General features: G+C 42.8%; 245 protein-coding genes, 1 tRNA gene, 7 pseudogenes and 1 riboswitch (1 of these 254 cut by a window edge). Of the genes and pseudogenes, 179 read left to right on the forward strand and 74 right to left on the reverse strand.

What is annotated here, in order from left to right:
* The 9 genes and pseudogenes from LI149_RS02370 to LI149_RS15415 all read left to right on the forward strand — a co-directional run.
* Positions 1–137, forward strand: a 137-nt coding sequence (locus tag LI149_RS02370; RefSeq protein ID WP_369123557.1) for a rubredoxin-like domain-containing protein, incomplete at its 5' end; no start/stop codon positions are given.
* Between the two features lie 27 nt (positions 138–164).
* Entirely contained in the window at positions 165–1109 is a 945-nt protein-coding gene (locus LI149_RS02375) for an L-lactate dehydrogenase (RefSeq protein ID WP_005339395.1), read from the forward strand.
* Positions 1110–1136: 27 nt separating this feature from the next.
* Positions 1137–1511, forward strand: a complete 375-nt coding sequence (locus LI149_RS02380; protein WP_040015226.1) for a desulfoferrodoxin family protein — start codon at positions 1137–1139, stop codon at positions 1509–1511.
* A gap of 90 nt (positions 1512–1601) precedes the next feature.
* Positions 1602–1757 (forward strand): rubredoxin, encoded by a 156-nt coding sequence (locus LI149_RS02385; protein ID WP_005339397.1) that lies wholly within the window; start codon positions 1602–1604, stop codon positions 1755–1757.
* 24 nt (positions 1758–1781) lie between these two features.
* Positions 1782–1937 carry a hypothetical protein gene (locus LI149_RS02390; RefSeq protein ID WP_227086063.1) on the forward strand — a complete coding sequence of 52 codons (156 nt, stop codon included), beginning with the start codon at positions 1782–1784 and terminating at the stop codon, positions 1935–1937.
* A gap of 222 nt (positions 1938–2159) precedes the next feature.
* The gene (locus tag LI149_RS02395) at positions 2160–2528 is read left to right on the forward strand and encodes a hypothetical protein (RefSeq protein ID WP_154104397.1); all 369 of its coding nucleotides are present in this window, start codon (positions 2160–2162) and stop codon (positions 2526–2528) included.
* A gap of 90 nt (positions 2529–2618) precedes the next feature.
* Positions 2619–2828, forward strand: a complete 210-nt coding sequence (locus LI149_RS02400) for a DUF6462 family protein (RefSeq protein ID WP_005339401.1) — start codon at positions 2619–2621, stop codon at positions 2826–2828.
* Positions 2829–2912: 84 nt separating this feature from the next.
* Positions 2913–3254: pseudogene (locus tag LI149_RS02405) on the forward strand (sugar O-acetyltransferase); the annotation flags it as partial.
* Positions 3255–3321: 67 nt separating this feature from the next.
* Positions 3322–3396: pseudogene (locus tag LI149_RS15415) on the forward strand (hypothetical protein); the annotation flags it as partial.
* Positions 3397–3428: 32 nt separating this feature from the next.
* Here LI149_RS15415 and LI149_RS15680 read toward each other — a convergent pair.
* Positions 3429–3533: pseudogene (locus LI149_RS15680) on the reverse strand (transposase); the annotation flags it as partial.
* A gap of 266 nt (positions 3534–3799) precedes the next feature.
* Here LI149_RS15680 and LI149_RS02420 point away from each other — a divergent pair.
* Entirely contained in the window at positions 3800–4303 is a 504-nt protein-coding gene (locus LI149_RS02420) for a CinA family protein (protein ID WP_227078279.1), read from the forward strand.
* 151 nt (positions 4304–4454) lie between these two features.
* Here LI149_RS02420 and LI149_RS02425 read toward each other — a convergent pair whose 3' ends face one another.
* Both LI149_RS02425 and LI149_RS02430 read right to left on the reverse strand, forming a co-directional pair.
* Positions 4455–6263, reverse strand: coding sequence for a Na/Pi cotransporter family protein (locus tag LI149_RS02425; RefSeq protein ID WP_005339407.1), 1809 nt, complete (start codon positions 6261–6263; stop codon positions 4455–4457).
* Positions 6264–6499: 236 nt separating this feature from the next.
* Complete coding sequence (locus LI149_RS02430) at positions 6500–7525, reverse strand: FAD:protein FMN transferase (RefSeq protein ID WP_117613620.1); 1026 nt, start codon at positions 7523–7525, stop codon at positions 6500–6502.
* 281 nt (positions 7526–7806) lie between these two features.
* On the opposite strand from LI149_RS02430, the gene LI149_RS02435 reads away from it, so the two are divergent.
* Positions 7807–10704 (forward strand): hypothetical protein, encoded by a 2898-nt coding sequence (locus LI149_RS02435; RefSeq protein ID WP_227142929.1) that lies wholly within the window; start codon positions 7807–7809, stop codon positions 10702–10704.
* Between the two features lie 128 nt (positions 10705–10832).
* Here LI149_RS02435 and LI149_RS02440 read toward each other — a convergent pair whose 3' ends face one another.
* Positions 10833–12167: an MATE family efflux transporter gene (locus tag LI149_RS02440; protein ID WP_227142974.1), complete on the reverse strand. Its 1335-nt coding sequence runs from the start codon at positions 12165–12167 to the stop codon at positions 10833–10835.
* Positions 12168–12305: 138 nt separating this feature from the next.
* A complete protein-coding gene (locus LI149_RS02445; protein ID WP_005339415.1) occupies positions 12306–13583 on the reverse strand; it encodes a serine dehydratase subunit alpha family protein in 1278 nt (425 codons plus the stop codon).
* Between the two features lie 475 nt (positions 13584–14058).
* On the opposite strand from LI149_RS02445, the gene LI149_RS02450 reads away from it, so the two are divergent.
* The 5 genes and pseudogenes from LI149_RS02450 to cobI all read left to right on the forward strand — a co-directional run bounded on the left by LI149_RS02450 (position 14059) and on the right by cobI (position 20270).
* Positions 14059–15015 carry a 2-hydroxyacid dehydrogenase gene (locus LI149_RS02450; RefSeq protein WP_005330881.1) on the forward strand — a complete coding sequence of 319 codons (957 nt, stop codon included), beginning with the start codon at positions 14059–14061 and terminating at the stop codon, positions 15013–15015.
* A 336-nt stretch (positions 15016–15351) separates the two neighbouring features.
* Positions 15352–16158, forward strand: a pseudogene (locus LI149_RS02455) (TRAP transporter large permease); the annotation flags it as partial.
* A 578-nt stretch (positions 16159–16736) separates the two neighbouring features.
* Positions 16737–18419 (forward strand): phospho-sugar mutase, encoded by a 1683-nt coding sequence (locus LI149_RS02460; RefSeq protein ID WP_227142930.1) that lies wholly within the window; start codon positions 16737–16739, stop codon positions 18417–18419.
* A gap of 82 nt (positions 18420–18501) precedes the next feature.
* Positions 18502–19428 (forward strand): alpha/beta fold hydrolase, encoded by a 927-nt coding sequence (locus LI149_RS02465; protein ID WP_227142931.1) that lies wholly within the window; start codon positions 18502–18504, stop codon positions 19426–19428.
* 143 nt (positions 19429–19571) lie between these two features.
* A complete protein-coding gene (gene cobI / locus LI149_RS02470; protein ID WP_227142932.1) occupies positions 19572–20270 on the forward strand; it encodes a precorrin-2 C(20)-methyltransferase in 699 nt (232 codons plus the stop codon).
* 198 nt (positions 20271–20468) lie between these two features.
* On the opposite strand, the gene LI149_RS02475 is transcribed toward cobI, so the two are convergent.
* Positions 20469–20960 (reverse strand): DUF2798 domain-containing protein, encoded by a 492-nt coding sequence (locus LI149_RS02475; RefSeq protein WP_227142933.1) that lies wholly within the window; start codon positions 20958–20960, stop codon positions 20469–20471.
* Between the two features lie 302 nt (positions 20961–21262).
* Here LI149_RS02475 and aroD point away from each other — a divergent pair, with 302 nt between their 5' ends.
* Positions 21263–22024 (forward strand): type I 3-dehydroquinate dehydratase, encoded by a 762-nt coding sequence (aroD, locus tag LI149_RS02480; RefSeq protein ID WP_227142934.1) that lies wholly within the window; start codon positions 21263–21265, stop codon positions 22022–22024.
* A gap of 60 nt (positions 22025–22084) precedes the next feature.
* Complete coding sequence (locus tag LI149_RS02485; protein ID WP_117657217.1) at positions 22085–23017, forward strand: AEC family transporter; 933 nt, start codon at positions 22085–22087, stop codon at positions 23015–23017.
* 233 nt (positions 23018–23250) lie between these two features.
* Here LI149_RS02485 and LI149_RS02490 read toward each other — a convergent pair whose 3' ends face one another.
* On the reverse strand, positions 23251–24036 hold the full coding sequence (locus tag LI149_RS02490) for a Uma2 family endonuclease (RefSeq protein ID WP_227142935.1): 786 nt from the start codon (positions 24034–24036) through the stop codon (positions 23251–23253).
* A gap of 186 nt (positions 24037–24222) precedes the next feature.
* On the opposite strand from LI149_RS02490, the gene LI149_RS02495 reads away from it, so the two are divergent.
* From LI149_RS02495 to LI149_RS02505, 3 genes are all read left to right on the forward strand, one after another.
* Positions 24223–25536, forward strand: a complete 1314-nt coding sequence (locus LI149_RS02495; protein ID WP_005339443.1) for a Na+/H+ antiporter NhaC family protein — start codon at positions 24223–24225, stop codon at positions 25534–25536.
* A gap of 109 nt (positions 25537–25645) precedes the next feature.
* Positions 25646–26422: a ThiF family adenylyltransferase gene (locus LI149_RS02500; protein ID WP_005339445.1), complete on the forward strand. Its 777-nt coding sequence runs from the start codon at positions 25646–25648 to the stop codon at positions 26420–26422.
* Positions 26423–26603: 181 nt separating this feature from the next.
* Entirely contained in the window at positions 26604–27143 is a 540-nt protein-coding gene (locus tag LI149_RS02505; RefSeq protein ID WP_005339447.1) for a nitroreductase family protein, read from the forward strand.
* A gap of 247 nt (positions 27144–27390) precedes the next feature.
* Here LI149_RS02505 and LI149_RS02510 read toward each other — a convergent pair whose 3' ends face one another.
* The gene (locus tag LI149_RS02510) at positions 27391–29076 is read right to left on the reverse strand and encodes a formate--tetrahydrofolate ligase (RefSeq protein ID WP_029731455.1); all 1686 of its coding nucleotides are present in this window, start codon (positions 29074–29076) and stop codon (positions 27391–27393) included.
* Positions 29077–29217: 141 nt separating this feature from the next.
* A riboswitch (ZMP/ZTP riboswitch) is annotated at positions 29218–29301 on the reverse strand.
* A 135-nt stretch (positions 29302–29436) separates the two neighbouring features.
* Between LI149_RS02510 and LI149_RS02515 the strand changes: the two genes are divergently transcribed.
* From LI149_RS02515 to LI149_RS02550, 8 genes are all read left to right on the forward strand, one after another.
* The gene (locus LI149_RS02515; protein WP_005339451.1) at positions 29437–30363 is read left to right on the forward strand and encodes a LysR family transcriptional regulator; all 927 of its coding nucleotides are present in this window, start codon (positions 29437–29439) and stop codon (positions 30361–30363) included.
* A gap of 96 nt (positions 30364–30459) precedes the next feature.
* A complete protein-coding gene (locus LI149_RS02520; RefSeq protein WP_005339452.1) occupies positions 30460–31128 on the forward strand; it encodes a YoaK family protein in 669 nt (222 codons plus the stop codon).
* 5 nt (positions 31129–31133) lie between these two features.
* Entirely contained in the window at positions 31134–32063 is a 930-nt protein-coding gene (locus tag LI149_RS02525; RefSeq protein WP_227142936.1) for a LysR family transcriptional regulator, read from the forward strand.
* A gap of 150 nt (positions 32064–32213) precedes the next feature.
* Positions 32214–32687 carry an NAD(P)H-dependent oxidoreductase subunit E gene (locus LI149_RS02530; protein ID WP_005339454.1) on the forward strand — a complete coding sequence of 158 codons (474 nt, stop codon included), beginning with the start codon at positions 32214–32216 and terminating at the stop codon, positions 32685–32687.
* 3 nt (positions 32688–32690) lie between these two features.
* A complete protein-coding gene (gene nuoF / locus LI149_RS02535) occupies positions 32691–34568 on the forward strand; it encodes an NADH-quinone oxidoreductase subunit NuoF (RefSeq protein WP_005339455.1) in 1878 nt (625 codons plus the stop codon).
* A 16-nt stretch (positions 34569–34584) separates the two neighbouring features.
* Positions 34585–36297: a [FeFe] hydrogenase, group A gene (locus tag LI149_RS02540; RefSeq protein ID WP_173786524.1), complete on the forward strand. Its 1713-nt coding sequence runs from the start codon at positions 34585–34587 to the stop codon at positions 36295–36297.
* Between the two features lie 72 nt (positions 36298–36369).
* On the forward strand, positions 36370–37935 hold the full coding sequence (locus tag LI149_RS02545; protein WP_227142937.1) for an MBOAT family protein: 1566 nt from the start codon (positions 36370–36372) through the stop codon (positions 37933–37935).
* A gap of 11 nt (positions 37936–37946) precedes the next feature.
* The gene (locus tag LI149_RS02550) at positions 37947–38885 is read left to right on the forward strand and encodes an SGNH/GDSL hydrolase family protein (protein WP_005339461.1); all 939 of its coding nucleotides are present in this window, start codon (positions 37947–37949) and stop codon (positions 38883–38885) included.
* A 257-nt stretch (positions 38886–39142) separates the two neighbouring features.
* Here the strand turns inward: LI149_RS02550 and LI149_RS02555 are convergent, their stop codons facing one another.
* The gene (locus tag LI149_RS02555; protein WP_173785952.1) at positions 39143–40186 is read right to left on the reverse strand and encodes an aldose epimerase family protein; all 1044 of its coding nucleotides are present in this window, start codon (positions 40184–40186) and stop codon (positions 39143–39145) included.
* A 185-nt stretch (positions 40187–40371) separates the two neighbouring features.
* Between LI149_RS02555 and LI149_RS02560 the strand changes: the two genes are divergently transcribed.
* Genes LI149_RS02560 through LI149_RS02570 form a run of 3 tightly spaced genes read left to right on the forward strand, consistent with a single transcriptional unit; the run spans position 40372 to position 43070 of the window.
* Complete coding sequence (locus LI149_RS02560; protein ID WP_227142938.1) at positions 40372–41757, forward strand: TrkH family potassium uptake protein; 1386 nt, start codon at positions 40372–40374, stop codon at positions 41755–41757.
* A 41-nt stretch (positions 41758–41798) separates the two neighbouring features.
* Positions 41799–42443 (forward strand): TrkA family potassium uptake protein, encoded by a 645-nt coding sequence (locus LI149_RS02565; protein ID WP_005339467.1) that lies wholly within the window; start codon positions 41799–41801, stop codon positions 42441–42443.
* Between the two features lie 18 nt (positions 42444–42461).
* On the forward strand, positions 42462–43070 hold the full coding sequence (locus LI149_RS02570; protein ID WP_005339473.1) for a nucleotidyltransferase family protein: 609 nt from the start codon (positions 42462–42464) through the stop codon (positions 43068–43070).
* Here LI149_RS02570 and LI149_RS02575 read toward each other — a convergent pair.
* Together LI149_RS02575 and LI149_RS02580 are read right to left on the reverse strand one after the other, a co-directional pair.
* Positions 43033–43836: an EAL domain-containing protein gene (locus LI149_RS02575; protein ID WP_227097993.1), complete on the reverse strand. Its 804-nt coding sequence runs from the start codon at positions 43834–43836 to the stop codon at positions 43033–43035. The two genes, LI149_RS02570 and LI149_RS02575, sit on opposite strands and share 38 nt — an antisense overlap.
* A 48-nt stretch (positions 43837–43884) precedes the next feature.
* Positions 43885–44292 (reverse strand): diguanylate cyclase, encoded by a 408-nt coding sequence (locus LI149_RS02580; RefSeq protein WP_227078289.1) that lies wholly within the window; start codon positions 44290–44292, stop codon positions 43885–43887.
* A 354-nt stretch (positions 44293–44646) separates the two neighbouring features.
* Between LI149_RS02580 and LI149_RS02585 the strand changes: the two genes are divergently transcribed.
* Positions 44647–45372: an ABC transporter ATP-binding protein gene (locus LI149_RS02585; RefSeq protein ID WP_005339492.1), complete on the forward strand. Its 726-nt coding sequence runs from the start codon at positions 44647–44649 to the stop codon at positions 45370–45372.
* A gap of 17 nt (positions 45373–45389) precedes the next feature.
* On the forward strand, positions 45390–46316 hold the full coding sequence (locus tag LI149_RS02590) for a SufD family Fe-S cluster assembly protein (RefSeq protein WP_005339494.1): 927 nt from the start codon (positions 45390–45392) through the stop codon (positions 46314–46316).
* Between the two features lie 146 nt (positions 46317–46462).
* Here LI149_RS02590 and LI149_RS02595 read toward each other — a convergent pair.
* The 8 genes from LI149_RS02595 to LI149_RS02630 form a co-directional block, all read right to left on the reverse strand.
* Positions 46463–46545: transfer RNA gene (locus tag LI149_RS02595), tRNA-Leu, on the reverse strand.
* A gap of 96 nt (positions 46546–46641) precedes the next feature.
* Positions 46642–47412: a LamB/YcsF family protein gene (locus tag LI149_RS02600; protein WP_117649789.1), complete on the reverse strand. Its 771-nt coding sequence runs from the start codon at positions 47410–47412 to the stop codon at positions 46642–46644.
* A gap of 140 nt (positions 47413–47552) precedes the next feature.
* A complete protein-coding gene (gene accC, locus LI149_RS02605; protein ID WP_005339496.1) occupies positions 47553–48899 on the reverse strand; it encodes an acetyl-CoA carboxylase biotin carboxylase subunit in 1347 nt (448 codons plus the stop codon).
* An 11-nt stretch (positions 48900–48910) separates the two neighbouring features.
* Positions 48911–49372 (reverse strand): acetyl-CoA carboxylase biotin carboxyl carrier protein, encoded by a 462-nt coding sequence (gene accB, locus LI149_RS02610; RefSeq protein WP_005339497.1) that lies wholly within the window; start codon positions 49370–49372, stop codon positions 48911–48913.
* Positions 49373–49390: 18 nt separating this feature from the next.
* Entirely contained in the window at positions 49391–50395 is a 1005-nt protein-coding gene (locus LI149_RS02615) for a biotin-dependent carboxyltransferase family protein (RefSeq protein ID WP_005339499.1), read from the reverse strand.
* 1 nt (position 50396) lies between these two features.
* A complete protein-coding gene (gene pxpB, locus LI149_RS02620; protein ID WP_005339501.1) occupies positions 50397–51125 on the reverse strand; it encodes a 5-oxoprolinase subunit PxpB in 729 nt (242 codons plus the stop codon).
* Positions 51126–51138: 13 nt separating this feature from the next.
* Positions 51139–52362, reverse strand: a complete 1224-nt coding sequence (locus LI149_RS02625) for an NRAMP family divalent metal transporter (RefSeq protein ID WP_118000706.1) — start codon at positions 52360–52362, stop codon at positions 51139–51141.
* 289 nt (positions 52363–52651) lie between these two features.
* Positions 52652–53770, reverse strand: coding sequence for a DUF4317 domain-containing protein (locus tag LI149_RS02630; protein WP_005339504.1), 1119 nt, complete (start codon positions 53768–53770; stop codon positions 52652–52654).
* Positions 53771–53981: 211 nt separating this feature from the next.
* Here LI149_RS02630 and LI149_RS02635 point away from each other — a divergent pair, with 211 nt between their 5' ends.
* From LI149_RS02635 to LI149_RS02720, 18 genes are all read left to right on the forward strand, one after another.
* Positions 53982–54974: a beta-ketoacyl-ACP synthase III gene (locus LI149_RS02635; protein ID WP_005339505.1), complete on the forward strand. Its 993-nt coding sequence runs from the start codon at positions 53982–53984 to the stop codon at positions 54972–54974.
* A gap of 15 nt (positions 54975–54989) precedes the next feature.
* Positions 54990–55217: an acyl carrier protein gene (gene acpP / locus LI149_RS02640; RefSeq protein ID WP_173785951.1), complete on the forward strand. Its 228-nt coding sequence runs from the start codon at positions 54990–54992 to the stop codon at positions 55215–55217.
* A 64-nt stretch (positions 55218–55281) separates the two neighbouring features.
* Positions 55282–56229, forward strand: coding sequence for an enoyl-[acyl-carrier-protein] reductase FabK (gene fabK, locus LI149_RS02645; RefSeq protein ID WP_173785950.1), 948 nt, complete (start codon positions 55282–55284; stop codon positions 56227–56229).
* A gap of 21 nt (positions 56230–56250) precedes the next feature.
* A complete protein-coding gene (gene fabD, locus LI149_RS02650; protein ID WP_117605709.1) occupies positions 56251–57159 on the forward strand; it encodes an ACP S-malonyltransferase in 909 nt (302 codons plus the stop codon).
* A gap of 34 nt (positions 57160–57193) precedes the next feature.
* On the forward strand, positions 57194–57931 hold the full coding sequence (gene fabG, locus LI149_RS02655; protein WP_005339510.1) for a 3-oxoacyl-[acyl-carrier-protein] reductase: 738 nt from the start codon (positions 57194–57196) through the stop codon (positions 57929–57931).
* A gap of 31 nt (positions 57932–57962) precedes the next feature.
* Entirely contained in the window at positions 57963–59219 is a 1257-nt protein-coding gene (gene fabF, locus LI149_RS02660; RefSeq protein WP_005333189.1) for a beta-ketoacyl-ACP synthase II, read from the forward strand.
* Between the two features lie 14 nt (positions 59220–59233).
* Complete coding sequence (accB, locus tag LI149_RS02665) at positions 59234–59716, forward strand: acetyl-CoA carboxylase biotin carboxyl carrier protein (protein WP_173785948.1); 483 nt, start codon at positions 59234–59236, stop codon at positions 59714–59716.
* Positions 59717–59725: 9 nt separating this feature from the next.
* The gene (fabZ, locus tag LI149_RS02670; protein WP_005333191.1) at positions 59726–60154 is read left to right on the forward strand and encodes a 3-hydroxyacyl-ACP dehydratase FabZ; all 429 of its coding nucleotides are present in this window, start codon (positions 59726–59728) and stop codon (positions 60152–60154) included.
* 9 nt (positions 60155–60163) lie between these two features.
* Positions 60164–61504, forward strand: coding sequence for an acetyl-CoA carboxylase biotin carboxylase subunit (locus LI149_RS02675; protein WP_173785947.1), 1341 nt, complete (start codon positions 60164–60166; stop codon positions 61502–61504).
* Between the two features lie 44 nt (positions 61505–61548).
* Positions 61549–63249 (forward strand): acetyl-CoA carboxylase carboxyltransferase subunit alpha, encoded by a 1701-nt coding sequence (locus LI149_RS02680; RefSeq protein ID WP_227142939.1) that lies wholly within the window; start codon positions 61549–61551, stop codon positions 63247–63249.
* Between the two features lie 142 nt (positions 63250–63391).
* On the forward strand, positions 63392–63889 hold the full coding sequence (locus LI149_RS02685; protein WP_173785945.1) for a MarR family winged helix-turn-helix transcriptional regulator: 498 nt from the start codon (positions 63392–63394) through the stop codon (positions 63887–63889).
* A gap of 36 nt (positions 63890–63925) precedes the next feature.
* Positions 63926–64579, forward strand: a complete 654-nt coding sequence (locus LI149_RS02690) for an HAD family phosphatase (RefSeq protein WP_117605713.1) — start codon at positions 63926–63928, stop codon at positions 64577–64579.
* 12 nt (positions 64580–64591) lie between these two features.
* Positions 64592–65314, forward strand: a complete 723-nt coding sequence (locus tag LI149_RS02695; protein ID WP_005339526.1) for an NAD-dependent protein deacylase — start codon at positions 64592–64594, stop codon at positions 65312–65314.
* Positions 65311–65898, forward strand: coding sequence for a GNAT family N-acetyltransferase (locus LI149_RS02700; RefSeq protein WP_005339528.1), 588 nt, complete (start codon positions 65311–65313; stop codon positions 65896–65898). Before LI149_RS02695 ends, LI149_RS02700 begins: the two co-directional genes overlap by 4 nt.
* Positions 65899–65931: 33 nt before the next feature.
* On the forward strand, positions 65932–66906 hold the full coding sequence (locus LI149_RS02705) for a type II CAAX endopeptidase family protein (protein ID WP_173785944.1): 975 nt from the start codon (positions 65932–65934) through the stop codon (positions 66904–66906).
* Between the two features lie 87 nt (positions 66907–66993).
* Complete coding sequence (locus tag LI149_RS02710; protein WP_173785943.1) at positions 66994–67506, forward strand: GNAT family N-acetyltransferase; 513 nt, start codon at positions 66994–66996, stop codon at positions 67504–67506.
* A 24-nt stretch (positions 67507–67530) separates the two neighbouring features.
* Entirely contained in the window at positions 67531–67998 is a 468-nt protein-coding gene (locus tag LI149_RS02715) for a hypothetical protein (RefSeq protein WP_118447680.1), read from the forward strand.
* A gap of 42 nt (positions 67999–68040) precedes the next feature.
* The gene (locus tag LI149_RS02720) at positions 68041–69210 is read left to right on the forward strand and encodes an iron-containing alcohol dehydrogenase (protein WP_005339532.1); all 1170 of its coding nucleotides are present in this window, start codon (positions 68041–68043) and stop codon (positions 69208–69210) included.
* Positions 69211–69279: 69 nt separating this feature from the next.
* On the opposite strand, the gene pckA is transcribed toward LI149_RS02720, so the two are convergent.
* The 4 genes from pckA to LI149_RS02740 all read right to left on the reverse strand — a co-directional run bounded on the left by pckA (position 69280) and on the right by LI149_RS02740 (position 75151).
* A complete protein-coding gene (gene pckA / locus LI149_RS02725; RefSeq protein WP_005333226.1) occupies positions 69280–70884 on the reverse strand; it encodes a phosphoenolpyruvate carboxykinase (ATP) in 1605 nt (534 codons plus the stop codon).
* A gap of 149 nt (positions 70885–71033) precedes the next feature.
* Positions 71034–72932, reverse strand: a complete 1899-nt coding sequence (locus LI149_RS02730) for an ABC transporter ATP-binding protein (protein ID WP_173785941.1) — start codon at positions 72930–72932, stop codon at positions 71034–71036.
* The gene (locus tag LI149_RS02735) at positions 72925–74658 is read right to left on the reverse strand and encodes an ABC transporter ATP-binding protein (RefSeq protein WP_173785940.1); all 1734 of its coding nucleotides are present in this window, start codon (positions 74656–74658) and stop codon (positions 72925–72927) included. The genes LI149_RS02730 and LI149_RS02735 overlap by 8 nt, the downstream gene beginning before the upstream one ends.
* 1 nt (position 74659) lies before the next feature.
* Positions 74660–75151, reverse strand: coding sequence for a MarR family winged helix-turn-helix transcriptional regulator (locus tag LI149_RS02740; RefSeq protein ID WP_173785939.1), 492 nt, complete (start codon positions 75149–75151; stop codon positions 74660–74662).
* A gap of 624 nt (positions 75152–75775) precedes the next feature.
* On the opposite strand from LI149_RS02740, the gene mgtE reads away from it, so the two are divergent.
* The 4 genes from mgtE to LI149_RS02760 all read left to right on the forward strand — a co-directional run bounded on the left by mgtE (position 75776) and on the right by LI149_RS02760 (position 81000).
* Complete coding sequence (gene mgtE, locus LI149_RS02745) at positions 75776–77170, forward strand: magnesium transporter (RefSeq protein WP_005333234.1); 1395 nt, start codon at positions 75776–75778, stop codon at positions 77168–77170.
* A gap of 251 nt (positions 77171–77421) precedes the next feature.
* A complete protein-coding gene (locus LI149_RS02750) occupies positions 77422–78087 on the forward strand; it encodes an HAD family hydrolase (protein ID WP_173785938.1) in 666 nt (221 codons plus the stop codon).
* 447 nt (positions 78088–78534) lie between these two features.
* Positions 78535–79347, forward strand: a complete 813-nt coding sequence (gene fdhD, locus LI149_RS02755; RefSeq protein ID WP_005339548.1) for a formate dehydrogenase accessory sulfurtransferase FdhD — start codon at positions 78535–78537, stop codon at positions 79345–79347.
* A gap of 213 nt (positions 79348–79560) precedes the next feature.
* Positions 79561–81000, forward strand: a complete 1440-nt coding sequence (locus LI149_RS02760; RefSeq protein WP_227142940.1) for a sodium:alanine symporter family protein — start codon at positions 79561–79563, stop codon at positions 80998–81000.
* 146 nt (positions 81001–81146) lie between these two features.
* Here LI149_RS02760 and LI149_RS02765 read toward each other — a convergent pair whose 3' ends face one another.
* The 8 genes from LI149_RS02765 to malQ form a co-directional block, all read right to left on the reverse strand.
* Positions 81147–81452: an AzlD domain-containing protein gene (locus LI149_RS02765; RefSeq protein ID WP_117494965.1), complete on the reverse strand. Its 306-nt coding sequence runs from the start codon at positions 81450–81452 to the stop codon at positions 81147–81149.
* Entirely contained in the window at positions 81442–82218 is a 777-nt protein-coding gene (locus LI149_RS02770) for an AzlC family ABC transporter permease (RefSeq protein WP_227078299.1), read from the reverse strand. The genes LI149_RS02765 and LI149_RS02770 overlap by 11 nt, the downstream gene beginning before the upstream one ends.
* Before the next feature lie 15 nt (positions 82219–82233).
* On the reverse strand, positions 82234–83046 hold the full coding sequence (locus LI149_RS02775) for a Cof-type HAD-IIB family hydrolase (protein ID WP_227142941.1): 813 nt from the start codon (positions 83044–83046) through the stop codon (positions 82234–82236).
* 12 nt (positions 83047–83058) lie between these two features.
* Entirely contained in the window at positions 83059–84426 is a 1368-nt protein-coding gene (murF, locus tag LI149_RS02780; RefSeq protein ID WP_227142942.1) for a UDP-N-acetylmuramoyl-tripeptide--D-alanyl-D-alanine ligase, read from the reverse strand.
* A 13-nt stretch (positions 84427–84439) separates the two neighbouring features.
* The gene (locus LI149_RS02785) at positions 84440–85507 is read right to left on the reverse strand and encodes a D-alanine--D-alanine ligase (RefSeq protein ID WP_005339563.1); all 1068 of its coding nucleotides are present in this window, start codon (positions 85505–85507) and stop codon (positions 84440–84442) included.
* A 16-nt stretch (positions 85508–85523) separates the two neighbouring features.
* Complete coding sequence (locus LI149_RS02790) at positions 85524–86978, reverse strand: nicotinate phosphoribosyltransferase (RefSeq protein WP_005339566.1); 1455 nt, start codon at positions 86976–86978, stop codon at positions 85524–85526.
* 117 nt (positions 86979–87095) lie between these two features.
* Positions 87096–87830, reverse strand: a complete 735-nt coding sequence (locus LI149_RS02795) for a 1-acyl-sn-glycerol-3-phosphate acyltransferase (protein ID WP_005339568.1) — start codon at positions 87828–87830, stop codon at positions 87096–87098.
* Positions 87831–87847: 17 nt separating this feature from the next.
* A complete protein-coding gene (malQ, locus tag LI149_RS02800; RefSeq protein ID WP_005339570.1) occupies positions 87848–89356 on the reverse strand; it encodes a 4-alpha-glucanotransferase in 1509 nt (502 codons plus the stop codon).
* Positions 89357–89543: 187 nt separating this feature from the next.
* Here malQ and LI149_RS02805 point away from each other — a divergent pair, with 187 nt between their 5' ends.
* The 12 genes from LI149_RS02805 (at position 89544) to LI149_RS02860 (ending at position 102321) form a co-directional block, all read left to right on the forward strand.
* A complete protein-coding gene (locus LI149_RS02805; RefSeq protein ID WP_049942214.1) occupies positions 89544–89951 on the forward strand; it encodes a protease complex subunit PrcB family protein in 408 nt (135 codons plus the stop codon).
* 68 nt (positions 89952–90019) lie between these two features.
* Positions 90020–91585 carry an SPOCS domain-containing protein gene (locus LI149_RS02810; RefSeq protein WP_044911996.1) on the forward strand — a complete coding sequence of 522 codons (1566 nt, stop codon included), beginning with the start codon at positions 90020–90022 and terminating at the stop codon, positions 91583–91585.
* Between the two features lie 44 nt (positions 91586–91629).
* Entirely contained in the window at positions 91630–92505 is an 876-nt protein-coding gene (gene ispE, locus LI149_RS02815; RefSeq protein WP_117494957.1) for a 4-(cytidine 5'-diphospho)-2-C-methyl-D-erythritol kinase, read from the forward strand.
* A gap of 5 nt (positions 92506–92510) precedes the next feature.
* On the forward strand, positions 92511–93191 hold the full coding sequence (locus tag LI149_RS02820) for a GntR family transcriptional regulator (RefSeq protein ID WP_005333264.1): 681 nt from the start codon (positions 92511–92513) through the stop codon (positions 93189–93191).
* An 89-nt stretch (positions 93192–93280) separates the two neighbouring features.
* Positions 93281–94006, forward strand: coding sequence for a stage II sporulation protein R (locus LI149_RS02825; RefSeq protein WP_173785935.1), 726 nt, complete (start codon positions 93281–93283; stop codon positions 94004–94006).
* Between the two features lie 11 nt (positions 94007–94017).
* Positions 94018–95208: a cation diffusion facilitator family transporter gene (locus LI149_RS02830; protein WP_005339580.1), complete on the forward strand. Its 1191-nt coding sequence runs from the start codon at positions 94018–94020 to the stop codon at positions 95206–95208.
* 4 nt (positions 95209–95212) lie between these two features.
* On the forward strand, positions 95213–95914 hold the full coding sequence (locus LI149_RS02835) for an acyl-[acyl-carrier-protein] thioesterase (protein ID WP_005339581.1): 702 nt from the start codon (positions 95213–95215) through the stop codon (positions 95912–95914).
* Positions 95915–95971: 57 nt separating this feature from the next.
* The gene (locus LI149_RS02840) at positions 95972–96814 is read left to right on the forward strand and encodes a S1 RNA-binding domain-containing protein (RefSeq protein ID WP_005339583.1); all 843 of its coding nucleotides are present in this window, start codon (positions 95972–95974) and stop codon (positions 96812–96814) included.
* Positions 96815–96857: 43 nt separating this feature from the next.
* Positions 96858–97091, forward strand: coding sequence for a hypothetical protein (locus LI149_RS02845; protein WP_005339586.1), 234 nt, complete (start codon positions 96858–96860; stop codon positions 97089–97091).
* Positions 97092–97249: 158 nt separating this feature from the next.
* Positions 97250–100720: a DNA polymerase III subunit alpha gene (locus LI149_RS02850; protein WP_005339588.1), complete on the forward strand. Its 3471-nt coding sequence runs from the start codon at positions 97250–97252 to the stop codon at positions 100718–100720.
* 104 nt (positions 100721–100824) lie between these two features.
* A complete protein-coding gene (gene pfkA / locus LI149_RS02855; RefSeq protein ID WP_005339590.1) occupies positions 100825–101802 on the forward strand; it encodes a 6-phosphofructokinase in 978 nt (325 codons plus the stop codon).
* 63 nt (positions 101803–101865) lie between these two features.
* Complete coding sequence (locus LI149_RS02860) at positions 101866–102321, forward strand: DUF1934 domain-containing protein (RefSeq protein WP_005333282.1); 456 nt, start codon at positions 101866–101868, stop codon at positions 102319–102321.
* A gap of 74 nt (positions 102322–102395) precedes the next feature.
* Here the strand turns inward: LI149_RS02860 and LI149_RS02865 are convergent, their stop codons facing one another.
* A complete protein-coding gene (locus tag LI149_RS02865) occupies positions 102396–102842 on the reverse strand; it encodes a hypothetical protein (protein ID WP_005333284.1) in 447 nt (148 codons plus the stop codon).
* A gap of 224 nt (positions 102843–103066) precedes the next feature.
* Here LI149_RS02865 and tig point away from each other — a divergent pair, with 224 nt between their 5' ends.
* The 3 genes from tig (at position 103067) to LI149_RS02880 (ending at position 106696) form a co-directional block, all read left to right on the forward strand.
* Positions 103067–104131, forward strand: a complete 1065-nt coding sequence (gene tig / locus LI149_RS02870; protein ID WP_005339592.1) for a trigger factor — start codon at positions 103067–103069, stop codon at positions 104129–104131.
* Between the two features lie 298 nt (positions 104132–104429).
* Positions 104430–106331 (forward strand): OPT family oligopeptide transporter, encoded by a 1902-nt coding sequence (locus LI149_RS02875; protein ID WP_168933686.1) that lies wholly within the window; start codon positions 104430–104432, stop codon positions 106329–106331.
* The gene (locus tag LI149_RS02880; RefSeq protein WP_005333290.1) at positions 106331–106696 is read left to right on the forward strand and encodes a PqqD family protein; all 366 of its coding nucleotides are present in this window, start codon (positions 106331–106333) and stop codon (positions 106694–106696) included. The genes LI149_RS02875 and LI149_RS02880 overlap by 1 nt, the downstream gene beginning before the upstream one ends.
* On the opposite strand, the gene LI149_RS02885 is transcribed toward LI149_RS02880, so the two are convergent.
* From LI149_RS02885 to LI149_RS02895, 3 genes are all read right to left on the reverse strand, one after another.
* Positions 106697–107566, reverse strand: coding sequence for a LysR family transcriptional regulator (locus tag LI149_RS02885; protein WP_005333292.1), 870 nt, complete (start codon positions 107564–107566; stop codon positions 106697–106699). It abuts the gene before it with no gap.
* Positions 107567–107759: 193 nt separating this feature from the next.
* Positions 107760–108923 (reverse strand): RNA-guided endonuclease TnpB family protein, encoded by a 1164-nt coding sequence (locus LI149_RS02890; protein WP_173785953.1) that lies wholly within the window; start codon positions 108921–108923, stop codon positions 107760–107762.
* Complete coding sequence (locus tag LI149_RS02895) at positions 108877–109509, reverse strand: IS607 family transposase (protein WP_167532497.1); 633 nt, start codon at positions 109507–109509, stop codon at positions 108877–108879. The genes LI149_RS02890 and LI149_RS02895 overlap by 47 nt, the downstream gene beginning before the upstream one ends.
* A gap of 345 nt (positions 109510–109854) precedes the next feature.
* On the opposite strand from LI149_RS02895, the gene proB reads away from it, so the two are divergent.
* The 13 genes and pseudogenes from proB to guaA all read left to right on the forward strand — a co-directional run bounded on the left by proB (position 109855) and on the right by guaA (position 120727).
* Complete coding sequence (gene proB, locus LI149_RS02900) at positions 109855–110649, forward strand: glutamate 5-kinase (protein WP_105309967.1); 795 nt, start codon at positions 109855–109857, stop codon at positions 110647–110649.
* Between the two features lie 11 nt (positions 110650–110660).
* Positions 110661–111131 (forward strand): annotated as a pseudogene (locus LI149_RS02905) (transglutaminase-like domain-containing protein); the annotation flags it as partial.
* A 222-nt stretch (positions 111132–111353) separates the two neighbouring features.
* On the forward strand, positions 111354–111920 hold the full coding sequence (locus LI149_RS02910) for a TlpA disulfide reductase family protein (protein WP_173785933.1): 567 nt from the start codon (positions 111354–111356) through the stop codon (positions 111918–111920).
* Positions 111907–112053 (forward strand): CD1871A family CXXC motif-containing protein, encoded by a 147-nt coding sequence (locus tag LI149_RS02915; protein WP_117660265.1) that lies wholly within the window; start codon positions 111907–111909, stop codon positions 112051–112053. The genes LI149_RS02910 and LI149_RS02915 overlap by 14 nt, the downstream gene beginning before the upstream one ends.
* A gap of 5 nt (positions 112054–112058) precedes the next feature.
* On the forward strand, positions 112059–112904 hold the full coding sequence (locus tag LI149_RS02920; protein ID WP_227078306.1) for a 4Fe-4S binding protein: 846 nt from the start codon (positions 112059–112061) through the stop codon (positions 112902–112904).
* Positions 112905–113253: 349 nt separating this feature from the next.
* Positions 113254–113841, forward strand: a complete 588-nt coding sequence (locus LI149_RS02925) for a manganese efflux pump (protein WP_227078307.1) — start codon at positions 113254–113256, stop codon at positions 113839–113841.
* A 74-nt stretch (positions 113842–113915) separates the two neighbouring features.
* A pseudogene (locus LI149_RS02930) lies at positions 113916–114029 on the forward strand (sporulation transcriptional regulator SpoIIID); the annotation flags it as partial.
* A gap of 598 nt (positions 114030–114627) precedes the next feature.
* Positions 114628–115251 (forward strand): iron-containing alcohol dehydrogenase, encoded by a 624-nt coding sequence (locus tag LI149_RS02935; RefSeq protein ID WP_331464026.1) that lies wholly within the window; start codon positions 114628–114630, stop codon positions 115249–115251.
* A gap of 155 nt (positions 115252–115406) precedes the next feature.
* On the forward strand, positions 115407–116966 hold the full coding sequence (locus LI149_RS02940; protein ID WP_227078319.1) for a recombinase family protein: 1560 nt from the start codon (positions 115407–115409) through the stop codon (positions 116964–116966).
* A pseudogene (locus LI149_RS02945) lies at positions 116953–117117 on the forward strand (sporulation transcriptional regulator SpoIIID); the annotation flags it as partial. The gene LI149_RS02940 and the pseudogene LI149_RS02945, both read left to right, overlap by 14 nt.
* Positions 117118–117255: 138 nt before the next feature.
* Positions 117256–117486, forward strand: coding sequence for an HPr family phosphocarrier protein (locus tag LI149_RS02950; protein WP_005333338.1), 231 nt, complete (start codon positions 117256–117258; stop codon positions 117484–117486).
* A 116-nt stretch (positions 117487–117602) separates the two neighbouring features.
* Positions 117603–118964: an MATE family efflux transporter gene (locus LI149_RS02955; RefSeq protein WP_173785616.1), complete on the forward strand. Its 1362-nt coding sequence runs from the start codon at positions 117603–117605 to the stop codon at positions 118962–118964.
* 215 nt (positions 118965–119179) lie between these two features.
* Positions 119180–120727: a glutamine-hydrolyzing GMP synthase gene (gene guaA, locus LI149_RS02960; protein WP_227142943.1), complete on the forward strand. Its 1548-nt coding sequence runs from the start codon at positions 119180–119182 to the stop codon at positions 120725–120727.
* Between the two features lie 87 nt (positions 120728–120814).
* Here guaA and LI149_RS02965 read toward each other — a convergent pair whose 3' ends face one another.
* From LI149_RS02965 to LI149_RS02985, 5 genes are all read right to left on the reverse strand, one after another.
* Positions 120815–122314: a site-specific integrase gene (locus tag LI149_RS02965; RefSeq protein ID WP_101872176.1), complete on the reverse strand. Its 1500-nt coding sequence runs from the start codon at positions 122312–122314 to the stop codon at positions 120815–120817.
* 21 nt (positions 122315–122335) lie between these two features.
* Positions 122336–122887: a helix-turn-helix transcriptional regulator gene (locus LI149_RS02970; protein ID WP_101872175.1), complete on the reverse strand. Its 552-nt coding sequence runs from the start codon at positions 122885–122887 to the stop codon at positions 122336–122338.
* 9 nt (positions 122888–122896) lie between these two features.
* Positions 122897–123565 carry a zinc ribbon domain-containing protein gene (locus LI149_RS02975; protein WP_227142944.1) on the reverse strand — a complete coding sequence of 223 codons (669 nt, stop codon included), beginning with the start codon at positions 123563–123565 and terminating at the stop codon, positions 122897–122899.
* A 10-nt stretch (positions 123566–123575) separates the two neighbouring features.
* The gene (locus tag LI149_RS02980; RefSeq protein ID WP_101872173.1) at positions 123576–123932 is read right to left on the reverse strand and encodes a helix-turn-helix transcriptional regulator; all 357 of its coding nucleotides are present in this window, start codon (positions 123930–123932) and stop codon (positions 123576–123578) included.
* A 151-nt stretch (positions 123933–124083) separates the two neighbouring features.
* Positions 124084–124299, reverse strand: a complete 216-nt coding sequence (locus LI149_RS02985; RefSeq protein ID WP_101872172.1) for a hypothetical protein — start codon at positions 124297–124299, stop codon at positions 124084–124086.
* Positions 124300–124401: 102 nt separating this feature from the next.
* Between LI149_RS02985 and LI149_RS02990 the strand changes: the two genes are divergently transcribed.
* From LI149_RS02990 to LI149_RS03280, 59 genes are all read left to right on the forward strand, one after another.
* Entirely contained in the window at positions 124402–124611 is a 210-nt protein-coding gene (locus tag LI149_RS02990) for a helix-turn-helix domain-containing protein (RefSeq protein WP_101872171.1), read from the forward strand.
* Positions 124612–124653: 42 nt separating this feature from the next.
* Positions 124654–128346, forward strand: a complete 3693-nt coding sequence (locus tag LI149_RS02995) for an AAA family ATPase (protein ID WP_227142945.1) — start codon at positions 124654–124656, stop codon at positions 128344–128346.
* An 11-nt stretch (positions 128347–128357) separates the two neighbouring features.
* Positions 128358–129167 (forward strand): phage replisome organizer N-terminal domain-containing protein, encoded by an 810-nt coding sequence (locus LI149_RS03000; RefSeq protein WP_101872163.1) that lies wholly within the window; start codon positions 128358–128360, stop codon positions 129165–129167.
* On the forward strand, positions 129164–129772 hold the full coding sequence (locus tag LI149_RS03005; RefSeq protein WP_101872162.1) for a replicative helicase loader/inhibitor: 609 nt from the start codon (positions 129164–129166) through the stop codon (positions 129770–129772). Before LI149_RS03000 ends, LI149_RS03005 begins: the two co-directional genes overlap by 4 nt.
* On the forward strand, positions 129769–130602 hold the full coding sequence (locus LI149_RS03010; RefSeq protein WP_227142946.1) for an N-6 DNA methylase: 834 nt from the start codon (positions 129769–129771) through the stop codon (positions 130600–130602). Before LI149_RS03005 ends, LI149_RS03010 begins: the two co-directional genes overlap by 4 nt.
* On the forward strand, positions 130587–131558 hold the full coding sequence (locus LI149_RS03015) for a PcfK-like family protein (protein ID WP_101872161.1): 972 nt from the start codon (positions 130587–130589) through the stop codon (positions 131556–131558). Before LI149_RS03010 ends, LI149_RS03015 begins: the two co-directional genes overlap by 16 nt.
* An 11-nt stretch (positions 131559–131569) precedes the next feature.
* Positions 131570–133759 carry a PcfJ domain-containing protein gene (locus LI149_RS15535; RefSeq protein ID WP_180958825.1) on the forward strand — a complete coding sequence of 730 codons (2190 nt, stop codon included), beginning with the start codon at positions 131570–131572 and terminating at the stop codon, positions 133757–133759.
* Positions 133759–133947, forward strand: a complete 189-nt coding sequence (locus LI149_RS03025; RefSeq protein WP_101872159.1) for a hypothetical protein — start codon at positions 133759–133761, stop codon at positions 133945–133947. Before LI149_RS15535 ends, LI149_RS03025 begins: the two co-directional genes overlap by 1 nt.
* Positions 133948–134039: 92 nt before the next feature.
* Positions 134040–134324, forward strand: coding sequence for a hypothetical protein (locus tag LI149_RS03030; RefSeq protein ID WP_227142947.1), 285 nt, complete (start codon positions 134040–134042; stop codon positions 134322–134324).
* Positions 134311–134853 (forward strand): Holliday junction resolvase RecU, encoded by a 543-nt coding sequence (locus tag LI149_RS03035; protein ID WP_180958828.1) that lies wholly within the window; start codon positions 134311–134313, stop codon positions 134851–134853. The genes LI149_RS03030 and LI149_RS03035 overlap by 14 nt, the downstream gene beginning before the upstream one ends.
* Positions 134850–135914 (forward strand): DNA polymerase III subunit beta, encoded by a 1065-nt coding sequence (dnaN, locus tag LI149_RS03040; protein WP_227142948.1) that lies wholly within the window; start codon positions 134850–134852, stop codon positions 135912–135914. The genes LI149_RS03035 and dnaN overlap by 4 nt, the downstream gene beginning before the upstream one ends.
* A 19-nt stretch (positions 135915–135933) precedes the next feature.
* A complete protein-coding gene (locus LI149_RS03045; RefSeq protein ID WP_145992423.1) occupies positions 135934–136530 on the forward strand; it encodes a hypothetical protein in 597 nt (198 codons plus the stop codon).
* Positions 136530–136679: a hypothetical protein gene (locus LI149_RS03050; RefSeq protein WP_180958829.1), complete on the forward strand. Its 150-nt coding sequence runs from the start codon at positions 136530–136532 to the stop codon at positions 136677–136679. The genes LI149_RS03045 and LI149_RS03050 overlap by 1 nt, the downstream gene beginning before the upstream one ends.
* A 10-nt stretch (positions 136680–136689) precedes the next feature.
* Positions 136690–137004 carry a hypothetical protein gene (locus tag LI149_RS03055; protein ID WP_101872153.1) on the forward strand — a complete coding sequence of 105 codons (315 nt, stop codon included), beginning with the start codon at positions 136690–136692 and terminating at the stop codon, positions 137002–137004.
* Between the two features lie 25 nt (positions 137005–137029).
* Positions 137030–137512: a hypothetical protein gene (locus tag LI149_RS03060; protein WP_101872152.1), complete on the forward strand. Its 483-nt coding sequence runs from the start codon at positions 137030–137032 to the stop codon at positions 137510–137512.
* A complete protein-coding gene (locus LI149_RS03065) occupies positions 137512–137721 on the forward strand; it encodes a hypothetical protein (protein WP_101872151.1) in 210 nt (69 codons plus the stop codon). Before LI149_RS03060 ends, LI149_RS03065 begins: the two co-directional genes overlap by 1 nt.
* A gap of 14 nt (positions 137722–137735) precedes the next feature.
* Positions 137736–138116 carry a hypothetical protein gene (locus tag LI149_RS03070; protein WP_101872150.1) on the forward strand — a complete coding sequence of 127 codons (381 nt, stop codon included), beginning with the start codon at positions 137736–137738 and terminating at the stop codon, positions 138114–138116.
* A gap of 1 nt (position 138117) precedes the next feature.
* Complete coding sequence (locus tag LI149_RS03075; protein WP_101872149.1) at positions 138118–138570, forward strand: hypothetical protein; 453 nt, start codon at positions 138118–138120, stop codon at positions 138568–138570.
* Positions 138551–138739 carry a hypothetical protein gene (locus LI149_RS03080; RefSeq protein ID WP_101872148.1) on the forward strand — a complete coding sequence of 63 codons (189 nt, stop codon included), beginning with the start codon at positions 138551–138553 and terminating at the stop codon, positions 138737–138739. The genes LI149_RS03075 and LI149_RS03080 overlap by 20 nt, the downstream gene beginning before the upstream one ends.
* Positions 138736–139002 carry a hypothetical protein gene (locus tag LI149_RS03085; RefSeq protein WP_227142949.1) on the forward strand — a complete coding sequence of 89 codons (267 nt, stop codon included), beginning with the start codon at positions 138736–138738 and terminating at the stop codon, positions 139000–139002. Before LI149_RS03080 ends, LI149_RS03085 begins: the two co-directional genes overlap by 4 nt.
* A 47-nt stretch (positions 139003–139049) precedes the next feature.
* The gene (locus LI149_RS03090) at positions 139050–139208 is read left to right on the forward strand and encodes a hypothetical protein (protein WP_227142950.1); all 159 of its coding nucleotides are present in this window, start codon (positions 139050–139052) and stop codon (positions 139206–139208) included.
* The gene (locus LI149_RS03095; protein ID WP_101872143.1) at positions 139183–139416 is read left to right on the forward strand and encodes a hypothetical protein; all 234 of its coding nucleotides are present in this window, start codon (positions 139183–139185) and stop codon (positions 139414–139416) included. The genes LI149_RS03090 and LI149_RS03095 overlap by 26 nt, the downstream gene beginning before the upstream one ends.
* Positions 139417–139433: 17 nt before the next feature.
* A complete protein-coding gene (locus tag LI149_RS03100; RefSeq protein WP_227142951.1) occupies positions 139434–139769 on the forward strand; it encodes a hypothetical protein in 336 nt (111 codons plus the stop codon).
* Between the two features lie 144 nt (positions 139770–139913).
* Positions 139914–141392 (forward strand): DEAD/DEAH box helicase family protein, encoded by a 1479-nt coding sequence (locus LI149_RS03105; protein ID WP_101872137.1) that lies wholly within the window; start codon positions 139914–139916, stop codon positions 141390–141392.
* A gap of 12 nt (positions 141393–141404) precedes the next feature.
* On the forward strand, positions 141405–141713 hold the full coding sequence (locus LI149_RS03110) for a hypothetical protein (protein ID WP_101872136.1): 309 nt from the start codon (positions 141405–141407) through the stop codon (positions 141711–141713).
* A gap of 18 nt (positions 141714–141731) precedes the next feature.
* On the forward strand, positions 141732–143102 hold the full coding sequence (locus LI149_RS03115) for a hypothetical protein (RefSeq protein WP_101872135.1): 1371 nt from the start codon (positions 141732–141734) through the stop codon (positions 143100–143102).
* Positions 143103–143111: 9 nt separating this feature from the next.
* Positions 143112–144065: a phage minor head protein gene (locus tag LI149_RS03120; protein ID WP_101872134.1), complete on the forward strand. Its 954-nt coding sequence runs from the start codon at positions 143112–143114 to the stop codon at positions 144063–144065.
* Positions 144062–144568 carry an XkdF-like putative serine protease domain-containing protein gene (locus LI149_RS03125; RefSeq protein ID WP_101872133.1) on the forward strand — a complete coding sequence of 169 codons (507 nt, stop codon included), beginning with the start codon at positions 144062–144064 and terminating at the stop codon, positions 144566–144568. Before LI149_RS03120 ends, LI149_RS03125 begins: the two co-directional genes overlap by 4 nt.
* Positions 144569–144726: 158 nt before the next feature.
* On the forward strand, positions 144727–145983 hold the full coding sequence (locus LI149_RS03130) for a hypothetical protein (RefSeq protein ID WP_101872180.1): 1257 nt from the start codon (positions 144727–144729) through the stop codon (positions 145981–145983).
* Positions 145984–146000: 17 nt separating this feature from the next.
* The gene (locus tag LI149_RS03135) at positions 146001–146444 is read left to right on the forward strand and encodes a hypothetical protein (protein ID WP_101872132.1); all 444 of its coding nucleotides are present in this window, start codon (positions 146001–146003) and stop codon (positions 146442–146444) included.
* Positions 146445–146464: 20 nt separating this feature from the next.
* Positions 146465–147490 carry a hypothetical protein gene (locus tag LI149_RS03140; RefSeq protein WP_101872131.1) on the forward strand — a complete coding sequence of 342 codons (1026 nt, stop codon included), beginning with the start codon at positions 146465–146467 and terminating at the stop codon, positions 147488–147490.
* A gap of 16 nt (positions 147491–147506) precedes the next feature.
* Positions 147507–147968: a hypothetical protein gene (locus LI149_RS03145; RefSeq protein ID WP_101872130.1), complete on the forward strand. Its 462-nt coding sequence runs from the start codon at positions 147507–147509 to the stop codon at positions 147966–147968.
* Positions 147968–148375 (forward strand): hypothetical protein, encoded by a 408-nt coding sequence (locus tag LI149_RS03150; RefSeq protein ID WP_101872129.1) that lies wholly within the window; start codon positions 147968–147970, stop codon positions 148373–148375. Before LI149_RS03145 ends, LI149_RS03150 begins: the two co-directional genes overlap by 1 nt.
* 43 nt (positions 148376–148418) lie before the next feature.
* Positions 148419–148727 carry a hypothetical protein gene (locus tag LI149_RS03155; protein WP_227142952.1) on the forward strand — a complete coding sequence of 103 codons (309 nt, stop codon included), beginning with the start codon at positions 148419–148421 and terminating at the stop codon, positions 148725–148727.
* The gene (locus LI149_RS03160; RefSeq protein WP_101872127.1) at positions 148724–149110 is read left to right on the forward strand and encodes an HK97-gp10 family putative phage morphogenesis protein; all 387 of its coding nucleotides are present in this window, start codon (positions 148724–148726) and stop codon (positions 149108–149110) included. Before LI149_RS03155 ends, LI149_RS03160 begins: the two co-directional genes overlap by 4 nt.
* 11 nt (positions 149111–149121) lie before the next feature.
* Positions 149122–149421: a DUF5026 domain-containing protein gene (locus LI149_RS03165; RefSeq protein ID WP_215663836.1), complete on the forward strand. Its 300-nt coding sequence runs from the start codon at positions 149122–149124 to the stop codon at positions 149419–149421.
* Positions 149396–150256: a hypothetical protein gene (locus tag LI149_RS03170; protein ID WP_227142953.1), complete on the forward strand. Its 861-nt coding sequence runs from the start codon at positions 149396–149398 to the stop codon at positions 150254–150256. Before LI149_RS03165 ends, LI149_RS03170 begins: the two co-directional genes overlap by 26 nt.
* Positions 150257–150268: 12 nt before the next feature.
* Complete coding sequence (locus LI149_RS03175; protein ID WP_215663840.1) at positions 150269–150499, forward strand: hypothetical protein; 231 nt, start codon at positions 150269–150271, stop codon at positions 150497–150499.
* The gene (locus tag LI149_RS03180; RefSeq protein WP_215720389.1) at positions 150499–151926 is read left to right on the forward strand and encodes a phage tail sheath subtilisin-like domain-containing protein; all 1428 of its coding nucleotides are present in this window, start codon (positions 150499–150501) and stop codon (positions 151924–151926) included. The genes LI149_RS03175 and LI149_RS03180 overlap by 1 nt, the downstream gene beginning before the upstream one ends.
* Positions 151927–151943: 17 nt before the next feature.
* On the forward strand, positions 151944–152402 hold the full coding sequence (locus tag LI149_RS03185) for a hypothetical protein (RefSeq protein ID WP_227142954.1): 459 nt from the start codon (positions 151944–151946) through the stop codon (positions 152400–152402).
* Positions 152403–152461: 59 nt separating this feature from the next.
* Entirely contained in the window at positions 152462–153034 is a 573-nt protein-coding gene (locus tag LI149_RS03190) for a hypothetical protein (protein ID WP_227142955.1), read from the forward strand.
* 156 nt (positions 153035–153190) lie between these two features.
* A complete protein-coding gene (locus LI149_RS03195) occupies positions 153191–157966 on the forward strand; it encodes a phage tail tape measure protein (RefSeq protein WP_227142956.1) in 4776 nt (1591 codons plus the stop codon).
* An 11-nt stretch (positions 157967–157977) separates the two neighbouring features.
* A complete protein-coding gene (locus LI149_RS03200) occupies positions 157978–158670 on the forward strand; it encodes a LysM peptidoglycan-binding domain-containing protein (protein WP_101872120.1) in 693 nt (230 codons plus the stop codon).
* 12 nt (positions 158671–158682) lie between these two features.
* Complete coding sequence (locus LI149_RS03205; RefSeq protein WP_101872119.1) at positions 158683–159924, forward strand: hypothetical protein; 1242 nt, start codon at positions 158683–158685, stop codon at positions 159922–159924.
* A gap of 14 nt (positions 159925–159938) precedes the next feature.
* Positions 159939–160298, forward strand: a complete 360-nt coding sequence (locus LI149_RS03210) for a hypothetical protein (RefSeq protein WP_101872118.1) — start codon at positions 159939–159941, stop codon at positions 160296–160298.
* Between the two features lie 14 nt (positions 160299–160312).
* A complete protein-coding gene (locus tag LI149_RS03215) occupies positions 160313–160753 on the forward strand; it encodes a DUF2634 domain-containing protein (protein WP_101872117.1) in 441 nt (146 codons plus the stop codon).
* A gap of 18 nt (positions 160754–160771) precedes the next feature.
* Positions 160772–161893 carry a baseplate J/gp47 family protein gene (locus LI149_RS03220; RefSeq protein WP_227142975.1) on the forward strand — a complete coding sequence of 374 codons (1122 nt, stop codon included), beginning with the start codon at positions 160772–160774 and terminating at the stop codon, positions 161891–161893.
* A 12-nt stretch (positions 161894–161905) separates the two neighbouring features.
* Positions 161906–163114, forward strand: a complete 1209-nt coding sequence (locus LI149_RS03225; protein WP_227142957.1) for a putative phage tail protein — start codon at positions 161906–161908, stop codon at positions 163112–163114.
* Positions 163114–163494 (forward strand): phage tail protein, encoded by a 381-nt coding sequence (locus tag LI149_RS03230; protein ID WP_101872114.1) that lies wholly within the window; start codon positions 163114–163116, stop codon positions 163492–163494. Before LI149_RS03225 ends, LI149_RS03230 begins: the two co-directional genes overlap by 1 nt.
* A gap of 68 nt (positions 163495–163562) precedes the next feature.
* Positions 163563–165242 (forward strand): hypothetical protein, encoded by a 1680-nt coding sequence (locus tag LI149_RS03235; RefSeq protein ID WP_227142958.1) that lies wholly within the window; start codon positions 163563–163565, stop codon positions 165240–165242.
* A 383-nt stretch (positions 165243–165625) separates the two neighbouring features.
* Entirely contained in the window at positions 165626–166981 is a 1356-nt protein-coding gene (locus LI149_RS03240; protein ID WP_227142959.1) for a reverse transcriptase domain-containing protein, read from the forward strand.
* Positions 166974–167666, forward strand: coding sequence for a hypothetical protein (locus LI149_RS03245; RefSeq protein ID WP_101872111.1), 693 nt, complete (start codon positions 166974–166976; stop codon positions 167664–167666). The genes LI149_RS03240 and LI149_RS03245 overlap by 8 nt, the downstream gene beginning before the upstream one ends.
* A 1-nt stretch (position 167667) precedes the next feature.
* Positions 167668–168090 (forward strand): hypothetical protein, encoded by a 423-nt coding sequence (locus LI149_RS03250; protein WP_101872110.1) that lies wholly within the window; start codon positions 167668–167670, stop codon positions 168088–168090.
* Complete coding sequence (locus LI149_RS03255; RefSeq protein WP_101872109.1) at positions 168090–168329, forward strand: hypothetical protein; 240 nt, start codon at positions 168090–168092, stop codon at positions 168327–168329. The genes LI149_RS03250 and LI149_RS03255 overlap by 1 nt, the downstream gene beginning before the upstream one ends.
* A gap of 95 nt (positions 168330–168424) precedes the next feature.
* Entirely contained in the window at positions 168425–168976 is a 552-nt protein-coding gene (locus LI149_RS03260) for a hypothetical protein (RefSeq protein ID WP_227142960.1), read from the forward strand.
* A 12-nt stretch (positions 168977–168988) separates the two neighbouring features.
* Positions 168989–169351 (forward strand): hypothetical protein, encoded by a 363-nt coding sequence (locus tag LI149_RS03265; RefSeq protein ID WP_101872107.1) that lies wholly within the window; start codon positions 168989–168991, stop codon positions 169349–169351.
* Between the two features lie 44 nt (positions 169352–169395).
* Positions 169396–169725, forward strand: a complete 330-nt coding sequence (locus LI149_RS03270; RefSeq protein ID WP_101872106.1) for a hypothetical protein — start codon at positions 169396–169398, stop codon at positions 169723–169725.
* Between the two features lie 11 nt (positions 169726–169736).
* Positions 169737–171413, forward strand: a complete 1677-nt coding sequence (locus tag LI149_RS03275) for a GH25 family lysozyme (RefSeq protein WP_227142961.1) — start codon at positions 169737–169739, stop codon at positions 171411–171413.
* Positions 171414–171908: 495 nt separating this feature from the next.
* The gene (locus tag LI149_RS03280) at positions 171909–172184 is read left to right on the forward strand and encodes a helix-turn-helix transcriptional regulator (RefSeq protein WP_101872104.1); all 276 of its coding nucleotides are present in this window, start codon (positions 171909–171911) and stop codon (positions 172182–172184) included.
* Positions 172185–172204: 20 nt separating this feature from the next.
* On the opposite strand, the gene LI149_RS03285 is transcribed toward LI149_RS03280, so the two are convergent.
* Together LI149_RS03285 and LI149_RS03290 are read right to left on the reverse strand one after the other, a co-directional pair.
* Positions 172205–172660, reverse strand: a complete 456-nt coding sequence (locus tag LI149_RS03285) for a gamma-glutamylcyclotransferase family protein (protein ID WP_101872103.1) — start codon at positions 172658–172660, stop codon at positions 172205–172207.
* Between the two features lie 17 nt (positions 172661–172677).
* The gene (locus LI149_RS03290; RefSeq protein ID WP_101872102.1) at positions 172678–173601 is read right to left on the reverse strand and encodes an amidoligase family protein; all 924 of its coding nucleotides are present in this window, start codon (positions 173599–173601) and stop codon (positions 172678–172680) included.
* Between the two features lie 192 nt (positions 173602–173793).
* On the opposite strand from LI149_RS03290, the gene LI149_RS03295 reads away from it, so the two are divergent.
* Positions 173794–174003 carry a helix-turn-helix transcriptional regulator gene (locus tag LI149_RS03295; RefSeq protein ID WP_101872101.1) on the forward strand — a complete coding sequence of 70 codons (210 nt, stop codon included), beginning with the start codon at positions 173794–173796 and terminating at the stop codon, positions 174001–174003.
* Positions 174004–174257: 254 nt separating this feature from the next.
* On the opposite strand, the gene LI149_RS03300 is transcribed toward LI149_RS03295, so the two are convergent.
* The 3 genes from LI149_RS03300 to LI149_RS03310 form a co-directional block, all read right to left on the reverse strand.
* Entirely contained in the window at positions 174258–175439 is a 1182-nt protein-coding gene (locus LI149_RS03300) for a tyrosine-type recombinase/integrase (protein WP_005333347.1), read from the reverse strand.
* Between the two features lie 34 nt (positions 175440–175473).
* Positions 175474–175668 carry a DUF3173 domain-containing protein gene (locus tag LI149_RS03305; protein ID WP_005333349.1) on the reverse strand — a complete coding sequence of 65 codons (195 nt, stop codon included), beginning with the start codon at positions 175666–175668 and terminating at the stop codon, positions 175474–175476.
* Between the two features lie 381 nt (positions 175669–176049).
* Entirely contained in the window at positions 176050–176367 is a 318-nt protein-coding gene (locus LI149_RS03310; RefSeq protein WP_005333350.1) for a helix-turn-helix domain-containing protein, read from the reverse strand.
* A gap of 186 nt (positions 176368–176553) precedes the next feature.
* Between LI149_RS03310 and LI149_RS03315 the strand changes: the two genes are divergently transcribed.
* The 8 genes from LI149_RS03315 to LI149_RS03350 all read left to right on the forward strand — a co-directional run bounded on the left by LI149_RS03315 (position 176554) and on the right by LI149_RS03350 (position 185191).
* Positions 176554–176748 (forward strand): hypothetical protein, encoded by a 195-nt coding sequence (locus tag LI149_RS03315; RefSeq protein ID WP_005333351.1) that lies wholly within the window; start codon positions 176554–176556, stop codon positions 176746–176748.
* Between the two features lie 398 nt (positions 176749–177146).
* Positions 177147–178286 carry a hypothetical protein gene (locus tag LI149_RS03320; protein ID WP_005333353.1) on the forward strand — a complete coding sequence of 380 codons (1140 nt, stop codon included), beginning with the start codon at positions 177147–177149 and terminating at the stop codon, positions 178284–178286.
* Positions 178280–179338 carry a YqaJ viral recombinase family protein gene (locus tag LI149_RS03325; protein WP_005333354.1) on the forward strand — a complete coding sequence of 353 codons (1059 nt, stop codon included), beginning with the start codon at positions 178280–178282 and terminating at the stop codon, positions 179336–179338. The genes LI149_RS03320 and LI149_RS03325 overlap by 7 nt, the downstream gene beginning before the upstream one ends.
* A gap of 51 nt (positions 179339–179389) precedes the next feature.
* Positions 179390–181627, forward strand: coding sequence for an ATP-dependent RecD-like DNA helicase (locus tag LI149_RS03330; RefSeq protein WP_005333356.1), 2238 nt, complete (start codon positions 179390–179392; stop codon positions 181625–181627).
* Positions 181628–181710: 83 nt separating this feature from the next.
* Positions 181711–182658, forward strand: a complete 948-nt coding sequence (locus tag LI149_RS03335) for a hypothetical protein (protein ID WP_227142962.1) — start codon at positions 181711–181713, stop codon at positions 182656–182658.
* Between the two features lie 54 nt (positions 182659–182712).
* The gene (locus LI149_RS03340) at positions 182713–183933 is read left to right on the forward strand and encodes a CHC2 zinc finger domain-containing protein (protein WP_005333381.1); all 1221 of its coding nucleotides are present in this window, start codon (positions 182713–182715) and stop codon (positions 183931–183933) included.
* Positions 183930–184712, forward strand: coding sequence for a class B sortase (gene srtB, locus LI149_RS03345; protein WP_005333383.1), 783 nt, complete (start codon positions 183930–183932; stop codon positions 184710–184712). Before LI149_RS03340 ends, srtB begins: the two co-directional genes overlap by 4 nt.
* Before the next feature lie 62 nt (positions 184713–184774).
* A complete protein-coding gene (locus tag LI149_RS03350) occupies positions 184775–185191 on the forward strand; it encodes a hypothetical protein (protein WP_020436703.1) in 417 nt (138 codons plus the stop codon).
* 577 nt (positions 185192–185768) lie between these two features.
* Here the strand turns inward: LI149_RS03350 and LI149_RS03355 are convergent.
* Positions 185769–185939, reverse strand: coding sequence for a hypothetical protein (locus tag LI149_RS03355; protein ID WP_227142963.1), 171 nt, complete (start codon positions 185937–185939; stop codon positions 185769–185771).
* Between the two features lie 423 nt (positions 185940–186362).
* On the opposite strand from LI149_RS03355, the gene LI149_RS03360 reads away from it, so the two are divergent.
* Together LI149_RS03360 and LI149_RS03365 are read left to right on the forward strand one after the other, a co-directional pair.
* Entirely contained in the window at positions 186363–186890 is a 528-nt protein-coding gene (locus tag LI149_RS03360) for a sigma factor-like helix-turn-helix DNA-binding protein (protein ID WP_005333404.1), read from the forward strand.
* Complete coding sequence (locus LI149_RS03365) at positions 186890–187078, forward strand: helix-turn-helix domain-containing protein (RefSeq protein ID WP_005333406.1); 189 nt, start codon at positions 186890–186892, stop codon at positions 187076–187078. Before LI149_RS03360 ends, LI149_RS03365 begins: the two co-directional genes overlap by 1 nt.
* Positions 187079–187208: 130 nt before the next feature.
* On the opposite strand, the gene LI149_RS03370 is transcribed toward LI149_RS03365, so the two are convergent.
* On the reverse strand, positions 187209–188564 hold the full coding sequence (locus LI149_RS03370; protein WP_005333407.1) for an MATE family efflux transporter: 1356 nt from the start codon (positions 188562–188564) through the stop codon (positions 187209–187211).
* A gap of 210 nt (positions 188565–188774) precedes the next feature.
* Here LI149_RS03370 and LI149_RS03375 point away from each other — a divergent pair, with 210 nt between their 5' ends.
* Positions 188775–189299 (forward strand): PadR family transcriptional regulator, encoded by a 525-nt coding sequence (locus LI149_RS03375; RefSeq protein WP_005333410.1) that lies wholly within the window; start codon positions 188775–188777, stop codon positions 189297–189299.
* Between the two features lie 153 nt (positions 189300–189452).
* On the opposite strand, the gene LI149_RS03380 is transcribed toward LI149_RS03375, so the two are convergent.
* On the reverse strand, positions 189453–189794 hold the full coding sequence (locus LI149_RS03380; RefSeq protein ID WP_005333412.1) for a helix-turn-helix domain-containing protein: 342 nt from the start codon (positions 189792–189794) through the stop codon (positions 189453–189455).
* A 307-nt stretch (positions 189795–190101) separates the two neighbouring features.
* On the opposite strand from LI149_RS03380, the gene LI149_RS03385 reads away from it, so the two are divergent.
* The 6 genes from LI149_RS03385 (at position 190102) to LI149_RS03410 (ending at position 192464) form a co-directional block, all read left to right on the forward strand.
* Positions 190102–190359, forward strand: coding sequence for a helix-turn-helix domain-containing protein (locus LI149_RS03385; RefSeq protein WP_005333415.1), 258 nt, complete (start codon positions 190102–190104; stop codon positions 190357–190359).
* A 205-nt stretch (positions 190360–190564) separates the two neighbouring features.
* A complete protein-coding gene (locus LI149_RS03390) occupies positions 190565–191224 on the forward strand; it encodes a recombinase family protein (RefSeq protein ID WP_040015506.1) in 660 nt (219 codons plus the stop codon).
* 46 nt (positions 191225–191270) lie between these two features.
* Positions 191271–191492: a DUF5348 domain-containing protein gene (locus LI149_RS03395; protein ID WP_005333419.1), complete on the forward strand. Its 222-nt coding sequence runs from the start codon at positions 191271–191273 to the stop codon at positions 191490–191492.
* 9 nt (positions 191493–191501) lie between these two features.
* Complete coding sequence (locus tag LI149_RS03400; protein WP_005333420.1) at positions 191502–191858, forward strand: hypothetical protein; 357 nt, start codon at positions 191502–191504, stop codon at positions 191856–191858.
* Between the two features lie 2 nt (positions 191859–191860).
* The gene (locus tag LI149_RS03405; RefSeq protein ID WP_227142964.1) at positions 191861–192118 is read left to right on the forward strand and encodes a type II toxin-antitoxin system HicA family toxin; all 258 of its coding nucleotides are present in this window, start codon (positions 191861–191863) and stop codon (positions 192116–192118) included.
* Positions 192102–192464 (forward strand): type II toxin-antitoxin system HicB family antitoxin, encoded by a 363-nt coding sequence (locus LI149_RS03410; RefSeq protein WP_005333424.1) that lies wholly within the window; start codon positions 192102–192104, stop codon positions 192462–192464. Before LI149_RS03405 ends, LI149_RS03410 begins: the two co-directional genes overlap by 17 nt.
* A 63-nt stretch (positions 192465–192527) precedes the next feature.
* Here LI149_RS03410 and LI149_RS03415 read toward each other — a convergent pair whose 3' ends face one another.
* From LI149_RS03415 to ligA, 4 genes are all read right to left on the reverse strand, one after another.
* Positions 192528–193892, reverse strand: coding sequence for an ATP-binding protein (locus tag LI149_RS03415; RefSeq protein WP_005333425.1), 1365 nt, complete (start codon positions 193890–193892; stop codon positions 192528–192530).
* A gap of 89 nt (positions 193893–193981) precedes the next feature.
* Positions 193982–194455 (reverse strand): LPD11 domain-containing protein, encoded by a 474-nt coding sequence (locus tag LI149_RS03420; RefSeq protein ID WP_005333427.1) that lies wholly within the window; start codon positions 194453–194455, stop codon positions 193982–193984.
* Between the two features lie 21 nt (positions 194456–194476).
* Positions 194477–194980, reverse strand: a complete 504-nt coding sequence (locus LI149_RS03425; RefSeq protein ID WP_023921566.1) for an NADAR family protein — start codon at positions 194978–194980, stop codon at positions 194477–194479.
* A 77-nt stretch (positions 194981–195057) separates the two neighbouring features.
* Entirely contained in the window at positions 195058–197052 is a 1995-nt protein-coding gene (gene ligA / locus LI149_RS03430; RefSeq protein ID WP_040015507.1) for an NAD-dependent DNA ligase LigA, read from the reverse strand.
* 277 nt (positions 197053–197329) lie between these two features.
* Between ligA and LI149_RS03435 the strand changes: the two genes are divergently transcribed.
* The 8 genes from LI149_RS03435 to LI149_RS03470 all read left to right on the forward strand — a co-directional run bounded on the left by LI149_RS03435 (position 197330) and on the right by LI149_RS03470 (position 202994).
* Positions 197330–197584 carry a hypothetical protein gene (locus LI149_RS03435; protein ID WP_005333435.1) on the forward strand — a complete coding sequence of 85 codons (255 nt, stop codon included), beginning with the start codon at positions 197330–197332 and terminating at the stop codon, positions 197582–197584.
* A gap of 73 nt (positions 197585–197657) precedes the next feature.
* Positions 197658–197906, forward strand: coding sequence for a winged helix-turn-helix domain-containing protein (locus LI149_RS03440; protein WP_005333437.1), 249 nt, complete (start codon positions 197658–197660; stop codon positions 197904–197906).
* A gap of 94 nt (positions 197907–198000) precedes the next feature.
* Positions 198001–198675, forward strand: coding sequence for a response regulator transcription factor (locus LI149_RS03445; RefSeq protein WP_023921570.1), 675 nt, complete (start codon positions 198001–198003; stop codon positions 198673–198675).
* On the forward strand, positions 198663–199865 hold the full coding sequence (locus tag LI149_RS03450; RefSeq protein ID WP_005333442.1) for a HAMP domain-containing sensor histidine kinase: 1203 nt from the start codon (positions 198663–198665) through the stop codon (positions 199863–199865). The genes LI149_RS03445 and LI149_RS03450 overlap by 13 nt, the downstream gene beginning before the upstream one ends.
* 70 nt (positions 199866–199935) lie before the next feature.
* Positions 199936–201000, forward strand: coding sequence for an ABC transporter permease (locus tag LI149_RS03455; protein ID WP_005333443.1), 1065 nt, complete (start codon positions 199936–199938; stop codon positions 200998–201000).
* A complete protein-coding gene (locus LI149_RS03460) occupies positions 200997–201653 on the forward strand; it encodes a hypothetical protein (RefSeq protein WP_022415113.1) in 657 nt (218 codons plus the stop codon). The genes LI149_RS03455 and LI149_RS03460 overlap by 4 nt, the downstream gene beginning before the upstream one ends.
* Positions 201654–201657: 4 nt before the next feature.
* Positions 201658–202530: an ABC transporter ATP-binding protein gene (locus LI149_RS03465; RefSeq protein ID WP_005333452.1), complete on the forward strand. Its 873-nt coding sequence runs from the start codon at positions 201658–201660 to the stop codon at positions 202528–202530.
* A gap of 62 nt (positions 202531–202592) precedes the next feature.
* A complete protein-coding gene (locus tag LI149_RS03470) occupies positions 202593–202994 on the forward strand; it encodes a response regulator transcription factor (RefSeq protein ID WP_005333454.1) in 402 nt (133 codons plus the stop codon).
* A 32-nt stretch (positions 202995–203026) separates the two neighbouring features.
* On the opposite strand, the gene LI149_RS03475 is transcribed toward LI149_RS03470, so the two are convergent.
* The 12 genes from LI149_RS03475 to LI149_RS03530 form a co-directional block, all read right to left on the reverse strand.
* The gene (locus tag LI149_RS03475; RefSeq protein WP_005333456.1) at positions 203027–203311 is read right to left on the reverse strand and encodes a hypothetical protein; all 285 of its coding nucleotides are present in this window, start codon (positions 203309–203311) and stop codon (positions 203027–203029) included.
* Positions 203312–203366: 55 nt separating this feature from the next.
* A complete protein-coding gene (locus LI149_RS03480; RefSeq protein WP_005333458.1) occupies positions 203367–203975 on the reverse strand; it encodes a hypothetical protein in 609 nt (202 codons plus the stop codon).
* On the reverse strand, positions 203975–204352 hold the full coding sequence (locus LI149_RS03485; RefSeq protein ID WP_005333460.1) for a hypothetical protein: 378 nt from the start codon (positions 204350–204352) through the stop codon (positions 203975–203977). The genes LI149_RS03480 and LI149_RS03485 overlap by 1 nt, the downstream gene beginning before the upstream one ends.
* Entirely contained in the window at positions 204333–204911 is a 579-nt protein-coding gene (locus tag LI149_RS03490) for a hypothetical protein (RefSeq protein ID WP_005333462.1), read from the reverse strand. Before LI149_RS03490 ends, LI149_RS03485 begins: the two co-directional genes overlap by 20 nt.
* 5 nt (positions 204912–204916) lie before the next feature.
* Complete coding sequence (locus tag LI149_RS03495; protein ID WP_005333464.1) at positions 204917–205165, reverse strand: hypothetical protein; 249 nt, start codon at positions 205163–205165, stop codon at positions 204917–204919.
* A 19-nt stretch (positions 205166–205184) separates the two neighbouring features.
* Entirely contained in the window at positions 205185–205703 is a 519-nt protein-coding gene (locus LI149_RS03500; protein WP_227142965.1) for an AbrB/MazE/SpoVT family DNA-binding domain-containing protein, read from the reverse strand.
* Positions 205704–205765: 62 nt separating this feature from the next.
* The gene (locus tag LI149_RS03505) at positions 205766–206452 is read right to left on the reverse strand and encodes a hypothetical protein (RefSeq protein WP_005333468.1); all 687 of its coding nucleotides are present in this window, start codon (positions 206450–206452) and stop codon (positions 205766–205768) included.
* 16 nt (positions 206453–206468) lie between these two features.
* Complete coding sequence (locus LI149_RS03510; protein ID WP_227142966.1) at positions 206469–208586, reverse strand: nitric oxide reductase activation protein NorD; 2118 nt, start codon at positions 208584–208586, stop codon at positions 206469–206471.
* On the reverse strand, positions 208583–208849 hold the full coding sequence (locus LI149_RS03515; protein ID WP_005333471.1) for a helix-turn-helix domain-containing protein: 267 nt from the start codon (positions 208847–208849) through the stop codon (positions 208583–208585). The genes LI149_RS03510 and LI149_RS03515 overlap by 4 nt, the downstream gene beginning before the upstream one ends.
* A gap of 9 nt (positions 208850–208858) precedes the next feature.
* Complete coding sequence (locus LI149_RS03520) at positions 208859–210670, reverse strand: AAA family ATPase (RefSeq protein WP_005333473.1); 1812 nt, start codon at positions 210668–210670, stop codon at positions 208859–208861.
* A gap of 16 nt (positions 210671–210686) precedes the next feature.
* The gene (locus LI149_RS03525) at positions 210687–211463 is read right to left on the reverse strand and encodes a hypothetical protein (RefSeq protein WP_227142967.1); all 777 of its coding nucleotides are present in this window, start codon (positions 211461–211463) and stop codon (positions 210687–210689) included.
* Positions 211464–211604: 141 nt separating this feature from the next.
* Positions 211605–212306 (reverse strand): single-stranded DNA-binding protein, encoded by a 702-nt coding sequence (locus tag LI149_RS03530; RefSeq protein ID WP_005333477.1) that lies wholly within the window; start codon positions 212304–212306, stop codon positions 211605–211607.
* A 325-nt stretch (positions 212307–212631) separates the two neighbouring features.
* On the opposite strand from LI149_RS03530, the gene LI149_RS03535 reads away from it, so the two are divergent.
* The 10 genes from LI149_RS03535 (at position 212632) to LI149_RS03580 (ending at position 218977) form a co-directional block, all read left to right on the forward strand.
* Positions 212632–213330 (forward strand): response regulator transcription factor, encoded by a 699-nt coding sequence (locus LI149_RS03535; protein WP_005333481.1) that lies wholly within the window; start codon positions 212632–212634, stop codon positions 213328–213330.
* A 77-nt stretch (positions 213331–213407) separates the two neighbouring features.
* On the forward strand, positions 213408–214334 hold the full coding sequence (locus tag LI149_RS03540) for an ABC transporter ATP-binding protein (protein WP_008373911.1): 927 nt from the start codon (positions 213408–213410) through the stop codon (positions 214332–214334).
* Positions 214327–215178: an ABC transporter permease gene (locus LI149_RS03545; RefSeq protein ID WP_008373910.1), complete on the forward strand. Its 852-nt coding sequence runs from the start codon at positions 214327–214329 to the stop codon at positions 215176–215178. Before LI149_RS03540 ends, LI149_RS03545 begins: the two co-directional genes overlap by 8 nt.
* Positions 215179–216075, forward strand: coding sequence for a sensor histidine kinase KdpD (locus tag LI149_RS03550; protein ID WP_173728594.1), 897 nt, complete (start codon positions 215179–215181; stop codon positions 216073–216075).
* Positions 216076–216196: 121 nt separating this feature from the next.
* The gene (locus LI149_RS03555) at positions 216197–216487 is read left to right on the forward strand and encodes a hypothetical protein (protein ID WP_022415108.1); all 291 of its coding nucleotides are present in this window, start codon (positions 216197–216199) and stop codon (positions 216485–216487) included.
* A gap of 3 nt (positions 216488–216490) precedes the next feature.
* Positions 216491–216823 carry a hypothetical protein gene (locus LI149_RS03560; protein WP_005333489.1) on the forward strand — a complete coding sequence of 111 codons (333 nt, stop codon included), beginning with the start codon at positions 216491–216493 and terminating at the stop codon, positions 216821–216823.
* Positions 216824–217052: 229 nt separating this feature from the next.
* Positions 217053–217487: a hypothetical protein gene (locus LI149_RS03565; RefSeq protein ID WP_005333491.1), complete on the forward strand. Its 435-nt coding sequence runs from the start codon at positions 217053–217055 to the stop codon at positions 217485–217487.
* Positions 217488–217490: 3 nt separating this feature from the next.
* Positions 217491–217850, forward strand: a complete 360-nt coding sequence (locus LI149_RS03570) for a YccF domain-containing protein (protein WP_005333494.1) — start codon at positions 217491–217493, stop codon at positions 217848–217850.
* A 1-nt stretch (position 217851) separates the two neighbouring features.
* The gene (locus LI149_RS03575) at positions 217852–218688 is read left to right on the forward strand and encodes an EcsC family protein (RefSeq protein ID WP_148462129.1); all 837 of its coding nucleotides are present in this window, start codon (positions 217852–217854) and stop codon (positions 218686–218688) included.
* Positions 218645–218977 (forward strand): DUF5301 domain-containing protein, encoded by a 333-nt coding sequence (locus tag LI149_RS03580; RefSeq protein WP_005333498.1) that lies wholly within the window; start codon positions 218645–218647, stop codon positions 218975–218977. Before LI149_RS03575 ends, LI149_RS03580 begins: the two co-directional genes overlap by 44 nt.
* Positions 218978–219165: 188 nt before the next feature.
* Here LI149_RS03580 and LI149_RS03585 read toward each other — a convergent pair whose 3' ends face one another.
* The 10 genes from LI149_RS03585 to LI149_RS03630 all read right to left on the reverse strand — a co-directional run.
* Complete coding sequence (locus tag LI149_RS03585) at positions 219166–219612, reverse strand: hypothetical protein (protein WP_005333500.1); 447 nt, start codon at positions 219610–219612, stop codon at positions 219166–219168.
* 13 nt (positions 219613–219625) lie between these two features.
* A complete protein-coding gene (locus LI149_RS03590; RefSeq protein ID WP_005333502.1) occupies positions 219626–220312 on the reverse strand; it encodes a hypothetical protein in 687 nt (228 codons plus the stop codon).
* Between the two features lie 20 nt (positions 220313–220332).
* Positions 220333–220920: a sigma-70 family RNA polymerase sigma factor gene (locus LI149_RS03595; RefSeq protein WP_005333504.1), complete on the reverse strand. Its 588-nt coding sequence runs from the start codon at positions 220918–220920 to the stop codon at positions 220333–220335.
* Positions 220921–220933: 13 nt separating this feature from the next.
* Positions 220934–221353 (reverse strand): DUF3268 family zinc-finger domain-containing protein, encoded by a 420-nt coding sequence (locus tag LI149_RS03600; RefSeq protein WP_005333505.1) that lies wholly within the window; start codon positions 221351–221353, stop codon positions 220934–220936.
* Positions 221354–221513: 160 nt separating this feature from the next.
* Positions 221514–221789 (reverse strand): hypothetical protein, encoded by a 276-nt coding sequence (locus LI149_RS03605; RefSeq protein WP_008373818.1) that lies wholly within the window; start codon positions 221787–221789, stop codon positions 221514–221516.
* A 62-nt stretch (positions 221790–221851) separates the two neighbouring features.
* The gene (locus tag LI149_RS03610) at positions 221852–222220 is read right to left on the reverse strand and encodes a hypothetical protein (RefSeq protein WP_136017835.1); all 369 of its coding nucleotides are present in this window, start codon (positions 222218–222220) and stop codon (positions 221852–221854) included.
* A gap of 61 nt (positions 222221–222281) precedes the next feature.
* On the reverse strand, positions 222282–225914 hold the full coding sequence (locus tag LI149_RS03615) for a VaFE repeat-containing surface-anchored protein (RefSeq protein ID WP_023921579.1): 3633 nt from the start codon (positions 225912–225914) through the stop codon (positions 222282–222284).
* 56 nt (positions 225915–225970) lie between these two features.
* Positions 225971–229168, reverse strand: coding sequence for an ATP-binding protein (locus LI149_RS03620; RefSeq protein WP_148462130.1), 3198 nt, complete (start codon positions 229166–229168; stop codon positions 225971–225973).
* Entirely contained in the window at positions 229165–229785 is a 621-nt protein-coding gene (locus tag LI149_RS03625; protein ID WP_177968160.1) for a DUF5038 domain-containing protein, read from the reverse strand. The genes LI149_RS03620 and LI149_RS03625 overlap by 4 nt, the downstream gene beginning before the upstream one ends.
* A 10-nt stretch (positions 229786–229795) precedes the next feature.
* On the reverse strand, positions 229796–230686 hold the 3' portion of the coding sequence (locus LI149_RS03630; RefSeq protein WP_005333517.1) for a lysozyme family protein. It continues 801 nt past the right edge of the window; the window shows 891 of its 1692 coding nt (coding positions 802–1692); its start codon lies off the right edge, out of view — the gene reads right to left on this strand; it ends in the stop codon at positions 229796–229798.

A 230686-nucleotide genomic window follows, 5' to 3' on the forward strand; every position in this document is an offset into this window, starting at 1 on the left:
TATTTGAAAAGAGCGAAGTTAAGGTATGGGAATGCCGTAACTGCGGACATATTGTGGTAGGAACTAAGGCGCCTGAAGTATGTCCGGTATGTAATCATCCACAGAGCTATTTTGAAGTACATGAAAAGAATTATTAAGGAGATGAGATTATTATAAAGAAGAAAGTGATTAATTCAAAAAAAGCAGTAATGATAGGCTGTGGCTTTGTTGGTTCTGCATCGGTATTTGCTCTGATGCAGAGTGGCTTGTTTACAGAGATTGTCCTTATCGATGCAGATAAGAACAAGGCAGAAGGAGAAGCGATGGATATCAGTCATGGTATTCCATTTGCGAGTCCGATGAAAATATATGCCGGAGATTATGATGATGTGGCTGATGCTGCAATTGTTGTCATATCTGCCGGAGCGGGACAGAAACCGGGAGAGACAAGGCTTGATCTCGTAAATAAAAATGTAGCAATATTTAAGTCAATCATTCCTGAAATAGCAAAGAGAAATTTTGCAGGTATCATGCTTGTAGTTGCGAATCCGGTAGATATTCTGACTCAGGTAGCCATAAAGTTATCAGGACTTCCAGAAAACAGGGTTATTGGATCGGGTACTGTGTTAGATAGTGCCAGATTAAGATATAAGCTTGGTGAGCATTTATCTGTGGACAGCAGGAGTGTTCATGCATTTATAGTAGGTGAGCATGGAGACAGCGAAGTTGTAGCATGGTCATCAGCCAATGTATCTGGTGTTCCATTAAGTGAAATGTGTGAAATGCGTGGACATTACAAGCACAAGGAAGATACGGCAGAAATAGCTACAGCAGTCAAGAACAGTGCTTATGAGATTATAAACAAAAAGCACGCTACATATTATGGAATTGCAATGTCTGTAAAAAGAATCTGCGAAGTGATTATGAGAGATGAAAAATCAATACTTCCTGTATCACACATGATTCATGGAGTATATGATATTGACGAAGTATCGTTAAGTATGCCAGCTATTGTAGGTGCAGATGGTATTGAGTCGGATATACCTATTAATTTAAGTGGCGAGGAAGCGTTAAAGCTTAAGGAATCTGCAGATTCATTGAAAAAGATTATGGAGACAATTGAATTATAAATTTTACACAAGGAAGGAGAAAAAGGCATGGAAGTAAGGTACTGTATTTGTAAGCATTGTGGAAACATTGTTGAAAAGGTAAAGGATAAGGGTGTACCTGTAATTTGTTGCGGAGAACCTATGCAGGAATTAAAAGCCGGAGTGACAGATGCTGCTGTTGAGAAGCATGTACCTGTATATACGGTAGAAGGTAGTCATGTTCATGTCGTGGTCGGAGAGACAAAACATCCAATGCTTGAAGAACATTTCATTGAGTGGATTACATTAAATACAAACCAGGGAATATACAGAAAACAGTTAAATCCAGGTCAGGAGCCGGTAGCGGATTTTTGCCTCTGCGATGGTGAACAGGTAGAAGAAGTATATGCATATTGTAACCTGCATGGATTATGGAAATGCTAAAAGCATTTATACATATTAAGGCTACAGAACAACACAAATATAACAGTAATATAGGCTGTGTATTAATATATTTACAAGGAGGAACAACGAATGAAATACGTATGTGATGTTTGCGGATGGGAATACGATGAGGAGAAGGGCTATCCAGAAGGTGGTATTGCACCTGGTACAAAGTGGGAGGATATTCCAGAAGATTTTGAATGTCCGTTATGCTCTGTAGGAAAAGACCAGTTCTCAGAAGTATAAATGTATTATGATAGGATTATACCAATGAAAGAAGAACTAAGTATAGATATCATCGGACTTGCAGGAGCCTGTTCTTATGCTTTGGACTGTATAGAAGCAGAGTTGGTAAATATCAAAAACAAACATGGAAAAAGAGTGGCTTATATAAGTATATGCATGGCTGAATATTGGAAAATTTAAGGTGATGAATTACAAGATTTAGCCATGTGTGCTTTACTGCATGATAATGCTTTGACACAATATATTTCGGAAGAACTGAAAAAGGATTCCGTCATTAATTGTAAAAAAGATTTATCCGAGAAAAAAACAAATCTTCATTGTATTTATGGTGAAAAAATATTACTAAAATTCCATTGTTTGCAAGGATTATTCGATTCAGAGCAGGAAATATCCGGGCGAACAATGCGTGATGTGAGAAGCCGGATGAAGAATGAGTTGGAGTACCAAGTAAATGAAAAGCAGGAGAAATATCGTTCCGGTAATATAAAAAAGAAGGAAGAACAGTTGTATAAAAAATGGGGAAAGGCTTTAAAGCTGTTGTCGGCTGATCCGGGTTATCCGAGTCTTCAAACCCATGAAATAGAGCCATTATCCAGACGTTATGGAATGAAAATGTGGCAATCTTATCTGGAAAATAAAACCAGGGGCGCAATGAGAATGTACTGGGTTTATGGACCAGACCAGAAAGATATTACAATTATCGGACTGGAACCACATCCGGAAGATAAGAAAAATGGCGCATACGACCGAATTTCACTTTCGGATTTGTAGAATAAAACTGAATATGGAATTTAACACGAGCAGTTAGTCTATGAAAAATAGGTTAGTTGCTTTTTTCATGCAAAACGGGAGGTGCCGTGTATGGGATACGCACGTAAAGATGTAGAGAAAACAAAGAAACTAGCAAAAAAATTTGTACGCTATCAAAAAGGAGCAGAGCTTTATAGCATTGGACTGACGAAATTCCAGGAGTTGGTGAAAGAAGCTAAAGCAGTGTATAAGATTGACAAGGTTGCTCTTGTAAACTGTGAGATATTTGAAAAATATCTGGAGACATTTTGGATTGCGTAGGGAACAGAAAAAAATTGTGGAAGGACGAAAAATAGGGACTGGAAAAAGTATTGAACAGACCTGAATAATATGTAGTCCTTCCTTTATTTGCAGGCACCTGTTTATTTTGATTACGGATGCAATACATTCTTTGGAAAGCTCAGTTCTGCTAATTTTAATTTTACATGTTTAGATGTATGTGAAATACATATAGGCGATAATGTGATGATTGGTCCCAATGTTACATTGGCAACTCCTATGCATCCATTATTACCTGAAGAACGCAATATCCGAAAGAGAGAAGATGGCAGTTTTTATAATCTTGAATATGCGAAACCAATAACTATAAAAGATAATTGTTGGCTGGCATCTAATGTAGTTGTATGTGGTGGTGTTACCATAGGAGAAGGGTGTGTAATTGGTGCAGGAAGCGTTGTAACAAGAGATATTCGCAAACTACAAGATAAAGCTAAAACTTCATATACTCTAAGAACAAGGAGGCCCCGGTTTGACTATGAATAACAGTTTAGCAGAAGTACGCCCGGAACTTGTTCCTGAGCGGTCAGAGAAGAACTTACCGCTTAAACCTGATGAGATTACTTTCGGTTCAAATAAAAAAGTATGGTGGATCCGCACAAAACGTTTTGGTGGCACATGTATCAGAAAGCGCCGGAAAAACTCAACCCCGGAGAGGGTTAATTCTTTCCACTGTTCTTTATTACGGTAGCAGTTTTGAGGTTATGAGGTTGTTTGGTGTGGTAACTTAACAATACATCATAAATTAAAAACTGCTATTTTTATGAAAAAAGTAGAAATTTCACGTACTTAGGGCTAGCCGAAGCATTAGCATCTTGATACAATTAAACTGTGTTGATTTTGAAAAAGATTTATAAATTCTTGTTAAAATGACAAAAATGGAATTGTGACACCACTGAGGTCAAAATTCGGAAGGTGGAATAATCAGGAAGGAATAAAAAGTTAGAATGAATATAATGAAAAAAATATATAATGAATCAGACATTAGAAATGATTACAAAAAACTGACGAAGCTCTTGATTGAGCGGGGTATGACGATTACAACAATGGAATCTGCGACTTCAGGGCAGATTGCGTCACTGATTACGGATACCGAAGGCTCATCGGCAGTGTTAAAAGGAGCTTTTGTCACCTATTGCAACGAAGCAAAAATCATGCAGGGCGTTCCTGCCGAGATTCTGGAGAAGTATACGGTATATTCGAAAGAGACCGCAGAAGCAATGGCGAAGGCCTGCACAAAAGCGTATAAGGCCAATATCGGAATCGGTGTGACCGGAACAATGGGGAACGCAGACCCGGCGAATCTGGAAGCATCTGTTCCGGGGCAGGTATATTTTGCAATTGAACTTAATGGAGAGGTTATGTCTTATTATCTTGAATTGCAGCCACAGCCTACAAGACTTGCTTATAAGCTGGCGGTTGCAAAGGAAATTTATGATGCCTTGATGGAGAGATTATAGGATCGTGGGAGTATGCTTGCGAACAATCCGTGGGTATCATAGTAGGGAGCTCTTGATCCCTGACATTGGATATTAAAAAAGGAAGGACGTGTGAAAAAAACTCTAGTTTTTTCACACGTCCTTCCTTTTGCATGTCCTTTTTTAATATTATTTATTCTACTTCTTCCGGTTCCATGCTTCGAATATGTTCCTCAATTTTTATGAGTTCATATTTCTGACTATATTCTGCCAGATAGGTCTTATATTCTTTCGTGTCGGAAGGATATACTCTTGAGTTGTGAATGTGGATATCCACAGGCTCTTCGCTGTTCTTTGACAGTGCTACCATTGCGCTTGCGCAGTGGGCAGAGATACGTGTGAAGCTGTTCAGGATATCCGAATATACCGTCCCTTCTTCCAGACCACAGGCTCCGTTGCTCATGCGTTCAACGTGGCGAATCTTGAGTTCATCGCACAAAGTTGTAATGACCATTCCAAGTGGCGCAACTCTCTGAGAGAGTTCTTTATCATTTTCCAAAAACGCTTTGCAAGTTGTATTAATCTCCTCGCGGACAGCTTCCATAACAACATTCAGTTCATCCCATGCTTCTTCGGAAAATTGTGTTTTGTTCTGATTCATTTCATTAGACATGTGAGCAATACAGGAGGCATGATCACCAATCTGCTCAAAGTCATTAATCATATGTAAATACAAAGAAACCTGTCTTGTCTGAACAGAATTCATCGGATGCTTGGTAAGCTTGATCAGATAGTCGCCCAGACGAGATTCGTAGCGGTCGATCAAATCTTCTTTTCGTTGAACTTTGTCGAATTTAGCTAACTGAAAATCATTCAGCAGATTCATAGCACGATTGACATTTTTACGAAGTTTTCTTGCCATACCGCTCATAGCACGGTGACACTGTCCGAGTGCCAGTGCAGGGTAGTCAAGAAGACGCTCCTCAAGAAGATCAAAGTCTGCTTCATCTTCCAGTTCTTCCGCACTGTCTTTAACGAACCAGCATACAAGCTGCTCCAGTTTCGGGATAAATGGAAACAAAATACAGACTGTTACAAGACGGAAAACCGTATTTAAAAGTGCGATGGACACTGGTGTCATAATCGTATTCAGGAATGAAAAATGTACAAATGCATTGATGATATAGAATCCGATTGACCAAAGCAACATTCCAAAGGTATCATTCAACAAGTATACAAGAGCAGTTCTTTTACCATTTTTATTCGCTCCGATCGCGGAAATCAGAACCGGGCAGGAAGCTCCGACACCGATACCGAGGATAATCGGAAATGCACTGGAAAATGTAAGCAGTCCTGTTACAGATAAAGCCTGCAATACACCGACTGTTGCTGAAGCACTCTGCAGGATGGCGGTAAATACAATACCTACCAGGATACCAATGACTGGGTTTGAAAATGTTGTTAACAGATCCATAAATACTTTGCTTTCTCGAAGCGGTGCGACGGCTCCGCTCATGGTCTGCATACCGGTCATGAGGATCGCAAATCCAAGCATGATGTCCCCGATATTCCGGTGGACGGTTCTTTTGCTCGCCATTCTAAGAATAATACCGATAACTGCTACAACCGCAGCGATTGTGGCAGATGACAGGATACTTGCAATTCCGTTAGATCCTTCTATATAAGAAAGACATAAGATCCAACCGGTAATACTGGTTCCGATGTTGGCTCCCATGATGATACCGATGGCCTGGCGAAGCTTCATCATACCAGAGTTAACAAAACCGATAACCATGACAGTCGTTGCTCCGGAAGACTGGATAACGCTTGTAACGGCTGTACCAAGTGCGACTCCCTTCAGTGGCGTATTGGTCATTTTGTAGAGAAATGCTTCCAGTTTATTACCGGCAACCAGTTTGAGTCCATCCCCCATCAAAGACATACCGAACAGGAATAAAGCAACTCCGCTTAACAATGACAATACCATAGAAAATATTCCCATAATTTCTCCTTTGTCGTCAGTTATTTACATACACTTAACTTTCTTTTTAAATTTTTTTAACACTACCTTTCTATTATGTCACGTTAAAACCAGAATTACAATTTAATCTTACTGAAAGAATAAAAAAATGTAAGATTATACAAAAAAATACCTGCTCACAGGGAACAGGTATGACAAAATCATGAGATATTTTACTTGAAAACAGGTTGCTTTACTATAGCAATGTTGATATATTTTTAACGCGTCAGAATCTTTACAGATGTATCTTCATATCCTTGCGCCAATGAAAATTTATCCTTTAATCCGTCTGTGATGTAAACAGTTCCATCGGTTGCTACGAACACGGCTTCGAAATCATCACTTTTCGCCCAGAGGTCATACGCTTTATCCAGACCCATGACAAATAGTGAAGTGGAGAGGGCATCGCAAATTCCTCCTTTGTCCCCAACGACTGTGACGGACAGAAGCCCGCTCTTGGCAGGATGTCCGGTAGCAGGATCCATAATATGCCAGTAAGTATGCCCGTCCTGTTCAAAATAACGCTCGTAACCGCCGGAGGTCACAACGGCCTGGTCGGTGACGGACAGTCCCATCATGGCAGTGTCTGGATTTTTCGGGTCCTTGATGCCGATGATCCAGGCTGATCCGTCCGGCTTAGAACCGATCGTCTGTACATTTCCGCCAAGGTTCAGAAGCGCGGAAGTGACACCTTTGTCGCGCAATGTCCGGGCTGCAAGTTCACCTGCATAGCCCTTGGCAATACTGCCAAGATCAATGGTCATACCTTCCGAAATTGTGACATTTCCAGATGCTTCGTCATATTGGATCTGTGTGTAATCTACTTTAGTCAGAAGCGTCTGAATTGTCTCCTCGTCAGGAACCTGATAGCTTCCGGTTGTAAATCCCCATGCTTTTACGATTGGGTAGATGGAAATATCCAGAGCACCGTTGGTACGCCGGCACATTTCAAGAGCATTTTTCATCAGAGTGTCAGCTTCACCGCTTAGAATTCCGGAACCATTTTCATTGATTTTATAAATCTCACTGTCAGAATCTGTGACAGACACTTTCTTTTCCAGATCTGTGATAACATTCTGCGCGTCCTGTAAAAGACTTTTATCACCGTAAATACGAAAATCCATAGTCGTATCCATGGCGAAAAATGTATCTGAAACCGGCTCAGATGTTGATTCCTGAGCCTGCTTGGAACATCCACATATTAATATTGTAAGCATAAGTAACACGGGTATGCACTTTTTCATGTCACGCCTCCTTAGAGTAAAATAAAACGAAATAATATTGTTGCAATGTAAATTATAAAATAAACAAAGAAATATATATGTTTAATTAAGAATAATTATCAATAAATAAATATAAAATTGACAGTTATGGGAATTATTGGTAGCATTTTGTATTGTAGTTAGAATCTACTAACAAAGCTTTGATTAATATAGCATGAAAGGAGGATTACGGCAATATATTTTGTGTGATTAAAACGAAAAAAATTATCAACAAAATTCAGAAAATAATGAAGGAGAGACAAATGAAAAAGAATTGGAAAAGAATTGCATCACTGTTTCTGTCAGTGTTACTTTTACTGTCCATGACAGTTACTCCTGTAATGGCAGCAGAGGGGAAAGCAGCACCGACGGAAGTAAAATCATGTACGGTAACTGGCTTTATGCCAGAGTATATGGCTTTGGAATTTGAAGATACAGACTGGATGAATAAGATCAGCAGCGTCACAGTAAATGAGATAGATTATACAAAAGGTACGCTTGGCTGGGGAAGCAGTGGAAATCTATGGGAAGTAGGAAGTGCTATGGGAGTATATGGAAGCTATACCGCGTTAAAACTTACCAACCCTTCTTATCCAGCGACCATAAAAATAACAGCAGAGGGGTATCAAGACTTAAACTTAGAAGTGACGAAAGATACTTCAACATATCCGTATGTGTACACAGCAACTGTAAAGAAAGATACAACTGGCGGAAATACAGAGGCTACATACACAGCGATGGCAAAGAAAGCTTCTAACGGTACAGTAGCACTGGATAAAGATAAAGACCTGAAAGCAGGAGATACAGTGACTGTAACAGCAAAACCGGCTGAAAACTACGAGATTGATGCAGTGACAGTAACAACTGAGAACAATAAAAATGTTGACGTGACCGGTTCTGGAGAAACTTATACATTTACAATGCCGGCAGAAAATGTCACAGTATCCGCGACATTTAAGGAGAAAGCACCGGTACAGAATGGTGTAATTGAATTAAGCCAGGTCAGCATTGGAACAGATTACCTTGGGAATAACTGGGAACTTGAATTCAAAAATGCAGATGGTTATGTAGGGAAAATTACAGATGTGAAGGTAAATACTACAGCATGGGAAGAGAAGTCCTATAGCTTGTTAGCAGGTGGAGCATACAAAAAAGATACAGATAACAATAAACTTATCTTTGCAACAAAAGACTTTGTCGCTAATCCTGAAATTCCAGCATTGAAGAGCGGAGATGTAGTTGCAATTTCTGCAAATGGATATGATGATCTGACATTTAAGCTTGTCATTGATACAAATGGAAACGCTTCTCTTGTAGAAGATGATGGTAAGGGAGATCCATACGAGCTTCATGTAAAAATCGAAGGAGAATTTGAGGCGGCAATCGTAGGACAGAAAGATTACGATGGAGTGTCCAGTGCCAGCGTCGGCGGTTCCTCAAGTAATAAGAACAGTGCAGTGAAAGTATACGGCGCACTGGTAGAAAAAGGAAAAGACGTTGCTGACAAGGATTGGGAAGAGCTGGATAATATGGCTAAGATTAAATTGAATGGAAGCAAATGCAGTGTTAGCATCGTTCCGGACACAGAAAAAGGAACATCTGCAGACAGTGACAGCGGTATGCAGGGCGTATATATGACGATCAGCAGTGATCTGACACTTAGCGGTACGCCAAAAGATCCTGGAAGTTATCTGGTTTCCGTGTCTATTGAGGATCAGCAGGGACGCAGCGCAGTCAGCAACACACTGCCATTCAGAATTTACAGTGGCGAGGAAACGCTTGCAGACCAGATGAAGAAAGAGAATTTTAAAGATTATGGAAATGGACTCTATGCATGGGATATTATGGAACCATGGGCAATCAGTAAATTTGGAAGTAATGTAAACGGTGAGGAAGAGAGCGTCCGTGTGCCAGCGTATTTGGAGGCATGGTTCGGTTCCCACGAGAGCGGAACTTACGGATATCTGGGGTATGACATTCCGTGGAAGCAGGTCGTAGCTGGAAATATTCCTCAGACACTTTATATTCCGAGTGGATGTAATCTGACACTGACAAATATGGAAGTACTCAGCAGTGTACATATTATTGTAGAAAATGGTGGTAAACTGACGCTTTCTGATTCTGTTGTACAGGGAATTATCGATGTACAGAGCGGAGGAACATTTTCTATGAACTATGATTCTTTCAACAACGAATTTACAACAGGAGCGTCTCTGTGTGGACAACTTCGTCTTGCAGACGGTGCTGCCTTGGAAAATGCAGCAATTTACTCTCACGCAAATTATCTTGCAAACGGAGATCTGACAGACCGTACAACTTCTGAGCCGGTTGCAGTGGCAAATGGAAATGTAACCGTAAAGGGTACGGTAGCTATATTAGGTGATGATGGCGGAAGCGATATCGGACAGACAGCACTCCGTGTAAATGGAACATTAACTCTGGCAGATAAGGACACAACACTTGTAGCTTACGGCGGAAGCGGAAAGACTCTGCTTTATACAGACGGTGGAACAGCCATTGACATTACAGAAGGCAGCCAGATTACAGGAGATGGAAAGTTAGTTGCAATCGGTGGAGATGTTCTCTGGGGAAATGGTGGAAATGCTGTATCCGGAAAAGGAACAATTGCAACGAAAAAAGTATTCCTTCAGGGAGCAACCGCTAATACATCTAACAAAGCAGAGGCTGGAAAAGCAATTGATGGAGATGTAAAAGTTATCAGTTCCAGTACTCATATTGAAGACGGAACAATGATCAGCGGTGCTGAGAATGATCCGTTAGCCGATTTGTACTGGAAAGCTGGAATTAATACACTGCCTCCATTAGAGAAATTTACAACAACAGATAACGGAAATAATGGTTCCGATAATGGCGATAATGGGGATAACGGAAATAATGGAAATAACGGTTCCAGCAACGGAAACAACGGATCTGATAATGGAAACAATGGTTCCAGCAACGGAAACAACGGATCTGATAATGGAAACAATGGTTCCAATAACGGAAACAATGGAAAGGCTGCAACAGCAACCCAAACTGCAGTAAATGTGAATACAGTTAAGACAGGAGATACAAACAATGTATTACTCTGGGCTGCACTCTTTGTAGTTTCCTGTGCAGGAATGGCAGGTATTACAGTAGTTGCTAAGAAAAGAAAATAGTATACAGCAGATGTAAATTTGCTAATATAAAAATGCGACCGGCATGAATGTCGGTCGCAAAAATATTCTATACTAGAAGTCCTTCCTGATTTGCTAATGAGAAAGCAGTGCTTGCATAGCCTAAAATATTAGTCGGTGATTTTTGATTCTCTGTAAGTATGTATCAACAGTGGTAATTCTGCCACCAGCATCCCAATCCAGCCTGCCAGGTAGGAGAATGGCAGTGCTTCAATTCCAAATCCCCATACAAGAACGAGCGGTGCGGCAACAAGAACCCGAAGCCCCATATTGACAAAACTGCTGATCAGGGTAATCTTCAAATCACCGATTCCACGGAAGAATCCCTGAAGTCCATTGGTGATAGCCGGCAAGATATATATTATGGAAATCAGGTGCAGATAAGTAACACCGTGCCCGATAACTTCCTCATCTTTCACAAAGAGCATCATCAGATGTCTTGCAAAAACAAAACAGACAATAAAAATGAGGATGCCGTAAATGGTCTCCAGTACCAGTCCACATCGGAAGCCTTCACGCATCCGGTCATTTCTTTTCGCCCCCTTATTCTGCGCCATAAGTGCTGTCATGGCGTGGGCTATATTCTGCTCCGGGGTATAGGCAAAGTCATCAATCCGGTTGACTGCGGTAAATGCAGCGGCAACAGACACACCCATAGTATTAACAATTGCCTGAACACCGATTTTTCCGAGCTGTACAGTTGCCTGTTGCATTGCAGATGCCCAGCCGTATGCAATTGTACGCTTTAACAGGGAACGGTCGAAAATGAGCCATTTCTTTCCTAATTGAAGGAGCGGTACTTTTTTCTGCACATAGATAATACAGAAAATACAACACAGTGCCTCACTGATAACAGTGGAAACAGCGCAGCCATTACTTCCTGCTTTCAGTACAATGATAAAAAACAAATCTCCGAAAACATTAAGAATCGCACTTATGATCAAAAAATACAGTGGTGAATTACTGTCTCCGAGGGCTCTTAATGTACTGGAGAAAAAATTATATAAAAATGTAAACATAAGTCCTACAAATATGATGCGAAGGTAAGAAGTCGTCATATCCAAAATAGATGCGTCTACCTGTAGCAATCTGAGAAGTGATTTCGCAATTCCAATACTGAGAATGGTTAGAATTACAGAAAATACAGATCCTGAAATCATAGTCGTACTGATCTGGCGAGAGAGAGTGTCGTAATCTTTCGCCCCGTAATACGTGCCGATCAGAATACTCGCGCCCATGCACAGACCATTCAGAAACAGAATGACCAATGTCGTGACCGGATTGCAGATACCGACCGCAGCCAGTGCCTCTTTTCCGATAAAATGTCCCACAATAATGCTGTCTACGGCGTTGTAAGTAAGCTGGAACAGATTTCCCAGTACAAGTGGAATTGTAAATCTAATAAGCATGGGCATAATCTTACCCTTCGTCATATCCTGTGTCATAATATCGCTCCCTGGTGTAAAACTAAACAGCGCAGGATATCCGCTCATATAAATGAAACGGTTTTCCTGCGCTTTTGATGATATTACTTCCATGTCCATTCGTCAATTGAAATCTTTACCTGGGATGAATTCCATTTATTAATCATTGATCATAATCCGAATGATTTCTTCATTTGTCTCTTTCATACCGTCTTTTCCGAGACGTCCCACATTATCAATGGTTCCCTCGATTCCTTTTGTGATGATGCCATCACCGGCGTAGAACTGCTGCCCCTGCAGGTACATATTGTAACCAAGTATTCCGGCATCTACAGAAGCTGCGATTTTGGCTGCACAGGAAGCTTTTGCTCCGTCGCAGACCATACCGGATACGATCGCGAGTGCGTTGACAACAGTATGGATCACTTCTTCATATCCACCGCCGCATAAGTATGCGATCCCGGCTCCAGCAGCGGCTCCGGCGCTGACAGCTCCGCAGTAAGCAGAGAGGCGCCCGATTCCGGTTTTCTGGTGGATTGCGATCAGATTGGAAAGTGCCAGTGCGCGGTAAGTCTTATCTTCGTTAGTGTGTAGCTCTTTTGCATATTCCAGAACAGGGAGAGAACAGGTCATTCCCTGATTTCCACTTCCGGAGTTGATAACGACCGGAAGCTCACAGCCATTCATTCGCGCATCAGATCCGGCAGCAGCGCGAGCTTTTGCGCGTGTGCGGACGTCGTTGCCGTAAGTATTAAGAAGTACAGTTCCAATATTTGCACCGTAATTTCCGGCGAGTCCTTCATCGGCGATTGCGCTGTTATACTCAATCTGACGGGACAGGACTTCACGGATATCATCGATGTCAGCCATATTAATAAAATCCCAGATAGACTTTACATCCAAAAGAGTACGGTCAGTCAGTCCTTCTTCGCTTGCACCTTCAACTGGTACATAGTGAAGGATTTTTCCATTTTTTTCAATTCTTACAATGTTTGTATGATAGTTGGCAATACGGACTTTAGCAGAATCCTTTCCGGCAAATACTTCAACGATGATGTCGAAGATACAGCCGTTATCAATATGCTCGACGGTAATCTCAGTTTCTTCGAGATACTTTGCCATTTCTTTTGTCTGTGCTTCTGTTACATCAGAGATAACTTCCAGTTCTTTAGAAGCATCTCCGGCAATGATTCCGGCTGTAGCAGCGGCCGGGATCCCTTTTAAATGATTCGTGTTCGGAACGATTACACTTTTTACATTTTTAATAATGCTTCCGCTTGCTCCGATATGTACGCGCTCCGGTATGCAGCCCAGCACTTCACGGGCTTTGGCAGCAGCGTAAGCCAGAGCAATTGGCTCGGTACACCCCATAGCCGGTATTAATTCTTCTTTTAATATCTGGATATATGCCTGATATTTAATATCTTCTTTTGTCATGAAAACCTCCAAATGCCAGTTTTCTCCTGGCAATAATAAAAAAATGTGTTATTTTATTGAACCATATTTTCGGAGAAAATGCACCTGTTATTTAAAAATTTGATGAAATTAAATGTTGTAAGAAATACTGATGATATTATAACATATTTTTCTGCATATTCCTGCAATCCATATCGCAGCAATGGTGGTAATGGTAGATTAGAGATAATTTGAGATAATTATAGGGTGTGAGAGGAGAGATTTATGAGCTACATAGCAGACTGGCTTACGGCAACCGGACATAATTATTTCAAATTGAAGCAGAAGTGTTGAGTGATGGCAAGAACCGGAAAGTAAAAATTATGCTTCGTTATGAGTGGATTTACAGAAAGCTTAAAAAAAATAGATAAAAATGTATTTAAGTTTTAGTATATCCATGTATTGACATGAGGTTATAATATTTATAAAATACAGACAGAAAGGGAGCGTGAAAAAAATGAAAATCGCATTATTAGAACCAATTGGAGTATCAAAAGAAGTTATTGATGAGTTATCAGCACCGATTACAGAAAAGGGACATGAATTCGTATATTATGATACCAAAACAACAGATCCGGCAGAACTTGCCAAGAGAAGTGAAGGCTGCGACATTGTTATGATCGCTAACAATCCGTATCCGACAGAGGTTGTAGAGAAAGCGGACGCACTGAAGATGTTATCTGTAGCATTTACAGGAATTGACCACATCGGAACAGACAAGTGTAAAGAGAAAAATATTATGATCTGTAATGCAGCAGGGTACTCAAACCAGACAGTTGCCGAGCTTATCATTGGTATGGCGATTGACGCATTAAGACATGTAGTAAAAGCTGACGGACTTGTAAGAAATGGTGGAACAAGTGCAGGCCTTGGCGGAAAAGAAATCTGCGGAAGAACGGTCGGAATTATCGGACTTGGACAGATCGGACTCATGGCAGCAAAATTATTCCAGGCATTTGGCGCTAAAGTTATCGCTTACAACAGAAGTGAGTCTGAGGAAGCAAAAGCACTTGGAATCGAGTATAAATCATTAGAGGAAGTATTATCAACAAGTGATATCGTATCACTGAACCTTCCACTGAATGCAGAGACGAGAGGATTCCTGTCAGCAGATAAGATTGCACTTATGAATGAGAACACAATCTTCATCAACTGTGCAAGAGGACCGATCGTAGACAACGAGGCACTTGCGAAAGCGCTGAATGATGGCAAGCTTGGATATGCATGCGTTGACGTATTTGATATGGAGCCGCCAATCCCGGCAGATTATCCATTGCTTCAGGCTAAGAATACATTATTGACACCTCATCAGGCATTTATCTCCGAGGAGTCTATGGTAAGAAGAGCAAAGATTGTATTCGATAACGTGACCGCTTATCTTGACGGCAAGCCGGTCAACGTATGTAAGTTGTAAGAATAAAAAAGACAAAAAAGACATAAAAATAGAGAATGATATAGTACTTTGATAATTTCACATATTTACAAAGTTCTAAGTATGAAAGGCAGTTTCGTAAAAGTCAGCCAAATAGAGCAGACTTACCGAAACTGCCTTTTGTTGCCAAGCATACGACAAAAAGGTCCGGTGGACCTTTTTTAGTTTGAAATCTGTACTAAAAGTTGGAAAATTCAGTTTATATGCCACGAAAAGATGTAAACGCTTACACAAATAAAAATTAAAACTTCTAAAACTATAAAGGAAAATGAAAACAGCCAAGAACTTGTGAATATTGTACAAAAACAGATACAATAACTGGTCAGCGGAGGAACTTCCGTAGCAGCGCTTTTCATGGCTGGTTACATTCCGGGAATCCTCTGGGGACTTGCTTGTATGCTAGTAGTATATGTGATTGCCAAGAAAAAAGGCTACCGTGCAAAAAAACGTTTTACAGCATCTGAAGCTGGAAAAATCATCCTTCAGGCTCTGCCTTGTCTGCTTCTGATTGTAATCGTAATCGGTGGAATCATCTTTGGTATCTTCACTGCAACAGAAGGTTCCGTAGTGGCCGTAGTATACAGCCTGCTTCTGTCATTGTTTGTATACAAATCAATCAAGATCAAAGAACTGCCAAAGATTCTTCTGGACAGTGCTGAAATGACAGGTATCATCATTTTCCTGATCGGTGTATCCAGCATCATGTCATGGGTTATGGCATTTACCAATATTCCGGAACTGGTATCTACAGCACTGCTTTCCGTAAGCAGCAACAAGTTTGTTATCCTGTTCCTGATCAATATTATCCTTCTGATCGTCGGAACATTTATGGATATGACACCGGCCTGCCTGATCTTCACACCAATCTTCCTGCCGGTATGTACTGCACTTGGAATGACAACAATCCATTTCGGTATCATGATGATCTTCAACCTGTGTATCGGAACAATCACACCACCGGTTGGAACAACACTGTTTGTTGGTGTTAAAGTCGGTAAAGTACAGATTGAGACAGTATTCAGACAGTTGCTCGTATACTTTGCGGCAATCTTTATAGTACTGATGCTCGTAACATATATCCCGAACTTAAGCCTGTGGCTGCCGAAATTGATGGGATACATCTAGGATAAAATTTAATATAAGTTGCACAACTAAAAGCACGCAGATATGAATGATTTTCTATGACTGCTACGCCGCATATTATTGATTTTCTACGCAAACTCGCCTAAAGGACAGGCTCGGACAAAGCTGCGAAAATCAAGCTATGCTCGCAGTCATGACGAAAATCGCACAATTATCTGTGTGCTTTTTAGTTGTGCGTAAATATTGAATTTTATGAGGGGATGTGGCGTGGGGTGTGATGCATGTGATTCGCTTATGAAATTGTTAATGCGTTGAATAAACAGCGAAATATGTAATCTTAGTATATGAAGGTGAATTGTATGTATTTGAGAGGGAAAATAGATGATTATTTGAAGAATGGAAAAATAGTGAGGTAAGCCTTTGATTATCAAAGGTGCAAGTCAGATTGGGAAGAATCAAAAGTGAAAATTACCCGGATAGTTTGCTAAAAACTATGTCCCTAAATGAGCGTCTCTAATTGATGTCATAACAGAAATATGGTATATTTAACTTATCTGATGCCGTAGGCATCTTACATATGAAAAGAAGCAAAAAAGAATATGAGTCAGGAGTGATAGAATATGTATCAGGATGATTACAAACGTTGGATGGAGGCAGATTTGGAGGATGCGGATCTGAAGCCGGAACTGGCGAGAATCGAAGAAAATGACGAGGAGATCAAGGAGCGTTTTGCAGTTGCGCTTAAGTTTGGAACTGCAGGACTTCGAGGTGTTCTTGGAGCAGGTACGAACCGGATGAATATCTATGTTGTACGTCAGGCTACGCAAGGGCTGGCAAACTGGGTAAAGACACAGGGTGGAACGCAGACAGTAGCAATCAGCTATGACAGCCGTATTAAAAGTGATGTATTTGCGAAGAATGCGGCAAGTGTACTGGCAGCGAATGGAATCAAGGTTCGGATCTATGATGCATTGATGCCTGTACCGGCTCTTTCATTTGCAACACGTTATTATAATTGTAATGCAGGTGTTATGGTAACAGCATCTCATAATCCAGCGAAATATAATGGATATAAAGCATATGGTCCGGATGGATGTCAGATGACAGATGATGCGGCAGCAATTGTTTATGAAGAGATTCAGAAAACGGATGTTCTGACTGGTGCAAAATACATGCCATTTGCACAGGGCGTTGAAGAGGGGCTGATTCATTTTGTGGGCGATGATTGTAAGAGAGCTCTTTATGATGCAATCGAGGACAGACAGGTTCGCCCAGGACTTTGCAAGACAGCAGGATTGAAGCTTGTATATAGTCCGCTCAATGGTTCAGGACTTGTTCCTGTCACACAGGTATTGAAAGACATTGGAATTACAGACATCACAATCGTTCCTGAGCAGGAGTATCCAAATGGATATTTCACAACATGTAGTTATCCGAACCCGGAGATTTTCGAGGCACTTGAGAAGGGACTGAACCTTGCAAAGGAGACTGGCGCAGACTTGATGCTTGCAACTGACCCGGATGCAGACCGTGTTGGTATTGCAATGAAGTGTCCGGATGGTTCTTACGAACTCGTCAGTGGAAATGAAGTCGGAGTTCTGCTCCTTGACTACATTTGTGCAGGACGTATAGAGAAAGGTACGATGCCAACGAATCCGGTAGCAGTGAAATCTATCGTATCAACACCACTTGCAGATGCAGTTGCAGAGCATTATGGAGTAGAGCTTCGAAGTGTACTGACAGGATTTAAATGGATTGGAGATCAGATTGCAGGTCTTGAGGCAGCAGGCGAAGTTGACCGTTTCATTTTTGGATTTGAGGAGAGCTATGGATATCTGGCTGGTCCATATGTACGTGATAAAGATGCTATTATCGGATCTATGTTGATTTGTGAGATGGCTGCTTATTATAGAAGCATCGGAAGTTCTCTGAAGCAGAGAATGGAAGAAATTTATTCCGAGTATGGACGCTATTTGAATAAGATCGACAGCTTTGAGTTCCCGGGACTTAGTGGTATGGATCGGATGTCTGAGATCATGCAAGGATTAAGAGACAAGCCACTTGAGGAGATTGCTGGATATAAAGTTGTGAAGGTTACGGATTATAAGAAACCAGAAGAGACAGGTCTTCCGGCTGCAAATGTACTTATTTATAAGCTAGAGAACAACGAGACAGTTATCGTGCGGCCTTCCGGAACGGAGCCGAAGATTAAGATTTATTACACAACGCTTGGTAAGGATCTTGCAGAGGCGCAGGCTGAAAAAGATAAATTATCTGAGGCGTTAAAGCCAATTATGAAATAGAATATCCTTGATTATGACCGTACAGAAACTATTGAGAAAAATAATGGCTGTGCGGTTAAGATATAAAAGGAGGTATGTCACTATGTTGCACGAAATATCATTTGCGTCATATAACGGGCGCGATCAGGTTCAAGGCTGGATTTATGTTCCGGCTTGTAAGCCAAAAGGAATTGTTCAGGTGATTCACGGATTTGGTGAACATTCCAGACGATATCTGCACATGATATCTGCATTTTTAGATGCAGGGTATATTGTGGCAGCAGATGATCATGTCGGTCATGGAAAGACAGCTATGGTCAATGATGTATGGGGTGACTGGGGAGATAAAGGTCCGCATACCATGATGGAAGATGAGCATACATTAAAAGCAATTGTGTGCGAAAAATATCCGGACTTGCCATATTTTTTATTTGGCCACAGCATGGGATCCTTTATAACAAGAGATTTCATTGCAAAATATGGAGATGAACTGACAGGAGCTACTATTTGCGGTACAACCGGAATCTTCCGCGGAGCAAAAGAAGTGGGAGAAAAGCTGAAAGAAGTAATTGATGCCGGACACGGCGAGGAATCTAATCCAGAATTTGCAGGGGAACTGATGGGCTGGATGTGCGAGCGGTGCGGCGAGATCAGTATCGGAAATGAATGGATCTGCGCAGATCCTTATGTACAACGCGACCATGCAGAAGACCCATTTGACGCATTTACAAGACCAACCAGTAACCGTTCAATCTATGATTTTATACAAATGATGGAACAGATTGAAGGAACCAAGTGGGCAGATAAAGTTCCAATTGACCTGCCAATTTACAACATCGCAGGAGACCAGGATCCAGTCGGCGAATACGGAGTAGGCGTCTACCAGGTAAGTAACTGGTTGATACAGACCGGCCATACAGTAACAACAAAACTATATTCCGGATATCGTCACGAAATCCATAATTACGCAGAGATAAAAAATGAAGTCGAAGCAGGAATTATCGCATTCATGGATGGAATGTTAAGTTAAAAATGAATGGGGTGGGGACGTAGTAAAATGTTAAAATGCTACGTCCCAATTGTATTTTGCGGCGTCCTTTTTGAGAATCAGGGTGTCCCTGATTGGATACAGAATTATATGGGAATAAAAATATGAATGAGGAATTATAAAAAATGAGTGGGAAATTATATGGTGTCGGTGTTGGCCCGGGAGATCCGAAGTTAATGACGTACTTGGCAGTGGAGACGATTCAGAATTGCCCAGTAATCGCAGTGCCTGCAGATGGAAAAGAACATGCAATCAGTTATAAAATTGCATCTGGAATTGTGAAGGATATGGATCAGAAAGAATGTCTGGGACTGTCTTCACCGATGACGAAAGACCGGAAAATTTTAGAGAAGAATTATCAAAAAGTATCAGAAGAAATCATAAAGAAACTGGATGAAGGTAAAAATGTGGCATACTTGACACTTGGAGATCCAACGGTTTATTCCACTTATATTTATATCCAGCGTATTGTAAAAAAGTGTGGATATGATGCAGAGATTATTAATGGAGTTCCATCATTTTGTGCAGTTGCAGCCAAACTGGGAGACAGCCTTGCAGACCGATCCGAGCAGCTTCATATCATTCCATCCAACTATGATATCGAAGAGGCGTTGACGCTTCCGGGAAATAAGATTCTTATGAAGGCAGCTTCAAAATTATCAGATGTGAAAAAGATTTTGAAAGATCATGAATTAGAAGCTCAGATGATTGAAAATTGTGGCATGGAAGAAGAGAAAATCTATCACGGCGTAGAAGAAATGCCAGAGAAGGCAACGTACTATACGACATTGCTGGTGAAAGAGGTAATTGATAAAAACAGTTAAAAAAGTATGGGGCTGAGTTCAAGTCGAACGTCCGTGAGACTTGGCGCGTGATTCTAGTCAGAGATAAAAAAGCAGGTAGAGGTTAATTATAATGTGATTAACCAACTCCCTGCTTTTTTTGATGCCAGGCATATGACAAAAAAGGCCGGTAGACTTTTTCTAACTGCCGAGCATACGATAAAAGATTACTTAGTAAAATTATTCTGTTACAACATTTTTCTCTACTGCATTCTCTTTATTTGGGAACATTTTTCCAAAGATAAAACGGATACATGGTCCGCAGTAGAACATCTGCCAGAAAAATGCAACAGGGAAATTGAAAAATGTGGTCTGGAACCATGTGGAAATGATATTTGAACCAGCATTTTTGAAAAGTACAGTTGCAATCAGGCTCATGACCGGGCACATAATGCAGATGATCATAGCAGAAATAGCAAGTGTGATTACAATTGGTCTGTCATTTGGTGCGACCATGCGAAATGCAAGTGCATGTGCAAGCTTATCTACGACAAATAACTCCAGCACAAATGCGACTGGCCACATGATTTTCATTTCGCCAAAAGCCATAAGGAAGACTTTGTTACTCATTCCACCAATATTGAGGGAAATGTTGTAGCAAATCATTACATAGACCATAAGGAATGACATCATCAGTGTAAAAATAACATTTTGAAATAAATTTTTTGGCATAATTGGTGCTCCTTTTTCTTTGAAATATTTTGTGATTAGTTAAAAAAGAGTACAAAAAAGACACTTGTGTTGTTCGTTAATCAAGCATACACTTGTGTCGTTTCCAATTATACCATAGTTCTATATAAAATTTCGTACAGTTATGGAGTATAGCAAAAAAAATGAAAAATTGCAAGTGTTAAAAAATAAACAGGGGACGTAGCAAAACGTCAAAGTACTACGTCCCCATTAGTGATTAACGGTGTCCCTTTTTTTATATTTGTGATATACTGGAGCCAAATATGAGCTGGAAGGACTAGATTATGAAACCTGTAGTAGTAAGAAATGTTGCAATCGGTGAGGGGATTCCGAAAATCTGTGTACCGATTGTCGGTAAGACGATAGATGAGATTTTGAATCAGGCGAAGCATATCTGTGAGATAGGAGCAGATGTAGTGGAGTGGCGTGTGGACTGGTTCGAGGAAGTGAATCATTACGAAAGTGTGGAAAATGCTGCGAAGCAGTTGAGAGATATTCTTGGAGAGACACCGATTCTTTTTACATTTCGGACCGCGAAGGAAGGTGGCGAGCGCGCGATAGAACCAGATGAATATGTAGAGCTGAATGAAAAAATTGCGAAAAGCGGGTATGTGGACCTTGTGGATGTAGAAGCATTTATCGGGGATACATATGTGGAAAAAGTTGTAAAAACGTCGCATGAATGTGGAGTAAAGGTGATTGCTTCTAATCATGATTTTAGGAAGACACCTCCGAAGGCAGAATTAATTTCACGTATGCGAAAAATGCAGGAACTTGGAGCTGATATTCCAAAGATTGCGGTGATGCCGCAGAGCACAGAAGATGTTCTGACACTTTTGTCTGCTACGGAAGAAATGAGACGATGCTATGCAGACCGCCCGGTTATTACAATGTCTATGGCAGGAACCGGCGTATTAAGCCGTCTGTGTGGGGAAGTTTTTGGCTCAGCACTGACATTTGGCGCGGCGGGGAAAGTATCTGCACCGGGACAGATTGATGTGGAAGAATTAAGAACGGTACTTGGAATCATACACAAGAGTTTATAATAAGTATGAATTATTTTTTGTTAAAGCATAGACTTGATAAGAAAGGACTTGAATTCGATTATGCAGATTAGTGTATTGCTTGCAGAACAGATTGCCGAATTATTTCTCATGATTCTCATGGGATATGTGATAGTGAAGCTGGGACTTGTAACAGACGATGACAGCAAAATTTTGTCGAAAATTGTCTTATATATTGTGATTCCGTGTGTTATGATCAATGCATTTCAGATAGATTATACGCCGGATAAAGTACAAGGTATGTTTCTTGCGCTGGTTGCTTCGGTAGTTTTGCAAGTCTTATTATTGATAGCAGTATGGATTATGGGGAAAATATTTCATCTGAATGAAGTAGAGGTCGCTTCTATATACTACTCTAATTCCGGAAATCTGATTGTACCGATTGTGACTTATGTACTGGGGGACGAGTGGGTCGTATACGGGTGTGTATTCATGGCTGTGCAGTTGATTTTTATGTGGACACATGGAAAATATATTATCAGTTCAGGGGATAGGATTGACTGGAGAAAGATTGTGCTTAACATCAATATGATTGCAATTTTCATAGGAGCGGTTTTGTTTTTGCTGAAGATTCATTTGCCGGTGATTGTAGACGATACACTTCGTGCAGTGGGAAGCACGATTGGGCCGGTAAGTATGATTGTAACCGGTATGTTGATTGCCGGTATGAACCTTCGGGATATATTTACAAATCGAAGAGTATACGCAGTTACATTTCTAAGACTGTTGCTTGTGCCGGTGCTGGCACTGATTATTCTGAAAATCAGTGGTCTGGTTACATGGCATCCACAAGGTGAGAAAATTCTGCTTGTTATATTCCTTGCTGTTATTACACCGTCAGCATCAACTATTACACAGATGTGCCAGGTATACGGCGGGAATTCAAAATATAGTAGTGCAATTAATGTTATGACAACGTTACTTGCGATTGTGACGATGCCGATTATGGTATTACTATATGAGAAAATTATTTAATTTCATATTTTGAACACATTTCAGAGATATTTCAAACACATTTTTTGGGTACTTTAAATTGTCACTGTAAAACATGGATTTAGGAAAGGCGTGTGAACCAGTGAAAGAAAGAGTACCTAAAAAATGTGTTTTTTATTTTATTCTTGAATAAAGCAACTACTTAAAAATTTTTCCCTATGAAGTAATATATTATCTTCGAGAAAGTGTATGCTGTGGCGTACGCTGCTGTATGCTTAGATCAATCTGTCTTTTATATCAGCAAAATTAATCTCCAGTTTTCCATCATAAATCATAACAGGGATAATAGCATCAAATGTATACATCTGGGGATAATCTTCTCCTTCGAAGAAATAGCACAGTACAGTCTCACGTTTCGGATCTACAATCCAGTATTCCCGGACACCGGCGTTCTGGTATTTGGAAACTTTCTTTATGTAATCACGGCTGCGGCTGGAAGGAGACACAATCTCAATACAGAAGTCCGGTGCGCCGTAGACTCCTTTCTCCACGAGCCGGTCGAGCTGGCAGATTACGGAAATATCCGGCTGGATCATCGTGCGGTTATCGCAGTCGAGCTGGACATCAAGTGGCGCTGGAAGGACTTTACATGGGCCTTTATTTTTGCGAATATAAAAACCGATGTCCATTAATAGTTCGCTGATAAGTTCCTGATGTACAGAGCGGGGCGCTTCCAGAAAAATCAGATGCCCGTCGATGAGTTCGGCTCGAACGTCGTCCGGGAGGGCATAGTAGTCGTCCAGAGTGTATTCGCCCTGTTTCTTATCGGAAGAAACAGTATAGGCTGCAGCGGTCTCTCTGATTCCATCGATACCGGAATCGATATCTCTAAAAAGGACATCATTCAGTGCCTTCAATGTTGCATAGCGTGGAGATTTTGTCTCGCCATTCAGAATCTTGTTGATGGTACCTGTCGGTATGCCGGACAGTCTGGAAAGCTGTTCTGTTGTAATACCAAGTTCGTTTTTTCTTTCTTTGAATTCTTCCCCTAATGACTTCATAACAGCGCCTCCTTGAAATATTTTGTTAAAATTAGTATATCTATAAAACGGGTGAAAGTCAATGACAAATATCCGAAAATTAAAAAATAACCGTAAACGGTTAAAAACCATTAAAATAACTTGACTGGGAGGCATGGAATAGACTATGATAGTGAAAAAGAAAAAAGTGAGAGGACTGGGGAAATTATGAAAAAGAGTAATCCAAAGGCACTTATGCCAATTGGTGTATTTTTGGTTTTGTATCTGGGGCTTGGAATTGTTTTTGAATACGTGATGAAGATACCGATGGGATTTTACAACATTCCAATTGTACTTGCATTTATGGTGGCAATTTTAGTGGCCTGTTTTCAAAACAGGGAAGTCAGTTTTGATGATAAATTGTCCATCATGGCACAGGGACTGGCAGATAAGAATATTATTACAATGCTATTGATCTTCCTTGTGGCGGGGAGCTTTGTTGGAGTTGTGGGAAGAAGCAGTGCAGAGAGTGTGGCATATTTCATGCTTTCACTGATTCCGGCCAAGTTTTCCGTGGCGGTGTTATTTGTAGTTGCGTGTTTTGTATCAACAGCTATGGGAACTTCAGTCGGAACAATTACATTGATTGCCCCGATCGCGGCAGCAGTTTCTGATGCTTCAGGATTTGATCTGGCGCTCTGCATCGGTTCGGTCATGGGTGGTGCTATGTTTGGGGACAATCTTTCTTTTATATCAGACACGACGATTGCGGCGTGCAACGGACAAGGCTGTCCGATGAAGGATAAATTCCGGGAGAATTTCTGGATTGCATTTCCGGCAGCATTGGTAACGTTAGGTCTGATACTTGTATTGTCATTGCGCACGGATCTTGGCGGGGCAGTGAACCATGAGTATCATCTGATTCAGATGGTTCCATATATTTTAGTACTGATTGGCGGTATTATCGGAATCAATGTATTTCTCGTACTTTTGATCGGTATTTTCTCTGGAATTGTAATTATGCTTGCGACAGGACAGACAAGTTTTGTGGATTTGATCAGCAGCATGGGATCTGGAATTTCCGGAATGTTTGAGACGTGTATGGTAGCGGTACTGGTAGCAGCATTGTGTGCGCTGATTCGCGAGTATGGCGGCTTTGAGGCGCTGCTGTCTGTGATACGCAGGATATTTCGTGGACGAAAGGGCGGTCAGTTTGGCATGGGACTTTTAGTAGCTGCAATGGATATCGCAACGGCGAATAACACGGTGGCTATTGTCATGGCAAATCCAATTGCAGTGGAGATGTCTGAAGAATATGGAATTACACACAGCAAAGCAGCATCACTGTTGGATACATTTTCCTGTATTTCACAGGGAGTCATTCCTTATGGTGCGCAGATGTTGGTGGCATTGTCTGCAATTCACGAGATGGGGCATGAACTTTCAGCATTTGATGTAATACCGAAGTTGTTCTATCCGGGATTATTGTTAGTCAGTTCGCTGATATTTATTTTTATAATTCCTCAGAAGAAAGATTCATAAGTGGATAGAAACTGATTTTGCCGAATAACTTTTGGAAAAATTGACAATGACATTTATTTCTTATATAATGATAACCTATTGAAATGGTAAGAAAAGGGGAATGCAACAGATGTTAAATCAGTTTTCAAGAACACAGTTATTGCTAGGGAAAGAAGCAATGGATAAATTAAAGAATTCCAGAGTCGCAGTGTTTGGTATTGGCGGAGTCGGTGGATATGTGTGTGAGGCTCTTGTAAGAAGCGGAGTCGGTCATTTTGATTTGATTGATGATGATAAGGTGTGCCTGACGAATTTGAACCGTCAGATTATTGCTACGAGAAAGACTGTTGGACAGTATAAAACAGATGTGATGAAGGAGAGAATGTTGGACATCAATCCAGATATTGAAGTAAATGTTCACAAATGTTTTTTCCTTCCGGAGAATGCAGAGGAGTTTCCGTTTGCTCAGTATGATTACGTGGTTGATGCGGTAGATACGGTGACTGCCAAAATTGAACTTGTTATGAAAGCAAAAGAGATGAAAGTGCCGATTATCAGCAGTATGGGAGCTGGTAATAAACTTGATCCAAGTGCATTTCGTGTGGCAGACATTTACAAGACAAAGATGTGTCCGCTTGCGAAGGTTATGCGCCGTGAGTTAAAACAACGTGGCGTGAAGAAATTGAAAGTGGTATATTCCGAGGAGAAGCCAACGAGACCACTGGAGGATATGGCTATCAGCTGCAGAAATCAATGCATCTGCCCTCCGGGTGCAAAACACAAATGCACAGAGAGGCGTGGCATTCCAGGAAGCGTGGCATTTGTACCATCAGTCGTTGGATTAATTATTGCCGGAGAGGTCATTAAGGATCTGACTGTAGAGGAGCGCGCAATTTATTTTAACTAGACAAGACCATCGAAGATAACAAAAAAACTTGAACTGTGTGGTCAGTCAGAAGTGAAATATCTTCTGAAGGGGCACACAGTTTTGGATTAAGGACTTGAAATATCAAGATGGGATTACTTATATTCCACTTTATATGACAATGTCGTTATAAAACAGATATTTAGAAAGCGAGGTACTTTTTATGGAATTACAGACAGCATTTGAAACGAGACGGAGCATCAGGCATTATGATGCTGAGAAGAAAGTAACGAAAGAGCAGGTGGAGACTTTGATCAAGGCAGCAAGTCTTGCACCGTCATGGAAAAATACACAGACTTCCAGATATTATTGTGTATTATCCGAGGACAAGATTGCAGAATTCAGTCAAAAATGTCTGCCGGAATTCAATCAGAAAAATTCAGCAGGTGCAGGCGCGTTAATCGTTACAACATTTGTAAAAGGGCTCGTTGGATTTGATAATGATGGAAATCCGGTAAATGAAGCTGGAGACGGCTGGGGATACTATGATCTTGGACTGCAGAATGAGAATCTGCTTCTCAAGGCAACAGAGCTTGGGCTTGACACATTAGTCATGGGAATCCGGGACGGCGAAGCTATTCGTGAGATGCTTAATATTCCTGAGACAGAAAATGTAGTTGCAGTCATCGCGGTTGGTTACAAAGCAAAAGAAGCCAATATGCCAAAGAGAAAAGAAGTTGAGGAAATTGCAAAATTCTTCTAAAGAAAATATTAGATTCAACGGATATAACATATAAGAACAGAATACAAAAATTTGTATTGATAAATATAGTGAGAAGTCTTGAAGTCGCCATAAATTATAAGAGATATGGCTGGCTGTATCGAACGATCGTCAATTTTTTGCAATTTTACGAGCATAATTAAGAGGACATATGCACTGTCTGAACCGTTTTTTAGGTGAGTTTGCATATGTCCTCTTTAATTAATGGCGTAGCAAGAATGCAGAATTTTTAGAACAATCCTGTAATCTTTCCTTCTGCGTCGACATCAATTCTTTCAGCAGCCGGTACTTTTGGAAGTCCTGGCATGGTCATGATATCTCCGGTCAATGCTACGATGAATCCGGCTCCTGCAGAAATCTTTAAGTTTCTTACAGTAACGTCGAAATCTGTCGGTGCACCGAGTTTAGTGGCATCATCTGTTAAACTGTATTGAGTCTTTGCCATACAGATCGGAGCATTTTCAAATCCAAGGTCAGAGAGCTGTTTTGCCTGTTTCTGGGCAGCAGGTGTCAGGACAGCTTTTCTTCCACCGTAAACTTTCTGTACGATCTGGTCTAATTTCTCCTGGATCGTTGTATCTTCCTCATAGCAGTAGTGGAAGTCATTTGGCTCATCACATAAGCGGATCACTTCTTCTGCCAGCTTAAGACCACCTTCGCCGCCTTTTGCCCATACCTCAGAGAGAGCAACGTTGACGCCAACTTCTTTACATTTTGCTTCTACAAGATCAAGCTCAGCCTTTGTGTCTGTTGGGAATGCATTGATTGCAACAACACAAGGAAGTCCGTATACATTTTTAATATTATTTACATGTTTCATCAGGTTCGGGATACCTTTTTCCAGAGCCTCTAAGTTCTCTTGGTTCAGATCCGCTTTTGCAACGCCGCCGTTGTATTTCAGAGCGCGTACTGTTGCTACGATAACAACTGCGTTTGGCTTCAAGCCAGCCATGCGGCACTTGATATCCAGGAATTTCTCAGCACCGAGGTCAGCACCAAATCCGGCTTCTGTGATGGCGTAATCAGCGAGGTTCAGAGCCATCTTTGTAGCTGTTACAGAGTTACAGCCGTGTGCGATATTTGCAAATGGTCCACCGTGAATAATCGCCGGAGTGTGCTCCAGTGTCTGAACAAGGTTCGGCTTCAAAGCATCTTTTAACAGTGCGCACATAGCTCCTTCTGCGTGAAGGTCGTGAGCGGTTACTGGTTTTTGCTCAGAAATCTTTCCATATGTATAACCAACAATGATGCGGCCAAGTCTTTCTTTCAAATCTGTAATGTCTTTAGACAAACACAGAACAGCCATGATTTCGGAAGCAACAGTGATGTCATATCCGTCCTCTCTTGGTACGCCATTGATTCTTCCACCAAGTCCGTCTGTTACAAAACGAAGCTGGCGGTCATTCATGTCAACACAGCGTTTCCATACAATTTTACGTGGGTCGATATTTAATTCATTTCCCTGGTAAATATGGTTGTCGATGAGGGCTGCTAATAAGTTGTTGGCAGCTCCAATTGCGTGAAAGTCACCGGTGAAGTGAAGGTTGATATCCTCCATTGGTACAACCTGCGCATATCCGCCACCGGCAGCACCGCCTTTGATTCCGAATACAGGTCCAAGAGAAGGCTCGCGAAGTGCGACCATAACCTTTTTATTCAGACGTTGCATTGCATCAGCAAGTCCGACAGTTGTGGTTGTCTTTCCTTCTCCGGCAGGTGTCGGGTTGATTGCTGTGACAAGAATTAATTTGCCATCTTTGTTCTGGGATTTCTTTAAGAAATTGTAGTCAATCTTTGCTTTGTATTTGCCATATTGCTCTAAGTATTCGTCCGGGATTCCGGCTTTCTCTGCAATGGCAGTGATTGGTTCCATTGTACACTCCTGTGCGATTTCGATATCAGTTTTCATCTTCATTTCCCTCCCTGGTCTAATGCAAGCCTCACGTCGCTAGATAAGTACATGCCAGGCAGATGATCTTGCATGCGTAAACACATGCAGGGGCTATGGCTTATCCCCCTGGCATTAATAAAAAAGGACAACATCTATCGTTAGGATAAATGTTGCCCAGACGGTCGGCTTAATACGACTTCTGATTCCTCTGTGGTACTCCACAATTATCCGTCAGTCATCAGAATGCTTAGTAATATCTTATGGTATCCGGAACTAAAAGTCAATGAAAAAATGAACTTCGTTGATATTTATAAGGTAAAATGTTACAATAGTTAGGCAATTTTAAAGTAAATTTTTGAGAAACCAACGACAGGAGGGCATGTGATGACATTACAGCAGTTAAGGTATGTGACGACCGTTGCGGAGACAGGCACTATGAGCGAAGCAGCCCGTCGTCTTTTTGTTTCTCAGCCAGGACTGACAAAAGCAATTAGAGAACTGGAACAAGAGATGGGAATTATCATTTTTGACAGGACGAATAAGGGAATCGAAGTGTCAAAGGATGGAGCGATATTTTTAGGATATGCAAGGCAGGTGCTGGAGCAGGCATCACTTTTGGAAGAGCGCTATAAGCTTCAGGCAGGAGGCAAGAAAGAATTTAGTGTCTCTACACAACATTATTCTTTCGCAGTCAATGCATTTGTTGACCTAATCAAAGAATTTGGCGGGGACAATTATGATTTTTCTCTTCGAGAGACACAGACATATGAGATCATCGATGATGTGGCGAAGATGAGAAGTGAGATTGGAATTTTGTATCTGAACGATTTTAACCGGACCGTATTAAAGAAGATCATCAAGGCAAATGATCTGGAATTTGAGACTTTATTTACGGCCAGACCACACATTTTCGTCAGTACTTCAAATCCGTTGGCAGGAAAAGAATCTGTAACGATGGAAGATTTAAAGACATACCCATATCTGTCTTTTGAGCAGGGAGAACACAACTCTTTTTACTTTTCAGAGGAAATATTCAGTACTACAGAGCGTGCGAAGAATATCCGTGTACGTGACCGCGCGACACTTTTTAATTTACTGATTGGACTGAATGGATATACGGTGTGTAGTGGAGTCATTGATGAGGAACTGAACGGAGCGAATATTGTGGCAGTACCTTTAAAAGAAGAAGGAGATATGGAGATTGGAATTCTGACGCACCACAGAATTCGTGGGAGCCGGATGAGTGAATTTTATATTCAGGCTCTGCGAAAATATATCAGCTGGAAGAATGCCGAGGCATTCTTGATATAAAATTTATATACCAGCAAAACGGTGAAATTGACTTTTGACATGTGCATCTATATAATAGGAAACTGAAAATACAAAGGATGAGTAGAGGTGTTACACATGGTCGGTAAGAATTTTTCGGGAAAGCAGATGTCAGAGGCATTTATAAACAGTGCATTTCTGGCGTTATCAGGAGGTTTTCAGGACGCTTATACATATAATACGAGAGATGAAGTTTTTTCTAACGCGCAGACAGGAAATGTAGTATTGATGAGTCAGCATTTTATGACCGGAGACTGGAAAGCCGGAGTACGATATTTGCTGCCTCTTATAGCATTTGTTCTTGGAGTTTTCGTGGCAGATCAGATCCAGATGCGGTATAAATATGCCAGACGGCTTCACTGGAGGCAGGGGATTCTGCTTGCAGAGATCGTCATATTATTTGTCGTAGGATTTATTCCGCACAGTCTGAATATGACAGCGACGATTTTTGTGTCCTTTGCCTGTGCGATGCAGGTGCAGACATTCCGGAAGATGGGTGGTTATTCCTATGCAAGTACCATGTGCATCGGTAACTTAAGAAGTGGAACGGCAGCGTTTTCTCATTATCTTCAGGATAAAAAAACAGAGCAGTTAAAGCAGGCCGCTTATTATTTTGGAATTATCTTTTTATTTGCGATCGGAGCAGGACTTGGCGGCAACTTGACAGAACATTTTGGAATCCATATGATCTGGATTTCATGTATTCTTCTGGGGCTTAGCTTTTTATTAATGTTTGAGAATGAGTGATAAAAATGAATATAACAGAGTTAAGATATATTATTGAAATTGCACAGTGTGGTTCGGTAAGTGCGGCATCCAAGCGTTTGTATGTTGCACAGCCGAACGTCAGTAAGGCAATCCGGAATCTGGAAGAGGAATATCAAATCCAGCTCTTCGTGCGGACAGCGAGGGGAATGGTTCCTACCAGGGAAGGACAGCAGTTTATTGCGCAGGCGAGACGGGTCATTCAGGAAATTGAAGGGTTGAACCGTAAATTCCCGGGAAATAAAAAAGGGACTGATGTAGAGATGAAAATTTCTATACCAAGAGCCAGCTATGCATCTTATGCATTTGGAAAGTATGTAGAGCAGGTGCGAGATGCAGAAGAGATGAGACTGCATATCCGGGAGTGCAATTCTGTCCAAGCGCTGGACAATCTTACAAAGAAGCATTACAATCTTGCGCTGATCCGGATGGAAGACAAATATGAAGAATATTACTATTCCATTATTCATTTAAGAGGTCTGGAATATGAAAAGATCATGGATTTCCAGTATCGTCTTGTTGTTAATGAGAATGATCCGCTAGCAACGAAAAAACTGAATGGATATGAAGATCTGGAATCTTATATCGAGCTGATACACGGAGATTCCAGACTGCCGAACGGGGAGTATCTGGACATTAAGGAAACGCCGGAGAATCAGAATGCACACAGACGGATTCATGTATATGAGCGTGGCAATCAGTTTATGCTTCTGAAAGATATACCGGGAACTTATATGTGGGTGTCACCGATTCCGGAAGAACTTCTCCGAAGAAATGGACTGGCACAGCGTAAGATAGAATGGCAGCAGCGGCGGATGAAAGATGTTATGGTATATCCGGGCAGAAAGTTTCTGAGTGAAGATGAACGGGAGTTTATCCGGCAGCTGAAGAAAGAAGCAATAGAAGTCTCAAAATAGCGAGGCTTCTTTTTTTGACCTTTAAAGTTACTTGAAACTAATAAATATATGCAAAAGTATATATCACTCATGCTTTATTGATATTTTCATGGCAATAAAAATTGAGATAAAATAGAAATAGAATAAATTTGATTCATGAGGAGGTTTTTTATGTTAGACGCATCTTATTACGAGAAGACAGATGAGATTATTGCCTGTCACACGCGTGAAGAGCGGTCGCTGATTCCGATTATCCAGGATATTCAGGAGGAATACCGCTATCTTCCACCGGAATTATTAAGTTATGTGGCCGGAAAAATTGGCATTTCAGAAGCAAAGGCTTTCAGCGTTGCAAGTTTTTATGAGAACTTCTCGTTTGAAGCAAAGGGCAAATATGTTATTAAAGTCTGTGATGGTACGGCCTGTCATGTGCGTAAATCAATTCCGATACTGGAAGGATTATATAAAGAGCTGGGGCTTAATAAAGATAAACACACAACAGATGATCAGTTATTTACAGTAGAGACCGTTTCCTGTCTTGGCGCATGCGGACTTGCACCGGCAGTCATGATCAATGACGAGGTGTATGGTAAGATGACACCGGAAAAAATGAGTGAATTAATCAAAAAACTGCGGGAGGAATAACAGATGAAACTGGAAAACAGAACACAACTTACACTCCTGCGTGAACAATGCCAGGAGAAGAGAAATAAAGAAACATGTAAGATACTGGTCTGTGGAGGGACCGGATGTCTTGCAGGTGGTTCTGACAAAATCTTTGACAGATTCAGTGAACTGACAGCGGGTATGGATCATGTTGAGGTCAGAATCGGAGCAGAGATTGCACATGGAGAACATGTCGGCGTTAAGAAAAGTGGATGTCATGGCTTTTGCGAGATGGGTCCGCTTGTCAGAATTGAACCTTATAATTATCTCTACTTAAAAGTAAAGCTGGAAGACTGTGAAGAAATCTTTGAAAAGACAGTCCTCCATGGAGAGCCAGTCACACGTCTGATGTACAAGCAGGATAATGAGGTCTATCAGACTCAGGAAGAAATTCCATTCTATGCAAAACAGACAAGACTTGTTCTGAAAAACTGCGGTCACATTGATGCAGAACATATTGAGGATGCACTGGCAGTAGGTGCATATGAAGCATTTGAAAAAGCTGTATTTGAGATGACGCCGGAGGCCGTAATCAAGACGATTACCCAGTCAAATCTGCGTGGACGTGGAGGCGCTGGTTTCCAGACTGGAAGAAAATGGTCCCAGGTTGCCGGACAGAAAGAAAAGATCCGTTATGTCGTCTGCAATGGTGATGAAGGAGATCCGGGAGCATTCATGGACAGAAGCATCATGGAAGGAGATCCGCACCGCATGATCGAAGGTATGATGATTGCAGCCTATGCGGTACAGGCACAGGAAGGATATATTTATGTCCGTGCGGAATATCCGCTGGCAGTCAGCAGACTTCGCATTGCAATCAGACAGGCAGAAGAGCTTGGAATTCTGGGAGACAATATTTTGGGAACAGGATTTAGCTTCCATTTACATATCAACCGTGGAGCAGGAGCTTTCGTATGTGGTGAGGGCTCAGCCCTGACAGCATCCATTGAAGGTAAGCGTGGAATGCCGCGTGTAAAACCGCCTAGAACCGTTGAAAAGGGATTGTTTGGAAAACCGACGGTTCTGAATAATGTTGAGACTTATGCGAATGTACCGATGATCGTGAAGCATGGAGCTGACTGGTATACAGGAATCGGAACACCGGAAAGTCCGGGAACGAAAGCATTTGCCCTGACGGGAAATGTAAATAATACTGGTCTGATCGAGGTGCCGATGGGTATTACGTTAAGAGAGATCATCTTTGATATTGGCGGCGGAATCCGTGATGGCAAGAAATTTAAAGCTGTTCAGATCGGAGGACCATCAGGAGGATGTCTGACAGAATCACAGCTGGACAGTAAGATGGACTTTGATTCACTGACGAAGATTGGTGCCATGATCGGTTCTGGCGGACTGGTTGTTATGGATGAGAATACCTGTATGGTTGAAGTTGCAAGGTTCTTTATGAACTTTACGCAGCGTGAAAGTTGTGGAAAATGTGTACCATGCCGTGAGGGAACGAAGCGTATGCTGGAGATTCTGGAGCGTATCGTTGCCGGAGAAGGAAGAGAAGGGGACATCGAAGAGCTGAAAGAGTTAGCTGATATGATTGAAAACACAGCTCTCTGCGGTCTTGGAAAGAGTGCGCCAAAACCGGTAATCAGCACGATTCAGGCATTCCGGGAAGAATATGAAGAGCATATCCGTGATAAGAAATGCCGTGCCGGTATCTGTGCAAATCTCCGGAATTATAAGATTAATCCGGAAAAATGTAAGGGATGCTCCAAGTGTGCAAGAAATTGTCCGGTTGGTGCCATTTCAGGCAAGATTAAATCACCGTATGTGATCGACAGCGCAAAATGTATCAAATGTGGAGCATGTTTAGAGAATTGTTCCTTTGGTGCAGTCTATACAGAATAACCGAGGAGGAAAGAATATGGGATCAATGATGATCGATGGCCGGCGTGTGGAATTCACGGATGAACCAAACGTTCTGGCCGTTATCCGCAAAGCCGGAATAGATATACCAACATTATGCTACCATTCTGAATTATCCATTTACGGTGCATGCCGTCTTTGTACTGTAGAAAATGAATGGGGAAAGACGTTTGCTTCCTGTTCAGAAAAACCGAAGGACGGAATGGTCATTTATACGAATACACCAAGACTGATCAAATACAGAAAGCAGATCATAGAATTGCTTTTAGCATCGCACTGCAGAGATTGTACAACCTGTATCAAGAGCGGGGAATGCCATCTCCAGGATCTTGCACACAGGCTGGGAGTGCACGATGTCCGGTTTGAGAATACAAAAGAGCCACATCCGATTGATGATAGCTCACCGGCAATTGTACGTGATCCAAATAAATGTATTCTCTGTGGTGACTGTGTGCGTATGTGCGACAATGTACAGGGAGTAAATGCCATTGATTTTGCCTATCGTGGAACAGAAGCAATTGTATCTCCTGCATTTAATAAGCCAATTGCCCAGACAGACTGTGTAAACTGTGGACAGTGCCGTGTTGTCTGTCCGACCGGAGCAATCAGTATCAAGACGAACATTGATGTTGTCTGGGATGCGCTTGCTGATAAAGATACCATTGTAATTGCCCAGATCGCACCGGCTGTACGTGTGGCAGCAGGTGAGGAATTCGGAATTCCAAAGGGTGAGAATGTGATGGGAAAACTGGTCGGAGTTCTTCACAGACTTGGCTTTGATGAGGTCTACGACACAGCATATGGAGCTGATCTGACAGTTATGGAAGAGTCGAAAGAATTTATGGAGAGATTCAACGCAGGAGAAAACCTTCCGTTATTTACCTCATGCTGTCCGGCGTGGGTGAAATTCTGCGAGAACCGTTATCCGGAATTTGTTCCACATCTGTCTACCTGCCGCTCACCACAGCAGATGTTTGGAGCAGTCGTAAGAGAATACTATAAGAATCCGGAAAATAATGCCGGTAAAAAATTAGTATCTGTATCAATTATGCCATGTACGGCAAAGAAAGAAGAAATTCTTCGTCCAGAATCAAAAACGAATGGCAGACAGGACATAGATTATGTTCTGACAACAACCGAATTGATTTCTATGATTAAGCGGGCAGGAATTATGTTTGACCAGGTTGAAATCGAATCCGCAGATGTACCATTTGGAATTGGTTCCGGAGCCGGAGTGATCTTTGGAGTGACCGGAGGAGTCACAGAAGCTGTTCTTCGTAAGATTACACAGGGACACAAGCGTGCAGATATGGAAGAATTGAAGTCCAGCGGAGTGCGCGGTGATGATGGAATCAAAGAGATTGTCTATGATTATAATGGCAAAGAGATCAAAGCTGCAATCGTAAGCGGCCTTGCAAATGCAGACCAGCTGCTGAAGAAGATTAAGAGCGGAGAGATTCATTATGATTTCGTAGAAGTTATGGCATGCAGACGCGGATGTGTCATGGGGGGCGGACAGCCACTGAATGCAGGTGCACATACGAGAGAAGCACGTATGCAGGGACTGTATAAGGCAGATGTCAATACCCAGATTAAGAAATCAGATGAAAATCCGATGGTACAGTCTTTGTATGAAGGACTTTTGAAAGGTAAAACACATGAACTTCTGCACAGAAATTTTGCTGAGGCAGAAAAAGAAAAAAATAAATAGGAATAATTCAGTAAAACTACAGAAAATCTTAAGAAAAGGAGTGTATAGTGGAGTGTGAAAGAGAGGGTTATTATGGCTTATCACACAACACCATACTTACTCCTTTTTTTGCCGGTAGCACTTCTTTTCTATCAGATCACTCCGGTAAGGTGGAGAAGTTATACATTGCTCATATTTAGTTATTTGTTTTTCTGGAGCTTTAGTGAAAAATTAATTATTTATCTGATCGGGACAACATTTCTGACGCATCATATCTGTATTTGGATGGATACGATGGACAAGCGCGATAAGAGAAAAAAGAGAGTATTTCAGTTAGGAATTCTTTTGCTTTTGGGAACGATTTTGTGTCTGAAGTATCGAAATTTTTTCTTTGGAAATGTTTCGAAGCTGGCAATGGTGCTTCATATAGACTGGAGCTATCAAGATCAACTGATCTTTTTGCCAATTGGAATTTCTTTTTATACACTATCTGCAATCGGATATATGGCAGATGTGTATTGGGGAAAGGTAAAGGCAGAGTACAGTCTGGTGAAGACCGCATTGTTTCTTGGATTCTTCCCGGTAATCGTAGAAGGTCCGATCTGCAGATGGGAAGATGTGGAAGGTACTTTGTTTAAAAATGAATCTGTAAAAGCAGAGAATGTTTTTAAGGGCTGTTATCGGATCATCTGGGGATTGTTTAAAAAGATGATTATTGCGGACAGGCTTGCAGTGCTGGTCGACAAGGTGTATGTCGGATATGAGAGCTACAGTGGTGCCGTGATCGTGGCAGCGGCGATTTCTTATACGATACAGTTGTATATGGAATTTTCGGGCTGTATGGATATGGTCATCGGAAGTGCCGGACTTTTTGGAATTCGCCTGCCGGAGAATTTCAGTCAGCCGTTTTTTGCAAAGACATGTACAGATTTCTGGAAACGATGGCACATTACGCTTGGTGTCTGGTTCAAGAACTATATCTTTTATCCAGTATCCATTTCCAAGACGGCCAGAAAGTGGAATAAATTTACGAGAAAACATTTCAAAGGGGATTTTGGAAAATATGTGGCGAGAATGGGAATTGCAGCAATGGCACTTTTCCCGGTATGGATCAGTAATGGTCTATGGCATGGTCCGAAATGGAATTACATTTTTTACGGATTATATTACTTTGGATTGATTTTTATGGGACTTGCATTGGAACCGGTAAGAGACAGAATTCTTGCAGTACTTCATATTAATCCAGAGTGTATGTTCTATAAAGCATTTCAGACAGTGAAGATGCTGATCATCATATTCACGGGTGAAATGTTTTTCCGAGGAGATGGCTTCCGTCAGGGATTTCATATGTTTAAAAGTATCTTTCAGGGATTCACGACAGAGACGTTTAAGGATGGCACCTTGCTTACATTAGGTTTGGATCAGAATGATTTCAGAATTATAATAATTGGCTGTATGATAGTATTTTTCGCAGATTTGATAAAGGAGTATTGGCCGAAAGAAACAAAAATGTGTCAAAAACAGTGGATCTGCACGGTTGAAAAAGCATTTGTTCCTGGAAAATGGGTCATTTGTTATGGTCTTGTTATGGCAATTCTGATCTTTGGGGCATATGGAGAAGGTTATCAGATGATTGATTTGATTTATGCAGGATTTTAGGGGATATAGACATGAAGAAAAAGATAGGGATATTTATATTTATAGTGATATGCAGTACAGTAATGTTATCTGACTGGATAGAACGTATCTATATCGGCAGACTTGCAGGGCTGCCGGGAAGATATAACAGCTATGTCGGTATTCAGAAAGAACAAAAAGATTCTATAGATATGCTTGTACTTGGGGACAGCGAGAGCATGACGTCGATATCTCCGATGGAATTGTGGAAAAGTACCGGAATTACAAGTTATATATGTGGACAATCTGGTCAGCGCATTTCGGAATCGTATTATATGTTAAAGCATGCTTTAGATTATCAGTCACCGCAGGTCGTACTATTGGAAACTAATATGTTGTTTCGCTATACGAATACACCGGATAGTCTGCGCAGTTCTATCAGCGATACAGCTATGTACTATTTTCCGGTGTTACAATATCATAATTTGTGGAAAAATATTGTGAATGACCAGATACCAGAAGGATGGCAGTCTTACAAAGGCTTTGCAATCCGGTCGGGAGTGGCAGCATACAGCAAAGGCAGTTACATGAAGAAGACGAAAAAGGAAAAAGAAATACCCCAGATAAATCTCTGGTATTTGGATAAAATCCGGAAACTGTGTGAGAAAAACAAAATTCAGCTCTTGCTTTACACATCGGCTTCTCCAGTGAATCATAATTACAAGAGATACAATGCAGTGCTAAAATACGCCGGGAAGTATGGAATTCCTTATATTGATTTTAATCAGAAGCTTAAGGAACTGGAAATCGACTGGAAAAATGACACCCTGGATAAAGGCGATCATTTGAACCTGTCAGGAGCACATAAAGTTACAGATTACATGACCATGTATTTGCAGGAGCATTATATGCTGCCGGATCACAGAGGCAATGAGAAATTTACGAGCTGGGATACGATGGCAGAGCAGTATACAACGGAGACAGGATATTAGCTGGGAGAGGACTCCCACCTATAGGTGGTGAGAAACAAGCTGGTATCAGTGGTGGGAGTCAATCCCCCAGCTGATATAGCCTCCGGCAGGATTGCAGAGGTGCGCAGTAGAGGTATGTCATGCAATTGCATGACGCGCACCTCGCAGCAAGAATGCCAAGGCATTCTTGAATAAGTTGTTAGAATTTCATAAAAAATCCCAAGATGGAGAGCTTATAGAAGAGCTGTCCATCTTGGGATTTTATCATTTTACTGTAGTTAGTCTGTATAAAAATGATAAATAATTTGCTTTTTATAAGTTTCACCGGCTTTTACCACAGGGCTTGGAAAATTCGGATGATGAATAGCATCTGGAAAATATTGTGGCTCGAAGCACACAGCATCTCTTGCTTCGTATATATGCCCCTGCTTTCCTGCAACATGCTCCAGATAGTTGGCAGTGTAAAGCTGGATTCCCGGATAATCTGTCGATAAGTCCATGGAGATGCCGCTCTGGTCACCTGTTGCGGTCAACACTTTGTGAGGAACGCTATATCCGGTTCCAATTACCCAGTTGTGGTCGTAGCCGCGGGCAGTCTGTAACGTAGAATCTTCAATATCAGTGCCAAGATAACGTCCGTCCCGAAAATCCATAACCGTTCCGGTGACAGAAGTAATCTCTCCAGTTGGAACAGAAGCAGCATTAGTTGGAGTATAGAAGTCTGCTGCCAGCGTAACCTTATGATTCAGAATATCACCGGAACCTTCTCCGTTCAGATTGTAGTAACTGTGGTGCGTCATGCTAATCAATGTATCCTGATCCGGAGCTGCTTCGTATGTAATCGAGAAAGCAGGCTCTTCGTTCTGGTCGGAAATCTCGTAGGTGACAGACATGGTCAGTGCTCCTGGGAATCCCTGATCCATATGAGGACTTTCCAGAGAAAATGTAATGGAGGTGTCTGTTTTAGCGGCTACGTTCCAGATCCGTTTCGAGTAAGAGTCCGGACCGCTGTGAAGATTATTTTCTCCATCGTTGGCAGCCAGTTTATATTCTGTACCATTCAGTGTAAATGAAGCACCTCCAATACGATTGGCGCTTCTGCCGACATTATTTCCAAAGCAGGTGTCATCGGCCACGTAGCCTGCAAGATCATCATAGCCAAGGACAACATCCGTTGGCTTGCCATTCTTATCCGGGACGAGCAGGCGTACGAGAGTGCTGCCGTAATCTGTGACAGAAAGTTCGATGGCGTCATTTTTTAATGTATATAATCTGACTGTTCTGCCGTCACATAAAGTTCCGAAATCGGTAGTTGTAATCATAATCCAATCTCCTCGTAGAAAACAAATATATAAAACTAAAACTGAAACTAAATTTAGTATAGTACCTGGAAAGAAGTTTCGCAAGAAATAAAAAGTATAGACTTATATAGAATATATAAAAAAGTAGACAAAAGAAAAGAAAAAGAGCATAATGTGGTTATTGAAAAATCAAAGGAAGAAAACATATGAAAAGATATAATAGAAAGAAAAATATCCGCTGGAATACGATGAAGATTCTGGTAACCGGATTTTTGCTTGTAATTGTGACCGGAGCAGTTCTTTTATGGCTTCCGGTCAGCAACCAGAAGCCGATTGAATTCTTTGATGCGTTATTTACATCGGCATCTGCAGTGTGTGTGACAGGGCTGGTCACGATCATTCCACAAACTCAATTTACATTATTTGGAAAAGTGATTCTATTGATTTTGATACAGATTGGCGGACTTGGAATCATTGCCTGTGTAACGGCATTCTTTTTTCTCTTACGCAGACAGATTACTGTCAGGGAGCGTATGGTTATCCAGGAAACGTATAACGCAGATTCTATTGGTGGTATTGTAGGAATGGTCAGAAGAATTCTGATCGGAACATTTACGGTTGAGGGTGTGGGAGCTTTATTCTATGCAGTGCAGTTCGTGCCGGAATATGGATTGCTGCGTGGAATTGGGTATAGCATCTTTCATTCGGTATCTGCGTTCTGCAATGCAGGAATTGATATACTAGGTTCAGACAGTCTGGCAAAATATATCTGTAATCCACTCATTAATATTACGACAATGCTTCTGATCATCTTAAGTGGTATCGGATTTAGTGTCTGGTATGATGTGCTGGGTAATATTAAAAAAATCCGAAAGAAAGAAATTCCTGGAAAATGGTGGTTTACAAGACTCCGGCTGCATTCAAAGCTTGCAATCGTGACAACCTTGATATTGCTGGCAGTGGGAACATTATTGACATTTTTACTGGAATATCATAATCCGGATACAATTGGACACCTAAGTTTTGGAGAGAAATGGATGGCATCTGCCTTTCAGTCAGTGACGACCAGAACAGCGGGATATTCTACATTTTCACAGGCAGGTATGCATGAAGAGACAAGATTTCTGAATATCCTTTTGATGTTTATCGGAGGATCACCTGGAGGAACGGCAGGAGGTGTGAAGACTACTACTATAGCAATGCTCACGCTTACATGCATTGCATTTGTCCGTGGGGGACAGGATACGGAATGTTTTGGAAGAAGAATATCCGCACAAAATGTCAGAATGGGATTTGTGACAGTCGTGCTTGCACTGATCTGTTACTTAATTGGAACAACATTGATTGCAGTATTTGAAGCAGACAGGTTATCCTTTCTGAACATTATGTATGAGACGGCTTCTGCGCTTGGAACCGTCGGTCTGACTGCAGACCTGACTTCCAATCTGTGCAGGGAAAGTCAGGCGGTAATTATTGCACTAATGTATATTGGAAGAGTCGGACCTGTGACAATTGCACTTTTGTTTGCAGGAAAAAAGAATCAAAAAGACAGGATACGCACACTTCCGACGAATAATATACTGGTAGGATAAAGTAAGAAAAATGAAAGAAAATGTGATACGGAGGAGATACAGTGAAGAAGCAGTATGCGGTATTTGGGTTAGGTAGTTTTGGAGAAAGTGTTGCCATTGAGCTTCAAAAATTAGGTTGTGAAGTGGTTGCAATCGATGCAAATATGGAGCGTGTGGAGGCAATTGCGAATCAGGTGTCCTATGCTATGAAAGCAGACATTGAAGATGCAGATTTTATCCGTTCGCTTGGAACGAGGAATCTGGATGGAGTTGTGGTGGCAGTATCAGACAATATGGAAGCGAGTATCATGGCAACACTTGTGTGCAAGGAAATTGGTGTTCCATATGTTATGGCAAAGGCAAAAAATGAACTTCATGCAACAGTGCTTGAGAAAATCGGAGCAGATTCTGTTATTTTTCCGGAAAAAGAGATGGGAATGCGTGTGGCAAGGAATCTGATGTCTGCAAACTTTACGGACTGGATCGCGCTCTCACCGGATTATAGCCTGGTCGAAACAGAAGTGCCGGAAAAATGGGTTGGCAGGACGCTTTTAGAGTTAGATGTAAGAAAAACTTATGACGTTATTGTTGTGGGAATCAAGATGGGAGACAAAGTAGAAGTCAATCCAGATCCAAAAGAACAGCTGAAGGAAGGGAATGTTCTGATTTTGATTGGATCAAATCAGGCATTGGAAGCTATACAGTAGAAGAATGGAGAAAAACGAATGAATTTGATTTTTCTGGCAGCGGGCAACAGCACCCGGTTTGGCTCGAACAAGTTGTTATATAGGTTGAATGGAAAATGTATGTACCGCTACGGACTGAAAGTTGTAGCTGCATTGTGGCAGAAAGGGCTTTTAGATACCATAGTGATTGTGACGCAGTATGAAGAGATTATCTATGACATAGAAGCACATTTTCCGTACATGAAAATCGTGAATAATCCACATCCGGAAGCCGGAATATCCGGCTCTATCCGTCTCGGAGTGGAAAAGCTCATAGAATTGGAAGAAAAATGTGGAAAAACAGGCAGCCGAAAGAGGGAAGGCTGTATGTTTGCAGTGGCAGACCAGCCATATCTGACAAGAGAATCACTTGAAAACATGGTGGAGACATGGGAAGTCTCAAAGAAAGGTATCTTGGTTAGTGAAAATGCTGGAAGAATGGGGAATCCTGTGATTTTTGCATGCAAATATTACGAGGAACTAAAAAATCTTGAAGGCGATGTGGGTGGAAAATGTGTATTAAAAAAACATCTGGACGATGTCCAGATGTTTGAAATGTCAGCGTCAGAGCTTAAAGATCTGGATTCACTGACGGAGATTCATGAATGACCATAACGACCCAGGGATTTTCTTTGGAACATTCCGTATCCGGGAAAAGTTCCAGTGATGTCCAGAAATATCCGGCTTTGAATTTTCTGCGGAAGCGATAGATGACAGATCCTTTTTCATGGAACATACGCAAACGAAGCTGGTCAAGAGTCATGATAGAGCGAAAATCATCTGCATCGTCCGGGTGGACCAACTGTTCGTCCAACAGGCGGGAGATGTAGGTCGGATAATCCGTTTCATATTCAATTCCAAAACCTGCAAGAGACGAATCTCTTTTGATTGTTTCCATACCTCCGGTGATCAGATTAAATCTGGAGAGCAGAAGCATATGATCCAGAAGAATCCGGAAAATATTGTCACCTAACTTCCACATTTCCGGGGAATCAGGGAGCGCTTCGCAGACATTACGAATCCGGCTGACCTGTTCATGGGCGGCCCGGAAGTTCTCGATTGGAATCGTCTGAATGAGTTCCTCAGCAGCTTCTACCGACATAGGTCTGTGAAAATAAAATCCCTGACCATAGTTACAGTTCATGGATTTCAGAATCTGAATTCCTTTTCCTTTATTTTTTGCATCAATCTGCATGAACTTCATATCTAGTTTCAGATAATCTACATTTGCGTCTTTTAACACATTTAAAGAAGAATATCCACTGCCAAAATCGTCCATGAGCACGTAAAAACCCTTTTTGTGGAAACGGGTAATAGTATTTTTTACAATGATGTTGCTCTCTGCAAAGACAGATTCTGTTTCCAATCTTTCCAACAACACTGGAAGCCGCAATCTGCGCATTGTTGCACATCGTGCTGACATTCAGAGATTCGTCTTCAATCTGATAGACGCCGATGGATGGAAGAAACTATCATCTTGTTCCAGTTTATCAATGTAATGATAAATTGTTGCATAAATGTGGCGGAGTTTGTGACTGTCATCTGGCATGCAGATAAAAAAGTCATCGGCACTAAAGTGTCCGGTGATGTAGTTATCTTCCTGGTGAAGGTTTCGAAGATAGGCAGCAATTTCCAGAAGCAGATAATCACCGCTGTCCTGCCCGTACCAGTCATTGAATAATTTAAAATTCTCAATATCGATGGCTACAATACACCAGCCTTGCGGATGCTTCTGGTCCAGAAAAGTACGCACTTCATTTAAAAATCTTTTTCTTATATATAGACCGCTAAGCGGTTCTAGATCCTGGATTGAGTCCGGGTAATTTGGCATAAAGAAGTCCTCCTGTTATCAAAATTATCAATTCATTTTACGCCAATCACTATTATAACATTCGTCAAATATGAGTTCAGCATGGAGCGGAAAAAGAAAGGGGAAAATTCTTATGGAAATTTTTTCCACTTTCTGAATTTGATAAATAGAGGTGACGCGATTAGAGGCAGGAAATAAAATAGAGGTGACGCGGCTGGAGGCATGGAGTATCAGAAAGTGAAAAAATGTAAAATATACTAAATCACTTGGAATAAAAGGTGACAACATTTTTCACATGATTTATAATAGAAAGGTGTCTGGGGCTTTTGCCGGGACATTTTGAAATCTGATATGGGTCAGAAGGGAGATTATGTTATGCTGGAGGTAAAGAATCTTACATTCCAGGTTCAGGAGAATGGAGTAGAGAGAAGCATTGTTGAAAACATCAGTTTCGATGTTGCGGACGGCGAGATGCTTGTCATTACCGGACCAAATGGTGGAGGAAAGTCCACACTTGCGAAAGTTTTAATGGGAATTGAAAAAGCAAGCGCCGGGCAGATTATTTTAGATGGAGAGGATATCAGCAATTATGATATCAATCACAGAGCAGATGCAGGAATCGGTTATGCATTTCAGCAGCCACCGAGATTTAAAGGAATGACTGTTATGAAGCTGTTGTCACTCTCAGCAGGTAAAGAATTAAAAAGAGAAGAGTGTTGTAAGCTTTTAAGTACGGTCGGTCTTTGCGCAAATGAGTACATTGAAAGAGAAGTGGATGGCACACTTTCAGGCGGTGAAATGAAACGTCTGGAGATTGCAACCGTACTTGCAAAATCGCACAAATTATGTATTTTTGATGAGCCGGAGGCAGGAATAGACCTTTGGAGTTTTTCCATGCTGATCGAACAGTTCGAGAAAATCCACAAAGAAAAGAAGGAAAGCCTGGTTCTCATTTCACATCAGGAGAGAATCATTCAGATGGCAGACCGGATCATGGTCATCGAAGACGGTAAGATCGCGTCCATTGGAGCAACTGACGAGATCCTTCCACAACTATTAGGAAAGACAGCAGATTCTTATAGCTGTCTGACATGCAGATAAGGAGGGAGGAAAGCAATATGATGACGTTAGATGAAATTACAAAAAAAGTACTGGAACAGATCGATGCAAGTGGATTTAAACAGTCAGGTGCATTTAACTTAAGACACAATGGAATTGCCCTCTGCCACGGTGACAGCGAACATATCAAAATTAAGAAAAAGCAGGATAAGCCGGGCATCGACATTTATATCGATGGTAAGACAGATGGAGAAGAAGTACATATTCCGGTCGTTGTAGATGCCACAGGAATGACCGATGTGGTTTATAATGATTTTTATATAGAAGAAGGAGCAAATGTAACGATTGTTGCAGGCTGTGGAATTCACAACAGCGGTTGCAATGAAAGCCGCCATGATGGAATCCACACATTTCACGTAGAAAAAAACTGCAACGTACGTTATGTGGAGAAACATTATGGAGAAGGCGAAGGAACAGGGACAAGAGTCCTCAACCCGGTCACAGAAGTTTATCTTGGCGAGAATTCCGTATTTACACTTGATACCGCACAGATAAAAGGTGTAGATTCCACTGTACGTGAGAATAATGTATATCTGGAAGCAAACTCAAAACTGTACGTTATAGAGAAGCTGATGACACATGGAAACCAGGAAGCAACTTCCAATATGATGGTAGAAATGAATGGTGAAGGAAGCTCTGCACAGATCGTATCCAGATCCGTTGCAAAAGGCAGCTCCAGGCAGATATTTCACCCAAGAGCAGTCGGTAAAAATCTCTGCCATGCTCATGTACAATGCGACTCTATTATCATGGATCACGCTGAAGTCAGCTCTATTCCGGAGATTAACGCAAAACATGTAGACGCAGCAATTATCCATGAGGCGGCTATCGGAAGGATCAATGACGAGCAACTTGTAAAACTCCGTACACTGGGAATGACAGAAGAAGAAGCAGAAGGAGTCATAATCGAAAACTTCCTGAACTAAAAAATAACTGGGGACGTAGTACTATGTTAAAGTGCTACGTCCTCATCGTTGATTAGGGGTGTCCTTTTTTTGCTGTTTTTCTATTTTTGAGCAAAGAAAAACACCATAAACCCTTGAGTTTACGGTGTTTCGCATCTTATGTCCAATGCGGAGAAAGGGACTTGAACCCTCACAGGATTGCTCCCACTAGAACCTGAATCTAGCGCGTCTGCCATTCCGCCATCTCCGCTCGACAAAAGATATGATATCATAGGTTGACGGAAAATGCAAACATTTTTTTGAATTTTTTTGAAAAATTGTTGTTGTTCTTTTGGTGGAAGGAAAGTTAATTACAAATGTCTTTTAATGGGCTGATCGTAATACCTTCTTCTGCCATAGCTTTTCGGATTTTCTCAACGAAAAGGAGAGCTTTTTCGCCATCACCGTGAACGCATACGGAATCAGCCTGAATGGAAATATCTTTTCCGGTGATTGTTGTAACTTTCTGCTCTTTTACCATGCGGATCACGCGGGCAATTGCTTCGTTCTCGTCTTTGATGACTGCACCTTCTTTGCGGCGGTTCACAAGTGTTCCGTCTTCTTCATAAGCGCGGTCTGCAAATACTTCGCTGGCTGCTTTAAGCCCCAGATCTTTTGCTGCACGGATCATTTCACTGCCAGAGAGTCCCATTACGATGATTTCCGGATCATAGGACTTAATAGCTTCACAGATAGCTTTAGAAAGCTCATAATCTTTTGCAGCCATATTATAGAGGGCTCCATGTGGTTTTACGTGCTGCAGGCGCATATTGTGGGCTTTGCACATACCTCCAAGAGCGCTGATCTGATACAGAGTATAAGCTTTTGCTTCTGCCGGAGAAACGGCCAGATTTCTACGTCCAAATCCCATCAGATCCGGAAATCCCGGATGCGCACCAATCTGAATCCCGGCCGCCTTCGTTTGCTCAATCGCGGTCGTCATCACAACCGGATCAGATGCATGAAAACCACATGCAATATTCGCAGAAGAAATCAGTGGAATAATCTTGTCATCATTTCCAATCGTATAACGGCCAAAACTCTCACCTAAATCACTATTTAAATCAACTTTGTACATAATAACATAACCTGCCCTTCTTTTATAAAATTTAATAATCTATATAGAAAATCAGAAGGCTCACCAGAACGCTTTGCATAACGGAAAGTCAAATCAGTTCTTTTGGCATTCATGTAATAGGTAAATATATAATTTTGCGATTAGTCTATTTTCAGTAACCGCTCAATAAATCCGGTATCTGCATTTCCTTCACAGAATTCAGGATTTTTCATGATCCGGTACTGGAAGTCCAGATTTGTCTCAACGCCCAGGATCACCATCTCGTCCAGCGCAGACCGCATTTTCTGGATTGCAGCATCTCTGTCCGGTGCATGAACGATAACTTTCGCGATCATGGAGTCATACTCGGAAGGAATGCGGTAGCCAGTGTAAAGACCGGTATCAACACGCACACCATTTCCAGAAGGAAGGTGCAAATGTTTTACCACACCAGGACTTGGCATAAAGTTTTTCTCCGGAATTTCAGCGTTGATACGGCACTCAATGGCATGTCCGCGTGGTGTGACCTCTTCCTGAGTGAAGCTAAGCGGCTCGCCCATGGCAACACGGATCTGTTCAATGATCAGGTCTGTGCCTGTAACCATTTCTGTGACACCGTGCTCGACTTGAATACGGGTATTCATTTCCATGAAGTAGTAAGTTCCGCTTTGGTCAAGAATGAACTCGATCGTTCCGGCATTTGTGTAACCAACAGCTTTTGCGGCAAGAACGGCATCGTGGTTCATGGAAGCGCGGGTATTGGCTGTGATAGCCGGAGAAGGAGATTCTTCAATCAACTTCTGGTGGTTGCGCTGTACAGAACAGTCACGTTCGCCGAGAGCCACTACATTTCCATGAGTGTCAGCCATGATCTGGATCTCTACATGGCGTGGGTTTTCAATATATTTTTCAATGTACATGGTGTCATCGCCAAATGCGTTGGCAGACTCTCTTTGAGCCATGTTGAAATTGAATTCAAAATCATCTTTAGAGCGGGAGACACGCATACCTTTTCCACCTCCGCCGGAGGAGGCTTTGATCATAACCGGATAACCGATTTCGTCTGCAAGCTTTTCGCCGGTCTCTACGTCGTAGACTGGATCTTTCGTACCTGGAACGACCGGAACTCCGGCCTCCATCATTGTCTTTCTGGCGTGGGATTTATTTCCCATGCTGTCGATAACATCTGCACTTGGTCCGATAAATGCAATACCGTGTTCTTCGCACAGACGTACAAAGTCTGAATTCTCAGAGAGGAAACCAAATCCAGGGTGGATTGCATCGGCTCCGATGTTCAGGGCAGCTGTGACAATTTGCTGCATATTCAGGTAATTGTTTCTGGCAGGGCCTTCACCGATACAGATACGCTGGTCGGCGAGCTGTACGTGAAGACTGTCTTTATCTTCTTTGGAATAGACTGCTACGCTGCGGATACCCATATTACGGCAGGCGCGGATAATACGAACAGCAATCTCTCCGCGGTTTGCAATCAATATTTTATGAAACATGGAACTCCTCCTTAGTCGTCAAGCTTCTTTACTTTAAAGAGTGGCTGACCATATTCAACTCTCTGTTCGTTGCTGACAAGAACGGCCTCGATCTCGCAGTCAAAATCACTTTCAATCTCATTCATCAGTTTCATAGCTTCCAGAATACATACAGTCTCGCCGGCTTTTACGCGGTCACCGACTTTTACGAAAGCTTTAGCTTCCGGTGAAGGTGCGGAGTAAAATGTTCCGACAATCGGGGAAGTAATATATGTTTCTTCTTCCACTTCTCCAGAAGTCTCATCTGCAGTAGCAGCTTCCGGTGCAGCAGTTCCTGCAACCGGCATTCCCATACCTGGTGCAAATGGGACGGCAACGCTTTCGCCTGCGCGTTTACTCATTTTTATTTTAATATCGCCTTCCTGAATGGAAAATTCCTGCAGGGAAGACTCTTCGATAATCTTTACAAGCTTTTCAATTTTATCTAAATTCATGATGTCCTTCCTTTCTTTTTACTGGAATAATTTGCTGATTCGTTTTGCGACCAGACGGCAGTCCAGAACCTCTTTACAAGGCTGGTAGATCTGATGTCTGAATTCGTTCATTTCTTTTGCTTCCAGTGCAAGGAGTTCCTGGGCTTCTTTTACAGTAACTGCCTGGAACTTCACTTTATGATCTGTCTTTCTCTGAACCAGTTTTGGAATATCTACAGAGATGACTGTAGCAATCTTCGCATATCCGCCGGTAGTCTGTCTGTCCGCCAGCAGAATGATTGGTTTTCCATGGCTAGGTACCTGAACAGAACCGAATGCGATTCCATCAGAGATAATGTCTGTTGTTGACTTTGATGCAATAAATGGTCCTTCCAGACGGCAGCCCATGCGGTCGAACTCACTCGTTACAACATATTCGGAAGATAGAAATGTCTCTTTTCCTGCCGCGGTAAATGCATCGTCCTGTGGTCCCATAATCACGCGCAGTGTAATGTTGTCCTGATCAAACTCGTTGAGATCCAGGCTTCTAGACAGGAAATAAGGCAAGTATCTTCTTTTGGCACGGAAGCTGATATAGTCACCGTCTAAGAGGCGGCGTCCCTTAAATCCTCCAAGTCCACATTTGATGTTGGTAGAGCGGCTTCCCATAACGACCGGGATTTCCAGATAACTGGAAAATGCGATGTAGCCGCGGCTTCCGGTACGGCAGCCACGAAATGAGAGAATATCTCCACGGTGCATATAGAGCGCCGTATACATTTTCACAGGCTTTCCGTTGACCTGTGGCTGAAAATCACCTCCCGTGATAGCGATTATCGTCTCGGAAGTAAATTCCAGTGTTGGTCCAAGAAGAGTGAATTCGAGAACTGCTTCATTTTCCGGATTATCCAGAAGAAGATTGGCAATTTTGAAGGAGCGGCGGTCCATAACACCAGATACGCCGAACCCCTGGCTCTGATAGCCCGGGCGCCCACTGTCCTGTACAGTTGTAAGCATTCCGCCTTTTAAAATGCGAATTCCCATATTACACTCCTTTCTGGCGAATCACACACTCGTAAGTTCCCTGATTCACCTGTTCTTTAATCTCAAGAAAATCTTTTTCTGTGACCGGTACAAAATGAATATAATCACCGGCTTCGAAAAGGATTGGAATCTCGCGGTTCGGATCGTAAGTCTTTACCGGAGTCAGCCCCAGAAGCTGCCAGCCTCCAGGGGAGTCGAGCGGATAGATTCCCGTCTGGGAACCGCCGATGCCGACGCTTCCTGCCGGAATCTTAATACGCGGATTTGCAAGTCTTGGTGTGTGGATCCGTTCGTCCAGTCCCCCAAGATAAGAAAATCCAGGAAGGAATCCGAGCATGTAGATCAGATAGTCTTCACTGCTGTGGATATCAATTACTTCCTGAGTAGAAAGATTGGCATGCATTGCGATATTTTCCAGGTCAGGTCCATATTCGCCACCGTAGCAGACCGGAATATCAAAGATCCGTGATGGAGCAGTTTCCTGGCTGACCTCAAGTTTTAACAGCTTTTCCAGACGCTCTTTTAATGCGCCGTAATTTACAACTCTTGGATCGTAGTTGATCAGAAGACTTGTAAATGCAGGAATCATATCTTTGACTCCTTCAACATGCTGGGCCTTCATCAGATGGACGAAGGCCGTAATTTTTGCATTGATCTCCGGGGAGATCTCCTGTCCGAATTCAATCAGGACAGAAGAGTCACCGGCTGTGTGGATTTTAATTTCTTCCATAAAAAACATCTCCTTATCCGAACAGTGCGCTCAGCTTTCCAAGGGAAGTGATTCCAAGGTATGCAGAGATTACAACTACAATAATTCCAAGGATCAGAAGCACGATCGGGTGTTTGTAGTTCTCGCCCATGATAGACTTCTTCTGAGATGCGATCAGACATACTCCCAATGTAATAGGAAGGATCAGTCCGTTGAGGGCACCTGCTAATACGAGCAGAGTTGCAGGCTGTCCGATGAGAGCCATAACAACGGTACTAAGAGCGATAAATCCAACGATGAACCATTTTTCATTGTTGGCAATTGTCTTGCTGAAAGTTTTCAGGAAAGATACAGATGTGTAGGCGCATCCGATGATAGATGTAACAGCCGCACACAAAAGTACCAGTCCGAAGAAACGGTATCCGATCTGACCTGCACCCTGTAAAAATGCGTCGGCAGCCGGGTTGCTTGCATCAAGAGTTGTAGCCGGGGAAGTTGCAGTCTCAACAACAACGCCTAAGATTGCAAGGAACAGCAAGATACGGACGATCGTTGCAATTCCGATTCCCATAACAGAACTCTTGTTGATCTCTTTTAAATTCTCTTCTTTTGTAATACCGGCATCGATCAGACGATGTGCACCGGCAAATGTGATGTATCCGCCAACAGTTCCGCCAAGAAGTGTCAGAATTGCAGGGAAGATACTGTCCATAGGAGCAGTTGGTACAAATGTTTCCTTTACAGCCATTCCTACTGGTGGTTTTACAATCAGGATGACAACAAAAATAACGACAATCATGATACCACCAAGAATTTTTGTCAGTGTGTCCATTGCATCTAATGCATTTTTATAAAGGAATACACAGATCGCGATTGCTCCTGCGAGGAAGCAGCCATATGTAGTCGGGATGCCAAGCAAGGTGTTGAATCCGAGGGCACCGCCGCCAACGTTACCAATGTTGAATACAAGTCCGCCGGCTACAACGAGGAATGCAATCACATATCCAAGACCTGGCAGAACTTTATTAGCAACGTCCTGACCACGCATACCGGATACGCATAAGACTCTCCATACGTTAAGCTGAACGATTGCTGCTAAAATAACTGATACTAAGATTACGAAGCCAAAGCTTCCTTTGAGGTTTCCTGTGAACTGTCCGGTCTGTGTAAGGAATCCAGGACCAATTGCAGAGGTTGCCATAAGAAATGCTGCGCCAATGAGAGCACTGGCACTTTTTTTGTTTGTGTTTTTCTCCATAACTACTCTTCCTTTCGATAAATTCTAATTTTTTGATACCATACGAATTGCTGCGTGCTGTACACTCTCGCAATTCTATCAGATATTCGCATATCGCGCAGCTTACGCCACGCTTCTAGGCTCATATCTGGGCATGTCATGAAATCTAACTTTCATTTTTGTGCAAGCACAAAATGAAAATAGATTTATGACACTGGTATCTATATAGTATACAATTATACAGAAACTCGGGGGAATACGCAAATAAAAAACAGAAAGTTTAGAAAAACTTTCTGTTTTTAACTACATTTTAACGAACTTCGATGCCATTTACCTCAAGATGGTCGTCAATCGCGATGACAAGACAACGTCTTCCATCGATTTCACGTGTCTCTACGAGGTCGGATCTTTCCGGATTAACTTTTACTACAATATCAGGTGTCTCAATCTGGAAAGTTTTGACACTGGCAATGTTGGAAGCAAGGAGAGTATTTTTCTCACCAACAGCTTCCTCAAAATTCTTATCGAAATGTTCCATTTTTTCTTCCGAGACTCCACTTCGCTCTAACAGGTGTTTCACGTCTGGGCGGGACAGCTCCAGTGGGTCAGGAGATTCCTTGGCTTCTTCCATAAGTTCATTCAGATTGTCGTGGATATTGCGGACGGTGTCATAGTCACAATCCTCACCGAGTGTATCACTGACAAGAGACTGAAACGTTGTCTTTTGATCCTTTGCAGTAAGCGGTGTAATATTGCCAAGTACATTTGCAATAAAGTCAGGCTGGAGATCTTCTGGTTTCTTGGAGTAGTACAGGACGTGATGAACGTCACTTGCACGATCCTGGAAAGCCGGGAAGAGAAAACCGGTCGCAGGCATCTCCACGAACCAGTCACGGATACGGTCTTCAATATTGTTCTTTTCGGCGTTATATGTAAGTCCGGCTTTCGTCAATTTTACCGGGCAGATACTGCACATGATATGTTCATATACGGTATCGGAAGCGTCAAACATTTCCATATTATCGGAAGATTTCCCTGGCACATCGTATGCAGCATGAATCAATATAATATAGTAGTTTTCCGCGAATTCGTAGTTCTCAATAACCTTGTCGTAGAATTCTTCCAAAAGCAGATCATCAGTAAGTTTTGTATCGCGCAGCCTTAAAAGGAGCTCCTGCGCGCCGCCTTCCAGTTCCTGATCCAGCGGGAATTCCATAGTCATCAGGTTCTTGCCAACAGTTCCGGATAATGTATGCCTGAAAATGTCAAAATACTTGAAAGCTTCTTCCTCCGGCATGGAAAGAAAAGCTTTTTTCATCTCCATTTTTTTCTCTTTTTCATGATCCACATAACAGCCGCAGATACGGGTAATTGTGCAGTTTTCCGGGGTAAACTGCTTGCGGATCTCCAAAACTTCTTTTTTATTCATAAATCAGATACACTCCCTTACGATATAGTTACCATAAAAGATAGTATAGAGAGTTTTCGGGGGAAAATCAATGGGTTTTAGAAGAGGAGAAAAGTCGGATTTAAGAAAAATGTTCTTGACAAAGCTTTTTTTGTTATGTATACTTTGAAAGTCAAAATAATTGAAACTCAAATAAATTGAAGTTCAAAGAAAAACTTCAGAAAGGAAAGATATGAGTGCAAGATTTTGTGGAACAGGCTCCTGTGTCCCGGATTATGTTATGGATAATGATGGGGTTGCAGAGCTTGTAGAGACAAGTGATTCATGGATCAGAGAACGGACCGGAATTGCGAGACGCCATATTGCAGTGAAAGAGACGACCGTGTCCATGGCGAATGAAGCTGCAAAACGAGCTCTTGATAATGCAGGAGTTTTACCAGAAGAACTGGATCTGATTCTGATGTCCACGATTTCTTCGGATGTCATTATTCCATGTGGCGCATGCGAAGTGCAAAAGGCCATTGGTGCAGACAAAGCAGTCTGTTTTGATTTGAATGGAGCGTGTACCGGGTTTGTACTGGCATACAATACAGCATTGGCATACATAGAAAGTGGGATTTATCAGACAGTTCTGATCGTAGGAAGTGAATCGCTGTCCAGGCTGACGAACTGGAAGGACCGTGGGACGTGTATTCTTTTCGGAGACGGCGCCGGTGCAGCAGTAATAAAAAAAGATGAAAGAGCCAGTTATATTCCGGCGGCACATTCTGACGGGACTCGAGGAGAGGCGCTTTTGTGTCACAGTAAGCGAGAGGAGAATGGACTTCCTCTTCAGAAAAATGATGAGATTGGCGGGAAACATTTGAACAGTGAAGACTATCTCATGCAGATGGATGGTCAGGGAGTATTCCGGTTTGCGATTAAGCAGGTACCGGAAGTCATTCAGGAAGTGCTGGAAAAAAATGAAGTAAAACCAGAAGAAATCGATTGGTACATTTTACATCAGGCGAACCGGAGAATTCTGGAAGCCGTAGCAAAACGCATGGGTGAGCCGGTCGAAAAATTCCCAATGAACATGGAAGAGTATGGAAATACATCTTCCGCAAGTATTCCGATTCTGTTAGATGAAATGAACAGAGACGGAAGATTAAAACGAGGACAGAAAATCGTGCTGGCAGGATTCGGGGCAGGCCTGACCTGGGGCGCAACAATTATTGAATGGTAAAAGGAGAAAAAAATTATGTTAGAGCAGATTAGAGAGATTATCGCAGAGAATTTAGCAATTGATGTGGAGAAGGTTACAGAGGGTGCAGATTTCAAAGAGGATTTAGACGCAGATTCTTTAGACCTCTTCGAGATGGTAACAGCATTAGAAGATGAATATGAGATCGAAATTCCGGAAGAAGACCTTCCAACACTCAAAACAGTCGGCGACGTAGTGAAATACGTGGAAGCACATAAAGAATAAAGATATAGCCTTCGACAAATTGCAGACTCTTTTAGAAGTGTGAATGCAAGAAAGGAAACAAATTATGCAGACAGAAATAACAAGACTTCTCGGAATAAAATACCCGATCATCCAAGGTGGTATGGCATGGGTAGCTGAGCATCATCTGGCGGCTGCTGTTTCAGAAGCAGGTGGTCTTGGACTTATTGGTGCCGCCAGTGCTCCGGCAGAGTGGGTGCGCGAGCAGATACGGGCAGCACGCAAGCTAACGGACAAACCATTTGGTGTGAATATTATGCTTATGAGCCCTTATGCGGCTGATGTTGCGAAAGTAATTGTGGAAGAAGGTGTCCAGGTCGTGACGACTGGAGCCGGAAGTCCGGGAAAATATATGGAAATGTGGAAGGAAGCAGGAGTGAAAGTAATTCCTGTTGTTGCTTCTGTGGCTCTTGCGAAACGTATGGAGCGGGCAGGAGCAGATGCAATTGTTGCAGAAGGCTGCGAGTCTGGCGGACATGTCGGAGAGAGCACGACTATGACACTTGTACCACAGGTCGTTGATGCAGTCGATATTCCGGTTATTGCCGCAGGTGGAATCGGAGACGGAAGAGGAATTGCAGCAGCATTTATGCTGGGAGCAAAGGCTGTACAGATGGGAACTGCATTTGTTGTCACAGAAGAGGCACAGGTGCACCAGAATTACAAGGATAAGATTTTAAAGGCAAGTGACATTGATACAAGAGTCACAGGACGTACAACAGGACACCCGGTACGGGCACTTCGCAATGAGATGACAAAAAAATACTTGAAGATGGAACAGGAAGGTGCTCCATTTGAAGAGTTGGAACTTATGACTCTTGGAGGTCTTAGAAAAGCTGTCGTAGACGGTGATGTGAAGACTGGAAGTGTCATGTCAGGCCAGATTGCGGGACTGGTAAATGAGCAGATGAGCTGTCAGGCATTGATCCAAAAACTGGTCAGAGAAACAGACGCTTTGATATGCACTCTGAATCTGTATGAAACCGAAGTGTAGTAATTGGAGGATAAGAAATATATGAGTAAGATTGCATTTATCTATCCGGGACAAGGGGCGCAGAAATGTGGCATGGGTGCAGATTTTTACGAAAACAGCGCCAGTGTCAGAAAGCTCTTTGATGAAGCAGGCGAACAGCTGGGGCTGGATATGAAAGCATTGTGTTTTGAGGAAAATGATCTCTTAGACCAGACAGAATATACACAGGCGGCTATGGTAACAACATGCCTTGCCATGACAGAAGTTCTGATGGAACGTGGAGTAAGACCAGATATTACAGCGGGACTGAGCCTTGGCGAATACGCAGCCATCTCTGTGGCCGGCGGGCTGGAGCCGATCGATGCGATCCGCCTTGTGAGAAAACGTGGAATTTTGATGCAGCATACAGTTCCGGCAGGAGAAGGCGCTATGTGCGCGATTCTTGGATTAGATGCAGAGAAAATCGAAGCAGTGACAGCAGAGATTGAAGGTGTGTCTGTAGCGAACTATAACTGTCCGGGTCAGATTGTTATTACAGGAAAAACAAAAGCAGTTGAAAAAGCGGCAGAACATTTAAAAGAGGCGGGTGCAAAACGTACCGTAATGTTAAATGTTAGTGGTCCGTTTCATTCTACGCTCTTACTCCCGGCGGCAAAGGAACTGGAAATGGAGCTAGATAAGACAGAATTTCATGAGCTTATGATCCCTTATATTACAAATGTGACGGCAGAAGCAGTTACGGATGTTCGTAAGAGTCCGGGATTACTTGTGACACAGCTTACATCGTCCGTTCGCTGGCAACAGAGCATGGAGAAAATGATCGCAGACGGAGTTGATACATTTATCGAAATCGGGCCGGGCAAGACTTTGGCGGGATTTATGAAAAAGATTGACCGAAGTGTCAAGGTCTGTAATGTAGCAACATGGGAAGATCTGGAAAAGATCATATAGAAACAAGGCGAAAATGACAGGAGTTATAAATAAAATGGAAAAAAAGGTAGCAGTTGTGACAGGAGCTTCCCGTGGAATTGGTGCGGCAATCGCAAGAGAGCTGGCAGCAGCGGGCATGTATGTTGTGATCAATTACTGTGGCAGCGAGGAAAAAGCACAGGAATTAAAGACAGAAATTGAGCAAAATGGAGGAGAAGCTTCTATATATAAATGTGATGTTTCTGACAACGTGGCATGTAAAGAATTTATTGGAAATGTGATCGCAGAATACGGACATCTGGATGTGCTGGTGAATAATGCAGGTATTACAAGAGATGGTCTGTTGATGCGGATGTCAGAAGAAGATTTTGACGCTGTGTTAGATACGAATTTAAAAGGTGCATTTCATACGATCCAGGCAGTATCCAGACAGATGTTAAAGCAAAGAAGCGGGCGTATCGTGAATATTTCATCTGTAGTTGGTGTGTCAGGAAACGCAGGACAGGCCAATTATGCAGCTTCCAAGGCCGGAATCATCGGACTTACAAAAGCTGTGGCAAAAGAGCTTGGCTCCAGAGGAATTACTGTGAATGCAGTAGCTCCTGGATTTATTGATACAGATATGACGCAGAGCCTGCCGGAAAAGGTTGTAGAGGCTACGCTTGCCCAGATTCCTCTTGGAAAATTTGGAGAACCTGAGCAGGTGGCAAAAGCAGTTGCATTTCTCGCATCGGAAGATGCTTCTTATATTACCGGACAAGTGCTGCACGTAGACGGCGGCATGGTAATGTAGAAAGTGATGCAGGGGAAGGAGTACAAAAAAGATGGCAAATAATAAAGTCTTAAAAAGAAGAGTGGTCGTGACCGGACTTGGTGCAATTACTCCAATTGGAAATAGTGTAGCTGAATTTTGGGACGGAATCCGCAAAGGTAAGGTTGGAATCGGTGAGATCACAAAGTTCGACACTACAGATTATAAAGTAAAACTGGCAGCAGAAGTCAAAGACTTTGTGCCGGGAGATCATATGGATAAAAAAGCAGCCAGACGTATGGAAGCATTTTCTCAATATGCGGTTGCAGCAGCCAGAGAAGCTTATGAGGATTCTGGACTGGAGATTGAAAAAGAAGACCCATTTCGCGCTGGCGTGATGATTGGTTCCGGAATTGGAAGTCTTCAGGTAGCAGAGCAGAGCTATGAAAAAATTCTGACCAAGGGACCGGCAAGAGTAAATCCGCTTATGGTGCCTTTGATGATTTCCAATATGGCAGCGGGAAATGTGTCAATTCAGTTAGGATTTCGTGGAAAATGCAGCAATGTCGTAACTGCCTGCGCCACAGGAACGAACTGTATTGGTGATGCATTCCGTACAATCCAGTATGGTGACGCAGATATGATGCTTGCAGGAGGAACCGAAGGCTGTGTATGCCCACTTGGTATTGCCGGATTTACAGCACTGACAGCACTTTCTGCTTCTACCGATCCACTTCGTGCCTCCATTCCATTTGATAAAGACCGGGATGGATTCGTACTTGGTGAAGGTGCGGGAGTTGTAATGCTGGAAGAGCTGGAGCATGCAAAAGCGCGTGGAGCAAAGATTTACGCAGAAGTGACCGGTTACGGATGTACAGGGGATGCTTATCATATTACTTCTCCGGCAGAAGACGGAAGCGGTGCAGCGAAGGCAATGGAGCTTGCCATGGAAGAGGCCCAGATTACACCGGCACAGGTAGATTACATCAATGCCCATGGAACAAGTACCCATCACAATGACCTGTTCGAGACACGCGCCATTAAGAAAGCATTTGGCGAGGCAGCGAAAGACGTGGTGATCAACTCTACGAAATCCATGATCGGTCACTTGCTTGGAGCAGCAGGCGGAGTAGAATTTATTACTTGTGTCAAAAGCATGGAAGATGGATTTATCCATCAGACGGTCGGAACAAAAGAGGCCGATGAAGAATGTGACTTAAATTATGCAATTGGAAGTCCGGTAGAGAAAGAAATCAAGGCAGCCATGAGCAATTCACTTGGATTTGGCGGACACAATGCAACAATTTTAATTCAGAAGTATGAAGCGTAAGGGGGAACCTGGAAATGGACGTAGAACAGTTGATGAAACTGATTGATAAAGTCTCTGAGTCAGACCTGACTGGATTTAAATATGAAGAAAATGGTATAAAATTGCAGCTGAATAAGAAAGAGAACTTGGTGATGGGAACGACTGCGGCAGTGCAGGATGTTACACCGGAAGCTGTGAAAGTTACAGGTGCTTCTTCTAAAGCAGCCACAGATTTAGAAGAAGGCGTACAGAAACAGACTGGGATATCTGAGGCGGCTCCTGTTGGAAATGTAGTCAAAGCTCCGCTTGTGGGAACATTTTACGCGGCTCCGGCAGAGGATGCAGAGCCATTTATTCAGGTTGGCGATTCCGTGAAAAAAGGTCAGTCGGTTGCAATTATCGAGGCCATGAAGCTGATGAATGAAATCGAAAGTGATTTTGATGGAACAGTCACGGAGATTCTTGTAAAGAATGGCCAGGCAGTAGAGTACGGCCAGCCATTATTCAGAATTGCGTAGGAGGTTATCATGAAACATTTGGATATTAAACAGATTCAGGAAATCATACCTCACAGACATCCGTTTCTGTTATTGGATTATGTAGAAGATTACGAGCCGGGTGAGTATGCAGTGGCGTACAAATGTGTTTCCTACCGGGAAGAGTTCTTTGCCGGACATTTTCCACAGGAGCCGGTCATGCCGGGTGTGCTGATTGTGGAAGCGCTGGCACAGGCAGGTGCGGTAGCGATTTTAAGTGAGCCGGAGAATCAGGGAAAAGTTGCATATTTTGGTGGAATTGATAAATGCAAATTCAAAGGAAAGGTCGTGCCGGGGGACAAGCTTCGTCTGGAAACAAGAATTATCCGGAAAAAAGGACCGATTGGTGTCGGAGAGGCTGTCGCTACAGTGGACGGTAAAAAAGTAGTCAGCGCGGTACTGACATTTGCAGTAGGGTAGGTGATCTGTGTGATTAAGAAGATTTTGATTGCGAACCGTGGTGAGATTGCAGTTCGGATTATCCGTGCGTGCCGGGAAATGGGAATTGAGACGGTTGCAGTATATTCAGAGGCAGACGCAGAAGCCCTTCATACAAAGCTTGCAGATGAAGCGGTCTGTATCGGACCGGCACCGTCATCTCAGAGTTATTTGAGTATGGAGAATATTATCAGTGCAACGGTGGTGAGTGGGGCAGACGCCATTCACCCGGGTTTTGGCTTTTTGTCAGAGAACAGTAAATTTGCAGAACTGTGTGAGCAGTGCGGAATTACCTTTATCGGACCGCCGGCAAATGTCATTGCAAAGCTTGGCAATAAGCAGGAAGCAAGAAATACGATGGAAGCAGCAGGTGTTCCGGTCATCCCAGGAAGTAAGGAGCCAGTCTGTGATGTGCATACCGGACTTTTGCTTGCACGGGAAATTGGTTACCCGGTTATTATAAAAGCTGCCCTCGGCGGAGGTGGAAAAGGCATGCGTGTGGCATATTCCGAAGAAGAGTTTACGCAAAGCTTTCAGACCGCACAGAAGGAAAGTCAGATGGCATTTGGCGATGATACCATGTATATTGAACATTTTATGGAGGAGCCGAGACATATCGAATTTCAGATTCTGGCAGATTCCTATGGAAATGTAGTGCATCTCGGAGAACGTGACTGCTCTATTCAGAGAAATCATCAGAAAATGATTGAGGAGGCTCCGTCAGCGGCGTTGTCTTCAAAGCTTCGAAAGAAGATGGGAGAGGCAGCAGTAAAAGCTGCGAAAGCCGCAGGCTATGTCAATGCCGGAACCATTGAATTTCTTTTAGAGAACAATGATGCCTTTTACTTTATGGAGATGAATACCCGAATTCAGGTGGAGCATCCGGTGACTGAGTGGGTGACTGGAATTGACTTGATCAAAGAACAGATCCGTATTGCAGATGGACAGAAGCTGTCATTTGCTCAACAGGATATTGAAATCAATGGGCATGCCATTGAGTGCCGGATCAATGCGGAAAATCCGGAAAAAGGATTCCGGCCGTCGCCTGGAACCATTACAGATCTTCATTTGCCGGGAGGAAAAGGAATCCGTGTAGATTCCGCAATTTACAGTGGATGCAGCATTTCTCCATATTATGATTCCATGGTTGCAAAGCTCATTGTCTGGGCGAAGAACCGGGATGAAGCAATCCAGAAAATGCAGAGTGCACTTGGAGAGGTTATTATTGAGGGCATCGACACGAATGTGGATTATCTCTATGAATTATTAAATAACCCGGTATATCAATCCGGAGAGTTTAATGTGAATTTCATAGATACTATAAAGCATTAAGGTATACAACAACCGTGGAGTGAAAGAGTATAAGGAGTGGACATATGAAGTTAGATAATATGTTTAAGAAAACAAGACGTCCTTCCGGAAAAAAAGGGCATATCGGTGGGAAACACCAAAGCCCGGAAGTTCCGGAGGGACTTCTGTGTAAATGTAACAAATGCCAGAAAGCAATTATTACAGAGGACGTTATAACAGGCGGATATATTTGCCCGAAATGTCATGGGCATTTTCGCATGCCGGCACCGGAGCGGATTCGGTCAATTGCAGATGAGGATACGTTCGAAGAGTGGGACAGAGGAATTGAAAATACGAACCCGATTGGATACAAAGGGTATCCGGAAAAGGTGGAAGCATTAAAACAAACAACTGGATTAGATGAGGCAGTGGTGACTGGAAAAGCTGCAATTAATGGAATTGAGACAGCGCTTGGAGTCTGTGACGGACGTTTTTTAATGGCGAGTATGGGAGAAGTCGTAGGTGAGAAAATTACAAGAATGGTAGAACGTGCGACAGAAGAAAAGCTTCCGGTTATCATCTTTACATGCTCTGGCGGAGCAAGAATGCAGGAAGGAATCGTGTCTTTGATGCAGATGGCAAAGACATCCGCTGCACTGAAACGTCACAGCGACGCTGCACTTCTTTATATTACGGTGCTGACAGATCCAACAACCGGTGGCGTGACGGCAAGTTTTGCTATGCTTGGAGATATCATACTGGCAGAGCCGGGAGCACTGATTGGATTTGCAGGTCCTCGTGTCATTGAGCAGACGATCGGTCAGAAACTTCCGAAAGGATTCCAAAGATCCGAGTTCTTAAAAGAACATGGATTTGTAGACCAGATTGTAGAACGCCAGAAGATGCGGCAGACGCTGGGAAAAATCCTGAAAATGCATCAGACTGGAAATGAAAAAGTCGAAAAAGCAACAAAAGAATTTCAAAATAGAAAAACCAGATCAAAAACTCTGGAAGCCTGGGATCGTGTACAGATTTCCAGAAGAAATGACCGCCCGGTTGCAGGTCACTATATAGAAGTTTTGTTCCAGGATTTTATAGAACTGCATGGAGATCGGTATTTTGCCGATGATACAGCAATTGTCGGAGGAATCGCAACCTTTCACGGAAGAGCAGTGACAGTCATTGCCCAGGCGAAGGGACAGAATACAAAAGAGAATATCGGACACAATTTTGGTATGCCGTCACCAGAAGGCTACCGGAAGGCATTGCGTCTTATGAAGCAGGCAGAAAAATTCCACCGCCCGGTCATTTGCTTCGTAGATACGCCGGGAGCATTTTGTGGAATTTCCGCAGAAGAGCGCGGCCAGGGAGAGGCGATTGCAAGAAATCTGTATGAGATGTCAACGCTTAGGACCCCGATACTTAGTATTGTTATCGGAGAAGGAGGAAGCGGCGGTGCACTTGCAATGGCGGTTTCAGACCAGGTATGGATGCTGGAGAATTCCATTTATTCCATTCTTTCACCAGAAGGCTTTGCAAGCATTTTATGGAAGGACAGTACGAAAGCTGCGCAGGCTGCAAAAGTTATGCGTCTGACAGCAGCAGATTTAAAAGAAATGGGGATTGTAGAGAAGGTGTTTGCAGAACCAGAACATTTTACAGTAGAAACGATGAGCAATATTGCAGATGAACTGGAGAAAAATATCGAAGGGTATCTGGAAGAATATGCAAACAAAGACATCCAAGAATTAGTGGATTCCCGATATGAACGCTTCCGTCGGATGTAAGCAGGATCTGAAATATATAAGTGCAAAGTTGTCTGTAAAATGCAAGTGTCAGAGAATTCAGAAGGAATGCAGGAGCAGGTTGACTTCTTTGACAAAAAACGTCTATAATGAAAAGCAAGTAAAGGATGAAGGAGCAGTGCGAATGAGTGATGTATATGCAACAATTAACTATGTCCTGGTGAATCTGATCAATGAGATCTGGGAGGTAGAAGGTAAGGCAATTATTACGGATGAATTTAAAGATATTACCAACAATGATATGCACGTCATAGAGGCAATCGGACTTGGAGAGGGCAATAATATGTCTACCATTGCAAAGAAGCTGAATATTACAGTAGGATCACTTACAACTGCTGTGAATAGTCTGGTGAAAAAGGGTTATGTTGACCGGTTCCGCAGCAAAGAGGATCGACGGGTCGTATATGTGCGTCTTCTGGAAAAAGGGGAAAATGCATATCATCATCACGAAGATTATCATAAGCAGATGACACAGGCCATTGTGGACAAGTTAGATGAGAGCGAGATCCCGGTACTGTTAAAGACGCTGGACGCACTGACTGGATTCTTTACCGATTATACAAGAGAAAGCAAAGAAAAATCGTCAGACAGCATGGATAAAGAACAGACAAAAAATGACTGATGATGAGAGAACGTATAGAAGAGTGAGGCGTACAATATGATCCGAGGCGTGATATTTGACATGGATGGCACTTTGTTTGATACAGAGAGGCTGTATACGATTGCGTGGAAGCAAGTCGGAGAAGAAATGGGGTATTCCATTACGACAGAACTTCTGAATCAGTGCCGGGGAAAGACGGCAGCGATTATCAGGGGAATATTTGAAGATACATTTGGCAAAGAATTTCGTTATGAAGAAGCAAGACAGCGAAAAGATGAGATTTTTATGGAGATGCTTGCGCGGGACGGAGTTCCTAAAAAGAAGGGGCTTATGGAGCTCCTTTCCTATTTGGAAGAAAAGAAGATTCCGGCAGCAGTTGCAACTTCTACAAGACAATCGCGTGGAGAAAAAGTTCTTCAAATGTCAGGAATAGCGGAATATTTTGCAGCATTTATCTATGGAGACACGCAAAAAGCAAGTAAACCCAAACCGGATATTTTCTGGAATGCAGCAAAAGCAATCGGACGTGATCCGAAGGAGTGTCTGGTAGTTGAAGACAGTACACCGGGAGTCATGGCAGGAATCGCAGCCGGTGGAGAAACGATTTATATTCATGATATGGTAGATGTGCCGGAAGAGGTACTGGAACATGCATCAGCCAGTCTGGAGAATCTGGGTCAGATCATTGAGTGGATGGAAAATGTAAAATAGGGAGATGATTTTGTGAATAAAGAAATCGAAAAGTTGCAGGAAATCATTGATGACAGTGAAAATATTGTCTTTTTCGGAGGAGCAGGAGTATCTACAGAGAGCAATATTCCGGACTTTCGAAGTGCGGACGGTCTGTATCAGCAGAAATATAAGTATTCACCGGAGCAGATTGTCAGTCATACCTTCTTTATGCGCAATACAGAAGGATTTTATGAATTTTACAAAGAAAAGATGATGTTTTTAGATGCGAAGCCGAATGCCGCGCATAAAAAGCTGGCAGAACTTGAGCAGGCAGGAAAACTTAAAGCAATCATTACGCAGAATATTGACGGACTTCATCAGGCAGCAGGAAGTAAGAATGTATATGAGATCCATGGAAGCATTCATCGCAATTACTGTCAAAAATGCGGAAAATTCTACGATGCAGCATATGTAAAGAACAGCAAAGGAGTTCCACATTGTGAGTGTGGAGGAGTGATCAAGCCGGATGTCGTACTTTATGAGGAAAGTCTGGATGAAAATATGATTGACAAGAGTATCCGTGCAATCAGCCAGGCAGACACACTGATCATAGGGGGAACATCTCTGGTCGTTTATCCGGCAGCTGGATTTGTAGATTATTTTAGAGGAAAACATCTTGTCGTGATCAATAAGAGCGATACGGCAAAATCAGTTCGTGCAGAACTTACGATTGCCGCACCGATCGGGGAGGTATTGAGTCAGATTACAGTATGAGTACATTAAAAAAAGAGATCGTGATTCGTGTTGCAGCATTAGATGATGCAGAAGAATTGTTGAAGATTTATGCACCATATGTCAGGGAAACTGCAATTACATTTGAGTATGAAGTTCCCTCCCCAGAGGAATTTCGTGAAAGAATTGCACATACACTTGAAAAATATCCATATCTGGTGGCAGAACATGATGGAAAAATCGTGGGGTATGCATATGTCAGTCCATTTAAGGAGCGTGCAGCTTATGCCTGGGCGGTGGAAACCTCCATATATGTAGATCAGAATTGTAAACGTATGGGAATAGGAAAAAAACTTCATAGTGCATTGGAACATTGTCTGAAAGAAATGGGAATTTTAAATATGGAAGCATGTATTGGATATCCCGAGGAAGACGATGAGTATCTGACAAAGAACAGTGCACAGTTTCATGAACATCTTGGCTATCGTATGATAGGAGAATTTGAAAAATGTGGATACAAGTTCCATCGCTGGTACAATATGATATGGATGGAGAAGATCATTGGAATCCATGAAGAAATTCAAACGTTTCCAAAGAAATTTGATGCGGACATGTTGAAGGACTAGAATACAGCAGACTTGGATGGTAAGGTGAAATATATGGAAAATGAGAAAAAGCAGTTAAGACTTTGGCAGGGATTACTGGTAATCATCCTGGCAGGTCTGGAAGTATTTGTGTTCAGTGACTTTCTGCCGCAATGGTTAGGAATGGGACGGTCTTTGATCGGAGAATTGATTTTACTGGGCATAGCAGTTGGAGCAGTGGCAGTGTTTGGCGGAAAATTCCGGTTGGTGTTTCCGATTCATAAGCCAAAGCTTACAGAGGTCATGGGGACGATACTGATTTACCTTGGTGCGAGTCAGGCAATTTCTGTTGTGACCATGATTGAAATGTATATTGCCCCGGAGATGGTTACTGAAACATCAATCGGATTAAGCAGTATGTTCACAAGTTCCTCCATGATAGTAGCAATTATAGTTGTTGGAATTGCACCGGCAATCTGTGAAGAAGCAGTGTTTCGTGGTGTATTTTTTAATTCTATTTGGAATCAGACACACGGAAAATGGATTCCAATTTTAGTTACAGCGGCAGTGTTTGGTCTGTTTCATGGAAGTATCATACGATTTTTTCCAACATTTCTCCTTGGAATTGTACTCGGATATCTTGTCTATGAGACGAACAACATGTTTTATAATGTGATGTTTCATGCGATCAATAATATCATTCCGGTACTGGTGCTTTATGGGATGCAGTTTTTGATGCAGCTGATGGCAAGAGCACTTGGAATGAATGGAAGTGGAATGTGGAACTTTGTAATGGATACAGCAACCAGCCAGGTTTCTCAGCTTTCACCGGCATTTATGGGAATTTATATGATAGATGGCGGCGTGGGACTGGCAATTTTGTATCTGGGCAATCACGTGTTACATCTTGGGCGGGAAGGTTATCCAAAAGAATTATTTCCAAAAGAAAAACGCAAACAACAGTTCATCTGGCTGGCCCTTGCCCTTGCCCTGGCTGTAACCGGAGGAATGATGATCGTAGCAGGTACGATACAAGGTCTGCATTTTTAAGAAAGATAAAGCGGCATTCTTGAATGGGGGGCTTTTCCCTCCAACATCATATAGTGTTAGTAATTAAAGTATGAGGAGGAAAGAAAGATGGTGGCAAATGTATTAGACAGATTCGAATTTCGATCTGTCAGGGCAAATGAAGCAGAGGAAATAGCAGAGATTGAGAAGATCTGTTTTCCTCCACACGAGGCATGTTCTAAAAAAGATATGTTTGAAAGGGTGGAACATGCACCGGAACTTTTTCTTGTTGCAGTAGACAAAGAGACTGGAACGATCGCAGGCTTTTTAAATGGACTGGCAACAGATGAAGAAGCATTTCGTGATGAGTTTTTCACAGATATTACCGTACATAATCCGGAAGGAAAGAATATTTTCCTTCTGGGGCTGGATGTCCGGCCAGAATACCGCAGGCAGGGTCTTGCAAGAGAAATCATGAACCAGTACGTAAAGCGTGAGCAGGCAAAAGGGCGTAAGATGCTGAAACTGACATGCCTTGAACAGAAAGTGGAAATGTATAAAAAAATGGGCTACAAAGACGAAGGTATCTCTGCTTCTGTATGGGGCGATGAAGAATGGCATGAGATGAGATACATCTTATAAATAGTAATATACGAGAGGAAATCTATGAAGACATATCAGATACAGCTTTTAAATTGCAACAATCACAATATTGAAATCTCAAAATATCTTCAGATTATGACAGAGATTCCGAAAGAAGATGCAGACCAGATTGTATCAAATGTCCCGGTTGTATTGTATGAGAATCTGGATGAGGAATGTACGGGATATTTTGAGACTGCATTAGACTATTATCAGGCAGAATATAAGATACTGCCGATGCCGGAAGAATGTACCATTCCGAAATTTCCGTCTAGACAGGTTATTGTACTTGGGCGTGTAGTTGATTATTTTGGTCAGAGAAGTGATTTTGTGCAGTTAGCACGGAAATATGGATTCAGCAGGAAAAAACAGTTGTCCCAGACTCCATTTTCAGCAAAAGATGGAATTACCGAGGAAGAGGCCGTGAAACTTTGCCAGGAATTCACGAACATGGGAATGCGTGCACAGATCGTGCGTAGCAAAAAAATTTGAAAAAACAATATGCAAAATTAATACCAAAGGAGGAATTATAAAATGAATCAGTTTGTGTACAATATTTCTACGAAAGTGTATTTTGGAGAAAATCAACTGGGACATCTTGGGGAAGAATTGAAAAAATTCGGAACAAGGGTATTGATGACTTATGGAGGCGGTTCTATTAAGAAATCCGGATTATATGACAAAGTTGTAGCAGAAATCAAAAAAGCTGGATTAGAGTTATTTGAGTTATCCGGAATTGAACCAAATCCAAGAGTTTCTTCTGTAAATGCAGGAGCAGAAATCTGTAAGAAAGAAAAGATAGATGTTCTGCTTGCAGTAGGAGGCGGTTCCGTAATTGATTGTACAAAATTTATTGGAGCTGCAACATTTCATGATGGAGATGCATGGGATATTTTGGAAGGTAAAGTAGATGTAAAAAAATGTCTTCCAATTGTCGATATTCTAACATTGGCAGCGACTGGCTCAGAGATGGATAACGGAGGTGTGATCAGCAATCCAAAGACAAAAGATAAGATTGGAATGGGATTTGATGTTATGCAGCCGAAGGTATCTTTCCTGGATCCAACGCTCACTTATAGCGTGAGTTCATATCAGACAGCCTGTGGATCTGCAGATATGTTAAGTCATATATTTGAAGTTTATTTTAACATGGAAAAAGATCTTTATATGCTGGATACAGTTATGGAAGGCCTGATTAAGACAATTATAAAATATGCACCAGTTGCGATGAAGAATCCAGAAGACTATGAAGCAAGAGCAAATCTGATGTGGACATCATCCTGGGCAATCAATGGATTTATAGACGGTGGAAAATGCCAGGCATGGAGCTGCCATCCGATGGAGCATGAATTATCGGCAATCTATGACATTACGCATGGGCTGGGACTGGCTATTTTGACTCCGCGCTGGATGGAATATTGTCTGGATGATACTACGGTATCCAGATATTATCAGTTTGGCTGTAATGTATTTGGTTTAGACCCATCCATGGAGCCGATGCAGGTGGCAAAGAAAAGTATTGAATTGACGGCAGAATTTTTATATCAGACACTGGGACTGAAAAGTACATTTTCAGAGATTGGAATTGATGAAACGAATTTTGAAGTTATGGCAGAGAAAGCTGTACGAATCGGTGGATTGAAAGATGCTTTTAAACCACTTACAAAGGAAGATGTTGTCAATATATTCAAGATGTGTAAATAATCACATGTAAACATAAAAAACTCTCAGGTTGGCATACAACCTGGGAGTTTTTTAATATTTCTATAATTTTTATAACTGTGGTCCAGCGGATACGAGTGCTTTTCCAGCTTCGTTTCCTTCGTATTTTGCGAAGTTCTTGATGAATCTTCCGGCAAGATCTTTTGCTTTCTCTTCCCACTCGGAAGCGTCAGCGTAAGTATCACGAGGATCAAGGATTCCTGTGTCAACACCTGTAAGCTCTGTAGGAACCTCAAAGTTGAAGTAAGGAATCTTCTTTGTTGGAACGTTCTTGATATCTCCGTTCAGGATTGCATCGATGATACCACGAGTATCTTTGATGGAGATACGTTTTCCTGTTCCATTCCATCCTGTATTTACAAGGTAAGCCTTTGCTCCACTCTTCTCCATCTTCTTAACAAGCTCTTCTGCATATTTTGTAGGATGCAGCTCTAAGAATGCCTGTCCGAAGCAAGCTGAGAATGTAGGTGTAGGCTCTGTAATTCCACGCTCTGTTCCTGCAAGTTTTGCTGTAAATCCTGACAGGAAGTAGTACTGTGTCTGCTCTGGTGTAAGTACAGATACTGGAGGAAGTACTCCGAATGCGTCTGCTGACAGGAAGATGACGTTCTTAGCTGCAGGTGCAGAAGAAATCGGGCGTACAATGTTCTCGATATGCTGAATCGGATAAGAAACACGAGTGTTTTCTGTTACGCTCTTATCAGCAAAATCAATCTTTCCTTCAGCGTCAAGTGTTACGTTCTCAAGAAGAGCATTGCGCTTAATTGCATTGTAGATATCTGGCTCAGACTCTTTATCAAGGTTGATAACCTTAGCGTAGCATCCACCCTCGAAGTTGAATACTCCGTTGTCATCCCAACCGTGCTCATCGTCACCAATCAGAAGACGTTTCGGGTCTGTGGAAAGTGTTGTCTTACCTGTTCCGGAAAGTCCGAAGAAGATTGCTGTGTTCTCACCATTCTTATCTGTGTTAGCTGAGCAGTGCATAGCAGCGATGCCCTTCAGTGGAAGGAAGTAATTCATCATAGAGAACAGTCCTTTTTTCATCTCTCCGCCATACCATGTGTTTACGATAACCTGCTCTTTGCTTGTGATGTTGAATAATACAGCTGTCTCTGAATTTAAGCCTAACTCTTTGTAGTTTTCAACTTTAGCTTTAGAAGCATTATATACAACGAAATCTGGCTCGAAATCTTTAAGTTCCTCCTCAGTTGGCTGAATGAACATATTTGTAACGAAATGAGCCTGCCAAGCTACTTCTACGATAAAACGAATTGCCATACGGGTATCTTTGTTAGCACCGCAGAATGCATCTACAACATAAAGCTTTTTGTTGGAGAGTTCTTTGATCGCAAGATCCTTTACAGCGTTCCATGTCTCTTCAGAAGCTGGATGATTGTCATTCTTGTACTCATCAGATGTCCACCATACTGTGTCTTTTGAATTCTCGTCCATAACAATAAATTTGTCTTTAGGAGAACGTCCTGTATAGATGCCTGTCATTACATTTACTGCACCGAGTTCACTGACCTGTCCTTTTTCGTAACCTTCAAGTTCAGGTTTTGTCTCCTCCTCAAATAATAACTCGTAGGAAGGGTTATACACGATTTCTGTAGTTCCAGTAATACCATACTTGCTTAAATTGATTTCTGCCATCTTAAACCAAACCTCTTTTCTTAAATGTAATAAGGGAAATGGTCGATAGCTAGAACATTTCCCCCATTCATATTTAATTATACATTATTAATTTCCAAAATCAATAAATTTTTAACAAATTCCTCCGGTGCAAAATTACCAATTTTTTCCTAGGAAAGTTCCAATTTTCCGGTATAAAGCTGATAATAGGTTCCTTTTTGCTGAATCAGGTCATCGTGATCACCACGTTCGATGATCCGACCGTGATCCAGGACGATAATTGCGTTACTGTTTCGAATTGTGGACAGTCTGTGTGCGATAACAAATACGGTACGCCCCTTCATCAGATTGTCCATACCTTTCTGTACGATACTCTCAGTACGGGTATCAATACTTGATGTTGCCTCGTCCAGAATCAGTACCGGTGGATCGGCAACAGCGGCTCTTGCAATAGACAGAAGCTGTCTTTGTCCCTGGGACAATTCCTCGCCGTCACCGCTTAGTAATGTATCGTAACCATTTGGCAGCATCTGGATGAACTGGTCCGCGTGAGCAAGTTTTGCAGCATTGTAGATTTCTTCGTCAGTGGCATTCAGTTTACCGTAACGGATATTGTCTTTGATCGTTCCGGTGAACAAATGTGTATCCTGAAGAACGATTCCGAGGGAACGGCGCAAGTCATCTTTTCTGATTTTTGTAATGTCGATGCCGTCATAAAGGATCTCACCGCTTTGAATGTCGTAGAAACGATTGATCAGGTTGGTGATCGTTGTCTTGCCGGCGCCCGTAGATCCTACGAATGCCAGCTTCTGGCCAGGTTTGGCAAAGAGGCTGATATCATGAAGAATAATTTTGTCTTCATCGTATCCAAATGTCACATCTTTGAATCTTACATCTCCGGTCAGTTCAGTATAAGTCACAGCACCATTTTCGTCAGCAGGCTTTTTCCATGCCCACATACCGGTACGTTCTGTGCATTCAGTAATCGTTCCATTCTCATCTTTTTTTGCATTGACCAGTGTGACAGAACCGGTATCCTGTTCAGGTTCTTCGTCAATGAGCTTAAAGATACGTTCTGCTCCAGCAAGTGCCATGACGATGGAATTGAACTGCTGTGCAACCTGCATGAATGGCTGGGTAAAGCTCTTTGTAAACTGCAGGTAAGAAGCGATGACACCGATGGTAATACCGCCCACACCAGTAACTGAAAGCAGTCCGCCGAGAACTGCAGTCAGTACGAACTGGAGGTTTCCGATGTTTCCGATGACCGGTCCCATCATATTTGCATATTTGTTTGCATTTGCAGCGCACTCGAACAATGCGTCATTTAGTTCGTCGAACTCTTTTTCTGAAATTTCTTCGTGATTGAAGACTTTGATGACACGCTGCCCGTTCATACGCTCTTCAATAAATCCAGTCACATCTGCCAGCGCCATCTGCTGACGGATGAAATATTTTCCACTGTTTGCGCCGATAGCCTTTGTTGCAGAGATCAGAACCCCGATGATGAGTACTGCAAGAACGGTAAGAAGCGGGCTTAGCACGAGCATGGAGATAAATGTTACGACGATAGTGAAAAATGACATCAGTGCCTGTGGGATAGCTTGGCTGATCATCTGTCTTAATGTATCAGTATCGTTCGTGTAAAGGCTCATGATAGATCCGTTCGTGTTCTGGTCAAAGTAGCGGATTGGCAGTGTCTGCATGTGCTCAAACATATCGTCGCGCACTTTTTTTAACACGCCCTGTCCAATGTATACCATCATTCTTGTATAGGTAAATGTTGCAATCACACCTACGAGGAAAATGCATCCCAAAACGGTCAGTGCCCGATAAAGCTCTGTATAATTCGGAGATTTTTGCCCAATTAGTGGAATAATATAATCATCAAGCAAATATTTTAAGGACAGAGATACAGAAATGGATGCAACAGCACTTAAAAGGATGCAGATGAATACCATGATAAAACGGTACTTGTACAGGTCCATAATATATTTGAGGAGACGTTTTCCAGTAGCAATATTTTCAGCACTTAGCCTTTTACCTGGTTTTTTTGTTGTCTTATTCATGGTCGTCACCTCCTTTTACTTGTGATTCATATACTTCTCTATAAATTTCATTTGTCTTTAATAATTCTTCAGATGTTCCAATTCCCATGATCTGACCGCCATCCAGAACAATGATTTGGTCAGCATCTTCGATAGAAGAAACGCGCTGTGCGATAATAATTTTGGTCGTGTTCGGGATTTCCTCGCGGAATGCTTTCCGGATCAGAGCATCCGTCTTTGTGTCTACTGCGCTGGTCGAATCGTCCAGAATCAGGATCTTTGGCTTTTTCAGTAGTGCTCTGGCAATACACAGACGCTGCTTCTGACCACCGGATACATTGTTACCTCCCTGGACGATTTTTGTATTGTAACCGTTCGGGAACTCCTGAACGAATCCGTCAGCCTGCGCAAGCTTACATACACGTTTGACTTCTTCATCGCTTGCAGTTGCATCACCCCAGCGGATGTTTTCATAAATGGTTCCAGAGAACAGTACATTTTTCTGAAGAACCATGGATACCTGGTCGCGCAGGGATTCCAGGCTGTAATCACGAACATCAATGTCGCCGACTTTGACACATCCTTTTGTGACATCGTAAAGTCTTGGAATGAGCTGAACAAGGGAAGATTTTGCACTTCCGGTTCCGCCGATGATACCGATAGTCTGTCCGGATTCAATATGAAGATTAACGTTTTTCAGAGATAAATTTCCGCCTTCACCTGCGTAGCTGAAGTCTACATGATCGAATACAATGTCTCCGTTTGGAACTTCTGTCACTGCATCAGGCTGATCTTGCATTTCCGGAATTTCATTCATGACTTCAGTGATACGGTCAGAAGATGCTTCTGCGATCATGATCATAACGAATACAAATGTAACCATCATCAGAGATCCGATAATCTGTAGTGCGTAAACGATGACACTTGTAAGTTCGCCTGTCTCCATAGTGCCGGCAATGATGCTCTTGCCTCCAATCAGAACCATGATCAGAACGACTGAGTACATGGTAAACTGCATGACCGGTGAGTTCCAGGCAACAATTTTCTCAGCCTTTGTGAAAAGGTTGTATACATATTTGGAAATGTCGTGGAACTTGTCAATTTCATAATCCTCGCGGACGAATGCTTTCACTACACGGGAAGCATTCACATTTTCTTGGACTGAGTTGTTCAGTACATCGTATTCATCGAATACTTTGATAAAATGTGGGTGAGCTTTTTTGGCAATGTAGATCAGTGTTCCTCCAAGAAGCGGGATTACAATCAGGAATAAGAGTGAAATTGTCTTATTGAGGAGCAGTGTCATGATCCATGATAAGATAATCATAAATGGAGCTCTTGCAAGAAGACGAATACTCATCATGTATGCCATCTGGATATTTGTGATATCTGTTGTCATACGTGTAACCAGTCCTGAAGTAGAAAAATGGTCAATGTTTTTGAAAGAGAAATCCTGTACCTTATAAAAGATGTCGTGGCGCAGGTTTCTGGCGTATCCGGCACCTGCGATTGCTGCCATGTTACCAGCCTGAACACCAAAGAACAGGGCAAGCATAGCCATGACTACTAGAATTAGACCGCGCTGTAAAATGTAGGACATATCTCCATTTGCGATTCCTACATCGATGATTTTTGCCATCTCGAGTGGAATCAGAACTTCCATCAGCACTTCGAGAATAACGAGAAGCGGAGCAAGAATAGACTGCTTTTTATATTCCCGTACTGATCTTAACAGTGTTTTATTCATATTATGCCTCCTTTTTATTGTCAGTACAATTACATTTTGAAGCTGCAAGATTATCAAGCATTTGACAGAGAACTTCCTGGCAAACATGGAGCTTGTCATCAGGAATACCGGCGGACAGAGCGGCCTCACACTTTTTGATATGTTCTATAATATGTGGACGCAAAGCCTCAGCTTTTTCTGTCGGAACCAGTTGCTTCAGTCTTGCATCGCTTTTAACACTGGTTCGTGTAATATAGCCCTTTTGCTCAATCAGTTTAATAATACCGGTGACAGTAGACCGCCGGATCTGGAATGCTTCTTCAATATCCCGCTGGAATATTGGTTTGTGAGCAGATTCCAACAAGATAAATTTTAAAAGCTGTTGCTGGACAGGTGTCAGATCACTATTTTCTAAAATAGTATAGCAGTCATTTTGACATTTCATCTTATGAGAAAGAATGTGGATCAGACGTCCCAGTTCCAGAGGATTATTTTGGTTGTTTGTATCTTGCATAATACACCTCAATTCGTAATTGTTAGCTTCCTAACTTTTAACATTATATGGACAATATAATAGAATGTCAAGAGAAAAACTAAGAGGATAATTAAGAAAAAATTGCAGAGTAAACTGCAGACAAAAATTAAGAAAAAATTACAGAAGAGCAGTATGATAAAATAACTTCGTTGTGCAGTGATAAATTCTTGTAAAATAATAAAAGGTGGTTGAAATGTCAGGGGGATAATACTATAATGTGTGAGGGAGTGATCAGGAACTCCTACAATGATTCATTTTCAGGCAGAAATCAAAATGGAGCCTGGAATGGATGATTAGCAAAATTTCTAAGAAAAAAGGCAGGTGAACAGAATGGACAGTTGCGATAGTCATGGGCGAACTAAGAACATAGGATCAGATATGAGTAACAGTCTGTTCTGTTTTTTCTAAATAGAATTTATCAATTCATTTCTTATCCTATTTTCCAATGAGCGAACATATGCATAAAAATGCAGCTATCTGATCTGTGAAAAACAGATGCAAGAAGGATAAAGATTTTAATGTCAACAGCTAAAGTGTCTCTTGATGTTTTAATTTTTGTGCTTCTTGCGGAAATGAGAAAACAGGATAAGGAGGTTTCCCAAGATGGAAAACAAAACACAGGATTATCAGTCAGAAATCTTGGCTATCATCAGAGGTAATACTTCACCGGGAGTTATGCGTAACAAACTGGAGGATTATCATGAAAATGATTTGGCAGATGTATTTTCCGAGCTGACAGCAGCAGAGAGACGGAAAGTCTGCAGAATTCTGAATCTGGATATGCTTTCAGATATTTTTGAGTATATTGATGAGAAGCAGGCAGCAGAGTATCTGGATGAGATGGATGTGCGTAAGGCAGCGGGTATTCTTTCAGGAATGGAGACAGATGCCGTTGTAGATGTTCTCCGTATGACACCGAAGGAGAAAAAAGTACTTTTGATCGAGCTGATGGATGATGAGGCGAGAAAAGATATGGCAATCATTGCTTCATTTGACGAGGAAGAAATCGGAAGTAAGATGACAACTAACTGCATCATGATCCGTGAGAATCTGACTGTAAAGCAGGCAATGAGCAGCTTAATCGGTCAGGCAGCAAAGAACGATAACATTTCTACTATATTTATGGTGACAGAAGATTCTACATTTTACGGAGCATTAGATTTGAAAGATTTGATTATTGCAAGACAGGATGCATGTCTGGAAGATCTGATTGTGACATCATACCCATATGTATATGGAAATGAACTGATAGATGATTGTATTGAAAAGCTGAAAGATTATTCCGAGAATTCCATTCCAGTACTGGATAATGATAACAAATTGCTTGGAGTTATCACATCTCAGAGCATCGTAGAATTGGTCGATGACGAGATGGGAGAGGACTACGCAATGTTTGCCGGTCTGACAGCGGAGGAAGATTTGAAAGAGCCTCTGCGTGAGAGTCTGAAAAAGAGACTTCCGTGGCTGCTGGTATTGTTAGGACTTGGCATGGTCGTTTCATCAGTAGTTGGTGTATTTGAGACAGTTGTAAGTCAGCTTACGATTATTATGTGTTTCCAGTCACTGATCCTGGATATGGCAGGAAATGTGGGAACACAGTCACTGGCCGTAACAATTCGTGTTCTGATGGACGAGTCCCTGACCGGAAAACAGAAGGCAGAATTAGTATGGAAGGAAATGACAATCGGATTTTCGAACGGTCTGATTCTGGGAACATTGTCATTTATTGTAATCGGACTTTATATTGCACTCTTTAAAGGAAAGACTTTTATGTTCGCTTATGCAGTTTCAGGCTGCATCGGAATAGCACTTGTAGTTGCAATGGTCATCTCCGGGGCAGTCGGAACATGTATTCCGCTGTTCTTTAAGAAAATTAATGTTGATCCGGCAGTAGCATCCGGACCATTGATCACGACCATCAATGACCTGGTAGCAGTTGTGACTTACTATGGACTGAGCTGGATTTTCCTTATTGAGATGTTGCATCTTGCGGGGTAAGGAAATATAATGGAACCCGCTGGACACCAATTTTTTACTATGTAGATTTTAGAACATTTTACTGCATCGCCTATTGACATAAAAATCCAAAAACTCGCAGAGCTCAAACAGTTGGATTTTTATGTCGCTAGACTTGTAAAATATCCTAAAATGCTACAATTAGTACAAAATTGGTATCCGGCGGGTTTTATATTTTCTTACTCCGCAAGGCGGTGGTAAGAGAGAGTAATTTAACTGAAAAGGAGGCACTTATGATAAAAGCAGTTATTTTTGATATGTATGAGACCTTGATCACACAGTATGGCGGACCGGTATATTTCCGGGCGCAGATGGCAGCAGATGCCGGCATAGATTCGATGTTATTTGATGCACTTTGGATTCCGAGTGAGAATGACCGGACCATTGGAAAGCAGACATTGGAAGAGACAATTGAGCAGATATTGAGACAGACTGGAAAATACAGCGAGGAGACATTCCAGACTATTATTTCCGGAAGAAAGGCAGCAAAAGCAGACTGTTTTTGTCATCTTCACCCGGAAATTATTCCGATGCTTCAGGCATTAAAAGAAAAAAAGATTAAAATCGGACTGATTAGTAACTGTTATTCTGAGGAAGCGGTATTGATCCGGGAAAGCCAGTTATTTCCATATTTTGATGAGACATGTCTGTCTTATGAACTGGGAATGAAAAAGCCGGATCCGGGAATATTTCTAAAGTGTATGGAAGGGCTTGGCGTGAGAGCCGGAGAATGTTTGTACATCGGAGACGGCGGGAGCCATGAACTGGAGGCTGCAGATATTATGGGAATGACTGCGCTTCAGGCACGGTGGTATATCAAAGAGGTGCCGGAACTGGATATCCGAAAAGAGAAGTTTAATCAGCTAGAGACACCGATGGCGGTGTTGGAAAAGATATAAAAAAATCGTTTATTTTTAGACAATAATATATCTTAAAAATATATAAAAGTATTGCATGAAAAGCATAGAATTGATACAATAAATGTAAGGTGCTGTCAGCACTGGTGTGTCTGGCGGTTTATTTTTTACAGGGAGTCTATAGCTCTGATTACATAGATGATTCGGACGATGAACTAATATGGAAAGGAGAACATACTTATGCTAACAATGGCTGATTTGATTGCAGTACTTAGTCTCTGCTTAACTTCATTTGGTCTTGGATATGCAATTGGATGTAACAATAAGACCATAAAAAAATAACCGCCCCTTAGCCTGACAAACTAACGCGGTTATTTTTTATTAACAAATGATCAGGTAAATCGCCATTGGCAGTACCTTTTATATAAGTATATTAGCATTGTTTTTTGTGTGTGTCAAATATATGTTGTGTGAAAAGGACGAAGTAGTATGAAGATTAATAATCAATATCAGGAAGCGGAAGCGATTTACCCGGTTACAGGATTATATATTGATCCGGAAGGAAGTGCTGTGGAAAAGTCAGAGATGCTTTTATCAGAGCATCGTATGGACGTGTATATTAACGATGTGCTGACGATGAAATTAGTGTGTACACCGAAGGATTTGCCGGGGCTGGTACTGGGACGAATGGTCAGCGAAGGCATGATTCATTCATCAGAGGAAGTGGAATACCTTTATATCTGTGAGCATGGGACCAGGGCGAGAGTACAGCTTGGTTCAGAACATTGTGGATTGGTTAATGATAATCTGAGCGCAGAGGTTATGGATACGCCGACTTGTTGTACGGATAATAAGACCATATATAGTGGATTTGCAGTGGAAAAAGAATTGCAGCATCTGGAGCCGGTAAAGGTGAGTCTGGAACTTATGTATGCATTCGACGAAGCCTTTCATCAGGATATGCCATTGCATGAGGCGACATGGTCAACACACAGTTGCTTTCTTGCATATAAGGGAAAGATTGTGTATTCCTGTGAGGATATCGGACGTCACAATGCACTGGACAAAGCGATTGGCTATGCACTTATGCATGATTATGATTTTCATGAATGTGCAGTCTTTACGACCGGACGTCTCCCAATCGATATGATCACGAAGGTAATCCGGGCAGGAATTCCGCTTGTGGCAAGCAAAAAGACTCCGACGGCAGAAGCTGTAAAACTGGCACAGGAATATGGCCTGACGATGATCGGAAGAGCGAAGAATCACAAGATGATGCAATATACGCTGTATCAAAGATAATGAAACAAGATAATGAAATGAGGCAGTTTGTACTTGACAATATATTTGTAGAAAGAGTATACTGTCCATAAATTCACACGTATAAGAAAAAGAGCAATGGAGCACATAATGGTGCAACATTGCTCTTTTGTGTTACCGAGACTTTTTAAATTTAACTTAGAAAAAATATGGAGGAAATAGCTTGTTGTGTGAGAGAAGAGGAGGGCGATTGATATGGAGCAGTTAAACACAATAATTACAAAAATTGATGATTTTGTCTGGGGACCGGTGATGTTAATCCTGCTTGTCGGAACAGGAATATTTCTTACAATCCGGACTAGATTTCTGACATGGAGAAATCTTGGATATGCACTGAAAAGTACTCTCAGTAAAGAGGCACGCACAAAGAGCAGAGGAGAAGGAGATGTCTCACCGTTTTCAGCACTTACGACAGCTCTTGCAGCAACGATTGGAACCGGAAATATCGTCGGAGTTGCGACTGCCATGGTTTCAGGAGGACCAGGTGCACTTGTGTGGATGTGGATTTCCGCGGCGTTTGGTTTAACTTCCAAGTTCAGTGAATGTATGCTGGCAATCAAGTACCGTGAAGTGAATGAAAAGGGAGAGATGAGCGGCGGTCCAATGTATACGATGAAAAAAGGTATAAAGAATAAGACATTAGGTGCTACACTTGCATGGTTATTTGCACTCTTTGCAGTGATTGCTTCATTTGGTATTGGAAATATGACACAGGGAAACTCCATTTCAGGTGCACTGCATGCAACATTTCATATCCCGACATGGATCACTGGAATTGTGATCACAGTGCTGGCTTTACTGATCATTGTTGGTGGTATTAAGTCAATCTCAAAAGTATCTTCTGTTGTTGTTCCGGTCATGGCGATCTTTTATGTCATTTGCGGATTAATCGTGATTGTAGGAAATATTGCGAATCTGCCATCGGGTATTGTTATGATATTTAAAATGGCTTTTTCTGTTGAAGCTGTTGGCGGCGGACTTTGCGGCTCAATTGTAGCTTCTATGATGAATGCTATGAGATACGGAGTTGCCAGAGGTGTATTTTCAAATGAAGCTGGAATGGGTTCAGCAGCTATTACAGCAGCGGCAGCAACAACAGATAATCCGGTACGACAGGGATATATTAATATGACAGGAACTTTCTGGGATACAATTGTTGTATGTACCATTACCGGACTTGCAATCGCTTCCTCAGGCGTACTTGGAATGACAGATTCTGCAGGAGACTATCTGACAGGTTCAGATATAACAATTGCTGCATTTAAGACAGTTCTTGGGACTTCTGGCGGCTGGCTTGTAACAATCGGGATTACATTATTTGCATTTTCCACAATCCTCGGATGGGAATATCATGGAGAAAAAGCATTTGAATATTTACTTGGAACACACAAATATAACATGTTTTACAGAGTGCTCTTTTCTCTGGTTGTATATCTTGGCTGCACACAGACACTTAATCTTGTATGGAGTTTTTCGGATATAGCAAATGCGCTCATGGCAATCCCGAACCTGATCTGCATGCTTATACTTAGTAAAGAAGTAGCACAGGACATCAAAGCATTCCAGCCAGAGATAGACAACAGACATACAGAAAAACGTTCCGAACAAAACACGTATGTGCAAGATGTAAAATAAAAATATGAGAAAAATATAAAAGACTTATCGCAAAATAAAACAGAAAAAGTCCTGTCCTATGACGATAGAATTTTACCCGTGTCATAGGACAGGACTTTTTCTATTATAGTTGTAAAAGAGCTTTTTGTTTTGCCAATTTTTCCATTTTACAAAAACAATTCTAACAGGAACACTACCACGCATGCGCATACGGACACTTGCAGCAGGCTTTTCCCAAACCATGCAAGTGCTGCGGCAACGATCAGAGCTGCCCATGCAGACCAGACACTTCCGGTCGCGGACAGGATTGCCGGGAAGGTCATCACTGCCAGTGTGACGTATGGTACATAGTATAGAAATGACCGAATCGTTTTATTTTTAATTTCTTTTCGGATCAAGGTCAGAGGCAGCATACGGATCAGATAAGATACTCCGGCCATGACCAGGATATAGATATAAATATTATGACTCATGACTTGCCTCCTTCTCATTGTTATTTAATACACTAGATTCAGTGCTTTTTTCATCTTCCACATCTTCATTGACTGGGAACAGGATTGCAGCACCTCCGGCAATAAGAATCGTAAGCAGAATCGTTCTTGTTCCGGTAGAAAGTGTGTGGATGACTGGAAGTTTTGTAAATGCAAAGCTTGCTCCCATGGAAATCAAGACAACTCCTGCAAGAATCTTATTTTTTCTTGCAGGCGGGATAATGATTGCCAGGAACATGCCGTAAAGACCGACACTTAATGCACTGACAATATTAGCCGGAAGAATGGATCCCATCAAAGTTCCAAAAAGTGTTCCGAAAGCCCAGCCGGGAAGTGCTACAGTATATGCACCAAAAGAATAGTATGGATTCAATTTGCCCGGTACGGCCACGGAGATTCCAAATAACTCATCAGTGACATCATAACTTAGAAGTAGACGCTGGATCATCGGTGTGTCTGGTGGAAGTTTCTGACTTAATGCACAGGACATCAGAAGATAACGGGCATTTGTGATCAATATCAGAATCGCGACCTCCAGATAGCCGCCACCTGCGGCAATCAGTGTAAATCCGGCAAATTCACCGGCCGATGCATTATTAGTAAAACTTACGAGAAATGCCTGAAAGGGTGTGAACCCGGCATTTTTCGCAGCAATACCAAGGGTAAATGAAACCGCAAGATAGCCAAGGGCAATGGGAATTGCGTCCCGCATACCCTTGGCAAACCAAGACTTATTAGTACCTCTCATTTGTGACCTCTTTTCCTATCTCATAAATTCATTGATTACATGTAACACACCGTCTTCATCGTTGGATTTTGTGATGTAATCCGCAGATTCTTTCACCAGTGGCTGAGCATTTGCCATGGCAACTCCAAGTCCGGCAATCTCAATCATAGCCAGATCATTGTATCCATCCCCGCAACAGATCATGGCATCGGTAGAAAGTCCGATGCTGGTGAGCAGCTTTGTAAGGGAGTGAGCTTTGTCAATACCCTGGGGCATAATTTCGAGAAAGAACGGATCTGAGCAGTAAATAGACAGATAAGAGTGAAATTGTTTTTCAGCTTCAGCTTTTACTTCCTGAATCAGTTCCGGTTCTCCGGTAATCAGAAATTTATTGTTATTATTTTTAGTGACGTAAGAGACGAAATCGTCCACTTTTGTAATCGGCATATGATTGATGAAAGATTCTTTTTCGCTGTATTCATTCGTATCTCCACCTGAAATCAGCTCGGTATCGGTGTAGGCAAGAATGTCAATCCCCGGATATTTTTTCACGATTTCAAGAAGCGGAGCCGCAACATCATTTGGAAGATATTTGCTGTAAATGATCTCACCGGATCGGCAGTCTGTGATACGACCACCGTTGTAGGAGAGAATATAACTTCCATAGTCTCCAAGGTGAAGTTCCTCTGCCAGAGGAAGGACGCCCTGAGAAGGACGTCCACTGGCTAATACAACTTTTTTCCCGTTTTTCTGAATGTCGATCAGAGCATCTCTGGTCGATGGTGTGATCTCTTTTCTGGAATTGGTCAGTGTCCCATCCAGATCCAGTGCCAGAAGCTGGTAGTTCATAGTTTTATACTCCTAAAATTTTTGTAATTCATCTACGATTTCAGGGAACTGCATACCATGTGAAGCTTTCACAAGGATATTGTCACCTGATTGAATCAGATGTTTCATCTCTGCAAGAAAGTCTGCTTTTGCAGGGAACCATTTTGCCTCGCAACCATGTTCAGAAGCTCCGGCTACAAGCTCTTTGGAAAGCTCGCCAATTCCGCATACAAGGTCGATGCCTATATCACCTGCATGTGCACCGGTTTCGTAGTGGAGTTCTTTTCCGGTCTCGCCCAGTTCGCCCATGTCGCCAAGAACAGCGACTTTTCGTCCGATTGCCATATTCAGAACATCTAAGGAAGCCTGCATGGAAACTGGATTTGCATTATAGCAGTCATCTAAGATGATGATTTTATCTGTCTGAATGATATTATTTCTTCCGGGGATTGAAGGCAGTCCTTCAATTCCGGCTTTGATTTCTGCTGGTGTAAGTCCAAGTTGATAGCCGACAGCAGTTCCGGCAAGAGCGTTTTGTACCATGTGAGCACCAGGAAGTGGAACGATGCAGTCAAAGCTTTCGCCGGACGGAAGATGAATCGTACAGGAAGAACCGCGAAGTCCAAGTGGTTCTACGGCTGTTGCATAGAACTGGCAGTTCTTTCCAAGACCGAAAAATTCAGGATCTACGCCTTTGACCGGTCCCATATCACGGAGCAGATCATCGTCTCCGTTCAGAAGAATAGAACCACCGGTCTTCATATCCTGGATCATCTGAGATTTTTCCTGAAGAATCCCTTCTCTTGTCTTGAAAAATTCCAGATGTGCGATACCGATATTCGTGATCACACAGATATCCGGGCTTGCTACGCTGGAAAGACGACGCATCTCACCAAAGTGGTTGACACCCATTTCCAGAACAGCGACCTGATGCTTTTCATTCATTTCAAAAATTGTAATTGGAAGCCCCCATTCATTGTTGAAGTTTCCAAGTGTTTTATGTACACAGTATTTCTGAGACAGTACAGAAGCAATCATTTCCTTTGTGCTTGTCTTTCCGACACTTCCTGTGATTCCGACAACCTTAATATCGAAAGAATCACGATAAAGCTTTGCAGTATCAAGAAGTGCCTGGCCAGTAGACTCTACCAGGATATATGGAAAATTTGTCTCGCCAAGATCTTCATGGGAAATCACGCACATTGCGCCTTTTTCAATGGTATCCGGAATGAATTTGTGAGCGTTGACGCGTTCACCGTCAATGGCAATGAACAGATAGTCTTTTTCAACTTTCCGGCTGTCAATTGTAACACCGGCAACTTCTTTGTCCAAAAGATTTTCAGGCCCCCGGTACTCTCCGTGGCAGGCCTTAGTAATATTTCTTAAAGTAAGGTTTTTCATGATGGATTTCCTCTTATCTGTAACGCGCATTCATAGATTCTTCAATGATGCGTTCGCATAATTCGTTGTACTCGATGCCTGCGGCTTTTGCGGCCTTCGGAAGCAGACTTGCGGCAGTCATTCCTGGAAGTGCATTCATTTCCAGACTGTAGAATTCGCCGTCTTCGTCATCAATGATAAAGTCAGCACGTGCATACACATCCATACGGAGTGCGGCAAATGCTTCTTCTCCGGCACGCATCATGCGCTGCTGAGTTTCTTCATCAATAGATACCGGTGGACAGATTTCCTGTGCTCCGCCAGCCTGATATTTATTCTCATAGTTGAAGACACCATCTTTCGGAATGATCTCAACTAATGGGAGTGCTTTTCCGGCAATGACAGCGCTGGCAAACTCACGGCCTTTGATGTAAGGCTCAATGACCAGTTCTTCATCTGGGTTCTTTTCAAATGATTCACGAACTGCATTGTTATATTCTTCTTCTGTATGACAGATGTAAACTCCGATACTGGAACCATTTTCACATGGTTTTACGACCAGTGGGAGATAATATCCAAGTTCGGATAAAGGAAGATCCTTTGTCTCTTTTGTCAGATGTGTTCCACGAGGAGTCGGTACACCACTCATTTTATAAATCTGTTTTGTTACTAGTTTGTTCATAGACAGGGCACAGCCAAAAGAGTTGCAGCCTGTATATTTGATTCCAAGAAGATCAAAAGCAGCCTGAAGCTTACCATTTTCTCCGACAGAGCCGTGCAGAGCGACAAATGTAATGTCTGCCATACGGCACAGTTCAATGACATTTGGTCCAAACATGCAGTCGGACTGATCCGGGCGAGATTTCTTAAGGGCTTCAAGGTCAGGTTCTTTTGTGCTGATATTTTTTGCAATCTCAAGACCTGCGCCCGGAAGGGTAAATACATCTTCCAGATTCGCAGGCGCATTTTCAAGACCGAAGTACAGGTCAAGAAGATAAGCCTGGTGTCCGTTTTCCAACAGTGTTTTGCAGATGCCGGCACCGGAAGTCAGTGAGACGTCACGCTCCGGACTTAAGCCGCCTGCTAATACTATAATTTTCATAATGAATGCTCTCCTTTTATTCTGGTTTGTGTGCCTGATCGAGTAAGGCTTTCTTTACATCATATAATCTCTGGGATAAATCTACATAAACCCGGTGTGGATAAAAGAGACGTTTTGTCTCGTCCCACAGGGAGTCTTTTTCCTGTTTACAATATTCTGCAATCTCCGTGACAGAAGGGGAAGAGTAAATACATTCTCCGTTTTTGAAGATTGGAACAAGCATTTCACGCATGGTATAAGTGCCGCCTGCAAGCTTTGTTTTCTTCCATGTCTCCAGCGGGTCAAAGAGAAGAAGATCCTGACTTTCGTCAAATGTTTCATCAGCGAAGCAGATCAGATCAGCTTTGATCTTGCCGGTCTCTTTTTCATAGACACGGTAGATTGTCTTATTTCCTGGATTGGTGATCTTTTCTGTGTTTTCAGAAATCTTGATCTTCGGGATAAATTCTCCGTTTTCATTCTTGATTGCAGACAATTTGTATACACCGCCAAATGACGGGCAGTCTTTGGACGTGATCAGATGAGTACCAACACCCCAGGAGTTGATCGCTGCACCCTGTGCCTTCAGATCATGGAGCAGATATTCGTCAAGATCATTGGAAGCGCAGATGGAAGCGTCCGGGAATCCGGCTTCATCTAACATTTTACGTGCTTTTTTGGAAAGATATGCAAGGTCTCCGCTGTCCAGACGGATTCCGTATTTTTTTAATGGTTTTCCTGCGTCTTTAAATTCCTGGAAGACACGGATGGCATTTGGTACGCCAGATTTTAATGTGTCATAAGTGTCTACCAGAAGTGTACAGTTGTCCGGATATAGCTCTGCGTAATATTTAAATGCAGTGTATTCGTCCGGGAATGTCATGATCCAGCTATGTGCGTGAGTTCCCATAACAGGGACATCAAAAAGCTGACCTGCCAGTACATTTGACGTACCGACACATCCGCCGATTATAGCGGCACGTGCTCCGTAAAGTCCGGCATCCGGTCCCTGTGCACGGCGCAGTCCGAATTCCATGATCCCGTCTCCGTCGGCGGCATAGACAACACGGGAAGTCTTAGTAGCGATGAGAGACTGGTGATTGATCAGATTCAGGATAGTCGTCTCGACAAGCTGAGCTTCCATGATCGGAGCAATGACCTTAAGCAGTGGCTCTTTTGGGAATACTACGCTTCCTTCCGGAATCGCATAGATATCTCCTGTAAAGTGAAAACCACTTAAATACTGAAGAAAATCATCATCAAAAATGTGAAGACTTCGTAAGTAGTCCACATCTTCGTAGGTGAAATTCAGGTTCTTAATATAGTCAATGACCTGGTCAAGTCCCGCGCAGACGGAATAACCATTGCCGCAGGGATTGTGACGGTAAAACACATCGAATACAACCGTCTCATGTTGACCTTTTTTATAATAACCCTGCATCATTGTCAGTTCATATAAATCAGTCAGCAGTGTTAAATCTTGTTTGTTCATAGTGAGCTCCTTTCATGACTGAATCGTAAGCTTTGTTTTCATAATTGATGATACTACGGATTGCTTCGTATCGTACATTTCATGATATCTTGTGTATTATATATCATAATGGTACCTTTATACAAGGGTATGATTTTTCTCAATCGTGTCCTTTATGATCTTCTGGCAGTAAACATCGATCTTCTTGCGATCTTCTTTTTCCATTTCATTCATATATATAGGGGAGCAGTACTCCAAAACAACATGTGTTTTTTTGATATATGGCAAATGTCCCTCAAAAATATTAATGGTGTTATTCAGTGCAACAGGTACGATCGGACATCCGCTCTTTTCTGCAATTTTAAAGGAACCGGCATGGAATGGAAGAAGACTTAATTCTTCTCCTTTGTTGCGTGTCCCTTCTGGGAAAATAAAAACAGAAATTCCATTTTTCACCTGATCGATCGCAGTCAGGATGGTTTTAAGACCTTCTCTTATATTGTCGCGATCCAAAAACAGGCAGTATACCCGTTTCATCCAGGTGCGAAGGAACGGGTAATTTAACATTTCCTTTTTGGCAACGAATCCGGTCAGATCCCTGCAGCGGGAATAAGTCAGCAAAATGTCAAAATAACTTCTGTGGTTGCCCACGTAGAGAACCGGTTCATCAGGAACACGGTCTTCTCCGATGACGGTCACTTCGACACCGGAAATTTTCAGGATCACTTTAAATCCCCATTGAACGATACGTAGTGCTGCGAGATCGGCTGAGCGTTTATTTACTTTGCCAATAAGCCAGAGAATTCCGAGTACAGGAATCCCGAGCAGAAAATATAACAATAAAAATATTGCAACGAGTATAAATCGTAACATATGTCAAGTTCCTCCAACTAATATCTTCCATATAAAATAGTCATGCCACGAAGTTCATCGGCAAGTTCGCCTTTGAGCGCGGACTGCTGATAACGCCAGCTCCAGTTCCCAGCGCCGATACCTGGTGTGTTCATGCGTCCTTCTGCACCGACACACAGAACATCCTGAAGAGGAAAGATTGCATATGCAGCAACACTTGCAAGTGCGGTTCCAATAAGATCCAATGGAAAATGTGTATCATTGTTGCAGTGTGTGTAGCGGCGTACTTTGTCGCGGCATTCCGGGCGCAGTGTCTGATACCAGCTGCGAGTCGTGTCGTTATCATGAGTTCCGGTGTAACATACGCAGACTGGAGATGTGTAGCGGTGTGGCAGGTAGCTTCCTTCATCCAGAGAGTCAAATGCAAACTGCAGAACCTTCATGCCTGGGAATCCAAATTCATCTCGCAAAGCTTCCACTTCCGGGGTGATAATGCCCAGATCTTCTGCAATAATTGGAAGGTTTCCCTCAAAAGCATCACGGACTGCGGAAAATAATGCATGGCCCGGAGCTTTTACCCATTCGCCATTCACAGCGGTCGGTTCGCCGTAAGGAATGGACCAGAAAGCTTCAAATCCGCGGAAGTGATCTACACGCAGAATATCCAGGTTGTGAAGCTGTGCACGGATACGGGATATCCACCAGGAAAAATGTTCCGCCTCATGAGCTTCCCAGTTGTACAATGGATTACCCCATAACTGTCCGGTGGCTGAAAAATAATCCGGCGGTACTCCGGCTACGCGAGTCGGATACCCTTTGGAGTCCAGTTGGAACAGATGCTGGTTCGCCCACACATCGGCGCTGTCCATAGATACAAAAATCGGGATATCACCGATGATGCGGATACCGTGGTCATTTGCATATTTTTTGATTCGTTTCCACTCGTCAAAGAATAAGAATTGAATGAAACGATAGTATTCTATATCTTCGTGCATGGATTTAAAAAGGCCGGCTTTGAATTCCAAAGTCGGACACCGGTATTCATCCGGCCAGTGAAGCCAGTCAGCGCCATGGTGTAATTTCTTACATGCCATAAACAAAGCATAGTCATCCAGCCAGTAGCGGTTGCTTTCACAAAATTCCTGGAAAGACTGGTCCATGCCTGGGATTTCATGGCGTTTCTGTGGAAAACGGCTGTAGGCAAGGGCCAGAACTTTCTCCTTCCACGGAATGACCTGCCCATAATCTACGTGACTTGGGTCTGCAATCGGGCAATCGGTAAGTTCCCAGCCACCGATCAGTCCAAGACGGATCAAATGTCTTGGATCAATGAGAAGAGGCTGACCTGCAAAAGCAGAAAAACTCTGGTACGGAGAGTCTCCGAAACCTGTGTGTGTCAGTGGCAGTACCTGCCAGAGATGCTGACCTGCCCGTGCCAGAAAATCGATAAAGGCATATGCTTCATCTCCAAGGTCCCCAATCCCGTAAGGGGAAGGCAGAGAAGTCGGGTGAAGCAAAATGCCGGATAAGCGTTCGTTATTTATCATATTTTTGTAATCTCCTTTTAAAACCATGTTGAAGTAGGAACTTTTAAACTTAATGCCTGCATAAGCAAAGTCAAGCCGAGGCATTCTTGGACATGGCATTTTATTAAGTATACAACAATTTTGGAATTTTTCCTAGACTTGGTGTGTATGATGTTATAAAAGGTTTTTCATGAAGAAAGAGAGCATCATGAATCGAAAACATTTTTACATAATTGCAGGGATTTTTATTCTGGCACTGGCTGGGTGCAGTATTAAAAAGGAAGATACAAAAAAGATACAAGATATTGAATTTACGGTAGTAGCACCAGAAGACGTACCAGAGGAACTGAAAGAAGATATCGAAAAGGCGCGGGATACCCCATTTCGTCTGACTTATGCAGATCAGGGGTATCTTTACATGGCGCGAGGGTATGGAGAAAAAGAAAAAACGGGGTACAGTGTAGAGGTCAACGCATGTTACGAAACATCAGATGCTATCAGGATCCAGACAACACTTCTCGGGCCGGCAAAGGGCGAGATGACAAAAGAAAAGAAGACATATCCGTATGTGGTGATGAAAACAGAATATAGAGAGAAAGATGTGATATTTGAGTAAAAGTAATGTGCCAGTCATAGTTGGGGTTTTTGATACAACATTATAATAAAACAAACAATAAGGGGGACATGTGTGTGAATTGTGAAAAAAAGATGCTGAATATTTACCGACAGGGGAAAACTTTTACGGACCAGTTCTATGTAGATGAGGATTATAATGTGCCAGACACGAAAGCTGATATCCGGGAGATTATAGAGAGCGATGCGGTTATGGAGGAAATCGACCTGAAGCTTGTGGAGAATTATATCCGGATCACCGGGCGGCTTGCTTTTCAAGTTTTATATGTTGCAGATAACAGTGACAATACCTTATCTTCTCTGGAAGGGAAAATTCCCTTTGAGGAAATGTATTATGTAGACGAGACTTTGGAAGAAACGTTATTTTTGAAAGCAGCGCAGACAGAGCTGACTGTCAATCTGATCCATTCCCGGAAAATCAATGTGAAAGCGATGGCGGAAGTAACCATGAGTTCGGACAGTCAGGTAAGTGAAGAAGTGACGACCGGGATTGAGAGTGGGGAGCAGATTTATACAAAATACCAGGAGAAGCAGATCCTGACTCTTCACACTGTGAAAAAAGATACATACCGCATCAAAGAGCAGCTGACAATCTCCGGAACAAAAGAAAGTATCGGAAACATTTTGTGGAAAGAAGTACTCAGCCGCCGTCTGGACACAAGGCTGGAGGCAGATACATTAAAACTTCAGGGAGAACTTCTTGTGTTTTGTCTTTATGAATCAGTGGATGGAAAGACAGACTGGATCTGTGAAAATGTTCCGTATGAGGGACAGGTAGAGTGCTTTGGTGCAGAGGAAGGTATGTACCATCAGATTTATCCGATTCTTACAGATGCACTTTTAGAGCCGGCTATGGACGAGGACGGAGAAATGCGTCTGCTTGGCATTGAGGCAACCCTTTCTATGCGGTTCTTTTTGTGCACGGAGGAAAAGATACAGATATTAGACGATTTATATTCACTGAAAACATGTTGTGTTCCAGCGTACACGCAGTGCAAGGTGGAAAATGTTCTGATGCAGAATCATTCCAAATGTAAAATCGCAGAGCGGTTGTCACTGCCTGAGATTAAAGATGACATTTTACAGATCTGCTATAGTGATGCGAGAATTCAAGTCGAGCAGATGACGGTTCAAGACACAGGTATTCAGATAGAAGGAGTACTCCATATCCGTTTTATGTATGTCAGACCGGACGATCAGATACCATTTGCCCTGTGGCAGGGGATGATTCCATTTTCCTGGCTGTTGGAAAGCAATGAAGTCCAAGCGGATATGACATTGGATATGATGCCGTCTCTGGAACAGCTTGGCATCAGTCTTCTTGGAAATGGAGAGATAGAAGTAAAGGCGGTGCTGGCATTTCGGAGTTTCCTTCGTGGGAAAGTGACATTTCGTAACATGGATTCAGTAGAAGAGAAAGAGATAGATTATAAAGTGTTGGAACAAAGACCGGGAATCATTGGATATATCGTAAAAGAAGGCGATGAACTGTGGAATCTGGCGAAATACTACGGCACGACAAAGGAAGGGATCATGGACATCAATCATATGGAGTCGGAACAGTTGAAATGTGGCGACAAACTATTGATTTTTAAGGAAAATGCCAGTATACTGTAGGTATATTGTATACAAGACGGGGCTGGATACGAGGAGAAAAAGTTATGGATAAAATGGAATTAAAGGCACTTGGAAAGATCAATCTTGGATTGGATGTGCTTGGTCGCAGGGAGAACGGATATCACGATGTTCGTATGGTTATGCAGACAGTATATCTGTATGACCAGATCGTGATAACGAAGACAAAGCAGCCGGGAGTAAAGGCAGAGACGAATCTTTTTTATCTTCCGGTAGATGAGAATAATCTTGCATGCCGGGCAGCAAAGATGCTGATCGATGAGTTTAACATTACCGAAGGAGTGCACATTTCCATGGACAAGAAAATTCCGGTATCAGCAGGTATGGCCGGCGGAAGCGCAGATGCGGCAGCAGTTCTTTTTGGAGTCAATAAGATGTTCGGACTGGGGCTTAGCATGACTGAGCTTGAAGAACGGGGGGTAAAGCTTGGCGCAGATGTACCATACTGTCTGATGCGTGGGACAGTTCTGGCAGAGGGAATCGGCGAGAAGCTGACACCTCTTTTGGCCTGTCCAAAGTGTTTTGTGCTGCTGGCAAAACCACCGATCAGTGTATCGACAAAGATGGTCTATGAAAAACTGGATGCATTGGAAATTACAGAACACCCGGATATCGATGGTATTTTAAACGGACTTGCGAGAAAGAATATCCATAAGGTGGCAGAGTGTATGGGAAATGTACTGGAGCAGGTGACGATTCCTGTCTATCCGGTCATTGAACAGATCAAAAATGTCATGAAAGAAGGCGGAGCCATGAACGCTATGATGAGCGGAAGTGGTCCGACCGTATTTGGCTTATTTGAAGACAGACAGTCAGCGAAACGTGCGGCACAGAAGATAAAGGAACAGAAACTGGCAAAACAGGTATATGTAACGAGTATACACCAGGCAAGGAGGAAGTAGAAAGCATGGAGCAAAATTTGAAAGTCAATGAAAATGAATACCTTCCGCTTAGGGATGTGGTATTCAATACACTCAGACAGGCAATCCTTCGAGGAGAGTTTAAACCGGGTGAAAGATTGATGGAAATCCAGCTTGCAAATAAACTGGGCGTGAGCCGTACCCCGATCCGTGAGGCAATCCGTAAGTTGGAGTTGGAAGGTCTGGTCATTATGATTCCGAGAAAAGGTGCGGAAGTGGCGGACATTACGGAGAAAAGCCTGCGAGATGTGCTGGAAGTCAGAAAAGCACTGGAAGAACTGGCAGTGCAGCTCGCATGTGAGAAGATCACTCAGGAAGAGTTGGAAGAATTGGAAAAGGCCGGAGAGAATTTTAAAAAAGTCCTGAAAAGAAGTAAAGACATCACAGAAGTAGCAGAGGCAGATGTGCGATTCCATGATGTGATCTATATGGCAACGGATAATCAGAAACTGATCCATCTGCTGAATAAATTAAGAGAACAGATGTACCGCTACCGTGTAGAATATTTGAAGAACCCAGATGTGCACGAGCAATTGACCCAGGAACACGAAGAGATCGTGTACCATATCAAGAGAAGAGAAAAAGTAGAAGCAACAGCAGTTACATGTCAGCATATTGATAATCAGGTATCTGCGGTGACGGACAAGATCAGAACGAAGAATAATTAGCAGATACCTGTATAATCTACGGATATCTGTCCATACTTTCTGTATAAATTCAATTTAAATGTTTGAGTGATTGCAGGAGGTACATAGATATGCGAAAGTTATGGGATCTGTTGAGAAATAAAATCGGGACAAAGAATCTGATTTGTGGTATACTTGGTATTTGTATAGCAGTTGGATGGATGTGGAGTTTTACTGCATGGCGCGTGGCTTTGGTGGATAAGAAAATCTGCGAGACGCAGCGGGGGATTGCAGATGAAGTCTTTCGTTTTCATGTACTGGCCAACAGTGACAGTGAAAAAGACCAGCGGGTGAAGCTAAAAGTCCGGGACGCAGTGATTGCCTATATGACATCTGAGATGCCAGGTACCACAAATCAGATGGATCACGCAGTGACAATGAATCAGGCGGAGCAGATGAATCCAGGCATTCATAAAAATTCTGCACAGGCAACGAAGAAATGGGCAGAGTCTCACTTAAATGATCTGATCCTGGTGGCTGATGAGGTGCTTGAACGGGAAGGCATGGATTATCAGGCAGATGCGCACGTGACGAAGTGCTGCTTCCCAGAAAAAAAATACGGAGATATGATATTTCCACAAGGCGAGTATGAGGCGCTGAGGATCACATTGGGTGAGGCGGCCGGACATAACTGGTGGTGTGTGTTATATCCAAATCTCTGTTTTCTGGACAAGACTTGTGCGGTGGTGAGTGATGAAGGTAAAGAAGACCTTAAAGGGGTGCTTACCGACGAGGAATATCAACTGCTTACGGATAATAAAGAACTTAAGGTGAAATGGTTTTTCTTCGGAGATTAGGAGAGTATGAGATGACAGAGTTTCTTGTACGACATTTTGTAAAAGATTATGAGAATACGAGTAAGGTGTCTGTGCGTACAGCATATGGAGTGCTGGCAAGCGTGACAGGCATCTTTTGTAATATATTGCTATTTGCGGCAAAATGGCTGATTGGCTATCTGCTTCACAGTATTTCTGTTATGGCAGATGCATTTAACAACCTGTCTGATGCAGGTTCTTCGATCATCAGTCTGATCGGGGTGAAGATGGCAGGAAAACCGGCAGATAAGGAGCACCCGTTCGGACATGGAAGAATTGAATATATTGCGGCGCTGATCGTGGCCTTTCTTGTAATGGAAGTTGGATTCACATTTTTTAAAAGCGCTATTGCGAAGATCAGGGAACCGGAAGAGTTATATTTCCAGGCAGTATCTATGCTCATATTATTTCTGTCAGTGGCAGTGAAGCTGTGGATGGGAGTTTTTAATAAAAATCTTGGAAAACGTATCAATTCCCAGGTCATGATGGCGACTGCAGCAGATTCCATGGGAGATGTGATTACAACGGGGGCGACTATCGCTTCAGTATTATTTTTTTATTTTACAGGAATTAATATTGACGGATATGTAGGACTTGGTGTATCGTTAGTCGTTATGTGGGCCGGTATCGGAATCGCAAAAGATACGCTGGAGCCATTGATCGGGGCACCGGTAGACCCACAGATCTATAAGCAGATCAGTGACTTTGTAGAGAAATATGACGGGATTCTTGGAAGCCATGATTTGATCGTACATAATTACGGACCAGGAAGGAGCATGGCATCCATTCATGCGGAGGTCCCGAATGATGTGAATATTGAGACATCCCATGAGATTATCGACCGGGTGGAGCGAGAAGCATTAGAACAGCTTGGGATTATGCTCGTAATACATATGGATCCTGTAGAGACAAAAGACGAGCATGTGCTGGAGGCAAAGGAGAAAGTCGAGAAGGTGCTGCGGGCGATGGATCCTAAGCTTAGTATCCATGACTTTCGAATGGTTCCCGGAACGGATCAGATCAATCTGATTTTTGATCTGGTCGTACCATTTGAATATGATCAGAAAAAACAGGATCATATCCGGTCTGCGATTATGGGAGTTTTACAGATTGTAGATCCAAGATATCAGTGTGTCATTACAGTGGAAAGGAGTTACGTTGCAAGTGCCAAAGAAGGAGTATAAATATATGATGGACGGCCGCGTCCGCTTCAGCGAGATCGACCACACAAGAAAGATTACAGTTCCATCGATCATCAATTATTTTCAAGATTGCAGTACATTTCAGTCAGAAGATATCGGAGTCGGTCTGGACGTACTTTCAAAAAAGAAAAAAGCGTGGATTCTGACTTACTGGCAGATCGTGATCGATCATTATCCGAAAATGAATGATAAGATCCAGGTCAGTACATGGGCCTCAAAGTTCAAGGGAATGCTTGCAGAGCGCAACTTCTGTATGACAGATGAGAATGGAGAAAAGGCTGCGTACGCACAGTCAGTCTGGGTATATATGGATGTAGAAAAGGGGCGTCCGGTAAGACCAGATCAGGAAGAACTGGATGCCTATGGACAGTGTGAACCGCTGGAGATGGAGTATGAATCCAGAAAAATTGCACTGCCGGAAGAATGTATGAGTCTGGAGCCGTTTCCGGTGCGCAGATACCATATTGATACGAATGAACATGTAAATAATTGCCAGTATGTACAGATGGCTATGGAAATGTTGGATCAAGAGAGAGTGATCCGTCAGGTGCGGGTGGAATATAAGAAATCAGCAGTGCTGGGGGATATGATTGTTCCCAGGACAGGTGACAGAGATGGCCGGACAGTTGTGGAACTGTGTACGACAGAAGGAGAATTGTATGCAGCAGTAGAATTTGCATGGGTGTAGGGCATTTACATAAAATAGGCTGATGATAGATGATTGTAGAGAGAAAGGATAAGACAGATGAAGTTAATCGAAGAACTCGGAAAACGAAGAATGCTGACAGTTGTAAAGACAGTTGATTTTGGAATATATCTTGGAACAAGTGAGGAACGTGTACTGCTTCCAAAGAAAGAAGTACCAAAAGAAATTGAGATTGGAGATCCGGTGGAAGTATTTCTTTACAAGGATTCCAGCGACAGATTGATTGCAACAACAGCAGAACCAAAGATCACATTGGGTGAACTGGCTGTTCTGACAGTGAAAGATACCGGAAAGATTGGAGCATTTCTCGACTGGGGACTGCCGAAAGATCTGCTACTTCCATTCAAAGAGCAGACTGCTAAGGTGAAAAAAGGAGATCAGGTGCTGGTTGCGCTTTATGTGGACAAGTCCGAGAGATTATGTGCGACTATGAAGGTTTATGAAAAATTAGAGACAGACTCTCCGTATAAGAAAGACGATCATGTAGAAGGAATCGTCTATGAGAGAAGCGATAACTTTGGAGTTTTTGTAGCAGTAGACAATAAGTATTCTGCACTGATCCCGAAGCGTGAAGCGTACGGCGGACATCTTCAGGTTGGGGATAAAGTCCATGCAAGAGTTATAAAGGTACGTGAAGATGGAAAGCTGGACTTAAGTGTGCGTGAGAAAGCATTTATCCAGATGGATGCAGATGCAGAGCTGATCGTAAAACGGATGGAAGAGCACGGGGGAAAACTGCCATTTACAGACAAGGCAGATCCGGAAAAAATTAAAAATGAACTGGGACTGAGCAAAAATGCATTTAAGCGTGCAGTAGGACGTCTTTTAAAGGAAAACAAAGTCATTATTACCGAAAAATCTATTGAATTTCTGCACAAATAAGGTATAATGGGGGCGTGATAAATTTTGAAAGGAGCGCGAGCGCATGAAAGTACAGAATATTACAGATATCGAAGGATTTTTTAAAGCAATTGACGGTTGTAAAGGAAAAGTTGAGCTTGTTACTGGTGAGGGAGACAGACTGAATTTAAAATCAAAATTATCCCAGTATGTATCACTCGCGACTATCTTTTCAAATGGAGAGATTCCGGAAATGGAAATCATCGCACATGAAAAAGAAGACATCGACAGGCTGATTTCCTATATGATTAACGGCTAGGATCAGAAGAGAGAATGAAGTATTGATGAGAGTATTAGCGTTGGCGGGCGAAAAAGTCTGTCAGCGCTTTCTTTTCTATCTGTATCAGAGCAGCAAGAATGTGCCGAGGCACATTCTTTATTACATGCGAAGATAAGGAAAATAAGGGAGAAAAATATATGAGCTTTGCACATTTACATGTTCATACAGAGTACAGTCTGCTGGACGGCTCCAATAAAATTAAAGAGTGTGTGGCGCGGGTCAAAGAGCTTGGAATGAACAGCGTGGCAATTACTGATCATGGCTGTATGTTCGGCGTGATCGACTTTTACCGTGCTGCCCGTGCTCAGGGAATCAAGCCGATCCTTGGCTGTGAAGTCTATGTGGCACCAGGATCCAGGTTTGACAAAGAGGCTGTAGGAAGCGGAGATGACAGATATTATCATCTGGTTCTCCTGGCAGAAAATGATGAAGGATACCACAATTTGATGAAAATTGTATCCCGTGGTTACACAGAAGGATATTATTATAAACCACGTGTGGATCTGGAGCTTTTGAGGGAATTTCACGAAGGAATCATTGCGCTTAGCGCGTGCCTGGCAGGTGAGGTTCAGAAAAATATCACAAGAGGCATGTACAGTGAAGGAAGAGCAGCAGCTCTTAGGTATGAGGAAATATTTGGAAAAGGGAATTTTTTCCTGGAGCTGCAGGATCATGGGATTCCGGAGCAGCAGACGGTCAATCAGGCATTGATGCGCATGTCACAGGAGACGGGAATTGAACTGGTAGCAACGAACGATATACATTATACTTATGCAGAAGATGCGCGGGCACATGATATTCTGCTCTGTATCCAGACAGGTAAGAAGTTGGCAGACGAGGATCGTATGCGCTATGAGGGCGGACAGTATTATATCAAGTCAGAAGAGGAAATGAAGAAGCTGTTCCCATATGCATTGCAGGCTCTTGAGAACACACAGAAGATTGCAGACCGTTGTGACGTGGAAATCGAATTTGGTGTGACCAAACTTCCAAAATACGATGTTCCGGATGGACTTTCCTCCTGGGAATATTTGAACAAATTGTGTTACGAAGGGCTGGAAAGACGTTACCCGAATCCTTCACAGGATTTGAAAGACAGACTGGACTATGAACTGTCAGTTATTCACAAGATGGGCTATGTCGATTATTTCCTGATTGTGTGGGATTTCATTCACTATGCAAGGTCACAGAAGATTATGGTCGGACCGGGACGTGGTTCCGGTGCCGGAAGTATTGTGGCGTATTGTTTGGAGATTACAAGTATTGATCCGATTAAATACCAGCTTCTGTTCGAACGTTTCCTGAATCCGGAGCGTGTGTCCATGCCCGACATTGACGTGGATTTCTGTTACGAGAGGCGTCAGGAAGTGATCGACTATGTAGGAAGAAAGTACGGCGCAGACCGAGTCGTTCAGATCGTCACATTTGGTACACTGGCTGCCAGAGGTGTGATTCGGGATGTAGGACGTGTGATGGATCTGCCGTATGCATTTGTAGATAATATAGCGAAGCTTATTCCGAAGGAGCTGAATATTACTTTGGATAAGGCACTCAAGACCAGCTCAGAACTTCGCAAGTCCTATGAGGAAGACTCACAGGTAAAAGAACTGATTGACATGTCCATGCGTCTGGAAGGACTTCCAAGACATACTTCCATGCATGCAGCCGGAGTTGTTATCAGCCAGAAGCCGGTAGAAGAATATGTGCCGCTGTCACTTGGATCAGATGGATCTGTAACGACTCAGTTCGTAGCGACCACGCTGGAAGAGCTGGGACTTTTGAAAATGGACTTTCTGGGGCTTCGCACCTTGACGGTGATTCGGGATGCAGAGAAGCTTGCAAGCTACAGTTCCGGAAAAGAGATCAACATTAACAAGATTAATTTTGACGATAAAGCAGTACTGGATTCTATTGGAACGGGAAAGACAGACGGTGTGTTCCAGTTAGAGAGTGCAGGAATGAAGAACTTTATGAAAGAGCTGAAACCGCAGAGCCTGGAAGATATTATCGCCGGAATTTCCCTGTATCGTCCGGGGCCGATGGATTTTATCCCTCAGTATATTAAAGGAAAAGAACATCCGGAGCTGATCACCTATGACTGCCCACAGCTAGAGCCGATCCTGTCGCCAACTTATGGCTGTATCGTCTATCAGGAGCAGGTTATGCAGATTGTGCGTGATCTGGCAGGATATACCCTTGGACGAAGCGACCTTGTGCGCCGCGCTATGTCCAAGAAGAAAGCCGATGTCATGGCAAAGGAACGCCAGAATTTTGTGTACGGAAATCCGGAGGAAGGTGTACCAGGCTGTATTGCAAATGGTATTGACGAGAAGACTGCCAATAAGATTTATGATGAAATGACAGATTTTGCCAAGTATGCGTTTAACAAATCCCATGCGGCAGCATATGCGGTCGTTTCTTACCAGACAGCATGGCTCAAATATTATTATCCAGTAGAGTATATGGCAGCTCTTATGACCTCAGTCATTGATAATCCAGGAAAGGTAGCCGAGTACATTTACAGTTGCCGCCAGATGGGGATCAAGATTCTGCCGCCGGACATTAACCATGGTTACAGCAGCTTTTCTGTAGATAACGGAAGTATCCGGTACGGACTGGCAGCGATCAAGAGCATCGGCAGACCAGTCATCAAAGAAATTGTTGCAGAGCGGAAAGCAAACGGAGAGTTTAAGAATCTGAAAGATTTCATTGAGCGGATGTCAGGAAAAGATATCAATAAGAGAACGATTGAGAACTTTATCAAATCCGGTGCATTTGACGAACTTGGAGGAACAAGAAAGCAATTCATGGTCATCTATGTACAGATTCTCGACCAGGTGAACCGGGAGAAGAAAAATTCCATGACAGGTCAGATGTCTCTTTTTGACATTGTAGGAGAAGAACAGAAATCCGAGTTCGATATTCCGCTGCCAAATGTAGGTGAATACGAGAAGTCTACGAAACTTGCTTTCGAAAAAGAAGTGCTTGGAATCTACTTAAGCGGACATCCGATGGAAGAGTACGAGGAGCAGTGGAGAAAAGGCATTTCCAAAACGACACAGGATTTCCAGTTTGATGAGGAATTGGGATTTTCAAGAGTCAGTGATGGCGCAGCAGAGATCATTGGTGGAATCATTGCGAGCAAGACAATCAAATACACGAAGAATAATAAGACCATGTGTTTCCTGACGATCGAAGATATTATGGGATCAGTAGAAGTCGTTGTATTTCCAAGAGATTATGAGCGCTATCATCAATATCTGGAAGAGGAAAATGTTGTCTTTGTTAAGGGACGGGTGTCTGAAGAGGATGAAGCCTCCAGCAAACTGATCTGTGAGAAAGTCATTCCATTTGGACAGAAGAAACAGGAACTCTGGATCCAGTATCCGGATAAAGAAACATTTCTTCAGGGAGAGAAGATGCTATATGATATGCTTGCATCTTCCGATGGAAATGATGAAGTTATAGTATATTGTAAGGCAGAGCGGGCGGTAAAACGCCTTCCATCTAACCGAAATGTGAATATAGAACCTGGATTACTAAGCAGGCTTATGAATTATTTTGGTGAATCTTGCGTAAAAGTGGTGGAAAAACCATTGAAAAACTAAGGCAATTCATATACAATGTAGCGTGAAAGGTTAAATAAATAACGAAATAAATATGTTGCTGATCAAAGAGGTGAAAAGCAACTCTACGATGGAGGAGAAGAATCATGGCAGAAAGAATCATTCGTACAATAGGTGTATTGACAAGTGGAGGAGATGCTCCGGGAATGAACGCGGCAATTCGTGCTGTTGTCAGAACTGCACTTGGAAAAGGTGTGAAAGTACGAGGCATCAGAAAAGGTTATAAGGGACTTCTCAATGAGGAAATCATCGATCTGGACGCAGGAGATGTATCAGACATTATTCAGCGTGGAGGTACAATTCTTCAGACGGCCCGTTGTAAAGAGATGATTACAGAAGAAGGTCAGCAGAAAGCAGCAGCTATCTGTAAAAAGTATGGAATTGACGGTCTGGTAGTAATTGGAGGAGACGGATCTTTCCGTGGAGCGCAGAAACTTGCATATCTTGGAGTGAATACGATTGGAGTTCCGGGAACCATCGATCTTGATATTGATTGTACAGAGTATACAATCGGATTTGACACAGCGGTAAATACAGCTATGGAGGCAATTGATAAAGTCCGTGATACATCTACTTCACACAGCAGATGTTCTATTATTGAAGTTATGGGACGTGATGCAGGATACCTGGCTCTGTGGTGCGGTATTGCAAATGGAGCTGAACGTATTCTCCTTCCTGAGGAAGAAGGATATGATATTGAGGATATTATCGATGATATAAAAGAGTCTAAAAAAAGAGGTAAGAAGAACTACATTATCATCAATGCAGAAGGTGTTGGTGATTCTGTGAATCTTGCAAAGACAATCGAAGAAAGAACAGGCATGGAGACAAGAGCAACTATCCTTGGACATATGCAGCGTGGTGGAAGCCCGACATGTAAAGACCGTGTATATGCATCTATCATGGGATCCATGGCAGTAGATCTTCTCTTAGAAGGAAAGACAAACCGTATCGTAGGTTACAGACACGGTGAATATGTAGATTTTGATATTGAGGAAGCACTTGGAATGCAGAAAGGAATCCCTGCATATCAGTACGAGATTTCCAAGAAGCTTTCTCTGTAAAGCCGGCAGGAATAGAAGTGATGATGTCCGCCGGACTTCGAGAATGAGGAAAGATAAAGATTTATGACGAAAAATGTATTAGTTACAATATCCGGACTTCATTATGATGACAGCGTGATGATGGTGCAGGAGGAGAACAGTAATGAGGCCAACTCCATAGAGGTGACAACTCCCGCCACCTATTATCTGAAAAATGGGAAACATTACATAGTTTATGATGAGGTCGTAGAGGGAATTCCGGGGACGATCAAGAATCGAATCAAAATTGATGAAGGAAAGCTTTTAGATATTACAAAAAGCGGAATTACTAATTCGCATATGGTATTTGAGACCGATAAGATTAATGTGACTCCATATCAGACTCCATACGGAGATCTGCTTCTTGGCACATATACGAAAGGTATGGATATACAGATTGAAGAGGAGCGCATCGAACTTCAGGTCAGATATTCTCTGGATATTAATGGAGACAAGGCCGCAGACTGCGATATCCGCATTCTGATAGAAGCGAATGAATAAGAAGGATAAAAAAATGAGTATAAAAAAGGGGCTGTGAAAAACAGCCTCTTTTTTTGGATTTTATTTTTTATGCTTTATTTTTTATCTTTTTTAAATCTGGCAAAAAATCCTTTTTTCTTCTCTGGTGTCTCCAGTGCACCACGCACGCCCTTAACGCCGGTAATGTAGATACCGCTTACTGTTGCTTTTACTTCTTTTTTAACAGGAATGAGCGGATAAATCTGAGCATCACACATCAGTGTCATAATTCTCGGTCCGACTTTCGCCTTGACAACCGGAACTTTAGAACGGCGGAGATACTTTGGAGTATTGTCGATGACAATCTGTGGAAGACCAGAATCTTTTAACTTCATCTTGCCCTTATCGATGATCAGCATAGATACTGTCTGTGCAACAGCATCTAACTGCTCCTGCTGTTCAGCCTGTTTTTTTTCAGCTTTCTTACCCAGGAAATACAGCACAACACAAGCGATTATCAGTACGACTAAAATTACCAGTAAAACAATCGATAATGTACTCACGAGTAACCCTCCTATATTTATCTAATGTCATTTACACAAATCCCATTGTATCATTCTTTAAGTGGAAGTGCAAGGAAAAACGTCAGTTACTGCGCGTGCAATTATGAAATATATGTGAAAAGTATTTGCAACATTTGGGAAATGTGTTATAACTAGAAGTGGCGTTTTTCCGAGCGTGAAAAGTAATTTTAAATTATAAAACGAAGTTTTAAAGGGATAAGAAGATGAAGAAGAGATTAGCAGCACTTTTCTGTGCAACACTTGCAACTTCCATGATTCTTGTAGGATGTCAGGCAAGTAAAGGATTAGAGACAGACAATCTGAAAATCACACAGTATAAAGGCGTAGAAGTAAGCGCAGCAGATAAACCGGAAAAAGTGACAGATGACGATGTAGAACAGTATATTCAGTCTCAGCTTACAAGCTCTGCAACGACAACAGAAGTGACAGACCGCGCAGCGCAGAAGGGAGATACTGTAGATATCGCATTTGTAGGAACCATTGACGGAGAAGCATTTGACGGAGGCTCTTCTGATAGCTATTCACTGGAACTGGGTTCTGGAACGATGATCGATGGATTTGAAGACAGCATCATCGGACATAATGTGGGAGAGACGTTTGTATGGGACGGAAAATTCCCAGACGATTATCAGTCAACAGATCTTGCAGGAAAAGCATGTCAGTTTACGATTACTGTAAATTCTATCTCAGAGCAGAATGTACCGGAACTGACAGACGAGTGGGTTGCGAATAATTCTGAAAGTTCTAAGACTGTAAAAGAATATAAGAAAGAGATTAAAAAGACACTGGAAGATCAGAAGCAGGAAGACTATGACAGTACTTTGAAATCAGAGGCATGGCAGGCAGTAGTCGATAACACAACTGTTCAGAAGTACTCTAAGAAACAACAGGAGAAGATTGACGAGATGAAGAATTCTCTGATTGATTCTTACAAATCTTACGCAGAGAGTCAGGGAACTGATTATGAGACTTACATTACATCTTCTGGCCAGTATACAGTAGAGAGTTTTGAGCAGAAAGTGGAAGAGGCAGCTCAGGAGTCTGAGAAGCAGACCATGATCGCTGAGGCTATTGCAGACAAAGAGAAGATTAAATTAGATGACAAGACATACAAGAAGATGTTAAAAGAGTATGCTAAGACATATGGATTCGAAGATGGTGACGCCATGGAAAAGGCATATTCAAAAGATACTTTAAAAGAGGCAATGCTCACAGATCTGGTAAAAGACTGGCTGGTAGATAACTGTATCCAGAAAACAGATAATTAAGAATAAAATGAATCAATCGGAGATTGAAAATAAATATAACGAAAGAATAAAATACATCAATCAATGATTAATGCCATTAGACAATTAACAAGAAAGCACTGATTAATCAGATAACATATGATTTATCGGTGCTTTTTTGTACTTTTAATAGAATAATTGGAAAATTATACTAATATATGTATAAAATTGCACAAGTAGAAGTGTAATATAAGCTTGAGTTACATGCATTATTTAGGTATAATAAAGAAAGCACGCTCATGGAAGGGCGTGTAAACTCAAGAAGAAAGGTGAGAGGGAAATGAACGAAAAGAATGAGTTTAAACCGTATATCCCGGCCGATAGGGTTATGCCGGAGCTTACGGTAACTTCCATTGTAATGGGAATGCTTCTGGCTGTAATTTTTGGTGCAGCAAACGCATATTTAGGACTTCGTGTAGGTATGACTGTATCTGCGTCTATTCCGGCAGCAGTTATCTCTATGGGAGTGATCCGCGTGATCATGAAGCGTAATTCCATTCTGGAAAGCAACATGGTTCAGACAATCGGTTCCGCCGGAGAGTCTCTGGCAGCAGGAGCCATCTTTACAATGCCGGCTCTGTTCCTTTGGGCAGAAGAGGGCCTGTGCGATATGCCAAGTCTTGTAGAGATTACACTGATCGCACTTTGTGGTGGAGTCCTTGGAGTACTCTTCATGGTACCACTTCGTAATGCGCTGATCGTAAAAGAGCATGAGACACTGCTTTACCCAGAGGGAACTGCTTGTGCAGACGTACTTCTGGCAGGAGAAGAAGGAGGAGCCAATGCTTCAACAGTATTCTCCGGTATGGGACTCGCAGCAGCATTTAAATTCGTTGTAGACGGACTGAAAGTACTTCCGTCTGACGTAGCATTTGCATTTAAGTCATTCAAAGGTGAGATTGGTATGGAAGTATATCCGGCACTTCTCGGTGTTGGTTATATCGTAGGACCACAGATCGCTTCCTACATGTTTGTAGGATCTATAATCGGCTGGATGGTGATCATTCCTCTGATTTGTCTGTTCGGACCAGATACATGGCTTTATCCGGCAGATGTAGGAACAACAATTGCTGATCTTTATGCAGCTGGCGGAGCAGCAAAAATCTGGAGTACATATGTAAAATATATCGGTGCAGGAGCAATCGCTACAGGAGGAATTATCTCCCTGATCAAATCTCTGCCACTGATCATTACAACATTCCGTGACTCTATTAAGAGCATGAAAGGTGGAAAGAATACCAATACAGCTCGTACAGCTCAGGATCTTCCAATGCAGATGATTCTGTTCGGAATCGTAGCTATGATTCTTATCATCTGGGTAGTGCCTGCAATTCCGGTAACATTACTTGGAGCAGCAATTATCGTAGTATTTGGTTTCTTCTTTGCAACTGTATCCTCCCGTATGGTAGGTCTTGTAGGAAGTTCTAACAACCCGGTTTCCGGTATGGCTATCGCTACACTTCTGATTGCTACAATGTCAATCAAAGCAAGCGGTAAGACAGGAATCGACGGTATGACAGCAGCTATTGCAATCGGATCAGTTATCTGTATCGTAGCAGCTATCGCCGGTGATACATCACAGGATCTGAAGACAGGATACCTGCTTGGTGCAACACCTAAGAAACAGCAGATGGGTGAAATTATCGGAGTTATTGTATCCGGTCTTGCAATCGGAGGAGTTCTTTATCTTCTGAATGCAGCATGGGGATACGGCGGAGCAGAAGTACCGGCACCACAGGCAACACTGATGAAGATGATCGTAGAGGGAATCATGGGTGGAAACCTTCCATGGAACCTGGTATTTATCGGAGTATTCTTAGCAATTGCACTTGAGATCTTAAGAGTACCGGTTATGCCATTTGCTATCGGTCTGTATCTTCCAATTTACCTGAATGCATCCATCATGATCGGTGGTGTTGTTCGTATGTTCATGGATCGTCGTAAAAATGTTGACGAGGAGACAAAGACAAAGCAGACAACAGACGGAACACTGTATTGTGCAGGTATGATCGCAGGAGAAGGACTTGTAGGAATCCTGCTTGCAATCTTCGCAGTATTTGGAATTAACGTAAGTATCGGAGAAAGTGTAAACTTTGGTAACATCGGTGGAGTTGTACTGATGGTTATCATGATCTTATGCCTTCTGAAATTCTCTCTTTGGAAAAAGAGTAAAGAGAAATAATGAAAAAGAATAAGAAAAATAAGCAGCAGATTAATTATCTTGACCTGATTCCGGTGAGACCGGAAAAACTCGGCTGGCATATAGACCGCCGGGAACGGGTTGTATTAGAAGTGAAGAATGAAGGCTTTTTCAATCGGATCGCACAGACATATTTCCGCAGACCACAGACGACGAAAGTTCATCTGGATGTGCAGGGAAGTTATCTGTGGCCGTTGATCGACGGGGAGCGGACAGTGATGGAACTGGCCGCTCTTCAGAAAGAACATTTTGGAGAAGCAGCAGAGCCGCTGTATCCAAGAATTGTGAAATATTTTCAGATTTTAGAGAGTTATCATTTTATCAGCTTTAAAAATATGGAAAAATAATTATCTGTACTGCAGATATTCGAGAAACCGCTTTACCGCAAGGGAAGCGGTTTTCTTGCTTCTAAGAGCCAGCCCTACACGGCGGTAAGCCGGAACATCTAATTCTTTTGTGAGAATGTGATAAGGGATTCGTTGCAGGATCAGTTGTGGAAGCACACTGATGCCAAGCCCCTTTTCGACCATGGACATAATTGCGTAATCATCCCATGTCATAATATGTACCTTCGGATTCAACCCACAATTACTAAAGATGTCTGTGGCATCAGAATTAGCCCCTCTGGAAAGAAGGAGAAATGGAGCAGATACCAGTTCTTGAACGGGGAATTTTTTACAGTCTGCCAGTGGATGATGTTCAGGTATAACAGCCATCAGCGGGTCAGCTTCTAAAAAAATAGTTTCCAGTTCAGGATTTATTGTCGGGAGGCGTAAAAATCCACAGTCCACCCGGCCGGAAACAATCCAATTTTCAATTTCGGCGTAATCACCAAGTAGAAGTTCAAAATCAATATTCGGAAAATCTTTCTGAAACTGTTGGATTATATTCGGCAGCCAATGTGTGGCAACACTGGAAAATGTACCAATTCGAATCAGACCAGACTGCAGGCCATGGAGCTCATCCACCTGCATCTGCAGCTTTTTATATTCGGCACAGACATTCTGTGCGTAAGGAAGAAGTCTCAGTCCATCAGAAGTCAGACGGACACCACCCCTGCCGCGTTCCAGAAGAATAATATTCCATTCCTGTTCCAGATCGCCGATCATCCGGCTGATCCCGGACTGGGAGTAGGAGAGTGCTTCGGCAGCTTTTGTGAAACTGCCATATTCAACAGCCTTAAGAAAGGCCTGGTATTTTTGTATGTTGACGTCCATATGGGCTGCCACTCAAAATATGTTTAAATATACTCAAACACATCGAGAAATTGAAGTCCTCACGAATACTTCTTACTGCTTCATTGTGTATGTTTTGACGATTGCAGGCAATACGCTACTCACAGGTTCTTGTACACTCCACAGTCGTTAATTCCCGAAATAGCCTTCGGTACATACTTACATTTGCTTTTAATCATGCAATCTTGTAAGTTTTAGCATCTTTTAAATTAAGTGCCGCATTGAGATCCCTGTCTGCAACATAGCCACATTCACATCTGTAAATTCTATCTGAAAGCTTTAAATTTTTCCTGATAGAACCACAATGGTGACATGTCTTTGAAGATGGATAAAATCTATCTGCTACCCTTAATTCAATGCCTTTTTCATCGCACTTGGCTTTAAGCCTTTTTCTAAATTCATAAAACTTCTGAGATGCAACAGCTTTTGAAAGACACCTGTTTTTCATCATTCCTTTTACATTTAAATCTTCAATCGTTATGTAAGACGGTTTGGTTTTCACTATCTCAGCGATTGTCTTGTTAATGTAATCAGTACGGATATTATCCATTTTATGATGAAGTTTTTGTACCTTAAGCTTTTGTTTCTGTATATTTGCTCTTTGAGTGGACTCTCCTTTCTTTAAATTTTCATACTTTCGGGAAAGACTTCTCTGTTCCCGGATCAGTTGTTTTTCAAGTTTCTTTAATCCTGCCGATTTGTTGATGTTCCTGTATGTCTTTCCATTTGAAATAATAGCAAAATCTTTTAGCCCGAGGTCTATACCGATTCCCTCGTTTAAGTTATTGTTAATATTGACATCGGGAATCTCTACAAGAACAGAAACATAAAATCTGCCAGCCTTAACAGACACTGTACCACTTCTGATCATATATCCATCCTTTGTTGTTGGGATATATCCTTTTTCTTTGATACGGATCCAGCCCAGAGTTGGAATCTTAAGTCTGTGCCTTTCGCATTGACAATCCTTTGGGTTATTTCTGACGAAATACATTTTCACATCAGATTTACCTTTCTTTTTAAATTTAGGAAAATCACTCTGATGTTTAAAAAATCTTGTAAAAGCAGCACATCCATCTTCGATAGACTTTTTTACGGCTTTTGAATACACTTCCCTGATCCATGTTTTGTCAGGATTATCTGGAATGTATTCGTTGTTAAGCCATAGGCTAAAGCTCTTACCAGTCATAAACTTTTCACCATTATCATGCAGGGCTTTGTTGTGACCAAGGTAGAAGTTATAAACATATCGGCAAGTGCCTATCGTCTTGCGGATTCGGGCTTTCTGTTCTTCAGTTGGGTTGATTTCCGTCTTGAAGCTCTTTAGCAATCTCTTTATCCCTTTCTATTTGTTTTTTATACTTACGAAGTCCGTACAATCTACAGGAAAAAACATGAAGTATAGATACAATATCCTGTACAAGTTCTTCTTTCGGTGATAGTTCTTCATTGTTCACTATTACTATAGTTGTATTGAACTTCATACAGAATTTTTCAAACCAGTCATATCCAAATCTGATAAATCTGTCTTTATGTGTAACTATGATGGTTTTAATTTTTTGTTCCATTACTTCATCTAACAGCTGATTCCACTTTTTACGGTTATAGTTTAAACCACTGCCATAATCTTCAATACATTGGTCTACAATCATTCCTCTGGCATTACAGAATTGACGTAAAAACGATACTTGATTCTGTAAATCATCCTTTTGATTTCTTGTAGAAACTCTTGCATAAATAACAACTTGTCGAGTATCATTCTCTGTATCTATGCCTTTGAATTGAAGATATTGGTTGTAAGTATAATAACGCCTGTCAGTTGGAGTTCGATTCGCTTTTAGCGTTCCTTCCCTGTCCCAACGCTGTAATGTTTTCACAGAGACACCTAATAATTCAGCAAAATCTTTTGGTTTATAATTAGTGATATTCGATGTGTTCATAGCAATACCTCCATGAGCACATTTTAACACATTTAATCACTAATATCAATGTTATCGATTACTTAAAAATCCTCCTTTCAATTTGAAAAAGTCAGGACGGTATCTTTATCATAATGATGCGTCGCGAAGTATAGATTTGCTGTAGCGTGAGCGTGCCTTCAAGAACCTGTTTCATGGACGCGCATTATACAGTGTTTTGATCAATCTTGTATAAATATCAATGTATGAGAAAAACTCATGATACATATGAGAAAGATACGCTTTTGTAATCTGTAGCTCTATGGTAAACTAAGTGCAGATGAAATGCAAGAGAGAGCGAGGATTTTTATTATGAAACCTTATCAGAACAGAATTGTTGTTAAAGTTGGTACATCAACACTTACAAATGAGCTTGGAAAAAGTGACCTTCGTTGTTTTGACAGACTGGCATGTGTGTTGTCAGATATCCAGAATATGGGATATGAAGTGATTCTTGTATCTTCCGGTGCAATTGCAGTTGGAAGAAATAAATTAAAAATGAAGACTCAGCCGACAAGTATGCGCCACAAACAGGCAGCCGCAGCAGTTGGACAGTGCAGTATCATGTTCCTGTATGATAAGTTCTTCGGAGATTATGATAAGACGATTGGTCAGATTCTTCTGAATGCTGAAGATATTGAACAGGAGGAGAAAAAAGACAATCTGATCAATACATTTGACGCACTTTTAGAGATGGGAGTCATTCCAATTGTAAATGAAAATGACTCTGTAAGCTATACGGAGATTGAATCTAATGACCGACTTTTTGGAGACAACGATATGCTGTCTTCTGTAGTAGCGGTTCTGTGCCGCGCAAGCAAATTAGTGATTTTTTCAGATATTGATGGATTCTACAATTGTGATCCAAGACTTCATCCAGATGCAAAGCTGATTGAAGAGATTGATAAGATTGACGACGAAGTATACAAGCTTGCCGGAGGTGCGGGATCCAGACGCGGAACAGGAGGAATGCGTACAAAACTTCAGGCAGCAGCACTTGCAACTTCGCAGGGAATCGACACCATTATTACGAATGGAAAGAACCCGGCAGCACTCTATGATATTATCGAAGGAGTTCCGGTAGGTACGAAATTTAAAGCACAGTAAAAGGTTGTGGCCAGGGAGATGTATGTGCACTTCTTGATACAAAGGGTGGAAAATGTACAGACATTAACTCCGTATTTGTAGGTCTTTGCCGTGCATCAGGAATTCCTGCAAGAGAAATGTTCGGTGTTCGTATCAATGATACAGATATCACAAAGAATCAGCATTGCTGGGCAGAGTTCTATCTTCCAGGATTTGGCTGGGTAGCAGCAGATCCGGCAGATGTACTGAAAGCAGTTCTGAAGAACAGCTGGGACAAAGAATCTGCAGAAGCTAAAGAGATTCAGGAATATTACTGGGGAAGCAACGATGAAAAACGTGTTGAACTTTCTGAGGGACGTGACATTACATTAGAGCCTGCACAGGATGGAGATAAACTGAATAACTTCGGTTATCCATATGCAGAAGTAGATGGAACAGCAGTAGATTTCTATACACCAGATACATTTGTATACACAATCTCATTTGCACAGGACGCTCAGTAAGATAGAAGACGGTTTGATGAGATATTCTTGGATAGTTTAAGGAAAGACTTCTGGAATAAACAAAATAAAAAGATTCATATGACATATATTTTATGATATGATACAAGAGGTTGTTGCGGGAGTTGGTGTAACAACCTCTTTTTAATAAAAATGAATTTGGGAAAAGAACTGTAAATAACAGATATTTTTATAGAATATTGATTAAAGAAGGGAATTTGTAAAATGAAAAAATTATGTTCCATACTGCTGATCACTGCGATCTGTGTTAGTATGGTCGCATGTGGTTCCAAGAATAAGGAGAAGAGACAAGTGAATTCGATTGTTACAACTATGGGAAATAATGCTTCATTTCCGTCTGCTGTAAATGTATTTTCTACGACAGATCTGGAAGGCAATACAGTCACCAATGATATCTTTTCACAGGCAGATTTAACAGTCGTGAATTTCTGGGGAACATTCTGCAATCCTTGTATCAATGAGATGCCGGAACTTGCAAAGTGGAATGAGGAAATGCCTGACAACGTACAGATGCTTGGAACAATCGTAGATGTAGAAACTGTAGATTCTGACGAATATGCACTGGCACAGCAGATTGTGGAAAAAACGGGTGTAACTTATGAAAATGTTATTGCACCGGGAGCATTTGACCAGTTCATTAATAAATTGGCAGGCGTTCCGACAACAGTATTTATTGATAAAAACGGAACAGTTGTAGGAGAAGCTGTTGTAGGTGCGAAGGTAGAAGAATACAAACAGCAGGTAGAGGATTATTTGAATGAGCAGAAATAACAAGATTGCAGTGCAGGTATTAGGTCTCTGTGTGGCGGCAGTTATGATTATATATGGTGTTAGCCGGGGAGAAACAGCTATCATATTTAATAAGGCGGTGAATATCTGCCTGGAATGTATTGGGTTAGGATAAGTGATATGAAGATTAATCAGGAAATGAAACGAAAAATTGTTCAAGTAGCGGCATTTGGCTACTCGAATACATATATTGGAAATTTCGTATCAGGTCAGATTTACAAAGGAAGATGGAAACAGTTCTGCAATCCCGGAATGAACTGTTATTCCTGTCCGGCTGCAAGACTTGCCTGTCCGATTGGAGCTATGCAGGCAGTCAGTGGTTCTATGAATTTCAAGCTTAGTTTTTATATGATAGGTTTTGTATTGGCACTTGGAGTAGTGTTTGGAAGAGCAATTTGTGGTTTTTTCTGTCCGTTTGGTCTGATTCAGGAACTGATCTACAAGATTCCATTTCCAAAGAAAAAATTATGGAAATGGCTTACTTATGTAAAATATGTGCTGTTGACAGTGTTTGTCGTTATCATGCCGGTTACGATGGTCAATGAGCTGGGAATGAGCAGCCCGGCGTTTTGCGAATACATTTGCCCGGCAGGAACGCTGGAAGGTGGAATTCCACTTTTAAGTACGCACCCGGAGTTACGCGCAACACTGGGAGCGATGTTTTCTGTGAAAGCATGTATTTTGATCATAACTTTAATCGGCTGCCTGTCTGTCTGCCGGTTCTTCTGTAAAGTCATGTGTCCACTTGGAGCAATCTACGGACTACTGAATAAAGTCAGCATTTACCATATGGAATGCAATAAAAAAACTTGTGTCTCCTGTGGAAAATGTCATAACATATGTCCGATGGCTGTAGATCCAGTGAAGAATCCCAATTCTGCAGAGTGCATACGATGTGGAAAATGTGTGGCATCATGCCCGAAAGAATCACTGGCTTTGAAGTTCGTATATGGAAAAAAGGGATAGCTTCATAAATGTCTTCAGAAAATAAGTTCAGAAAATAAAGCATCAGAAAATAAATTGCAGAAAATAAATTCTGTCAATAAACGACACGCTTATTGACAAAATTTATCAATTATGTTATCGTGTCTCCTTGTAAAAGATTATGATTTGTGAGGGAGTAGCAGGCGTATATCAGATGAAAACGGATTCTGAACGCAACAAGTCAACATACTGATCTTTTAGATCTGGCTTGTTTTAATTTGTGAGACTCACGTATGGCTGTAAAGCTTATACGTGGACTCTCTTTATATGGAAGTATTGACCAGGTATGGCAGACAGCTGTACCTGGTTTTTATATAGGAGGAAATGAACGATGGATTGGAATTTTTTGTTTTTTATGAACAGCGCTCTTTTGGGAGTGGGGTTGGCAATGGATGCATTTTCTGTGTCACTTGCGAATGGAATGAATGAAAAAAAGATGAAGAAATCTCGTATTGCCTATATTGCAGGAGTGTATGCATTTTTTCAGTTTCTGATGCCTATGGTGGGTTGGATTTGCGTACATACAATTGTGCAGCTATTTGGTCAGTTTCAGAAATGTATCCCTTGGATTGCATTAATACTATTGCTTTATATTGGCGGAAGCATGATATGGGAATCAGTAAAAGGCGAAGAAGAAATTGAAGAAGTAAAAAAAATAAGTTTTGCAGTATTGATGCTGCAGGGAATTGCAACATCCATTGATGCATTATCTGTAGGATTTACTATTGCAGATTATGGATTTGTTATGGCGCTGGTCTGTTCCATTATCATTGCAGTTGTGACATTTGCGATATGTGAGACAGGCTTATATCTTGGAAAGACATTAGGAACAAAGCTGGCTGGAAAAGCAGATGTCTTAGGTGGAGTGATTCTGATTGGTATCGGAATCGAGATATTTGTGAAAGGTGTATTTTTCTAGGAAAGGGTGAAGCAGACATACATCACCATATCCCTGCATAGATTGTAAAAAAACAAATTATGCAGGGGTTTTCTATGAAGGATTATATTGAAGAGCGGGCGGTGGAAATCGCATATTATATTATTGAAAATAAAGCGACTGTCCGGCAGACTGCGAAGAAATTCGGAATGAGTAAGAGCACGATACATATGGTAGTAATAAAATAGAACGGTTTGTGTGGGAGGTAAGATAGTAAAGTAAAAAAATGGATGACATAGGTATTTACATTCACTTTTATGAAATGTAGGTACCTATTTTTGTGTAATTGATTTTTCGCGAAAAAAACATTTCCTTTAATGGAAGACGGAAATATATAACCGGTGCTTCCAGTTAAAAGTCTTTGACTGCACGTTACGTGCAGTTATAGAAAAGGAGAAGTAGAAAAATGAAGGACAAAAAGAAAACAGTTACAATGTAATATATGACATGGTAAATGCCCAGAAGTAGGGTGTAGGACATTTAGTGTCGGGATCAAAAGTTTTGAATCATGTACACACGAGATGGCAGGGAAGATGCTGACCTCGGAAGAATTTTACCGGAGCTACCGGATTATCAATGGAGAACCCTATCACAAGTAAAGTTCTCACCAGAGTTAAAAATGAAAGGTAGTTTATTTATTGCTTGAAAAACATACAAAAGAAATGGGGAAATACCATTTTTTTTATCTAATATTCTTCTTGAATTATGAATGTGTAGGGCTATAATAAAAATGTCAATTAATTAACAAGCGAAATGGAGGCAATTGTTATGGCAAGACTTAGAATGATGCGTGCACCGCAGAAATATGTGCAGGGAAGAGATGCCCTTTTTAAATTTTATGATGAGATGAAAGATTTGGGCGACAAATGGTTGTTTATCTGTTCCAGAAGTGGACACAAGATGTGCCATGATAAAATTGAAAGAAGTTTTGAAGGTACTGATGACGTTCGTTATTACGAAATTTTTGGAGGAATCTCCAGTACAGGTGAAATTGAGAAGATGAGAAAAATAGTAAGGGATAATAGGCTGAATGTTGTTGTCGGCGTTGGAGGAGGTTCTGCAATTGATACTGCCAAGGCTACCGCATATTATGAAAAGCTTCCGGTTGTGATTATCCCTACTGTTGTTGCAACAGATGCACCTTGTACGGGGCTTTCTGTTATTTATAATGATGATGAGACTTTTAACAGTTATCTGTTCTACCCGAAGAACCCGGAAGCTGTTATTGTAGACAGTGATATTATTGCAAAAGCACCGGTAAAATTTCTGGTAGCAGGAATGGGGGATGCTCTTGGTACATATTTTGAAGCCAGAGCGTGTGAGAGAACAGACGCACCGAGCCTGGAGTTTGGCGGTATCACAAGATCTGCCATGGCCTTATGCAAGGTTTAGACGAGATTTAACCAAGACGAATCAAGGATAAATGCAGGAGATTATTGAATTTGTATTTCATAATCTCCTGCATTTTTTATGTTTATAATCCTTCATTTTACGATATAATAGAGTTGTAACAGAACGATAGAACTATAACAGAAAGGTTATCAAACATGAATATAGCAGCCTATTGTCGTGTTTCCACCGATAAAACCGATCAGCTCAACAGCCTGGAAGCTCAAAAAGAGTTCTTCTCCGAATATACCAAACGCACTGGTGACACCTTAGTAAGATTATATGCAGACGAAGGAATTTCCGGAACTAAAATAAAAAATCGTAAAGAATTTCTCCACATGATGTCCGATGCCGAACACGGTCTGTTTGACATGGTTGTTGTAAAGGATATCTCCCGTTTCGCCAGAAATACGGTAGATCTTTTGCAGAATGTCCGAAAACTGAAAGCGTTAGGTATCGAAACTCAGTTCCTCACAGCCAACATGACCAGTATGGGAAACAGTGAATTTGTTCTGACTATTTTCGGTGCTCTTGCCCAGGAGGAAAGTGCCAACACTTCCAAGCGTGTGAAATTCGGTAAGAAAATGAATGCAGAAAAGGGACGGGTTCCCAACATTGTGTACGGATATGATAAGACCATTGGCGATTACTTCAATCTGGCTATTAATGAGGAAGAATCGAAAGTGATTCGCCAGATTTACCAGTGGTACACGGAAGAAGGCTATGGTGCTGCAAAGATTGCCAATATGCTGAATGAAAAAGGACTGACCACAAAGCGTAATTGTAAGTGGAGCCAGAATGCGATTTGTAGGATTCTCACCAATGAGATTTATACAGGAAAAATCATCAATGGAAAGCAGGAAGTGACGGATTTCCTGACTGGACAGAGAGCAGATAAAGATGAGACGGAATGGATGGTTGTGGAGAGGACGGAACTGCGGATCATTGATGATCAAACCTTTGAAAAGGCAGGGGAAACTCTTCATTCTCGGCATGCGTCTTTCAATATGAAACACGAGCGTCAAAGCAACAAATATCTCTTTTCTACGTTGATTAAATGTAAGGAATGTGGTTGGTCCTTCCGCCGGACAGTGCGTACTTATAAGAACACCTATGTCCGGTGGGTGTGTTCCGGACATAATGGGCGTGGAGCAGACAGTTGCCCGAATGCGGTTACGGTGGATGAGGAGGAACTGATTGAAGTTCTACAGGAATATTTTGCGGAAGTATTGAAGCAGAAGAAAAAAGTGATTAATCACGTAGTCAATGAATTCCAGCGTGTTTACAAAGCGAAGGATGAGAATCTGGAATATGAGAAAGAGTTGACTGCGCAGCTTACAAAGCTACAAAAGACCAGACAGAAATATATGGATATGTACACCGATGATCTGATCACCCGTGAGGAACTGAATGAGAAAATCGGTGGTATGCGACAGGAAATAGAGCGTCTGGAAAATGAACTTAAGATGGTTTCTTATCATCTGACCAAAGGGGAACAGCTGGAAGCAGTCTTAAATAATACCTTCAAAGAGATTGAAGACATCACCGATGTCCGTCAGATGACAAATGAGCAGTTAAAGAAAATCATCCAGAAGATTGAAGTGGACAAGGAGGGAAATGTGGATATTTTCCTTCGGTTATTTGGCGACTTGGGATTGGACGAATCCGTTCTGATAGAGGATAATATTACCGTTCCTGATAATGACGACCATACATAAGGACGTCACGGAGCGTCTGCTGCAGATCAATCCGGCACTGGCGGGGGAGGCAAGAAAGGTGCTGGATCAGAATAAGTCGGAAAGGCATATCCGTGGTGGACTTGCTACGAAAGAGAAGTATCTTCATCAACATATGCTAAGACAGCATTAAGCGGTGTTAAGATACTGTTAAAAATGTCAGATTTGTGCATACAAAGGGATTTTGAAAGCTAACATTTTGGCGTATTTGTCTCTTTTTTTTCGTCTCCGATTGTGTTAACATTTAGCACAGCAAAGGAGGTATGACATTATGAGTCAGAGAACAATCATATTTTCGAGCCCTGAAGACGTTCTGAATTTTGTTAGAACAGTTGAAAAGTACCCTTACGATATGGATCTGGAAAGCGGACGCGCCGTTGTAGATGCAAAGTCACTTTTAGGTCTGATGAATCTGGGACTCAACAAAGAAATTGAGTTAAAAGTTTACGATGAAAACTGCCAGGATCTGTTTGATGAAATTTCAGAGTACTTTGCAGCATAAGCAGTCATCAGGATATTTATGAATGAAGATCTAACTATAGAAGATCAAAAGAAAATTAATCTTGTGGGGAAAAACTTCTCGTCGTATAATAGGTGCGGTGAGGAGTTTTTTGAATTATGAAAAAATGTAATATTGACCGGAGTCATTATCTGTTTGATAATCAGGCTCTGGTATCTTTAATTGTACCATTAATTATTGAGCAGCTTTTAACAGTGCTGGTTGGAATGGCAGATTCCATTATGGTCGCAAATGTTGGTGAAGCAGCAGTGTCTGGAGTTTCGTTGGTAGACCAGATTATGGTACTTCTGATTAATATATTTGCAGCGCTGGCAACAGGAGGTGCGGTTGTTGCAGGACAGTACCTTGGACAGAAAAATAAAGAACAGGCATGTAAGTCTACGACGCAGCTCATGTGGTCTATGGGATTTATTTCCCTTGTCATTACAGCATTTGTATATGCGTGCAAATATTGGATTTTGCATGGGGTGTTCGGACAGATTGAGGCAGATGTTATGCATCATGCAGATGTTTATCTTCTGATCGTGACAGCATCTATTCCATTTATCGCATTGTACAACGGTGGGGCAGCAGTATTTCGGGCAATGGGAAATTCAGAAGTGTCCATGAAGGTGTCATTGCTTATGAATGCAATCAATGTAAGTGGAAATGCAATCTTAATTTACGGGTTTCATTGCGGAACAGAAGGTGTTGCGATTCCAACGCTAGTGTCCAGATTTGTAGCAGCATTTATCATAATAAAACTATTATTAAAGGATAAATGGTCGTTACATCTGGAACGAACATTTCGTTTCAATCCGGATTGGAGCATGATCAAGAAAATATTGAGCGTGGGAATTCCTAATGGACTGGAAAATAGTATGTTCCAGCTTGGAAAAGTTCTGGTGCTGAGCCTGGTGTCCACATTCGGAACCTATGCGATTGCAGCAAATGCAGTTAGCAATGTCATTACGTTATTTTCCATTTTGCCGGGACAGGCAATCTGTCTGGCAGTAACTACAGTAATTGCGAGGTGTGTTGGGGCAGGAGATTATGAACAGGCAAAATATTACAATAAAAAACTAATTCTGCTTACGCACATAGGAATGGCAATCACAATTTTTATTGTATTTATCACATTGCCATTTATTTTAAAAGTGTACAATCTTTCAGAAGCTGCATCTGAGGCTACGAGACACATTATCTGGTTCCATGGCTTTTGTGCAATATTGATTTGGGCTGAATCATTTACATTGCCGGCAACATTCAGAGCTTGCGGTGATGCAAAGGCATGTATGATTATTTCTACAGTATCTATGTGGATTTTTCGAGTAGGAGCCAGTTATATTCTCGGGAAAAATCTTGGGCTTGGAGTTTTTGGAGTCTGGGTGGCTATGATTATCGATTGGGCATTCCGTTCACTATTATTTGGAATCCGTTATTTTAGCGGAAAGTGGAAAAAGCATGCACTTGTAAGTTAGATATTGCTATATGCCATTCAGGTAAGAAAAAATTCGGTAGAAGCAGAGTCATTATTTATAAAATGTGAAAAAATTCTAGAGAATTTAAAAGAGAATTTCAGAAAAATGTGGAAATACATAGAGAATGCTAGAAAGTTGCTTGTCAAGGTGACAGACGTACATTATAATAAAATTAGCGTATTTTATTAGCGTATTTAATTTAGGAGGAAAATCTTGTGAAGAGAGAATTAGTAATTGTCATTGATTTTGGCGGACAGTACAATCAGTTAGTTGCAAGACGTGTCAGAGAATGCAATGTGTACTGCGAAATCTATTCTTATAAGACAGATCTTGAGAAGATAAAAGAAATGAATCCTAAGGGAATCATTTTAACTGGCGGACCGAACAGTTGCTATGAAGAAGGAGCACCGACCTGTTCAAAAGAATTATTCGAGATGGGAATTCCGGTACTTGGACTTTGCTATGGTGCACAGCTCATGATGCACGTGCTTGATGGAAAAGTCGAGAAGGCAGAGGTCAGCGAATATGGTAAAACAGAGGTTCTAGTTGATAAGACAGAATCTAAGTTGTTCAAAGATGTATCCGAGAAGACTATTTGCTGGATGAGCCATACGGATTATATTTCTCAGATAGCACCGGGATTCGAAATTTCTGCACACACAGCAGACTGCCCGGTAGCAACAGCAGAGAATGCAGATAAGAATCTGTATGCGATTCAGTTCCACCCAGAGGTACTTCATACAGCAGAAGGAACAAAGATGCTTTCAAACTTCGTTCTTGGTGTCTGTGGATGCGCCGGAGACTGGAAGATGGATGCATTCGTAGAGAATACGATTAAAGAAATCCGTGAGAAAGTCGGGGATGGAAAAGTGCTTTTGGCATTATCCGGAGGAGTCGATTCTTCTGTTGCAGCAGGTCTGTTATCCAGAGCAATCGGAAAGCAGTTGACGTGCGTATTTGTAGATCATGGTCTTCTGCGTAAAGATGAAGGAGATGAAGTTGAAGGAGTATTCGGACCGAATGGTCAGTTTGATCTGAATTTTATCCGTGTCAATGCACAGCAGAGATATTATGATAAACTGGCAGGAGTTACAGAGCCTGAAGCAAAACGTAAGATTATCGGTGAAGAATTTATCCGTATCTTTGAGGAAGAAGCAAAGAAGATCGGTGCAGTAGATTTCCTGGCACAGGGAACGATATATCCGGACGTTGTAGAGAGTGGACTTGGCGGAGAATCCGCAGTTATTAAATCTCATCATAACGTAGGAGGGCTTCCGGACTACGTTGATTTCAAAGAAATCATTGAGCCGCTCCGCGACCTGTTTAAGGACGAGGTAAGAAAAGCTGGACTTGAACTTGGAATTCCAGAAAACCTGGTATTTCGTCAGCCATTCCCAGGACCGGGACTTGGAATCCGAATTATCGGAGAAGTAACAGCTGAGAAAGTAAGAATTGTTCAGGACGCTGATGCAATCTACAGAGAAGAGATTGCAAAAGCTGGACTTGATCGTGATATTAACCAGTACTTTGCAGCACTTACAAATATGCGAAGTGTAGGAGTTATGGGAGATTTCAGAACATATGATTATGCAGTAGCCCTCAGAGCTGTAAAGACAATCGATTTCATGACAGCCGAGGCAGCAGAAATTCCATACGAAGTATTGAATAAAGTCATGAACCGAATTATAAACGAGGTGAAAGGAGTCAACAGAGTATTCTATGATCTGACGAGTAAGCCACCTGGAACGATCGAATTCGAATAATAGGTATCCCCTGGGAACCCGCATAAACACTGGGCTCTCAGGGGATTTTTTATATCCGTGATGTTACGGTGATGTTAAAAAATAAAATTATGCATATATTCCATATATTTTATGGTATCTTGGTATGGCTGTCTGGGAAATATATGTGTCCAGATTCAGGATATTTCCGTCTGCCATTTCGCATGCCGAAATGGATTCCGTGAACATCGACAGAATGAAATCCTTTAGCTTTTCTTCCGGATGGAAATCCGTGATGATGTTAATGATTGAATTTCCGAATGCTATGAAGTCCAGATAGTCTATCATCTTATATCCGAATAAAACCTCATTATCAATATCGATACCGTACTTCTGGAAGATGTTTCGGTTATTCTTCTGAATATGAACATTGCTCTTCTTCGCTGCAGTAAACAGAATAGACTGGCTCTGCTTTCCGAGAGGAGACTCAGGAACCATAGGTATATCTGATTCGGAAACATCATATTTCGGAACATCTTTTTCTTCTGCTTCTTTCTTAATAAGATCTTCGATCTTTCCGGCAAGCACTTTGTCTGTACCTGGATATAAGTGGGAGTAGGTATCCCATGTTGTCTTAATGGAATCGTGTCCCAGTCTTCTGGAGATCTCTTCGATTCCAACACCCATATTTATCAGCATGGCTGCATGGCTGTGTCTCAGGTCATGGATTCGTATATCTTCGGCGTCTGCCTTTTTCTTCATCCGTTTAAATTCATCGGACAGACCGCTTTTCCCAAAATAGAAGATTCGCTCATCGTGATCAACCTCTATGCTGTCGATGTATTCGAGAATCTCTGCGTGCAGGATATCCGGTATGGTTACGATCCGGACGCTTCGTTCTGTCTTTGGAGTGAGAAAGTATTCTACCCTGTCCACTACGGCGTAATTCTTATTGATGTCAATCAGGGCTTCATCTCTCGGTATGTCATCAGGAGTAAGGGCAAGCAACTCCCCTTCCCGGAGGCCTCCGTAAAATAGGATTTTAAAAGCAATCGTGTATGCTATTTTCTGCTCGTGCTCTATGGCCTGTTTGAACTGATCGTGCGTCCATATCTTCATTTCACTTGCCTTGTTTTTACCGATGGATCCGGCGATAAAGCAAGGGTTGATCTGCAGTCTGTAGAATTTTACAGCATAATTCATGATTGCTGACATTTGGGCATTTATGGTATAGAGATATGTCTCTGCATATGGATTTCCTTTCTTATCCCTATATTCAATCAGCACATTCTGCCACTTTCTTATAACCTCGGCGTCTATATTGCAGATCTGCAATTTTCCGAAGTATGGAACCAGCTTCGTTCTTATAAGATACTCTTTGTTTTTTATGGTTGTTGGTTTTAGCCTGGTCTTCATATCATCCAGATAGTTGTCAACAAGGGAAGAGAACAGGATAGTAGGGCTCTTTGAAAACTTATCCAAGAACAGTCTTTCATATTCATTGGCTTCTTTCTTCGTATCAAAACCACGTTTGCATTTATGCTGTTTGGTGCCCGTCCAGTCCTCATAATAGAAGTTCGCATACCACTTCGTTTTCCCGGTCTTCAACTGATATTTGTATGCTGGCATTGCAAAGTCTCCTGTCTCGTGTTATTTGTCTTTGACCTCCTCCAACATTCCCATGAATATTCGTTTGCCGCTTTTGGACATTTTTCTGAAATATTGGATAATGTCTTTTTCTTCCTCAGTTTCTATCGAGACTTCGTATTCGTTTATCCCGATAAGATAATCTATCGTTGTATGAAGAGTGCCGGCAATCCTGGCCAGTGTGTCTGTATTTGGCTGAACTCCTCCGAATACAATTTCGGACACTTCGTCTTGGTCAAGTTCTGCGGCTGCGGCGAATGATTCTATTGTCATTTGTTCTTTTTTTAATAGAGAAGAGATTCTTTCCTGTAAACATCGGTTCAGCGAATATGGATTTGACGCAATCCATTTTGATTTAGAGATTCCCAATATATAGTCTGAAGGAACATGCAGGGAATCTGCTATTTTGTTAAGAACCTCTGCCGATGGGCGTGTGTATCCTCTTTCTATGTTAGATATAACCTGGCCGGTGCATCCTGCATATTTCCCCAGCTGCAACTGGGTAATGCCTGCCTCCGAACGCAGTTCCTTGATTCTTTCTCCAATATCACTCATTATTACACCTTAATTACTGTTTGAACTAGGATTGGCTTTTGATTTTAATTCACCTGTTTTGTAATCATATATATCCACTTCGTTCTCAGATTCTTCACTTACATAATAATATTTTCCAGAATCGTAGTCCGCAATATAGCAAATGGTCCATTCTGGATCAGAAGAGAACGAGATGTACATATAATCGATAATTAACGTGATACCCGTATCTGTTTTACACTTTGCGTCGAGAAAGTAAACGCCAGATTTTTCTTTGTAATTCCCGATTTCTACATCAGATATATCTTTTACTCCTATACTTACCATTGCTGTCTTAAATTCTCCGTCGGATACCTCGGTAAACCCCTGAGCGTCTGGGAATCCCACAAGATCTTCATCCGTGCTTACCTCAAACTGAAACGCTGTTTTCTGTGATTCGGCATTCTTTTCCTCGGAAACTTGTTGCTTTTTATCAGAACCAATTTCTTTTGATATGAAAAGATCTTTGAATCCTGAAGCAAGAACGATAATCGCAACAATCCCCATTATGATTGCCAGCACTATAATCCATGCAGGCTTTTTCTTTTTCAATACATACCCACAATTCGGGCAAGTTGTAGCTGTGTCCGATATTACTTTTCCGCATTCTGGACAGTTTATCATGCTCATACTTAATCTCTCCTTCCCCTTCGGTACCACTCGAAGGGTATTATTTTGCCTCTCTCAATCCCGCTGGTTCACCAACATCTCGTTTGAGACATTTTATATAGCCCTTCAGCTCTCCTTTGAATTCTAATTGAGCATCATCTGGTAGCTGATGAATTAGAACCAGCCATTCAGAATCTTCTTTTGATATTGCAGGAAATATGCTTTCTTTTCCTGTTAATAGAAATTCGCATGAAACGCCGAGAAATTCACAAATTGGGACAATCATCTTTGCCGGTGGATCGGTCCCCCTGTTTTTCCAGTTTGTCATTGTACTAGTGCTTATATCTAAAGCCCTACATAAATCCGCGGCTTTAAGCGATTTCTCATCAAGTAGAGATAATACTCTTTGAATAATCATAGTGCTCCTTTCAAAATCCCAAAATGTGAATAAAAGTATTGACAAACTCACAAATGGGGATTATTATAAAACTGTAATCACCAAATGTTTAAAACACTTTTCAAAAACAGAGCGAAAAAATCGCTCAAAAGAAGTAATGCAAAATGAATAGTTACTGTTCTAATTCCGTAAGAACGGCTTTGTTATTTTCTTCAATCATTACTGACACAGCCCGTATAAGGGCTTCGGCAGATGCTTGCGAAAGAGAAGCAGATCCTATCGGAATCCGGCTTTCTCGTAACTGCATAAGGATGTCCTGATGAGCCGACGAAAACTCTGACATTCCAATGCGTTGTAATTGCTCCGACCACGAAGTCTGATTATTCATAGCAGATACTCCTTTCTATTTTGATTAACGTATACCGTTATTCTAAGGCAGTTTTAAACAAATGTAAACAACAAATGGTAACAAACGGAAAGAGGTGGAAAAATGAAACGAATTCTTCCGACATGGTGCAAAGAAGTAAAAAAATCCATGATTGATGATGATATTAACGTGACTGAACTTGCAGAGCGTGTTGGATTTAGCAGAAATTATGTTTCTGGTGTTGTCAATGGCCGAGTCTACGCACCTGAGATCGCGAAGGTGATCGGTGAGGATAGACACGTTACGGTTCCTTACACCGATACAGTTATTTGATTATAGTTTAGCTTATTACGGAGGTCACTTAAATGGCAAAGTATGCAACAAAAGCAAAGGAAAATATCTTCACACAGGCACGTTACAACGCCGCAAAGTTCAACAAGGATTATTGATGAGCTGTCGAAAGTTAGCAAATTCGTGGTTGTCATGAGAGGAACACCGAACCATGACGGCGCCGGACAGTTCCGTGTACTTACAAAGATGCTGGAACACAATAAAAAGGTTGCTGTTGTTACAACGCCGCAGGTTATCAGTACGCCGATCGCTGACATTGTATGCATTCCTGGGTTTGATAAGCAGGAGTTCAGAGCTAAATTCCCTGGGCTTTCTGCAGAGGAAGAAAATCTTACATGGACCAATCATATCAGCGAAATGGTTATGGGATTGAGAGCACAATGCTCACAGACAAATATTGTGGCAGATATGGTTCCTGCGATCCTGATGGCACATTATACAGTTCCGGGTTGCAATATGGAATCCGGACAGACATCGTTCTTTTCAAATTTTGAGCCGGTAATTCCGAGAGAGGCTCTGCAGACAGCACAATTCGATGCGGTTCTTCTTGGCCACATCCACCGCCCGCAGATGCTCGAAGGTCTGGAAAATGTATTTTATTCCGGTGCCATAAACGCTATGAATTTCAACGATGAAGGACAGAAACGTGGATTCTGGATCCATGAATTTGAAAAGAAAAGCCTGAAAAAAGGACATTTATATGAAACTCCATACCGGAAGTTCCAGACGATTAAATGGGATAAAGAAGATGTTGCTGAATATCTCAGATCTGGAAAGATGTATCTTCTCGAGAAAGATTACGCATCTTCCTGCATGGACGCCATAGTGAGACTGCAGTACAGCTGCGACACGGAACAGAAGAAGGCATTAAACATTCCGGTGTTACAAAAAGATTTGTATGAAATCGGAGCGTTCTATGTGGCGGATATTGAAGCTGAGAGCATGATGAACATCACGAATCGGCAGCTCCTTTCCGAAGAAAGTGATCCTCTTTTAAACCTCAAGAAATGGTTGGATGAGAAGTGCTTTACCGATTCAGAAAAAATTGTGGAACTTGCAGAGCCGATTATCGCTGATGCGATGAAGAGCAGTAACACTGTTGAGATCCACGGTGTATTCAAACCGGTAAGCATTAAGGTCAAAAACTACCGAACCTATAAGGAAGAATTCTTTGATTTCGATGATATTTCTTTCTGCACGATTAACGGTGTGAATGGAGCAGGAAAGAGCAGCCTGTTTATGGATGCGATTTCGGATTGCTTATTTGAAGAAACCAGAGAAGGAGACAACAAGTCGTGGATCAGAGGTACCGAAGATGCCAGAAGCGGTTCCATTGAGTTTGTATTTGACATTGGTGAAAGCAGGTTCCGGGTAGTGAGAACCAGAACAAAATCCGGAAAGCCAACATTGAACCTTTCACAGCTGAATGAGGACGGTACCGACTGGCTGAACCTTTCAAAAGAAAGAATCAATGATACACAGAGTGAGATTTTAAGGGTTCTTGGAATGGATTCCATGACATTCCGCAGCTGTGCTCTTATTATGCAGGATCAGTACGGACTGTTTTTGCAGGCGAGAAAAGATGAACGAATCTCTATCCTTGGAAATCTGTTGGGACTTGGAATTTACGGAATTATGGAGCAGGATGCGAGAAAACGTCTCGGTGATGCGAAACGTACTCTGATGCAGAAGAAAGATGCTGTAAAAATCAAAGATGACATTATCGCTAGCAAAGGCAATCCGCAGGAGGAACTGGAAGAGCTGGAAAAAGAGATTGAATCCTCGGAAAAGTTGATCGGAGAAATCTCCACAGATTTGAAAGATGCTCAGGCACTTTTGGTTAAGTATGAAGCTGCAAAGAAAAATTGCGAAGATCTTCGCAGTAGAAAAGAACAGGTAAAAAATGAGAAAGCGTCTATTGAGGAATCCATAAATAAGCTGAACTCCATTATAGAATCCTGCGAAACAATCCTGGAAAAAGCGGATGTCATCCGGGAGAAGTCAAAAGAGTATTCAGCTGCAGAGGATGAAATGAAGATCTTATCAGAGGAGCTTATCCGTTATGAGAGCGAGAAGAAAGCTTTAGTAGACTGCGAAGCCAATCTCCAGAGATACCAGAACATTATTAAGAATGCAGAGTTTGAAAACGCAAGGATTGATCAGGAGCTTTCTGGGCTGGATACGGATTCTGATGATGGAATCGCTGAAAAGATTGCTGAATTGGAAGAAAAAAGAGAAGAGCTTTATGCGGTAATGGATAAAAAGAATGCCCATGACGCTGTGTTGCAGGAAGTATCTGCAAAGCGGGATGAATTTCAGAAAGCGAATGCTACTTATGAAACACAGCTCCGTCTGGCGGAATCAGATCTTTCAACGCAGAAACAGCAGAAAGCCTACATGGAAGATTCCGGATGTGCGGATATCGAAAATGCAAACTGCAGATTTCTTAAAAAGGCGAAAGAGGATGCCTCTAAAATCGAAAATACAGAAAAGTGCATTTCGACGATCAAGGAGGCAATGAAAGAGGCGGAAACTGCTTTTTCAGAATTTGAACAGAAAAAGCAGGAGGAGCTGCAGAACATCGGATATTCAAAAGAAAAGGAGACGTCCATCAGAGAACGGATTGCAGAACTGGAAGTATATCAGGCAAAGAAACAGAGGATTGAAGAAAGCAGGCTCAAACGTGCCCGCCTGGAGGCTGAAAAAGAGTCAAACGATAAAACTATCGCCTCATGTTCTGAAAACGCCTCTGAGGTCAAATTACAGGCTCAAGAGATAACGGAAAGAGTTAATAACCTTTCGGAAAGAGTTAATTTATACGAACAGGTCAAAGAAAAGGCTGACGGACTGAAAGTATATGCGGAACAGGAGAAGTCCCTTCCGGTATATGAGGAAAGAGTGAAAAATGCCAGGGAAAATATGGCAATGCAGGAAAAGCAGCTTGAAAAGAAAGATGAAGAGCTGATCGTTATGGTAGCCGATATGATTTCTGCATCTGAACTTATGGAAAGTTTTGATTCAGGTATGGAATCCAAAGTTTCTGATCTTGAGGAAAGAATGGAAACTGAAAAGAAAAAGCTTCAGGATTTGCAGGTGCAGAAAGGAACACTTATCCAGAAGGCGGAAGATGTTAAGTCCATGAAAGAGGAGATTTCCGAACTGAAGAAAGATATTGAAGCATGTGCCCTTATTACAACGAGATATGACGTTTTAAAGCAGGCATTCTCACAGGACGGCGTTCCTCATCAGATTATCCGGAATATCATTCCGCATATCACGGACACGGCAAACAATATCCTTGGCCAGATGACCGGAGGAACAATGGGTGTCGATTTCGTGATGGAGCGAACGGTAAAAGGAAAAGACGGTGACAAGGCTACACTGGATGTCCTGATCGAGGAGTATGGTAAGACAACACTTCCATACGCATCCAAGAGCGGCGGTGAGAAAGTAAAAGCGTCATTGGCTGTTATCCTTGCATTGTCTGAAATTAAGGCTACAGCCGCCGGTATCCAGCTTGGAATGTTGTTCATTGATGAGCCTCCATTCCTTGATGATGACGGAACACAGGCTTATGTGGATTCCCTTGAGGCGATCCGCCAGCGGTATCCGGATGTAAAAGTAATGGCAATCACACATGATGATGCCATGAAAGCACGATTCAATCAGAGTGTGACCGTTATCAAAACGGAAGAGGGCTCTAAAGTAATTTACTAGGAGGCACCTATATGGGAAAACGATACTATTGGTTAAAGCTGCCGGATGATTTCTTCCGGCAGAAGCCAATAAAAAAACTCCGCAAGATCGCCGGTGGAGATACTTATACAATCATTTATCTGAAAATGCTGCTTATCGCCATGAAACAGGACGGCCGGCTTTACTTTGAGGGAGTGGAAGATGACTTCTACGAAGAACTCGCCCTGGAACTGGATGAAGAAGCAGAAAACGTTAATGTAACCGTCAGATTCCTGCTTGCACAGGGGTTAATAGAGTTGGTTGATGAAACGGAGTACCGCCTAACGGAATGCGATAAAATGGTGGGTTCCGAGGCGGCGAGTACACAGCGTTCAAGACAGTGTAGAGAGAGAAAAGCGTTGCAATGCAACACCAATGCAACACCATGCAACACATTGGAACAAAACGGGAGCGTAGAGAAAGAGATAGAGAAAGAGATAGAGATAGATAAAGAGAAAGATATAAATACATTATGCCCGGAGGTAGAAACCTCCGAGCAGAAGGTGTTCATATCCTTACCACTTGTTACCGGATCCGGTTCTTTCGATGTCACTTTTGACTATTTGAATTCTCTCCGACAGTTATATCCGGCGATTGATGTGGAACAGGAATTTAGAAAAATGTGTGGATGGCTTGATAGCAATCCAAGAAACAGAAAGACTGCAAGAGGAATCAAAAGATTTATTACCGGGTGGCTGAGCAGGGCACAGGATAAGGCACCTGCATACAGACCTCACCCCGGTGGAAACCGGAACATTGGAACAGAACAGTATATGGAATCGACTGCGGGGTGGAATGATTGACAGCAGAACAATTCGATATCATCAGAGCGATTATCAAAAGTGCATATCCGTCTTTTAACATCATGCCGGACAAATACAGCATAAAGCTGTGGTACACGATGCTCGGAGATCTTGATTACAGTCTGTGTGAGACAGCACTTCAGGAATTGATAGCAACACACACTTACCCGCCGCAGATTTCCGAGATAAGAGCAAAATGTGCTGAGTACACAGCACCACAGCTAAAAGACGCCGGGGAGGCCTGGGAAGATGTCCAGAAGGCGATTCAGAAATATGGGTATTACAGATCTGATGAGGCTATGGAGAGCCTTTCCGGTCCAACGAAGCAGGCTGTTGAGAGAATAGGGTTCCGTGAATTGTGCTACGGAGATAACCCTGTGGCAAACAGAGCACATTTCTTCAAGATATATGATGCGATTGTGGAACGTGCGGTAAATGAATCCATGGTACCTGCGGCGGTGCTGGAAAAGAAGCGGGAATACATAGGCATGATTGAAGAAAAAGTTCCGGAAAAGCCGAAGATCGAGCAGAAAACCGAAGAACCATTCCGTCCATCCTCACCGGAGTTCATTGACAGGCTGATGAGAGAGAAAGGATTGAGATGACAATGACCGGCGAAATACAGGGAACGAAAAAAGAGTTCATAAAAATATTTAATGAGATGTGCTACAGCAGGAGCGGATGGCAAGTGTGGTCAGATCTGATAAGCACAATGGCTTGCAGTATTGCAAATGCAGTAGACAGATCTGAACCGAGGTTCAGCAACCGGGAAAAGGAATATGCACATTGTATCGAACGTCTCGGAGGAGTGGACAAACCTGCAAAGTGTTTTGCGATTGTGGTAGAAGCACTTGAGAGGAATCCAGAGCAGGACTTCCTGGGAGAGTTATACATGGAACTGGAGCTTGGGAACCATTGGAAAGGGCAGTTTTTCACACCATACTGTGTATGCAAAATGATGTCGGAGATAACGGTGGGAGATGTGGACAGGCAGATTGAGGAAAAAGGATATATATCCATCTGCGATCCTGCCTGCGGAGCCGGAGCAACTCTGATAGCAGCTGTTAACAGTATGAGGAATGCAAAGCATAATTTCCAGAACCATGTTTTATTTGTCGGTCAGGATATAGACAGAATCGTTGGAATGATGTGTTACATACAGCTTTCGCTTCTTGGGTGTGCCGGTTATATCTGCATAGGCAATACCATAACGAATCCGCTTGTTGGACACGTTTTATTCCCACAGGAAATGGAAGGGCAGGAGCTGTGGATCACACCGATGTTTCAATCAAATGTATGGGCGTGGAGGCGGCTGTTCCATTCTCTCGGAAGTTTAGGAGGATCTGCAGATACGAAACAGACTATAGAAAAAGAGCATTATTATATGTTTTTTGATTTTGAAAAGAAGGAGGAAATGCAATGGGAGCAGATATAAAACATTTCGCTTTGGAGCAGAAAGATGACAATACCTACGGGTGGCCGTGGAATGAGGTTGTCAGAAAGTATCTTGAGGCTGGATATGAAAGCGAGAATAAACAGTGCGAACTGACGATTCGAGATAAGAAATACCAGATCTTGAGAAGAGATTCTATCACGGTATTCTATGACGAAAAAGGAGATACGTTGTTTGACGTAACCAATGACCGTCTGGAAAAGGAATATAAATCGGCAATCTCCGATGTAGAAGAGGATCCGGAGAATGATGGACCTGTAAGCCCTATGGGAAAAGCGATTGATGCGATTGAACGGGGAGCATTTGAAGCGGCCACATCCGGAGATAAAAAGAAAACAAAAGATGAGGACTTAGTTCCGATGGGAACAGCGTCGCTTGCAGATATAGCGAAAGGCTTACCGGCGCCGACGGATGAGGAAATAAAGCAGGCAGAAGAGGAAAATGCGAAACCATTAAAACAGAGAGCGAAAGAAAAACTGGAAAAGGAACTGAACGATGCTAAAGATAAAAATTTCGCCGATCCGGTTATTAAGTATCTTCTGAAACGCTGCGAGGAAGATGATGGATTGTCATCTGATGTTCTTCAGCCACATAAAACATGGGCGAAATGTTTTGCTTATATCTATGAGCAGGCAAGAAAACAGAGGGATGGAAATTGTGCGGCGGTCCGTGATGATGTGGTCTATGAATGGGCGGAAGACTATTTCCATTTGGATGATAAGGCTATTGAGGAAAAGAAGAAAAAAGAGGAGGAGAAACGGAAAAAACAGCAGAAGCAGGATGCTGAGAAGCGTAAGCAACAGATCTCCAAACAGAAGCCTGCCAAAGAAAAGGCACCGGAAAAGACACCTGATGCGAAACCGGTGAAAGAAGTCAAAAAGCAGGCTCCAAAGAAGAATGAAACAGAAGGTCAGATGTCGTTATTCGATCTGCTGTAGGAGGGATGGATGTGGAAAAGAGAAAATTATCTGCTATTCCAAGACCAATTGCAACTCCGGAAATGATGGAAGTCGCAGATCGGCTTGGAGGAATGAGACATATCGCGACAGCAGAGCTGATTGATGACAAAAAAATACTGCTTCTGAATTTCTTTGAGATTCAGGCTCTCAAGAAAGGAAAAACAGAAGCAGCTTTCCGGACATTTCTGTCGCACGATGATTATATCACGCAGGATTTAAAAACGTCAAAGACTAAATGGCTAACAGCTTCATTTGCCGGAATGTATAATTTTTCTCTAATGGATTATGTGTGGAATCATCAGGAGAATAAAAGTTCACATAGGCTGAATGTATTTATGAGATCTGATGAAGAGTTAAAAATAGTAAAGGGTTTCTTCAAAGAATACGCCGTTCCTGATGATGAATATAGTCCATGGATAGAAATACATAGATTTCAGCAAGAGGTTTTGGACAAAAGACTGGCGGAAAAGCATAAGAAAGAGACTGACAAGATCGATGCGGTAATGAATCCGATAAAGGAGGCGCCGAAAGAATTTTTCGACTGGGTATGGGATACCGGAATGAGCTTCGCACGATACCTGATCTACAAGGAAGTGGAAAAAGGTAAGGCGTTATGTGAATGCACACATTGCAAAGAAATCGGAATTGTGGACAGAAAAAACATCCGTCTGCGGAATAACGAGAAAGGAATCTGTCCGTTCTGCGGTAGCAGGGTAACCATTAAGGCAAAAGGACGAATGCCTGCTCAGACACAAGATGAACGGTGGTTTGTTTATGTGGATCCTACGAAAGACGGTTTTGTCTTCCGGTACTTCAAAGCACACCAATCAATGAGAAGCGACAGCTATGTGGACATGTTGATAAATAAAGGCAGAATCGAAAGGTATGTTTCGGAGTACAGCAGAGCTATTTATACGTTCCCGAAAGGGAAACCCAAATGCGAATCCTATGAGTGGGGAGTGTATAAGCAGAGAGGAAATTGCCGCTGGTGTCCGGATCAGGGAAAGATCGCCTGCATGGAATGTATATTATATCCAGGAAATCTGCCGCAGGCGTGGGAACATACCCCCATGAAATACTCGGCTCTGGAAGTGCTTTCAACAAATCTTCCGACAGTTTCCATGAGATATGAGGATGCGATCGAAAAGTATATGGAATTTCCGAAAATGGAATGGATCTGCAAGATGGGGCTCAATAAGATTGCAAAAGGCCTTATCAATTCTCGATACAGTGGTTATCAGACCGGTAAGGTCAATGTTAAAGGGAATACCATATATGAGATTTTAGGACTGACAAAGGTAAATACCAGAGTATTGCAGGCTGTTGATGGAAACCACGATGTACTTCGGCTGTTGCAGGTGGCACAGAAGATCGGCTTACAGTTCAAGACGGAGCAGATTCAGGAGTATTATGAGACGTTCGGGTGCAATACAGATCTATTGCAACAGGCAAACAGGAAAACCACGCTTCATAAAATCGTGAAATATATCACGAAAGAATGTGAGAATTATCCTATGGGAGAGCAGGGTGGCTGTTGGCAATATTCGTATATGAGGTACACGGAACGAGAGGATCCACGTATTGAAAGAAAACGAAATATGGCTAAGGACTGGCTGGAGTATCTTAACTGGTGCAAAGATCTGAAATATGACCTGGATAATATGTTCATCTATATGCCAAAGAATTTCAAAAAAGTGCATGACCGTACTGCAAAAGAGCATCAGGAACTTATGGACAGACAGGCGGCGAAAGAAAAGGCAAGGAGAGAACGAGAAGCAAAGAGGCGTATGGAACAGACGAAAAAGGCTATGTCGGAGATCTTTAAAGAGAACAAAGACTGTAAAGATGCTTTCCAGATAAAAGGAAAAGGTCTCCTGCTTGTAGTACCGAAGACTGCTGATGAGATAAAAGCGGAGGGAGCTGCATTACATCATTGCGTCGGAGGATATGTTGACAGGGTGGCCAGAGGAGAGACAAACATATTTTTCGTCAGAAAGTCTACTGAACCGGACAAACCGTATTTCACAATGGAGTGGAATAACAACCATATTATCCAATGCAGAGGCTCTCACAACTGCGGAATGCCACCGGAGGTAGAAGCGTTTGTAAAAGCCTTTGAGAAGAAAATGCAGGATACCATAAACGAGAATAAAGAGAAAGAAATGCGGAGGTGCGGATAATGGCGAAACAGATAATCAGGAGCATCCGTAAGGGTTCTGCTCAGTGGAATGAGGAAGATAGACTGCAGATCGCCACGCTGCTTGTGAAAGCAGGTTACTCTGTAAGGATCGGTCGGCAGACAGTTCCTGGGCAGGAGGAAAAGAAAAACGGACAGACAGAATATACCGTTGAGTATTGGGAGGAATGATAAATGAAGATTCGTATCATGGTGCGAAGAACATGAGGTAAGCGTTCCAGATATTGACGGATTAGAAAAAAATAAAATCAAGGAGTAGAGATATGGGAAAAAGTAAGAGAAATTGCAGAAGAACAGAGGATGAGGTCCTTATCCATGAAAAGGCTGTGAAAATGAGAAAGATGACGGATGAGCAGCTGGTGCATTATGTGGAGGACCGTGTGGCAAAAGCAGACAGCGAAGGATTTAACCGCGGAAAAGCATCTGCCAGGAAAGGAACCGGAGTCAAAGAGTTTATTGATTACATCAAATCTGCGAAGATTCCGGGAGTTGGAGCTGTGACGATCAGTAAACTGATAAAGGTGGCGGATGAAAATGGGTACATCTAATTACAACAGGGTAATGGCTGGTCGCCGATCCAGAGCAGTCGGAGATTATTTTGAACAGATGATAATAGCTGCTTCGGCATTTTATGAGGAAAAAGGAATCTCCGTGATTGAAAAGACACCGGAGCCCATGAAAGTGCTCGGAGTACATAACAGAAAGTTAGGACAGTTTATATGCTGCTTTTCCAAACGGGCACAGCCGGACTTTAAAGGTGCACTGGCTGATTCGACGATGATTCTATTTGACGCAAAGCATACGGACAAGGACAGGATCCAGAGAGATGTCATAACAGAGGAGCAGGAAAAGTGCTTTGAACGGTATAGGAAAATGGGAGCTGTGTGTTTCGTTGTGGTTTCGATAGGGTTTGAAAATTACTATCGGGTACCGTGGGAGGTGTTTCGGGATATGAAGAAGATCTTCGGACATAAGTACATGGATGAAAGCAATTTGGAACAGTACAAAATCAAGTATAGTAACGGAGTTGTCAAGTTTCTTGACGGTCTGGAACTCCGGGAAAGAGAGGAATCATGAAAGTAAAAAAATATGAACTGGTGAGGATTATCGACAAGTTGAAAAGCGTAGTACAGAAAAATACTGTACATCCTGCTCTGGGAGGCGTTTTGGTAAAAGAAGGGTATTTAATCGCCGCCAATGGAGAAATAACGATACAGGTCAAATGCGAGGACGCAGAAGGAGAATCCTTTATCATCCCGATGAAAGCTTTTGACCTTATCAAGAATCTTCCGGAGGGAGATGTGGAACTGCTCCATGATGATAAGAATGTCGTAACAATCAAAATGGAGAAAATCAAGAACAGCTATCAGTCATTCCCGGCCGAGAACTTTATCTACAGTAAGACGGATATGGAATCGGGAGAGGAACTTACTCTTCCTGGCAAGAGCTTCATGGAGGCTATTTCCCATGTTATCTACGCAGCTGCAGAAAAGGAGCCGTCTAAGCCTATGCTGGAAGGAATTTATCTGGAAGGATGTGACGGATACATAAATCTGGTTGCAACTGACGGCCATGTCCTCGCGTGGGACAGAATTAAGGCTGATGGCATTGCAGATCTGAAAATCATTGTACCGAAAGCAGCTGCGAAAAAACTCCTGTCTATGGGAATGGATGATGATGTGAACGTATCATACAGTGCCAATAGCGCAATCTTCCGAACAGACGGATATGTGATATACACAAGACTTCTGGAAGGCAAGTATCTTCCGTATAAGCAGATGTTCTGCGAGAGTGATAACTACACAATCGTAGGAAAGAGTGATCTGGTCGGAGCAATGACAAGGGCAAAGATGTGTACGGATGAAAAGAGCCCGGCTGTTTTTGATATATCTGAAAATGAGATTACAGTAAGTATCAGGGATAATATTGCAAATTATCAGGAGAAAGTTGCTCTTCAGGAGAAAATCAAAGATCCGATAAAGATCGGATTCGATTCCCGATTGGTTCTGGAAACCATAAAGGCTTTTACCTGTGACAATATCACTCTGAATCTTACCCGTCCGGTAAATCCAATGGTTGTCGAGGCAGAGGATTCTGACATGAAAGCCCTAGTTCTTCCGGTAAGACTGAAAGAGTAGTTACATAAATGGAGATGTCATGATGAATTTAGAAAAGCAAAGAGAAAATTTTAAAAACCATATTGCGAAATTCACGGATTATGGAAATATTAAGATTTTGGATTTTAAGGAGCCGGAAAGTTCGCATTATAGAATACGATTTCTTTTTGAAGAAGACTATTGCAGATTACATATTTCTGGAGATTTAGGAGAATTAGTTGCTACTAATTACAGCAATATGACATATGAAAAATTTTCCGATTTTGTAAATAATATTGGATATTTTGAAGGAAAGATAGATTGCATGAATCGAAAGATATATGTATATGACGAAGGTCAGGCGCGTGAAGACATTCTAAATTTGATGGATGAGTATGATGTAAAAGACGAGTTTATGAATGATCGGTTTGACTTTGAGACAATTGATGATGTTATAAATGATATCCTTGAAGATTTTGATGAAGATCGAGGAATAGGAAGTAAAGGATATGATGAATTGGGGAAAGTATTTTCTGATGTATGGGAGATTGTCGGAGATATAGGGAAACAAAATACAAATATCCTTGATTTGTATATGCTTGCATTCAAGCTGGCCACTGATCAGCTGCAGAGCAGTCAGAAGGGAGGAAACATATAATGACTGGAACGAAGAATGAAACTCCTGCGGTGAAAAATAAGCCGCAAGAGAATAAAAGAAAAGGAATTCCACCGCAGGAAAGAGTAAGAAATGCAGTTAGAGCTACTGGGAACAAATGGGCGATTGAAAACTTCAATGCTACGCATTAGGAGGAGAAATATGAAAGGCGATACAAGAATTTTAGATTTGTTTTTGTTATTTAGAATGAGCAAAGAAGAAATTATTGGATTGATTAACGAAAAGCAACCAGTCGTATTCGTATCGGGAGAACATGCATATATGGTTCGGGATTATAGATGCGACATGACTGAACAAACACCAAGAATGTTAGGAGGGTTCATGGATTGGAATATTGAAAGATCTTATGAAGAATGCTCTCCGATCGGAGAAGTTAAAATTGTACTCGAAGAGGTTTTTGTTCTTAGAAAAAATAGAAATGTAAAATCGAGGACTATTGAAGTGAAAATACAATAACGGTATATGAATGAGGAAATGAATAATGAGCAATAGACCAGAGATTACGATGATGCTATCAATATCGACAGAGATGTACATAAACCCACACGGAGATCCGAGGATATATTGGGCAAAAGAAGTGACTTTTGATTACGCTACAAGCAATGCGGTTCGAGTGGACTATATGAAATTTAAGCCGGTAAATAATACAGTTTCCGGAATTGAAAAAGGAGATTTTTACTGCTATGAGGTAAAGTCATCGGTAGAGGACTTCCATTCAAAAAACGGTCATAACTTCATTGGAGACTTTAATTATTATGTAATGCCGGAAGATGTGTACGAAAAAGTGAAAGACGAGATACCATACAAAGTAGGGGTGTTGGTACCGGAAAAGAAAAACTACAGGGGAGAATGGTACGATTTGAAATCTGTAAAAAAATCTGCCAGAAAAGATAGAGAAAGACCTGTATCAGAAATGCTGCTTATGATGTTTAGATCAGCTGCAAGAGAAAGGAATGATAAATAATGAATAAAAATGGGGAAGGATATGTAGATCCTACACCGGGTGCTGCGTTTGGGAATATTCGTAGAGAAGAACATAAAAGAGAAGCGGATCGGCTTTCAGTTATCAGCAATCTCATACCGATTATGAAGAATACTGCTGAGCTTGCCGGATTTGAGGTTGTCGGAAGAATCGTACTGAAGGACAAGCATACAGGAAAAGAATACAGATAGGAGGAGTATAGAAAATGAGTGACATGAAACCTGTTGAGAAATACAAAATACTGGATGAGCCGTCATTGGAAAGAATCAGGACGCTTTCGGTTCATTACAGCAAAAGAAGCCAGCTTTTAAAGGCGAAGGAAGAACTGAGAGAACTTCTGGATGAGTTGGAAAAAGCACCGAATCCATTTGATTTTGAAGATCTTGTATTTCTGACTGATAATACTTGGTCCGAGGTTGCCGATGTGTTCATAATGCTTATGCAGTTGATTATGCAGCATGAATCAGCGGAAAAGGTTTCTGATGAAATAAATTACAAACTGCATCGGCAGTTCGATAGAATCAGCAAAGAGAATATTCCGGAATGGAAGGAGAAAATGCTTAATACGTTCCTTGGGGGTAGATAAAATGGATGAACATCTTTTATTTTTGTTTTCTTTCCTGGATGAAGTTGAGAAAGAGATAGCAGATGATGCGGAAAAGCAGGTATGGATTGAAAAGTGCATAAACATAAAGACGTTAAGCGACTTTACAGTTTCCTGCTCATACGGGGATATGGTTTTAATAATCTGCGTATTGAAGGACTATTTAAAGCTGATTGCGAACAAAGAAGGACCAACCTGGGATTATTACAGGGATAAGTTTTCAAAAATGGCATACAGATTATCCGGCCAAATAGGTTACAACTACGAAAAAGCCTATGAAAGATGCCAGAAGAAAATGAACGGAAAAAATAGCAATGATGATATTGGAGAGGATGCAATGGCATTGGCTGTCAAATATGGAGGAAACGGTAAAAAGAAATCAGAAAAATCTGATTCATCGGATTCTGGAGGGAAAAATGAAGAGATTAACACATAAACTTGCAAACGGACTGAGTACAGGATACTGGTCCGGGAGAAGTAAAGCAGATCTTGTTGAAAGACTGGCTGAATATGAGAATACCGGATTGACACCGGAAGAGATACATATTGCTATGAGAAACCTGGAGATACTCGAAGAACGGATGAAGGAGGAAAATGACAGATGAGTTTAATGCATGCGAAATATCCAAATTTGGAACTTTTGGAATTTAAAGCAAGAGTTATGTTGTCAAAGGATAGTGAGTTCACAGAAGAGGTAGATAAAAAGCGAAAAGAAAATAAGTATAGATCGGTGGAGTTTGAAGCTATTGTTTTTTCTCAGATGTGGGGAAGTACATGCACCGGCTTTGATGTTTTGAAAGATGGAAGTCCAGCTATTGGAGGATGTGCAATGACAAAGGAATACACAACAGTGATATTGAAAAAATAGTGATACACTATGATAATGGAGAAGAGAATACCATACATAAAGGTTTCATGTGTGGTATAAAAGAGGACACAGAATCCGGAGAAGCAACACTTGATTTTACCATGTGTCATATTTCTGGAAGAGACCTCGAAATGATAGTCATGGGATGTCTGCAGCTTGGAGAAAGGCTTGGTATGTTCGATGGAAGAAAAGAAAAACCAGAATAAGAGAGTGTGCCCGCTGTGCAGAAAAGAATATGACGGAGTTCCTGCACTTTCCAGAACGGATAATGAAACACTTATCTGCCCGGAGTGCGGTACCAGAGAAGCGATTGATGCGGCTCTTAGTGTTCCGGAGTTTTCTGCTGGCATGACAGAGCAGGAAAAAGAGGAGTATAAGGAAAACGTGATCAGGAAGATTCACGAGAATATTTAGATTTGGAGGATGAAGACATGGATATGAAAGATAGAGTTGAATTCGTAGCATTGACGAAGGAGGAAATCGAATCCATGATTGCGAAGGCAGCTCTGGCCGGGGCGTCTGTGGCGGCTGAGACTATGGAGAAAGCATACCGAAAAGAGCAGAAAGAATTAAAAGATCGCCGACTGCACAACACAAGGCTATTGCTTAGAAATTATAGAATGCTGAAGGAATCATGCTCAAAAGCGGTATATTCAAAGACGAGAGAAGAGAAAAGCGCCGCAGAGGTCATGGAGGACCTCATGTCCATGAAAGGCAGCGACGGAGTAATCGTGAATTCCATTAAGGAAGGCTTGAAAAAGAGCTGACCTCCGTACAGAGCTGTAAAACGAAAGCCGTTGACGCTCTGGCAAAACTCAGACTTGAGAAAGAAAAGGCAGCAGGAGAAAGCAAAGGGAACGAATTGGTTCGTGCCTGGGCTGATAGCGTCATAAAGTCAAGGAGGGAACAGGATGGACAGTAATATGGACTGGTTGTCGGACTTCCTTGATGAAAGCATACCAATATGGAGAGATAATCCTGTCATTTATTTCCGGGAAGTATTGCAGTTTGAACCTGATGAATGGCAGGCAGAGGCGGCAATGGACTTGGCGCACAACCCGAAGGTCAGTATCAAATCTGGCCAGGGTGTTGGTAAGACCGGTTTGGAGGCCGCTGTGTTCCTGTGGTTTATCACCTGCTTTCCGTATCCCCGTATCGTAGCGACAGCTCCTACAAAACAGCAGTTGCACGATGTTCTTTGGTCTGAGATCTCGAAGTGGATGAGCAAGTCTCCGTTGCTCTCTCAAATACTCAAATGGACCAAGACATATGTTTATATGGTTGGCAATGAAAAGCGTTGGTTTGGCGTTGCTAGGACTGCTACAAAGCCAGAGAATATGCAAGGTTTTCATGAAGATAATATGCTTTTTATCGTGGATGAGGCGTCTGGTGTCGCCGATCCGATTATGGAGGCTATTCTTGGTACCTTATCAGGAGAAAATAATAAACTGCTCATGTGTGGAAACCCGACGAAGACAACCGGAACATTCTATGACAGCCACACAAGAGACAGGGCACTTTATAAGTGCCATACTGTATCGTCTGCAGACAGCAAGAGAACAAACAAAGAGAATATCGAATCTCTGATAAAGAAATACGGGTGGGAATCCAATGTGGTCCGTGTCCGTGTGCGGGGAGAATTCCCGAATCAGGAGGACGACGTTTTTATCGCATTATCTATCATAGAGCAGTGTGGCAGCAGGCTGTTTGAACTGGATGATGGAAAATTACTGCCATATATCATTTTCGGTGTCGATGTGGCACGTTTCGGAGATGATGAAACGATTATCTACCGCAATGCCAGAGGGAAATTGAAAATCGTAGCAAAGCGAAGAGGTCAAGATCTGATGAGAACGGTTGGAGATATTGTCAGGCAGTATAAGAAAGCAATCAAAGAATTTCCGGACTACCACGGGAGGATATACGTCAATATTGATGATACCGGTCTTGGAGGTGGAGTAACTGACCGACTTAGGGAAGTAAAACGGGAAGATAAACTGAGCAGGCTGTATGTGGTGCCTATAAATGCCGCTGAGAAGATTGAAACGGACACAAAGGCCGGGAAAGATGCAGCGGAGCATTACAACAACCTGACAACCCATATGTGGGCTGTACTAAAGGACCTCATGGAGAACCAGGAGATTGAGATTGAAGAGGATTCAGAGACATTTGCACAGCTTTCTTCACGAAAATATTTCCTTGCCAGCAATGGAAAGCTGGAGCTTGAGAGCAAAAAGGAAATGAAAAAGAGGGGATTGGATTCCCCGGACCGTGGAGATGCTGCGGCGCTTTCTGTTTACTTAGGAAAAATCAAGAAGTACACCGGAAGTGCTCCGAATCAGGCGAATACTGATGGCCTTGGAAAGAGCAGCTACTGGAAAAACAGATAGGAGGTTGTTTGAATGGGTATCTTTAGAAAAAGAGAAGGATTTGTCACAAAAGGGAATCGTCAGATTCAGAATGGCGATACACCGGGAGCTCAGCAGACTATAATCAAAGGTCTGGATCATTATTCCAATCAGATTCTCGAAGCTCTGAACGGTTATCCGGCAGATGACGCCGCATTGATCGTGGTAAGCCTTAGAAATCTGGCAGATGGTATCCAGAAACAGAATCCGGCAAGCAAAGTTCTGATCGATTATATCAACAAGAACTTTAAGAAACCGGAAATATCAATTGATGAAAAGGTTGAAAAGACCAAAAAAAGATAGTGAAAGGAGGGAAAACCCATGGCAGAGATTGGTCGTATAGGCCAGAAGCGGTATGGTGGAGTTTTCTATGAGGAATTTCTTCGGGAACTGCAGGGCATAAAAGGCATAAAGACGTATCGCGAGATGGCGGACAATGATGATACAGTCGGCGCCATCCTTTTTGCTATTAAAATGCTCATCCGTCATACCAAATGGAACATTGAGCCCGGAGGTGATACGGCGATAGACCGTGAGGCGGCAGAGTTTGTGGAAAGCTGCATGAATGATATGAGTACCACATGGACAGATACCATTTCGGAGATCTTATCATTCCTGACTTATGGTTGGAGCTTTCACGAAATTGTGTATAAGCGACGAATGGGAAAAAGCAGGAACAGGAAGACGAACAGCAAGTATTCTGACGGTCTGATTGGCTGGCAGAAGTTGCCGATACGTTCCCAGGATACGCTTTACCAATGGGAATTTGATGAGCACGATAACCTGATCGGCATGACGCAGCAGCCACCGCCGGACTTTGGAACGATTACAATTCCAATCAGAAAGGCAATGCTCTTCAGAACTGAGAGTGCAAAGGATAACCCGGAGGGAAGAAGCATACTGAGAAATGCGTACCGTTCCTGGTACTTCAAAAGAAGGATTCAGGAAATAGAGGCAATAGGAATCGAAAGAGACCTTGCTGGACTCCCAGTATTCCATGCTCCTGAAGGAACTGATATTTGGGATGATAAAGACGATGATATGGTAAAAATCAATGCAGCACTCATGGGAATGGTAAAATCCATTCGTCGTGATGAGTACGAAGGCTTAGTTCTTCCACATGGATTTGAATTTGAACTGGTAAGCACCGGTGGGGCAAGGCAGTTTGATACGAACGCCATTATCAACAGGTATGATACAAAGATCGCCATGACGGTATTGGCGGACTTTATCATGCTCGGACATCAAAAAGTAGGAAGTTTTGCATTGAGCTCTGATAAAACGGAGCTTTTTTCAGTTGCAATCAGTTCTTTCCTCGATGTAATCTGCGAAACATTCAATAATCAGGGCATTCCGGCACTGATTGATATAAACGGAGATCATTTCAATGGGATTTCAGATTATCCAAAGATGACTCACGGAGACATTGAAGATGTAAATGTCAAAGAGGCAGGACAGTTCATTAAGGATATGACAGGAATCGGTGTTCTTATTCCTGATGATGGACTTGAAGATTATGTTCGAGAGATCGGACATCTTCCTGAGAGGACAGCGGATTCTAGGGAGGAGAACCCTGAAAGGACAAAGCAGCAGAACAAGAACGAACCTCCGGAGGATGATGTGGAAGAGCCGGAAGACGAGGCAGAGGATGAAAAGAAAGCTGCCGAAGCGAAGAAAAGGCTTGGAAGGTAAGGTGGGAATATGGCTTTTTTGTTTAAATCACCTGCTCCGATAGGGAAGAAAAAACGCCGTTCTCCCGGAAACCTTCGACTGCTGAACATGCTTGAAAGGTATATTACAGATACGGAGGCTGTTCCAATATCGATACTGACAAAGTTCTGGGCGGATCAGGCGGCTTCGATTACCTATAAGGAGATCCGGAAGATGATTGAGGACGGAGATGTGAGCAAAGAGGACCTTGAGAATTGGTCGAAAGATTATTCGATTCTTGTCGAGGAAAAGCTGGCTCCGCTTTGGGAAGAAGCTATCATCGTTGGCCAGATCGGGAACATGATACTTGATAGCCTGAAGAATTCCGATTTTGAATTTGATCCTTCTGATGAAGGAATCAGGAAATGGATTGAACAGCGAGGAGCTGATTTTGTTACCAATTCCGTTCAGGAGCAGAAAAAAGCAATCAGACGCCTCACTGCAAAGGCTGTCCGGGAAGAATTGTCACCGGATGAACTTTCCCGTGTTATCAGACCATGCATTGGTTTGAATAGCCGGCAGGCAGAGGCAAACCTAAGATATTACAACAATATCAAGGCACAGCTGAGAAAAGAACATCCGAAAATGAAGCAGGAAACCATTGTCCGCAGGGCAAGGGATAAAGCTCTCAAGTATGCTGAAAAGCAGCACCGATACCGGGCAAAGACGATTGCATTGGATGAACTGGCAGAGGTATATAACCAGGGAGCTCATTTTGGTATCAAGCAGGCTCAGAAGAAAGGATACATAGGACATGTTCGAAAGGTTTGGGTTACAGCAAGACAGGAGAGCGTGTGTAAGTATTGTGAGGCTGTGGAAGGCGTCAGCAAGGAACTGGATGAACCGTTTGACGTTGGAAAATGTGGAATGGTACAGGTTCCTCCGGCACATCCGAGATGCCGGTGTGTACTGAAATATGTTGAAGTCAGGGAGGATAAGCAATGAAAACAGTATATGAAATCCTTGGAATCCACAAGTCCAGGGATAAAACCACTGAAAATGTGGATAACAGTGCAGATAAAGGAACGTCTGTGTTGAAAGGAAAATTTAAAATCCAGAAATCCGAAGATGAAAAGCGGCTTGCCTTCGGATGGGCGAATATCTCCATTGATGAATCAGGAGAGCAGCTCGTAGACTGGCAGCAGGATATGATTGATCCGGAAGAACTGGAAAACGCAGCATACAAATTTGTACGGCTTTACCGTGAAGGTGGAGAGATGCATGAGCGAGGAGATTGCGCCGTTCTGGTTGAAAGCGTTGTCTTTACCGAAGAGAAGATGAAAGCCATGGGGATTCCGGAAGGAACATTGCCTGTCGGCTGGTGGATTGGTTTCTTCGTTACAGACGATGATGTTTGGGAAAAAGTTAAAAACGGAACATATCCGATGTTTTCCATCGAAGGAGAAGCCGAGAGAGTTAAGGTGGAAGACAATGAGAATATTGATTGATTTTGCTCTGGTATCTTTCGGAGCAATCATCGGCGGTACCGTAATGGCATTATGTGCGATAAGCGGAAGAAACCGTGACGATGATGAAAAGTGATAATCGGAAGGCAGCGAAAGCTGTCTTTTGTATTATAAAAAATCCATGGAAGGAGGTAGGAAGGTTGGCTAAGAAATTAAAAAACTTAGAAGTCACAAAAGTCGATTTCGTTGATGAAGGAGCAAACCAGGGAGCAAACATCAAGCTGTTTAAGCGAAAAGACCAGAATGACAATCCTGTTGTAGCGGTTCCGGTGCAGGATCCGATGAAAGAGCAAAAAAGCCTTTTCAAAAGACTTATGCACTCGATCGGGAAAAGCCTCGGATTCAATGATGAGGAAATTGATAGTTTCTCGGAACCATCTGCTGACGGGAACGTACAGAAAGGAAATTCGCAGACCTTTGGAGATAAAATGACAGAGGTTAAAAGGCAGAAAGTCGCAGATGAAATCTGGAGTATCTGTTATGCTTTGCAGTCTTCTCTGCAGTCAATTCTCTATGATGAGGATCTGGAAAGAGAAAAAGCAAAAGAAATGATGGAACAGAGCATTTCAGAGTTTGATGAGATTATCGCCGAATCAGTTGAGAGCTGGTCCAATGGTAAGCTCTGCGGAATCAGGAAGTCATTGGATGATTCAGAACTTGAATCTATGAGGAAATTCAGGGACAAGTTAGATTCTGACATCCAGAAAGCAATGGAAAAACAGAGAGGAGAATTAGAAGACATGCTTAAAATCGACAAATCAAAAATGACGGCAGAAGAAAGAGCAGCCTATGATGCGATCATCAAAAAATATGCTGTCGAAACTGAGGAAGAGCCCGTTGATAAATCTAAGGTAAAACCTGGAGAAAACGAGGACGAGATGGAAGAGGAAGAAACAGAAAAAGGATGCGGAGGCGGTAAGAAACCGACTAAGAAATCTGCATCTTCCGAAGAGGGAGAAGACATCTATAAGGGACTGCACCCGCTGGTAGCAGCTGAAATTCAGCGTTTACGCAAGAGAGCTGACGAGGCGGAAGAGAGAGAGCTTATGGAAGTGGCCAAGAAGTATGAGATTATCGGCAAGAAACCGGAAGATCTCGTTCCTACTTTGAAGAGCCTGAAAGCTGCCGGAGGAACTGCATACAACGATATGATTGGTATCCTCGATTCTGCTGTTTCCATGGCAGAAGCAGGTGGAACATTCGAGGAAATCGGAAAATCTGGTCATGGAAGAACCGGAACTCCTGTTGCAAAGAGCAATTCTGAAGCGAAAATCGAGTCTATCGCAAAAGGATACATGGAGAAAGATCCTAACCTGAACCTCACAGATGCTATTGCGAAGGCATGGGAGAACAACATGGACCTGATGGCAGCTTATGAAGAAGAAGCTGGAATTTAAGGAAAGGAGATAAAAGAATGGGTAAGAATTTTAACGGAGTTCAGATGAACAACTCTCCGACTATCGTTGAGAAAGCCGGAGCAGCAATCACCGACTGCAGAAACAGAATCATGAAGTATGATGGAAACGGTGATGTGGTACTTGCTACCGCCGGAACGGATATTCCTGTAGGAATCGCTCTTATCGAGTCCGGTTACAATGACATTTCCGGTACCGAATCTGGGAAGGTTGCCAAAGGTGATGATATCGACATCCAGGTAAAAGACATTGGATTTGTCATGGCAGGAGCAACAATTACCAAAGGACAGGAAGTGGCCTGTGGAGCAAACGGACTGGCAGCAGTCGCGGCAGCAGGAGATTATGTTCTTGGCGTTGCTCTTAGTGGTGCCAGTGCAAACGGTTATTGCAAAATCCAGATTGCAAAATATCAGAAAGCCGCAGCTGCAGGCGGCGTTGACTAAATTTTAGGAGGTAAAAGTAAATGAGAAATACACCATCAGGAATTTCCGCGGAAATCGCGAAAGGCGTCTTTAGACCGCACACGGCGCTTACAAACATGGCACTGTCTTATTACCAGAACGCAGCGAATTATTTCGCAAGAGCGATCTTCTCTATTTGTCCAGTAGGCTTGTCTTCTGACAACTACTATATTTTCGATAAAGAAGATCTTCTTCGTGATAATTGGCAGAGAAAACCTGCTTATGGCAAGGTTGCTCCTGCTGTAGTATCTGAACACACTGACACATACAACTGTCAGGTAGACCAGATGATTATGGGTATCGACCAGATTCGCCAGACAGATCTTCAGAGAAGAATGGGACCGGCTATCCGTGATCCGAAGCAGCAGAGAACAAAAACGATTGCAGAACAGGCAAATATCCATCAGGATATGCTGTTTGCAGATAAGTTCTTCAAAGCAGGAGCATGGAATGACGAGTACAGCGGTGTAGACAGCACAACTGTATCCGGAAAACAGTTTATCAAGTTTTCCAATGGTAACTCTGATCCGATTAAATTCATCGATGAGAGAAAAACTGCCATGCACGAAAGCACCGGCCGCACACCGAACCGCCTTGCTCTTGGAGCAAATGTGTTCAATGAGCTTAAAAACCATCAGGCGATTCTGGAGAGAGTTAAATACGGTGGAACTACTGCGAATCCGGCTTCTGTTACAGAAAATGTTCTGGCAGAGCTGTTTGGAGTAGAGAAGCTGGTTGTCCTCAGATCTATCGCAAACAAAGCTGCGATGGGAGCTGACGCAGATATGCAGTTTATCGGAGATCCGGATGCATTCCTGCTTTCCTATGCTACCAATTCTCCTGCTATTGATGAACCGTCTGCTGGTTACATCTTCGCATGGGATATGCTTGGAAACGGTCAGATTCTTCCAATCCTGAATTACCTGGGAGAGAACGGAACACATTCCGAATATGTTGAAGGACTCATGGCTTTCGATATGAGAAAGACCGCTGACGATCTGGCAATGTTCTTCAAAGATGCAGTCTAAGAAATGGAGGTAGCTTATGAGGTTAATTGCACAGAAGCCCTGCTCATTTGGAGGTAACAAGTTTTTCATCGGCGAGGAAGTACCGGCCGAGTTAGTCACCAATCCAAAGATGCAGGAGAAGATGGGCGTTATCGCTATTGCTACGGACGGCGGAGATATTCCGAAAGAGGAACTTGCAGACATGGTAGCGACTGTTGGGCAGGTTATGTTTGAAATGCCGATTCGGCAGAAAGGCGAAACCATGTCTTTGCCCCTCAATGAGGAACAGTTGTCCCAGGCTATTGAAATTATGCAGATGAGCACAAACGATGCGAAAGAGGCTATTAAAGGGCTCACGGATGAAAATGTGCTTATCCTGCTTAATGCCTGTGATTCCAGAAAGGCTATCAAGGACCTTACAGAATCCGTGGCAATAGGACTTGAAGAGGCACCGGAAGAAGATGACGCTCCAGAGGAGGAAAGTGCAGGTGAGGAATAATGGCTGGTACATACAGTTATGATCCTGCAAAGCTGGAAGAAGAGGGGAAGGACTTCATGAGATTCCAGCTCGGAGATACCATGGTAGAGGGCAAAGAGAAAACCTGTGCTTTGACTGATGAAGAGTACAATGCGATTCTGAAGATGCACAGTAACTGGAAAAGAGCGAAACTTGCATGTATCGAATCTATTTTCCGGAGATTTTCTTATGAGCCTGATACCGCAACAGGTCCACTTTCATTTCAGTTTGGGGCTCGGGCGAAGTTGTGGCAGGAAGAGTATGAGAAATTGAAAAAAGATCTCTCGAAATCCTGCCTTTCTGTCGGCGCCATATCAGCACAGGGAGGATGCGGAAAACCACCGTATTTCTATACAGGCATGATGTCCCACGAAAAAGAGGGAGGTTAATATGATGTATCTCCGACCAGGGAATCTTGAAAAAGATTTCATTGTGAAACGAAAAAAGACTGATATATCTGATACCGGAACACCTTATTCAGGCTATGTGGACACCGGTCTTCTGGTAAGTGGCGTCCTTGCGGATGCTGATAAGAACCAGAGTGACCGGAAGAAACATTTATGGAATCAGGATCAGCACTCTCTTACGCATACGATTGTAAGCAAAGGAGAACCTGTTGCAAAGAAAGGAGACCTGTTGGCAATGGATGATCGGTATTTCCTCATCCTTCTGGTTGATGATACAGGAGCGTTGGGAATTGCCACCATCTATTATGCAGAGGAAAGGAATGATTTGAGATGACACCGGGAGAAGCACCAGAGGCTATCAAAAAGGCTGTTCAGGAATCCGTCAGGGAAACAAATCATAAGACCATGCAGAAAGCATTCAGGGTATCCAATGCAATGCGAAACAGCGTCATAGAAGTATTGACAAATCCAAGTCCATCTCCTCCGGGAAGTCCTCCTGGAGTTCGGAGTGGATTTCTGCGGAGGGCATGGAAAACTGGTGTCCGCAACAATGGCGGTTCCGGCGGTGGCGTTTCGATTGTAGCTTATGCTGATGCAAAGGCTCATTACGCCGGTTATCTGCAAGACGGAACAAAGAAAATGGCGGCAAGACCATTTGTTGATCCAATTCTTGAGGATGTACAGCCGGAAGTTGATGCTATTTTCGCAGATTTTTAAGGAGGTAGGGAATGTTAATCGTAAAAGAACCTACAGAAAAGTTTAACACCGAAGAAATTCGGAGAGGAACCCTGGTCTATGCGAAGCATAAAACATGGGAGAATGGAGAAAAAGGGTTTGTTACAACAGCAAGTGAAGATGAAGTGATTGTGCAGTATCCGCCAAAGATCGGAAATGTCACAAATCACTTTTTTTTACGGGCAGAAGAGGTTGCGAAAGGAGACTGGGAAGTCCGTTATACAAACGATATGGAGACGATAGTCACATATCCGGAAGGAGGAACCAATGAACCTGAAACAGCTGATTTATAAGAGGCTTGTCCATGCGAAAGATATTGGAGGCCTGCTTGCAAAATACGCCGGACACCCGGCTGTCTTCGACACTGAAGCTCCGGATGATAAGCAGGACGGATGGGAAGGGAAAACGCAGTACCCAAGGCTCAATATCGTCCTCGATATGCAGGCAAATGAGGAACGTTCAAGCGTAGGCTCATTAACTATCACCATCTATACGGAACGCACGTCTATGGTCATTTTAGAGATTGAATCACTGGTGAAAACCTGCTTCAGGGATTTGCTTATTTCACCGGAAGACGGAGGACCGTACAGTTTTGCATGGGCGAGAACAGATCCTTTTTCGATTGAAGGAACGAATGTTATCGGACAGGATGTTACTTTTGACATTATGGAATACTCCGCTCAAGAGACCACGGATCCAGATCCGATTGTTGCACTTTCGAGGTATATTAAAAAACTATACCCCGATTCGATTGTGCTTGGCGTGGATCCGGTCGGAGAGTTTACCGAGGCATCCGTTACACCGATCTTTTACAGTCGCCTTGTCACTATGGATAAGGCGACTGGACACAACATGAATATTGTTACATGGATGGACTGCAGAATGGCAGTCCATCTTTTATGCCCTGACAAGGCAATGAACCTGAAAATGCTGGCAGCAGTCATGCAGAAAATCTCCGTTGACGAGAAAATTATCCTTCTGGATAACTCCCCAATGAATATATCAGAGGTTCAGATCGACAAACAGGCAGATTACCTGAAACAGGGGCAGCTATATGTAACTGGGCGGTTTGGAGTCCTGAAATACAAGGAAAAACCGCATGCGATCGAAAGCATTATCACTATGTAAGGAGGGAAAGCAATGGCAGAAAAGAAAGAGCCTATGGCCAAAGCTGCTCCACAGCAGACTGCGGAAAAGAAAGAGCCTAAAGGCATTCTGTATCCTGCGGAAGAGCTCGCAAAGGCGGCTCATCGCTTTAACACAAAGGAAGAGTGTGTGGTTGCTGCACTCAAATACTTCGGTAAGAAAGAAGCGACCATCAAAGAAACGGAAGAATTAGTAAAGAAATTCTTGCAGAAGGAGGTCAAATAATGGCTGGAACATTTATTATCGGCGAAACCAAAATTCGCCCGGGAACCTATTTCAATATTCAGAAAGTAGGAGGAAACCAGCTCGCCGGTGCTGATGACGGTACAACGGCTGTTTTCTTTAAAGCTGATTTCGGACCACTGAACGAAGTGGTTGAGATCGCACCTGGAGATGGATACGAAAAAGTATTCGGTACAGCAGGAACAACGGATGCCATTCGTGAAGTTCTGGCGGCAGGGGTAAAGAAAGCCCTGTGCTGTAGAGTTGGAAAAGGCGGAACTGTTGCGAATACAAAACTGAAGACCGCAGGAGATGTGCCTCCGGCCAAGGACGCACTGTCCATCACAGCGAAGCATCCGGGAACAAAGGCGTTCTCTATCGAGGTTAGAGAGAAACTTTCTGATACTTCTCTGAAGGAGTGCATTATCTATGCCGGCACAAAAGAATTTGAGAAGTTCGAATTTGCCGCAGGAGAAGAGGAAGACGAGGTTAAGAATCTGGCAGCAGCATTCGTGAACTCTCAGAACTTTGCATGCGAGATCTTGGACAGTGCAACAGGAGTTCTTGCTGAAACAGAAATCACAGCATTTACCCCTGGAACAGATCCAACAGTATCTACAGAAGATTACAGTACTGCATTTTCAGCGGCAGAAGCATACCGCTTTAATACGGCTTGCGTGGATACTGAGGAAACTGCTGTGCACCTGCTCCTCGCTTCTTTCATTGACCGTATCTTCAATGCGGGACAGCTCGGACTTGCCATTGTTGCTGAGAAAAATACGGTTTCTCTGGATGACAGAATGGATCACGCCGCCGGATTCAACAGTGAAAAGATGCACTACGTTGTCAATGCGTCTGTAGAAGAATCCGGAGAAAAAGTGGAAGGTTATCTGGTTGCGGCCAGAATTGCCGGTCTGATTGCTGCGTGTCCTTCCAATAAATCCCTTACTCATTCTGTAATCAGCGGATTCACAAAACTTGTGGATGTGCTGACTCCTACTCAGATTACCAATGCTGAGAAAAAGGGATGTATCGTACTGAGCACGAACACCACGGGACAGATCTGGATTGACAGTGCGATCAACACGCTGGTAACTCCGTCTGACAATCAGGATGACGGATGGAAGAAAATCCGCAGAACAAAAACCAGATATGAGCTTATTACTCGCTGCAATGACCAGGCAGACAGCCTGATCGGAAAAGTGGACAACGATACCAACGGAAGAGCAACGGTTGTAAGCCAGCTGCAGGGTATCGTTAATGCCATGGTAAATGAAGGAAAACTGGTGTCCGGTACTGTTACCGAGAATACCCTCTATACATCTGATGGAGATTACGCATATTTCGATATTTCCGTAATCGACAAGGATTCCATCGAACACATTTACCTGACATATAAATTCCAGTTCAGCAGCAGAACAGATGAATAAAGAAGGAGGATTAGACAATGGCAATCAATGAAAGAGCATCATCTGATGCACGCCACGCCCGTACCGGCAAAGATGCGGGCCTGTATGACGGAGACGGAACTCTCCTTGCCAGCATGGAAACATTTGCATCCAAAGCTACTTACAACAATGTTAAGTACCGCCCGCTTGGAGATCCGCAGGAACATGAGACATCCGATTCCTATGGAATCACTATTACTGTAACTGAGATCGTCATTGAGGATATTGATATGTTCAAGACCTTAATGGAATCCATGAAAACAGGTGTTACACCGCAGTTTGTATTCCAGGGCGTACTGATCGGTCTTAACGGTTCAGAAGAACGTGTGGTTTACAGAGAATGCATCCCGTCCGGAGACATCGATCTTCAGAATGTAGCAAACGGAGATGTGATCAAACGTAACTGGAGTTTCTTCGTAAACGGAAAACCGGATCTGCAGAAGGAACTTTCTATTTAATCAATATGTTTACAGGTGGGGCGAGAGAATCGCCCCATTATTTTTAAGGAGGAAGAATCATGGCGAAATTAACAAGCGTAAACGGAAAACCGGAAGAAAACATTGAGGAAGAAGTAAGAGAGGAAACTTTCTCTGCAGAGGAAACAAAGAACCAGCTCAGAGTGAAAGAAGATGACTTTATCGCTGGAATGCTGTCAGCTGCAGCTTATAAATCAGAGGAAGTATCTCAGATTGACATCGTAAGAGGCGGAAAGCTGTTCTTCTCATTCCGGATCCACGCTCTTGGAGAGGAAGAGGCGAACAAGAGCCGCAAAAAGCATACGAAGTATGTTCGTAACAAACAGATCGGAGTCAAATTCGCAGAGGAAACTGACAATGCGAAGTTCCGTTCTTCCCTCATTTACCATGCGACTGTTGAGGAAGACAGAAATAAGCTGTGGGACAACAAGCAGGTATGGAATGGACTGATTGCTCAGGGACACCAGATCGTAACCGCTCTGGATGTTATCGAGGCTGTTCTGCTCGGCGGTGAAAAAGACCGCATTATTGATGAAATCAATAAGATGAGTGGATTCAATTCTGAGAATATCGAAGAAGTGGAAAACAATCTTGAAGATGTTACAAAAAACTGATTCGCGCCGGCGGTAAAGTAACGCTTTTACATCAGATCTTCCAGCGGACCGGAATAACACCGGATGAGGTTTATTCCAAGACACCGGGAGTAAGGGCGTTTATGTTTGCGTCTATGATGGTTCGCCTTGAAGACGATGAGAAGGGAGGTGCGGCAAATGGCGGCTAAGGTCATAAAGATTGAGATCCCTATTGAAACACAGGATAAGACTGATCCGGCGCTCGGTAGTGTGACGGCGAAGATGGAAGACTTGGATAATGCGGCGAAAAATGCTCAGAAGAGTATGGACAGTGCATCGAAAAGTGCTTCTGGATTTGAAAAATCACTCGGAAAAAGCATGGATAATGTCTCGAAGAAAGCCTCCGGGTTTGAAAAATCACTCGGTTCTGTGACAAAGCAGAAGTGGCAGATACTCCTTGAGGCAAAGGATAAAATCACTCCTACCGTAAAGCAGGCGATTACATACGTTAAGAGCCTGAGCAGTAAGGCTTGGCGAGTGACTCTGAAAGCAGTTGACCTTGTTACTTCACCTGTAAAAAGAGTATTCGGACTCTTGAAAAGCCCGCTTGTAGCCGCAGGAGTTACCATATCGGCTGGCGCGGGCATTGCCAGTACCGTAAAGACGTATGCAGAGTTTGAAGCTGCTATGAGCCAGGTAAAGGCTATTTCCGGAGCCACTGGAGAAGAATTTACACAGCTTACAGAAAAAGCAAAGCAAATGGGTGCCACCACGAAGTTTACAGCGGCACAGAGCGCGGAGGCCTTTAACTACATGGCTATGGCGGGATGGAAAGCCTCAGACATGATGAGTGGTATCGAAGGTATCATGAACCTGGCAGCAGCCAGCGGAGAAGATCTCGGAACCACATCAGATATTGTTACTGACGCACTTACCGCTTTCAACCTGAAAGCATCCGATTCCACACACTTTGCAGACGTCTTGGCGCAGGCCTCCGCAAATGCAAATACCAATGTATCTAAAATGGGACAGACATTCCAATACGTTGCTCCTGTTGCGGGTGCGATGGGATATAGCATTGAGGACACGGCACTGGCGATCGGACTTATGGCAAATGCTGGTATCAAAGGAGAAAAAGCAGGTACTGCACTCCGTTCTATCTTTACGAGATTGTCGGATCCTCCTTCAGATGCAGCAGAAGCTATTGAAAAGCTCGGATTGAGCATTACGAATACAGACGGAAGTATGAGACCTCTGAACGATGTTATGAAAGATCTCAGAAAGAGTTTTGCAGGGCTCACTCAGGAACAGAAGGTTCAGATGGCATCTCAGCTGGCCGGACAGGAGGCCATGTCAGGTCTTCTTGCTCTGGTAAATGCTTCTGAGGAAGACTACAACAAATTGGCAGAAGCTATCGGAAATGCAGATGGAGCATCGAAGAAGATGGCAGATACAATGCTGGATAACTTATCCGGTAAATGGACTTTGTTTAAGTCTGCTCTTGACGGTGTAAAAATATCTCTCGGAGAGAGATTTAAGCCGTATCTTATGGATGCCCTTGATTGGATGATAGAAAAAATGCCTGATATAGAAGATACACTCCTTCTTACCATGGATAGGATTGATGAATTTGTGGACCACACAAAAGAAAAAATATCTGAATTTACTGGTACGAAGGAATGGCAGGATGCTGACTTATTCGGAAAGATAAAGATTGGATGGGATAAGCTGATTGCCGAACCGTTTTCTGAATGGTGGGATTCATCCGGAAAACAAAAGATAATGTTAAAAGCTGAAGATATTGGAAAAGGACTTGGATCTGGAATATCGGCCGGAATCCTTACACTACTCGGAATCGACGTAGGTTCTACGATTGATGAGGGTGCAACTATAGGGCGGCAGTTCGCAAGCGGATTCGTAAGTGGATTCAATGCGTCTGAGATTCAATCTGCTATTGGCAGTGCTATTTCCGGAATCTTCAAAAATGCAGGAAAAATATTTACCGGTGACGCAGATCTGTCTTCCTGGTTATCTGCAGCACTTGTTGCGAAAGTTGCAACACCTCTTTTGGGTGCCGGTATCAAAGGAGTTAAACTCGGAAAGACGATATTCGGAAGTGGAGAAGGCGGATTAGGACTTGGAAGTGCTATTATCGGATCTGCAGCGGCAGGAACAGGACTGAAAGGCCTTGGAGCATCTGCCGGTATGTTTGGTCTGAAAATCGGTTCTACAGCAACTACGGGAGCCGGACTTATTGCTTCTGGTGCAGCAGCGGCCGGAGGCGGGGTTGTCGGAGGAGCAACACTCATAAGTGGAGGAATTGACGCTTATCATGCAATTAAATCCGATGAGGCGGCAGAAAAGAAGGCTTATGGAACATCAGCAGGATTAAAAGTTGGTGGCGTTGCCGGCGGAGCGGCTTTAGGAGCTGCAATCGGTAGCGTTATTCCTGGACTCGGAACGGTTGTCGGAGGCTTAATTGGTGCAGGAATCGGTGGTATTGCCGGCTGGTTCGGCGGAAATAAGGTCAAAGAAGACTACGAGGAGACAAAGCAGGCCGCAGAAGAAGCGGCAGCGGCAGCGGAGCTTATGGAGCAGAAATCAAAGTATGCCCTGGAAGGTTCCCGGTTTGAAAATTCCAAGCTGAAAGACGCATTCAATGACACAACAGTATCTGCAGAGAGGTTTGCCTCTATGATGCAAGAGGCGGCGTCTAAGAAAGTGCAGGACAGCTTTGGAAATATCAAATTATCCGTAAAAGAAATTAAGGATGCTGCAAAGCAGATTGTCTTCGGAGATCAGGAACAGGCATTTACGAAATTTTCAAGTGCGGCCAGTGACGCACAGAATTCTCTTGCGAATCTCCAGAGCTCAGTAAGCACAATGGATAAGTTGAATTGGAAAGCGTCACTCGGAATGAAGTTTGATGACAATGAAATATCTGAGTATATCGCAGGCGTTGACAATATGCTCTCGAGTGCATCGCAGTACCTGGAGGACAAGCACTATCAGGCGAAAGCCGCAATAGATCTGCTTGTGGAGCCGGGGAACGAAACCGACATGACTACCGGATTGAATGCCATGTATGCAGATATGCAGTCCAAGATAGAAAGCCTTGGAAAAGATCTTCATGCAAAAGTCAATGTTGCTCTTGAAGACGGAGTTATTACGCTGGATGAGCAGGATGAGATTACCAATTTACAGAATCAGATTACGGATATTACCAATCAAATCAGCCAGGCGGAGACCGAAGCAAGTTTCCAAAGCCTGAAGATTAAATATTCTGGTGCATCCCTCGATTCGGATTCTTTCGCAAATCTGGTTGCTGAAATCCAGACGAACGTTCAGGAGGCGGCTCAGTCTTATGACGATGCTTTGGAGGTTTCTCTTACAAACCTTAATCTGCAGCTACAGAGCGGTGCTATAAATCAGGAGCAGTTCGATGCACAGTTACAGGCTCTTACAGAAGGGTATCAGGCAAAGATAACTGACCTGTCCGTGAGGGTAGAGAGTTTTGAATTGCAGTCGATAGCTGATGCTTTCGGAAGTGAGCTGGACGGAATCTTACCGGATATAGAAGGAACGGTAGCTGAAAAGCTCGGAACCGCAATGCACAATGCTATGGCGGCAGGAGTTGATGTGGAGAACTGGGATGTTTCTACAGCTTCACAATGGCTCGACCTTGATGGACTTTCTGCGGAAACGCAGTCCGCTATCACCGAGTTAATGAGCCAGGTTGCAGCTTCTCTGCCTGATCAGATGAGCTCTGCACTTTCCGGAACCGATATAGACATGAGCGACAGTGTAAACAGTATGGTGAATTCATCTATTGATAATGTTGATCTGTCTGGTGCCGGAGAAACCCTTATGGGAAAAGTCAATGAAAGTATGAATGGGCTGGATATGTCTGAATCCGGAGCAGGATTGCAGGATAGTTTACAGACTTCTCTGCTGACGTCTCTTGAAAATGTGGACCTTTCCGGAGCAGGGGAAACGCTGAATGCAAAACTCGGAGAATCAATGGCTTCGCTCGATATGTCTGAGTCTGGTTCTGGACTTCAGGAAAGCATACAAAGTTCCATTACTTCTTCGATAGAGGGAGTGGATTTGACTGAGGCGGCATCCAGCTTGAATACAAGCCTTTCGGCAGCACTGTCATCGGCAGAAAGTATAGATACAACAGGATTCGCAACTGCCCTGCAGAGTAGCATTGCAGGATCTGTGCAGGGACTTGATTACTCTGGAGTTACATCAGCGGTCGGAACTGGAATATCGAATGCTATCACAGCAACCATGGGAACAATCCAAGGTGCTATTTCTACACTTTACAGTGATGTTGGAGCTGCGATAAACAGTGCTTTCGCCGCAGGTTTCACAACAACAACAACGGTTACGATCACAGTAAACTATAAGCTTGCAAATCCGACGGCTACTATCAGCTTCAGCGGCGGTGGATCCGGATCAGCAACTGTTTCAGGAAGTATTGCTTCTAATGCAAATGGAGGATTCTCTTATGGTCCAGAGCTGACATGGTGGGGAGAAGATGGTCCAGAGGTAATTATTCCTCTAGGCAGTAAACGTCGAAGGAGAGGTCTTGAGTTATGGGCACAAGCCGGACAGATACTCGGGATTCCACAGCACGCAGAAGGCGGCATGATAGGAAATCCTGCATCTGCAGCTACTTACTATGATTACACCGCACAAAATGCAATACAGGCCATTTCGGAAGAGGACAGCGATACTTCTGAACCGATTCCGACAAGTGTTCGGCATGAAGGCGAAAGTGGAACAAAAGAAGTAAAACTCAATGTGAATGTGAATCCGCAGTTTGTAATTTCAGGCGGCGGTGGACAGAGCGATGAGGATATCATGAGAATCATAAAGAGCCACTTCAAGGAGCTGGCTGATGATCTGGGCGGAGAGCTGGCAGACCGCCTCGGAGAAGTATTCTCAAATATGCCAGTGAACGCATAAGGAGGCATGGAATGGACATTTATCTTACCGAAACGGGAAGTGGAGGCAGAAGGTTTACATTTCCTAGCCTCCCGGAACGTATCAGAGTGAAAAACTCAACAAATTATCAGTCCTTCGACATTCTATCAATGGGGACTATTAAAATTCCAAAAGGAATGACACCAACTACGATTTCGTGGGAAGGTGTCTTTTTTGGTGAAGCAAAGAAGAAGGAATCTATTGTGAAAACATGGGTAAAACCTTCTGAATGCGAAAAAACGTTACAAAACTGGCAGGAAAAGGGCACCGTACTCAGGCTGATGGTGACTGGAACGAATATCAATATCGATGTTACGATCAGTTCCTTTACCTGTGAGGAAGTAGGAGGATTCGGAAACAAAGAGTACAAGATTGAGTTCATCCGGTATAAGTATCTGAAGATCTATACCACTGATGAGTTGAAGATTGTCAAATTTGTAAAGAAAACGAATACCAGACCTGCTCCGGCGGCGCCTGCAAACAAAGGTACATATACCGTAAAATCGGGAGACAACCTTTGGTCCATTGCCAGAAAATATTACGGTGGCAGCGGTTCTAACTGGAAGAAGATCTACGATGCAAACAAATCCGTCATTGAATCTACGGCGAACAGGTACCGTGGAGGGCGGGGAAGTGACTGCGGACATTGGATTTATCCGGGAACCGTACTTACCATTCCAAACTAAGGAGGTGCTGGAATGATTGATATTGCAAACGTTCAGTACCGCCTAGTGATAATGGATGAAAAAGGAAAGCAGTACAACATCAAGGATTATGTGGATGATTTGGGGTGGGAACAGGGAGAAAAAGAACTGTCCACCCGAATCTCCTTTACCACGAGGAATGAGAAGTCCACACAAGGTCTGCTGTCTTCGATAGCAAAGCTCGGATGTCTTGTTGGAATATTTGCTACGGATGGAAAAAAAGATGAAGAGGTTGCCAGGGGGTATATCACAACCTGGAAACCGAGTTATTCTTCGGACAGTGACCGGTTTGATGTGAAATGCTATGACAACCTGTATAATTTGCAGGAAAGCCAAGACAACATATATTATTCTTCCGGAATCGGAACAAAGTCGGCGATTATGAAGATATTTGACAACTGGGAGATTCCTCTCGGCTCTTACAGCGGTCCGAATGAAACCCATGCAAAGCTCGCTTACAAATCAGAAAGTCTTGCATATGTGATTCTGGATATTCTGGATGATGCGTATAAAAAGGGCGGAACAAAATGTGTGGTTCAGGATCGAGGTGGTAAAGTGTATGTGGTTCCATATGCCAACAATAAGGTGGTTTACCACTTTGAGGCAGATAACACAAAAACAATATCCCATAAAAGAAGCACTGAGGGAATGATTACAAGGGTGAAGATCATCGGCCAGGAAGATGATGACGGAAGAAGTAGTGTTGAGGCAACGATGAACGGCAAAACAAAATATGGCGTTCGTCAAAAAATTGTAACAAGAGGAAAAGATGACAGCCTTGAAGATGCAAAGTTTTCTGCTCAGGAAATATTGGATGACAAAGGAGAGATTCAGGAAGAGATTACCGTACAGGCTCCGGATATTCCGTGGACACGGAAAGGAGATCTTGTTCATGTTACGGCCGGAACAGTAGATGGTTACTATTATGTGATCGGAATCCGGCATGATGCAGATAACAAGATTATGACACTTGACCTGCATATTCCTTATCCGGAATACGAGAAGAAGACAGCTGCTCCGAAGAAAAACTATAATGTCGGAGATATTGTCAACTTCCATGGAGGAAAGCATTATGTTTCTTCTTATCCTGGTTCTCAGGGATACAGCGTAGGACCTGGAAAGGCTAAGATTACTATTAAAAACGGTTCCGGAAAAGCGCACCCATGGCATCTTGTGACAGAAAACTGGGGACAGACGCATGTTTGGGGCTGGGTAGATGAAGGAAGTTTTGATTAGAGGAGGTGTTTTATATGGCGTTTGATAATCACGCCGGAGCGAATAAGCTTGCCAGGACGTTAAGTAATCGTATGAAAAATGAATCAAAGAGCTCTCTGGTTCTTGATTTTGGCTCAATCAATTCTGATTACAGCCTTACAACAAACACTTTCCCTGTGAAAATTCCGAAAAAAGACTACACAGTCTGCAGACATATAAGCGGAATGTCCCTTGGTACTTCTGGCGGATCTCATGGAGGACATGAGTACGGAGATGGAAGTCATTCGCATTCTATTCCGGTACCAAAGCTGAAACCTGGAGACAGAGTGCTTGTGGCGTGGATACAGAGTGAAGCGGTTGTTGTAGACGTCATAGTATCTGCAAGTTCGCTTTAGTGGAGGTGGTATTTATGGCGTCTGAAAATGCTTTATTCCCGGTAGAAGAATCTCCAGAATTCATACAGGAAAGCGAAGAACGAGATAATCAGTATCGATATACGGTCGCATGGGATGTGGAAAAAGGAGATTTCATACTGGACGGTAAAAACCGAATGGAAACTTGCAACGGTATGGAAGGTTATAAAGTGTGGTGCTGTAAAATGGCTCTCACACAGAGATATGCCTGCCTTGCATATCCGGATGAAATAGGCACCGAACTTGACGAGGCTTTGAATGAGCCGGATGAGGAGGCGGTGCAGTCGGCTTTGGAAAGGACCATAACCGAAGCCCTTATGGTAAATCCCAGGACAGAATATGTTCGAGGTTTTACTTTTGAATGGAACGGAGACAATGTCAGCTGTTCCTTTATTGTAAAAGGCATAGAAAATGAAGAATTTCAGGTAACTATATAGGAGGTGATGAGAGTGGGAATGGAATTCACACCGCCGGAGTTTATTGACAATAACACGCCGGAGGAAATTCAAAGCAGAATGATGAATGCTCTTCCTGAAGGCATAGATGATATGCCCGGTGGTTTCCCTTATGATTTTACAATGCCTACGGCGATTGAAAAATCGGAGCTGATTCAGTTCCATCTGGTCCGAACGCTTATGCTCATGTTCCCCCAGTTCGCATGGGGAGAATGGCTGGATCTTCACGCCTCGGTTGCCGGAGTGCAGAGGAAACCGCCTGGTTATGCCAGCGGAGAAGTTACCGTTACCGGAGAGGCAGGAACTGTTATCATGGAGGGATCTATATTTTGTACAGCATCCACAGATGACAGTCCTTCTCTTGAATATGCAGCAGATCATACGGTAATCATTCCGGAGGGGGGCACTGTAAAGGTGCCTGTTACTGCTGTGAATCCTGGTAAGGAATCGAATACAAAGGCAAAAACCGTTACTTTTTCTCTTACCACTATCAAAGGTCTATCAAAAGTAGAAAACGAAGATTGGATTTCTGGTGGAACAGACGAAGAAAGTGATGAGGCATTGTGGGAACGTATCGATATGGAATACAAAGCAGAAGGAGCTTCGTTCATCGGAAATGATAATGATTATGAACGGTGGGCAAAAGAGGTCACTGGAATTGGAGACTGTATCGTTATTCCTGCAAGTGAAGAGAATCCGGGTGTTGTAAAACTTGTCCTTGTGGATTCAAATGGATCGCCGGCCAACAAGGTTCTTGTTCAGGCGGTCTATGACCATATCGTATCTCCGAATGACAGGAGTAAAAGGATCCTTCCGACAGGTTGTGCAAAGCTGATTGTAGAAGCTGCTGAAACAAAGACAATCTCATATACCTGCACAGGTCTTGTTTATGATGAGACCACGGATATTGAGCAGATCTCGAAAGAGTTCAAAGAACTTGTCGCTCAGGAGTATATCGATGCGAAGAAAGATGGAATGTTGATATACAATCAGGTCCGGGCACTCATCACAGACATTCCGGGAGTATCAGATTTTGACACATTCCTTATGAACGGGAAAGAGGAAAATATTGTTCTCGGAAAAGAAGAGTATGCTGCAACTGGCGACACGAATTTCAGTTAAGGGGGAATGTTTATGAATCTTGAACAGTTTCCAACTTCTGAAACAGCAAAAAAGATGCTCAGCTATATTACCGGCAATGGATTTTATGATAATTCTTATGTCGGGAAATGGATATTCCAGGTCATGGGCGAAGAGATGGGCGATGCGAGAGCGATCATTGATGAGTTGCCTTTACAAGCATTTGTCGAAACAGCCACATGGGGACTACGGTACCATGAGGAAAAGTACGGGCTGCCGATCAGGGAAAACCTTTCTCCTGATGAAAGACGGAAAATTATCCTGGAGAAGAGAGATTTAAAGGCACCGATGAGTCCGTGGAGAATGGAGAAAATCATAAGCGGTATTCTTGGATGTACCGTTGATGTCGTTGATATAAACGAACCTGGCAGTAAAATCAGCCATCCGAATATGTTTATTGTTTATCTTGAAGGAGAAGGAGAATTCAGCCTCGGAAAAGCAGTAGAGAAATTGGATGAAGTTAAGCAGTCGCATACGTTCTATGAATTGCGTGTGAGGATTGCAAAATTTATTTTGGATGAGAAGTTTTTCTGGAAAAACATCATCCGTACAAACTTTACATGGTGGGACGCCTGCTTGGACGGGCGGGAACTTCTTGACGGAAGTATCCTGCTTGACGCAAGGCACCCGCCGTTTTTTATACCTTATTTTTCCATTATTGCGAAAAATACGGAGATCTTCAGGAGTGATGTGGTAAGAAACCGCCTGATCGGTATTGGAGAGTATGGAAATATTTCTGCAAAAGCATTTTACCGGGCCTCTGTATCGTGGTGGGATTTATGTCTTGATGGCAAGTATCTGCTCGATGGCAGCTGCATTATGAATGCAGTAAGGTCTCCGTTTTTTGGTGTTGCCTATCGCAATTCCATATCGCATGAGGAGAGCTTTTTTTATGGAAAGGCAATCCATACAGTATCTCCAATCATAAATCAGAACACAGGTCATTTTAGAGACGTACAAAGGGCAAAATTCCTTTGGACTGACTACACGATAACACTTGACGGAGAAAAAACTCTGGACGGAAGTATTTGTCTGAATCAGGATTCTCCGCCGGAAATAAGCGGAATCAGAAACAGAGCTGTGATTGAACATGAGGAGATCTTCAATGTAACGATGTATAACCCGGCCGATTCCATGTTTCTTGATGGAGCATGTATGCTGGACGGAACAAAAAAACTTAACTCTGGAAGGGAGGAATTGTGATGGCAGGAACAACTGTTACCACGAAAGCAAAAAAGAAAATGCTTCAGGCGAGGGCTGGAATTGCCCCGCTTAGCAAAATTGTAGGAATGGCGTTTGGTACCGGCGGCGTGAATACTTCTGATGTGATTGTACCGCATTCCCCGGATCAGAATGCTCTGCACAGCGAGGTGCTGAGAAAGGAAGTGGATGGATACGAGGTAGTGTCTGATACCTGTATCCGATACAAATGCACCCTCACAGAAAGCGAATTGGCAAATACATATATTTCTGAAATCGGTCTTTATGATGCAGATGGAGATATGGTTGCCATGAAAGCCTTTATGAAGAAAGGTAAGGATTCGGATATGGAGGTTGTATTCGAGTGCGAAGATACTTTCTAACGTATTTCGATATTTTGCAACTTGTTAAGCACAAAAAGTAATAGAAGATTATCATAAGGAGGTAGAATATGTCGAATTTTGATATAAGTGGCGCTGTATTCAATGACCAGCTGCGGATGTTGGAGACAACGGATCCTGCACATGCAGATATGTTCAACGCCCTGTTTGGACAGCTCATCCAGAATGATGTAGCTCTCAGAGATGCGGCCAGCATATTCGCTAAGAACAAAAATGAGCAGGCACTTTTCCTGCTGAACCTCAGAAGGACCGGAAAACGGTATGGAGTTCATTTCAACGCATACAATGTAAGCCCGGCTTCAGAAGGAACCAGACTGTATGATGCAGTTGGAAAAGTGGCTATTCCATCAACGGACACTGTAAGGAATCGAAACGATTTCGAGGGAGAGTCTGTTTTTTACGGTCTTGAAGTAAATGGATCTGTGGGAACGGATGGTGAATTCGTAGTTCAGTACATCAAAGGAATTGACAATGAATTCTCTAGAGAAGACTACGATGTGTATATCCTGTTCCTGACACAGTGGATTGAGTTGAGCATCGACGCAAACGGAGAAAACCTGGTAATCTCTGATGAAAAATTTCCCGGTTCTTTCCCGGAAGGAGCGGCAATCAGACCGGATGGAACAGTTCGACCGTTTGTGGCCATGGCTAAATACATGGCAGCAGATAATGATGACGGAGTGGCGTCTTCCATTACCGGAAGAAATGCAGAACATAATCAGGGCCACAACGCTGCTCTTACAAGATTTCATGAAAAGGGAACACAGTATTGCGGAACTACTGCACAGGATAAATCTCACATGGACAACCTTTTCCTGGTTGCGTTTGCCACAAGGAATTCACAGTCTGTAATGGCAGGATGTACTTCCTATTATTATCAGTATGCAGCGACCATACAGGAATCCGATGTTGAGAGAATTATCATCTCAAAAGCACAGGCGGCGACTCTTGTTGTTGGCTCCGTTGTTTCTATTGGAAATGCTACTGCATTAACTTCCGGAACGCCAAATATCGATCGTGGACAGTCGGGAATGCACGCAAAAGCGAATCGTGTAAAGATCGTATCCATTGAAGATTACGATGGAGAAAATAGTGCTGTGAATGTTGATAACAGTGGCCAGAAGTTTTCTACTGCATCGACAATTGTTAGTGACGTTGAATGTCCGACGTATATCAGTACAATGCCTTGGATGACTGGTGCGTGCGATAATGTTTTGGCTTCATGCGGATCTCCTGTAAGTAATACAAATGGGAAATTCCCATATATACTGTTTGGGGTTGAATTATCAATTGGATTCTGGGAACTCATTTCGAATGTGATTATGAAAATCACAAACCATGTGATGATTCCTTATATTTGTTATGACTGCACCAAATTGGCAACATCAGTTACATCTGATTATATAGCTGTTGGATATTCTGTTGCTGATACGCAGCAGTCATATAAATATATCAGTAAACTCGGATATGATCCTGATAATCCGTCTGTTCGTCACGGGGTGGAAGTGGATGCGACAAGTTCGACTGGATATGCAGATGGACAGTACACAGAAAAACTTGATCAAGTTTCGGATACGACAAGGGCTTGGTTTTCCGGCGGCTCCTTGGGCAACGGGACTACCGCCGGCCGCTTCTACGCGAACTTGCACAGCTCCCTGTCCACCGCGTACTGGGGCCGTGCCGCCCGTCTTTCTGCTTCTGGACGCTGCGCCCAAAAGGCGACAGCGTAGGGGGTGAATTGCGAAGCAAGAGGGGCTCTCCCCTCAGATATTTATAACAATATAATAAGGACTCACACTACAAGTGGCTTGGTTTTCCGGCGGCAACTTGAACAACGGGACTAACGCCGGCCGCTTCTACGCGAACTTGAACAACTCCCTGTCCAACGCGAACTGGAACCATGCCGCCCGTATTTCTGAAATGGATTGCATTTTCGTAGTGTGTTTCGCCGCTCTTGAAGCGGCCCTATACAGGCTTAGGCGGAATGCCTAAAATTCTTGAACCAGCATCGGCTGTCAGGCACCTGGCAGCCGGCTCCGTGACGAATAGGGCATGGATGGGGGTTAGTAGTAAAACCGAAAGCCCTTGAATACAGAAAGAAAGAGGACTGGTTGTGAAAACGTATTGTAAAAGAAAGGATGTATCAGACGTTGCTTTTGTAAAGGAAAGTATCAGCGAATTCCTCCTTGACAGGCTGGATAAGAGTAATGTGGCGAAATTATTCGCATATTACAATGGAATCAGTAACACGAAATCAAGAAAATGTATCAATGATTCCAAGGAGTTTGTGGAAGGTACTATTGAATGTATAGCTGCAGACATTTCCGAAAATATCCGGAACAGGACCGTTGTTGATCATATCCTCTTGGTCACTCCGAATGAACCACTTGTAAAGTATGTGGAAATTGTGGATGGATTGAGTGGAAAGAAACGGGAATTGGGGATAGAAAAGCTGATATTCCAGCTGTATGAAACGATTATACGGGATGCTACAAAAGAGATGTTTGAGGCAAAGATCGGTGAGTACCAGGTAGCCTCCATAAAAGGCAGGGGGCAGTCTTATGGAAAGAAGCACATAAAACGATGGATTTCTTCGGATCCGGAAGGAACGAAGTATTGCGGAAAAGCGGACGTCCAAAAGTGTTATCCGAGTATGCCTCACGATAAACTGAAGGCTCTGTTACATAGAGATCTCCGGAAGTCTGATATGCTTCTATATCTTTTCGATACGATTATTTATTTGTATGACTATGCGAATGAGCTGCTTGGACGTAATGACTGCTTGGGAAAAGGTATTCTCATCGGTTCCCCGGTGTCAAAAGATCTTTGCAACTATTATATGTCATACCTGTATCACTATATCAATGAAAAGCTATTTGAAAAAACCGTTCGCCGAGGAAAAGAGAAATTAACGAGGCTCGTTTCTCATGTCATGATTTATATGGATGACATCGTGGTGTTCGGAGGAAACAAGAAGCATATACACAAAGCAATGGAAATGATTGTGGCATTCACAAGGGATTTCCTGGGCCTCGTAATAAAGCCTACATGGCAGAAATTCTTGGTAAGCTATAAAACGAACCAAGGAAAAACAAAGGGCAGAAATCTCGATTTTATGGGGTTTGTGTTCTGCGGCATGGAGGCATTTTACCGCATATATGACGGAACAAAGAAGAGGTTGAAGCGTGTAAAGGTTATTGTTCGTGACAGCATTTTCCTAAGAGGGAGAAGAAAATTCTCTAAACTTATAAAGAAAATTAAAAATAGGAGGACTGTGTCGAAACATTATGCCATGTCCCTCCTTGCATACCATGGATGGATTAAAAATACGGATTCTTTTCAGTTCCAGTCATCTGTCATGTGGAAAGAAATTATTGGTATCGCAAGGAATATTGTGAGTAGAAGTGAAAAAGGAAAGCCATATACTTGCGATAAGTATTATCAGAAATGGAGGACATTATATGCATAAAACGAACAGCCCTGTTCCGCAGGGAAGAATTACCTATGTTATTCTGCCGGACGGATCGGCGGACATCTGGATTCGTTCAAATGAGGTTGAGTTACCGGAAACCGAGGAAGGACCGGGAGGATATGAGGCTGATGAGGTTTATTGTAAGATCTCTTCTGCAGAGATTGCTCCGGAATCTGAGATTGAGGCCGATGTGGATTTTTGGTTTGAAAATCTGAAAGATCTTGAAGAAGGAGCAAACGCAGATTTCCTTGCAAAAGAGAATTATCGTTCTGTTGTTAGAAGTGCTATTTCAGCTGCCTGTGAACACACTATTTATGAAGGTGTCGATGTAGAGCTGAGCACCGGAGTGGAGCATTTCTCTCTTACGAGTACCGATCAGACGAACCTTTTCGGAAAACAGGCAGAGCTTTCTGCTGGTGCTGAGAAATGCGCATACCATAGAGATGCGGATGAAACAGGTACAAAACCTTGTGTTTACTACCCGGCGGCAGATATGCAGAAAATCATTGCTACTGCCATGGCGTTTGTTACCTACAACACCACATACTGCAATAGTATGTTCGTTTGGCTTGATAATTTGACCAAGGCTTCTGAAATGGCGGCACTTTTTTATGGTGCAGATATTCCGGAGGAGTATCAGTCGGAAGTCCTTTCCGACTATTTGAGCCAGATTGGAGCATAGTATGAAGGCGTTATTAAAGTATCTCTTCCTGTTCATCGTAGGCGGCATTATTTATTTCTGCATTGAAACACTTTGGAGAGGATACAGCCATTGGGCGATGATCGGCGTCGGAGGCGTATGTTTCATTCTCTGTGGTCTGCTCAATGAAGTGTTTAAGTGGGATACTGTAATATGGAAACAGATGCTCATATGCAGCATAATCATAACGGCCGTAGAGTTTACAAGCGGTCTGATTCTGAATGTGTGGCTCGGTCTTGGAATATGGGACTACAGCAATATGCCGTTTAACATCCTCGGCCAGATCTGCTTACCATTCACTTTGCTGTGGTATGTACTATCTGCTCCGGCGATTATCCTTGATGATTATCTGAGATATTGGATTTTCGGGGAAGAGAAACCACATTATATTTGGAGGATGCAGTAATGCAAGAACACGATACCGATCTCCTTGAAATTTTAAACACATATATGGACCTTGCGGAAAAGCAGGAAGAAGTTATATACCGGCTGACACAGATTGTGAAGAAGCAGGCGAACGAACTCAGTCATATTAGAAGCCTGTATGGATTTTTCCAAGAAGAAACACCGCAGGATATTGAGGATGAAAACCTTGCGAAAGAGGCATTAAGTCAATATGAAGAAATGAAACAAGGAGACTTTTAAAGAGCTGAACAGGCTCTTTTTTTAATGGAGGGATTGCTATGAACAATCCGAGAGACAGACCGCACCCAGTAACACATCAAATATGGGAGAGATAAATGATGGATGCTTTTTTAGAATTATTTGGCTCATATACAATATTCGGATTGAGTATATACAAGTGGTTTCTCATTGGAGGAGCCACTATTTTTATATACAAAACGGTAATTCGCAAAGTATATAGAAAGATTAAAAGTGCATATGAGCTGTACGAGGAAAAAGAAAAAATGCTTCAAAAAGCATTGGAACAGATTGACCGTTATCCGGAATGGAGGCAGCAGAGCATAGACATACGGAGTGAACTTAGTGAGTCAATCAGAAAGCTGGAAAATAAGATTGACCGGATGAATGGTTCAATCGGTGATTTAAAAAAATCAAGCAGTGAGGGAATGGCCTATACATGGAGATATAGGATTTTAAGGTTTGATGATGAAATCCGGCATGATGAGAAACACACGAAAGAGCATTTCGACCAGATTATGGATGATATTACAAAATATGAGCTATATTGTGCCTCTCATCCAGATTTCCCGAATAACAAAGCAGTATTTGCAATTAAAAACATCAAAAGAGTGTATCAGAAATGCACAGATGAAAGGATTTTTTTGTAAGGAGGAATTTTTATGGAATTATTAAACTTTTTGAAACAGGTACCATTACCGATCCTGATTTTGGTTATCCTTGTTCTCGTCATTGTAACCATTGTGATTGCGATTCAGTACATGAAGGCGAAAGGATTAGACGGAATACGTGCAGATGTATATCAGCTGATCCTGAAAGCTGAGCACATGTATAATGAATCCGGAGCTGGAAAACAGAAATTTGAGTGGGTTATCCAGCAGGCACGAGGTCTTTTGCCTAAGTGGTTACAGGTACTTATTCCTGAAAATGCACTGAAGAAAGTTATTCAGAAGTGGTTTATTGGAGTAAAAGATCTTCTGGATGACGGAAAGGTAAATGGTTCTCAGGAAAATCAGAATAATTGAAATGAGCCCCGGCATTGTCCGGGGCATTTTTGGAAGGTGTTACGATGAAAAAAATCAAAAAGGCTCTTCTTTCGATTCTGGCCGCTGCTCTTATTTTGACCTGCACAACTGCAGTTGCGGTTATTGCATTGCCGGCAGATCATACGGCAGAAACAAAAGAGGAACCTGAAATAGAAACGTCTCCTAAACCGCTTGTGATCAATATACCGAAAGAACAGTTCGGGAAAATCATTATTTATTTGGATGAAGAGGTTCTGTATGAGTACGAAGGTCCGATAAAAGTGGAAAGATCTGCGGGGGAGTATAAAGTCGAAGTCCATACAGGAACCTGTTCCTGCTTCGATGATAACGATAATAACACTACAGAATGGTGAGGTGCAAATACATGAAAAAAGGTATTGATATTTCATACTGGCAGGGAAACATTGACTTCTCAAAAGTGGCAAAAAATGTGGATTTCGTTATCCTCAGAGAAGGGTATAGAAAGACTGTGGATCCGAAGTTCATGGAATATGTGAACGGATGCAAGAAAAACGGCATCCCGATTAAGGGCGTTTATCATTTTTGCTATGCAACATCCGCGGCCGGAGCAAGAGAAGAAGCTGCAGTGTGTATGGAAAATATCAAGAAAGCAGGTCTTGGAAAAGATGTTATCGTTTTCTTTGATTTTGAATATGACACGGTAGAAAAAGCTGCTGCCCAGGGAGTAAAGCTCGGAAAATCAGAGTGTATCCTGTTCACAAAGGAATTCTGCACTTATGTAGAGTCTCAGGGATATACTCCGGGAATTTACTCGAATCTTGATTACTACAGAAATATGTATGAACCGGATTTGATTAAAAAATATGTGTTCTGGCTGGCTGATTATTCCGGAGAAGCTGATGTGCCTTGTGCTTATCATCAGTACACGAACAAAGGAAAGGTTCCGGGAATCAACGGAGACATAGACATGGATTATTTTTACGATACAGAAAATAAGAAGGATGGAAATATGGGAAGAACAGCCCAGGATTATTTGAATGTATGGCGCAGCTGGCTTGGATTCAGCGAGGCAAATGGAAAGTTCAAGCAGATTATCGACCTGTATAACAGTCACAAGCCTTTGGCGAGAGGCTATGCAGTGCAGTACAGAGATGAGTGGTGTGATACGATCGTATCTGCAGCAGCAATCGCGGCTGGAATGGTTGACCTGATCGGTACAGAGTGCGGATGCGAAGAGCATGTTAAGATCTTCAAGGCAAAAGGAATCTGGATTGAGGATGGAACAATCGTTCCGAAACCTGGATATATCATTTTGTATAACTGGGATCAGGGATATCAGCCGAATGACGGATATTCCGATCATATCGGCGTAGTTGAATCTGTGTCCAATGGACAGATTACTTGTATTGAGGGTAACAAAGGAGAAGCTGTTGCGAGACGAGTTCTTTCTGTTGGAAATGGAAATATCAGAGGATATGCTGTTCCGAAGTACGATAGCCAGGGAACTGATCCGTCCAACCCTCCGGCCGGAGGAAATTCTGGAAATTCCGGCGGTGGTACAGATCTCAACAGAACTCCTCAGTGGACAGGTACTGTGAATACTGGTTCTTTGAATGTAAGAACATGGGCCGGTACAGAAAACGCAAACCTGAAATCTTATCCTACCATTTCCCAGGGAACGAAAGTCGGAGTATGCGATACAGTAAAGGATAAGGACGGGGATCCTTGGTACTATGTAAAAATCAGCGGTTCACAGGGTGATAAATACGGATTCGTATCTGCTGCGTATATTACTAAGATGTCAACCAGTAAGCCGTCCGGAGATACCACATTGAAAGATGATGGAGTTATTACGAAAACTCCTCAGTGGACGGGAAAGGTTACCTCAGACGTTCTGAATGTTCGTAGCTGGGCCGGTACCAACAATCCACTCATTAAATCCTGGCCGAAACTCTCAATGGGAAATCTGGTCGATGTATGTGATGTTGTTAATGCGGCAGATGGATCGAGATGGTATTACATCAGAATTGACGGAAGAATCTATGGATTTGTTCATTCTGCATATATCGCAAAGGCATAATCCGGCGCCTAAAATCGTTTTCTGTCTTGCCTGCTTTTACTTAATGAAAAAAGTAGAATATTGTAGAAGATTGTGATATGATTACATTGCTGCCGAACCTCCAGCAGAAAGGAGGTGGTGCCCTGTGGAAGAAATTTTTACCGCATTTCTTATCTCTGTTATAGCAGGTGTAGTTAGCTACTACATATGCAAATGGCTGGACGGAGATAAATAGGCAGCGACAGCCTAAACGGATTGGCTCACCGTAACGAGCAAGAAAACCTCCAGAGCTGGCACTCTGGAGGTTTTCGTTTTACCCTATGGAATTTTACCGCATTCCTTAGCTATAAATATAATATGCCATATCTTTTAAAAAGTCAACCTTGAAATCTTTCATTTATTTCTATAGAACCCCCCATGAATTGTCTATTAGTATAACACAAAACGATATAATCTAACAATTTCCGTCTTAAATTACCATTATATGGTAAGTTAAAACGGAAGGAGCAATGGCGAATGATAAAGATTTTACTGTCGAAAAAGCTTGGAGAGCTGAGACTGACACAAGCAGATCTGGCGCGAGCGACCGGAATACGCCCAAACACTATTAACGAATTGTACCACGAGCTTGCTGAGCGGGTAAACCTGGAGCATCTTGATCTGATATGCGAGGCGCTCGACTGCGAGCTGGATGAATTGATTGTGCGGATACCGAACAGAGAATCTAACATCACTCACACCAGACGGGGAAACTTGAAAGCCGTCCAAGGAAAAAGCCGCTGCAACGGCTGAGAGATCTGAAGAAGAGAGGATTATCCCCTCTCTTTTTTCAGTTCATCGTTATTTGTAAGCATTGAATCTATGAGAAATTCGTAGTCCAATTTGAAATCAAGATACCCTTTATAAACGGTATCCACATACCTCTCGCTTGGTCTTCCTGGCTTCGCTCCGTTGAACATAATATAAACCATTGCCTTTATTCTGGAACCGTCCTGTAGGGTTACATAGACGTTCTGTTTATAATAAAATCTTGGGTACCCCTCATATATATCAAGATTTTTTTCGTCTGTTTCACTGATGCTCCACACAGCGACAGGTACTCGGTATCCTTTTTTCCTGCGTATTGTGGCATATGCTCCAGTTTTGCTACCTCTGTATATCAATTCCCAATTCTCCAGATAGCCGGTATATACCGGCTTTGCATCTGGACATCTGTGGCTCATCTGTTCCTTATTCAAATTACTTCCGTAAGCTACATATAATTTCATAATGAATACCTCCTGTATTAAGCTGCCGCTGATGTGGCGTTTTCCTTGAGTTGCTTCATCATGTGAAGCCGACAGGTTTTAAATTCATCACCATATAACCCAAGGCGATTTGTTAAGATGTGATACATCAAAGTTACTTTCTTATCTGCAGAGTATCCGGAAACGCTTCTGAATACAATTTTGTCATTGGACTCTATCGCCCATGCAGACATGGCGAGGCAAAACTGAATATATGCTTTGATCCGGCCGGCGTGTAATGTACTGTTGAAAAGTCTGAATTCCACGGTTCCTTTTGAGAAAAAGCTATGAAGATTAAGTGCGTGGTATCTTGTTTCATTGTAATGGCTATGGTTTACACCGCCCCAATAGTGATCATTCGCTTCGCTGTACCAAATTTGCTCTGCTTTATCTTTTGTGAGGTCAGATTCTTTCTTCATGGTATCGTAAAGGCTTTTGCAGATCGGCTTACACCAGCGGTCTTTTCTTGCTCCGATGTTCAAGGCTTCGTAAATGATTTCCTGGCGGGAGAGCATGAAGTTTACCATTCTGCGAAGTGATGTTGCTGTATGGTTTGCTCCGTCAATATGAATGTGAATACCGCAACTGCTATGAGGCACCCCTCCGATTTCTTTAAACTTCCGGATGATGTTCTGCAAAGTTTCGATGTCTTCGTATTTAAGAGGAGGAGTAACAAATTCAACTCTGTACTCATCCGTATTTGCAGATCCGACATTCATCTTTGGTGTAATGGAACTGTCTCTCATGACTTTCCATTGTCTTCTGTGAGAATCCTTGATTACTCTTGTGCGGTAACAGTCATTTCTCGGACCGGAAATAGTTCCTCCAACAACTTCTCTTACTGCATTTGCAGCCATCTCTCTGGTGATTCCTGTGAATTCTACTTCAACTCCGAATTTCTGGTTTTTTAAAAGTTCTGACATATCATGTTCCTCCTTGATTTTACATTCGCCGTCCGCCGAATGTATGTTCTTGTTTTCTATGGTTGTATATTAACATATGTACACGGTACGTCAATACTTTTTCGGAATAAATTTCTGCAAATACAGAAATAAATTTGACAAAAGCGGAAAAATAAACTATAATAAGGAAAAAGAAGATAAGGAGGAATCGTTATGCTTTCGTACAATCCTTTGTGGAAGACTTTGATAGATAAGAATATGAAGAAAATGGATCTGAAGGAGCTAGCAGGAATAAGCAATACTACTTTGGCGAAACTTGGAAAGAATGGCCATGTAAGCACAGAGATTATCTGCAAGATCTGTGAGGCACTTAATTGTGGGATTGGAGATGTAATTGAGATTGTGCATCCGGAAGAAGAGTGATATAATATGAAGAAAATATGTAATAGAAAAAATAAAATGTTTGGTGATGTTATTTTGATGTTAGAAAAATATGTAATAAAAAAAATAAAGGAAATAAAAACAAAAACGTACAACAAAATCATAATAAAAAGTAATGAATGTACCTATGAATGACTCCGCGTTATTGAATTCGAATAGTTGACGCTGGGCTACAAAGCCCGTAACCACGGGGCTTTGCGGCTTTGGGTGTTTGAAATTGCATTATCATTGCATTTTTATATTTCTTTGTGATACATTGCAGTATGCTGATTACTGGTATAATTAGCAATACTTTGAGAAGCTGACTGGTAGCTGAGAACCCCGGTCAGCTTCTTTGCAATCTCAATATTGGTGTTTGGATACAGATGACCATAAGTTCCTAGTGTCGTCTGTATTTTTTCATGTCCAAGACGCTCTTTAATCAGCAGTGGATTTTCGCCCATGCTGATAAGCAGGGAAGCATGCGAATGTCTCAGGGCATGAATTTTGATTCTGTGGACACCAGCTAAATTTGCCAATTTCTCTAATGCTCTTGGAAGCGTTGTTTTGCTGGTGGGTGTACTGTTATAACTCAGTACGAATCCACAATTTGGTAAAACCTTTGCCTGGACCGCCTTCCATTCTTGTAATTCCTTGATGGTATCAGCATCAATATAAATGGTACGGTTGCTTGCCTGCGTCTTAGGTTCAACGAATTTGTAGTCATTCATTGTTTTATAGTACAGTGTTTTACTAATAATCAGCATACCTGTTTCAAAATCAATATCATCCCACTGTAAGGCGGCAGCCTCTCCAATACGCATTCCAGTCATAAATAAAAGCCAGAACGAGATGAAGAGATAGTGCTCGTAGTAGTCACCTTTGTACAGCAGGGATATTACCTTCTGAAACTCCTCCAAAGTCCAGAAGTCGATCTTTACTTTTTTAGATTTGATATTGCCGATCATGCGGGCAGGATTCTTCTTTGCAAGTCCGAGGATAATCGCCCGGTCAAAAGCTAAACATAACATTCCCTGAACAATGCGTACATAGTTTGGACTGAATTGTTTTGCCAACTTGAGCTGCCAGGTCTGTACATTTATCGCTTCTATTTCGGACACTTTCTTCTTGTAGAAATAGGCAAAGTGTTTTTGAATGGTCGAGTAACGATTCTTGTAGGTACTTTCTTTCACCTGAGTTTTGTACCACGGAAGATAGATTTCTTCAATAAACTTTTTGAAGGTAATGTCTTCCTTCTTATCAGCTAATTCTTCCGTTGATGCAAGAATCAATTTGGAATACTCGGCACGGGCTTCTTTTTTTGTTGAGAATCCGCTGCGGTATTTTTGAATCTGTTTTCCGGTTACAGGATGATATCCGAGGTTGGCTCGAAAATAATAAGTGCCGTTTTCTGCTTTTTTAATTGGATCTTTTGCCATGATTTCACTCCTTACTAAAATGCAAAAAGCACGATCATTCTTGCTTATCGGGCAAAGTAATCCCTAATAATTCTTCAACGGCTTCTTTTGGAACCCTGTCTAATTTTCTGGATTGATAATAGGTATGCCCCTTTTCTACCATAAGTTCCTTTGCTTTTTTGATAATATCAGCAGCAAAGGAAGGACCGTAGCCTAATTCAATCAAATCCCTTTTTGTTACAGTTATCATGAATCTCCTTTCCACAGACAGGGAATCAACTTGATACCTGTCTATTATTATATCAAATTTTGAGTAAAAGTTCTCTAATAAAAGCGCTATAAGCTAAAATCCCAAAAGTCTATGTTATTCTTTCAGAAGCCAGTTCCTATGCCCGTTCCGGCCACGTAAAACGGTGTTACTTTGTAACTATTAAGCTGCAGGCGTGCGAAGATGCAAACTATCTGCAGTCACCTATATCAATCTCCCGAAAGATTTCTTTTGTTTTCAAGGTACGGCGAATGGATATATTACCCATTCAATTAAGGAATAGGGGGCTTTTCTTTAAGATTGAAAAATTTTAAGAAAAAATGATAAAAATAAAAGCTGCCTTGATTTGGCAGCCACGGAAATCTATTTGCGTTTTAGAGCCAGACGATTCAGCATGGAAATGAGCGCAAGCATATCCTCGTCATCGAGTTGTTTCATCAGATCAGTTGCTTTGTCAATCAGAGGAAGATTGTGCAGCTCTGAATCGAAGAACTGTTGAGGAGTGACTTCCAGATAGTCACAGATATCCAGAAAGCTCTGCATGGTAGGCAGAGAACGTCCGGAAGTGAGGGACTGGATGTAGCTTTTATTTTTGCCAAGATCCAGACTCATCTGATATTCAGATACATTTTTCTTTAAACGCAGTTCGCTGATGCGTTCTCCAATAAAGTTTTTATCCATACATTTACACCTCTCTTCCACATTTTAAACTATTTACTTACAGCAAATTACGGAATAAAATAGAGATATATTTGAAATATAGTGATTATTCCGTAATATAACCGTAATTTACTAAAATGATACAAAAAAAGAAATTATGGATGATAGAAAATGGATTTTGGGGTATGATGATAGCAAAGGAAGTGGATGTCTGTGCGGATTATAGGAAATGAGCAGGAAATTGAATGGGCGAAGGAAGCACTGCGGAATCAATGTAACGATTGTCCCTACTTGGACTGCTGTAATGAAAAGGCGAAAGAGGAGTCAAAGCAGTGTGGAACGGTTCGGTTTGGCTGCCGGGAGTATCTGAAAGAGAAGATTGAATTCGTAGTAGAAAAATAGATGTAGTATTTTGAACAAATATAAACACCATATATAGTATAAGCCTGAATTGACATGAGGAATATCTTGTGCTAGTATACTGATATAGTTTATTTTATGCACACCCTTTTTGGGGAGTTTCGGGATTCATAAGAATCTCCAAACTTACAGGAAACAGCAGGAGCTGATTCCTGGCATAAGTAGTTTATGTTTGTAGTGAGTGTCACGGTATGCCTTTTTTGGCTGCGTGGCACTTTTGTTTTTTCAGGAAGAAACCAGACTTTTAAGAATGAACAGAGAAAAGACTCTCTTTTCATTCTTTTTTTGTGCTTACATTTAGGTTTCGGCATAGTTGCATGCCACAACCAGCTTCGGCTGTTGATGGATAAATATTATTTTAAGAAAGGTGGAATAAGAACATGAATGAAGCAAGAGTGTATGCAGATGGATTTGAGAGATCCTTTGCAGAAGTAAAAGATCTGCTGGAGTTTCTGGCAGAGAGAGGAAGAAATGCCAAATGGATCAGAAAGCCAACGAATACGTTACGGCTGGCACCACTGGAAAAGGAGGCTCAAAATCTGGATGCGGCAGATGCATCCATGGAAGAAATTTTGGAGGATACAGAGAAGAATACGCAGCTTGTACTGAAAATGAGAGGAGAATCCTATCCGGTACGTGACTGTGCCATCCGCACCATTTTAAGCCGCGCAGGTGTCAATGGAGACGGGCTTCGCAAGCTGGATAAGGCAACATATGCGAAGGTAGTCAATTACTGCCTGCGGGTTGCAAAAGGGGATGCCCTGATTAAGATTGCGGACGGAAAGGTTTCCGCAGTACATGGCGGGGATAAACATGATTATTGCATCCTTGATATGAAAGCCATGTTTGAGACAACCTGCGAATATCTGAATCTGAATTTCAAAGGCAGTGTTTACATGGAGGGCTCTGGTATCTATGACCATTCCATTGTATCTGCCATGTGGAAGCTCGGAGGAAGTCAGGAACTTCTGGATACTTACCGAAAAGCACTGGATGCACACGGAATGGATGAGAAGATCCTGTCACCGGCACTTCGTTTTACCACATCTGACGTGGCAGCGAGCGGTGCAAATCTGTATCCGATGCTTTTGACAGACGGACCAAACGGCGTTATCAGTCTGGGAAGTCCAATCAAGCTGGCTCACGATAAAGGGGCAACGATTCTGGACTTCCGGAAAAATCTGGAGCAGGTATGCGCCCGCTATGTGGATGCGATGAAGAATCTTACTCAGCTTATGGACATTGAGATCCGTAATCCGGTGAACTGCCTGAAGCTGCTGATGAAGGAACTTGGCATTAAACAGAAGATCCGGAATGAGGTGGTGGAGCTATTTGTATCCCAGAACGGGGAAGGTGCCTGTACGGCACATGATCTTTATTATGCCATGAATGAAGCCTCCTTTTTTGCAGCCTGTGAAGGAATGTCCGGACAGGGCATCCTGAAGCTGGAGGAGGATATTACGAAGGCGCTTATAAAAGACTGGAAAAAATATGACGTTTATGGAGCAGTCAAATGTTAGGAGGAATTGGAATGAATAACAAAGCAGAGTATACACCGGAAAAGGTTGTGGATATCAGTAACCTGTCAAGAGAAGACTGGTTGGAATACCGCAAAAAAGGAATCGGCGGCAGTGATGTAGCGGCAATCATGGGGATCTCTCCATTTGCCACTATCCGGGATCTGTTTTACAACAAAACAGGTGTGCAGCCGGTCATTCAGGAGGAAGAGGAAAGCAACTGGGTTGCCAAGGAAGTCGGACACCGGCTGGAAGATCTGGTGGCAGAAATCTTTTCCAAAAAGACCGGACTGGAAGTATTTCCGGTACGTGTCATGTTCCGGCATCCATTATATCCGTTCATGCTTGCAGATGTGGATTTTTTTGTTCGTATGCCGGATGGGACATTTGCGATTCTGGAATGTAAAACCTGCAATTATAATGCGAAAGATAAGTGGGCTGATGAGGGTATTCCAGCTCATTATGTGCTGCAGGTAAGGCATTATCTGTCTGTGATGAATATGCAGAAAGCCTTTATCGCATGCCTGTATGGAAATAACGAGAATGAGTTTGTGTATCGCACCATTGAGCGTGATCTGATTGAGGAAGAAGACATCATTGATCAGGAAACGTATTTCTGGCAGGAACATGTATTGAAAAATGTAGTACCGCCGCATAACGGGAATTCCGATCTGGTTCTGGCAAATATCCGTAATTATGGTGGTTTTGCAGACAAATCTATTCCGGAAATTGTGCTTTCCGGTCTGGAATCAAAAAATCTTGAGAAGTATCTTACCCTTTCGGAGGAAAAGTCACAGTTGGAAAAACGGAAAAAGGAAATCGAAGCAGAACAGCGGGCAATCAGTGTTCCTTTTGTGGAACAGCTGGGGCAGGGCTGCAAGGCAGTGCTGGAGGACGGTACGAACCGTTACCGTATTACCTATAATCCGACCAGACGTACTTCGGTTGGGAAAGACCAGATGGAGAAGCTGAAAAACCAGCATCCGGATATCTATGAGGAATATACAAAAACAACGGAGAGCCGTACTTTCCGAATTAAGAAGGAGGCGGCGTAATGAGAAAACCAAATGAACGGATGCGGATAAAAAGCTGGAGGGATATAAACAATGAGGTGCAGATTTAAACATAAGATTTTCCAGAATGAGGAGAATGGGTATACGATTGCCATATTCACCACACAGGATACGTCTGTCCCCCTGTCAGCCAGAGACAAATATCTGGCATCCCGGAATATCATCGGCTTCTCAGCGATTGGATTCGGTCTTCCGCTTACAGACGAGATTGAGCTTGAGATGGAAGGCAGATGGGAGAGCGGAGAGCATGGAACTCAGTATCAGGTGGAAAATTTCATGGAGGTTGTACCACGGACAAAGGAGGGTATCTTAGGATACCTTTCTTCCGGTGCAATCAAAGGTATCGGTCCCAAGATGGCAGATACTATTTTCCGGAAGTTTGGGCTTCAGACACTGGAAATCATGGAAAACAACCCGCAGGAACTCTTGAAGATCCGTGGAATTTCCGAGAAGAAGCTGGCTGCTATTGTGGAGTCCTATGGAAAAAACCAGGTGTTCCGGGAACTGATGACGTTTCTGGCGCCTTTTAAGGTAACACCCAAAAAAGTGAATATGATTCTGAAGAAATTCGGAAATGAATCGGTGGATATTATCCGGCACCGCCCTTACATGCTGAGTGCAGTCAAAGGCTTCGGGTTTCTGACTGTGGATGCGATCGGAAGACAGTGCTGCTGTGCACTCAATGATCCCATGCGGATATCCGGGTGCATCGGACATATCATGAATCAGGCAATGAAAGAAGGACATCTGTTTAAGCAGCGTCAGGAGGTTATCAGGGAAGCACTGGAAATGCTGAACCGGGATCTGCAGGTCATGGCAGTATCGGAGCAGGATGTCAGTCAGGTGCTTTACCGGCTGGTGCTGCAAAAAAGCATTGTTGTGGAGGAAGAACGGATCTATTCTATCCGGCAGTATGAAGAAGAAACACAGACCGCTTCCATGATAGCCAGACGGCTTTTGGAGAAGCCGGTTTTGCTGTCCATTGAACCGGAGCTGGAAAAGGCACAGAAGACACTGGGGATCACGCTGTCAGAAACACAGAAACAGGCAGTGCGGATGGTGTTTGCACATCCCATCAGTATTATTACCGGAGGTCCCGGAACCGGAAAGACAACGGTTCTCAAGGTGATTCTCTATATCCATCAGGCGTTATGCAGGTCAGAGGTACAGCTTATGGCTCCGACCGGACGTGCGGCAAGACGTATGGTGGAGAGTACCGGCTGTGAAAATGCATCCACGATGCATCTGGCCCTGGGGCTTTTGGGAGATGATACGGATTTTGAACCGGATTTTGAGTACCTGTCTGCCGGATTTCTAAATGTAGATGAGGTGTCCATGGTGGACATGCATCTTGCCTATGAATTTTTCCGGCGGGTTAGCAGACATGCCAGAGTCCTTTTAGTCGGGGATAAGAACCAGCTTCCATCCGTAGGAGCCGGGGATGTGTTCCGGCAACTGATTGCCTGCGGGCTGATTCCGGTCACGGTACTGGATCTGGTTTACCGGCAGGGCGCTTTGAGCAGCATACCTTATAATGCAAAACTGATGCAGGAGAATAAGACTAATCTGAGCTTTGGGGAGGATTTTCAGTTCATTGCCTGTAAAGGAGCAGATGAAGCGGCAGAGATTGTCCGGAGGATTTATCTGGACGAGATTGCAAAAAACGGCATGGATCAGGTACAGATCCTGACTCCGTATCGGAAACGCAGTGCTGCCGGAGTGGATGAATTGAACAAATCTCTGGAGGATTTTGTAAATCCGCCAATCGCAGGGAAGAAGGAACTGCATATCGGCAGTCAGGTGTTCCGGGTTGGCGATAAGATTTTACAGAATAAAAATACCGAGATGGCGAGTAACGGCGATCTGGGCAGGATACTGGACTGTATCACGGATGAGGATGGAAATGCCAGGGCAGTGATCGGATTCCCGGATGGGCGGCAGGTGCAATATGAAGCTGACCAGATGGAAATGATCGAACATGCTAACGCAACAACCATCCATAAGGCACAGGGTTCCGAATGTCCGGTTGTCATCATCCCTTGGGTAAAAGCCTTTTATATGATGCTGAAGCGCAATATTCTCTATACCGGAGTGACCAGAGCGAAAAGCAAGGTTTATCTGGTAGGGGAATGGGCTGCAGTCTGTCAGGCAATCCATACGGATGACAGCGGGACAAGGAACACCATTCTGAGTGAGCGGATCGTACAGTATTACGATCAGTATCAGAGTGAACAGAAACCGGAAATGGAGCAGTTAAAACTTGTTGTTTAAAAATATTTTTCAATTTTTGAAATAAGCGGACTATTACTCTTATATAGGGGAACGTCTGCTTTTCTAAATGAAAGGAGCAGAGAATGAAAGAATTATTGTATAAGAAATCAGAGGCAGTTGCCGCTTTGAACCGTGTGGATGGCTTCCATCCGATGGAACTGGCAAGAAAGATTGGAGAAGAAGGGCAGGAGGAGCAGCTTTATCTGGATGTGAAATACCGGAAGCTATGGTTTCGTCTGGTCAATCCGGCAGGAAAGATCATCAGCCGGATTATCACTTTCACAGAGAACATGGCAGTTGTGGAAGCACGTATCTATCTGGATAAATGTGATCAGGAAGACAATTATGTAGCCAATTCCTTTTCGCAGAAATTCCGGAGCGATGACCCGAAGTTTGGAGACAAATTTCTGGAAATGGCAGAAACAGCAGCCGTAGGAAGGGCATTATCGGATGCCGGATATGGTGTGCAGTTTGCGGATGTGGGAGAGGAAAATGATCCTGCACAGGTAGATGCCGGAATTCCATATCAGAATCCACAGATGCTGGATTCAGGTGCCATGGAAAATGCAGCCATGCCGGATTCGGGTGTCATGCCAAATGCCCCTATGCCAACTTATGGAGAGATGCCAGGTCAGCCGGAATATGCAGGCCAGCAGATGATGAATCAGTTCTATCAGCAGGCACAGGCGGCGGGAAGCACCATTTACCATGGCAGTGGACAAATGCCTGGCTACGGTTCCGCTCCGGCTGCCTCTACGCCGCCAAAGACCGGACAGATGCTGCAGGGAGCATTACAGAATCTGGATACGTCCCTTCCGGTAGAAGAACTGATGAAACACATGAACTATGAAATGGCAGTCGGGACTGTGATTCCGGGAAAGGGAAAATACGGCGGAAAGACCATGGGACAGGTGGCAGTTGAAAGCCCGTCAACGATCCAGTGGTTTGCCGAGCAATATTCCGGACCGAACAATCTGGTTCCGGCGGCAGCAAAGGTAATTTTACAAAAAGCAATGCCGATGGCTGGTTAAGGAAGAACCCCGCAGAGAGCTTTTTTCTGCGGGGGAAAGGAGGAAGAGACCGGGATGTATTATGATATGTCTGGGTTTGATTATGGAATACTGGATGTGGTGCAGGTGCTGCATCTCAGAAAGCGGCGGGGAAACTATTATGACTGCCCGTTTTGTGGAGAGACGCATGGAAAACTGAATATCAATGTGGAAAAGAATGTATTCCGGTGCAACCGCTGTGATGCGTCCGGGGGGATGCTGAAGCTTTATGCGGATTTGCACAATGTTACACTCTCCGAAGCAAATCAGCAGATCCGGGAAGCATTAGGAAAAGGAGAATACCGGACGGATTATATCAAAGCAACGCCGGTACAGGAAGAAAAGGCAACGGCAGAGCTTGCACCCATAGAGGAAATCCACCGGACGTATCAGAGAATGCTGTCCATGCTCACGCTTAACAGGAAGCATCAGGAGGATCTGCAAAGACGAGGATTAAAACCGGAACAGATCGAAGCACAGCGTTACCGGAGTGTCCCGCTGTTTGGAATGAAGAAGCTGGTCAAAAGGCTGGCAGAAGAAGGATATATGGTGAAAGGCGTGCCGGGATTCTACCGGGATACAGACGGAAACTGGACGATTAACTTCAAAGCAGAAAACTCAGGAATCCTGATTCCCATAGTTTCTTTGGACGGGTTCATCCAGGGTTTTCAGATCCGGGTAGATCATGTGACTGACACGAAAAAATATATCTGGCTGTCCAGTGTCAATTATGACCAGGGAGTTTCCTCCGGAAGTCCGGTACATGTGATCGGTGATCTTGCCGCAGAACGTGTCTATCTGACCGAAGGAGCCTTAAAAGGGACCATAGCCCATTATCTGTCCGGCGCTACCTTTGTGTGCGTTGCCGGAGTGAACCAGTACCGGAATCTGAAACCGGTGCTGGAGCGGATGAAAGGATATGGGATGAAACAGCTTTTGGAGGCGTATGACATGGATAAGAAGATGAAAGTAGCCTGCAATAAGCATGACAGTAAGTGTGCGGTCTGTTTTGAGCGTTCCCCTGTTATCTGCCAGCATAAGGCGGAGAAACGGAGGATTATCCAGAACGGCTGCAATAAGGTCTATGAAATCTGCCGGGAGCTTTCCCTGCCGATGAACCGGATGGTCTGGGATATGGACGAGAGCGGGGAGTGGAACGGGAAACACAAGGGGATTGATGACTATTTAGCCGCCATCAAACAGAAGGAAGGAACCGGGGCACAGACTTCGGCTCTTCCGAAAGGAGAACAATCATGAGAAAAAAAGGAAATACGGTTCTTGCAGGACTCATTATCTGCCTGTTGCTTGTTTTTCTCGCAGCGGCAGGAAAACTCTTTGGTGCTTATCTGAAGTATCAGAAAGGGGACGTAAGTTACGAGAAACTGCAGGAATATGTTCAGGAACCAGAGGAAGAAGAATCACCGGAGTCTGAGAAAGAAAAGGAGGAACCTAAGAATAGGTATCTAGAAATTGATTTTGCAGGTTTAAAAGCGGTTAATCCGGATGTCATAGCGTGGATTCAGATTCCGGCACTGGATATTAGTTATCCGGTGGTACAGGGGAAAGATAATGCATATTATCTTCATCACCTTTTTTCGGGAGAATCCAATATCAACGGGAGCATCTTTGTGGACTGCCATAATCAGCCGGACTTTACGGATCAGAATACGATCGTGTACGGGCATAATATGAAAAACGGGAGCATGTTCGGAACTCTGGATAAGTACCAAGACAAAGAGCTATTTGAACAACATCCGGAGTTTTATCTCTATTTGCCGGACAAGATCCTCAAGTATCGTATCTTTTCCTGCTATGCGGGAAGAACCGGAAGTGAGGGATATAGGTATCATTTCCCGGAAGCGGAAGATTTTCAGACGTTTCTGGATACGGTGTCTTCTTATAGGGATTATGATACCGGCACCGAGCTGTCGGCAACGGATCGGATAGTTACGCTGTCTACCTGTGTCAATTCCAGACGGAATTATCGCTATCTGGTACATGGAAAATTAAGCAGTGAGATCATCACAGAGGAATAAAAGAATCGTGCTGGTGTGAGAAGAAATTTCTTATGCCAGCTTTTATTATGGGAGGAAATGTAATGGGAACAGCATTGGTTATGGAACATGCAAACGCACTGGCACAGATGATAGTCAGTGAAAAGGACAAGTTATTTGATGAAAGAGTGGAGGCTCTTGTAAAACTTTATAGAAGGGCGGAATTTTATCTGAAGCAGGGATTTCTGGAGAGCATCGTCTGCGAGTTCCATCGGAAGAAAGTGGAAATGATTATGCAGGCGGAAACAAAAGGAGAGATTACGGAAATACTGAAGTTATCAAAACCGCATTTTGACGGGAAAAAATTTGTCTATACCTCTCCGTATGCTGTGGAAGAGGAAGAGCTTCTCCTTTGGTCTCTGACATCACTGCAAGGTCCACTCCGGGATGAAGGGTATCGAAGATATCGGGAATTATTTGAGAAGTGCCTGCCGGAGATGGCAGAAAAGATTCCGGCGTAGAACAATGGCATAACAAAGGAACGAAAAAACTATCTTTTATTTTACTGTAATTTCACTCTTTATTGAATCTGCAATACTTTACAAAGTTTTTTACGGAAAAATGCTTCGGATTAATATACTTAACACCAGTATCTATCAGCTTAAATTTTGAATAACCAAACACCAGTGTTTCATTATTCACAAAAATCGTCATCTATCCAGAAAGCAGGTAAAATATGTTCACAATAATCAGAGTATTTTCTGCATTCAATACATTCTTCATCTAAAGAATCTACGCCGACATAATGAATATGATAATCTACAGTATCGTTTACAAATCTTTCAAGGAAGATGTTCAAAACAAAGGCTACTCTATCATCACAATAAACATAACCAATTAAATTCTTATGAATGATACAGTAAACGAGATAAACACAGCGTGTATCAACGATGCAGTTGAAATTGTATCCAGATTAAAGCCTATTTATACTTTAAAGCATGCACGGAGACAGCAAGAAGACCTATTCCTGTACGGAAGAGGTCTTCCTGTCCTTATACTAAAGTTAATTGGTATGCTGAAGTCCCGCAAAAGCAACATTTAATTTACCTCCAGATTACCGCTTTTAAGAGATAGATAATCGGAACTTCCGCTAAGCAGATAGAAAAAATATTCCCCTTTTTCATCTGGTGAGAAACTATATTTTCCACTCAGTTCATCGAACACTTCTCCTTCATACATTATCCCGTCTTTTACATAACCGATAATCAAATCTTGGGATACTGTAATGTCTGATTTATATTTATCAAACGAAATGACTATATTATCTTTATCAGTTAGTTCCCATCCCTTTCCATTGTCTTGTGTAAGTACACAAAGTGAATTGTTGATTAGAATTATTTCTGGAATGATATACATTTCATGCGTTAAAGTGCGTTATGATAAGCAGGATAACACATGCACAAATAGAGAAACATGGAAGTAAGTACGACAGACATGAATGGACAGCATAAGATAAAAGCCAAAGAGGAACTGAATCTGTTAAAAAAATCTTATCCATACAATGTGTCGGAGAGAAGTTAGAATATGCAGTATATGAGATACTATCATCGCATATCCTACACAATTACATAGAAAGAGAAGTATCGGCTGGACTACGAATAGAGTGGTCCAGCCTTTCTTTTTTTCGAAAAAATGAAGGCAGTGTCACGTTTTGTTGCCGCTCACCGCCATCCTCGGAATTTTTTGGAACGTGATAAAAAATTTCGGAGGATAAAACAAATGAACAAAAAAACATATACAGGATCAAAGATACAAAATCACTTTACAGCATATCTGATACAGTTTGTCCGTGGAAAACGACATGATTATCTGGAGAAGAAAATCCAGATGGCTGATGCAGAAGAACTGTTGGAGGATATTGGACAGATGGAGGCAAGAATTGTAATCGAAGAATTGCTGGAGAACCAAACGAGGGAGCAGCTTTTATTGCAGGAGGCACAGGGGAAATATCCAGAATGGAATAAGATGTCAGATGAAAGACTGATGAAAGCGCTTCATACGCTGCGGGATGAAGAACGGAAGCTGATTTACCAGCATGTGTTTGAAGAACGTACTTTTGAGGAAATGAGCAGGCTAAACGGGTTATCAGAGGAGCGATGCAAGGGTATTTATTATTATGCAATCCGGAAGATCCGCAAGGTGATGGGAGGTGAAAACTAATGAATTTTGAACGATTACTTTTAAAGGCAAAAGAAGGAAATGCAGATGCGGTACTGAAGATTTTAGAGATATATAAGCCGCTTTTAATTAAGAATGCGATTGTGAATGGCAGATTTGATGAAGATCTGTATCAGGAACTGGTAAGTACATTGCTTCAGTGTATCCAGAGATTCCAGATAATTGAGTAAGTTATCTTAAACAAAGGCTGCAATCACTCTCAGGGGAGTAACATCCTCTGGGAGTGATTGTTTTTTGAAGGGTGATATTGCCTCAGTTCGAAGCGGCAGACGGTGTTGATCTATTATGTTGCCTGATGCTTTAATGCTCTTTTGTTGTTGCCAGTTCTTTATGAAGATGTAGAGCCATAAACACAGTAACAATAGCAGAAATTACATCGGCAATCGGTTGTGCATATAGTATTCCATTTATGCCCCAGAATGATGGGAGCAACAGAATGATCGGAACAAAGCAAATACCTTGTCGGCAAGCCCCAAGAACGAATCCGGCGGTGCCTTTTCCAAGTGCAAGAAACAGAGAAGAATACACTGTGTAAAATCCAAATACGAAGAAGGAAAATCCATTTGCCATTAGCGATTTTTGACCTACAGAAATCATCTCTGTATTGCCTTCTGTAAATTGCGAAATAATCTGTGTGGAAAATAGGGCTATTGTCAATCCCACAACTACACAAAATATTGTTGACCATAAGATAGAAGTTTTAATTGCTTCCCTGAGCCGATCAAACTTTTTGGCACCATAGCTAAAGCCGGCAATTGGTTGGAAACCTTTTAAGAAGCCGAACACAACCAGAGTTCCCATTGAAGTGATTCTTGTAACAGCGCCCATTCCGGCGATAACAGCATCTCCATAGATATTAGCTTCCCGGTTTATGAATGCGATAGAAAGGCTTGTAAGAAGCTGGAAAGTCAATGTGGGTATACCGATTTTCAGAATTTCAGTTATGATCTGCTTAGAAGGACAAAATTCCTTAATGGAAAATGTAAAAGCGCTTTTTTTCTGTAATGCATAAATTAAATATACAAGAGTAGAAGCCATTTGAGAAATTGCTGTAGCGATTGCCGCACCAGCAACCCCCATGTCGAGAGTATAGATGAAAATAGGATCTAAACCAATATTCAATACAGCTCCTAATAATAATGCACACATAGTTGTTTTTGCGGCGCCTTCACTTGCAACGATATTGTTCATCGTTACATTAAATACATTGAAAATACATGAAATAACATAGATTCTTCCATAAGAAAGGGCGTATGGCATAATCGTGTCTGTTGCACCTAACATGGTTAAAATAGGTTTCAAAAAAATTGCAGTTCCGATAATAATAACTGCGCCAATACAAACACTGCTGTATAATGCAGTACTGGCGACTTTACTTGCAGCTTCCCTATCTCCTCGCCCTAAAAGTCTTGATAAGTAGGAGGCGGCACCATTGCCAAACATCAGACCTAAACCAACAACTACTTGTCCTAAAGGAAACGCAATGGAAATTGCACCCATTTGACTCTCGCCAAGTCCTCCTATGAAATAAGCATCCACCAAATTGTAGAGAGCGTTAATAAGCATACCAATCATTATCGGTATACCAAGAGCCATTAGTGCTTGGGGAACAGGTGCATTTCCTAATAAATCCATTTTGTTGTTATTCTTGTTCATTTCAAATACTCCTTTCAATTAAGAATATAAATTATAGTAGTATAAATTATAGTATACTACGTGAGAGAATACTACTATAATTTATAGTAGTTGTCAAGCGTGTATCCTGCAATTTCCTTGACAAGAGGTATAAAATCAAATACTATAAATTACAGTATATATAACCGTAAGTATTTTATAGCTTTCGTGGATATAGAAAGTGGGTGAACTATGGCTACAATAGATTTAATTGTGTTAGGAATATTGAAAAAGGAACCGATGGGAGCCTATGATATTCAAAAATTAGTGGAATATCGTAATATATCAAAATGGGTAAAAATCAGTACACCATCCATTTACAAAAAAGCAATTCAGTTGGAGGAAAAAGGCTTCATTAAAGGAGAAATTGTGAAAGAAGGTAAGATGCCTGAAAAAGCAGTTTATTCATTAACAGATGAAGGCGAAAAAGAATTTGTAAAGCTTATGATGGAAACAGCCTCTAAACCCATTCACTTTTTTTTAGATTTTAATGCAGTAATTGTAAATTTGGATAAGTTACCGCCTGAAAGTCAACAATCATGTATTGCCAGTATTGAGGAAAATATTGAAATATTAAAAACTTATCTGGAGGAAAATCTTCGAGAGAAAGAGAATGATCCGGAAATCCCTAAGACTGGTATGGCAGTATTGCAACAGCAGATAGTTTTGGCGGATGCTATTGAAAAATGGATTATTTCTCTAAAAAAAGACTTTTGATGAAGAAGTCACTAGCTGATTTCTTATTAGGTCTGCAGGATTGGGAAGAAACAGGGATGGATGCCGACCTATGTTCCGGCTTTGTAGCCAGAACATAGAAATTTTCTTAGTGGGGAATCTCCCTCAAACCCGGTGCTCCTTATATCCTGCAGATTAAACTTCAAATTTATACCCATATCCAACTACTGTTTTTATGTAATTCTTGTCGCTGGAATACTTTTTTATCTTCTTGCGTATTTGAAAAATAGTGTTTTCCACGGCGTGGAAATAACCATTTGCTTTTTCATGCCAAACTGCTTCATAAATCTGTTGTTTAGTAAAAGCCATCCCTGGATTAGAATATAGCATATAAAGTACATCAAATTCTTTTACAGAAAAGTTAATGTCTTTTCGTACTATTAAGCCGTAGGTCGTAAAGGTCTGCGACTTTAACTTTACCCGGAAAGGAGCTGCCACATATATAGGCAGTGCTGTAATTTTAACAGTAACGGTCACCAATCTATGGGGATGGCTTGTATATCCGGCTGAAATGCTAAAAAATCAGTGGTTCTTATTTATCACTTCACTCTGCCCCGGTAATTATGTGTTTGCCGTTTCTGGCTCTTGCAGCTATTGCGATTCTACTGGTCTATTACCAGACTATTTGCAGGTAAAGCATTGCTCTGGTTTTGAATTTGAGTTTTGGCAGTCTAATAATAGCATTTTAGATTAGCTGTGATAAGGTGAAACAGATTAGGAGGAAAGTAAATTGCATTACAAAGACAAAAACCTACAGATAGATATTCGCTGTCATACTGTTTTTATGAATGATCAAAAGATTGAATTGAGTCTGAAAGAATTTACGGTACTAAAATATCTAACAGAACATCCTGGCTGGGTATTCTCTCACGAGGAGATTTATCGTAATGTCTGGAAGGAAGAACCGATTGACTGTGCTAATGCGGTTATGTGCTGCATTAGCCAGCTTCGTAAAAAGTTAAAAGTAGATTCACGGAACTGGAATTACATCCGCACCGTCCGAGGTGTGGGCTATAAGTTTCAACCACTCTCAGGGGAGTAACATCCTCTGGGAGTTTTTTGTCATATTTGTTGCACTTTTCGGCTCTGGTACGTACAGAAATAGAAAAGAAACATATCCCAAAATGTATACATTTTAGAAGTACGTTCCGGAAAGAGGGATTATATTTCAAAAAGGTTACACACACAGTTTTGAAATATACCAATAAAAGTGTGGATATTTTGGGACATGGAAAGGAGAAATGTGGATGCAGATATATGGATATCACCGTACCAGTACAAAGGAGCAGCATCTTGACCGTGGCATACAGGAAATTGAGCGGTACTGTAACGAGCATGAGATGGCACTTACGAATATTTTTACGGATCAGGAGACAGGGAAGAATTTTAATCGTCCGAGATATACCGTTTTAGTGGAGGATGTCCTGCGGCCGGGAGATATTTTGATTGTTACAGAATTGGACAGACTGGGAAGAAACAAGTATGACACCATGCAACAGATCCAGCGGATTAAGAACATGGGAGTGCGGCTTATGGTTCTGGAACTGCCGACTACGCTTATGGATTTATCTGTGATGGATAATGCGATGGCAAGGATGATGCTGGAAACAATCAATAACATGATGCTGGAGCTTTATGCTTCTATGGCGCAGGCAGAGCTGGAGAAAAAGGAGAAGCGACAGCGGGAAGGGATAGAAGCGAAGAAATTGCGGGGCGAATGGGATGATTATGGAAGACCAAGTGTGATGAAGCAGGAAACTTTTGATGAGAACTTTCAAAGCGTAGTTTCTGGAGAAACGACACCTACACAGCTTCGTAAAAATTTGGGAATGACGCACTCAACTTTTTATCGCTATCGAAAAACTTTTTATGAAAAATACCCGGAACTTTCAAATTCTGCAAATTAAAGTCCTATTACTTATATAGACCAAAGAATTTCAGGAGGAAAGAAATATGAGTGAAAAGAGAATAGGTACTTTAATTTATGATCCATCAATGGGAAGATTTGATATCCGGTTTGGGATTGAATCTTATTATGGAGGTCTTCATTGCGGAGAATGTTTTGATGTGAAGGTAAAGGATGCATGGATTCCGGTTCGGATTGAAATGGATGAAGACTGGTATCTGGTAGGGCTTCCTAAGACGAGTCTCAGTGGACTGACGGTTCGAATGTAGGAGGAGCATATGATGGAAGCTAAAAAGAAATATGAAAAGCCGGCATTCCGATTGGTGACAGATTTGGGGAGTATTTTGGAATGTCTGTATGAGGTATATGGAACGGATGGAACGATGTTGATTGCTGGGAACAAGTTATCGGATACGGTAATCTATCCGTTTATCCGCATGATTAAAAAGAAATGCAAAGCAGTGGATGCGGAAAAGCTGAATCTGATGCTCTGGAAGATTTATATGGTAAGTTCGAGAAAAGAAGAATTTGTGACGGCTGCTAAGAAAGAGCTGCAGCCTTATTTGACCAAGAAAGATGAAAAACAGATTGACACCACATATGACACCACATATACTATAGATAGGAGGCATTAAAGATGTCGAAATGGGATAAACTATTGACAAGAATTTACTCATTATCGAAAGACCTTCGTTTTGATGAACTAAGAAAAGTATTAGAAAGTTATGGATATGAGATAAATGCTCCGAGAAGTGGGAGCAGCCATTATACATTCCGTAAAGCGGGATGCCAGCCGATAACAATACCGAAACACGAACCAATCAAGAAAATTTATGTTGAAATGGTAAAGCAGATTGTAGAAAGTGAGGCGAAAAACGATGAAGACACTGAATGATTATTTGGCAATGTCCTATCGCATGGAAATTGTGGAAGATAAGGATGAAGGTGGATTTGTGGTTTCTTATCCGGAACTGCCGGGATGCATCACCTGTGGAGAGACGATAGAAAGGGCAGTTGAAAATGCAGCGGATGCAAAAAAAGCATGGTTAGAAGCTGCACTGGAAGAAGGGATTGAGATTCACGAACCGGGAAGCCTGGAAGAGTATTCGGGACAGTTTAAAATAAGGATGCCACGCAGCTTACACCGGGATCTGGCGGAACACTCAAAAAAAGAAGGCATCAGTATGAATCAATACTGTATATATCTTCTTTCAAAGAATGATGCGCTGTTAGTAAAATAAATATACAAGAATATAGATGAAAAGAGCCGTCCGGATGGGCGGCTCGAAGTATTCTTTCTTTGATTAAAAATGATATTGTTCTAGCAGATAGATAGGAAGTGTTTGTACGTTTCCAACGGTTCCGCCTTTGGTATCACCTTTCAGATATAGTAGTTTATTGGCCTTCCCCTGTTCCAATGCCTTCAAGGCAGTAGATGCAGTTCCCTTACCGGCTTTAACTTCAATCAGATAGCGGATGTGAGTTTTCAATGTCTGAGCTACAAAATCAATTTCACCACCTTTATAAGTAGCAAAAGCCGGTGTCTCAAAGATAATTTCTTCCGGGAATTCCTGGCGTTTGGACAAGTTAATGTAAACATAGTTTTCGTTCAATGAGCCATCCATAGTTGATACAGTAGCACCAGTTCTGGAGAGATAATAATATGCAACTCCAAGATCCATGAAGAAGCAGCGGCTTCCCGGTTTGAAATTCAAGATGTCCAGTTCTGTGATTTTGCCACAGAAACCGATGATTCCAGAATGGTAAAGCCAGTTGATAGCACGATAGCAGGTTGCTTTAGAAAGATTACTGGAGTAATTCTTTGTAACGAGCTTTTGCAGTTCTTCACTTATACTGTCCTCATCTAATCCTTTCTTTTCACGAAGCAGAATACGGCAGATGCTTAAAAAGATGTTGGTAAAAACACTAATATCTGTGATGTCATCAAAGTACCGCATAGATTCGTTTAAGAAAATGCGGATGATTCTAACAAGCTCTTTTTGAGCTGCTTCCACGTCTTTTGTGTTAAGGTATGTTTCCACAACCTTTGGATAGCCGCCAATCTGTCTATAGATGTCGTAAACATTCTTTAATTCGTCATATAGTTCCGGTACGGTGTCATCTGCATGATCCAGTGGAAGTGATAGATACTTCTGAAAAAGCTGGTCATCCAATGCTTCCAAAAACTCTTTAAAGGAAAGGGTATAAATACGGATACTGGTAATATCTCCACTGGAGAATTTGAATTCCGGTTCCAGTACACGTCCCAGATAACTTCCAGTTACAATGAAATGCGCTTGAAAATAGCGGGTAAATTCTCGGATACGGTTGAATATCTCTGAGGATTCCTGAATTTCATCAATAATGATGACTGTATCGTTGGTATCTTCAAAATCCGGATCGAAGAGTTTAAAAGCATCGTGAAGCGGCTGCTCCGGTCGTTTTGTACCGGGAGTCCAGTCTGTGGCTTTTTTGTAACATTCCATAAATTGTTTGCCGGACAAATCAAACAGGTTAATGTAGATCTTGTGCCTGAAGTTCTCATCCGCAAATTTATTGATAATATATGTTTTTCCGACCTGTCTGGCACCATTCACTTCCAAGGTGCTGTGGACGGTATCGTTTTTCCAATCCAGAAGCTGATCGTAAACTTTTCTTTTCAGATACATGGGAAATGCTCCTTTCTTTCAACTGTTCCTATTATATCAAAATATGAATGGATAATATAGAGGGTAATTTCTGATAAATGATGAATTGTCTAGTCTGAGCAGTTCTTCACGGGTATTCCGGTTTCTGTCATTACTTTTTCGTACTGAAGAAGCTGTTCCCAGGTCAGCCATTCCGGTTTCTGATCTGTGGGAAAACCATTCCATAATTCTTTCATACGGGCAATATGGTTTTGAACGCTATGATTGCATAGGATAGACGGACTGCGATTTCCGTAGCCCAGATAGTATTCACAGTCAGACTGTAATTTACTTAACATCCGGTACTCGAATTCATAGGAACTTCTTTGATACGGAGCCGGATGAAATGTGTACTCCTGCTGTATGGGATGGGAAGGTTCTCCATCAATATGGTTAAAAGATAAAGAATAAAGATTCGGTTCAGGCTCTTTGCCAAGGTCAATATCCTTCCACAACTTTCCGAATTGGTCCTTATATACCGGACAGGAAAAATCATCCATGCCAGTATACTCAAGCACTAATTTTGTTTTTGCATTTTCATTCATTCTATTAGACCATCCTTTCCTTTATTGCAGACATTGAGGTATATTATTGGGCGCTGTTTCTGCATTCCACTGCAGCTTCGCACGTACATCCATCAGGATGATTCCTAACTGGTTTTCTCCGCAGTTATTGACTTTGCCCCAGAAATAGTCACCCCAGTTGTTTCCTTCAATAAGTGTGGACTCTCCGGTTGCAAGAAGTTTATCCCGGAGTTCCGGGTTCTGCATGAATTTGCACATGCAGATTTCATACATGAGCCGGACTTTCACTTTTTCCCAGTCCGGGCGTAATGTAAGATCTCTGCCGAGTTTCTTTGCATCAGAAGGATTATGCATCCGAAAAATACAGAATTTGCGTTGCTCTCTCGCAGAGAGTGTTTTCTGCGCTTGAAAAGCAGCTTCATTATTTGCATAGGTTTGTCCCATGTAAGAGACCGGTGCCGGATAGAAATTGCTTAGAAAAGCATAATCTCCCCGAAATTCATTGATCTGTGTAGGTATGCGCTTGCTTGTATTTGTTTGATTCATTATAAATTCCTCCTTTGTAAAAGAGGTGCGGCCTTTCAGCCACACCTCAAAATAATTCTCATCTATTGCAGAGATGGTTATGCAATCATCTCCAAAAATTCAGCTTCTGTAAGAATTGGAATACCAAGGCTCTGGGCTTTTGCCAGTTTGCTGCCGGCTTTTTCCCCGCAGATCAGGTAATCGGTTTTCTTTGTTACAGAGCTGCCAGGTTTGGCACCAAGCTCCAGAATCTTATCGTTGATACCGTCTCTGGTAAAATGCTCCAGTTTCCCTGTTGCTACGATGGTACATCCTGTAAATTTGTTTTCTTTTGTCATAATGGTCTCTTCCTTTCTTTGTTCAAATGTGAATTCGTTCTGTAAGTTTTTCCATAAATCAAGATTTGCTTCATCTGCAAACCAGGAATGGATGTTGTGATTTAAGATTTCGCCAAAATCCTCTAACTGAGTGAAGTCGTAATCTCCGACAGCCGCCTGTTCAAATGCAGTTAAATTTCCGGAAAATACGGTGTCCAGAATCCGGCTTTTGGTTCTGCCGATCATAGGAATATCCATGGAAACCAGATAGCGGACAAAGCTGGTCCTCCGGCTGGCGTTGATGGATTCCCACAAGCGGTCGAAAGATTTCTCACCATATCCGTCCAGTGCCACAATATCTTCCCGGTGTTCCTCCAGATGATAGATGTCCTGAAAAGAGTGCAGATAGCCCAGATTCAGGAATTTTTCTAAAGTGGCTTCTGACAGTCCTTCGATGTTCATTGCCTTCTTGCTGGCAAAATGGACAAACCTTCTTGTGATCTGGCTGTCGCACTGCGGATTATCACAATGCAGAGTTTCTACGGTGCGACCGTCGCTGGTCTTACGGCTGTAGGTTCTGGTTTTGGAACCACAGCAAGGGCAGACCGGAGGCGTGATGTCGGTATACCTTCCACGATCCAGATTATCCTCTATATGTGGGATGATCATGTTTCGTTTGGAAACAAGAATCCGGCATCCGGGTACAAGCTCCAGATTTTTGATAAAGGTCAGATTATGAAGGGAAGCTCTGGAAACATCACAGCCGTCAATCTCCACGGTATCGAAGATGCCGACCGGAGCAATCTCTCCGAATCTGGTCGGTGTCCATTCAATTTCACGCAAGAAAGTTTCGTAGGTATCATCCTCAAACTTATAGGCGAGGCCGTCCTTATAGTGGTGTCCGGTTTTTCCGCAGCTTTTGGAGTAGCTGAGACTGTCAAAAATCATGACAATGCCATCGATAGGAAGATGTAAATTTGCTGCTGTGGATACCAATTCCTGAATGAATTTCTCCGCATATTCTTTTGAAAGTCCGGTTCCTGAAATTGAGAAAAACGGGCAGTAACCAAAGCCCAGGTGTGTTAAACCTTCTAATTTGCAGGCTCTGCTGTCCGGGAAGGGAACATCCTCCATTCCTTCTAATACATTGAACGGAAGAAAGCGAACACAACGTCCGATACAGTTCTTCGGATCAAGACTTCGTACTGATCCGGAAGCAAAATTACGTCCGTTTTTATAAGGTTTTCCATTTCCATCACGCAGAGTATCTTTCAGACGTTCAAAATCATTGGTTGGTATAAAAGACTCACCGGTAATGACCAGACGTTCTTTGTGTGGAATGGTAAGCGGTACATTTAAAAATGCCGGGATATTGTGTGTAATATCTTCCCCCACTTCACCATCTCCACGGGTAGAAGCCTGAATCAGTCTGCCATCTTCGTAAATGAGTTTGGTAGTCAAACCGTCCAGTTTCAGCATAAAGAGAACTTCCTGTCCTTTCATGAAATCTAAAAGCTCTGAAATCAGTTTTGTTTTCTCAAGCGAGAGCAGTGGAATCGGATGGGTGACTTTGGCAAGTTCACTGACCGGATAATATCCAACCGTCTGTGTCGGAGAATTTGACAGGATGAAACCAGTCTGTTCCTCCAGTTCCTTCAGTTCGTCAAAGAGTCGGTCATACTCGGCATCAGATACCAGAGGGGCATCCTGATTGTAGTAGGCATGACGGTATTCATTGAGTTGTTTTACAAGATTCTTAATTCTTTTGACTGACATAGAGTCTCCTTTCTTTTGTGGCGTGCCAGTTCCGGAATCATTTGTTTCCGTAATCCTCCTTTCCCTGCGTTCAGGCATAAAAAAAGAGAATGACGCTTATGTTCATTCTCAAAATAGATGCAGTTTCCTGCAAAATAAAAAAAGCCAGAAGTCCCTGCTGCTTGTTGGGCATAGGAAAACTCCTGACTACGTTTCAAACCTAAACTGCGTGTGATAAATCCTTTCCGGATTGACACAAATAATTGATATAAGAACAGTATAACACTAGATGTAGTATATGTCAAATGAAATAGATTCCTCAATGAAGCTTTTGCCTTATGTTGATGACAAATTTGTCGGCTACAGGAATAAAAGCGTTCAGGATTTCAGATTTGCCCTAAGCGAAGGAATTCGTAGCCAGGTATTTTTTGCCACTTTCGTGGAGAAAGTCGAAAACCAGATAAAATCAATCTCTGTCATAAATGCCTCTAAACTGTTTTTACATCGTAGTGGTTATGCAAGTTCTAAATTTAAAAATAATTTTCACGAATAACTAACTTTTCTATATGCTGAATTGTCATAAAATATAGATTATTAAATTTGAAAGCAGATTGAAGGTGATAAACATGAGAAGTTATAAACGGTATACCAGGCGAAAGAGACTTTTGAAGCAAATCGCTGTGGTTGCTTTATCTCCTAATCGGGTATTCACGAAAGAACAGATCTATCAGCATATCTATGAGGAAGCGGAGTCAGAAGTGAATAACCGAATTTACGGTCTGATTAAGAACTTGAGAAAGAAAATAGAAGAAAATCCGGAAACACCGCACTACATAGAAACGATACGTGGTGTTGGTTATCGCTTTCGGGCATAAAAGGAGCCGTCCGGCAATGGGCGGCTCGAAGTGTTTCTCTTGTTGTTTATTTATTGTTTTTTTCGTTGTATACTGATAAAACGAGGTGATAAAAGTGGCATATAGAATTTTGATCGTGGATGATGACATCGAATTATTAAAGATGTTAAAGAACTATTTTGAAATCAAACGATATGATGTAATGATGGCAGAAGATGGCACAGATGCTTTGGAAAAAATCCATAAGAAACCGGATATTATCTTGCTGGACATCAATATGCCTAAAATAGACGGATTAGAAGTATGCAGACGTATCCGGGGCAAAGTAACTTGTCCCATTATCTTCCTGACGGCAAAAGTGGAGGAGCAGGACAGGGTAAACGGGCTTTTATCCGGTGGGGATGACTATATACTGAAGCCGTTTAGTCTGAAAGAACTGGATGCTCGTATTATTGCACATTTGAAGCGTGAGGAGCGTCATAAAGGGAAGTCTGAATACAGATTCCACGGAGACCTCAGTATTGATTATGGAGCAAAGAGGGTTCAGATCGGTGAAAATGATTTGGAGCTTACGAAGCTGGAATATGCAATCATTGAGTTTTTGTCCATGAATCCAGGACAGGTTTTTGACAGGGAGCGGATATACGAAAAGGTGTGTGGTTATGATGCGGAAGGTGACAGCCGTGTTGTTACGGAACTGATCCGGAGAGTGAGAAAGAAACTGGCGGAATATACGCAGACAGAATACATTGAGACAGTATGGGGGATGGGGTATCGATGGAAAAGATAAGAAATTTATCCTTGAAAAAGACAATGGTTTTATATACGATACTCAGCTTGATTGTCACTTTTTTTCTTTCTGTGTCAATTATTGAGATTGCCGGGCAGATACAGGAGGAGGTCTGGTGGAAGTACGTGGATCAGGACGAGTATTATCAGGCAATGAATGACCGCAATGAAAATTTTGAGGTAGTGGTACCGAGACCGAATCAGAGTAAAATGAGCAGAATGGACTGGCATATTTCAGAAACCTGTGATTTCCTTCGGACGTACGGAGTATTGCTTTTTTCTTTTGCCGGATGTGGAATTGCGGTCAGCCTGTTTTACAAAAATAAATTAAAGAGACCGATTCAGGAACTGAAGATGGCATCACAGATGATTGCGGAGGAAGATCTGGATTTTCATATGGCTTATGAGAACGAGGACGAGATGGGGATGCTGTGCAGGGAATTTGAAAGGATGCGTGGGCAGTTGGAAGAAAATAACCGTAGACTTTGGCAGATGATCGAAGATGAGCGGGTACTGCGTGCAGCGATTGCCCATGATATCCGCTCGCCGCTTGCAATCATGCGGGGATATCAGGAAATGCTTTTGGAATTTGTTCCGGAAGATATGCTTGATCAAGAGAAAATGATGGAGATGTTAAGGGGCGGTATGCTTCAGATTGAACGGATGAACCATTTTATTGATAGTATGAGGAAGATGACGAAATTGGAAGAACGGGAATTAAACTGTTCCGTGGTAGATATCCGGCAGTTGATAAACCAGATAGAAGCTCTGGCAGAAGTCGTGGTGGAAAAATCAGAAAAGAATTTTACAGTGACGACAGTGAGAGAATCTGAAATACTGACTGCGGATGAGGAAATCATCATGGAAGTAGCGGATAATCTGTTGGCTAACGCATTCCGCTATGCCAATCAGGAAGTTAGGCTGAAGCTGACAGTGACACCCCAATATCTGAAAATGAGTATCAGGGATGACGGAATTGGATTTCAGGAAAATATCGACAGGGTGACACAGGCGTTTTATCATGAGAATCCACAGGATGACTTAAAGCATTTTGGAATGGGTATGTATATCAGCCGTATCTACTGCGAACGGCATGGTGGGAAACTGCTGATAAAAAATGTAGCAGATGGCGGTGCGGAAGTTGAGGCAGTGTTTAAAAATTATGTATTAGAAGAACAACAGCAGAAATAAATGGCTGTTGTTTTTTTGTTGTGATTTGTAGGCTATGCTGTTTGTAGAAAAAAGAAAGGCGGGATGACTTATGAAAGCAATCATAAAAAGGAATCTGAAAAATTATCTTAAAAATCCGATATTCTGGATCGGTTTGATTGTTGTTTTAATCAGTATGTACCAGACACTTGCACCCTATCTGTCCATTCATTACGTGAAGTCGGATGAAACCTTCAGGAAGGTAAAAATGGCCTCCGATGGGGATGTTATGGAGGGATGTATTCCGGCAACACCGGATAAGGAGAGAGAACTGTGGGAGAAAGAGATTGTAAAGATACTTCAGGACACAGAGAATGGGTTTGGCATGTCGGAAGTAGAGGCGGAGGCAGTGATATCTGAGATGAAACAGATGAAGATTACGGAGGCGTGTCAGTATCTGAAAACGGAATACCACTTTAATGGTGCCAATTATGTGTATGAGGACGTTTCATGGTATCAGGGAAGCCCGGAGGAAGTCAACCGGTATATCAGAGAAAATCTTGAGAAACATCCATTCTCCTATTATTTCGGAAGAAAATTTACAGATTTTGCAAGCCTGCATATGGCATTCTTTGCAACGGTTCTGCTGGCGTTTTTATTTTTCCAGGATATGAGGAAAAATACTTATGAATTGCTGCACACCAAACCGATGACGGCTTTTCAATATATTGCCGGGAAAATAAGCAGTGGATTTCTCATTATGACGGCGGCACTGGTCATTATGAATATCGTATTTATCATTTTGTGTTACGCCACGGCAGTAAAATCAGGATTTGCTATGAACATACTGGATTTTGTTCAGAATTCGATCCTGTATGTCCTGCCGAACATCCTGATGATCTGCTGTGTGTATGCGGTTACAGCGCTGCTGTTTAAGAATCCGCTTCCAGCGGTTCCGGCGCTGGTTCTTTATATCATTTATTCTAATATGCTGACATGGGATAGCAAAGGACAGTGTCATGCAAGACCATTCTCTATTATGGTTCGATTTCCGGGGAATTTTTTTGAAACGGAATTGCCACATCAGGTATATCTCAATCAACTGCTTCTTGTGGCAGCATCCATACTGCTCATGTTTATAGCGGTGTGGATGTGGAAAAGGAGGAGAGTATATTGAAGAAAGAAGTAAAAATATGTATGCCATATTATAAAATTGCATATTCAATCGCTTTTGTTGTGATATTGAGTGCAATCCAGCCTGTTGTATATGCGAATGAAATCGGGCAGGCAGTAGAAAGAGCTGTTTCGCTTCTGGCAGTCGTTTTCTGTGCAGATACTTATCTGGTGGAAGTGCAGAGCAAACGCTCGGAAGTATTCTGCCTTTATAATCTAAAAAAGCAGGCAGGGGTAGTTTATAAAAGACTATTTGTGCAGGTAGCTTATCTGATTGGAATCAGTTTGTTGGCATATGGACTCTTTTATTGGCAGAAACCGGTGAATCTGACAGAAGAATTAGATGGCGGTGCCTTGTTTGGAATTTATTGTATTGCGATTCCCGGAACTGTTTTGTTTTGGAGTGTGCTTTCCGTAACTGTCAGCAATCTGGTTCGAAACAGATGGATTGGTATGGGTGTCGTGCTGCTTTTCTGGTTTTTCTCTATTTCCGGAAAGGCAACTCAGTTTTTGAAAAACTGGGGACCATTTTCCTACGGAACTTGTGATTTCGGTAAGCTGACAGAGTGGAGATGGCTTGGCGGGAAGGTGCTGTGCGTGGTATTTGCGGGGATGATGCTTGCATTTGTTCCTAAGATATTAAAGAAGAGAGGGTAAGATTATGAGTATAAGAATAGACGATTTAACAGTAACATTTAAAAATGGAGTGACAGCGGTAGATCATGTGGATCTGGAAATCCCACATGGGATATTTGGTCTGTTAGGTGAAAATGGTGCAGGAAAAACAACGTTGATGCGGGTGCTTACAACGGTGCTTGCACCCACAAGTGGAAAAGTTCTGTTAGATGGTACGCTATATTGCGAAGCAAATTACGAAAAGATACAGAAAAAGATTGGGTATCTGCCACAGGAAATTGATCTGTATCCGTCTTTGACTGTTCGAGAATGTCTGGAGTATATGGGAGATCTGGCTGGAATTGAGAAAAGAGAAAGCAAGAAAAGGATTGATTACTATCTGGAGAAGACCAGTCTTGCAGACCATCAGAAAAAGAAAATGCGGCAGCTTTCAGGTGGAATGAAGCGAAGAGTTGGATTAGTGCAGGCATTACTCCATGAGCCGGATTTTTTAATTGTGGATGAACCAACAACAGGGCTCGATCCGGAGGAACGCATCCGTATCCGTAATTTACTGGTAGATTTTGCAGAAGAACGCACCGTATTATTTTCAACGCATGTGGTGGAGGATCTGATGGCAACCTGTAATCAGCTTGCGGTTATGAAAAAAGGTAGATTCCTTTATACAGGAACAATGAGGGAATTATTGAATAAGGCAAGAGGGCATGTATGGGAATGCTGTACAGAGGACGAAAGCCTTGCAAGAGAATTAGAAAGAAAATATCATATTTCCAGTAAGCAGTATACGGAGGAAGGAATTAGATTAAGACTGTTAGGGGAGAATATGCCGTCAGAAAGTGGATGTATAGCTTGTGACGTAACTTTGGAAGATGCATATATCTATGTAACCAATCGATAAACATTGTTAATGAGGAGTGAAAGCTAAATGCTAAGAAAAGCAGGTGATGTTATGGGAAAGTGATGATTCTTACCATTTCTGATTCCGAAGAGGGAATCCTGAATAAAATTAAATCAGTTCTAGCCTGCGAAAGTACGTTAGAAGTTATGGAGATTACAAATTCTGAAAAGTTGACATTCCAAGGTTTGGAAATAGACCAGCTTCAGCGGAGCGTAATCAAAGATGGTAAGGTTGTGGAACTTACCAGACATGAATATGACCTGCTTTTTTATCTGGCCTTATCCCCCAATCGGGTATTTACAAAAGAACAGATTTACCAGCATATTTATGAGGATGTGGAGTCAGAAGTGGATAACCGTGTCTATGGGTTAGTCAAGAATCTGAGAAAGAAAATAGAAGAAAATCCGGAAGAACCGCACTACATAGAAACGATACGTGGTGTAGGCTACCGTTTTCGGGCATAAAAAGAGCCGTCCGATTGGGCGGCTCGAAGTATTTAAACAGCAGTTTTCTTCACTGCCTGTTTATAGTTACCGGTAGCATCGTAATCTCCAGAGAGGAGCAGATTCTGGCGAAATTGCTCCAGTTTGATCTTGAAGCGTTTCCCATCCTCAACAGTCGTAAGCATGGTAAGAGCTTCTAGCATTCCCTGAATATATCCGGTTAGCAGGTAATATCTGCAGGGTTCTTCCGATGGTGAGATATTGGACAGGGTTTCTTCCAGATGTTCCTGACGTTCCCTGAGCCATGCATCCCAGACATCCAGTTCCAAATCAGTCATGGTGTTCCTCCTTTAAATCTGATGATAATCGTCTTTGGTGTGGAGGGGAGAAGTTTCATGCACAAGCATTTTTCTGCTCCAGATCCAAATATGGATTTGTAAATTCAAAAATAATAAGTTCATCCGCATCGAACATGAGCTCCAACTCTTTTAGTGTAGCTGCTGGATATCCGCAATCTCTGAATCGTTCTAATACGTCTGTTTCCGTTTCAAATGGTTCACCGTCTTCCAGCTTTTCTCCGATTATTAAGCCACATGGAGTCAATAGGCTTTCTTCATATAAGCGGACACAATATCGGTCAGGGAAAAATAGGTGTGCTTCATCCGTGTTATAATAAATTCGTTCTCCAGGTTCTATGCTTTGCATCACAAAGGGAACATGATATGCAGCGGCTATCGCCTGATATGCTTCATAAAGTGGAGTCCATGCTGTCTCTAAAGAAAGTAGAATATACGTATCATTCCATTCCATGTAGCTGACATTTCCACGAAGAGATATTCCGGTGGAATCTATTTTCTTGTGGGAAAATAAATTGCCAATCCAGCATAAATCAGGATTCTGGTTCAGAATGATGTAGGTTTCCAGGTCCTCCCACAAGTCATATAGTCCTTCCGGATTTCCTTCTGTATAAAAGATCACATCATCACAGCAGATATTTGCCATTACACATCCACCTCCGTTCCAAAAGTTTCACCCATATTCTGGTTGGAAACCGTAAGGTTTACAGGGGATAAGGTGCCAGAGGCAAGCCATTGTTCGATTGCATCAATTACCTGCTCCAGCGTGTCGTTATAAGCCACATTGCAGTCTTCCAGTCGGAGAAACTGCAGGTATGCTTCATGAAGAAGGCTTGGATCATCACGCAGCGTTTCATATGGAAGGTTGCAGAGTCCGATTCTTTCCTCCAGACGTTCCATGGAGCGGCGGATGAAGTCGCAGGAAATAAATTGTTCCCGGTAGATGTTATAAGCAGCTTCAAGCTGGTCATAGGTCAAAATAAATGAGACTTTCTCGCAAGGATTAGATGGTTGTTCTTTCATGGTAAATTCCTCCATTCATACTATGATTGGCTGGTGGTACGGATTCTCTTTGTTCGGGAGTAAGATGTACCAGTAGTTTCCAGCGCAGGTCGATTTCTCGGTGAATCCAGGTATCATTTTCATAAACTTCATGTGTCAAAAAATTGTAAATTGTCGGTTCTTTTTCTATATCATCCAGATCTGCGACCAGACAAGTTGCCTGATTCACATAGGGCCAGAGTGCCTGTTCGACCATATGGCGTAGTTCCAGTATCAGAGGATATATCTGTCCTACATCATAGGTTTTGGACATGCAGGAGCTGATTTTCTTCAGCATCCCGGAAGTTTGTATCATCTGGTTGATGACGGTACATTGTTCCTCCACATCTGCATCCGGATTCAGGACCAGCCGGTGGAGCAGCACAGATTTTGCATAGGCAGAAGCGGTCAGGTTGATGTTTCTGACCAGTTCTTCATACGGCTGCTTATACTGTGTCTTCAGCACTTCCAGAGGCACATGTTCCCGGTTCTTCTTTAAGGTGGAGAGGAGCCCCGAAAGGCAGCTCTCCAGTTCTTCCATTCTTGTCAAGCACACATCGCCTCCAGCTCCATCGGAACACGGGTGTAGCTGAGACGGTAAATACTGTTGCAGGTCTCAAATACCACACCGTTTTCGGATACTTCCAGAATACTCTGCACCGGACTGGTAGCAAAGGTCTGGTTATAACTATAGATCCACGCCCGTTCTCCCAGATGGAGGGGCAGGGACAGGATTCCGGTGAGGACATATTCTTTCTTTTGGGTGGTGTGTAAGGTTATATTTGTATTCTTCATTGATTTCACGCTCCTTTCCTTACTTAATTTTGTTTGCAATTACGGCAGCGACCAGTTTAGCGCATCCCAATTCCATCTCGGATAAATGCTGTCCGGTTCTGGAACAGAGAAGAAGTGCCAGCGGCTCTCTGTCTTCCCTTAAAATCGGGAAAAAAGCACAAACCGGTTGACGGGTGTTGGATACCGGGTAGACAGGGCAGTTCTCAGCAGAGATCAGTTCCTGGCCGTCCGCAACCAATTCGGCGAGTTCTTCTGTAACGGGAGTGCCTTCCGGAAGATAGATGCCCGCAGATACGAGTATGTGAGCCTCACTGCAAATTGCGATACCACAGTGGATGACACTGTAGAGGACGGAAAGATAGGAAGCCATTTCCTCTTTTCCGCTTAAGTGGGTAGGGCATTTGCGTAAAAGCAGCTCCATTCCCACATTTTCCAGTTCCAGTGCATCTCCGTCTGAGAGCTTCATTTGTTTCCGGATTTCTGCAGGGATGACGATACGCCCCTGAGAGTCCATGGTCCGGATGAGTGCAATATTCATAACTAAAGTCTCCTTTCTTAAAAAGAGGAGAAGCAGTAAAGTACCGCTTCTCTTCTGAAAATTTAGGCAGCGTAAGGCGGAGCCTGTGCTGTCTGTTGCATTTGACTGTTCTGCTGGTCTGCCAGCATCCGTTTTCCGTTATTGATCAGTGATGCAGCAATCACCGTTTCCCAGTTGGAAATATAGGAATCCGTCCGCTTCAGAAGCGTGAACAGATCCATGTCGGTAAGCTGGATGGCTGTCGTCTTTTCGGACTGGAAGCTGCGTGGCTGCATGTAGGAACCACCGTTCTTATTCTGTGCTTTGATGCCTTTCCCATTTACAATCTGGATTTTCCATGGGCTTTTCATAGGCTGCCCTTTGGAATCATAGGGATGTCTGGAGATATAAAACATCTGGGCTGTGGAATAACCGTTCTGATCGGGATTGCCGTAGATCTTGCTCTGGCTCCATTCAAATTCCTGAAAACCGGAAGTGATCCGGGTTAAGAGGAACTGGATCTGTTCCGGTGCCAGGTTGAAACGGGTGATGATATTCCGGTCTCCGGTACCGTTGGAATAATCCTGAATGGTGATGCAGATTAAAGAATGTACTTTATGCCCGTTTTCCTGATATTCCCCTTTGGCATGTAGCTGTGCATAGTTGCCGAGTGGTGCGTAGCGGAGCCGGTCATAAAAGGCAATGAGTGCCCGGTCATTCTGGATCTTGCAGATCTGGTCGGTAATCCGGTTTTGATAAGTTTCATTCATGAGTATTCACCTTCCTTTATTTGAGATGCTGTTTGACAAGCTGTGCCATATTCTTTGGAAGCTCTTCCAGTTTCGTGATATCCAGGAATCCGTCCTTGTAAATCCTGCGGATATTTTCCTTATCGTCACCAATGGCAGCCGCAAACAGGATGACATCCCGTTTTTCGTATTCTTTCTTGATGCCCCGCAGATCTGCCTCTGCTTCCGTTCCGATGTAGCCGTAATCGGCTGGCTGACCGTCAGAAATCAGGATCAGCAGCTTCTGAAGCTCCGGGCGTGTGCACAAATGCTCTGCTACGAAGCGGAGAGCTGCGCCGTCCCGGTTCCCGTTGCGGTCGCACATATCCATCAGCCGGTAACAGTCCTCATTGTCCACAGAATCAAATTCTGCATAGGAGTAAAGAGCAACGCCGCCTGCATCCGTGGAATGCCCGTAAATGGTGATAGGGATACCGAGGCTTTTACAGAAATCATAAAGGACAATGGCAGTCTTTCTTGCATGTGTCATCCGGTCACCCCAACCCATCGAACCACTCTCGTCAATCAGGAGGGCAACAGCCAGACGTTTTTCCTCTCCTGGAAGTCTGGTTCTGGTAAAGATGGTTCCGTCTGTCTTATAGAGAGCATGGGAGTCCAGACGTTTTCCAAACAGGAGATTCTTCTGCTTTCCGCCTTGCTGTTCTTCTTTCAAAAGCGGCAGGATGGTGCTTTGCAGCTTTTTGGAAGCCCGCAGGAGCGGGGGAGCAACTGTCTGGTATTCATTCTTCAGGTAATCGGAAACACTGGTCAGGCGATGGATGGTAACATGGATGCCTGCATGGGCATTGCCGTAATGAATATCATTGGCTGTTTTCTGCAGTTCCTCGGTCAGTTCCGTCTGACAGTCTTCCTGCACCTTTTCTGCAGCCACATCGTTCAAGATCCGGAACAGATCCTCTGCAGCATGCTCATAGCCGCTGCCCTGATACTGACTGACATAAGTGACGCCGGGGTTGTTTTCATCCAGAATGGTATTGGTCTTTGTAAGAGCGATGCGCCCGCCTTCTTCCGAAAGCACCTGTTTGGCTTCCTCTATAGCATCCTCTTTGGTACGTGGACCGGAAGGAGCATTGCCCTCATCATTCCCGCTTCCTTTTGGGGAAGCTGGTTTGATATTCTTTGGAATGGCACCGCTTTTTCCGGTCGGAAGAGGAGCGCCGCTGCTGACTTCATCCCCTAGAAGATCTTCCAGAGCATCGGCAGCGGAATCCTCGCCATGCATTTCCAATTCCTCCCGTGTTTTTTCGATGAGCGGCTGGATATAGTTCCAGGTCAGGGCTAAGAGCGCATTGGAAACCAGCATCCGGTCAGTGCCTTTTTCCGATTCCATTGCCGTATCCAGAAGATCGGTACAATCGGAAATGGTATCCAGATAATCCCCCTGATAGCCGGTGGGATTGTTGATGTTTCCGGTCCGGCAATAGGAAAGGATCAGGTTGGCAATGATGGAAAATGGCTGGTATTCTTTGTCAATTTGTTCCTGTATGGAAGGAATCTGTTCGGACATACGCAGGTTATTGAGTTCAATCCCCTGTCGGAAGGTGCCGTGGAATTCCTCACACATACGGTCTTCAATATGGATGTCTTCCAGAATGTTTTGAAAAGTTGCGGCGCATCGTGCCAGTGTCAGGCATCCGGCTTTGTCCTTTTCTTCTAACACTTCTTTGATCTCCTCCAGTGCTGTCTGATAAGCTGGAAGGGATAGCTCCGGCTCCTTCGGATAGAAGGAACCGTTTTCCAGACTCCTCAGATGAACAGCGTGGGCTGTGAAATCAGAATAGAGTAAGTGCCCCACTTCATGCCCGGTGAGCCCTGTCAGGCTCTGGGAACGTAAGAAACGGGTGGGGAAAGACTGGGTGATCGGGTTCGCTGCGTTGAGATGTACCTTATAATTGTCGGTATATGCAACGCCTGCCTGTTCGGAAATGTCCCAGTCCAGCAGTACCTGCAGTCCATACCGGTAACGTCCGGTAACGGCTCTGGCAAGGGAGGTCTGGTACTTCTGATAGGCAGCGGAGAGAAATAACTCCTCATCCGCAATGGAATCCTCTTTTGCCCGGATTAGTTTCTTTAAATTTCTTTGGCTGTGATTCACGTGATATTCTTCCTTTCTTTTCTTAGATTTTTTGTCAGCAGTTCCTCCATCGTGCAGCCGTAATACACAGCAAGGCGAAGGACGGCATAAGCCATCGGGGAGGAGTTTGCATTTTCATAATTCATAATGGTTTTCGGGGGAAGATTTAAGATTCTGGCAACTGCCTTTTGTGATAACTTCGGTGTTTTGGCTTGCCGGAGATAAGACAGATTATCTGCCAGATGCTTTCGGATCTGGGCTTCTGTGAGTGCTGCTTTTCTCATAGGCGTGTCCTACGCAGCAAGCACAGTATCCAGACAGCTTTCTTCCACTTCCGTACGGTTCTCAGCATCGGCAGAGGCAGAGGCAAGCACCGTGTAACGGGCCGCTTCCCGGATATCCCCGCAGACCATGTAGGACTGCACCCAGGAAATCAGCTCCCTCATGCCACAGCAGCCATCTGTAATGAGATTTTCCCGGCAGTAGACAGCCATGGATTTGACAATGCGTGTCATCAGACGTACCGTTTTTGCATCCTTGCATCCGGTAACAGCCATGGCACGTTCTACCTGTGTATCCTCATCCGGTTCATCCAGATCAATCACAAGGTTCATTCGGGAAATGACAGACTGGTTCATCTGTTTACAGCCTGCATAGTCATTGTTTGTGGTGATTACGATGGTCGTATCCGGATGACGGTGGATGGTTTCTCCGTTTGGAAGATATACGCTGTTACAGCGGTCTAAAAGGGAGTTAAGTCCAACCAGTACACCGGGATTAGCAATGACCGTAGGCTCCTGTATCTCAAGAATATACCCATAGCGGATGGCTTCGACTAGAGGCGTATCCACATACTGGAAGTTCTGTCCGGAGGTGTGTTCCTTATAATAGCTGTGCATTTCATCAAAAATCGTATCGATCAGCTTCTGGTAGGTGTCCTCGGCAGAAATTTCTTCATCATAGTTTCCGGTCAGCTTCTGATAGGCACCGGAGGGATCTAACTGGATTTCCTGAAAAGACGGGTACTGCCGCTGAAGCCGGGTGCGTTTTCCGTCCACATCCGGAAGAATCTGACCTAAAAGGTCGAATACCTCTGTATTTGCGGAACAGGTAATGCAGCGGTAAGGAAGGTGAAGTGCGGAAGCAATGGCTTTGGCTCCTTCGGTCTTTCCGGTACCTGCCGGTCCCCGTAAAAGAAAATTCCGCATCGGCTGTGTGGTATCCGTTGTCAGTTTTGCGTGTTCGCAGATCCGTTTGATTTCCGGAGGGATGATGTACCACTCTGCCAATGTCGGAACAGATACCTCCTCTTCCGGAGACAGCCTTCGGGATGCGGTCAGGATAAATTTCCCAACAAAATCATCTCTGGAAATGGCTGCCTGTGCTTTCTTAAATCCACTTCCTGGACGTAACACCTGAAAGTCTCCATGGAGCACTTCGGTTGGTGCATAGACCCCCTTCTGGATATTTAACGGTTTGATCAGCGACAATACGCCGTTTGCCGGAAGGTCAATCTTAACACCACCGGTCGGGAGACCTGATGCATAGCGGGTTCTCCGGTAAATGTTGTCGCAGAGAACGGCTGCTGTTTCCGCAGCGGCGTCCAGATCGGGATAACCGTTGTCCCGGTGCGCTTTTAATTCCTGATACTTTTCATTACACTCTTCATCTGCCAGAAAAACCGGCATCAGTGCGAACAGCAGAGCCGCACCGGACTGTTTGGAGTCTTTAAATTCGTATTTTTCCGGTGTGCTTTCCACATCCGGCGGAGGAGTATAGCAGCCTCCGTAAAACTTTCCGTTTAGCTGATTGTAGACAACCACCTGAAGATCACCGGTTTTGCTCGGATATTCCGCCACAACAAAATTGTTGGATTGGGTACCGACCGCCCCAAGCTTTTCCGGCGGGGTACTGCCAACCGGGTTTTCCAGCTCCAGATAAGCAAGGACTGCCCGCAGGGTAGCTGCATGAAGCGTGGATTTTTTCCGTGGCTGAGTACAGTATTTGGATGCAATGTCATCAAAGATTGCATGGTCCGTATAATCCTCAAATGGTTCCGGGAGTTTGCGTTTGAACCCCCAGGTTGCTACGATGTTATTTGCCATGATTCGTTCCTCCTTCTTATGAGATCCAGGACAGTTCCAGTGCCTGCTCGGTCTCTTCTGTGGTCAATTCATCTTCAGTAAAAATCTCCGTCAATTCGCCCCAGTAATCTTTGGGCGGGAAATGTTCCAGCTTTCCCCGGACTTCCGGTTCAGTGCCGTTCAGAATATAGACATCTCCCTGCTCGTTGATAAACAGCTTTTCATAGCCCCTTGCCTGTAAGTCACCGACCAATTCCATCAGTAGCGGTTTCCCAATCAGGGAATACCATGATTTGGGATTAACGGCTGGTCTGGAATCCGGATTTCCTTCTGACGGTTCCTTTTTATGTAAGGATTCAATGGTCATCATCTGAAGCGTCAGACTGCCACGGGCATCCATGAGAATTTCCGCAAAATTATAACTTCCGGTATTCCGTGTGCGAATCCGTAATGGTTCCCCATCCAGTATCTGGGAGAGCGGTGGTTCTTTCACAAAATCCCATGTGGCATCCGGGAAGGCTTCCTTGAGCTTTCCGGTAATCTGGAATTTGATCTGTCTCCAGAGAATGGTTTCCAGATTAGGTGTTCCTTCCAGATGACGAGTTCTTTCTGGGCGTTTTCGTAGCTTATGCTCCCTGTTTTTCAGGCGTTCCGTGAAAAGCGGGAGAAGATAACTGAACAGCGTGACTCCGATACCGATCAGGGCAATGCCTGCAATCAGAAGCCGGTTGGCATCCTGTGGTACGAAAAGTGCTGCAAGAAACAGTACAAGCACGACAAACTGTAAGAATTTTTTTCGATTTGATTTTTTCATGAGCTGATTCCTTTCTGATTCATGATTCTTAGACAAGCCCGGAAGCTGGATGGGAAATCGCCGCTTCCGGACATGAAAAAGAGGAACTGCATCATCACAAAGATGATAAATGCAATTCCTCAACATAGGGTTCCTTGAGAGTTAATAGGGCAACTGGGATGCCATCTGTTCCGGCACATTTTGAAAGCCGTCAGTTGGCTGACTGCCCGGCATACCTCCGTAATTTGGCATTCCGGTATAACTGCCCTGCGGCGGGTAGCTGCTCTGTGGCTGACCGGTTCCGTTTGGCGGAGCCTGATACTGTCCGCCATTTGCAGGAGGCGTGTAGGCACCGTTAGCAGGAGCCATTCCCTGCTGTGGATAGCCGCCAGGCATTGCCTGATTCTGGTAGCTGCCATTGGGATTTCCCTGCATTGGGTAGCTGCCATTGCCGGCTGCACCGGGCGTTGCCGCACCACCATTCGGCTGGCTGTTCTGGTTTGCACCCGGATGTCCGGTATTGCTGTCAGAACGGTTGGATGGTACAAAGTGCCAGTCCTTGACATTGATCCTCGGACCGGCATTTGCCTGCCCCGCATTCTTTCCTTTCTGATAAATGAACGGATGAAGCTCCAGATCACCATAGATCATCAGCCCGGTTCCTTTCTTTACGCCTGCTTTTGCTAAGCGTTCTGCAAGGAACTTGTTAAAATAGCACTGATAGTAAATGGTTTCTTCCTTTCCATCCTGGCCTCGCTGTGAAACTGCAATGTCCAGAGAAACATATTCCGTACCGGAATTTTTTCCTTGCTGCATCTCAGGATCTCTTGTGGCCCTCCCTAAAATTGTTAAAATTGCTGACATAAAAATTCTCCTTTCTGCCTCTTTGGGCGTTAAAATAGATTAAAATAAAAAAAGTGCCATTATAGCACCGTATAAAACGGCAGTATAATGACACGATTTTCCAAACTTAAACTGCATATGCTTCTGGATGAATGGTCCAGACTCCCATGACGGGACAGCACAAAAACTTAAATACAAGATTATATTAACACAAGATATAGCATATGTCAAAAGAATTAGAACTATATATAGCATATGTAGACGAGGCGGAAGGATAATATCAAAAGAATTTTGGACATAGTTATAAAAGTGCAATATAATATTGTTTAAATCGGAAAATGGAAGGATGAGAAAAATGGAGCAGAAAAACAGAATTCTGATTGTAGAAGACGATACGGATATCAATAATCTTTTATATACGGCATTACAGAAAGCAGGGTATGAGACGGTACAGGCTTTTTCCGGGACGGAAGCGAGGATGCTGTTCCAGATGGATAAGGCGGGCTTTTCTTTGATTCTATTGGATCTGATGCTTCCGGGAATTTCAGGAGAAGAGGTGCTTGCCCAGATTCGGAAACAGGGCAATACGCCGGTTATTGTCCTGACAGCCAAAGACGGATTGGATGAAAAAATCGGGCTTCTTACCAGTGGGGCAGATGATTACATTACAAAACCGTTTGAGATACAGGAGGTGCTTGCCCGGATTCAGGTTCAGCTCCGCCATATGCAGCAGGAGCCGGAACATAAAAGCGTGTCATATAAAAACCTGGAACTGGACCGTGAGCGCTTTGAAGTCCGGATTGCCGGAGTGCTGCTTCCCAAAATTACAAAGCAGGAATTTGCAATTCTGGAGCTTTTACTGGAGCATCCGAAACAGGTCTTCAGCAAAGAAGAGATTTTTGAATATGCGTGGGATGAACACTATATGGGAGAGACAAAGACACTGGATGTACATATCAGCAATATCCGGAAAAAGATAAAAGCAGTAACGCAGGAGGAATATATTGATACCGTATGGGGAATCGGCTACCGTCTGCATTCTTAATCTTTACTCTTTTTTTACTATTTATTTGCGTTTGATTAGGATTTATCCGATATGATAACAGCAGATAAGAAAAGGAGATGAAAGCATTGAGTGAATTGTTATTAAGTACAAATGGATTGACGAAGCAGTATGGTCATCATAAGGCAGTGGATAAAGTAAACCTTCACATAAAAAAGGGTGCTATCTATGGATTTATCGGACGGAACGGTGCGGGAAAGACGACTTGCCTGAAGATGATCAGTGGACTTGCAAGACCGACAGCCGGAGAGATTGAGATGTTCGGGTGTAAAGGAAAAGAACTGGAGAGGATTCGTTCTCGTGTGGGGTGTCTGATTGAAGCACCGGGGCTGTATGGCAACATGAATGCATATACAAACCTGAAAATAAAATGTGAATTGTTTGGTATTCGGAAAAAGGGATACATCGAAGATATCTTAGAGACGGTCGGACTGGAAGGTGTCGGAAAGAAAAAAACGAAACATTTTTCCCTTGGAATGAAGCAGCGTCTCGGAATCGGGCTGGCACTGGTCGGGGAGCCGGATCTCCTGGTCCTTGATGAACCGATCAATGGGCTTGATCCCCAGGGAATTGCAGAGGTGCGTGATACCATACAGAGACTGCGAGATGAACGGAATATGACGATTTTGATATCCAGTCATATTTTAGAGGAATTATCTAAGATTGCAACGGATTATGGAATTATCCATAATGGAAGTCTTCTGCAGGAGCTGACAAGCGAAGAACTGATGAAACGCTGCAGTGAACGGATTGAAATAGAGTTAATCCATCCGGAGCAGGCAGTCCCGATTCTGGACAGAATGGGATTTACCAACTATCAGGTTACAGATAAGAGCCATATCCATATATTTGAACGATTGAATGAAAGCGCCAATGTCAATATGGAACTGGCAAAAGCAGGAATTTTGGTCAATGGAATTTCCATTACCAGTGAAGAACTGGAAACCTATTTCTTGAATCTGACAGGAGGGAATCAAAATGCTTAATATGATAAAAATGGATCTGTACCGGATGGTCCGGACAAAAAGTATGTATGTGGTATGGATTGTGATGGCGGCAGCTATATTCTTCTCCACATCCATGTCGAAACTGGATATTGATACGATGAACAAGGAAGCGGAACAACAGCAGACAGAAAGCATTGCAGAAACAGTGAAACCAGAAACCATCAATATGGGAATGTCCGTATTCCTGCCGACACAGCCGGGAGAAAAAGTAACGGTCTTTGATCAGGTATATGCAAACCTGCAGGCGAAGTTTGTGGCGTTGTTTCTGGTGATTTTTACAGTGCTGTTTTCCAGTGCAGATATAGGAAGCGGTTATATTAAAAATATCGGCGGGCAGGTAAGGAGCCGGAGAAACCTGATCTTTTCCAAAGCTTCCGTGTTGTTTGTGTATACGACTGTTACCATGCTGCTTTATTTCATCATTCAGATTATTGCACAGCAGATGTACTTCGGATATCTGGAGTGGGGGAATGGAAGCGAGTTGCTGAGATACTTTGGTATTCAGATTTTGCTTCATTATGCACTGGTACTAATCAGTATGGCGATTGCGGTGGTTTTGAACAGCAACGTGTTCAGCATGACGATTGTTATCTGCCTGTGCATGAATACCATGATTGTCTTATACGGAGTGATCAATCATTTGATCCAGAAGGCAGGTGTGGAGAATTTCCAGATTTTGAAATATACAGTGACAGGAAAGATTGCACTTTTATCCATGTCACCGACCAATAAGGAATGCCTGACGGCAGTTGTGATTGCGGCGGCGTTCGGAATCGTGGTTACATTACTGACAGCATGGGTATTCAGAAAGAGAGATATCTAAATGATAAAACTAGGGTTCGTGCTATTGATAGCAGTGATACTGGTACAAGGAATGTTATTTTGGAAATACCAGCGGCAGGTGAAAGACATCTGCCGCCAGTTGTCGTTTCTGATGAAGCACGACAGCAACATGCTGATTACCAGAGAAATGGATTTTGGAGGCATTGGTGAGTTGGCAGATGTTTTAAACGAATGGCTGGAACTGAAGCGAAGGGAAAAGAAGGAATACTTGAAGAAAGAGGAGATGATTTCGGATACATATACAAATCTCTCACATGATATCCGTACTCCTTTGACATCCCTTGACGGATATTTTCAGTTAATGGAAACCTGTGAAGACCAGGAAGAGCAGATACGGTATATGAAGATCATACAGGAGAGAATCGGCAGCCTGAAAGAAATGCTGGAAGAATTATTTACTTTTACAAAACTTAAAAACGATTCTTTTCATCTGGAAATGTCATCCTGCTGTATCAACAAGATTTTGAAAGATACCATATTTTCCTACTACGATGAATGGACGGGCAGAGGAATTGAACCGGAGATACAGATTACAGATAAACTGCTGTTTATGAACGGAAATGAACAGGGAATCCAGAGAATTTTTCAGAATATCATAAAAAACGGACTGGATCACGGGGAGAAGAAAATCAGTATTTCACTGGAAGAAGTTGAAAACAACATCCGGATACAGATAAAAAATCAAGTATGTCATGTGGAAAAAATAAATGTAGATCAGGTGTTTGAACGGTTTTATAAAGCGGATGAAGCACGCAGTAAGACTTCCAGCGGTCTCGGCTTATCAATTGCGAAAGAGCTGGTACTTCGTATGGATGGGAAAATCAGCGCCCGGATAGAAGGGAATGAGTTCTGTGTGGAGATTGTGTTTCCAAAATAAAAGGAAAAATTTATATTAAAGCAAGTGAAAATGGGGAATGACTTTATATAGGTTTCATGGTAGAATTACAGTAGAAAGAGAAGAGTCACTCAGTCATTTGTTGTATGAAAGGATGAGTATAATGTATAAAGTAGAACTTAAATTTGATACAAGCAAGCTCGCTCCGGAAACGGTAAATCAGATGTGTGAACAGGCAGATCAGATTTTTGAGCAGGAGGATTTAAGCTGTGCAGTCAAAGCCCTTGGAAGCAGGATTTATCTTGACCGGGGACGCAAGCAGGACTATGGAAGATTCTGGGCAGCAATCTTTCAGTTGAAAAACTCCGTAGGAATTGCAGAGAATTTGTTAGAGTGTTTCTGGTATAACGGAACAGAAAAGGAGAACCTGATTACAGACTTTATAAGGAACTAACAGATGGACAGCTTACAGAGGAAAGGCATCAATTTTGACCTGAATACACAAGCACTAAAGGAATATTATCCGAAAGGTGACTGGCATAATGCATATGCGGATGTAAGGGACTTTTTTGAAGCAAACGGATTTGAGCATATTCAGGGATCGGGATATCATTCGGTGGAAGCAATGTCAGAAGCAAAAGCCATGGCAGTTATTTATCAGATGACAAAAGAATTTCCATGGCTCAATTATTGTGTGAATGTGTGTACCATATCAGATGTACCGGAACTGTTTGATATCTCGCATGTATTTGCCAGAGAAGCGGAACGGTTGGAAAAGAAAAATGCATGATTTGACAAATTATTTCCAATATGTTATATTCATCTCAAGCAAAAAAGGGAGTAGCTGAACGCCTTGAAAGAGGTGGTTTTGTAACCGACAACCGGTATCGAGAGATACCCGTAGCAAATGAGATAGCAAGACTTTTATTGTGGCAGAGGTCATGATAGGAGTCTTTTTTTATTATGAAATATAGAAAATCTGCCGCAATAGTCTGCTAAAAAGAAAGAGAGGATAAACGATGAGTAACGAAATGATGAAACGGGAAATGCAGGAAGCAGTACAGGCAGGGGAGCGGGCGCTTCAGAGCCTTTACGCAGCAAGGGATAAGTTGGGAAGTGCGAGAAACTGGGGCATTTTTGATATGCTTGGAGGAGGCTTTATCAGTGACTTTGTGAAGCATTCTAAAATGAATGACGCAGCTGCGTTGATGGAACAGGCGAAAAGCGATATTCAGCGTTTTCAGAGAGAATTAAGAGATGTGCAGGTTTCCTTGGATCTGCGCATGGAAATCGGCAGCTTCCTTTCCTTTGCGGATTTCTTTCTGGACGGGCTGGTGGCAGATTATATGGTGCAGAGCAAGATTGCAGATGCAAGAGAACAGGTGGATGATGCCATCAACCGGATAGAAAAGATACTTGCTGATGTGAAAAATCGGATGAATGGGGAGGTGTAGCATATGGGATGCCTGGGAAATGTGTTGTGGTTTGTGTTTGGCGGCGCAGTCAGTGGGCTGAGCTGGTGTCTGGCAGGTTGTCTCTGGTGTATTACCGTTGTGGGGATTCCGGTGGGGATGCAGTGTTTTAAATTTGCGGCGCTTAGTTTTTTCCCCTTTGGAAAAGAGGTGCAGTATGGTGGCGGAGCTGGTTCGTTCCTTTTGAATATCATCTGGCTGATTGTATCCGGTCTGCCTCTTGCACTGGAGCATCTGGCGTTGGGTACAGCTTTATGTGTGACGATTATCGGAATCCCGTTTGGTTTACAGCAGTTTAAACTGGCGAAACTGGCATTGATGCCGTTTGGTGCGGAGGTGTATTAAGATGCGATTATTTGATAAAAGGACACCGCTTCAGAAGGAGTGGGAAAAGCTGGAAGTACAGGAGCAGAGATTCCTTCAGAAGCGTTCAGAGAAAAGGGAGAGCATTCTGAATCAGAAACTGGAGGAAAAGATACCGCCGAAACTTCAGAAAACATTGGATACCGCTTTTGCGAAGGCATTTGCTCTGATTTTCGAGAAAGGAACCGGGGTTATTGAAAAGACGTATCAGCGGACAAAACTGGAGCAGGATTATCAGGTGCGGCAGTATATGGCGGATGTAAAGCAGAATTCCAAATCCCTCCGCTCTTTTTCTAAAAAGGCAAGAGATACGGGAACAAAGAATTTACTGCTATCCGGTGTGTCTGGAATCGGGATGGGCGTATTGGGAATCGGTCTGCCGGATATTCCGGTATTTACAGGGATGATTTTAAAGAATATTTATGAGACTGCTCTGCAGTATGGATACAGCTATGAAAGCAGGGAAGAAAAATATTTTATCTTATTATTGATCCGGGGAGCAGTATCCTATGGGGATACACTTTGTGAGATTGACGGGAAAGTAAATGAATTTATCAGAAACGGAATACTGCCGGAAGAGTATCAGGATAAGGAGCAGATCGAACAAACGGCGGGCGCTTTGTCAAAAGAGCTTCTGTATATGAAGTTCTTACAGGGAATTCCGGTGGTTGGTGCTGTAGGCGGAGCTTATGATGCAGTCTACATGAAACGGATCACAGAGTATGCAGAGCTGAAATACTGGCACAGGTATCTGGCGGGGCGGAAAAAGGCAGAGAATGGACAATTATGTAAAAGGTGTAAAAGTTATAGAGATATATGATGCCGCAAATAAGGAATTGCTGGTAAAGTATGATGATAAGCATAATATAGACAAGGTTATTTCTGCTTTAAATATAAAATCATGGAAAGAGACAGAAAAAAGCATAGGTATGAACCCTAAATATACCATAAAATTTTATTGCGATACTACGAACCAAGATGAAGAAAAAGATATAAAAGAAATTACCCTTTATGAAAATGGGGAATATGCTACGATTTTTATTACTTCTCCTGGCGGAGTAAAACAAAACTATAAAACGAGCATTGATATTTCTGAATTGGTTATCTAATAATATTTGTGTAATGAGAATGAAAATCTAATTCTTTCAAGTTTAACTAAGACATTCCCGGAGCAAATGCTCATGGCATTGAAGCGGATACAAACACTATTGTTTGATAGAAATAAGAGAGGTTATTTATAATAAAATGAGCCGCCAGAACTGTAGGGGTGATGCAGTACGGGCGGCTCATTTTCTATCTAAACGGATGTATCCGGAAGTTCCGGCAGTTGATCGGTGAGTTCTTCATATCCGAGAATATCTCCGGCACATGGCATCGATTGCCCTGTTCCCTGCTGTGGTTTCCGGAAGTACAGCCGATACCGATGTCCCTCTAGGAGTTTGATATTCTTTTCCAGTGAGAAGGCGTATTCCTTTCCGTTATCACTGGCAAACCAATATTGCTGGTTTTTCCCGAAGAGTGTCTGTTCCCGTTTCGTGCAGCTTACGTCCAGTGACAGATAAGCATGTGTATGGATCAGGTGGTAGAAACTGAGTGCACGCAAGATGCTGCAGATTCCGATGAGGAGGCTCATGAGGATAAAGAGCCGGTCATGGGTGGCGATCCCGAAGATGCACCCAAAAAGTACACAGAAAAAGCCGATTGCACTGATGGCAACCAGCTTTGTGAAAAATGGTTTTGGCATAAGGTTCCTTCCTTTAACATGTATGAAATGTGATTTGTTTATTCAGGTACAAATTAGCAATAGCCTGCAGCACTGGATACTGGGTATGGTGAATCTGGACATCATCCACAAGTGTTTGGTAAGTTGTCTCCGGTTCTGTGTATAACTCATCCATAATATCCGATTCGTTGTGGATTACTTTTTCCTGCTCCATACTTGTGACAAGCTCAGCGGTCGTGAGGGATACCTTATCAGCCAGCTTCAGAATGGTATCTTCCATCGGTGAAGAGGGTTTCTTCTTTAAATATCTGCCAAACTCTTTTGCACCAATAGTTCCTTCCAGATAAAGCTGAACGCAGCCAAAGAGCCGGATGGGAAAGGTATCCTTCAAGGGAATAATGGTCAGACTGCCGAGAAGGCGATATAAGGCATCCACCCCTGTCAGTCCAATTCCGCTTACAACCAGACCGCGTAAGGAAAGTCGGTTCAGATAGTGTTGGAAGGATAAGCCTTTCGGACCTTCTTTCTGTATCTGGCGCAGGGTATAGGCATCCTGGAGTTCATGGAGCGTCAGAATCTGGAAGGCAAGACAGCTCCAGAGCAGCAGCTCGTCATCCGATAGTCCATATTCTTGTCCATCGTTGATTACAAGAGGAATGGATTTTCCGCCTGTCGTTTTTTGAAATTTTAAGGTTCCGACAGCAGTATAAAGTGTCAGCATAAAAGTTCCCTCCTTCAAGGTTAAGTCAGAAGTGCATAGAGTGCATCATCCTGCTGTAATAGTTTCCGTGCTTTGCTCTGCCATGCCCGTACACGATTGGCTGGTACTTGGTAGTGTTTTGCCAAGTCAAAGCTGGTATATCCCTGCTGTTGCAGATAGAGGGCTACAATTCCCTTCTGAATAGTTGAGGACTGTCCGGTGCCAAGCTGGGTTAAATGCTCAAGAAGCAAGGTCTGGTTTGTGTCCTTTTCCGGGTGAGTTGTTTGTGTATCCTCGTAGGAAAACAAATCACGATAATGGAGATGTTCATCTTCAGATGATGCTTCGTCCAGAGAACAGAGCATGGAGCGGTCACGGGCAATTTTCCGCCAGTAGTCAAAGATGGCATGACGGATGATAGTTTTGGCATAAGGCTGGAATGATCTTCCTTCCTCAAATCCGACAGCCGACCGGCACAAAGCCAGATATCCAATCTGACATAATTCCTGTTGTTCTTCCTCAGTTACATAGGCAGCGGTGCGGGTCATGGAACGAATCATGATCGGAACCAGATCCATGGATTTTTCCACCAGTTGTTTTTGCTTTTTATTTAGTGGTAAGGTCATCATCAATCACCGCCTTTCAGCTGGCTGCCCGGAGGCGGAAGGGAATATGGTTGTTCTTTAAAACATCTGCGGATTCCCGAATGAGCTGGTCGCACATATAGTTGCTGAACTGTCCGATGTGAGCCTGCTTATCTGTCAGACAGAACTTATCTGCCACCCAGCGATATGCTTCCGGTTTGGAAAGGATGCCCTGTTGCCAAATCTGATCGAAAATTCGATGTGCCTGAATCCGCTTTTGACGAAGCTCCCGGTTGGCGAGCGTTCCTTTTGGTATCTTGGTTCCCGGATGTACCCCGACATAGGAATTGCAGGATGGATAGTGGGAGCAGACATAAACCTGTCCGCCATGAGAATGCGTTCCATATACAAAGGATGCATCTCTTAATATTGCTGTTCCGCCGCAGTAAGGGCAGCGGATGATTTTTGGTTTCTTCATCTGTTTTCACCTCGCTTGTACATACACGATACGTAACGTGTACGTGAATAACCAGTACGTACTGTATACTTATATTGTAAGTAAGCAGGTGATGAATTCCCATAGGACGCAAGCGGATACTGATCCCAGATTCGGACTAAATGGCACGAATCCCCATTTTTCAGATGCCGGGATAGAAAATTGCTCGGATGAGCGGGAATAAGCCGCTGTCTGTGAAACGTGGATAATTAACCGGTGTAAAGATGAACTTCTCACAGAAAATCCGTAGCAGGAATAAGCTGATCAGTACCAGACAGAGCAGGTAAGTGTTCCTGCGCCTTCTGGTCCATGGCTTTTTCGGACGGAATTTCACATACAGGACAAAAATCATGGGAATAAATATCAGGTTCGTAAAGACCTGATCGATACATTGGATGATTGAAATTACGTTTAACATAGGCAGTGCCTCCTTTCTTTACATATCCTGTACGTATAAGAGCCTGAAAGTGCAACTTTTTGTTACCAGTCATATTGCTGGTTCTCCTGAAGCCGGAGCAGTGCCGGAATGGGACATGGCTTTAAAGGCAGCTTCTGAGCGGCCAGATAGGGCAGATAAAGCTCTGTAAAAGCAGCAATGCTCATGCTTCCGGTACATTCGGTTGGCTCCGGTATCCGGGGAAACAAAAGCGCTGCATCTGAAAGAGGGAGGATGCAGGGGCTTCCCGTTTCATCCGGATGGAATAAAAAGCCAGAGTTCTCACAGCTTTCCTGTGCGTTACAAGTGCGGCACCAGACGTAGATACAGGAGTGCCAGTTCCCTTCACAGAGGTTCAGAAAATGACGGATGTGCTTGGCATCTGTCTTGCAGTGGGGGTGTTTCATATTCATCACCTACTAAAGAAGCAGGCAGTTCCATGTGGGAGCTGCCTGCAGGAGTCTTCGTTATGAGTCACTGATGTTTCTTTTTGCGTTTGAAGTAAACGATGCCCAGGACACTTGCACCTGCAAGTGCAGCTATGGCGATTCCGGCATACAGGAGAAGCGGCGTCTCATCGCCGGTCTTTACAGGCGGAGCTACCGGAGGCGTCTCCGGTTCTTTCGGAAGCTCCGTCATGTGTACGGTCTGACCTTCATCCTTCAGATCCTCATGGGAAGCAATCTCATGCTCGGTTTTTCCGTCTGTATAGTAGAGCTTTTCAAAGACAACCACATCCTGTCCGGCAAGAGCAGAAGCGTCGAAGGTAAAGGTAACTTCCACAGAGCCGCCAGCTTTTTCTGCTTTAAATTCTGCCTGAGCGGTAACTGGTTTTCCGTCTTTTAACAAAGCCTCTCCGGTTTCCTTATTCATCAGGGTTCCGATGACTTTGTACTCAGATCCAGGCATCAGACCATGATAAGTGACCGTATCTACGATAGTCGCTTCCTTGGAAGCAGAGACATCCTGATCCCCGTCACTGCCGTCTTTGGCTGTGGTTTTGATTTCCGGGAAGTAGATGGTCTGGTTGGCATCTTTGATGTCCGCATGTACCGCTACTTCGTGATCTTCAAAAGTCATTGTTTCAAATGCCACGAGCGTTTTTCCGGAAAGTGCAGAGGCATCAAAGGTAAAGGAAAGCTCTACGCTGCCGTTAGCTTCTTCCGGAGTGAAACTTGTTTCTGCAGTCACAGCTTTGCCATCCACATCGAAAGGTTTTTCGGTTTCCGCATCCATGAGTGTTCCTGTCAGCTTGTACTCTTTGCCTGGGATCAGGTTTTTGTATTCCACAAGGTCTGTAAGCGTCAGTTCTTTTTCCGGTTTTGCATAGTGTGTGCCGGAAGCAGCATCTGTTGCAGTGGTTTTGATTTCCGGGAAGTAAATAGTCTGTCCTTCATCCGCAATGTCTGTGTGTACGGCAACTTCCTTGTCTTTGTAAGCCAGGGATTCAAAGACAACTACTGTTTTCCCTTTTAAGGAGCTGGCATCAAAGGTAAAGGTAACATCTACCGTACCAGCGGATTCTTTTGGCTTGAAGGATGCTTTTGCTGTCACCGGTTTTCCGTCTGCTTCGACTGGTTTCTTTGTTTCTTTATCTATCAGAGTTCCAGTCACTTCATATTTCTGGTTAGGAACCAGCCCCTTAAAGGAAACCGTATCCACCAGCGTGATTTCTTCCTTTGCACAGGAAATATTGGAGTTCGTGTCCGCATCTTTCGCAGTAGTCTTGATTTCCGGGAAATAGATGGTCTGGTCTTCATCGTTGATGTCGGTATGGACTGCAAGCTGCATCTCATCCTGATATAATTCCTCGAAGACAACGGTTGTTTTTCCCTTTAAGGAAGTTGCATCAAAGGTAAAGGTTACTTTGACGGAGCCGGAGGATTTCTTTGCAGTAAATTCAGTTTCAGAAATCACCGGTTTTTCATCCACAAGGATTGGTTCCCCGGTTTTTTTATCCATTAAGGTTCCAGTCAGTTTGTATTTCTGGCCCTTTTTCAGTCCTTCGTATTCCACAACGTCTTCAATGGTCACTTCTTTTGCCGGCTGGCTCATGTGTGTACCGGTCTCGGCATCCAGAGCAGTCGTGCCGATCTCAATGGCATCATCGGTCAGAGTTCCAACCTGTATCAGAACAGAATCCTTATAAACCTTGACTTCAAAGGTTAAAAGATCCATGCCTTTGTTGGAATCACAACGCTGTTCCGCCAGAGTGTAAGTATCGTAAATGAGAGCGCCTTTGGAATCATCCGGTTTGGAGGTGCCGAACCAGATGCCGTCTTCCGAAGACTCACCCCGGTTGGTATTTGCGGTATGTTTGTTCCATTTGGAGGAAGTGCTGGCATAACCGTTGGCATCTGTCACAATCACATGGCTTTCGCCTGTTGTTTTGGAAGTGATCTTAAATGGCACATTTGCCAGACGGTTCTGGCTGCCGTCAGCAATCTTGACAAATTCCAGATCCCCGCGGATGACCTGATTGGAGATGGAATTGTCTTTTGCAGTCAGTTCCACGATTTTTCCCTGTTCTGTGATGTCAAATTCTACAGAGATCTTTCCGCTGTTCAGATAACCGGAAGGTGCAGTTGTTTCATCCACACGGTAATGTCCGAATGGGAGAGCATCTTTTGCAGTTGCAGCAGAACCGGATTTATCGGCAGTAAGTGTAAGGACAACCTGATCTTTCGTGTAGGATGTTCCGTCTACTAATACCGGATTTTCATTTAACGTAGTGATCGCAAAGACAGTACCTTCCAAAGTGGCAGAACCCTGCGGTTTTGCTTCTCCGGTCTCGCTGTCACGTTTCTGGATCTTCACTCCGCCACGGATGACAGATTCTTCTATGGTAGAAGACTGGTATACCGAAACCATTTCCTGCTTACCGTCACCTGTAATTTTCTGTACGAAGACAGTTGGATTGAGCTGGTATCCGGCAGGGGCTTTGCTTTCCTGTACCGTTATGGTACCGAGCGGAAGACAGACGGTCTTGCCATCACTGGTATAGTAAAAGGCATCGCCGCTTACAAAGGAATCTTTGGTAAAATGCATCTTTCCGGAAACATCTGTTTTTAATACCCAGGTACGTGCCGGTTTCTTTCCAGCTTCCGCAGGATCACTGTCAGACTGCTCGGTATAGAACTTGACTGTAAATTCTGCGTTTGCAAGGGAAGCTGCTCCCTGTGGGGAGGCTTTCTTTGTTTCGGCATCCAGCTTTTCAAGCACCAGATTCATGGGATTATTCTGCGGAATATCTGTTACGTTTGCAGCAGAAGTCTGTTCTGCTTTTACGGTGACTTTGTGAGCTTTGGTGTCTACAATGTAGCCTTTGGAAGCAGAGAGCTCTTTTATGGTATAATCGCCTTCCTCCAGTTCGCCGGATCTGGCATACCCGTTTTCATCAGTGGTCAGTTTCTGGATGAGCTTCTCACCCTGATAGATCCCATACACAGCACCCTTTAAGCTGTAATTCGGATTCCCGTCCGATACGCTTCCGTTGGCAGAAGATTTTTTCAGTTCGATCCAGCCGTTTGGAACCTGATACCAGCTTCCGGCAATGGTCTGGCTGCCCTGTCCCGGAACGATGAATGCCCGGAAGCCTTCCGGCGGGTTCGGAAGTCCCTGAATGGCACTGGCTACTTCCAGTGCTTTATCAATATAGGACTGCGGGGCGCCATGGAAAGCTCCGGTGTCAGCGGAATTACCGGCATAGATGTAAGCGACAACCAGATGTCCGATGACATAGCTGTTATCATCACTCCAGCCACTGAAATATTTATCCTTGACGACTTTATCGTAGCCGTAACCGCCGTTTAAGTAGTAGAGCGCTTTTCTGAGCGGGGAGTTCTGGCTTAAAAGGTCATAGGAATAGGAACCAGAGGAAGGTGTTTTCTTCAGTGGTTCCACGCAGTAGGCAGTATTGCTCCCGTCAAAGCTCATGCGGGAGGTAAAATAGCTGCCGTAAGGGATATTGGCACCTGCCTTATAGCTGATGGTGCCGTCGGCTGCATGAACCGGAAAACTACCGGAAAACAATGCGCCGACTGCGACAAGGACTGCCAGCAGCATAGCCAGCGTCCGTCTGGTATAGGATTTGTATGTCTGTAACATAAGTCTCCTCCTTCTTGAAGTTCAAATGAAAAGGGCAGCGTCAGTGCTGCCAAAAGTTACACAGCCTGTTTCTTCTGTTTCGCAAGGATTTCCAGAAGCTCCTGCCGATCTGTGGTAATCAGCTCCTTTTCCAGATTGGAAGCCTTAAATTCCACAGTGATGTTATTGTTGTTGGTTGAGATCAGACCGTTGCCCCGCTGGAAATGGGTGATGTTCATTACTTCTGTTTCCGATAGATGCAGGATAGTCTTCACCCGCTGTGCCTCTTCATCCTCCATGTTCAGGATAATCTTGGTCTTGCAGTTATTGATGATACCCTTGCCGTACTTCCCGTCATCCAGAGCAAAGAAGTCGTTTAAATCCTGTGTGGCAAAGATGCCGGCTCCGGAGTAAGCACGGATGATCTTGGCAATCTCCAGTACGAATTCCGCTGCAAGCCGGTTGCTGGATGCACCGATGAGCTGCCAGACCTCATCGACAAAGATGGCTTTCTCTTCGGTACGGTTTTCCTTCGCTTTATCCCAGACATAATCCAGGGCAACGAACATGCCGACCGTTAAAAGATCGCTGGAACCGGTCAGTTCGGAGATATCCAGTACCGTATATTTATTGGTAAGGTCCACATTGGTCTGCTGGTTAAAGGAAGAAGCAGAACCGTGAACCAGGCGGTTCAGGATATGAGCCAGACGTTTGGTATCCTCGCTTTCCAGCAGGACATTGTAGACATCCTCCAGAATGGGCATCTTTTTGTACTGCTCCGGATGCTGCGGATCTGTCAGGGATTCATTTTTATGTGTAATCCCTTTTCTGGCATAGGTTTTGATTAGGGCTTCATCCAGAAGCTGCTTCTCCTCATGGGACATATCCGGGATCAGCAGACTGAAGAAGATGTGAAGCCTTTGGATCTTGCCTGCCAGTGCGGAGGCATCCAGTGTCGGTCCGTCCAGCAGTTCATTTACAGAATTGTCTACCTTCCGGATTTCCATGATGTTGATACAGTTCTTACTGGCAGGAGAGATCTGGATAAATTCTCCGCCGACATTCCTTGCAGCCCGGTAAAATTCGTGTCCCTTTAGCGGAGCGATGATGAACACCTGGATGCCTTTTCTTCGCATCCTTAGTGCCATGGTCTGCATGGTGAAGGTCTTTCCTGCTCCCGAACAGCCTAAGATACAGATGTTGCTGTTCTTGTACTGCCTGGAATCAAAGATATCCGCAATGACCAGGGAATTGTTATGCTTGTTTACCCCAAAGAGGATTCCGTTATCATCGCAGATACTGTAGCTGACGAAGGGATAGCAGCTTGCCGCCCCGGAAGTCAGTACGTTCCGCTTGGACAGCTTAAAAAGCTTCTTGTCCAGATTTGCCAGCGGCAGAGAGGATAAAAATCCCTGCTCCTGTAAAAAGTAGCAGGAGTGTAAGTTCATATCCTGCGAGATCAGGAGCTTTTTCATTTCCTGAATCCGCCACTGCAGTTCTTCCAACGTGGAAGCAGTAATGGTGATGAGAAGATTCATGTAATAGAAATCTTCGTTGTTGGCAAGTCCCTGCTTCAGAAAATATCCGGAGCGGATGGCAGAATCCAGATCGTCATAATCAGTGTTGGTATCGGACGCATCCTTTAATTTGGAACGGTTGATACGGATCTGCTGACCGAGACGCTGCTGAATCTTGTCCTTTGGCTGTTTCTGGAGAAAGAAATCAATATCAATCCCTTCCCCGGCATTGACAAGGAGTGACAGCCATCCGGGAGTTACCCGGTTTTTGTAGCCGTCAGACGGCACAAGCAGGTAGGAATGGTAAAGCCCATTGATCTGCACATAATGGGAGTGCTTGAAATCCACACTTTCCGGTGCGAGAAACTCGTTGATCCGGATGTGATCCAGTTCCTCCATGCGATTTTCCTTTGTATAGGCGGACAGTACAGTGCTGATCCGGTTCGAAAGCGGAACCTCCGTACAAAGGGTACGGTTTAAAAGGGTGTAGAGAACATCCGTAGTAAATTCATCCTCATTGTCATGGGAGACCACTTCATTCCCGCACTGGTATAGAAAGGTTTTGGCGGTCTGGGAGGCTGTCTCAAGAGCAGCAAGGATTTCCCGTTCCTCTTCCTTTCGGTTTGCGTTGAATGGTTCATATTCAAAGATCAGAAAGAACCGTCTGGATACTGCTTCTCTGGAACTTAAGTTCTGGACAAACTGGATGTAGTCACGCTGCAGTTCCTGACAGTGGGGATCGGTTTCCCGCTCCAGCTCCAGCTGGGACTGCTCCAGATGCTTATTGATGTCTGCTTTTTTGGAGATCATCTTGATCTGGAGTTTGACAGGGCTGATCTTTAAGTAACTGATAAAGCTGTAGATAATGCCCTGCTGTTCCCTGGCACTTCGAAGCAGAAAGTTGATTGGTTCAATCTCCAGGATCTTCACGTACCGTCCGTCTGTGGTATAGACGATTCCGTTTGCGATTTTTTCCACCGGAAGATAATCCTCCAAGGTCTGGTCTTTCTTTCGCTTTTTCCGGGAAACGGGTTTTGACGTGGCAGATGAGGTGTCCTCCTTGGAAACCACCTTTTTTTTCTGCTCTTTTTTTGCAGCCCGCTTTTCGGAAACTGCCCGTTTTTCTTCCTCCTTTCGTCTCCGGGCTTCCGTTTTTTTCTGTATTTTTATCTGTTTCGCCGCCTCTTTTTTCTGTCGGCTGGCTTCTTTCTGCTCCCACTTCAGATAACGGATATCTTCCTTTGCCTGTTTTTTGATGCCCCGCTTGGTGGAGGTATCAAACTGCCGGTGTTCTTTTTTTTTACTTTTTGGCGGAGCTGGTGCGTCCGGTTCAGACTGTGGGGGAGCCGATGCCATTACTTTGGAAGGCTCTGCCATTTTTTCTGCTTTCCGGTGTTTCTTTGTCTTTGGCTCTTTGAAACGTGGTTTCCTGCGTGGCTTTCCTTCCGGAAGACTGTCGGACCTCCAGATTACCCTGCGGTTCACTACAAAACGCAGGGCATTCATCAAAAAGGCAGTGATGCTCTCCCCGCCGATTCCAATCAGGGCTACCATTGCCGCTGGAAGTGCGGTCATGCAGAGAATGATGATGCGGGCAGTCAGGGACAGCGGCAGGTGGAAAACAGGGATACCGATTGCCAGGGAAAGAAAAATGCTTTCTATGGCATTGCGGATGTCAAAAGTTCCGTTTAGGATCTTGCCTTTCTCAATGAAGTTGGAAGGGATAAAGGAAACCGGTGTTTCTTCTGGCTGTGTCATGGCTGCACCTCCTTTTTCGTATCTTTCGCATCTTCCGAAGGTGTGGAGGCACTGCCGGATTCTGTGTCCGGAGCTTCCGGGCTGTCAGAAGTATCCGGATACCCGCCTTCCTGCAGGTGTTCAATGTCCTGCGAAGTCAGGGACGGCAGGGAATCATCGGTTTGCTTTTCGTAAACAGTCGTATCTGCAGAGACCTGTACCCCGTCTTCTCCAAATAAAAACACACCCGTCGGGGTGTGGTAGGTAACCGGAAGCGTATCCTGATCGGAAAGTGAAAACATCAGGCAGACGGTTGTTTCGGTAGGGTAGCTGGTTTTTTCCGGCAGGAAGGTGATGCTTGTCTGTTCTTTTTTGACATACTCTTTTAGGTAGACAGGAAACTGCCCTTTGAGAGAAGCAATCTGGCTGTCGGAGAAAAATGCTTTTAAAGCATCAAAATCCAGATATTCCGGCATGGGGGTATCAGAATTTGTTTCTGTTGTTTCCTTTGCCGGTTCCCTGCCTTTGTTTCCGGAAGCTTCTTTTTTCTGGCTTTTCCAGAAACTGGGGAGAACCAGTCCGGCAAGCAGCAGAAACAGCATCAGAAAAATGGAAAGAATCACTTTTGTTCTGTTCATAATGGCTCCTTTATTTTTTGTCGAAGATCCAGTAGGCATTTGCCGTAGCATGGATTTCCGACATCATATCAAATTCACGGTTAATATAGTTCTTTGCGTCACTGTCATTGGGATCATTGACCAGTACCTTGCCGTTTGCCGTAACACCTCGGAGTACGATGAAGTGTCCGCCGCTGGTGAAAAGTCCTGCACGCTGAGAGGAGATGACCGGACAGCCTTCGGAGAGTGCCTGAAGTACCGTATTGGCATTGCTGGTCTGTGTGACGCTGCCACAGCCGAAATGACTGGCTGCAGCCTGAAAGTAGCTCCAGTAGGTTCCAACTCCCGGCTTGTAATAGGAATTCCCGCACCATGCCACCGCATCCGGAGGGGTAATGGTATTCCCGGTCAGGTAGCTGGCGATCATGGCAAAGCTGGTAGGCCCGCAGCCGGAAGATGCGATGGAGCCGCCGCCATAAGGAATGTTCCCGTAATCGGTCTGGAGATAGTGCGGAATCTGCATTCCGTTTGCCGGATAGCTTCCGCCGGTATTGGTAATCTGATAATACCGGAGAACATGCTCCACATATTCCTTGTCCCCATACCGGTCATAATGCCAGTTCGGACGGGCACACATCATATCCGAATAAGCAATGGCGTTTTCTTTGGTATAACCGCCGTCACGTTCCATTGCCCAGTCGATATAGCCGGAGCCGTAATTGTAACCCTGAAGCGCCAGCTTGATGCGGTCCAGGTCGGTAGGTCCGGTACATCCTGCTTTATCCAGTGCATACTTTAATTCCTGAATCCCACATTCGATGGAATAAGCAGGATCGGTGATGCCGTTGGGGACATGGGGGTATTTCTTATTAAAGCCGCCTTCTGCCGCCTGCATGGGATCGCTTCCACGCCCGCCGCTTTC

Source organism: Dorea sp. 210702-DFI.3.17 (assembly GCF_020560825.1).
Classification (GTDB): domain Bacteria; phylum Bacillota; class Clostridia; order Lachnospirales; family Lachnospiraceae; genus Dorea; species Dorea formicigenerans.

Coding starts and splice junctions, on each gene's coding strand:
- LI149_RS02380 (WP_040015226.1), top strand. CDS start 1,137: ATGGAAGTAAGGTACTGTATTTGTAAGCATTGTGGAAACATTGTTGAA.
- LI149_RS02385 (WP_005339397.1), top strand. CDS start 1,602: ATGAAATACGTATGTGATGTTTGCGGATGGGAATACGATGAGGAGAAG.
- LI149_RS02390 (WP_227086063.1), top strand. CDS start 1,782: ATGAAAGAAGAACTAAGTATAGATATCATCGGACTTGCAGGAGCCTGT.
- LI149_RS02395 (WP_154104397.1), top strand. CDS start 2,160: ATGCGTGATGTGAGAAGCCGGATGAAGAATGAGTTGGAGTACCAAGTA.
- LI149_RS02400 (WP_005339401.1), top strand. CDS start 2,619: ATGGGATACGCACGTAAAGATGTAGAGAAAACAAAGAAACTAGCAAAA.
- LI149_RS02420 (WP_227078279.1), top strand. CDS start 3,800: ATGAAAAAAATATATAATGAATCAGACATTAGAAATGATTACAAAAAA.
- LI149_RS02425 (WP_005339407.1), bottom strand. CDS start 6,263: ATGGGAATATTTTCTATGGTATTGTCATTGTTAAGCGGAGTTGCTTTA.
- LI149_RS02430 (WP_117613620.1), bottom strand. CDS start 7,525: ATGAAAAAGTGCATACCCGTGTTACTTATGCTTACAATATTAATATGT.
- LI149_RS02435 (WP_227142929.1), top strand. CDS start 7,807: ATGAAAAAGAATTGGAAAAGAATTGCATCACTGTTTCTGTCAGTGTTA.
- LI149_RS02440 (WP_227142974.1), bottom strand. CDS start 12,167: ATGACACAGGATATGACGAAGGGTAAGATTATGCCCATGCTTATTAGA.
- LI149_RS02445 (WP_005339415.1), bottom strand. CDS start 13,583: ATGACAAAAGAAGATATTAAATATCAGGCATATATCCAGATATTAAAA.
- LI149_RS02450 (WP_005330881.1), top strand. CDS start 14,059: ATGAAAATCGCATTATTAGAACCAATTGGAGTATCAAAAGAAGTTATT.
- LI149_RS02460 (WP_227142930.1), top strand. CDS start 16,737: ATGTATCAGGATGATTACAAACGTTGGATGGAGGCAGATTTGGAGGAT.
- LI149_RS02465 (WP_227142931.1), top strand. CDS start 18,502: ATGTTGCACGAAATATCATTTGCGTCATATAACGGGCGCGATCAGGTT.
- cobI (WP_227142932.1), top strand. CDS start 19,572: ATGAGTGGGAAATTATATGGTGTCGGTGTTGGCCCGGGAGATCCGAAG.
- LI149_RS02475 (WP_227142933.1), bottom strand. CDS start 20,960: ATGCCAAAAAATTTATTTCAAAATGTTATTTTTACACTGATGATGTCA.
- aroD (WP_227142934.1), top strand. CDS start 21,263: ATGAAACCTGTAGTAGTAAGAAATGTTGCAATCGGTGAGGGGATTCCG.
- LI149_RS02485 (WP_117657217.1), top strand. CDS start 22,085: ATGCAGATTAGTGTATTGCTTGCAGAACAGATTGCCGAATTATTTCTC.
- LI149_RS02490 (WP_227142935.1), bottom strand. CDS start 24,036: ATGAAGTCATTAGGGGAAGAATTCAAAGAAAGAAAAAACGAACTTGGT.
- LI149_RS02495 (WP_005339443.1), top strand. CDS start 24,223: ATGAAAAAGAGTAATCCAAAGGCACTTATGCCAATTGGTGTATTTTTG.
- LI149_RS02500 (WP_005339445.1), top strand. CDS start 25,646: ATGTTAAATCAGTTTTCAAGAACACAGTTATTGCTAGGGAAAGAAGCA.
- LI149_RS02505 (WP_005339447.1), top strand. CDS start 26,604: ATGGAATTACAGACAGCATTTGAAACGAGACGGAGCATCAGGCATTAT.
- LI149_RS02510 (WP_029731455.1), bottom strand. CDS start 29,076: ATGAAGATGAAAACTGATATCGAAATCGCACAGGAGTGTACAATGGAA.
- LI149_RS02515 (WP_005339451.1), top strand. CDS start 29,437: ATGACATTACAGCAGTTAAGGTATGTGACGACCGTTGCGGAGACAGGC.
- LI149_RS02520 (WP_005339452.1), top strand. CDS start 30,460: ATGGTCGGTAAGAATTTTTCGGGAAAGCAGATGTCAGAGGCATTTATA.
- LI149_RS02525 (WP_227142936.1), top strand. CDS start 31,134: ATGAATATAACAGAGTTAAGATATATTATTGAAATTGCACAGTGTGGT.
- LI149_RS02530 (WP_005339454.1), top strand. CDS start 32,214: ATGTTAGACGCATCTTATTACGAGAAGACAGATGAGATTATTGCCTGT.
- nuoF (WP_005339455.1), top strand. CDS start 32,691: ATGAAACTGGAAAACAGAACACAACTTACACTCCTGCGTGAACAATGC.
- LI149_RS02540 (WP_173786524.1), top strand. CDS start 34,585: ATGGGATCAATGATGATCGATGGCCGGCGTGTGGAATTCACGGATGAA.
- LI149_RS02545 (WP_227142937.1), top strand. CDS start 36,370: ATGGCTTATCACACAACACCATACTTACTCCTTTTTTTGCCGGTAGCA.
- LI149_RS02550 (WP_005339461.1), top strand. CDS start 37,947: ATGAAGAAAAAGATAGGGATATTTATATTTATAGTGATATGCAGTACA.
- LI149_RS02555 (WP_173785952.1), bottom strand. CDS start 40,186: ATGATTACAACTACCGATTTCGGAACTTTATGTGACGGCAGAACAGTC.
- LI149_RS02560 (WP_227142938.1), top strand. CDS start 40,372: ATGAAAAGATATAATAGAAAGAAAAATATCCGCTGGAATACGATGAAG.
- LI149_RS02570 (WP_005339473.1), top strand. CDS start 42,462: ATGAATTTGATTTTTCTGGCAGCGGGCAACAGCACCCGGTTTGGCTCG.
- LI149_RS02580 (WP_227078289.1), bottom strand. CDS start 44,292: ATGCCAAATTACCCGGACTCAATCCAGGATCTAGAACCGCTTAGCGGT.
- LI149_RS02585 (WP_005339492.1), top strand. CDS start 44,647: ATGCTGGAGGTAAAGAATCTTACATTCCAGGTTCAGGAGAATGGAGTA.
- LI149_RS02590 (WP_005339494.1), top strand. CDS start 45,390: ATGATGACGTTAGATGAAATTACAAAAAAAGTACTGGAACAGATCGAT.
- LI149_RS02600 (WP_117649789.1), bottom strand. CDS start 47,412: ATGTACAAAGTTGATTTAAATAGTGATTTAGGTGAGAGTTTTGGCCGT.
- accC (WP_005339496.1), bottom strand. CDS start 48,899: ATGTTTCATAAAATATTGATTGCAAACCGCGGAGAGATTGCTGTTCGT.
- accB (WP_005339497.1), bottom strand. CDS start 49,372: ATGAATTTAGATAAAATTGAAAAGCTTGTAAAGATTATCGAAGAGTCT.
- LI149_RS02615 (WP_005339499.1), bottom strand. CDS start 50,395: ATGGGAATTCGCATTTTAAAAGGCGGAATGCTTACAACTGTACAGGAC.
- pxpB (WP_005339501.1), bottom strand. CDS start 51,125: ATGGAAGAAATTAAAATCCACACAGCCGGTGACTCTTCTGTCCTGATT.
- LI149_RS02625 (WP_118000706.1), bottom strand. CDS start 52,362: ATGGAGAAAAACACAAACAAAAAAAGTGCCAGTGCTCTCATTGGCGCA.
- LI149_RS02630 (WP_005339504.1), bottom strand. CDS start 53,770: ATGAATAAAAAAGAAGTTTTGGAGATCCGCAAGCAGTTTACCCCGGAA.
- LI149_RS02635 (WP_005339505.1), top strand. CDS start 53,982: ATGAGTGCAAGATTTTGTGGAACAGGCTCCTGTGTCCCGGATTATGTT.
- acpP (WP_173785951.1), top strand. CDS start 54,990: ATGTTAGAGCAGATTAGAGAGATTATCGCAGAGAATTTAGCAATTGAT.
- fabK (WP_173785950.1), top strand. CDS start 55,282: ATGCAGACAGAAATAACAAGACTTCTCGGAATAAAATACCCGATCATC.
- fabD (WP_117605709.1), top strand. CDS start 56,251: ATGAGTAAGATTGCATTTATCTATCCGGGACAAGGGGCGCAGAAATGT.
- fabG (WP_005339510.1), top strand. CDS start 57,194: ATGGAAAAAAAGGTAGCAGTTGTGACAGGAGCTTCCCGTGGAATTGGT.
- fabF (WP_005333189.1), top strand. CDS start 57,963: ATGGCAAATAATAAAGTCTTAAAAAGAAGAGTGGTCGTGACCGGACTT.
- accB (WP_173785948.1), top strand. CDS start 59,234: ATGGACGTAGAACAGTTGATGAAACTGATTGATAAAGTCTCTGAGTCA.
- fabZ (WP_005333191.1), top strand. CDS start 59,726: ATGAAACATTTGGATATTAAACAGATTCAGGAAATCATACCTCACAGA.
- LI149_RS02680 (WP_227142939.1), top strand. CDS start 61,549: ATGAAGTTAGATAATATGTTTAAGAAAACAAGACGTCCTTCCGGAAAA.
- LI149_RS02685 (WP_173785945.1), top strand. CDS start 63,392: ATGAGTGATGTATATGCAACAATTAACTATGTCCTGGTGAATCTGATC.
- LI149_RS02690 (WP_117605713.1), top strand. CDS start 63,926: ATGATCCGAGGCGTGATATTTGACATGGATGGCACTTTGTTTGATACA.
- LI149_RS02700 (WP_005339528.1), top strand. CDS start 65,311: ATGAGTACATTAAAAAAAGAGATCGTGATTCGTGTTGCAGCATTAGAT.
- LI149_RS02705 (WP_173785944.1), top strand. CDS start 65,932: ATGGAAAATGAGAAAAAGCAGTTAAGACTTTGGCAGGGATTACTGGTA.
- LI149_RS02710 (WP_173785943.1), top strand. CDS start 66,994: ATGGTGGCAAATGTATTAGACAGATTCGAATTTCGATCTGTCAGGGCA.
- LI149_RS02715 (WP_118447680.1), top strand. CDS start 67,531: ATGAAGACATATCAGATACAGCTTTTAAATTGCAACAATCACAATATT.
- LI149_RS02720 (WP_005339532.1), top strand. CDS start 68,041: ATGAATCAGTTTGTGTACAATATTTCTACGAAAGTGTATTTTGGAGAA.
- pckA (WP_005333226.1), bottom strand. CDS start 70,884: ATGGCAGAAATCAATTTAAGCAAGTATGGTATTACTGGAACTACAGAA.
- LI149_RS02730 (WP_173785941.1), bottom strand. CDS start 72,932: ATGAATAAGACAACAAAAAAACCAGGTAAAAGGCTAAGTGCTGAAAAT.
- LI149_RS02735 (WP_173785940.1), bottom strand. CDS start 74,658: ATGAATAAAACACTGTTAAGATCAGTACGGGAATATAAAAAGCAGTCT.
- LI149_RS02740 (WP_173785939.1), bottom strand. CDS start 75,151: ATGCAAGATACAAACAACCAAAATAATCCTCTGGAACTGGGACGTCTG.
- mgtE (WP_005333234.1), top strand. CDS start 75,776: ATGGAAAACAAAACACAGGATTATCAGTCAGAAATCTTGGCTATCATC.
- LI149_RS02750 (WP_173785938.1), top strand. CDS start 77,422: ATGATAAAAGCAGTTATTTTTGATATGTATGAGACCTTGATCACACAG.
- fdhD (WP_005339548.1), top strand. CDS start 78,535: ATGAAGATTAATAATCAATATCAGGAAGCGGAAGCGATTTACCCGGTT.
- LI149_RS02760 (WP_227142940.1), top strand. CDS start 79,561: ATGGAGCAGTTAAACACAATAATTACAAAAATTGATGATTTTGTCTGG.
- LI149_RS02765 (WP_117494965.1), bottom strand. CDS start 81,452: ATGAGTCATAATATTTATATCTATATCCTGGTCATGGCCGGAGTATCT.
- LI149_RS02770 (WP_227078299.1), bottom strand. CDS start 82,218: ATGAGAGGTACTAATAAGTCTTGGTTTGCCAAGGGTATGCGGGACGCA.
- LI149_RS02775 (WP_227142941.1), bottom strand. CDS start 83,046: ATGAACTACCAGCTTCTGGCACTGGATCTGGATGGGACACTGACCAAT.
- murF (WP_227142942.1), bottom strand. CDS start 84,426: ATGAAAAACCTTACTTTAAGAAATATTACTAAGGCCTGCCACGGAGAG.
- LI149_RS02785 (WP_005339563.1), bottom strand. CDS start 85,507: ATGAAAATTATAGTATTAGCAGGCGGCTTAAGTCCGGAGCGTGACGTC.
- LI149_RS02790 (WP_005339566.1), bottom strand. CDS start 86,978: ATGAACAAACAAGATTTAACACTGCTGACTGATTTATATGAACTGACA.
- LI149_RS02795 (WP_005339568.1), bottom strand. CDS start 87,830: ATGTTACGATTTATACTCGTTGCAATATTTTTATTGTTATATTTTCTG.
- malQ (WP_005339570.1), bottom strand. CDS start 89,356: ATGATAAATAACGAACGCTTATCCGGCATTTTGCTTCACCCGACTTCT.
- LI149_RS02805 (WP_049942214.1), top strand. CDS start 89,544: ATGAATCGAAAACATTTTTACATAATTGCAGGGATTTTTATTCTGGCA.
- LI149_RS02810 (WP_044911996.1), top strand. CDS start 90,020: ATGTGTGTGAATTGTGAAAAAAAGATGCTGAATATTTACCGACAGGGG.
- ispE (WP_117494957.1), top strand. CDS start 91,630: ATGGATAAAATGGAATTAAAGGCACTTGGAAAGATCAATCTTGGATTG.
- LI149_RS02820 (WP_005333264.1), top strand. CDS start 92,511: ATGGAGCAAAATTTGAAAGTCAATGAAAATGAATACCTTCCGCTTAGG.
- LI149_RS02825 (WP_173785935.1), top strand. CDS start 93,281: ATGCGAAAGTTATGGGATCTGTTGAGAAATAAAATCGGGACAAAGAAT.
- LI149_RS02830 (WP_005339580.1), top strand. CDS start 94,018: ATGACAGAGTTTCTTGTACGACATTTTGTAAAAGATTATGAGAATACG.
- LI149_RS02835 (WP_005339581.1), top strand. CDS start 95,213: ATGATGGACGGCCGCGTCCGCTTCAGCGAGATCGACCACACAAGAAAG.
- LI149_RS02840 (WP_005339583.1), top strand. CDS start 95,972: ATGAAGTTAATCGAAGAACTCGGAAAACGAAGAATGCTGACAGTTGTA.
- LI149_RS02845 (WP_005339586.1), top strand. CDS start 96,858: ATGAAAGTACAGAATATTACAGATATCGAAGGATTTTTTAAAGCAATT.
- LI149_RS02850 (WP_005339588.1), top strand. CDS start 97,250: ATGAGCTTTGCACATTTACATGTTCATACAGAGTACAGTCTGCTGGAC.
- pfkA (WP_005339590.1), top strand. CDS start 100,825: ATGGCAGAAAGAATCATTCGTACAATAGGTGTATTGACAAGTGGAGGA.
- LI149_RS02860 (WP_005333282.1), top strand. CDS start 101,866: ATGACGAAAAATGTATTAGTTACAATATCCGGACTTCATTATGATGAC.
- tig (WP_005339592.1), top strand. CDS start 103,067: ATGAAGAAGAGATTAGCAGCACTTTTCTGTGCAACACTTGCAACTTCC.
- LI149_RS02875 (WP_168933686.1), top strand. CDS start 104,430: ATGAACGAAAAGAATGAGTTTAAACCGTATATCCCGGCCGATAGGGTT.
- LI149_RS02880 (WP_005333290.1), top strand. CDS start 106,331: ATGAAAAAGAATAAGAAAAATAAGCAGCAGATTAATTATCTTGACCTG.
- LI149_RS02885 (WP_005333292.1), bottom strand. CDS start 107,566: ATGGACGTCAACATACAAAAATACCAGGCCTTTCTTAAGGCTGTTGAA.
- proB (WP_105309967.1), top strand. CDS start 109,855: ATGAAACCTTATCAGAACAGAATTGTTGTTAAAGTTGGTACATCAACA.
- LI149_RS02910 (WP_173785933.1), top strand. CDS start 111,354: ATGAAAAAATTATGTTCCATACTGCTGATCACTGCGATCTGTGTTAGT.
- LI149_RS02915 (WP_117660265.1), top strand. CDS start 111,907: ATGAGCAGAAATAACAAGATTGCAGTGCAGGTATTAGGTCTCTGTGTG.
- LI149_RS02920 (WP_227078306.1), top strand. CDS start 112,059: ATGAAGATTAATCAGGAAATGAAACGAAAAATTGTTCAAGTAGCGGCA.
- LI149_RS02925 (WP_227078307.1), top strand. CDS start 113,254: ATGGATTGGAATTTTTTGTTTTTTATGAACAGCGCTCTTTTGGGAGTG.
- LI149_RS02935 (WP_331464026.1), top strand. CDS start 114,628: ATGGCAAGACTTAGAATGATGCGTGCACCGCAGAAATATGTGCAGGGA.
- LI149_RS02940 (WP_227078319.1), top strand. CDS start 115,407: ATGAATATAGCAGCCTATTGTCGTGTTTCCACCGATAAAACCGATCAG.
- LI149_RS02950 (WP_005333338.1), top strand. CDS start 117,256: ATGAGTCAGAGAACAATCATATTTTCGAGCCCTGAAGACGTTCTGAAT.
- LI149_RS02955 (WP_173785616.1), top strand. CDS start 117,603: ATGAAAAAATGTAATATTGACCGGAGTCATTATCTGTTTGATAATCAG.
- LI149_RS02965 (WP_101872176.1), bottom strand. CDS start 122,314: ATGCCAGCATACAAATATCAGTTGAAGACCGGGAAAACGAAGTGGTAT.
- LI149_RS02970 (WP_101872175.1), bottom strand. CDS start 122,887: ATGAGTGATATTGGAGAAAGAATCAAGGAACTGCGTTCGGAGGCAGGC.
- LI149_RS02980 (WP_101872173.1), bottom strand. CDS start 123,932: ATGATTATTCAAAGAGTATTATCTCTACTTGATGAGAAATCGCTTAAA.
- LI149_RS02985 (WP_101872172.1), bottom strand. CDS start 124,299: ATGAATAATCAGACTTCGTGGTCGGAGCAATTACAACGCATTGGAATG.
- LI149_RS02990 (WP_101872171.1), top strand. CDS start 124,402: ATGAAACGAATTCTTCCGACATGGTGCAAAGAAGTAAAAAAATCCATG.
- LI149_RS02995 (WP_227142945.1), top strand. CDS start 124,654: ATGCAACAAAAGCAAAGGAAAATATCTTCACACAGGCACGTTACAACG.
- LI149_RS03000 (WP_101872163.1), top strand. CDS start 128,358: ATGGGAAAACGATACTATTGGTTAAAGCTGCCGGATGATTTCTTCCGG.
- LI149_RS03010 (WP_227142946.1), top strand. CDS start 129,769: ATGACAATGACCGGCGAAATACAGGGAACGAAAAAAGAGTTCATAAAA.
- LI149_RS03015 (WP_101872161.1), top strand. CDS start 130,587: ATGGGAGCAGATATAAAACATTTCGCTTTGGAGCAGAAAGATGACAAT.
- LI149_RS03025 (WP_101872159.1), top strand. CDS start 133,759: ATGGCGAAACAGATAATCAGGAGCATCCGTAAGGGTTCTGCTCAGTGG.
- LI149_RS03030 (WP_227142947.1), top strand. CDS start 134,040: ATGGGAAAAAGTAAGAGAAATTGCAGAAGAACAGAGGATGAGGTCCTT.
- LI149_RS03035 (WP_180958828.1), top strand. CDS start 134,311: ATGGGTACATCTAATTACAACAGGGTAATGGCTGGTCGCCGATCCAGA.
- dnaN (WP_227142948.1), top strand. CDS start 134,850: ATGAAAGTAAAAAAATATGAACTGGTGAGGATTATCGACAAGTTGAAA.
- LI149_RS03045 (WP_145992423.1), top strand. CDS start 135,934: ATGATGAATTTAGAAAAGCAAAGAGAAAATTTTAAAAACCATATTGCG.
- LI149_RS03050 (WP_180958829.1), top strand. CDS start 136,530: ATGACTGGAACGAAGAATGAAACTCCTGCGGTGAAAAATAAGCCGCAA.
- LI149_RS03055 (WP_101872153.1), top strand. CDS start 136,690: ATGAAAGGCGATACAAGAATTTTAGATTTGTTTTTGTTATTTAGAATG.
- LI149_RS03060 (WP_101872152.1), top strand. CDS start 137,030: ATGAGCAATAGACCAGAGATTACGATGATGCTATCAATATCGACAGAG.
- LI149_RS03065 (WP_101872151.1), top strand. CDS start 137,512: ATGAATAAAAATGGGGAAGGATATGTAGATCCTACACCGGGTGCTGCG.
- LI149_RS03070 (WP_101872150.1), top strand. CDS start 137,736: ATGAGTGACATGAAACCTGTTGAGAAATACAAAATACTGGATGAGCCG.
- LI149_RS03075 (WP_101872149.1), top strand. CDS start 138,118: ATGGATGAACATCTTTTATTTTTGTTTTCTTTCCTGGATGAAGTTGAG.
- LI149_RS03080 (WP_101872148.1), top strand. CDS start 138,551: ATGAAGAGATTAACACATAAACTTGCAAACGGACTGAGTACAGGATAC.
- LI149_RS03085 (WP_227142949.1), top strand. CDS start 138,736: ATGAGTTTAATGCATGCGAAATATCCAAATTTGGAACTTTTGGAATTT.
- LI149_RS03090 (WP_227142950.1), top strand. CDS start 139,050: ATGTGTGGTATAAAAGAGGACACAGAATCCGGAGAAGCAACACTTGAT.
- LI149_RS03095 (WP_101872143.1), top strand. CDS start 139,183: ATGGAAGAAAAGAAAAACCAGAATAAGAGAGTGTGCCCGCTGTGCAGA.
- LI149_RS03100 (WP_227142951.1), top strand. CDS start 139,434: ATGGATATGAAAGATAGAGTTGAATTCGTAGCATTGACGAAGGAGGAA.
- LI149_RS03105 (WP_101872137.1), top strand. CDS start 139,914: ATGGACAGTAATATGGACTGGTTGTCGGACTTCCTTGATGAAAGCATA.
- LI149_RS03110 (WP_101872136.1), top strand. CDS start 141,405: ATGGGTATCTTTAGAAAAAGAGAAGGATTTGTCACAAAAGGGAATCGT.
- LI149_RS03115 (WP_101872135.1), top strand. CDS start 141,732: ATGGCAGAGATTGGTCGTATAGGCCAGAAGCGGTATGGTGGAGTTTTC.
- LI149_RS03120 (WP_101872134.1), top strand. CDS start 143,112: ATGGCTTTTTTGTTTAAATCACCTGCTCCGATAGGGAAGAAAAAACGC.
- LI149_RS03125 (WP_101872133.1), top strand. CDS start 144,062: ATGAAAACAGTATATGAAATCCTTGGAATCCACAAGTCCAGGGATAAA.
- LI149_RS03135 (WP_101872132.1), top strand. CDS start 146,001: ATGGGTAAGAATTTTAACGGAGTTCAGATGAACAACTCTCCGACTATC.
- LI149_RS03140 (WP_101872131.1), top strand. CDS start 146,465: ATGAGAAATACACCATCAGGAATTTCCGCGGAAATCGCGAAAGGCGTC.
- LI149_RS03145 (WP_101872130.1), top strand. CDS start 147,507: ATGAGGTTAATTGCACAGAAGCCCTGCTCATTTGGAGGTAACAAGTTT.
- LI149_RS03150 (WP_101872129.1), top strand. CDS start 147,968: ATGGCTGGTACATACAGTTATGATCCTGCAAAGCTGGAAGAAGAGGGG.
- LI149_RS03160 (WP_101872127.1), top strand. CDS start 148,724: ATGACACCGGGAGAAGCACCAGAGGCTATCAAAAAGGCTGTTCAGGAA.
- LI149_RS03165 (WP_215663836.1), top strand. CDS start 149,122: ATGTTAATCGTAAAAGAACCTACAGAAAAGTTTAACACCGAAGAAATT.
- LI149_RS03170 (WP_227142953.1), top strand. CDS start 149,396: ATGAACCTGAAACAGCTGATTTATAAGAGGCTTGTCCATGCGAAAGAT.
- LI149_RS03175 (WP_215663840.1), top strand. CDS start 150,269: ATGGCAGAAAAGAAAGAGCCTATGGCCAAAGCTGCTCCACAGCAGACT.
- LI149_RS03180 (WP_215720389.1), top strand. CDS start 150,499: ATGGCTGGAACATTTATTATCGGCGAAACCAAAATTCGCCCGGGAACC.
- LI149_RS03185 (WP_227142954.1), top strand. CDS start 151,944: ATGGCAATCAATGAAAGAGCATCATCTGATGCACGCCACGCCCGTACC.
- LI149_RS03190 (WP_227142955.1), top strand. CDS start 152,462: ATGGCGAAATTAACAAGCGTAAACGGAAAACCGGAAGAAAACATTGAG.
- LI149_RS03195 (WP_227142956.1), top strand. CDS start 153,191: ATGGCGGCTAAGGTCATAAAGATTGAGATCCCTATTGAAACACAGGAT.
- LI149_RS03200 (WP_101872120.1), top strand. CDS start 157,978: ATGGACATTTATCTTACCGAAACGGGAAGTGGAGGCAGAAGGTTTACA.
- LI149_RS03205 (WP_101872119.1), top strand. CDS start 158,683: ATGATTGATATTGCAAACGTTCAGTACCGCCTAGTGATAATGGATGAA.
- LI149_RS03210 (WP_101872118.1), top strand. CDS start 159,939: ATGGCGTTTGATAATCACGCCGGAGCGAATAAGCTTGCCAGGACGTTA.
- LI149_RS03215 (WP_101872117.1), top strand. CDS start 160,313: ATGGCGTCTGAAAATGCTTTATTCCCGGTAGAAGAATCTCCAGAATTC.
- LI149_RS03220 (WP_227142975.1), top strand. CDS start 160,772: ATGGAATTCACACCGCCGGAGTTTATTGACAATAACACGCCGGAGGAA.
- LI149_RS03225 (WP_227142957.1), top strand. CDS start 161,906: ATGAATCTTGAACAGTTTCCAACTTCTGAAACAGCAAAAAAGATGCTC.
- LI149_RS03230 (WP_101872114.1), top strand. CDS start 163,114: ATGGCAGGAACAACTGTTACCACGAAAGCAAAAAAGAAAATGCTTCAG.
- LI149_RS03235 (WP_227142958.1), top strand. CDS start 163,563: ATGTCGAATTTTGATATAAGTGGCGCTGTATTCAATGACCAGCTGCGG.
- LI149_RS03245 (WP_101872111.1), top strand. CDS start 166,974: ATGCATAAAACGAACAGCCCTGTTCCGCAGGGAAGAATTACCTATGTT.
- LI149_RS03250 (WP_101872110.1), top strand. CDS start 167,668: ATGAAGGCGTTATTAAAGTATCTCTTCCTGTTCATCGTAGGCGGCATT.
- LI149_RS03255 (WP_101872109.1), top strand. CDS start 168,090: ATGCAAGAACACGATACCGATCTCCTTGAAATTTTAAACACATATATG.
- LI149_RS03260 (WP_227142960.1), top strand. CDS start 168,425: ATGATGGATGCTTTTTTAGAATTATTTGGCTCATATACAATATTCGGA.
- LI149_RS03265 (WP_101872107.1), top strand. CDS start 168,989: ATGGAATTATTAAACTTTTTGAAACAGGTACCATTACCGATCCTGATT.
- LI149_RS03270 (WP_101872106.1), top strand. CDS start 169,396: ATGAAAAAAATCAAAAAGGCTCTTCTTTCGATTCTGGCCGCTGCTCTT.
- LI149_RS03275 (WP_227142961.1), top strand. CDS start 169,737: ATGAAAAAAGGTATTGATATTTCATACTGGCAGGGAAACATTGACTTC.
- LI149_RS03280 (WP_101872104.1), top strand. CDS start 171,909: ATGATAAAGATTTTACTGTCGAAAAAGCTTGGAGAGCTGAGACTGACA.
- LI149_RS03285 (WP_101872103.1), bottom strand. CDS start 172,660: ATGAAATTATATGTAGCTTACGGAAGTAATTTGAATAAGGAACAGATG.
- LI149_RS03290 (WP_101872102.1), bottom strand. CDS start 173,601: ATGTCAGAACTTTTAAAAAACCAGAAATTCGGAGTTGAAGTAGAATTC.
- LI149_RS03295 (WP_101872101.1), top strand. CDS start 173,794: ATGCTTTCGTACAATCCTTTGTGGAAGACTTTGATAGATAAGAATATG.
- LI149_RS03300 (WP_005333347.1), bottom strand. CDS start 175,439: ATGGCAAAAGATCCAATTAAAAAAGCAGAAAACGGCACTTATTATTTT.
- LI149_RS03305 (WP_005333349.1), bottom strand. CDS start 175,668: ATGATAACTGTAACAAAAAGGGATTTGATTGAATTAGGCTACGGTCCT.
- LI149_RS03310 (WP_005333350.1), bottom strand. CDS start 176,367: ATGGATAAAAACTTTATTGGAGAACGCATCAGCGAACTGCGTTTAAAG.
- LI149_RS03315 (WP_005333351.1), top strand. CDS start 176,554: ATGTCTGTGCGGATTATAGGAAATGAGCAGGAAATTGAATGGGCGAAG.
- LI149_RS03320 (WP_005333353.1), top strand. CDS start 177,147: ATGAATGAAGCAAGAGTGTATGCAGATGGATTTGAGAGATCCTTTGCA.
- LI149_RS03325 (WP_005333354.1), top strand. CDS start 178,280: ATGTTAGGAGGAATTGGAATGAATAACAAAGCAGAGTATACACCGGAA.
- LI149_RS03330 (WP_005333356.1), top strand. CDS start 179,390: ATGAGGTGCAGATTTAAACATAAGATTTTCCAGAATGAGGAGAATGGG.
- LI149_RS03335 (WP_227142962.1), top strand. CDS start 181,711: ATGAAAGAATTATTGTATAAGAAATCAGAGGCAGTTGCCGCTTTGAAC.
- LI149_RS03340 (WP_005333381.1), top strand. CDS start 182,713: ATGTATTATGATATGTCTGGGTTTGATTATGGAATACTGGATGTGGTG.
- srtB (WP_005333383.1), top strand. CDS start 183,930: ATGAGAAAAAAAGGAAATACGGTTCTTGCAGGACTCATTATCTGCCTG.
- LI149_RS03350 (WP_020436703.1), top strand. CDS start 184,775: ATGGGAACAGCATTGGTTATGGAACATGCAAACGCACTGGCACAGATG.
- LI149_RS03360 (WP_005333404.1), top strand. CDS start 186,363: ATGAAGGCAGTGTCACGTTTTGTTGCCGCTCACCGCCATCCTCGGAAT.
- LI149_RS03365 (WP_005333406.1), top strand. CDS start 186,890: ATGAATTTTGAACGATTACTTTTAAAGGCAAAAGAAGGAAATGCAGAT.
- LI149_RS03370 (WP_005333407.1), bottom strand. CDS start 188,564: ATGAACAAGAATAACAACAAAATGGATTTATTAGGAAATGCACCTGTT.
- LI149_RS03375 (WP_005333410.1), top strand. CDS start 188,775: ATGGCTACAATAGATTTAATTGTGTTAGGAATATTGAAAAAGGAACCG.
- LI149_RS03385 (WP_005333415.1), top strand. CDS start 190,102: ATGAATGATCAAAAGATTGAATTGAGTCTGAAAGAATTTACGGTACTA.
- LI149_RS03390 (WP_040015506.1), top strand. CDS start 190,565: ATGCAGATATATGGATATCACCGTACCAGTACAAAGGAGCAGCATCTT.
- LI149_RS03395 (WP_005333419.1), top strand. CDS start 191,271: ATGAGTGAAAAGAGAATAGGTACTTTAATTTATGATCCATCAATGGGA.
- LI149_RS03400 (WP_005333420.1), top strand. CDS start 191,502: ATGATGGAAGCTAAAAAGAAATATGAAAAGCCGGCATTCCGATTGGTG.
- LI149_RS03405 (WP_227142964.1), top strand. CDS start 191,861: ATGTCGAAATGGGATAAACTATTGACAAGAATTTACTCATTATCGAAA.
- LI149_RS03410 (WP_005333424.1), top strand. CDS start 192,102: ATGAAGACACTGAATGATTATTTGGCAATGTCCTATCGCATGGAAATT.
- LI149_RS03415 (WP_005333425.1), bottom strand. CDS start 193,892: ATGTATCTGAAAAGAAAAGTTTACGATCAGCTTCTGGATTGGAAAAAC.
- LI149_RS03420 (WP_005333427.1), bottom strand. CDS start 194,455: ATGAATGAAAATGCAAAAACAAAATTAGTGCTTGAGTATACTGGCATG.
- LI149_RS03425 (WP_023921566.1), bottom strand. CDS start 194,980: ATGAATCAAACAAATACAAGCAAGCGCATACCTACACAGATCAATGAA.
- ligA (WP_040015507.1), bottom strand. CDS start 197,052: ATGTCAGTCAAAAGAATTAAGAATCTTGTAAAACAACTCAATGAATAC.
- LI149_RS03435 (WP_005333435.1), top strand. CDS start 197,330: ATGTCAAATGAAATAGATTCCTCAATGAAGCTTTTGCCTTATGTTGAT.
- LI149_RS03440 (WP_005333437.1), top strand. CDS start 197,658: ATGAGAAGTTATAAACGGTATACCAGGCGAAAGAGACTTTTGAAGCAA.
- LI149_RS03450 (WP_005333442.1), top strand. CDS start 198,663: ATGGAAAAGATAAGAAATTTATCCTTGAAAAAGACAATGGTTTTATAT.
- LI149_RS03455 (WP_005333443.1), top strand. CDS start 199,936: ATGAAAGCAATCATAAAAAGGAATCTGAAAAATTATCTTAAAAATCCG.
- LI149_RS03465 (WP_005333452.1), top strand. CDS start 201,658: ATGAGTATAAGAATAGACGATTTAACAGTAACATTTAAAAATGGAGTG.
- LI149_RS03470 (WP_005333454.1), top strand. CDS start 202,593: ATGATTCTTACCATTTCTGATTCCGAAGAGGGAATCCTGAATAAAATT.
- LI149_RS03475 (WP_005333456.1), bottom strand. CDS start 203,311: ATGACTGATTTGGAACTGGATGTCTGGGATGCATGGCTCAGGGAACGT.
- LI149_RS03480 (WP_005333458.1), bottom strand. CDS start 203,975: ATGGCAAATATCTGCTGTGATGATGTGATCTTTTATACAGAAGGAAAT.
- LI149_RS03485 (WP_005333460.1), bottom strand. CDS start 204,352: ATGAAAGAACAACCATCTAATCCTTGCGAGAAAGTCTCATTTATTTTG.
- LI149_RS03490 (WP_005333462.1), bottom strand. CDS start 204,911: ATGGAAGAACTGGAGAGCTGCCTTTCGGGGCTCCTCTCCACCTTAAAG.
- LI149_RS03495 (WP_005333464.1), bottom strand. CDS start 205,165: ATGAAGAATACAAATATAACCTTACACACCACCCAAAAGAAAGAATAT.
- LI149_RS03500 (WP_227142965.1), bottom strand. CDS start 205,703: ATGAATATTGCACTCATCCGGACCATGGACTCTCAGGGGCGTATCGTC.
- LI149_RS03505 (WP_005333468.1), bottom strand. CDS start 206,452: ATGAATGAAACTTATCAAAACCGGATTACCGACCAGATCTGCAAGATC.
- LI149_RS03515 (WP_005333471.1), bottom strand. CDS start 208,849: ATGAGAAAAGCAGCACTCACAGAAGCCCAGATCCGAAAGCATCTGGCA.
- LI149_RS03520 (WP_005333473.1), bottom strand. CDS start 210,670: ATGGCAAATAACATCGTAGCAACCTGGGGGTTCAAACGCAAACTCCCG.
- LI149_RS03525 (WP_227142967.1), bottom strand. CDS start 211,463: ATGAAAAAATCAAATCGAAAAAAATTCTTACAGTTTGTCGTGCTTGTA.
- LI149_RS03530 (WP_005333477.1), bottom strand. CDS start 212,306: ATGTCAGCAATTTTAACAATTTTAGGGAGGGCCACAAGAGATCCTGAG.
- LI149_RS03535 (WP_005333481.1), top strand. CDS start 212,632: ATGAGAAAAATGGAGCAGAAAAACAGAATTCTGATTGTAGAAGACGAT.
- LI149_RS03540 (WP_008373911.1), top strand. CDS start 213,408: ATGAAAGCATTGAGTGAATTGTTATTAAGTACAAATGGATTGACGAAG.
- LI149_RS03545 (WP_008373910.1), top strand. CDS start 214,327: ATGCTTAATATGATAAAAATGGATCTGTACCGGATGGTCCGGACAAAA.
- LI149_RS03550 (WP_173728594.1), top strand. CDS start 215,179: ATGATAAAACTAGGGTTCGTGCTATTGATAGCAGTGATACTGGTACAA.
- LI149_RS03555 (WP_022415108.1), top strand. CDS start 216,197: ATGTATAAAGTAGAACTTAAATTTGATACAAGCAAGCTCGCTCCGGAA.
- LI149_RS03560 (WP_005333489.1), top strand. CDS start 216,491: ATGGACAGCTTACAGAGGAAAGGCATCAATTTTGACCTGAATACACAA.
- LI149_RS03565 (WP_005333491.1), top strand. CDS start 217,053: ATGAGTAACGAAATGATGAAACGGGAAATGCAGGAAGCAGTACAGGCA.
- LI149_RS03570 (WP_005333494.1), top strand. CDS start 217,491: ATGGGATGCCTGGGAAATGTGTTGTGGTTTGTGTTTGGCGGCGCAGTC.
- LI149_RS03575 (WP_148462129.1), top strand. CDS start 217,852: ATGCGATTATTTGATAAAAGGACACCGCTTCAGAAGGAGTGGGAAAAG.
- LI149_RS03580 (WP_005333498.1), top strand. CDS start 218,645: ATGGACAATTATGTAAAAGGTGTAAAAGTTATAGAGATATATGATGCC.
- LI149_RS03585 (WP_005333500.1), bottom strand. CDS start 219,612: ATGCCAAAACCATTTTTCACAAAGCTGGTTGCCATCAGTGCAATCGGC.
- LI149_RS03590 (WP_005333502.1), bottom strand. CDS start 220,312: ATGCTGACACTTTATACTGCTGTCGGAACCTTAAAATTTCAAAAAACG.
- LI149_RS03595 (WP_005333504.1), bottom strand. CDS start 220,920: ATGATGACCTTACCACTAAATAAAAAGCAAAAACAACTGGTGGAAAAA.
- LI149_RS03600 (WP_005333505.1), bottom strand. CDS start 221,353: ATGAAGAAACCAAAAATCATCCGCTGCCCTTACTGCGGCGGAACAGCA.
- LI149_RS03605 (WP_008373818.1), bottom strand. CDS start 221,789: ATGTTAAACGTAATTTCAATCATCCAATGTATCGATCAGGTCTTTACG.
- LI149_RS03610 (WP_136017835.1), bottom strand. CDS start 222,220: ATGAATATGAAACACCCCCACTGCAAGACAGATGCCAAGCACATCCGT.
- LI149_RS03615 (WP_023921579.1), bottom strand. CDS start 225,914: ATGTTACAGACATACAAATCCTATACCAGACGGACGCTGGCTATGCTG.
- LI149_RS03620 (WP_148462130.1), bottom strand. CDS start 229,168: ATGACACAGCCAGAAGAAACACCGGTTTCCTTTATCCCTTCCAACTTC.
- LI149_RS03625 (WP_177968160.1), bottom strand. CDS start 229,785: ATGAACAGAACAAAAGTGATTCTTTCCATTTTTCTGATGCTGTTTCTG.